At 55.9% G+C, this 190,565-nt stretch carries 160 protein-coding genes and 2 tRNA genes (1 of these 162 only partly in view); 68 read left to right on the top strand and 94 right to left on the bottom strand.

Translation table 11 applies throughout. From position 1 onward, the window contains the following. The 7 genes from aroB to pilM all read right to left on the bottom strand — a co-directional run. Window positions 1-99 carry the beginning of a 3-dehydroquinate synthase gene (gene aroB, locus D4100_RS20360; protein ID WP_119805118.1) on the bottom strand. Its footprint begins 999 nt before the window's first position, so only the first 99 of its 1,098 coding nucleotides appear in the window; the start codon lies at window positions 97-99; its stop codon lies off the left edge, out of view. A gap of 96 nt (window positions 100-195) precedes the next feature. Continuing rightward, the gene (aroK, locus tag D4100_RS20365; RefSeq protein ID WP_004391482.1) at window positions 196-717 is read right to left on the bottom strand and encodes a shikimate kinase AroK; all 522 of its coding nucleotides are present in this window, start codon (window positions 715-717) and stop codon (window positions 196-198) included. 348 nt (window positions 718-1,065) lie between these two features. Further along, window positions 1,066-2,310, bottom strand: coding sequence for a DNA uptake porin HofQ (gene hofQ, locus D4100_RS20370; protein WP_119805119.1), 1,245 nt, complete (start codon window positions 2,308-2,310; stop codon window positions 1,066-1,068). Next, a complete protein-coding gene (locus tag D4100_RS20375; RefSeq protein WP_006319081.1) occupies window positions 2,307-2,666 on the bottom strand; it encodes a DNA utilization family protein in 360 nt (119 codons plus the stop codon). Before D4100_RS20375 ends, hofQ begins: the two co-directional genes overlap by 4 nt. Beyond that, window positions 2,659-3,180 carry a hypothetical protein gene (locus D4100_RS20380; RefSeq protein WP_006319086.1) on the bottom strand — a complete coding sequence of 174 codons (522 nt, stop codon included), beginning with the start codon at window positions 3,178-3,180 and terminating at the stop codon, window positions 2,659-2,661. The genes D4100_RS20375 and D4100_RS20380 overlap by 8 nt, the downstream gene beginning before the upstream one ends. After that, window positions 3,173-3,709, bottom strand: coding sequence for a PilN domain-containing protein (locus D4100_RS20385; RefSeq protein WP_119805120.1), 537 nt, complete (start codon window positions 3,707-3,709; stop codon window positions 3,173-3,175). Before D4100_RS20385 ends, D4100_RS20380 begins: the two co-directional genes overlap by 8 nt. After that, entirely contained in the window at window positions 3,709-4,551 is an 843-nt protein-coding gene (gene pilM / locus D4100_RS20390; RefSeq protein ID WP_006319104.1) for a type IV pilus biogenesis protein PilM, read from the bottom strand. The genes D4100_RS20385 and pilM overlap by 1 nt, the downstream gene beginning before the upstream one ends. 122 nt (window positions 4,552-4,673) lie before the next feature. On the opposite strand from pilM, the gene mrcA reads away from it, so the two are divergent. After that, window positions 4,674-7,232, top strand: coding sequence for a peptidoglycan glycosyltransferase/peptidoglycan DD-transpeptidase MrcA (gene mrcA / locus D4100_RS20395; protein ID WP_119805121.1), 2,559 nt, complete (start codon window positions 4,674-4,676; stop codon window positions 7,230-7,232). Between the two features lie 59 nt (window positions 7,233-7,291). On the opposite strand, the gene nudE is transcribed toward mrcA, so the two are convergent. Continuing rightward, entirely contained in the window at window positions 7,292-7,846 is a 555-nt protein-coding gene (gene nudE / locus D4100_RS20400; RefSeq protein WP_006319109.1) for an ADP compounds hydrolase NudE, read from the bottom strand. Between the two features lie 11 nt (window positions 7,847-7,857). Between nudE and D4100_RS25990 the strand changes: the two genes are divergently transcribed. The 8 genes from D4100_RS25990 (at window position 7,858) to D4100_RS20435 (ending at window position 15,206) form a co-directional block, all read left to right on the top strand. Beyond that, the gene (locus D4100_RS25990) at window positions 7,858-7,980 is read left to right on the top strand and encodes a hypothetical protein (RefSeq protein WP_257784489.1); all 123 of its coding nucleotides are present in this window, start codon (window positions 7,858-7,860) and stop codon (window positions 7,978-7,980) included. Between the two features lie 323 nt (window positions 7,981-8,303). Continuing rightward, window positions 8,304-10,439, top strand: coding sequence for an intracellular growth attenuator family protein (locus tag D4100_RS20405; protein ID WP_006319110.1), 2,136 nt, complete (start codon window positions 8,304-8,306; stop codon window positions 10,437-10,439). 96 nt (window positions 10,440-10,535) lie between these two features. After that, a complete protein-coding gene (yrfG, locus tag D4100_RS20410) occupies window positions 10,536-11,216 on the top strand; it encodes a GMP/IMP nucleotidase (RefSeq protein ID WP_006319111.1) in 681 nt (226 codons plus the stop codon). Then, window positions 11,213-11,620 (top strand): ribosome-associated heat shock protein Hsp15, encoded by a 408-nt coding sequence (gene hslR / locus D4100_RS20415; protein WP_006319112.1) that lies wholly within the window; start codon window positions 11,213-11,215, stop codon window positions 11,618-11,620. The genes yrfG and hslR overlap by 4 nt, the downstream gene beginning before the upstream one ends. Window positions 11,621-11,645: 25 nt before the next feature. After that, window positions 11,646-12,524 (top strand): Hsp33 family molecular chaperone HslO, encoded by an 879-nt coding sequence (gene hslO, locus D4100_RS20420; RefSeq protein ID WP_006319115.1) that lies wholly within the window; start codon window positions 11,646-11,648, stop codon window positions 12,522-12,524. 196 nt (window positions 12,525-12,720) lie between these two features. Continuing rightward, a complete protein-coding gene (pckA, locus tag D4100_RS20425; protein WP_006319117.1) occupies window positions 12,721-14,340 on the top strand; it encodes a phosphoenolpyruvate carboxykinase (ATP) in 1,620 nt (539 codons plus the stop codon). 126 nt (window positions 14,341-14,466) lie between these two features. After that, a complete protein-coding gene (locus D4100_RS20430) occupies window positions 14,467-14,730 on the top strand; it encodes a FitA-like ribbon-helix-helix domain-containing protein (protein ID WP_006319119.1) in 264 nt (87 codons plus the stop codon). Continuing rightward, a complete protein-coding gene (locus D4100_RS20435; protein WP_006319121.1) occupies window positions 14,727-15,206 on the top strand; it encodes a type II toxin-antitoxin system VapC family toxin in 480 nt (159 codons plus the stop codon). The genes D4100_RS20430 and D4100_RS20435 overlap by 4 nt, the downstream gene beginning before the upstream one ends. Window positions 15,207-15,242: 36 nt before the next feature. Here D4100_RS20435 and envZ read toward each other — a convergent pair whose 3' ends face one another. Both envZ and ompR read right to left on the bottom strand, forming a co-directional pair. Next, window positions 15,243-16,613 (bottom strand): two-component system sensor histidine kinase EnvZ, encoded by a 1,371-nt coding sequence (envZ, locus tag D4100_RS20440; protein WP_043912460.1) that lies wholly within the window; start codon window positions 16,611-16,613, stop codon window positions 15,243-15,245. Further along, entirely contained in the window at window positions 16,610-17,329 is a 720-nt protein-coding gene (ompR, locus tag D4100_RS20445) for an osmolarity response regulator transcription factor OmpR (RefSeq protein ID WP_004709363.1), read from the bottom strand. Before ompR ends, envZ begins: the two co-directional genes overlap by 4 nt. 407 nt (window positions 17,330-17,736) lie before the next feature. Between ompR and greB the strand changes: the two genes are divergently transcribed. The 5 genes from greB to D4100_RS20470 all read left to right on the top strand — a co-directional run bounded on the left by greB (window position 17,737) and on the right by D4100_RS20470 (window position 24,209). Continuing rightward, window positions 17,737-18,210 (top strand): transcription elongation factor GreB, encoded by a 474-nt coding sequence (greB, locus tag D4100_RS20450; RefSeq protein WP_119805122.1) that lies wholly within the window; start codon window positions 17,737-17,739, stop codon window positions 18,208-18,210. 179 nt (window positions 18,211-18,389) lie between these two features. Further along, entirely contained in the window at window positions 18,390-20,720 is a 2,331-nt protein-coding gene (locus D4100_RS20455; protein ID WP_119805123.1) for a Tex family protein, read from the top strand. A gap of 638 nt (window positions 20,721-21,358) precedes the next feature. Then, window positions 21,359-21,583, top strand: a complete 225-nt coding sequence (gene feoA, locus D4100_RS20460; protein WP_006319130.1) for a ferrous iron transporter A — start codon at window positions 21,359-21,361, stop codon at window positions 21,581-21,583. Window positions 21,584-21,654: 71 nt separating this feature from the next. Next, complete coding sequence (gene feoB, locus D4100_RS20465) at window positions 21,655-23,970, top strand: Fe(2+) transporter permease subunit FeoB (protein WP_119805124.1); 2,316 nt, start codon at window positions 21,655-21,657, stop codon at window positions 23,968-23,970. Beyond that, window positions 23,970-24,209 (top strand): FeoC-like transcriptional regulator, encoded by a 240-nt coding sequence (locus D4100_RS20470; RefSeq protein ID WP_006319133.1) that lies wholly within the window; start codon window positions 23,970-23,972, stop codon window positions 24,207-24,209. Before feoB ends, D4100_RS20470 begins: the two co-directional genes overlap by 1 nt. 47 nt (window positions 24,210-24,256) lie before the next feature. Here the strand turns inward: D4100_RS20470 and D4100_RS20475 are convergent, their stop codons facing one another. Together D4100_RS20475 and bioH are read right to left on the bottom strand one after the other, a co-directional pair. Beyond that, window positions 24,257-24,538, bottom strand: a complete 282-nt coding sequence (locus tag D4100_RS20475; protein WP_119805125.1) for a YdgH/BhsA/McbA-like domain containing protein — start codon at window positions 24,536-24,538, stop codon at window positions 24,257-24,259. 247 nt (window positions 24,539-24,785) lie between these two features. Then, window positions 24,786-25,580: a pimeloyl-ACP methyl ester esterase BioH gene (bioH, locus tag D4100_RS20480; protein ID WP_006319135.1), complete on the bottom strand. Its 795-nt coding sequence runs from the start codon at window positions 25,578-25,580 to the stop codon at window positions 24,786-24,788. A gap of 42 nt (window positions 25,581-25,622) precedes the next feature. On the opposite strand from bioH, the gene gntX reads away from it, so the two are divergent. Together gntX and nfuA are read left to right on the top strand one after the other, a co-directional pair. Further along, the gene (gntX, locus tag D4100_RS20485; RefSeq protein ID WP_043912466.1) at window positions 25,623-26,306 is read left to right on the top strand and encodes a DNA utilization protein GntX; all 684 of its coding nucleotides are present in this window, start codon (window positions 25,623-25,625) and stop codon (window positions 26,304-26,306) included. A 58-nt stretch (window positions 26,307-26,364) separates the two neighbouring features. Further along, a complete protein-coding gene (nfuA, locus tag D4100_RS20490) occupies window positions 26,365-26,940 on the top strand; it encodes a Fe-S biogenesis protein NfuA (RefSeq protein ID WP_006319137.1) in 576 nt (191 codons plus the stop codon). Window positions 26,941-27,021: 81 nt separating this feature from the next. Here the strand turns inward: nfuA and malQ are convergent, their stop codons facing one another. Further along, window positions 27,022-29,112: a 4-alpha-glucanotransferase gene (gene malQ / locus D4100_RS20495; protein ID WP_006319138.1), complete on the bottom strand. Its 2,091-nt coding sequence runs from the start codon at window positions 29,110-29,112 to the stop codon at window positions 27,022-27,024. Window positions 29,113-29,121: 9 nt separating this feature from the next. Continuing rightward, window positions 29,122-31,527 carry a maltodextrin phosphorylase gene (malP, locus tag D4100_RS20500; protein ID WP_119805126.1) on the bottom strand — a complete coding sequence of 802 codons (2,406 nt, stop codon included), beginning with the start codon at window positions 31,525-31,527 and terminating at the stop codon, window positions 29,122-29,124. A gap of 544 nt (window positions 31,528-32,071) precedes the next feature. Here malP and malT point away from each other — a divergent pair. Continuing rightward, window positions 32,072-34,786: an HTH-type transcriptional regulator MalT gene (gene malT / locus D4100_RS20510; protein ID WP_119805128.1), complete on the top strand. Its 2,715-nt coding sequence runs from the start codon at window positions 32,072-32,074 to the stop codon at window positions 34,784-34,786. 83 nt (window positions 34,787-34,869) lie between these two features. Next, a complete protein-coding gene (gene glpE, locus D4100_RS20515; RefSeq protein WP_006319141.1) occupies window positions 34,870-35,196 on the top strand; it encodes a thiosulfate sulfurtransferase GlpE in 327 nt (108 codons plus the stop codon). A gap of 184 nt (window positions 35,197-35,380) precedes the next feature. Here the strand turns inward: glpE and D4100_RS20520 are convergent, their stop codons facing one another. From D4100_RS20520 to rbsK, 4 genes are all read right to left on the bottom strand, one after another. Further along, a complete protein-coding gene (locus tag D4100_RS20520; protein ID WP_119805129.1) occupies window positions 35,381-36,676 on the bottom strand; it encodes an MFS transporter in 1,296 nt (431 codons plus the stop codon). Next, window positions 36,673-37,155 (bottom strand): NanQ anomerase/TabA/YiaL family protein, encoded by a 483-nt coding sequence (locus tag D4100_RS20525; RefSeq protein ID WP_065506713.1) that lies wholly within the window; start codon window positions 37,153-37,155, stop codon window positions 36,673-36,675. Before D4100_RS20525 ends, D4100_RS20520 begins: the two co-directional genes overlap by 4 nt. A gap of 96 nt (window positions 37,156-37,251) precedes the next feature. Beyond that, entirely contained in the window at window positions 37,252-38,175 is a 924-nt protein-coding gene (locus tag D4100_RS20530; protein ID WP_119805130.1) for a dihydrodipicolinate synthase family protein, read from the bottom strand. Between the two features lie 55 nt (window positions 38,176-38,230). Further along, window positions 38,231-39,436 carry a ribokinase gene (gene rbsK / locus D4100_RS20535; RefSeq protein WP_065506715.1) on the bottom strand — a complete coding sequence of 402 codons (1,206 nt, stop codon included), beginning with the start codon at window positions 39,434-39,436 and terminating at the stop codon, window positions 38,231-38,233. 347 nt (window positions 39,437-39,783) lie between these two features. Between rbsK and glpG the strand changes: the two genes are divergently transcribed. Next, entirely contained in the window at window positions 39,784-40,620 is an 837-nt protein-coding gene (glpG, locus tag D4100_RS20540; protein ID WP_065506716.1) for a rhomboid family intramembrane serine protease GlpG, read from the top strand. A gap of 36 nt (window positions 40,621-40,656) precedes the next feature. Further along, window positions 40,657-41,415, top strand: a complete 759-nt coding sequence (locus D4100_RS20545; RefSeq protein ID WP_065506717.1) for a DeoR/GlpR family transcriptional regulator — start codon at window positions 40,657-40,659, stop codon at window positions 41,413-41,415. A gap of 107 nt (window positions 41,416-41,522) precedes the next feature. Here the strand turns inward: D4100_RS20545 and rhuM are convergent, their stop codons facing one another. Continuing rightward, window positions 41,523-42,524, bottom strand: coding sequence for a RhuM family protein (rhuM, locus tag D4100_RS20550; protein ID WP_065506718.1), 1,002 nt, complete (start codon window positions 42,522-42,524; stop codon window positions 41,523-41,525). A 16-nt stretch (window positions 42,525-42,540) separates the two neighbouring features. Next, entirely contained in the window at window positions 42,541-42,672 is a 132-nt protein-coding gene (locus D4100_RS25995; RefSeq protein WP_257784490.1) for a hypothetical protein, read from the bottom strand. Window positions 42,673-42,915: 243 nt separating this feature from the next. On the opposite strand from D4100_RS25995, the gene glpD reads away from it, so the two are divergent. Then, window positions 42,916-44,424, top strand: coding sequence for a glycerol-3-phosphate dehydrogenase (gene glpD / locus D4100_RS20555; protein ID WP_065506719.1), 1,509 nt, complete (start codon window positions 42,916-42,918; stop codon window positions 44,422-44,424). 47 nt (window positions 44,425-44,471) lie between these two features. On the opposite strand, the gene glgP is transcribed toward glpD, so the two are convergent. From glgP to asd, 6 genes are all read right to left on the bottom strand, one after another. Beyond that, window positions 44,472-46,919, bottom strand: a complete 2,448-nt coding sequence (gene glgP, locus D4100_RS20560; RefSeq protein WP_065506720.1) for a glycogen phosphorylase — start codon at window positions 46,917-46,919, stop codon at window positions 44,472-44,474. Window positions 46,920-47,063: 144 nt separating this feature from the next. After that, complete coding sequence (gene glgA / locus D4100_RS20565; RefSeq protein ID WP_065506721.1) at window positions 47,064-48,497, bottom strand: glycogen synthase GlgA; 1,434 nt, start codon at window positions 48,495-48,497, stop codon at window positions 47,064-47,066. Between the two features lie 116 nt (window positions 48,498-48,613). Next, window positions 48,614-49,891 (bottom strand): glucose-1-phosphate adenylyltransferase, encoded by a 1,278-nt coding sequence (gene glgC / locus D4100_RS20570; protein ID WP_065506722.1) that lies wholly within the window; start codon window positions 49,889-49,891, stop codon window positions 48,614-48,616. A gap of 15 nt (window positions 49,892-49,906) precedes the next feature. Continuing rightward, a complete protein-coding gene (gene glgX / locus D4100_RS20575) occupies window positions 49,907-51,889 on the bottom strand; it encodes a glycogen debranching protein GlgX (RefSeq protein ID WP_119805131.1) in 1,983 nt (660 codons plus the stop codon). Beyond that, on the bottom strand, window positions 51,886-54,072 hold the full coding sequence (gene glgB, locus D4100_RS20580; RefSeq protein WP_119805132.1) for a 1,4-alpha-glucan branching enzyme: 2,187 nt from the start codon (window positions 54,070-54,072) through the stop codon (window positions 51,886-51,888). Before glgB ends, glgX begins: the two co-directional genes overlap by 4 nt. 507 nt (window positions 54,073-54,579) lie before the next feature. Then, the gene (gene asd / locus D4100_RS20585; protein ID WP_065506727.1) at window positions 54,580-55,683 is read right to left on the bottom strand and encodes an aspartate-semialdehyde dehydrogenase; all 1,104 of its coding nucleotides are present in this window, start codon (window positions 55,681-55,683) and stop codon (window positions 54,580-54,582) included. 327 nt (window positions 55,684-56,010) lie between these two features. On the opposite strand from asd, the gene D4100_RS20590 reads away from it, so the two are divergent. Continuing rightward, window positions 56,011-56,604, top strand: coding sequence for a YhgN family NAAT transporter (locus tag D4100_RS20590; RefSeq protein WP_004951434.1), 594 nt, complete (start codon window positions 56,011-56,013; stop codon window positions 56,602-56,604). A gap of 45 nt (window positions 56,605-56,649) precedes the next feature. Here the strand turns inward: D4100_RS20590 and gntK are convergent, their stop codons facing one another. From gntK to D4100_RS20610, 4 genes are all read right to left on the bottom strand, one after another. Beyond that, window positions 56,650-57,180 carry a gluconokinase gene (gntK, locus tag D4100_RS20595; protein ID WP_065506728.1) on the bottom strand — a complete coding sequence of 177 codons (531 nt, stop codon included), beginning with the start codon at window positions 57,178-57,180 and terminating at the stop codon, window positions 56,650-56,652. Between the two features lie 172 nt (window positions 57,181-57,352). Continuing rightward, window positions 57,353-58,669, bottom strand: a complete 1,317-nt coding sequence (gene gntT / locus D4100_RS20600) for a gluconate transporter (protein WP_065506729.1) — start codon at window positions 58,667-58,669, stop codon at window positions 57,353-57,355. 385 nt (window positions 58,670-59,054) lie between these two features. Next, window positions 59,055-60,050 carry a gluconate operon transcriptional repressor GntR gene (gntR, locus tag D4100_RS20605; protein ID WP_065506730.1) on the bottom strand — a complete coding sequence of 332 codons (996 nt, stop codon included), beginning with the start codon at window positions 60,048-60,050 and terminating at the stop codon, window positions 59,055-59,057. A 149-nt stretch (window positions 60,051-60,199) separates the two neighbouring features. Then, window positions 60,200-60,895 carry a pirin family protein gene (locus D4100_RS20610; RefSeq protein ID WP_065506731.1) on the bottom strand — a complete coding sequence of 232 codons (696 nt, stop codon included), beginning with the start codon at window positions 60,893-60,895 and terminating at the stop codon, window positions 60,200-60,202. A 388-nt stretch (window positions 60,896-61,283) separates the two neighbouring features. Between D4100_RS20610 and D4100_RS20615 the strand changes: the two genes are divergently transcribed. Together D4100_RS20615 and D4100_RS20620 are read left to right on the top strand one after the other, a co-directional pair. Then, window positions 61,284-61,805 (top strand): GNAT family N-acetyltransferase, encoded by a 522-nt coding sequence (locus tag D4100_RS20615; protein ID WP_119805133.1) that lies wholly within the window; start codon window positions 61,284-61,286, stop codon window positions 61,803-61,805. Further along, entirely contained in the window at window positions 61,798-62,976 is a 1,179-nt protein-coding gene (locus D4100_RS20620) for a P1 family peptidase (protein ID WP_119805134.1), read from the top strand. The genes D4100_RS20615 and D4100_RS20620 overlap by 8 nt, the downstream gene beginning before the upstream one ends. A 185-nt stretch (window positions 62,977-63,161) precedes the next feature. Here the strand turns inward: D4100_RS20620 and iolE are convergent, their stop codons facing one another. From iolE to D4100_RS20650, 5 genes are read right to left on the bottom strand one after another with little or no spacing between them, the layout of a single operon-like run. Beyond that, a complete protein-coding gene (iolE, locus tag D4100_RS20630; protein WP_119805135.1) occupies window positions 63,162-64,058 on the bottom strand; it encodes a myo-inosose-2 dehydratase in 897 nt (298 codons plus the stop codon). A gap of 59 nt (window positions 64,059-64,117) precedes the next feature. Continuing rightward, window positions 64,118-65,002, bottom strand: a complete 885-nt coding sequence (locus D4100_RS20635) for a sugar phosphate isomerase/epimerase family protein (RefSeq protein WP_004951456.1) — start codon at window positions 65,000-65,002, stop codon at window positions 64,118-64,120. 38 nt (window positions 65,003-65,040) lie between these two features. Further along, window positions 65,041-66,054, bottom strand: a complete 1,014-nt coding sequence (gene iolG / locus D4100_RS20640; protein ID WP_065506736.1) for a bifunctional inositol 2-dehydrogenase/D-chiro-inositol 1-dehydrogenase — start codon at window positions 66,052-66,054, stop codon at window positions 65,041-65,043. A 56-nt stretch (window positions 66,055-66,110) separates the two neighbouring features. Continuing rightward, complete coding sequence (gene iolD / locus D4100_RS20645) at window positions 66,111-68,051, bottom strand: 3D-(3,5/4)-trihydroxycyclohexane-1,2-dione acylhydrolase (decyclizing) (RefSeq protein ID WP_119805136.1); 1,941 nt, start codon at window positions 68,049-68,051, stop codon at window positions 66,111-66,113. 49 nt (window positions 68,052-68,100) lie between these two features. Next, on the bottom strand, window positions 68,101-68,448 hold the full coding sequence (locus D4100_RS20650; protein ID WP_119805137.1) for a hypothetical protein: 348 nt from the start codon (window positions 68,446-68,448) through the stop codon (window positions 68,101-68,103). Window positions 68,449-68,534: 86 nt separating this feature from the next. On the opposite strand from D4100_RS20650, the gene D4100_RS20655 reads away from it, so the two are divergent. Both D4100_RS20655 and D4100_RS20660 read left to right on the top strand, forming a co-directional pair. Then, window positions 68,535-70,463, top strand: a complete 1,929-nt coding sequence (locus D4100_RS20655; protein ID WP_119805138.1) for a bifunctional 5-dehydro-2-deoxygluconokinase/5-dehydro-2-deoxyphosphogluconate aldolase — start codon at window positions 68,535-68,537, stop codon at window positions 70,461-70,463. Between the two features lie 197 nt (window positions 70,464-70,660). Further along, window positions 70,661-71,497: a MurR/RpiR family transcriptional regulator gene (locus D4100_RS20660; RefSeq protein WP_065506740.1), complete on the top strand. Its 837-nt coding sequence runs from the start codon at window positions 70,661-70,663 to the stop codon at window positions 71,495-71,497. 83 nt (window positions 71,498-71,580) lie between these two features. Here D4100_RS20660 and D4100_RS26080 read toward each other — a convergent pair whose 3' ends face one another. The 4 genes from D4100_RS26080 to D4100_RS20680 form a co-directional block, all read right to left on the bottom strand. Beyond that, a complete protein-coding gene (locus D4100_RS26080) occupies window positions 71,581-71,742 on the bottom strand; it encodes a hypothetical protein (RefSeq protein ID WP_418346460.1) in 162 nt (53 codons plus the stop codon). 201 nt (window positions 71,743-71,943) lie between these two features. Beyond that, the gene (locus tag D4100_RS20670; protein ID WP_119805139.1) at window positions 71,944-72,213 is read right to left on the bottom strand and encodes a hypothetical protein; all 270 of its coding nucleotides are present in this window, start codon (window positions 72,211-72,213) and stop codon (window positions 71,944-71,946) included. 290 nt (window positions 72,214-72,503) lie between these two features. Beyond that, complete coding sequence (iolB, locus tag D4100_RS20675; RefSeq protein ID WP_065506742.1) at window positions 72,504-73,322, bottom strand: 5-deoxy-glucuronate isomerase; 819 nt, start codon at window positions 73,320-73,322, stop codon at window positions 72,504-72,506. A gap of 246 nt (window positions 73,323-73,568) precedes the next feature. Further along, entirely contained in the window at window positions 73,569-75,074 is a 1,506-nt protein-coding gene (locus D4100_RS20680; protein WP_119805140.1) for a CoA-acylating methylmalonate-semialdehyde dehydrogenase, read from the bottom strand. Window positions 75,075-75,632: 558 nt separating this feature from the next. Here D4100_RS20680 and D4100_RS20685 point away from each other — a divergent pair. Then, complete coding sequence (locus tag D4100_RS20685) at window positions 75,633-77,075, top strand: sugar porter family MFS transporter (RefSeq protein ID WP_006317718.1); 1,443 nt, start codon at window positions 75,633-75,635, stop codon at window positions 77,073-77,075. A 31-nt stretch (window positions 77,076-77,106) separates the two neighbouring features. Beyond that, entirely contained in the window at window positions 77,107-77,943 is an 837-nt protein-coding gene (locus D4100_RS20690) for a TIM barrel protein (RefSeq protein ID WP_119805141.1), read from the top strand. 41 nt (window positions 77,944-77,984) lie between these two features. On the opposite strand, the gene fetB is transcribed toward D4100_RS20690, so the two are convergent. The 5 genes from fetB to D4100_RS20715 form a co-directional block, all read right to left on the bottom strand. After that, window positions 77,985-78,758 carry an iron efflux ABC transporter permease subunit FetB gene (gene fetB, locus D4100_RS20695; protein WP_006317720.1) on the bottom strand — a complete coding sequence of 258 codons (774 nt, stop codon included), beginning with the start codon at window positions 78,756-78,758 and terminating at the stop codon, window positions 77,985-77,987. After that, complete coding sequence (gene fetA / locus D4100_RS20700) at window positions 78,745-79,422, bottom strand: iron efflux ABC transporter ATP-binding subunit FetA (protein WP_119805142.1); 678 nt, start codon at window positions 79,420-79,422, stop codon at window positions 78,745-78,747. Before fetA ends, fetB begins: the two co-directional genes overlap by 14 nt. Before the next feature lie 224 nt (window positions 79,423-79,646). After that, window positions 79,647-79,928, bottom strand: a complete 282-nt coding sequence (locus D4100_RS20705; RefSeq protein WP_119805143.1) for a FaeA/PapI family transcriptional regulator — start codon at window positions 79,926-79,928, stop codon at window positions 79,647-79,649. A 15-nt stretch (window positions 79,929-79,943) separates the two neighbouring features. Continuing rightward, window positions 79,944-81,113: an FKBP-type peptidyl-prolyl cis-trans isomerase N-terminal domain-containing protein gene (locus D4100_RS20710; protein ID WP_119805144.1), complete on the bottom strand. Its 1,170-nt coding sequence runs from the start codon at window positions 81,111-81,113 to the stop codon at window positions 79,944-79,946. Between the two features lie 2 nt (window positions 81,114-81,115). Next, window positions 81,116-81,529 carry a hypothetical protein gene (locus D4100_RS20715; protein WP_119805145.1) on the bottom strand — a complete coding sequence of 138 codons (414 nt, stop codon included), beginning with the start codon at window positions 81,527-81,529 and terminating at the stop codon, window positions 81,116-81,118. A gap of 765 nt (window positions 81,530-82,294) precedes the next feature. Between D4100_RS20715 and D4100_RS20720 the strand changes: the two genes are divergently transcribed. From D4100_RS20720 to D4100_RS20760, 9 genes are all read left to right on the top strand, one after another. Continuing rightward, the gene (locus D4100_RS20720; RefSeq protein ID WP_006317526.1) at window positions 82,295-82,825 is read left to right on the top strand and encodes a fimbrial protein; all 531 of its coding nucleotides are present in this window, start codon (window positions 82,295-82,297) and stop codon (window positions 82,823-82,825) included. Between the two features lie 88 nt (window positions 82,826-82,913). Further along, complete coding sequence (locus tag D4100_RS20725; protein WP_006317525.1) at window positions 82,914-83,465, top strand: fimbrial protein; 552 nt, start codon at window positions 82,914-82,916, stop codon at window positions 83,463-83,465. Window positions 83,466-83,563: 98 nt separating this feature from the next. After that, a complete protein-coding gene (locus D4100_RS20730) occupies window positions 83,564-86,065 on the top strand; it encodes a fimbria/pilus outer membrane usher protein (protein WP_043912082.1) in 2,502 nt (833 codons plus the stop codon). Window positions 86,066-86,084: 19 nt separating this feature from the next. Beyond that, on the top strand, window positions 86,085-86,840 hold the full coding sequence (locus D4100_RS20735) for a fimbrial biogenesis chaperone (RefSeq protein WP_119805147.1): 756 nt from the start codon (window positions 86,085-86,087) through the stop codon (window positions 86,838-86,840). Between the two features lie 11 nt (window positions 86,841-86,851). Further along, window positions 86,852-87,466 (top strand): fimbrial protein, encoded by a 615-nt coding sequence (locus D4100_RS20740; RefSeq protein ID WP_119805148.1) that lies wholly within the window; start codon window positions 86,852-86,854, stop codon window positions 87,464-87,466. Between the two features lie 14 nt (window positions 87,467-87,480). Further along, complete coding sequence (locus D4100_RS20745; RefSeq protein ID WP_119805149.1) at window positions 87,481-88,479, top strand: fimbrial protein; 999 nt, start codon at window positions 87,481-87,483, stop codon at window positions 88,477-88,479. 18 nt (window positions 88,480-88,497) lie between these two features. Further along, on the top strand, window positions 88,498-89,037 hold the full coding sequence (locus D4100_RS20750; protein WP_119805150.1) for a fimbrial protein: 540 nt from the start codon (window positions 88,498-88,500) through the stop codon (window positions 89,035-89,037). A 22-nt stretch (window positions 89,038-89,059) separates the two neighbouring features. Then, window positions 89,060-90,694, top strand: a complete 1,635-nt coding sequence (locus D4100_RS20755; RefSeq protein ID WP_119805151.1) for a PglL family O-oligosaccharyltransferase — start codon at window positions 89,060-89,062, stop codon at window positions 90,692-90,694. 2 nt (window positions 90,695-90,696) lie between these two features. Further along, on the top strand, window positions 90,697-91,308 hold the full coding sequence (locus D4100_RS20760) for a response regulator transcription factor (protein ID WP_006317518.1): 612 nt from the start codon (window positions 90,697-90,699) through the stop codon (window positions 91,306-91,308). 236 nt (window positions 91,309-91,544) lie between these two features. Here the strand turns inward: D4100_RS20760 and D4100_RS20765 are convergent, their stop codons facing one another. Both D4100_RS20765 and D4100_RS26000 read right to left on the bottom strand, forming a co-directional pair. Beyond that, complete coding sequence (locus D4100_RS20765) at window positions 91,545-91,895, bottom strand: hypothetical protein (protein ID WP_006317517.1); 351 nt, start codon at window positions 91,893-91,895, stop codon at window positions 91,545-91,547. Between the two features lie 388 nt (window positions 91,896-92,283). Continuing rightward, the gene (locus D4100_RS26000; RefSeq protein ID WP_006317516.1) at window positions 92,284-92,406 is read right to left on the bottom strand and encodes a hypothetical protein; all 123 of its coding nucleotides are present in this window, start codon (window positions 92,404-92,406) and stop codon (window positions 92,284-92,286) included. Between the two features lie 160 nt (window positions 92,407-92,566). Here D4100_RS26000 and D4100_RS20775 point away from each other — a divergent pair, with 160 nt between their 5' ends. Then, on the top strand, window positions 92,567-93,532 hold the full coding sequence (locus tag D4100_RS20775; RefSeq protein ID WP_006317515.1) for a GNAT family protein: 966 nt from the start codon (window positions 92,567-92,569) through the stop codon (window positions 93,530-93,532). Window positions 93,533-93,681: 149 nt separating this feature from the next. On the opposite strand, the gene D4100_RS20780 is transcribed toward D4100_RS20775, so the two are convergent. Further along, window positions 93,682-94,878 carry a BaiN/RdsA family NAD(P)/FAD-dependent oxidoreductase gene (locus D4100_RS20780; protein ID WP_006317514.1) on the bottom strand — a complete coding sequence of 399 codons (1,197 nt, stop codon included), beginning with the start codon at window positions 94,876-94,878 and terminating at the stop codon, window positions 93,682-93,684. A gap of 301 nt (window positions 94,879-95,179) precedes the next feature. Between D4100_RS20780 and pitA the strand changes: the two genes are divergently transcribed. After that, the gene (gene pitA, locus D4100_RS20785; protein ID WP_119805152.1) at window positions 95,180-96,682 is read left to right on the top strand and encodes an inorganic phosphate transporter PitA; all 1,503 of its coding nucleotides are present in this window, start codon (window positions 95,180-95,182) and stop codon (window positions 96,680-96,682) included. 74 nt (window positions 96,683-96,756) lie between these two features. Here the strand turns inward: pitA and uspB are convergent, their stop codons facing one another. Then, window positions 96,757-97,092: a universal stress protein UspB gene (uspB, locus tag D4100_RS20790; protein ID WP_065506743.1), complete on the bottom strand. Its 336-nt coding sequence runs from the start codon at window positions 97,090-97,092 to the stop codon at window positions 96,757-96,759. A 604-nt stretch (window positions 97,093-97,696) separates the two neighbouring features. On the opposite strand from uspB, the gene uspA reads away from it, so the two are divergent. The 8 genes from uspA (at window position 97,697) to D4100_RS20830 (ending at window position 106,949) form a co-directional block, all read left to right on the top strand. Further along, on the top strand, window positions 97,697-98,143 hold the full coding sequence (gene uspA / locus D4100_RS20795) for a universal stress protein UspA (RefSeq protein WP_004951550.1): 447 nt from the start codon (window positions 97,697-97,699) through the stop codon (window positions 98,141-98,143). Between the two features lie 322 nt (window positions 98,144-98,465). Beyond that, window positions 98,466-99,809 (top strand): NADP-specific glutamate dehydrogenase, encoded by a 1,344-nt coding sequence (gdhA, locus tag D4100_RS20800; protein ID WP_065506744.1) that lies wholly within the window; start codon window positions 98,466-98,468, stop codon window positions 99,807-99,809. Window positions 99,810-100,148: 339 nt separating this feature from the next. After that, the gene (locus D4100_RS20805; RefSeq protein ID WP_065506745.1) at window positions 100,149-101,135 is read left to right on the top strand and encodes an autoinducer 2 ABC transporter substrate-binding protein; all 987 of its coding nucleotides are present in this window, start codon (window positions 100,149-100,151) and stop codon (window positions 101,133-101,135) included. A 118-nt stretch (window positions 101,136-101,253) separates the two neighbouring features. After that, entirely contained in the window at window positions 101,254-102,762 is a 1,509-nt protein-coding gene (locus tag D4100_RS20810; protein WP_119805153.1) for a sugar ABC transporter ATP-binding protein, read from the top strand. Further along, entirely contained in the window at window positions 102,755-103,744 is a 990-nt protein-coding gene (locus tag D4100_RS20815) for an ABC transporter permease (RefSeq protein WP_004951557.1), read from the top strand. Before D4100_RS20810 ends, D4100_RS20815 begins: the two co-directional genes overlap by 8 nt. A 1-nt stretch (window position 103,745) precedes the next feature. Continuing rightward, window positions 103,746-104,699: an ABC transporter permease gene (locus tag D4100_RS20820; RefSeq protein ID WP_065506747.1), complete on the top strand. Its 954-nt coding sequence runs from the start codon at window positions 103,746-103,748 to the stop codon at window positions 104,697-104,699. Between the two features lie 13 nt (window positions 104,700-104,712). Then, complete coding sequence (locus D4100_RS20825; protein WP_065506748.1) at window positions 104,713-106,350, top strand: FGGY-family carbohydrate kinase; 1,638 nt, start codon at window positions 104,713-104,715, stop codon at window positions 106,348-106,350. After that, a complete protein-coding gene (locus D4100_RS20830; protein ID WP_119805154.1) occupies window positions 106,350-106,949 on the top strand; it encodes a KpsF/GutQ family sugar-phosphate isomerase in 600 nt (199 codons plus the stop codon). The genes D4100_RS20825 and D4100_RS20830 overlap by 1 nt, the downstream gene beginning before the upstream one ends. 35 nt (window positions 106,950-106,984) lie before the next feature. On the opposite strand, the gene rsmJ is transcribed toward D4100_RS20830, so the two are convergent. From rsmJ to D4100_RS20855, 5 genes are all read right to left on the bottom strand, one after another. Beyond that, complete coding sequence (gene rsmJ, locus D4100_RS20835; RefSeq protein WP_119805155.1) at window positions 106,985-107,755, bottom strand: 16S rRNA (guanine(1516)-N(2))-methyltransferase RsmJ; 771 nt, start codon at window positions 107,753-107,755, stop codon at window positions 106,985-106,987. Next, window positions 107,739-109,781, bottom strand: a complete 2,043-nt coding sequence (gene prlC, locus D4100_RS20840; protein WP_119805156.1) for an oligopeptidase A — start codon at window positions 109,779-109,781, stop codon at window positions 107,739-107,741. Before prlC ends, rsmJ begins: the two co-directional genes overlap by 17 nt. 120 nt (window positions 109,782-109,901) lie before the next feature. Continuing rightward, on the bottom strand, window positions 109,902-110,363 hold the full coding sequence (locus tag D4100_RS20845; RefSeq protein ID WP_065506752.1) for an HIT family protein: 462 nt from the start codon (window positions 110,361-110,363) through the stop codon (window positions 109,902-109,904). Between the two features lie 17 nt (window positions 110,364-110,380). Further along, entirely contained in the window at window positions 110,381-110,785 is a 405-nt protein-coding gene (locus D4100_RS20850; RefSeq protein ID WP_119805157.1) for an ASCH domain-containing protein, read from the bottom strand. A 353-nt stretch (window positions 110,786-111,138) separates the two neighbouring features. Continuing rightward, on the bottom strand, window positions 111,139-112,587 hold the full coding sequence (locus D4100_RS20855; RefSeq protein WP_158586349.1) for a toll/interleukin-1 receptor domain-containing protein: 1,449 nt from the start codon (window positions 112,585-112,587) through the stop codon (window positions 111,139-111,141). Between the two features lie 358 nt (window positions 112,588-112,945). Here D4100_RS20855 and D4100_RS20860 point away from each other — a divergent pair, with 358 nt between their 5' ends. The 4 genes from D4100_RS20860 to D4100_RS20875 all read left to right on the top strand — a co-directional run bounded on the left by D4100_RS20860 (window position 112,946) and on the right by D4100_RS20875 (window position 121,471). Continuing rightward, window positions 112,946-113,788: a 23S rRNA (adenine(2030)-N(6))-methyltransferase RlmJ gene (locus tag D4100_RS20860; RefSeq protein ID WP_006328702.1), complete on the top strand. Its 843-nt coding sequence runs from the start codon at window positions 112,946-112,948 to the stop codon at window positions 113,786-113,788. A gap of 254 nt (window positions 113,789-114,042) precedes the next feature. Beyond that, on the top strand, window positions 114,043-115,395 hold the full coding sequence (gorA, locus tag D4100_RS20865; protein ID WP_006328703.1) for a glutathione-disulfide reductase: 1,353 nt from the start codon (window positions 114,043-114,045) through the stop codon (window positions 115,393-115,395). Between the two features lie 528 nt (window positions 115,396-115,923). Continuing rightward, window positions 115,924-117,579: a ShlB/FhaC/HecB family hemolysin secretion/activation protein gene (locus tag D4100_RS20870; RefSeq protein ID WP_119805159.1), complete on the top strand. Its 1,656-nt coding sequence runs from the start codon at window positions 115,924-115,926 to the stop codon at window positions 117,577-117,579. 61 nt (window positions 117,580-117,640) lie between these two features. Next, window positions 117,641-121,471 (top strand): two-partner secretion domain-containing protein, encoded by a 3,831-nt coding sequence (locus D4100_RS20875; RefSeq protein ID WP_119805160.1) that lies wholly within the window; start codon window positions 117,641-117,643, stop codon window positions 121,469-121,471. Window positions 121,472-122,163: 692 nt separating this feature from the next. On the opposite strand, the gene D4100_RS20880 is transcribed toward D4100_RS20875, so the two are convergent. The 10 genes from D4100_RS20880 to D4100_RS20925 all read right to left on the bottom strand — a co-directional run bounded on the left by D4100_RS20880 (window position 122,164) and on the right by D4100_RS20925 (window position 132,936). Continuing rightward, window positions 122,164-122,751 (bottom strand): response regulator transcription factor, encoded by a 588-nt coding sequence (locus tag D4100_RS20880; protein ID WP_119805161.1) that lies wholly within the window; start codon window positions 122,749-122,751, stop codon window positions 122,164-122,166. A gap of 29 nt (window positions 122,752-122,780) precedes the next feature. Continuing rightward, on the bottom strand, window positions 122,781-124,484 hold the full coding sequence (locus tag D4100_RS20885) for a PglL family O-oligosaccharyltransferase (RefSeq protein WP_119805162.1): 1,704 nt from the start codon (window positions 124,482-124,484) through the stop codon (window positions 122,781-122,783). A gap of 1,563 nt (window positions 124,485-126,047) precedes the next feature. Continuing rightward, the gene (locus D4100_RS20890; protein ID WP_119805163.1) at window positions 126,048-126,596 is read right to left on the bottom strand and encodes a fimbrial protein; all 549 of its coding nucleotides are present in this window, start codon (window positions 126,594-126,596) and stop codon (window positions 126,048-126,050) included. 9 nt (window positions 126,597-126,605) lie between these two features. Continuing rightward, window positions 126,606-127,103, bottom strand: coding sequence for a fimbrial protein (locus D4100_RS20895; RefSeq protein ID WP_119805164.1), 498 nt, complete (start codon window positions 127,101-127,103; stop codon window positions 126,606-126,608). A gap of 11 nt (window positions 127,104-127,114) precedes the next feature. After that, window positions 127,115-127,615, bottom strand: a complete 501-nt coding sequence (locus D4100_RS20900; RefSeq protein WP_119805192.1) for a fimbrial protein — start codon at window positions 127,613-127,615, stop codon at window positions 127,115-127,117. Window positions 127,616-127,625: 10 nt separating this feature from the next. Further along, window positions 127,626-128,282: a fimbrial protein gene (locus D4100_RS20905; protein ID WP_119805165.1), complete on the bottom strand. Its 657-nt coding sequence runs from the start codon at window positions 128,280-128,282 to the stop codon at window positions 127,626-127,628. Between the two features lie 70 nt (window positions 128,283-128,352). Next, window positions 128,353-129,108: a fimbria/pilus periplasmic chaperone gene (locus tag D4100_RS20910; RefSeq protein WP_119805166.1), complete on the bottom strand. Its 756-nt coding sequence runs from the start codon at window positions 129,106-129,108 to the stop codon at window positions 128,353-128,355. 83 nt (window positions 129,109-129,191) lie between these two features. Then, the gene (locus D4100_RS20915) at window positions 129,192-131,738 is read right to left on the bottom strand and encodes an outer membrane usher protein (RefSeq protein WP_119805167.1); all 2,547 of its coding nucleotides are present in this window, start codon (window positions 131,736-131,738) and stop codon (window positions 129,192-129,194) included. Between the two features lie 36 nt (window positions 131,739-131,774). After that, a complete protein-coding gene (locus D4100_RS20920) occupies window positions 131,775-132,320 on the bottom strand; it encodes a fimbrial protein (RefSeq protein WP_119805168.1) in 546 nt (181 codons plus the stop codon). Between the two features lie 88 nt (window positions 132,321-132,408). Further along, window positions 132,409-132,936, bottom strand: a complete 528-nt coding sequence (locus tag D4100_RS20925; protein ID WP_119805169.1) for a fimbrial protein — start codon at window positions 132,934-132,936, stop codon at window positions 132,409-132,411. 418 nt (window positions 132,937-133,354) lie between these two features. Between D4100_RS20925 and D4100_RS20930 the strand changes: the two genes are divergently transcribed. Beyond that, window positions 133,355-134,125: a winged helix-turn-helix domain-containing protein gene (locus D4100_RS20930; RefSeq protein ID WP_119805170.1), complete on the top strand. Its 771-nt coding sequence runs from the start codon at window positions 133,355-133,357 to the stop codon at window positions 134,123-134,125. A gap of 192 nt (window positions 134,126-134,317) precedes the next feature. Here the strand turns inward: D4100_RS20930 and D4100_RS20935 are convergent, their stop codons facing one another. The 4 genes from D4100_RS20935 to D4100_RS20950 all read right to left on the bottom strand — a co-directional run bounded on the left by D4100_RS20935 (window position 134,318) and on the right by D4100_RS20950 (window position 137,239). After that, complete coding sequence (locus D4100_RS20935; RefSeq protein ID WP_119805171.1) at window positions 134,318-134,815, bottom strand: hypothetical protein; 498 nt, start codon at window positions 134,813-134,815, stop codon at window positions 134,318-134,320. After that, window positions 134,793-135,563: a winged helix-turn-helix domain-containing protein gene (locus D4100_RS20940; RefSeq protein ID WP_119805172.1), complete on the bottom strand. Its 771-nt coding sequence runs from the start codon at window positions 135,561-135,563 to the stop codon at window positions 134,793-134,795. The genes D4100_RS20935 and D4100_RS20940 overlap by 23 nt, the downstream gene beginning before the upstream one ends. 226 nt (window positions 135,564-135,789) lie before the next feature. Then, window positions 135,790-136,362, bottom strand: coding sequence for a DinB family protein (locus D4100_RS20945; protein ID WP_119805173.1), 573 nt, complete (start codon window positions 136,360-136,362; stop codon window positions 135,790-135,792). 121 nt (window positions 136,363-136,483) lie between these two features. Next, complete coding sequence (locus tag D4100_RS20950; RefSeq protein WP_119805174.1) at window positions 136,484-137,239, bottom strand: helix-turn-helix transcriptional regulator; 756 nt, start codon at window positions 137,237-137,239, stop codon at window positions 136,484-136,486. Between the two features lie 91 nt (window positions 137,240-137,330). Here D4100_RS20950 and D4100_RS20955 point away from each other — a divergent pair, with 91 nt between their 5' ends. After that, window positions 137,331-137,978: a hypothetical protein gene (locus tag D4100_RS20955; RefSeq protein ID WP_119805175.1), complete on the top strand. Its 648-nt coding sequence runs from the start codon at window positions 137,331-137,333 to the stop codon at window positions 137,976-137,978. 268 nt (window positions 137,979-138,246) lie between these two features. On the opposite strand, the gene D4100_RS20960 is transcribed toward D4100_RS20955, so the two are convergent. The 4 genes from D4100_RS20960 to D4100_RS20975 form a co-directional block, all read right to left on the bottom strand. Then, window positions 138,247-139,872 carry a cholesterol oxidase substrate-binding domain-containing protein gene (locus tag D4100_RS20960; protein WP_065506757.1) on the bottom strand — a complete coding sequence of 542 codons (1,626 nt, stop codon included), beginning with the start codon at window positions 139,870-139,872 and terminating at the stop codon, window positions 138,247-138,249. A 130-nt stretch (window positions 139,873-140,002) separates the two neighbouring features. Further along, window positions 140,003-140,851: a helix-turn-helix transcriptional regulator gene (locus D4100_RS20965; protein WP_147417761.1), complete on the bottom strand. Its 849-nt coding sequence runs from the start codon at window positions 140,849-140,851 to the stop codon at window positions 140,003-140,005. A gap of 550 nt (window positions 140,852-141,401) precedes the next feature. Continuing rightward, entirely contained in the window at window positions 141,402-143,516 is a 2,115-nt protein-coding gene (locus D4100_RS20970; RefSeq protein ID WP_119805193.1) for a peptidase domain-containing ABC transporter, read from the bottom strand. Then, entirely contained in the window at window positions 143,500-144,801 is a 1,302-nt protein-coding gene (locus D4100_RS20975) for an HlyD family secretion protein (protein ID WP_065506759.1), read from the bottom strand. The genes D4100_RS20970 and D4100_RS20975 overlap by 17 nt, the downstream gene beginning before the upstream one ends. 332 nt (window positions 144,802-145,133) lie before the next feature. Here D4100_RS20975 and D4100_RS20980 point away from each other — a divergent pair, with 332 nt between their 5' ends. The 3 genes from D4100_RS20980 (at window position 145,134) to D4100_RS20990 (ending at window position 148,465) form a co-directional block, all read left to right on the top strand. Beyond that, the gene (locus tag D4100_RS20980) at window positions 145,134-145,433 is read left to right on the top strand and encodes a hypothetical protein (protein ID WP_119805177.1); all 300 of its coding nucleotides are present in this window, start codon (window positions 145,134-145,136) and stop codon (window positions 145,431-145,433) included. A 756-nt stretch (window positions 145,434-146,189) separates the two neighbouring features. Further along, window positions 146,190-146,684 (top strand): putative pterin-binding protein, encoded by a 495-nt coding sequence (locus D4100_RS20985; RefSeq protein ID WP_119805178.1) that lies wholly within the window; start codon window positions 146,190-146,192, stop codon window positions 146,682-146,684. Then, a complete protein-coding gene (locus D4100_RS20990; protein ID WP_065506762.1) occupies window positions 146,681-148,465 on the top strand; it encodes an ATP-binding response regulator in 1,785 nt (594 codons plus the stop codon). Before D4100_RS20985 ends, D4100_RS20990 begins: the two co-directional genes overlap by 4 nt. Here D4100_RS20990 and D4100_RS20995 read toward each other — a convergent pair. The 4 genes from D4100_RS20995 to D4100_RS21010 form a co-directional block, all read right to left on the bottom strand. Beyond that, window positions 148,455-149,306, bottom strand: coding sequence for a helix-turn-helix domain-containing protein (locus tag D4100_RS20995; RefSeq protein ID WP_119805179.1), 852 nt, complete (start codon window positions 149,304-149,306; stop codon window positions 148,455-148,457). The two genes, D4100_RS20990 and D4100_RS20995, sit on opposite strands and share 11 nt — an antisense overlap. Window positions 149,307-149,781: 475 nt before the next feature. Continuing rightward, on the bottom strand, window positions 149,782-152,880 hold the full coding sequence (locus tag D4100_RS21000; protein ID WP_119805180.1) for an autotransporter outer membrane beta-barrel domain-containing protein: 3,099 nt from the start codon (window positions 152,878-152,880) through the stop codon (window positions 149,782-149,784). Between the two features lie 69 nt (window positions 152,881-152,949). Continuing rightward, window positions 152,950-156,048 (bottom strand): autotransporter outer membrane beta-barrel domain-containing protein, encoded by a 3,099-nt coding sequence (locus tag D4100_RS21005; RefSeq protein WP_199685721.1) that lies wholly within the window; start codon window positions 156,046-156,048, stop codon window positions 152,950-152,952. A gap of 405 nt (window positions 156,049-156,453) precedes the next feature. Continuing rightward, window positions 156,454-157,002: a TetR/AcrR family transcriptional regulator gene (locus tag D4100_RS21010; protein WP_244941690.1), complete on the bottom strand. Its 549-nt coding sequence runs from the start codon at window positions 157,000-157,002 to the stop codon at window positions 156,454-156,456. Between the two features lie 358 nt (window positions 157,003-157,360). Here D4100_RS21010 and D4100_RS21015 point away from each other — a divergent pair, with 358 nt between their 5' ends. Beyond that, complete coding sequence (locus D4100_RS21015) at window positions 157,361-158,629, top strand: Tm-1-like ATP-binding domain-containing protein (RefSeq protein ID WP_119805183.1); 1,269 nt, start codon at window positions 157,361-157,363, stop codon at window positions 158,627-158,629. A gap of 62 nt (window positions 158,630-158,691) precedes the next feature. Here the strand turns inward: D4100_RS21015 and spy are convergent, their stop codons facing one another. Continuing rightward, window positions 158,692-159,186: an ATP-independent periplasmic protein-refolding chaperone Spy gene (gene spy, locus D4100_RS21020; protein ID WP_065506767.1), complete on the bottom strand. Its 495-nt coding sequence runs from the start codon at window positions 159,184-159,186 to the stop codon at window positions 158,692-158,694. Window positions 159,187-159,742: 556 nt separating this feature from the next. Between spy and pdeR the strand changes: the two genes are divergently transcribed. Then, a complete protein-coding gene (gene pdeR, locus D4100_RS21025) occupies window positions 159,743-161,737 on the top strand; it encodes a cyclic di-GMP phosphodiesterase (protein ID WP_119805184.1) in 1,995 nt (664 codons plus the stop codon). A 15-nt stretch (window positions 161,738-161,752) separates the two neighbouring features. On the opposite strand, the gene D4100_RS21030 is transcribed toward pdeR, so the two are convergent. Continuing rightward, window positions 161,753-162,619 (bottom strand): crotonase/enoyl-CoA hydratase family protein, encoded by an 867-nt coding sequence (locus D4100_RS21030; RefSeq protein ID WP_006328758.1) that lies wholly within the window; start codon window positions 162,617-162,619, stop codon window positions 161,753-161,755. Window positions 162,620-162,908: 289 nt separating this feature from the next. On the opposite strand from D4100_RS21030, the gene D4100_RS21035 reads away from it, so the two are divergent. From D4100_RS21035 to D4100_RS21055, 5 genes are all read left to right on the top strand, one after another. Beyond that, complete coding sequence (locus tag D4100_RS21035; protein WP_065506769.1) at window positions 162,909-163,343, top strand: antitoxin PaaA2 family protein; 435 nt, start codon at window positions 162,909-162,911, stop codon at window positions 163,341-163,343. A 9-nt stretch (window positions 163,344-163,352) separates the two neighbouring features. Then, a complete protein-coding gene (locus tag D4100_RS21040; protein ID WP_119805185.1) occupies window positions 163,353-163,640 on the top strand; it encodes a type II toxin-antitoxin system RelE/ParE family toxin in 288 nt (95 codons plus the stop codon). Window positions 163,641-163,744: 104 nt separating this feature from the next. Beyond that, the gene (yhjD, locus tag D4100_RS21045; protein ID WP_065506771.1) at window positions 163,745-164,764 is read left to right on the top strand and encodes an inner membrane protein YhjD; all 1,020 of its coding nucleotides are present in this window, start codon (window positions 163,745-163,747) and stop codon (window positions 164,762-164,764) included. Between the two features lie 328 nt (window positions 164,765-165,092). After that, the gene (locus tag D4100_RS21050; protein WP_065506772.1) at window positions 165,093-166,415 is read left to right on the top strand and encodes an MFS transporter; all 1,323 of its coding nucleotides are present in this window, start codon (window positions 165,093-165,095) and stop codon (window positions 166,413-166,415) included. Between the two features lie 99 nt (window positions 166,416-166,514). Then, window positions 166,515-167,276 carry a CDP-diacylglycerol diphosphatase gene (locus tag D4100_RS21055; protein WP_081304056.1) on the top strand — a complete coding sequence of 254 codons (762 nt, stop codon included), beginning with the start codon at window positions 166,515-166,517 and terminating at the stop codon, window positions 167,274-167,276. 27 nt (window positions 167,277-167,303) lie between these two features. Here the strand turns inward: D4100_RS21055 and D4100_RS21060 are convergent, their stop codons facing one another. After that, on the bottom strand, window positions 167,304-169,337 hold the full coding sequence (locus tag D4100_RS21060) for an AsmA family protein (RefSeq protein WP_119805186.1): 2,034 nt from the start codon (window positions 169,335-169,337) through the stop codon (window positions 167,304-167,306). A 160-nt stretch (window positions 169,338-169,497) separates the two neighbouring features. Between D4100_RS21060 and D4100_RS21065 the strand changes: the two genes are divergently transcribed. Both D4100_RS21065 and kdgK read left to right on the top strand, forming a co-directional pair. Continuing rightward, entirely contained in the window at window positions 169,498-169,734 is a 237-nt protein-coding gene (locus D4100_RS21065) for a 4-oxalocrotonate tautomerase family protein (protein ID WP_257784496.1), read from the top strand. 168 nt (window positions 169,735-169,902) lie between these two features. Next, the gene (kdgK, locus tag D4100_RS21070) at window positions 169,903-170,835 is read left to right on the top strand and encodes a 2-dehydro-3-deoxygluconokinase (protein WP_065506775.1); all 933 of its coding nucleotides are present in this window, start codon (window positions 169,903-169,905) and stop codon (window positions 170,833-170,835) included. Between the two features lie 118 nt (window positions 170,836-170,953). Here the strand turns inward: kdgK and ilvC are convergent, their stop codons facing one another. Next, a complete protein-coding gene (gene ilvC, locus D4100_RS21075) occupies window positions 170,954-172,429 on the bottom strand; it encodes a ketol-acid reductoisomerase (RefSeq protein WP_062869030.1) in 1,476 nt (491 codons plus the stop codon). A gap of 179 nt (window positions 172,430-172,608) precedes the next feature. Here ilvC and ilvY point away from each other — a divergent pair, with 179 nt between their 5' ends. Beyond that, entirely contained in the window at window positions 172,609-173,490 is an 882-nt protein-coding gene (gene ilvY, locus D4100_RS21080; RefSeq protein ID WP_065506876.1) for an HTH-type transcriptional activator IlvY, read from the top strand. A gap of 101 nt (window positions 173,491-173,591) precedes the next feature. Here the strand turns inward: ilvY and D4100_RS21085 are convergent, their stop codons facing one another. From D4100_RS21085 to D4100_RS21120, 8 genes are all read right to left on the bottom strand, one after another. Next, window positions 173,592-174,293, bottom strand: coding sequence for a DUF2461 domain-containing protein (locus D4100_RS21085; RefSeq protein ID WP_119805187.1), 702 nt, complete (start codon window positions 174,291-174,293; stop codon window positions 173,592-173,594). 21 nt (window positions 174,294-174,314) lie between these two features. Further along, window positions 174,315-175,859: a threonine ammonia-lyase, biosynthetic gene (ilvA, locus tag D4100_RS21090; RefSeq protein WP_065506777.1), complete on the bottom strand. Its 1,545-nt coding sequence runs from the start codon at window positions 175,857-175,859 to the stop codon at window positions 174,315-174,317. A gap of 5 nt (window positions 175,860-175,864) precedes the next feature. After that, complete coding sequence (gene ilvD, locus D4100_RS21095) at window positions 175,865-177,715, bottom strand: dihydroxy-acid dehydratase (protein ID WP_065506778.1); 1,851 nt, start codon at window positions 177,713-177,715, stop codon at window positions 175,865-175,867. Between the two features lie 139 nt (window positions 177,716-177,854). Further along, window positions 177,855-178,781, bottom strand: a complete 927-nt coding sequence (ilvE, locus tag D4100_RS21100) for a branched-chain-amino-acid transaminase (RefSeq protein WP_065506779.1) — start codon at window positions 178,779-178,781, stop codon at window positions 177,855-177,857. Window positions 178,782-178,803: 22 nt separating this feature from the next. Continuing rightward, the gene (gene ilvM, locus D4100_RS21105) at window positions 178,804-179,061 is read right to left on the bottom strand and encodes an acetolactate synthase 2 small subunit (RefSeq protein ID WP_065506780.1); all 258 of its coding nucleotides are present in this window, start codon (window positions 179,059-179,061) and stop codon (window positions 178,804-178,806) included. Next, a complete protein-coding gene (gene ilvG, locus D4100_RS21110) occupies window positions 179,058-180,704 on the bottom strand; it encodes an acetolactate synthase 2 catalytic subunit (RefSeq protein ID WP_065506781.1) in 1,647 nt (548 codons plus the stop codon). The genes ilvM and ilvG overlap by 4 nt, the downstream gene beginning before the upstream one ends. 142 nt (window positions 180,705-180,846) lie before the next feature. Further along, window positions 180,847-180,945, bottom strand: a complete 99-nt coding sequence (gene ilvL, locus D4100_RS21115; protein ID WP_013814970.1) for an ilv operon leader peptide — start codon at window positions 180,943-180,945, stop codon at window positions 180,847-180,849. A gap of 133 nt (window positions 180,946-181,078) precedes the next feature. Further along, a complete protein-coding gene (locus D4100_RS21120) occupies window positions 181,079-182,311 on the bottom strand; it encodes an MFS transporter (RefSeq protein ID WP_119805188.1) in 1,233 nt (410 codons plus the stop codon). A 343-nt stretch (window positions 182,312-182,654) separates the two neighbouring features. On the opposite strand from D4100_RS21120, the gene D4100_RS21125 reads away from it, so the two are divergent. Next, entirely contained in the window at window positions 182,655-184,178 is a 1,524-nt protein-coding gene (locus D4100_RS21125; protein WP_065506783.1) for a YifB family Mg chelatase-like AAA ATPase, read from the top strand. Between the two features lie 27 nt (window positions 184,179-184,205). Here D4100_RS21125 and D4100_RS21130 read toward each other — a convergent pair whose 3' ends face one another. Continuing rightward, on the bottom strand, window positions 184,206-184,544 hold the full coding sequence (locus D4100_RS21130; protein ID WP_065506784.1) for a MaoP family protein: 339 nt from the start codon (window positions 184,542-184,544) through the stop codon (window positions 184,206-184,208). Between the two features lie 119 nt (window positions 184,545-184,663). On the opposite strand from D4100_RS21130, the gene hdfR reads away from it, so the two are divergent. Further along, window positions 184,664-185,491: an HTH-type transcriptional regulator HdfR gene (gene hdfR, locus D4100_RS21135; RefSeq protein ID WP_119805189.1), complete on the top strand. Its 828-nt coding sequence runs from the start codon at window positions 184,664-184,666 to the stop codon at window positions 185,489-185,491. Between the two features lie 4 nt (window positions 185,492-185,495). Here hdfR and yjfF read toward each other — a convergent pair whose 3' ends face one another. The 6 genes from yjfF to D4100_RS21165 all read right to left on the bottom strand — a co-directional run bounded on the left by yjfF (window position 185,496) and on the right by D4100_RS21165 (window position 190,521). Then, window positions 185,496-186,488 (bottom strand): galactofuranose ABC transporter, permease protein YjfF, encoded by a 993-nt coding sequence (yjfF, locus tag D4100_RS21140; RefSeq protein ID WP_119805190.1) that lies wholly within the window; start codon window positions 186,486-186,488, stop codon window positions 185,496-185,498. Continuing rightward, window positions 186,485-187,507 carry a galactofuranose ABC transporter, ATP-binding protein YtfT gene (ytfT, locus tag D4100_RS21145; RefSeq protein WP_119805191.1) on the bottom strand — a complete coding sequence of 341 codons (1,023 nt, stop codon included), beginning with the start codon at window positions 187,505-187,507 and terminating at the stop codon, window positions 186,485-186,487. The genes yjfF and ytfT overlap by 4 nt, the downstream gene beginning before the upstream one ends. Beyond that, entirely contained in the window at window positions 187,504-189,018 is a 1,515-nt protein-coding gene (ytfR, locus tag D4100_RS21150; RefSeq protein WP_065506788.1) for a galactofuranose ABC transporter, ATP-binding protein YtfR, read from the bottom strand. Before ytfR ends, ytfT begins: the two co-directional genes overlap by 4 nt. Before the next feature lie 23 nt (window positions 189,019-189,041). Continuing rightward, window positions 189,042-189,998: a galactofuranose ABC transporter, galactofuranose-binding protein YtfQ gene (ytfQ, locus tag D4100_RS21155; RefSeq protein WP_065506789.1), complete on the bottom strand. Its 957-nt coding sequence runs from the start codon at window positions 189,996-189,998 to the stop codon at window positions 189,042-189,044. Between the two features lie 317 nt (window positions 189,999-190,315). After that, window positions 190,316-190,391 (bottom strand) — tRNA-Trp (locus D4100_RS21160). 53 nt (window positions 190,392-190,444) lie between these two features. Continuing rightward, window positions 190,445-190,521, bottom strand: a tRNA-Asp gene (locus tag D4100_RS21165). Window positions 190,522-190,565 lie beyond the last annotated feature (44 nt).

Raw genomic sequence — 190,565 nt, forward strand, 5'->3', positions numbered from 1 at the left:
CGCCTTTAGCGGCATAAAAGAAGCCGGATCGTTAAACAATCCGGCGGCTATGGTAATCGGGTAGCTGCGCTCCCCAAGCGTTACGGTAATTCTCTCCATTGTCGCGCTCAGTTCTCAATGTGTGGTTTATCCCCGCTGCTGCGGGGAACACAATCAGTCTTTCCGCATTTGCCGTGGCGAACACGGAAACCGCAATCAGTTGCTTTCCAGCATATTGATAATCTGGTTGGCAACCACTTTAGCGCTTTGATCGTCGGTGCGGATGGTGACATCTGCAATTTCTTCGTATAACGGATTGCGCTCTTTCGCCAGCGCTTCCAGCACTTCACGCGGAGGAGAATCAACCTGCAGCAACGGACGCTTTTTGTCACGTTGGGTACGGGCCAACTGCTTCTCGATAGTGGTTTCCAAATAAACCACGACACCACGCGCCGACAGACGGTTACGCGTTTCACGCGATTTAACCGAACCACCGCCGGTAGCCAGCACAATCCCTTGCTTTTCCGTCAGTTCATTAATGACTTTTTCTTCACGATCGCGGAAACCTTCTTCACCTTCCACGTCGAATACCCAGCCCACGTCAGCTCCGGTACGTCGCTCAATTTCTTGATCGGAGTCGAAGAACTCCATATTGAGTTGCTGAGCTAACTGACGGCCAATAGTGCTTTTGCCGGCACCCATAGGCCCAACCAGAAAGATATTGCGTTTCTCTGCCATGTTTTTGGTATTACTAAGACTATTCGTTAATGTTAACCCGCCCCGCCAATCAAATCAGCGGCGGGACCTAAACTGAAACCTCATGAGCGATAGTGCGAGATCAGACGGAAAATTATCTCAACACTCTTGGTAGTTTGGCAACCGAATAAATCGCAATCCACGCCGCAGGAGGGAAACCATACGTTTTTAACGGCGTCTTGGCGTTAACAAAAAACCTCGGTGCTCAATTCGGTAACCCTTGTAAGCTAAATCGGCCGCAGCGTCAAACGCAGATGCCCCCAAGGCGAGAAAAAAGTGCATCTGCTCATCAACTTTAGGCGATTTCCACCGAACCTGACAGCCTGCTGCTCATGCCTTAATCAATGTTGGAGTAATGAATATCACCAGCTCGCGTCGTTTATGCTGTTTGGTGCTCTGTTTGAACAAGGAACCCAGCAGTGGAACATCACCGAGGCCCGGTACCTTGTCCGCTCCCTGGGCGCTCTGACGCTGAAATACGCCGCCCAATACAATGGTTTCACCGTCTTTCACCGTCACCTGGGTTTTGATCTCCTGCTTATCGATAGCCAGTGCCTCGCCGGCCGACCTGGTGATGGAACGCCCGGGCATGTTCTGGCTGATTTGCAGCGTCAGAGTAATGCGGCCGTTCGGCAAAATTTTCGGCGTCACCTCCATGCCCAGCACCGCCTCCTTAAACTCCATCGATGTCGCCCCGCTATTGCCGCTACTCACCTCATAGGGAATTTCCGTGCCCTGTTTAATGCTGGCGGTTTGCTGATGCGCGGTCAGCAAGCGCGGGCTGGCGATGATTTCTACCCGGTTCTCCTGCTCCAACGCCATTAATTCCAGATCCAGCAGCCGTCCGCCGATGCGCGCCAGATGGAAACCGGCACTGATCGCACTGCGCTCCAGCGGCAACCCGACGTTAAAGCCGCCCATCCGCCATGACTTTGCTGCGCCTTCATCCGGGGCCAAACCCCAGCGCACGCCGAGTTCGCGCAAGCTTTCACTGTTAATGGTGACAATATGCGCCGCCAGTTGAACCTGCGCCAACGGCGCATCCATTTCCGCGATGCGCTTGGTCAATAACGCCACTATTGGGGCGGTATCGCGGATCAGCAGCGCGTTGGTGCGTTTATCCGCCACCACGCTGCCGCGTTCGCTCAGCAAAATACTGCCCTGGGCATTCAAATTTTCGGCAATCTCAACCGCATCGGCATGGTTTAACGTCAGAGTTACGCTTTTCAGAGGTTGCTTTTGCGCCAAAGCCAACTGTTGCCGTTGTTTCTCCTGTTCATCCGGCTCGGGGAACACCATCATGACGTTGCCTTCCAGCGTCATCGACAGTTTCCCCATACGCAAGATCACCGCCAGCGCTTGCTGCCAGGGCACGTTATCCAACCGCAATGTCAGATTGCCGCCCACACCTGCAGCGGTAACCACATTAAGCTGTTGATAATCCGCCAGCGCCTGTAATACCAGGGTTACCGGGGCGTCCTGAAACGCCAGCGATATCGGTTCCTTGTCCGGCGCTGCAATACCGGTGGCGGCAATACCCCATAACACCGCACCCAGCCAAGTGCATCCTTTCATGTTTTTTCTTCCTTATGGTTTCCCAATGTCAGCACCACCGCATTGTCAGCCTCCGGGCAAGCCGGATCTTCCGGGCCCGCTTTCAATACCAACCGCCCCCCAAGCACCTGTTCCACCTGCCAGCGCCCCCCCAGCAGGCTTTGCCCAGACTCTAAACGCAACCACTGCCCTGCGGGCGTGACCACCCAGGCATGGCGCGACGTCGCCTGCCCGACGGTACCCTTCAAAAGCCAGTTTGCCGGCGATTCCCTCTGCGGTGGGCAATCAGTCACGGTTGGCGGCATAAAGGGATTGCGCGGTTGCGCCATCAATGCGCACGGCAGCAACAGCCACCAAACCCCGTAACCTTTATTCATCCGCATTTACCAGCGCGGCGTCTGCCGGCGTGTCGTGTAAAACGAAGTGCGCCATCAGATCTTCAGCCTGTGCTTCAAGGGTTATTTGATCGATGCGCGATGAGGAGGGCAACGCCTCCAGCAGCCGCAATAAACCGTCGTAATGGATATTCAGGTTCAGGGTTTGACGCTGCGGTTTCTCCTGCTGCTGCCAGCGTTGCAATGCGGCGCCCGCCCGTTGCAGTACTTGCGTCAAATCATCATGAACGGCGGGCCTGGACGCGTTCTGCCGCAGACGAAGATTAATCTCGTCCAACGTCGGCATCTGGGCCAGCTGCTGTTTTAACGGCTCAATCTGCTGAATCAGACGCTGTTGCTCCGCCAGCGTCTGCTCCCGCTGCTGCCATTTACCGTGCAACAGCGGCATGCCGAACAGCAAAGCCAGGCAGCCCAACACCAACCACTGCGCGGCCAGCGCCTTCCAACCCGGCAAATCCAGCCAGCGCCTTGTCCAGAGTGGCAACGGCTTATCCATTCAGCCCCCATTGCGCCATCAGCGTGAATGAAAACAGACCATCCTTGCGCTGTACCACCTCAGCCAGCCGACAGTACTGCAATAGCGGCAGGGCCGCCAACTGCTGCTCAAACCGGATGATCGCCCCATAACGGCGGCTGAGGCCCCGCAGCGTAATTTTTTGTGCGTCGCTTTCCAGCACGGTAAGCCACAGCGGCGCGGGAAGAACGGCTGAGAGCTGTTGTAACAGCTGCAGGTAACGCCGGTTATGCGCCTGGTTCTTCTCCTGCCTGTCCGCCAGTTCGGTCAAGCGCGCCACACGCGCCATCATCTGCCGGGTTTGCTGGTAGCGCTCTGCCAACCCCACCTGCTGACGGGACAGCGTCAACAGAGCCTCATGCCGTTGCGTCTGTTGGTGACTCATCAGGCCAAAAACAGCCGCCATCGCTGCCAACATCAACGTCAGTTGCAACACGAAAAGGCGTAACCAGAAAGCACAGCGGCGGCGCTGGGCCAGCCTACGCCAGGGCAGAAGGTTAACCTGAAACATCAGTTGTCCCCGCTGCGCAGCGCCAGCCCACCGGCCAGCACAAATGCCCCCGGCAACCGGGGTAACGGGGGTCGCAGTTGGTTGAATGCGCTGAACGGCGACCATGGCAAACACCCCGGCGGAGGCAGCTCATCCGCCACACTGCTGTAATAAACCTGATGTTCACCGATTGAGGGGCAGGCTGCATGCATCGCCGCCAACGCCTGGCTTGCCCCGCCCACCTCGCCCTCCGGTAAAATGCCATAGGCAAAGGCCGCGCGACGTGGGGCTGCCCACAGCCACTCCCGTTCGAGACGGTGCAACAACCCTGCTTCGGCCGGTACGCCTGCGGCAAACGCCATCATGTGCAGGGCACAGGGAGTGATATCGACCACCTGCGGCCGCAAATCGGCCTGGCGTAAACAATGCAGCCACTGCTGCAACTCTTGCTGGCGCGCGGCGGTGAGCAACAGAGCGGCGGAGTCAGGTGGCGATGGTCGGTAGTCCAGCGCCAGTGTCTGGCTGTCCAGCGGGAACTGCTTCAGTCCCTGGCTGGTGATATAATCGCCGCGCGCCGGCTCTTTCAGCCGGGCATCCGGCATCGGCATCTGATGCTGCAAAACCCGCTGGGCGGGCAAAGCAATGCGTAAGCAAATATGTCTTGGCAACAGGACCCGCCATTGTCGCAGTGCGCGAACCAGTACCTCGGGCTGCTCGATACACCCTTCGCGCAACACCGCTTGCGGCAGCCTTTGTTGCCACCAATGACGCAGTTGCCAACCGTTGCGCCGGCGCTGTGCCGCCAGGGCGCAGATGCGGTTACTTTGTATATCCAGCCCCACCTGCCATGCTTGAGAGAACATATTTCGCCCGACCTCCATATCGTCAGATGATAAAAGAACATATCCATGTTGCAGGCTTGCCTTTATACTACCGCGCGGTTGTTTATAAACTGCCCAAATGACATGAAAATGGGAAATCTCAGGTGAAGTTCGTAAAGTATTTACTAATCCTTGCAGTGTGTTGCATCGTGTTGGGGGCAGCCTCGATTTTTGGCTTGTACAAATATGTCGAGCCACAGCTGCCTGACGTTGCAACGCTGAAAGACGTACGGCTGCAGATACCGATGCAGGTTTACAGCGCCGATGGCGAACTGATCGCCCAATACGGTGAAAAACGTCGTATTCCGCTGAAGCTGAACCAAATTCCGCCGGTGATGGTGCATGCGTTTATCGCCACCGAAGACAGCCGTTTCTATGAACATCACGGCGTCGACCCGGTCGGCATCTTCCGTGCCGCCTCTATCGCACTGGTCTCCGGCCATGCGTCACAGGGGGCGAGTACCATTACCCAACAGCTGGCGAGAAACTTCTTTTTAAGCCCGGAACGCACCCTGATGCGCAAGATCAAGGAAGCCTTCCTGGCGGTACGCATCGAACAGATGCTGACCAAAGATGAAATCCTCGAACTGTACCTGAACAAAATCTACCTGGGTTACCGCGCCTACGGCGTGGGTGCTGCAGCGCAGGTGTATTTCGGCAAAGACGTCAGCCAGCTGACCTTGAGCGAAATGGCGACCATCGCCGGCTTGCCTAAAGCGCCGTCAACCTTCAACCCGCTTTACTCGCACGATCGCGCCGTGGCTCGCCGTAATGTGGTGCTGTCGCGCATGCTGGACGAGCATTACATCACTCAGGATCAGTACGATCAGGCCCGTGGCGAAGATCTGGTGGCTAACTACCATGCGCCGGAGATTAACTTCTCTGCACCTTATCTCTCCGAGATGGTGCGTCAGGAGATGATCAAGCGTTACGGTGAAAATGCCTATACCGACGGTTACAAGGTCTATACCACCGTCACCAAAAAGTTGCAGTTGGCGGCTCAGGAGTCGGTGCGCAACAACGTGCTGGCGTATGACATGCGTCACGGCTACCGCGGCCCGTCCAACGTGCTGTGGAAAGTGGGTGAGGCGGCCTGGGATCAAAAACAGATCGTCGACTCACTGAAAAACTTGCCGAATTATGGCCCGCTGGCGCCTGCGGTGATCACCCGGGCGAGTGCCGAGGAAGCAACGGCCATGCTGTCCGATGGCAGCAATGTCGCCCTGCCAATGGCCAGCATGCGCTGGGCGCGGCCGTATAAATCCGACACGCAACAGGGCTCAACGCCAAAACGCGTGACCGACGTGGTGCAGGCCGGCCAGCAGGTGTGGGTACGCAAGGTGAATGAAAGCTGGTGGCTGTCGCAGGTGCCGGACGTCAACTCGGCCCTGGTGTCGATCAACCCGAACGATGGCGCCGTTAAAGCGCTGGTCGGCGGGTTCGACTTCAACCAGAGCAAGTTCAACCGCGTTACCCAGGCGCTGCGCCAGGTCGGTTCCAACATCAAACCGTTCCTGTACACCGCAGCGATGGATAAAGGCCTGACTCTGGCCACTATCCTGAACGATCTGCCGGTCACACGCTGGGATGCCGGTGCCGGTACTGACTGGCGGCCGAAGAACTCGCCGCCAACCTACGACGGCCCTATTCGCCTGCGTCAGGGGCTGGGACAATCGAAGAACGTCGTGATGGTGCGCGCCATGCGTGCAATGGGCGTCGACTACGCGGCGGAATATCTGCAGCGTTTCGGCTTCCCGGCGCAAAACATCGTACACACCGAATCTCTGGCGCTGGGTTCGGCTTCGTTCACCCCGATGCAACTGGTGCGCGGCTATGCGGTACTGGCAAACGGCGGTTATCTGGTCGACCCGTATTTCATCACCAAAATCGAAGATGAAACCGGCAATACCGTGTTTGAAACCAAACCCAAAGTCGTCTGCGACAGCTGCAATTTGCCGGTTATTTATGGCGATACCCACCGTGCTGCCGTGCTTTCCGACGACAACGTCGAAAACGTCGCGACGTCGCAGGAAGGCGGTAACGGTAACGTGCCGATGCCGCAACTGGAACAGGTTACGCCGGCTCAGGTACTGCAGGATGGCGATCTGCAATATGCGCCGCATGTGATCAGTACCCAGTTGGCGTTCCTGATGCACGATGCGTTGAACAGCAACATCTTTGGCGAACCGGGTTGGATGGGTACCGCATGGCGCGCCGGGCGCGATTTGAAGCGGCATGATATCGGCGGCAAAACCGGTACCACCAACAGTTCAAAAGACGCCTGGTTCTCCGGCTATGGCCCGGATACCGTCACTTCGGTATGGATTGGCTTCGACGATCATCGCCGCGACCTCGGCCGCGCAACGGCTTCCGGCGCCATTGAAGATCAGATCTCCGGCGGCGAAGGCGGTGCGAAGAGCGCGCAACCGGCATGGGATGATTTTATGAAGGTCGCACTGGAAGGTATTCCTGAGCAGAAAGTCACCCCACCGCCGGGCATTATCAGCGTCACCATCGACAAAAGCAGCGGCAAGCTTTCCGGCGGCGGCGGCGGTAGCCGTTCCGAATACTTTATCGAAGGTACTCAGCCGACAAGCTACCCGACACGGGATACCGGCACGACATTGACGGACCCCGGCGGCGAAAGTCACGAGCTGTTCTGATAGAAAAGGGCCAGAGAAATCTGGCCCTTTTTTTATCTACGGAAATAGGAGGTCGATGTCTAACGCGAGCCGCGCAGAAATGCCTCGGTAAGAAACAGTGCGCTGACATTGCGCGCCTCGCGGAAATCCGGCTCCGCCAGCAATGCCATCATGTCGGCTATCGGCCAACGCACCTGCGGCAAGGGTTCAGGCTCGTCGCCTTCCAGGCTCTGCGGATAAAGATCGTGCGCCAGCACAATATTCATTTTGCTGGAAAAATAGGACGGTGCCATGGTCAGTTTGCTGAGAAAATCGAAACGTTTGGCGCCAAAACCCACCTCTTCCATCAGTTCGCGATTAGCCGCCTCCAGCACGCCTTCACCGGGATCGATCAAGCCTTTGGGGAAACCCAACTCGTAAGATTCGGTGCCCACCGCATATTCGCGGATCAGCAACAAGTCGTCGCCAATCACCGGGACAATCATCACCGCTTCCCTGTCTGAGGGTCGCATCCGCTCATACACCCGCCGTACACCGTTACTGAACTCCAGATCGACCGACTCAACGTTGAATAAACGCGAACGAGCGACCGTTTCCACTTTCAGAATTTTAGGTTTTTGCAGGTGTTTATCCATGATTGCCTCAAATGAGTTATCCGGCGGTGCGCCACAGCATCAAGGGTGATGACGCGGATAACCAGAATAATGATTGGCGTGGCGTATGCGCTCAAACGCTGACCAAATTCGATCTTGATCACATTGTGCGTTAATGAGAACCTTTGTCGCAACGAGCACAAGCAGTAATTTACTTTTTTTTAACAAGCGTAGCCAGCACCCGCCGATTTTCTGTACCCATTCAGCAAAAAGAGAGCATTAAAATAGGATAATGCCGATATCGCCCCCCCTGGGCGGTTGCTATCATCGCGTAGAGAAGGCACGGTAACTGAGCAGATATATTTCATAGAACAATGAGGCCGCAACGGAAAATCTGTTCCCTCCCTCATTGTTCTGAGTGCCTGTTAGCCGTTTACTCCGTATAATATTCAACGTTTCATCAGGTTGGTGAGGTTCACGGGTGCAAGATGGGGATAGCATGAGCACAATAGCGTTGATATTGGCCTTAGTGCTTGCCTGCCTGATTGCCGCCGGCCTGTATCTTTGGTTTAAAGCCCGCAATCAGCCGATGCTGACGCGTGCCCTGCCCTTTATCAAACCTACGCATCGCAAACTGTCCGGCGAAGAACGCGCGGCCGTTGAACACTACCTCAACCTGCAAAACAAGCTAAGCAACAAATTGCTGCCTGGCAGCAGCACGTCGCTGCCCACTGCCAAACTGGCGCTGACCCCGCACAGCGACAACGTTTATCCCGTCACCCACGCCATTACCCGCTACGGGCTGGCCAGCGATGAACCCAATAAATGGCGCTACTATCTTGATGCCGAAGAAGTGCACCTGCCGCCGTTTTGGGAACAATACATCAGCGCCGATAACCATGTTGAAGTGATAAAAACCCAGACGCTGCCGCTGGTCATTTCACTCAATGGGCATTCGCTGAAAGATCATATCCACGATCGGCCGCAACCGCCGGTCGTGACGGCCGCACCAACCAGAAACGCCTCTATCCGCAAGGAAGAGAGCGAGCACGTCGAGTTGGTGAACATCCGCAAGGAAACCCCCGAAGAACATGCGCTGAACCGCCCGAACGGCATCAAGGACGCCGGCATCATCTCTGCCGCCCTGCTGTTGCTGTTTTTCAGCCTGATAAGCCCGGTGCTGGTCATCCCCTGGATGATTTTCGTCGCCGTGCTGACCATCGCCTGGGGCTGCTGGAACCTGTTCCGCCGGCCGGCCGCGCGTGAGCTGAAGGAAGTGCACTGCCTGCGGGGCACTCCAAAACGCTGGGGGCTGTTTGGCGAATCCAATCAGGGGCAGATAAGCAACATCTCGCTCGGCATCATCGATCTGATTTACCCACCGCACTGGCAGCCTTACATTACCCAGGATCTGGGGAAAACCACCGACGTGGATATCTATCTTAATCGTCAGGTGGTGCGTCAGGGGCGGTTCCTTTCGTTGCACGATGAGGTGAAAAACTTCCCGCTGCAGCAATGGGGCAAAAACGCGGTGCTGATGGCCAGTTCGTTGCTGGTGTTGGTGCTATTGCTGACCTATATCCCGCTGAGCCTGCCGCTGAAGCTAAGCATGGCCTGGCTGCAAGGTGCGCAAAAAATCGAGGTGACCAATGTGCAGGCGCTGGAAGGCGTGACCTTGCGCATTGGGGACCAGTTGAAAGCCCGGGGTAACGGTATGTGTTATGTCCCGCCGCAGACCAACGCTACCAACGCCTCCAATTTTATGCCTTTCGACTGCTCGGGGATTTACTGGAACACCGCCGCACCGCTGCCGCAGCCGGAGTCGGAAGTCATCGACAAGGCCTCGGCGCTGCTGGCGACGGTAAATACCCAGTTGCATCCTGAAGGCGCCGAACAAAAGCTCAACCCGCAACTGGCCAGCGCGATTGAAAAATCCGGCATGATACTGCTGGATGATTTTTCCGATATCGTGCTGAAAACGCGGGATTTGTGCCAGGCGGGAAATGACTGCGTCCGGCTCAAGAACGCACTGGTGAATCTGGGTAACGCCAAAAACTGGAACACTCTGGTGAAACGCGCCAAATCAGGATCGCTGCAAGGGATAAACGTATTGCTGCGCCCGGTGAGCGCCGAATCGCTGGAAAGCCTGACCAAAGTTGCGGCCTCCTCGTTCGTGTACAACGAAACCCGGCAGGCCGCAGCGGCGCTGAACAGCCCGCCTCCGGGCGGTTTTCTGATCAGCAGCGATGAAGGCAAACAGCTGGTGAATCACCCGCAGCCGGCAGTGCCGCTAAACGAATACAGTGCGCTTGAACAATGGAATGAACTGCAGCGCCTTGCCGGCATGTTGCTGCATACGCCGTTCGAAGCACAAGGAGTCATCACCAGTATCAACGTCGACGCCAACGGCACCCGCCATATCGCACTGCATAGCGAACCGGATATGATCACCTTGTGGCGTTATCTGGGCACCAGCCTGCTGTTGCTGGCGGTCACTGTCATTCTGGGTTACAACGCCTGGCGGTTGGTGCAGCGCCATCGCCTCAACCGGCGTCGCATCGCCGATATCCAACGCTACTACGAAAGCTGCTTTAACCCGCAGCTCACCCCGATGTCATTGCGGCCGATGGCCTGAGTCATTCGCCGATTTCGGCCCTGTCATCTGCTTATGCTACGCTAACGCTATTATCCTTATCCTGCGGACCGCCGACGGTTCGCCTATGGAGTTTTCATGGTTCCCGAGTTTGACTGGCATGAGATCGACACCGTGCTGCTGGATATGGACGGCACCTTGCTCGATCTGGAGTTCGACAGCCATTTTTGGCTGCGCCTGGTGCCGCAGGCAGTGAGCGAGCAGCGCGCGATCCCGCTCGATGAAGCGCGCCAGATTATTCATCAGGAATATTTGGCGGTGCAGCACACCATGAACTGGTACTGCTTCGATTACTGGAGCGAGCGGCTCGATCTGGACATTTATCGCATGACCAGCGAAGTAGGCAACCGCGCCCGTCTGCGCGAGGATACCGAGCCCTTTTTACAGGCCTTGCGCGCGGCCGGCCATCAGACTATTTTGCTGACCAATGCCCATCCGCACAGCCTGGCGGTGAAAATTGAGCATACCGGTTTGGATCGGCACCTTGATTTATTGCTTTCCACCCACACATTTGGTTATCCGAAAGAAGATCAGCGTTTGTGGCAGGCCGTTCAGCAGCACACCGGTTTTGATCCGCAGCGCACGCTGTTTGTCGACGACGGCGAACCTATTTTGGACGCCGCCCGCAGTTTTGGCATTCGCTACTGTCTGGGCGTGCAGAACCCGGACTCCAGCATGGCGGAGAAAACCTTTCGGCACTATCCGTCGATGCGCGACTACCGCCTGTTGATACCGGCGCTGGAAAAGGGCGAACGATGAAAGAAAAAACAACGCGAGACGACGCGATCCGGCTGGACAAATGGCTGTGGGCAGCTCGTTTCTATAAGACCCGCGCGCTGGCGCGGGACATGATCGACGGCGGCAAGGTGCACTACAACGGACAGCGCGGCAAGCCGAGCAAAATTGTCGAGATCAATGCCGAGATCAAACTGCGTCAGGGCAATGAAGAACGCACGGTGATCGTGCTGGCCCTCACCGGCCAACGGCGCGGCGCCGACGAAGCGCAGCAAATGTATCAGGAAACCGAGGCCAGTATCCTCAACCGAGAGAAAATGGCGATCGCGCGCAAGATGAATGCGCTGACCATGCCGCACCCGGACCGCCGTCCGGACAAGAAAGAGCGGCGCGACCTGATTAAATTTAAATTTGGTGAGCAGGAATAAGCCCTCACCGCAATGAGAGAAAACTATGTCTAACCATGACCAATTGCACCGTTACCTGTTTGAAAACTACGCGGTGCGCGGTGAGCTGGTTACCGTCAGCGAAACCTATCAGCAGGTTCTGAACAATCACGACTATCCGGCACCGGTACAAAAGCTGCTGGGTGAACTGCTGGTTGCCACCAGCCTGCTGACGGCAACCCTGAAGTTCGACGGCGACATCACCGTGCAATTGCAGGGCGACGGTCCGCTGAAGCTGGCGGTGATTAACGGCAACAACCGTCAGGAAATGCGGGGCGTGGCGCGCGTACAGAGCGACATTGCCGACGACAGCACGCTGCATCAGATGATTGGCAACGGCGTCATGGTGATCACCATCGCGCCTACCGAAGGCGAACGCTATCAGGGCGTGGTCGCGCTGGAAGGCGAAACCCTGGCCGAGTGCCTTGAAGCCTACTTCCGTCAGTCCGAACAGTTGCCAACCCGCCTGTTCATTCGCACCGGCGAGTCGGAAGGCAAACCGGCTGCGGGCGGCATGCTGTTGCAGGTCCTGCCGGCGCAAGACGGCAATGCCGATGATTTCGATCATCTGGTGCAATTGACCAACACGGTGAAAAGTGAAGAGCTGTTCGGCTTGCCGGCCAATGAGGTGCTGTATCGCCTGTACCATCAGGAAGAAGTCACCCTCTACGAACCGCAGGACGTGATCTTCCGTTGCACCTGCTCGCGCCAGCGTTGCGCCGATGCCCTGATCACGCTGCCGGCCGAAGAAGTGGCGCAAATGCTGGAACAGGACGGCAATATCGACATGCACTGTGACTACTGCGGCAATCACTATGTCTTTGACGCCGTGGATGTGGCGGCGCTGTACACCGGTAACACCGGCGAAAGCGAACAGTTGCACTAAGTAACACCCCGCATCGGCGGGTGCACCCTGCACCTGCCGGTTTTCCCCGTTTGCACGCTTGCTTTTTTCCGTGGGCTATCTCTCAGATCGTAACGAAAAACCGCTTAAAACGTTAAATATTTGATACCTATCGCGGTTACGCGCTGCTGGATCCCTACAATTGGCGCCAGAAATTCTGTGACCAAGGAGTAGTGACATGCGTGTTAAAGGTATAACCCCTCAGGAGCTGGCCGCTTATGGCATTCATAACGTCGGCGAAATCGTTCACAACCCAAGTTATGAGCTGCTGTTCAAGGAAGAAACCGACCCGTCTCTGGAGGGTTTTGAACGTGGGGTAGTGACCAAGCTGGGTGCCGTATCCGTCGACACCGGTATTTTTACCGGCCGTTCCCCGAAAGATAAATACATCGTCCGTGACGACATCACCCGCGACACCGTCTGGTGGGCCGATCAGGGTAAAGGCAAAAACGACAACAAACCCCTCAGCCCAGAAATCTGGGCAGACCTGAAACAACTGGTCACCACGCAGCTCTCCGGCAAACGCCTGTTTGTAGTAGATACTTTCTGCGGCGCCAACGCCGACTCCCGCCTGAAAGTGCGCTTTATCACTGAAGTAGCCTGGCAGGCACACTTCGTGAAAAACATGTTCATTCGCCCGTCTGACGAAGAGTTGCAGGATTTCGAGCCCGACTTCGTGGTGATGAACGGTGCCAAATGCACCAACCCGAACTGGCAGCAGCAGGGCCTGAACTCGGAAAACTTCGTCGCTTTCAACCTGACTGAACGTATGCAGCTGATTGGCGGCACCTGGTACGGCGGCGAAATGAAAAAGGGTATGTTCTCGATAATGAACTACCTGCTGCCGCTGAAAGGCATCGCCTCCATGCACTGCTCGGCCAACGTGGGCGAGAAAGGCGACGTGGCCGTGTTCTTCGGCCTGTCCGGCACCGGTAAAACCACCCTGTCCACCGATCCAAAACGCCAGTTGATTGGCGATGACGAACACGGCTGGGATGACGACGGCGTATTTAACTTCGAAGGTGGCTGCTACGCCAAAACCATCAAGCTGTCCGAAGAAGCCGAGCCGGAAATCTATCACGCCATCAAGCGCGATGCGTTGCTGGAAAACGTTGCCGTGCTGGCAGACGGCACCATCGACTTCAACGACGGTTCAAAAACCGAGAACACCCGCGTTTCCTATCCGATCTACCACATCCAAAACATCGTCAAGCCGGTTTCCAAGGCAGGTCATGCCACCAAGGTGATCTTCCTGACCGCAGACGCCTTCGGCGTGTTGCCGCCGGTATCTCGCCTGACCGCGAACCAGACTCAGTACCACTTCCTGTCCGGTTTTACCGCCAAGCTGGCCGGTACCGAACGCGGCGTGACCGAGCCGACCCCGACCTTCTCCTCCTGCTTCGGCGCAGCTTTCCTGACGCTGCACCCAACGCAGTATGCTGAAGTGCTGGTAAAACGCATGCTGGCCGCCGGCGCGCAAGCCTACCTAGTGAACACCGGCTGGAACGGCACCGGCAAACGCATCTCCATCAAGGATACCCGCGGTATTATTGACGCGATCCTCAACGGTGAAATCGATAAGGCGGAAACCATCACTCTGCCAATCTTCGACCTGGCGATGCCGACCTCACTGCCAGGCGTCAACCCGGATATCCTGGATCCACGCGCTACCTACGCCAACCTTGAGCAGTGGCAGGAAAAAGCGCAGGATCTGGCCGAGCGTTTTATCACCAACTTCGACAAATATACCGATACCCCTGCGGGTGCAGCGCTGGTCAGCGCCGGTCCAAAACTGTAACCTTCTCTTTTTACAGCTTCAGCTAAGGCGTGGATTCCACGCCTTTTTTTATTTTTAACGGTTGTTTTTTAGCCAGATAAGCGAGATGATAATGCAGTGCAATCATTGACAGCAAAGGAGACTTCAATGGCTACCATAACCGTCAGAAATCTGGACGATGACATAAAGGAATTGCTGCGTATTTCGGCAGCGAAAAACGGCCACTCCATGGAGGAGGAAGCACGCATGATTTTGAAACAGGCTCTGGTGAAAAAACCGCCGCGCTATGGCCTCGGCACCTGGATGCATCAACATTTCGCCGAATTCGGTGGCGTTGAGCTGGAGATCCCACCGCGCGATAAAACACCGGCGCGCGTTGTCACCTTTGACGACGATGATGACCAACCATGATCATTCTCGACACTAACGTGATTTCGGAGACACTGCGTCCCGGTCCACATTACAACGTGATCAAATGGCTGAATGAAAAAGACAACGACGAGCTTTATCTGAGTGCAATTGTCGTTGCCGAGCTGTTCAGCGGCGTTGCCTGTATGCCGGAAGGGAGACGGCAGCTTGAGTTAACACATAAACTGACCGAAGCGATGCAGATAAGATTTGACGAGCAAATTCTGCCATTTGATGCGCTTTGCGCCATGCAATATGCAGACTTGATGGGAAAAAACCAACGGCTGGGAAGAGCAATGAGCACGCCCGACATGCAAATAGCCGCAACATGTCTGCATTACGGCGCGACCTTGGCCACGCGTAACACCAAGGACTTCACCCATTGCGGAATTGAATTGATTGATCCTTGGCAGGCCAGCGCCGGCCGTCGCCTGCACGAAGAAGCGGCGGAATACTACGTGATGAGCAGAAAACCCTGACGGGGCCGCAGCGAGGCGGCCCTCTGTCAGCAGGTATCATAGGTTCTCTTTCGCCGTCTGATGCCCATTGGTCGGCTCTTTTTTCTCCATCGGCAACGGAATATAAGCCCTGATCAACAACCCGCCGCGTTCGCTGGTGCCGATATCCAACGCGCCGTGATGGCCGTCGATAATACGCTGCACGATCGCCAGGCCAAGCCCGGTTCCGCTGGTGCTGCGCGCGCTGTCGCCGCGGACAAACGGCTGCAGCAGATGTTTCAGTTCTTCAGGTTTGATGCCCGGGCCGTCGTCTTCCACCTGGAACCAGCCACGTTGCAGTTCACGCCCGCTGCTGACCTTGATCCAGCCGTTACCGTAACGCGCCGCATTCACCACCATGTTCACCGCCGCACGCTTAATCGATAGCGGATGCACATTCATCATCAGCTCACCCGGCGCCATGGCGGTTTCGATAACGCGCTCATAGCCGCTCTCGGCCGCCACGACTTCGCCCAGAATCGAGTTCAGATCGCTGAGCTCGGTTTGCATCTCCTGGCCGGTGCGCAAATAGTCAATAAACTGCTCGATGATGGCGTTGCACTCTTCGATATCTTTATTGATCGACTCCGCCAGATAGCCATCTTCGGTGCTCATCATCTCGGTCGCCAGACGGATGCGCGTCAGCGGTGTGCGCAGATCGTGGCTAACCCCGGCCATCAGCAGCGTGCGGTCGTCCGCCAGTTGCTTGACGCCCGATGCCATCTGATTGAAGGCCCGCGTCACCGAACGCACTTCAGAAGCGCCGTATTCACGCAGCGGCGGCGGGATAATGCCTTTGCCCACCTGCAAAGCCGCGTGCTCCAGCTCCACCAGCGGGCGGTTCTGGATGCGGATAAACAGCCAGGCGCCGCCGATAGCCAGCAGCATAATCGCCAGGGTATAGCGGAACAGCGGCGAGAAATCGCCCTGGTGAATTTCAGTCAGCGGAACCCGCACCCAGATATCAGGTTGCAGCCAGGTTTTCAGCCACACCACCGGGGAGTTCTTGTTCACTTCCACCCGCACGTCGGTCGGCCCGCCGAGCTGCTGCGCCATCTGTTGGCTGAGGAATTGATAGTGCTGCGCCCAGCGCAGCCCGCTCTCCTCCGCCGCCGAGTTGGTGTACAGGGAAATCCCCAACTCACGGTAAATTTCACGGCGAAACGCCGGTGGCACTTCCAGCAACGTGCCATCTTCCAGCTGCAACCGATCGGTCATCAGCATACGCACTTCGTAGGCCAATACCTTGTTGAACTGCTGCAAACTGGGCAGGATGGCGAAGTTCAGCACCACCAGATAGGTCGTCACCAGGCTGACGAACAGCAAGGTGACGATCAACAGCAGGGTTCGGGCAAACGAGCTACGCGGTGAAAAGCGCAATCGTCTCATGCCTTGCTGCCGTCCGGGACGAAGACGTAGCCAAGACCCCAAACGGTCTGGATATAGCGTGGATGTGCCGGATCTTCTTCAACCATGCGGCGAAGACGGGAAATTTGCACGTCGATGGAGCGTTCCATCGCGCTGTATTCACGGCCGCGCGCCAGGTTCATCAGCTTGTCGCGCGAAAGCGGTTCACGCGGATGGCTCACCAACGCCTTCAGTACCGCAAATTCACCGCTGGTCAATGGCATAGGCTCATCTTCGCGGAACATTTCACGGGTGCCCAGATTCAGTTTGAATTTGCCGAAGGCAATCACCGCTTCTTCCTGCGAAGGCGCGCCTGGCAGTTCGTTGGCCTGACGGCGCAATACCGCACGGATGCGGGCCAGCAGTTCACGCGGGTTGAAAGGTTTTGGGATGTAATCATCGGCACCGATCTCCAGCCCAACGATACGGTCGACTTCTTCGCCTTTGGCGGTCACCATGATGATCGGCATCGGGTTACTCTGGCTGCGCAGACGGCGGCAGATGGACAGCCCATCTTCACCCGGCAACATCAGGTCCAGCACCATCAGGTGGAAAGATTCACGAGTCAGCAAGCGGTCCATTTGCTCAGCGTTGGCGACGCTGCGAACCTGAAAACCCTGTTCGGTTAAATAACGCTCTAAAAGCGCACGCAGGCGCATGTCATCATCGACGACCAGAATCTTATGATTCTCTTGCATTGTATTACTCCCAAAGGCTTTATTGCCTGACGTGAATATTGTTAAAAAACCCTGTCATTTCGGACAGCGTTTAATGGTATATATTCTAGACGAAATTGTTACAAAGCTTATTCTTTTGCCCATTTATCAACAATTTTCATCAAAATGCCGGCGACGGTTCGTCAAAATCCCGATATTTTTAGATTAAATTTGGGATAACGCCGTTATTCGACCAAGGGCGATGCCCCATGAATTTCGAGTTGCGGCCGGGCGGCCGGTTCGGCAGTGTAACTCAGGCGAGGCGATAAAAAACGTCAGCGATCGGCAATTTTGCGAGCCGATGCTTTATTTAGCGCTTATTGCATTCAGCAACGCCAAGCCAAAGCACCGTCATGCAACCTTTGATATCCCCATAAAGGCAGAAAACAATGAGAACGCAGCTGATAACCCGTGAGGGTTACGACAAACTCAAACAGGAGCTGGACTTTCTCTGGCGTGAAGAACGACCGGAAGTCACCAAAAAAGTGACCTGGGCCGCCAGCCTCGGCGACAGAAGTGAAAATGCCGATTACCAGTACAACAAAAAACGGCTGCGGGAAATCGATCGCCGCGTCCGCTACCTGACCAAATGTCTCGAGCAGTTGAAGATTGTCGACTATTCACCGCAACAGGAAGGCAAGGTGTTTTTTGGCGCCTGGGTGGAAGTGGAAAATGAGAATGGCGAAAGTAAACGCTTCCGCATTGTGGGGTACGACGAAATTTTTGGCCGCCGGGACTACATTTCCATCGATTCGCCGATGGCCCGCGCCCTGCTTAAAAAAGAGGTGGGGGATGCCGCCACCGTCAACACCCCGGTGGGCGATGCGCTGTGGTATGTGAATGAGATCGAGTACGTGAAGTAAGATTCGGTTTTTTCCGAGCGGCCGCACAGGTGGCCGCTGTCCCGCGGAGCTTGCGGCAGCGGCCACCCGCGTAACCTCGGCGTATCGGGCAAAGACGGGCAGCGCCACTGGCATTTTTGCCGATCAATCCGTATAACTGTCCCCCTGTTTCCTAACCGTTCTCAACAGATACCAGACCTATGAATGACCCACTGAGCCGCATTATTGCAACAGAACTGCAGGCCCGGCCGGAGCAAGTTGACTCCGCCATCCGTCTGCTGGATGAAGGTAATACCGTGCCTTTTATCGCACGCTATCGTAAGGAAGTCACCGGGGGCCTGGACGACACCCAACTGCGCCAGCTGGAAACCCGCCTGGGTTATCTGCGTGAACTGGAAGACCGCCGTCAGACCATCCTCAAATCGATCGACGAGCAGGGCAAACTGACCGAACAGCTGGCGGGGGCGATCAACGCCACGCAAAGCAAAACCGAACTCGAAGACCTCTACCTGCCGTACAAACCCAAACGTCGTACCCGTGGCCAAATCGCTATCGAAGCCGGTCTGGAGCCGCTGGCCGACACCTTGTGGCAGGATCCGCAGCAACAGCCGGAACAACTGGCCGAACGCTACGTTGACGCCGACAGGGGCGTAGCGGATGTCAAAGCCGCCCTCGACGGCGCGCGTTACATCCTGATGGAGCGCTTCGCCGAAGACGCCGCGCTGCTGGCCAAGGTACGTAACTACCTGTGGAAGCATGCCCACCTGGTGTCCAAAGTGGTGGAAGGCAAAGAAGAAGACGGCGCCAAGTTCCGCGACTATTTTGATCACCATGAACCTATCGCCCAGGTGCCTTCACACCGTGCATTGGCGATGTTCCGCGGCCGCAACGAAGGTGTGCTGCAATTGGCGCTGAACGCCGATCCGCAGTTTGAAGAAGCCCCGCGCGAAAGCCAGGCGGAGCAAATCATCATCAGCCACCTCGACCTGCGCCTGAATAACGCCCCGGCCGATGCCTGGCGCAAAGCGGTGGTCAACTGGACCTGGCGCATCAAGGTACTGTTGCATCTGGAAACCGAATTGATGGGCACGGTGCGCGAACGCGCGGAAGACGAAGCCATCAACGTTTTCGCCCGTAACATGCAGGATCTGCTGATGGCCGCACCGGCCGGCATGCGCGCCACCATGGGCCTGGATCCCGGTCTGCGCACCGGGGTAAAAGTGGCGGTGGTGGATTCTACCGGCAAGCTGGTTGCCACCGATACCGTCTACCCGCACACCGGCCAGGCCGCGAAAGCCGCCGCCATCGTCGCCGCGCTGTGCATCAAACATAAAGTGGAACTGGTCGCTATCGGCAACGGCACCGCTTCACGTGAAACCGAGCGTTTTTACCTTGAATTGCAGCAGCAGTTCAGCGAAGTCAAAGCGCAGAAGGTGATCGTCAGCGAAGCCGGCGCCTCGGTGTATTCCGCCTCCGAACTGGCGGCGCTGGAATTCCCGAACCTCGACGTTTCGCTGCGTGGCGCCGTCTCCATCGCCCGCCGTTTGCAGGATCCACTGGCCGAGCTGGTAAAAATAGACCCGAAATCCATCGGCGTCGGTCAATACCAGCACGACGTAAGCCAAAGCCAACTGGCGAAAAAGCTGGACTCGGTGGTGGAAGACTGCGTAAACGCCGTCGGTGTCGATCTGAACACCGCCTCAGTGCCGTTGCTGACCCGCGTGGCCGGCCTGACGCGCATGATGGCACAGAACATCGTTACCTGGCGTGATGAGAACGGCCGCTTCAGCAACCGCGAGCAACTGCTGAAAGTCAGCCGTCTGGGGCCAAAGGCCTTTGAACAGTGCGCCGGCTTCCTGCGCATCAACCACGGTGACAACCCGCTGGATGCCTCAACCGTTCACCCGGAAACCTACCCGGTAGTCGAACGCATTCTGGCCGCCACCCGGCAGGCGCTGCAGGATTTGATGGGCAACCCGACGGCGGTGCGCAGCCTGAAGGCCAGCGACTTCACCGACGACAAGTTCGGTGTACCGACGGTCACCGACATCCTGAAAGAGCTGGAGAAACCGGGCCGCGATCCGCGTCCTGAATTCAAAACCGCCACCTTTGCCGAGGGTGTGGAAACCCTCAACGATCTGCAGCCGGGCATGATTTTGGAAGGTTCGGTCACTAACGTCACCAACTTCGGCGCCTTTGTGGATATCGGCGTACATCAGGACGGCCTGGTGCATATCTCCTCGCTGGCGGACAAGTTCGTCGAAGATCCGCACACCGTGGTGAAAGCCGGCGACATCGTCAAAGTGAAGGTGATGGAAGTGGACCTGCAGCGCAAGCGCATCGCGCTGAGCATGCGTCTGGACGAGCAACCGGGTGAAGGTTCGCCACGTCGCGGCGGCGGCAACAGCGCACCGGCGAAGGACAGCCCTTCCCGCGCGCCGGCCAATAAGGCCAAACAGCGCAACAGTTCACCGGCAGGCAACAGCGCCATGGGTGACGCGCTGGCTGCGGCATTCGGTAAGAAATCGTAGGGGCAGTGCTGTCTATCTGAAAGACCAAAAGGACACAGGGCGGAGCCGGCTCCGCCCTTTCTCAAAAAAGCGTCGCTATTTTTTGACCCGCCTCAATAAACCCGCTTATTTTTCCCGAGCGGCAAACACCCGGTTTTTCAGCCTGAAAATAACGCCGGATCCCTGTTCGTTAACACCGTTTTTAACATCAGGTTTTCATTTCGCCCTTTCCCGGTGAAACACAAATAGTTACCGCTCGTATTCCGCCGGCGAGATGTTATCGAATAAATGCCGACTCGCTGTCATCCCGTCTAAACGCCACTCAATTTGTCGCTAATTTTTGCAAATCGGAAAAAATCGCTGCAATTACGTAACTGATTTAACTCGCCATTCGCATTTGCTCCCCCACAGGCCAGGTGATAAAAATAGAGGCATCAGGTAATCCGATCGTTAAATACCGATGCCATAACCTTTGGTTACCAATGCCCCTACTTTCTGTATTGAATACGATAACTATTCTCACTATTATTGCGTTGCGTGTTCACTGCATTACCTCATGGATTGAAAACGTCGGCTGCCCGCGATCCTCATCGCAGCGCTTCGTCTGGAACGTTCTTTTATCGTCATCGGCCCAATAACAGGGGCTCTGAGAAGGTTATATGCATCTTCAACCTAAAAGCTCTTATAAGATTGCCGGTTTTTCCAGTGACATCGGCCCGGCCTATCGCCAGAAACTGTTATCGCTCGGCATGCTGCCCGGCTCTTCGTTTGAAGTGGTGCGCGTCGCGCCGCTGGGCGATCCGATAGAAATAAAAACCCGCCGCGTCAGCCTGGTGCTGCGCAGGAAAGACCTGGCGCTGATCCTGCTCGACGGTCAATCCTGATTCTGCACCGTCTCGCTCTGGCCGCGCCCACCGCCCGGCTCAATGTCCATTGACTGATATCACGCGAAATAATGAAAAAACTCACGATTGGCTTAATAGGCAACCCCAATTCCGGTAAAACTACGCTGTTCAACCAGTTGACCGGGGCACGCCAGCGGGTCGGCAACTGGGCAGGCGTGACGGTAGAGCGTAAAGAAGGCCAGTTCACCACGCCGCAATCGCAGGTCACCCTGGTCGATCTGCCCGGCACCTATTCGCTGACCACCATCTCGGAACAAACCTCGCTCGACGAACAGATCGCCTGCCATTACATCCTGAGCGGCGATGCCGATTTGCTGATCAACGTCGTCGACGCCTCCAATCTTGAGCGCAACCTGTACCTGACGCTGCAACTGCTGGAGCTGGGCATCCCCTGCATCGTGGCGCTGAACATGCTGGATATCGCCAGAAGCCAGCAAATCGAGATTGATATCGCTGCGCTGTCGGCGCATCTCGGCTGCCCGGTGGTGCCTTTGGTCTCCACCAAGGCCGACGGCATCGGCGCGTTGAAGCAGATAATCGACAACCACCGGTTTAACGAACTGAAAACGCTGGTGAACTATCCGCCGGCACTGCTGAAGGAAATGGCTACCCTGAGCGACGCCATGCCGGAGACTCTGCCAACGGAGCAACGCCGCTGGCTGGCGTTGCAAATGCTGGAAGGCGACATCTACAGCCATCAATTGGCCGGCAACGCCACCGCCTTACTGCCTGCGGCCAGGCTGGCGCTGCAACAGCAGCAACAGGAAGATCCGGCGCTGGTGATTGCCGATGCCCGCTATCAGTCGATAACCACCCTGTGCGATGTGGTCAGCAACTCGCAGCAGGCAATGCCGAATCGCCTGACCGCCACGCTCGACAAAGTGATCCTCAACCGCTGGCTGGGGGTGCCGATCTTCCTGCTGGTGATGTACCTGATGTTCTTGCTGGCGATCAACCTCGGCGGCGCTCTGCAACCGATCTTTGATATCGGTTCGGCGGCAATCTTTATCCAGGGCATTCAATGGCTGGGCTACAGCCTGCACTTTCCCGAATGGCTGACGATTTTCCTGGCACAGGGCGTCGGCGGCGGCATCAACACCGTGCTGCCGCTGGTGCCGCAAATCGGCATGATGTACCTGTTTCTGTCCTTTCTCGAAGACTCCGGCTACATGGCGCGTGCAGCCTTTGTCATGGACCGCCTGATGCAAGCTCTTGGGCTACCCGGTAAATCCTTCGTGCCGCTGATTGTCGGCTTCGGTTGCAACGTGCCGTCCATCATGGGCGCACGCACGCTGGATGCCCCGCGCGAACGCTTGATTACCATCATGATGGCACCGTTCATGTCCTGCGGCGCCCGGCTGGCGATCTTTGCGGTGTTTGCCGCCGCCTTCTTCGGCCAGGACGGCGCGGGCGTGGTGTTCTCGCTGTATATGCTCGGCATCGTGGTGGCGATCCTCACCGGGCTGGTGCTGAAGTACACCATCATGCGCGGCGAAGCTTCGCCGTTCGTCATGGAATTGCCGGTTTATCATGTGCCGCACCTGAAAAGCCTGCTGCTGCAAACCTGGCAGCGGCTGAAAGGCTTTGTGCTGCGCGCCGGGAAAGTGATCGTGATCGCCAGCATCTTCATCGGCGGCCTGAACAGCTTTACGTTCAGCGGCAAGCCGGTCGATAACATCAATGATTCCGCGTTGGCGTCGGTGTCCAAGGTCCTGACGCCGCTGCTGCAGCCGATGGGCGTGCACAGCGACAACTGGCAAGCCACCGTCGGGCTGGTGACCGGAGCCATGGCGAAGGAAGTGGTAGTCGGCACGCTGAACACCCTTTACACCGCCGAGCACATCAATAACAGCGAGTTCGATGCCGCCAACTTTAACCTTTTGGACGAACTGCGCGGCGCGGTGGGGACCACCTGGCAGGGGCTGAAAGACACCTTCAGTCTGAGCGTGCTGTCCAACCCCATCGAGGCCAGCAAGGGCGACGGCGAAATGGGCGTCAGCTCAATGGGCATGATGAGCAGCAAATTCGGCTCCGGCATCTCTGCCTACAGCTACCTGATCTTTGTGCTGCTGTACGTGCCCTGTGTGTCGGTGATGGGTGCGATCGCCCGTGAATCCAGCCGCGGCTGGATGACCTTTTCCATTCTCTGGGGCCTGAACCTCGCCTACTCGTTGGCTACGCTGTTTTATCAGATTGCCACCTTCGGCCAGCATCCGGGGTACAGCCTAACGGCCATCACCATAGTGGTGCTGGTCAATCTGCTGATCCTGTTCGGCCTGCGCCGGGCGCGTAGCCGGGTAACGGTGCGTCTGGGCAAAGCTACGCCTGCCGCCTGTTGCCAGGGTGCTCAGGGTAACTGCCACTGATGGCCGGCCTGCTGCAGATCCGCGATGCGTTGGCGCTGCAAGGCAGCACCCAGGCACAGCAACTCAGCCGCCAGTTGACGACCCCACTGCCACTGGTGCTGGCGATGCTGGAACGTTTAACGGCGATGGGTAAAGTGGAGCGGATTGAACAGGATAACAGCGCCTGCCTGAGCGGCAGTTGCAAAAGCTGCCCGGAGGGCAAGGGATGCAGTACGGTGGTGTATCGGTTAAAACGCTAAGAATCGGGGCGCAGTACAAAATGCGCCCCCTTGTTAATCAAGAATGATTACTTGTCTTTATACACTTCGGCTGTTGCGCTGAACTTACCGTGTTCGCGGCCGGCAATGACTACGTAATACTGCCCGCCTTTTTCATCGGCCTTCTTCGACAGTTCTTCTTTCGCATCCATCGGCGAAGTGGTTTCCGCGGTGGTGGTGACCGTACCGATCTTCTCGTATTTACCCGGATTTTTGTCCAGATCTTCTTTGGTCAGCAAGGTTGCCGCCAGGGAGCTGAAAGACACGGAACCGACGACCAAGGCTGCAATAATCATTTTCAAAGATTTCATTACCATACCTCTCAAGGGAACATTTATTTGTTATGAAAGCCGTCCAGGGGTACATGCGCAATAACACCGGCTGCCGTGACATCTTCAGACCTCGTTGCTTTCCCTGACGAGAATCCTTTTCCCAGAGACGAAACGTCAAAGTGAAAAAATCCGCGAGCGGTTTTTCAGTTTTCAGCCAACGCATCTACCCCACTAAGTATCGAACAGGTTTCTTTTTTATCCACCGAGCGGCTATTTCTTTAGCGCTTTATTGTGCGTTTTCACTCGGAATGCCACCTTCGGTCACAAAGGTGCGGATAATCTCGGCAAATTCATCAGGGTGGGAAATGAAAGGTGCATGAGCCGCTTTAGCCATGACGATCGACGGGGTGTGCGACCAACTGTCATCGAGCAGCGCGGCAACCTTGCGCGGCACCACCCCGTCCAGATAACCGTATATACGCAGCAGCGGCAGGGCCAGTTCCGCCATCGGCAGGCGTAAATCAGCGGTGCGCAGCATCTCCAGACCGCCGTTCAGCACCTCGACGCTCGGCATCGGTTGATTCAACACCACGGATTTCAGCAGGCGTGCGTCCTGCCGTGCGCTTGCCGTACCCAAGGTTTGTAATGCCAGAAAGCGTTCTACCGTGCGCTGGAAATCCTGGCTCAGCTGTTGCTGAAAACCGCTCAGCACCTCTGGGCGGATCCCCGGCCAATCGTCCTGCGCGGCAAAGCACGGCGAGGAAGCCACGGTGATCAGCCCGCGTACCCGCTGAGGTTGCGTCAGCGCAATCTGGCCGGCCACCAGCCCGCCGAGCGACCAGCCCAGCCACCAGGCCTGCGGCGGTGCGGCGGCCAGCACGATCTCCGCCATCTGCGCGAGCGACATGCTGCCAAACCCCTGACTGCGGCCATAGCCCGGCAGATCGACCAGATGCAGGCGAAAATGCGGCGTCAGCCGCTCAAGCGTGCAACCCCACACCTCCGCATTCAGTCCCCATCCGTGCAGCAGCACAAGATCGCGTTCGCCTTCACCTATTGTTTGCCAGTACAGCGCGGTCATCAGTTATTGTCCTTTCATTCTCAACCGTCAGGGAGGACGGCTATGCTATCAATCCACAGCCGTTGTTGGCTATGCCGGCAACCATTATGCCTTAGCCACCACGGTATCTGTAGTTACTGCCTGCGCCATCTGCCGGCCAAGCCACTGTGTTGCCCCTGCTGCGGTCTGCCCGCCGGTGACGCCGTACACCCCTGCGGCCGCTGCCTGCAACGGCCACCACCCTGGCAGGCGCTGGTGTTCGTCGGCGACTACGTCGCGCCGCTTCGCCAACTGATCAAAAAATTCAAGTTTCAGCACGCACCGGAACTGGCGCCGCTGCTGGCGCGGCTGATATTGCTAAACTGGCAACGAGCGCATAGAGAGCAGTATCTGAACAGACCCGATGTGATTTTAGCGGTACCCTTGCAGGCTAAACGCTGCTGGCGACGTGGCTATAATCAGAGCGATCTGCTGGCGCGGCCGCTGGCGCACTGGCTGGGTTGCGATTACCGCCCCGCCGCCCTGAGACGGGTACGAAAAACAGCCCCGCAGCTACGGCTGCCTGCCCGTATGCGCAGGCGCAATCTGCGCGGTGCCTTTCGCTGTAATGAACCGCTGGCAGGCCGACACGTTGCCCTGTTGGATGATGTGGTGACGACCGGCAGTACGGTGGCGGAAATCGCCAGGCTCTTGCTGCGGCAGGGTGCCGCATCGATACAAATCTGGTGCGTTTGCCGCACATTGTAGTGCCACGGCAATGGGCGTATTATAACCGACAATAGAAGTCAACTACTGAGCTAATGCTATGATTCGTATAACAGATACCGCACAGGAACACTTTGCCAAACTGCTGGCAAATCAAGAAGAAGGCACCCAAATCCGCGTATTCGTGATCAACCCGGGTACGCCTACGGCCGAATGCGGTGTCTCTTATTGCCCGCCGGACGCCGTGGAAGCGACAGACACCGAGCTGAAGTTCGAAAAGCTGTCCGCCTATATTGACGAGCTGAGCAAACCTTATCTGGAAGATGCCGAAATCGACTTCGTCACCGACCAGTTGGGTTCGCAGCTGACGCTGAAAGCGCCAAATGCCAAAATGCGCAAGGTCGACGACAACGCCCCGCTGATGGAGCGCGTTGAATACGTGCTGCAATCGCAGATCAACCCGCAGCTGGCAGGCCACGGCGGCCGCGTAACGCTGATGGAAATCACCGAAGACAGCTTGGCGATCCTGCAGTTCGGCGGCGGCTGTAACGGCTGTTCAATGGTCGACGTAACGCTGAAGGAAGGGATCGAGAAAGAGCTGCTGCAGAAGTTCCCTGAGCTGAAAGGCGTGCGCGATCTGACCGAGCATCAGCGCGGCGAGCACTCTTACTACTGATACCCGCTCTCCAGGCGACAGCCTGAAAACGGAAAGAAAAATGCCGGATTGGCTTCGCCAAATCCGGCATTTTTATGACAGTTACCCCACCGACACCGTTCGCCGACGCTTGTCCAAATCCTTCAGCAGCCGGTTAACCTGCTGATCGGCAAACATCTCCTCCAGCGTTTTGTTCAGTTTACGCCGCCAGTTTGGGTACTGATCGCTGGTGCCGGGAATATTGACCGGTTCGGCCATGTCCAGCCAGTCTTCCGGCTGCAGGCCCAGCAGTGCGCTGGCGCTGTCGGCGACATAGCGCTGTAAACCACGGTTCAACAACGGGCTCATGTTCAGCAACGCCGCCTTCTTGCCCACCTTCTGCGGCACACAGCCATAATGATGCAATCCGTCCAGCAACCCCTGCTTGGCGCGCTCACGATCGGCAAACAGTTCTTTCAGGATCTCCGCATCCGGATACAGCCCCAGCTTGTTGCCAAGTTGCAGATCGCCGCTCTGCCAATAACCGCGCAACGTCGGCAGGTCATGCGTGGTGATGGTCGCCATCGCCTGCACCGGGTAGGCCTGCGGCGCGCGGAAGTGGTTCTCGCCGTCACGTTCGAAATACAGCACCTTATAAGAATAGACACCGCTGTCGCGCAGTTTGGCGACAATCTCGACCGGCACGGTGCCCAGGTCCTCGCCGATCACCATACAGCGGTGGCGCTGGCTCTCCAGCGCCAACACCGCCAGCAAGTCATCCACCGGGTATTTCACGTAAGCGCCATGATCGGCGGTTTCTCCGTAGGGGATCCACCACAGGCGCAGCAATGCCATTACGTGGTCAATGCGCAGCGCACCGCAACTGGTCATATTGGCGCGCAACAGGTCGATAAACGGCTGGTAGCCCCGCGCCGCCATTACGTGCGGATCCATCGGCGGCAGCCCCCAGTTTTGCCCCAGCGGGCCAAGGATGTCCGGCGGTGCGCCAACCGACGCTTTCAGGCAATAAAGCTCGCGATCGCACCAGGTTTCCGCACCGCCCTCCGCCACGCCCACCGCCAAATCGCGATACAGGCCAATCGGCATTTGCTGTTGCTGGCTCTGGCGGAAACAGTCGGCGAACTGGCTGGCGGCCAACCACTGCAACCACAGATAGAAAGTCACCGAATCCTGCTGCTGCCGGCAAAACTGCTTCACTGCGGCGCTGTCGCCCTGCCGATATTGCTCCGGCCAGGCCGGCCAACCCCACAGGCTGCCGTCAGCGGCGGCAAGATGAGCATGCAATGCGTCAAACGCCGCCTGTTGATACAGGCTGTCGCCACCCTCGGCAACAAACTGCTCGAACGCCTGACGCTGCTCGTCACCGGCTTTACGCCCCTGAAACAACGGGAACGCCAGTTTCAGCGCCGCCAGCTTGAGCTGCGTCACCGTGCTGTAATCCACCTGTTCGCTGCTGCGCGCTTTGGCCAGCTGTTTTTGCGTTGCCGGCTTCAGCCACCATTTCTGCGCCGCATCGCTGCGCTGGAACTCTTCCACCGCGTTCACATCGATATACACCAGGTTCAGCCAACGTCGCGACGACGGGCTGTACGGGCTGGCGCTTTCCGGGTTCGCCGGATACAGCGCGTGGATCGGGTTCAGCCCGACAAAAGCGCCGCCGCGTTCACCGACCTGCTCCACCATTTGCCGCAGATCGCCAAAATCGCCGATGCCCCAGTTACGATCGGACCGCAGCGTGTAAAGCTGCACGCAAGCGCCCCACAGCTTTTGCCCGGTCAGCAGCGCGTCCGGCTCGAAGCAGCGTTTCGGCGCAACAATCAACCGGCACTGCCACTGCTGTTCGCCCTGGGTCAGCGTCAATTGGTGATAACCCGCCGGCAACTCGCCCGGCAGGGTAAAGGTTTTGCGCGCGCTGGCGCGCCCCTGTTGCCGGCTACCGTCTTCCCGCAGCAGCGTCCAGAGGTACTCGCCGCTGCCCGCAAGCGGCAACGCCACCGGCGCGCCCTGATAAAACACCTTGACCGCCGGCAGCGGCGTCACCGCAGCCTCCTGCGGTGCGGCAGTCCGCCCCATGGCATCCAGCAGCTTGCGCTTGGTGTCCTGCGCGATCGCCTGCTGTTTCCCATGAGCGTTAATATAATCAGCGGCAATACCCGCCTGAGCGGCCGCTTGGTCGATGCGCTTGCGATCCATTCGCTCTCCTTAACGCTTGGCTTGCCAGATACGCTGCTGGTAGTCGCGGATCGAACGATCCGAACTGAACATACCGACCCGCGCGGTGTTAAGAATAGTGCGGCGCGTCCACTCGTCCTTGTCACGATACAACTCGTCTACCTGCCGTTGAGCCTGGCAATACGAAGCGAAGTCGGCCAGCACCAGATAAGGGTCACCGCCTTCCAGCAGGCTATGCAGCATCATGTCGAAGGCATGCTTGTCGCCATCGCTGAATGCACCGCTCGCCAACTCATCGAGGATCGCCTTCAGGTGTTTGTCCTTCTTGCGGTAGCTGAGCGGATCATAGCCTTTGGCCAGCAACGCCTTCACCTGATCGACGGTATTGCCGAAGATAAAGATATTGTCTTCGCCCACCTGCTCGGCAATCTCCACATTGGCGCCGTCCAGCGTACCGACGGTCAGCGCGCCGTTGAGCGCCAGCTTCATATTGCCGGTGCCGGACGCCTCTTTGCCGGCGGTGGAGATCTGCTCGGAGATATCCGCCGCCGGGATCATCAGTTCAGCGACGGAAACGCGGTAGTCGGGAATAAACGCCACTTTCAGCCGATCCTTCACCAGCGGATCGTTATTGATCACCGAAGCCGCCTGATTGATCGCATAAATGATGTTCTTCGCCAGATAATAGCCCGGTGCCGCTTTGGCCCCGAACAGGAACACCCGAGGCACGATGTCCAGATTCGGGTTGTCGCGCAGTTGGCGATACAGCGACAGAATGTGCAACAGGTTCAAATGCTGGCGTTTGTATTCGTGCAGGCGCTTGATCTGCACGTCGAAAATGGCGTCCGGGTTCAACGTCAGCCCCATTACGCCGTGCACATAGTTTGCCAATGCGACTTTGTTATCGCGCTTGATTTGCTGATAACGCTGGCGGAATGCCGCGTCATCGGCGTATTTTTCCAGCCCTTTCAGCGCGTCGAGATCGTTTGCCCACTCGACCTTCAGCGTCTCGTCAATCAGCCCCGACAACGCCGGGTTACACTGTTTCAGCCAGCGACGCGGCGTGATGCCGTTGGTGACGTTGTGGAATTTGTTCGGCCACAGCTGGTGATATTCCGGGAACAGGTCTTTCACCACCAGATCGGAGTGCAACTGCGCTACGCCGTTGACCGCAAAACCGCTGACCACGCACAAATTGGCCATGCGCACCTGTTTGTCATGGTGTACCGCCAGCTTGGCCCAAACCGCCTTGTCGCCCGACCAGTGTTTATCCACCAGCTTTTTGAAGTTGGCATTGATCTGCTTGATGATGGAGAAATGACGCGGCAGCAGGCTGCGCACCAGCTTCTCATCCCAGCACTCCAGCGCCTCGGGCATCAGGGTGTGGTTGGTGTAGGCAAAGGTGTTGCTGGTGATCGCCCAGGCAGCATCCCATTCCAACTGATGCTCATCCAGCAGAATGCGCAGCATTTCCGGGATGGCGATGGTGGGGTGAGTGTCGTTGAGTTGAATCACTTCATACTTAGGCAGGTCTTCAATCTTGCGGCCGGCCTGATGGTGTTTGCGCAGGATATCCGCCACCGAACAGGCGCACTGGAAATATTGCTGCATCAGGCGCAGACGCTTGCCCGCCTGATGGTTGTCGTTCGGGTACAGTACCTTGGTCAGCTTGGCGGCTTCTACTCCCTGCTTCTCCGCCTGCAGGAATTTGCCGTCGTTGAAATCCCCCAGATCGAACGGGTGCTGATGGGTCGCCTGCCACAGGCGCAGCGGTTGGGTCACGCCATTACGGAAGCCCAGCACCGGCAAATCCCAGGCTTCGCCGCGCAGGGTAAATTCCGGGTGCCACAGTTCGCGGCCATCGGCCAGTTTCTCCAGTTTCCCGCCGATACCGACATCCACCGACAGCGCGGCATTGTGCTGGAACCAGGGGTAGCTTTCGCGCTGCCAGTTATCCGGCGCCTCTTGCTGCTGGCCACCGCTGAACGACTGGCGGAACAGCCCGTATTGGTAATTGAGCCCATAGCCGGTGGCCGGTTGCTCCACCGTCGCCATCGAATCCAGGAAACAGGCCGCCAGACGCCCCAGCCCGCCGTTGCCCAGCGCCGGATCGGTTTCCTGCTCCAGCAGATCCGCCAGCTTGATATCCTGCTCCGCCAATGCCTGTTCGACGGTGTCGTACCAGCCCAGGTTAATCAGGTTGTTCGCCGTCAGGCGGCCAATCAGAAACTCCATCGAAATGTAGTTCACGTGGCGCAGCGGCTTGGTGCTTTTACGCGGTGCCGGTTGCGCGGCCAGTTGCTCGGCCAGCGCTCGGCTTACCGCCTCCCACCATTGGTGTTGGGTCATCTGTTGTGCGGAACTGAGGCCAAACCGTTGCCACTGACGGCTCAGTGCCGCCAGAAAAGCATCCTTTTTAAGCATAGGCTGTGACATAAGGGAAACTCTCTATCCAGTAAGTGGGTCAAATTACCGTTATCGTGCCGGGGAGAAAGGTTGAAGGCATCATCCCGCCTGGGGATTAGCTGGGGAGGAGGATTGGGGCGTAGCTAAAATTGTGATCTCAGGCACTTTTTGACTCCCTTGCATAATGCAAAAAAGCCCGCCGACCCGCGCGGCGAGCACTGAGAATAAGCAGAAAATCCCCGCCATGAAATTAGCATAGTTGATGCGGCTGATGAAGTTTTGTACATGCATCGAAAGGCTTTCCCACAACCGCGTTACCAAACCGCCCCACAACGCCGCAATTGCGCAATGATTTGCCTGCAAACGTAAAAAAGTGTGATCAATAGCAATTTAACTCCAAGCCAAAGATGAACCTTGTTGCAATACGTTTAACGTTGTCAGAAGTTAGGAGGGTGATTAATTACGAGCCATAAAATAATTAGTTTTACTCCGATCCCGGCAGGAGTCGCGATGAAATGAACTCCTTCGGGCAGGCCAACGGCTACGGGAGCCGCGATTTTCACTCTGGAATACTATGCTGATCCCATCAAAACTGAGCCGTCCGGTACGGCTGCAAAATACCGTGATCCGCGATCGCCTGCTGGCCAAATTAGCCGGCACGGCAAACTATCGCCTGACATTGGTTAATTGCCCTGCGGGATACGGAAAAACTACGCTGGTCGCACAATGGGCAGCCGGCAAATCAGATTTGGGTTGGTACTCGCTGGATGAAAGCGACAACCAACCCGAGCGCTTTGCCAGCTACCTGATCGCCGCCTTGCAACATGCCAGCGGCGGTCACTGCGTGAAGAGCGAAGCCTTGAGCCAAAAACATCAGTACGCCAGCCTGTCGGCGCTGTTCGCCCAGCTGTTCATTGAACTTTCCGACTGGCATCAGCCGCTGTACCTGGTGATTGACGACTACCACCTGATCACCAATGACGTCATCCATGAGGCCATGCGCTTCTTCTTGCGCCACCAACCGGAAAACCTGACGCTGATCCTGCTGTCCCGCACCCTGCCGCCACTGGGCATCGCCAACCTGCGCGTGCGCGATCAACTGTTGGAGATGGGCACGCAGCAGCTGGCGTTTACCCATCAGGAAGCCAAACAATTCTTCGACTGCCGCCTGGCCGCACCGATGGAGCAACATGACAGCAGTCGCCTGTGCGACGAAGTCGAAGGGTGGGCCACCGCGTTGCAGCTGATTGCGCTGTCTGCCCGGCAATCCACCTCTTCTGCACAGCAATCCGCCAAACGCCTGGCCGGTCTGAACGCCAGTCACCTGTCCGATTATCTGGTGGATGAAGTGCTGGATCACGTCGATGCCGGGGCGCGTGCCTTCCTGCTGCGCTGCTCGGTGCTGCGCTCCATGAACGATGCGCTGATCGTACGCCTGACCGGCGAAGATAACGGCCAACAGCGGCTGGAAGAGCTGGAGCGCCAGGGGCTGTTTATCCACCGCATGGACGACACCGGCGAATGGTTCTGCTTCCATCCGCTGTTCGCCACCTTCCTGCGCCAACGCTGCCAATGGGAGCTGGCGCTGGAACTGCCGGGGCTGCACCGCGCCGCCGCCGAAGGTTGGCTGGCATTGGGTTACCCGGCGGAGGCGATTCACCATGCGCTGGCGGCCAGCGACGTCAGCATGCTGCGCGATATCCTGCTGCAACACGCCTGGTCGCTGTTCCATCACAGCGAGCTGGCACTGCTGGAAGAGTGCCTGAACGCATTGCCGTATGAACGGCTGATTCAAAGTCCCAAGCTGGCGTTGTTGCAGGCCTGGCTGGCGCAGAGCCAACACCGCTACATCGAAGTGAACACCCTGTTGGAACGCGCCGAACAGGCGATGCGCGATCAAAAAATCGACGTCGATCAGACCCTGCATGCCGAATTCGATGCCCTGCGCGCACAGGTGGCGATCAACGCCGGCAAGCCGGAAGAGGCCGAACGCCTGGCCACCGAAGCGCTGAAGTTTCTGCCGCTGTCCAGTTATTACAGCCGCATCGTCGCCACCTCGGTGACCGGCGAAGTCCATCACTGCAAGGGCGAGCTGGCCCGCGCGTTGCCGATGATGCAGCAAACCGAGCAGATGGCGCGACGCCATCAGGCCTATCACTACGCGCTGTGGGCGCTGTTGCAGCAGAGCGAAATTCTGATTGCCCAGGGTTTCCTGCAGGCCGCCTATGAGACGCAGGACAAGGCTTTTGAACTGGTGCGCGAACAGCATCTGGAACAGTTGCCGATGCATGAGTTCCTGCTGCGTATCCGCTCGCAGATCCTGTGGTCCTGGTCGCGGCTGGACGAAGCGGAAGACGCGGCGCGCCAGGGCCTGAAAATTCTGGCCAACTACCAGCCTCAGCAGCAACTGCAGTGCATCGCCATGCTGGCCAAATGCTCGCTGGCGCGCGGCGATCTGGATAACGCCAATGCGCACCTGCAGCGTTGCGAAGCGCTGCTGCACGGCACTCAGTACCATCGCGACTGGCTGACCAACGCCGACAAGCCGCGGGTGATCCACTGGCAGATGACCGGCGACACCGCCGCTGCGGCCCAATGGCTGCGCCAGACCGAAAAACCCGGCATGGCGGATAACCACTTTATGCAGGGCCAGTGGCGTAATATCGCCCGGGTGCAAATCATGCTCGGCCAGTACGAAGAGGCCGAAGTGGTGCTGGATGAACTGAACGAAAACGCCCGCCGCCTGCGGCTGGTGAGCGATCTGAACCGCAACCTGCTGCTCAGCAACCAGCTTTACTGGCAGATGGAGCGTAAAGGCGATGCGCAAAGGGTACTGATGGAGGCGCTGTCACTGGCCAGCCGCACCGGATTTATCAGCCACTTTGTCATTGAGGGCGAAGTGATGGCGCAGCAGCTGCGTCAGCTGATTCAGCTCAATACGCTGCCGGAGCTGGAACACCATCGCGCTCAGCGCATTCTGCGCGACATCAACCAGCATCATCGGCATAAATTCGCGCATTTTGACGAAAACTTCGTCGATAAGCTGCTAACCCACCCGCAGGTGCCGGAACTGATCCGCACCAGCCCGCTGACGCAGCGCGAATGGCAGGTACTGGGGCTGATTTATTCCGGTTACAGCAACGACCAGATCGCCGGCGAACTGGACGTGGCGGCCACCACCATCAAAACCCATATCCGCAACCTGTATCAGAAGCTGGGCGTGGCCCACCGCCAGGAAGCGGTGCAGCAGGCGCAGCAACTGCTGAAGATGATGGGCTACGGTGCTTAAAAACCACAGCGTTGCTCTGGTCTTAATTGCCGCAGAGTTGGTTACAATGGCGGCATATTCTCATTACAAGGCAGTCGGAAGTCATGGAACAGTTTGAAGCGATCAACGTTGAACAGGCCTATGCGCGCTGGAAAGAAGGCAGCGCCGCCCTGGTCGACATCCGCGATCCGCAGAGTTTTGAAGCCGGGCACACGCCGGGCGCATTTCACCTCACCAACGCCAGCCTGCAAGCATTTATGCAGCACAACGATTTTGACCGGCCGGTGATGGTGATGTGCTACCACGGCAACAGCAGCCGCAGCGCGGCGCAATACCTGCTGAATCAGGGGTTTGATGCGGTGTACAGCATTGATGGCGGCTTTGAGGCCTGGGCACGTCAGTACCCGCAGGACGTTGAAACTTCAGCGTAAAAAATCAGGGCGCATCATGCACCCTCAGATTGCTGACAAAACCCGTTATTAGGGAGAGCGTGCCGAAGGGGTCGTAACGGCCTTGGCCGTCGGAGCGCCCCTCGGTGCGCTAGGCCCGGGTATCTCGGACTCAAAGACAACTTTGTCATCAACCTCAGGGCGCATCATGCGCCCTCTTCCTTCGCTACTCCGCCGCCGCCATCGGCCGTTTGACAAACAGGCCGTAGCTAAACGCCCCCAACATCAGCAAACCCGCCCCCAGCAAGAACACATTGGTGAACTGCCCGGTCAGATCGAGGATCACTCCGGTGACAATCGGTGCCATCGCCGCGCCGAGGAAACCGCCAAAGTTCTGGATCGCCCCCAACGAAGCCACCTGCTGTTTCGGTGCGATATCCGTCGCCAGCGTCCAGATCACGCCGGAAGGCAGTTGCGAGAAGAAATACCCCAGCGACAGCAATAAAATGCACAGCGGCGTACTGTCGACAAAGGCGATCGGCGCTACGCAGCAGGCCGCCAGCGCGGCGCCGCAGACGATCGGGATCTTGCGTGCGGTGATCGCTTTCACCCCACGACGGATCAAACGATCGGAAATCGCCCCGCCGCACAATACCCCCAAAATGCCGGCAAAAAACGGGATCGACGCGATCCAGCCGGTCTGTTTCAGGCTAAAGCCCAGCGAATTCTCCAGGTAGCTCGGCAGCCAGGTGAGGTAGACCCAGATGGTGAACATGATGGAAAAGTTGCCCAAAATCATGAACCAGGTGGTTTTATGACGGAACAGAGACCCCCAACTCCCGCTCCGCTCCTGGCTGACCGCTTTTGCAGCCGCGCGTTTTTCGGCGTGGATCAACGCCTCTTCCCGCGCCGTCGGGTCACGGTAAAACTTCAGCCAGGCCAGCATCAGCGGAATGCCCGCCAGACCAATGGCGATAAACATGCCGCGCCAGCCGAGCGTCAGCAGCAACACGGTGAGGATCGGTGGAGCGATGGCGTTGGCAATCTGCGAACCGGTGTTGATGATCGAAGTAGGCAGGCCACGCTCTTTCTCCGAGAACCAGCGATGGGTGATCTTGATCCCCGAAGTGAAAAACGGGGATTCCGATACGCCCAGCAGCATCCGCAGACCATAGAACATCGAGTAGCTGTTGACGAACGCCGCCATCACGGTAAATGCCGACCACAACCCCAGTGCCCAGGAAAACATTTTCTTCGGCCCCAACTTGTCCACCAGCCAGCCGGCGGGCAGGTTGGCAAGCGCGTAAGGCCACAAAAACGCCGACAGCAGCAGGCCCATTTCGGTAGAGGAAAAGCCAAACTCCCGGGCGATAGTGGTATTGGCGATGCTCAGATTGGCGCGATCGAGATAATTCACCACCGCGGCAATCAACAGGATCAGGATAATGCCCCAGCGCAAACGGGAGATCGGCGCCGCCGGTGCGGCAGCCGATGCATGCAACGCAGAAGTCGCCTCTTTCATGATTGCGGCTCCGTAAACAGGCTGAGGTGAATTTTAATCACGGCTTTGCGAATAAAGGACTCACCGTGGGTTTGGCAGCAAGGACGATGCAGATCGTGCGGGAAAAATACCGCAAAGGTGCCGGGCAGCAGCGGAACCGCAATTTCATTTTGCACCTGCTGGTAAAACACGATGTCGTGATGGGGCCGCTCTTCCGCTACGGGTTCATCGCCCCGGCGGCGCGCCACGCCGATGGTTTCTTCCCCCTGGAGCAGGTACTGCACGTCAACGTAGTCAAAGTGCGACTCAGGGCGCATTTGCAGTGCCGGCACGGTGCTCATCTCCTGCAGCAGGCAAAACATCTTGCCGGGAATAATGTCGATTTTACCGGGTTGCAGCGTGGCAAAGTCGGTGCGTTCGATAAACGCGATAGCCTGATGGATAATCGGATGAAACGCGTGTTTTTCCCGCGCCCAGTCCTGCAGATCGCAAATCATCATGATGGTGTTCCCCTTGTAGTGATAGTTTTAGCGGGTGTAGTAGGTACGGCGGTGTTGTTGAACCGCGGGAGGATGTCGCCATCTTCCCGCCCGGCCTTAACCGGCAATTTTTTGCCGGTAGAACCCGGTGCCGCTGCGGATTTGATCCAACAGCACGCCCAGCCCCCAGAATTTCTCCAGCACGTCGTCTTGATTTACCCGGCACAGATCGCTGTCGAAAGTGCCCAAACGTTGGTGATAGATTTTGGCGTTTTTCGGGTAACCCAGCGTCTCCGTGACCGCCGCCAGCGACAGGAAGGTCGCCAGTTCCTGCGCCAGCTCAGGCCGCTGCGCGCCGTGGTGATACAACCAGTGGTACAGCTCCGGGTGAAAATTGGTGAACACCCCGCTGAACCCTTTGGATCCGGCCTGCATCGCCGGCCAGGCGATAGCGGCGTTGGCATTGATGATGTTCAACGGCGTCCCTGCGGTTAATGCCACCCGACGCGCCACGGTCGGCAGATCGCAACTGACGTCCTTCAGCACGACAAAGCGGCCGCTGTCGGCGCAATAGCTCAGCTCTTCATCGCTCAGCAAACGGCGGTAAGGCGCCGGACATTCGTACAGGCCGAGCGGCATGCTAACCGGCAACGCCGCCAGCAGGCTGTCCAGCGTGGCGAAAAACGCCGCACTGCCCTGGCGCTGCGCGTCAAGATGGTTGGTCACCAGCACCAGCGCGTCGATGCCGGTTTGCGCCATCGCCTGCAGCTCTTCAATTTGCTGCTCCAGCGCATCGCTGATATGGCCGGAAGCGATAACCGGCACCCGGCCATCTACCCGCTGCACCACAAAACGCGCCAACTCAACCCGTTCAGCCAGGCTGAGGAATTGCATCTCGCTGGACTGACAGACGGCGAACAACGCATCGACGCCTCGCAGCAAATACCAGTCGATCAGGCGCGCCAGGCCAGGGTAGTCAATCTCGTTCTGGGTGGTAAACGGCGTTAGCATTACCGGCACAATGCCCTCGATGTTCTTCATTTTTGCTCCTCACACCGCGCTGACGCGGCAGACAATGGTGTTGTTTGATTAGGGATCAGCGCTGGCTCAGACGAGCCACCACCTGTTGATGTTGCGGCATGTTGGACGCCCCTTCTCTTTCCACCGCCAGTGACGCAAAGGCGGCGGCATAGGTTGCCGCCTGGGCAATCGTTTGCCCGGTGGCGATAGCCGCGGCGAAGGCGCCGTTGAACGCATCCCCCGCGCCGGTGGTATCGACGCTAAGTGCCGGGAAAGCGGGAATGTGCTGGAACTGCGAACCTTCGAGGATCATCGCTCCGCGCGCGCCCATGGTGATGATGACCCGTCGGGCACCCAGCCCGGCGATACGCTGCGCCGCCTCTCTGGCGCTGTTCAAATCCGTGACCTCCACGCCGGACAGCAACGAGGCCTCGGTTTCATTCGGGGTAATCACATCGACATATTCCAGGCATTGCAGCGCATCGGCGGAGTAAGGCGCAGGATTGAGGATCACCCGGATCCCCAACGCATTGGCCAGTTTCATGGCGTTCAGGGTGGCGTTAAAGTTATTCTCCAGTTGCAGCAGCAGCACGTCTGCGCCGGCCAGTTCCGGGGCGATCGCCGTCACTTCTTCGTCGGTGATGGTTTTATTGGCGCCGGAATAAATGGCGATCATGTTCTCGCCGTCCTGCTGCGAAACATAAATGATGGCGTTGCCGGTCGGCTCGGTTTCCGACTGGTATAAGGTGAATGAGTGGATTTCCGACGAAGAGAGATGGTCGAAAGCGAACTGACTGAACTGATCTTTGCCCACTTTGGACACGAAATGCACCTGAGCGCCGGCCCGGCTGGCGGCCATCGCCTGATTGGCCCCCTTGCCGCCGGGGCCAAGCGTACTGCCGAGCGCCAGCAGCGATTCGCCGCCTTTGGGAAAGCGCGCCACCCTGGCGACGATATCGACATTGAATGACCCCAGAATACAGACCTTGCCTCGCATGTTTTTTCCTCTCTCCGGCACCTTTCTTTTCTGGCTTTCCAGGCGCCTTAACAGCACTTCGAACGTGCCGTCGGTTTCGGTAATTAATTTGGCCTGCAGGCTGCGGCGGATGACGATCGCGCCGCCATGGCAACGCTGCACTAACCCCAGTTGCGCCAGCACGTTTAAATCACTGCGGATGGTTTCTTTGGTCACCGCAAAAGACGTGGCCAGGTACGCCACGCTAACGCGTTCATATTTATCCAGATAATCCAGGATGTTATTGCGTCGTTCTTCGAGAAACATAGTCACCTCAGCACCTGTTTTTGAGAGTAAGGGACCCCCGGTGGTTAAAAAGTGACTGTGATCATATGTTGCGGGGCTAAACGGAAGTAAACAAAAATCGCTGCAATATTCGCCGGCCCATGGCGGGAAAACCGCGGGGTTTATTGGCCACTGCGGGGCCGTTAGTAGGTGTTTTTACTGGTTTTTCGCAGATCCCTTGCCTGCGTTCAAGATTTCAACGGTATAATCAGCCGTCAACGCCGTCGGCGGTAAATCGACGGTCCAACTTATCTTTACCCTGTGAATTTCAAGCTGCGGCCAACAACGCCGTGGCTTGAAAGGCGGCGGGTATATGAAACGGAATATCTATGGTTCGAGTAATCGCCGTATCCAACCCCCGCCTGGCTCAGGCCTTTGTCGACTACATGGCGACACAGGGCATTGAACTTAGCGTGCACAATACCGGCGAGGCGGCGGAAATCTGGCTGGCTGACGACAGCCATCTGGAGCAGGTGCAGCACGAATTGCAGCAGTTCCAGGCCGATCCGCTCAACCGCCGCTATCAGGCCGCCAGTTGGGAAACCGGCAACACCGGCGCCGATCTGCACTACCCAGGCTACTCCTATCTGCAAACCCTGCGCAGCAAGGCCGGGCCGCTGACGCTGGGCGTGATGGTGCTGTGCATTGCGGTGTATATCCTGATGCAGGCGATGGGCGATGACACCGTGATGTACTGGCTCTCCTGGCCGCAAGACAGCAGCCAATACCCGCAGCTGTGGCGCTGGGTCAGCCACGCGTTTTTGCATTTTTCGCTGCTGCACATCACCTTTAACCTGCTGTGGTGGTGGTATCTCGGCGGCCCGCTGGAAAAACGCCTCGGCACCGGCAAGCTGTTCGTACTGGCAGTAGTATCGGCCTTCTTCAGCGGTTGGGCGCAGTCGCTGTTCAGCGGCGCGTTGTTCGGCGGCCTGTCCGGCGTGGTCTATGCGCTGATGGGCTACAGCTGGCTCAGCGGCGAACGGGCACCGGAACGCGGCCTGATGCTGCCGCGCGGCCTGATGGTATTTTCAGTGCTCTGGCTGGTGGCCGGGTACTTCGATATTTTAGGAATGTCGATCGCTAACGCGGCACACGTGGCCGGTTTAGTGTTAGGGTTATTGATGGCATTTTGGGACACGCGTCATCGCGCGCACAACGAACAATAACAGCCAGGTACAAGCCGGGCGTTTTAGGGGATTATCGTGAAGCAAACACAGCGTCATGACGCAATTATCGAGCTGGTGCGCCTGCAGGGTTATGTCAGTACGGAAGAACTGGTCGAACATTTCGACGTCAGCCCGCAAACGATTCGCCGTGATTTGAATGACCTTGCCGATCAGAACAAGATTCAGCGCCACCACGGCGGTGCCGCGTTGCCTTCCAGCTCGGTCAACGCCGCCTATAACGATCGCAAAGTGATGTGGTCGGAAGAGAAAGCGCGTATCGCCCAGCGCGTCGCCAGCCAGATCCCCGACGGCGCCACGCTGTTTATCGACATCGGCACCACGCCGGAAGCGGTCGCTCACGCGCTGATGAACCATAAAAACCTGCGCGTGGTGACCAACAACCTGAACGTAGCCACCCTGCTGACCTCCAAGGAAGATTTCCGCCTGATCCTGGCCGGCGGCGAAGTACGCACCCGCGATGGCGGCATCATGGGCGAGGCCACGCTGGACTTTATCTCCCAGTTCCGGCTCGATTACGGCATTCTCGGCATCAGCGGCATCGACATGGACGGCTCGCTGCTCGAATTCGACTACCATGAAGTGCGTACCAAACGCGCAATTATCGAAAACTCGCGCTGCGTGATGTTGGTGACCGACCATTCCAAATTCGGCCGCAATGCGATGGTCAACCTCGGCAATATGAACCTGATCGACTACCTGTTTACCGACCAGTTACCGCCACCGAGCGTAATGAAAATCATCGAACAGTACGACGTGCAGCTGGAGCTGTGCTGATTTTCCACCCGGCATCTTCTCCTGTTGGAGAAGATGCTACTCAGAGTGCCGGTAATTTGGCGCAGTAGGTTTCCTGGAACTCAGAGGACTGTTGGTTCATTTAGCGGTTAGCGGTCCTTTTTACGGTTGAGGCGTTTTTCGAGCTGTTCCAACTGTTCCAGCTCAATGCGATCGGCTTCACCCGCATCAGTGATTTTCCTTTTTTTATCAAATGAGTCATAACGCTCATGCACTATGGATTTCATTTGCTCCCGGCTAATACCGCCACAATGATTTAGTAACGGCTGCTCGTTGAACGCCATAAAGTTATCGATGTACTGCCGCCAGTCCGCGAGTTTTAGATGCTGTTTGTTCTTGGCTCTGAACTCGGCAAATTCGAAAAACATCGAGGCAAGGCGATTCAGGCTATCGAGTTCGTCTTCATTCAGATAGTTTTTGGCGATGACCACATCCGCTTTACGTATTCGCAACCCTTTAAAACTCATCAGATTCATATTGGCTTTTGACACATCGGCACGCTGCACTATCAGTTCTGCGGCGGTAAAACCCGTCACCGCAAAAAACAGTTTGTTTTGCACCTCGGCAAACAGCAACCCGGTGTCTTTTTCACTGGCGCGATAATCTTCCGACAACGTAAAAAGGTCGCGTATTTTTTGATAAAAGCGAAGTTCGGAGGAGCGTATATCACGGATGCGCTCCAGCAGTTCATCAAAGTAATCCCATTTAGGATCTTTAAGGCGCTCGTCGTCCATAACGAAGCCTTTGAGCATATATTCACTCAGCGTCTGAGTTGCCCATTGTCTGAATTGCGTACCGCGGGTTGAGCGAACCCGGTAGCCCACAGAGATAATCATCGGTAGGGAGTACAGCAGCGTTAGATACTCTTTACCGTCCGATCCAGTTGTAAACTTACGGTTTACAACTGCCCCCTCAGCCAGCTCTCCATCTGCGATCACGCCTTTCACGTGCTTGCCAATATTCTGCTTGCTGGTTTGGTAAAGCTCTGCCATTTCGAGCTGAGTGAGCCATACCTGCCCTCCTAACTCGCGCAGAATAAACCGGGACTTTCCGTCTTCCGAGGTGTAGAGGATCAGATCGTTATCAGACATTTTAGCCATCCTTGAGTTACAGCGCGACGCGCCGCTTGTCGGTTAATAACTGCTGAATCAGCGCCTTCAAATACCTCGCCATTTCCACTTCAAGTGCATCCAGCTCTTTCCTCAGTTCCAGGGGCTCGACACGCATCACCAGCAGCACGTTCTCTTCTCTTCAAAAATATCAACATAGCGCAATGTATTCAGGTTGTAGTAGTTATCGCAGATCTCTTGCAGGCTGGCGAGATGAGCGCATTTCTCTAGGTTATCATCACCAAACTGTTACCTCTATCACGCCTAAATGTTTTTGTTTGGTTAAGTCTTGGCTTGTTTGTTGGTTTTTGATTACAATCATGAGCGAAAACGAACATGAAAGAGCTATTTCGAACATCTGGAGGAAGTTGACGTGGAAACCAAAGACTTGATCGTTATCGGTGGCGGCATCAACGGTGCCGGCATCGCGGCGGATGCTGCCGGGCGCGGGCTGTCCGTACTGCTACTGGAAGCGCAAGACTTGGCCTGCGCTACGTCTTCCGCCAGTTCCAAATTGATCCACGGCGGCCTGCGCTACCTGGAACACTACGAATTCCGTCTGGTGAGCGAAGCGCTGGCCGAGCGTGAAGTATTGCTGAAGCTGGCGCCGCACATCGCGTTTCCCATGCGTTTTCGCCTGCCGCACCAGCCGCATCTGCGCCCGGCCTGGATGATCCGCATCGGCCTGTTCCTGTACGATCACCTGGGTAAACGCACCAGCCTGCCGGGCAGCAAGAGTTTGCGCTTTGGACCAGAATCGGTACTGAAGCCTGAGTTAAAGCGCGGTTTCGAATATTCCGACTGCTGGGTGGACGATGCCCGCCTGGTGGTGCTGAACGCGCAGGAAGTCGAAAAACGCGGCGGCGAAGTGCGCACCCGTACCAAAGTGACCCGTGCTTGGCGTGAAAATGGCCTGTGGATGGTGGAAGCGGTTGAGGTCGACAGCGGTAAAACCTTTACCTGGCGCGCCAAGGGCCTGGTCAATGCCACCGGTCCTTGGGTGAAACACTTCTTCGACGACGGCCTGAAGCTGAAATCACCGTACGGCATCCGCCTGATCAAAGGCAGCCATATCGTGGTACCGCGCGCTCACAACCAGCCGCAGTCCTATATTCTGCAAAACGAAGACCATCGCATCGTGTTCGTCATCCCGTGGAATGACGAGTTCTCGATTATCGGCACCACCGACGTGGAATACCACGGCGATCCGAAAGACGTGAAAATCGACGACAACGAGATCGACTACCTGCTGAAAGTGTACAACGACCACTTCAAGAAGCAGTTGGGCCGTGACGACATCGTCTGGACATACTCCGGTGTGCGTCCGCTGTGCGATGACGAATCTGATTCGCCACAGGCGGTGACCCGCGACTACACGTTGGATGTGCATGACGATCAGGGCAAAGCGCCGCTGCTGTCGGTATTCGGCGGTAAACTGACCACCTACCGCAAGCTGGCTGAGCATGCGATGGAAAAACTGGCGCACTACTACCCTGGCTGCGGCCCGGCGTGGACCAAAAACGGTTCGCTGCCCGGCGGCGACATCGGTGGCGATCGCGACAGCTACGCCGCCAAACTGCGCCGCGAGCACGGCTGGTTACCGGAATCCCTGGCGCGCCGCTACGCCCGCACCTACGGTAGCCACAGCGAGCTGATCCTGGCGAATGCCAACGGCCTTGACGATCTGGGCGAAGAGTTTGGCCACGGCCTGTATGAAGCCGAACTGCGCTATCTGGTAGAGAAAGAGTGGGTGGTCGAGCTGGAAGACGCCATCTGGCGCCGGACCAAGCTGGGCATGTGGCTGGATGATGCGCAGCAGGCGCGGGTGAAAGCCTGGCTGGCGGAACACACGAAAACGAAAACGCTCTCTCTGGCATCCTGAGCCATTGAATGTGGAAAGGGCCGGATATCCGGCCCTTTTCTTTTGCATTACAGCTTGATCGGTTTGATGTGCCAGATTTCGTCCGCATACTCCTGGATGGTGCGGTCGGAAGAGAAATACCCCATATTGGCGATATTCAACACCGCACGCCGCGTCCAGTCATCCTGATTGCGATAGACCTCATCCACCTTGTCCTGCGTATCCACATAGCTGCGGTAATCGGCCAGCAGCTGGTAGTGATCGCCCAAATTCACCAGCGAATCAAACAGGTTGCTGTAGCGCTTTGGCTCCTCCGGACTGAATACGCCGGTGGCGATCTGGGTCAACGCCTGATGCAGTTCGGGATCCTGCTCATAGTACAGATGCGGGTTGTAGCCGTTGCGGCGCAACTCCTCCACCTGCTCGGCGGTATTGCCGAAGATAAAGATGTTCTCTTCACCCACGTGCTCCAGCATCTCTACGTTGGCACCGTCCAGCGTGCCGATGGTCAGCGCGCCGTTAAGCGCAAATTTCATATTGCTGGTGCCCGACGCCTCGGTGCCCGCCAGCGAGATCTGCTCGGAGAGATCCGCCGCCGGAATGATCATCTGCGCCAGACTGACGCTATAGTTCGGGATAAACACCACTTTCAACTGGGTGTGCACACGCGGATCGTTGTTGATCACCTTCGCCACGTCGTTAATCAGCCGGATGATCTGCTTCGCCGCGTAGTAGGCCGAGGCCGCCTTGCCGGCGAAGATCACCACCCTCGGCACGCGTTCGGTTTCCGGATCCTGCAACAGGCGGTTATATAACGTGATCACATGCAGGACGTTAAGCAGTTGTCGTTTGTATTCATGAATGCGTTTGATCTGCACATCGAACAACGCATCCGGGTTGACCACCACATTCAGGGTTTTGGCGATGTACTTCGCCAACCGCTCCTTGTTTTGCCGTTTGGCAGCCTGAACCGCCTGCAGGAAGCTGGGGAAATCGATGTTGGCTTTGATCTCGCTCAGTTGGCTGAGATCGGTGCGCCAGGTCTGGCCGATGCTGTCATCCAACACGTCGGAAAGCGGCCGGTTGGCCAGCCCCAACCAGCGGCGCGGTGTGACCCCGTTGGTTTTGTTGCAGAAACGATCGGGGAAAATATGCGCGAAGTCGGCAAACAGCGACTGCACCATCAGCTCGGAATGCAGTGCGGAAACCCCGTTAACCTTGTGGCTGGCCACCACCGCCAGCCACGCCATGCGCACCCGACGACCGTTGGTCTCATCAATGATCGACACCCGCGCCAGCAGCTCGTTGTCGCCCGGCGCCACTTCCTGCACATGCTTGAGGAAGTGATCGTTGATCTCGAAGATCAACTGCAAGTGACGCGGCAGGATCCGGCCGATCATGTCCAGCGGCCAGGTTTCCAGCGCTTCGCTCATCAGCGTGTGGTTGGTGTAGGAGAATACCCGCTCCACCACGGCCCAGGCGTCGAGCCAATTGAACTTGTGATCGTCGATCAACCGATGCATCAGTTCGGGGATAGACAACACCGGGTGAGTGTCATTGAGGTGAATGGCAATCTTGTCCGCCAGATTGTCGAAGGTTTTATGCATCGTCCAGTGGCGGTTGAGGATATCCTGCACCGTGGCCGACACCAGGAAATACTCCTGCCGCAGCCGAAGTTCGCGCCCGGAATAGGTGGAGTCGTCCGGGTACAGCACGCGCGATACGTTCTCCGAGTGGTTTTTATCCTCAACCGCCGCGAAATAATCGCCCTGATTGAATTTACCAAGGTTGATTTCGTTACTGGCCTGGGCGCTCCACAGCCGCAGCGTGTTGGTGGCGTCGGTATCAAAACCGGGGATCACCTGATCATAAGCGATGGCGACCACCTCTTCGGTTTCCAGCCAGCGCGCCTTGGCGCCTTCCTGCTGAATTCGCCCGCCAAAGCGCACCTTATAACGGGTGTTGTGGCGCGGGAACTCCCACGGGTTGCCGTATTCCAGCCAGTAGTCCGGGGACTCCATTTGCTGGCCGTTAACGATGTTCTGCTTGAACATGCCGTATTCGTAGCGGATACCGTAGCCGCGCCCCGGTAGCGCCAGCGTCGCCAGCGAATCGAGGAAACAGGCCGCAAGCCGCCCCAGGCCGCCGTTGCCCAACCCCGGATCGTTCTCTTCCTCCAGCAATTCACCGAGGCTCAGCCCCATTTCATTCAACGCGTCGTCGATATCCTGGTAAATCCCCATCGACAACAGCGCATTGGAGAGCGTCCGCCCGAGCAGGAACTCCATCGACAGGTAATAGACCTGCCGCACGTCCTGGGAAAGCTGGGCGCGGTTGGAGCGCAGCCAGCGTTCCACCATGCGGTCACGCACCGCAAACAGCACGGCGTTCAGCCAGTCATGCTGGTTGGCAATAGCCGGGTCCTTGCCGACAATAAACATCAGCTTATAGGCGATGGAATGTTTCAGCGCTTCAACACTGACCGTGGGTGAGGTGTAACTAATCGGTGAAGTCATAGTGATCCCAAGTGAGTTGTTACAACAAGCGTTGATATACCCAAAATAATTGGCGCTGCATCAAGGCGGCAAGGGAACTTATCCCGAATCACTTACTTCAGTAAGTGATTCGGGTAAGTGAGTCCAGCCAACACAGAGGCAGCGTCAAGTAAGACGGGAATAAAGTGACAGATAAGCCTTTGCCGCTATCTGCCAGCCAAAATCCACGCTCATGGCGTGGCGCTGTACGTGACGCCAATGCTTTGGCCTGCTCCACAGCACCATGGCGCGCCGGATGGCGTTGCCCAGTGCGGCGGCATCACAATCATCAAAGACAAATCCGCTGGCGGTGCCGTCGGCCAGATTCTCCAGCGCGCAGTCCACCACCGTGTCCGCCAGCCCGCCGGTGCGACGCACCAACGGCAACGTGCCGTATTTCAGGCCGTAGAGCTGGGTCAGTCCGCAAGGTTCGAAACGACTCGGCACCATGATCACGTCGGCCCCGCCGATAATCCGGTGCGAGAATGCCTCGTGGTAGCCAATCTGCACGCCAACCTGTTCCGGGTAATCAGCGGCAGCGGCCAGAAACGCCTGCTGCAACACCGCATCGCCGGCCCCTAACAGCGCCAGTTGGCCCCCCTGCTCGAGCAACGCCGGCAGCGCTTCCAATACCAAATCCAGACCCTTCTGGCTGGTCAGGCGGCTCACCACCGCAAACACCGGCAGCGACTCGTCCACCTTCAGGCCCATCGCTTTTTGCAGATGCAGCTTGTTCTTGGTCTTGTTCTTCAGATCCTCGGCATCGTAACGGGCGGTCAAGCGCGGATCGTGGGACGGATCCCAAATCTTCTCATCCACGCCGTTGAGAATGCCGCTCAGTCGCCCCTGCCGCTGGCGTTCCTGCAGCAACCCTTCCATGCCGCAACCGAACTCCGGCCGGGTGATTTCCCGCGCGTAGGTCGGGCTGACGGCGGTGATATGGTCGGCGTAATACAGCCCGGCTTTCAGGAACGACATCTGGCCGTAAAACTCCAGGCCGTAAAGGTTGTAAAACGAGGGCGGCAGCCACAGTTCAGCCACGTGATGGGCGGAGAACAGCCCCTGATAGGCCAGATTGTGCACGGTGAAAATCGAACGCGCCGGGTGGCCGTTGGCCGCCAGATAGGCGCAGGCCAGGCCGGCGTGCCAGTCATGGGCGTGCACCACCTGCGGCCGCCAGTAGCGGTCCAGCCCCTTGGCCAACTCACAGGCAATCCAGCCCAACAGGGCAAAACGCCGGTGGTTGTCGGAATAGGCATTCATCGACTGGTCGTGATAGGGGCTGCCCGGCCGGTCATACAGCCAGGGGGCGTCAATCAGGTAGATGCCCACGCCATGATAGGTACCGTAGCGCAGGCCGACCCGGCCGGCGAACGAATCGATTTCCGCCACCAGCACGGAGTCCGGTATACCATTACGCACGTCAGGAAAAGCGGGCAATAGCACCCGAACGTCGCCGCCCTCGGCAATTTGAGCCGCCGGTAATGCGCCAACCACGTCTGCGAGCCCCCCGGTTTTCAGCAGGGGGAACATTTCAGAACATACGTGTAAAACCTGCATTATCACTCCTGGAAATCGGCAAAAAAGCAGGCCTGCCGCTGTTGTTAATCCGCGTTTTGCAAGCCCTCTGTCTATTCGCAAGGCGGCGGTATCATCGTTCCGCCGACTACCCTAACTCACAACTTTGACAGCATTTCGCGCGTCACCAGCACAATGCCGCCTTCCGAGCGATAAAAGCGTTTGCTGTCCTCATCGGCGTTTTCGCCAATCACCATGCCCTCGGGAATATGGCAGGCGCGGTCAATGATGCAGCGCCGCAGGCGGCAGGAGCGGCCGACGTTTACGTCCGGCAGCAATACGCTGGAGTCGATGGTGCAAAACGAGTTCACCCGCACCCGCGGGAACAGCACCGAATGCACCACCACCGAACCTGAGACGATGCAGCCGCCGGACACCAGCGAATTCATGGTCATGCCGTGGCTGCCGGAGCGGTCCTGCACGAACTTGGCCGGCGGCAGCGGCTCCATATGGGTACGGATTGGCCAGGCACGGTCATACATGTCCAGCTCCGGCGTCACCGAGGCCAGATCGAGGTTGGCGCGCCAGTAGGCTTCCAGCGTACCCACATCGCGCCAATATGGCGGCAGATCGGTATTGGAGGTGACGCAGGACAGCGTGAACGGGTGCGCCCACGCCGCTTTCTGAGCGGTGATTTTCGGGATCAGATCCTTGCCGAAATCATGGGTGGAGCCGGGGATCGACATATCCTCTTCCAGCAGTTGGAACAGATAGTCGGCGTTAAAGATGTAGATCCCCATGCTCGCCAGCGACATTTCCGGGTTACCCGGCATTGGCGGCGGATTGCTCGGTTTTTCCAGGAACTCGAGGATCAAATCGTTCTCATCCACTTCCATCACGCCGAACTCGCTGGCCTCATCGCGCGGCACCGGCAAGCAGGCCACCGTGCATTGCGCACCCTTTTCGACGTGGTCGATCAGCATGCGCGAGTAATCCATCTTGTAGATGTGATCGCCCGCCAGGATCACCACATACTCGGCATCGTAGCGACGGATAATATCCAGGTTCTGGTATACCGCGTCCGCCGTGCCCTTGTACCAGTGCTCGGTACTGAGGCGTTGCTGGGCCGGCAGCAGATCGACAAATTCGTTCATCTCTTCATTGAGGAACGACCAGCCACGCTGAATATGCTGCACCAGGGTATGGGACTGATACTGGGTGATCACGCCGATGCGGCGGATACCCGAGTTCAGGCAGTTCGACAGGGCAAAATCAATGATGCGGAACTTACCGCCAAAATGGACGGCAGGCTTGGCGCGGGTTGAGGTTAAATCTTTCAAGCGCGAACCGCGGCCGCCGGCCAGAATCAGAGCAACGGACTTAATCGGCAGTTGGCGCGCCAACATCAGGGGGTCTTTATTTTCAAACCTAACCATAGCTGACTCCTTTTATTATTTCTGTACCAGCACGCAAATCGAGTGCGCAGCCTGGTTCCAGGCGGGTAAAACCGCCCGCGGTCCTTCCTGAGTAAAGGGGGCGACAACCTGCCAATCGCCCATAGGCAACCTCATCTCCACCGCCTGCGGCGTGGCGTTAACCACCACCAGCCAGCACTGCGACAGGCGGATCTGCAATTGCAAGTCTCCCTGCTCCCATTCCTGCGCCGCGGGCGGCTGCCCTTGCGCGTTCAGCCACTGCACGCTGCCGTCGCCCTCCTGCCACCAGCGGTCTTGCTGCAGGGCGGGGATTTGCCGACGCAGGTGAATCAGCGCTGCGGTATAAGCGGTGAGCGAGTCATCCGCCTTGGCCCAGTCGAGCCAGGTGATGGCGTTATCCTGGCAATAGGCATTGTTGTTCCCCTGCTGGCTGTGTCCATGCTCATCGCCGGCCAGCAGCATCGGCGTCCCCTGGGACAGCAACAACGTGGCAAGCAGCGCCTGCCGGCTGGCCTTGCGGCGCTGCACAATGGCGTCGTCGGCAATCGGGCCTTCAACACCGTGGTTGTAGCTGAAATTATGGTCGCTGCCGTCACGGTTGCCTTCACCGTTAAGCTGGTTGTGCTTACGGTTAAAACTGACCAGATCCTGCAGGGTAAACCCGTCATGAGCGGTCAGCATGTTGATGCTGGCGTACGGCGCACGCCCACGTTGGTTGAACAAATCGCTGGAACCGGCAAAGCGTTGGGCAAACTGGCCCAGCGGCAAATCGCCCTGCAGCCAAAAGCGGCGCATATCATCCCGGTAATGATCATTCCACTCGGCGAAGCGCCCCGGAAAAGCGCCCACCTGATAACCGCCGGGGCCAATGTCCCACGGTTCGGCAATCAGCTTGCAGCGCGACAGCTGATCGTCCGCCAGCATCGCCTGGAACAGCGGCGCATCGCGATCGAACGCCGGGGTACGGCCCAGCACACTGCCCAGATCGAAGCGAAAACCGTCGACATGGCATTCGCTCACCCAAAAATGCAGGCACTCCATCACCCAGGCCACGCCCTGCGGTTGATCCAACCGCAGCGTATTGCCGCAGCCGGTGTCGTTCACATATCCCCCGTCCGGGGTAAGCCAGTAATACCCCGGGTTATCGATGCCGCGCTGCGACAGCGTCGGCCCGTCCATGTCCAGCTCGGCGCTGTGGTTGAACACCACATCGAGGATCACCTCGATCCCGGCCTTATGCAGCGCCTTCACCGCATCGCGGAATTCGCGCAGCGGCGTCATGTCGGTGCGCAGGCTGCAATAACGGTTATCCGGCGCATAAGGCGCCAACACGTTATATCCCCAGTAGTTAATCAGCCCGAGGCGCTGCAGACGCGGCTCGGAGCTATGTTGCTGTACCGGCAGCAGTTCCAGCGCCGTGATGCCGAGACGCTTGAAATGGGCAATCATCACCGGATGACCGAGCGCAGCGAAGCTGCCGCGCAGCACCGGCGGGATATCCGGGTGCAGTAGAGTCAGGCCACGCACGTGCGCTTCGTAGATCACCGTTTTGCCCCACGGCGTGGCCGGCGGACGATCCCCCTGCCAATCGTAGGCTTCGTCGATGACCACGCACTTAGGCATCACCTCTGCGCTATTCTCCGGGTCCGGTCGGTCGTAGCCGCCATGCAACTCCAGATCGTCCGCCACCGGCCCCTCGACCGCGCGGGCGGCGGGATCCAGCAGCAGCTTGTTCGGGTTAAATCGCAGCCCTTTCGCGGGTTCAAACGGGCCGTACACCCGGTAACCGTAGCGCTGGCCCGGTTTGCCGCCCGGCAGATAGCCGTGCCAGATATCACCGCTGCGCGCCGGCAGCGGCAGACGCACCTCGCGCTGTTGCCCGTCAAACAGGCACAGCTCCACGCCGGTGGCATGGGCGGAAAACAGGGTAAAGTTGATGCCGTTACCGTCATAATGCGCCCCGAGAGGCGCGGCGATACCGGGCGTCAGCTCAGTCATTGCGCCTCCCGCAGCAGGTAGATCGTCGCCAGCGGCGGTACGGTCACGCTAATCGAATGCTCGCGGCCGTGGTTGCCGACCGGTTCCGACACCACGCGGCCCTGGTTGCCGGTATTACTGCCGTGATAATGGTGCGAGTCGGTATTAAGGATTTCCCGATACTCGCCGGGGCGGGAGATACCGATGCGGTAATGGTGGCGCGGCACCGGGGTAAAGTTGCTGACGGCGATCAGCTCGTTGCCCTGTGAGTCGTAACGGGCAAAGGCAAACACCGAGTTGTCGTGGTCATCCACCACCAGCCATTCGAAGCCGTCCGGGCGGTAGTCACGCTCATACAACGGCGCCTGCTGCTGATAGCAGTGATTGAGATCGCGCACCAGCCGCTGCACGCCGTGATGCCAACCGTCCAGGCCTTCCAGCAGATGCCAGTCGAGGCTGGTATCGAAATTCCATTCGCGCCCCTGGGCAAACTCACAACCCATAAACAGCAGTTTTTTGCCGGGGTGCGCCCACATAAAGCCGTAGTAAGCCCGCAGGTTGGCGAACTTCTGCCAGGCGTCGCCGGGCATGCGATCGAGAATCGATTTTTTGCCGTGCACCACTTCGTCATGAGAAATCGGCAGCACGAAGTTCTCGGTGTAGGCATACAGCATGCCGAAGGTCATCTGATTATGATGATATTTGCGGTGTACCGGATCGCACTGCATGTAGTTGAGCGTGTCGTGCATCCAGCCCAGGTTCCATTTGTAGTGGAACCCCAACCCATTGGCATCCGGCGGTAGCGTGACCCCCGGGTAATCGGTGGATTCCTCCGCCAGCGTCACCGCGCCGGGCCGCTCCTTGCCGACGGTCTGGTTGGTGTAGCGCAGGAAGGCGATGGCCTCCAGGTTTTCGTTGCCGCCGTAATAATTCGGCACCCACTCGCCTTCGGCGCGGCTGTAATCACGGTAGATCATCGAGGCCACGGCATCGACGCGCAGAGCGTCGATGCCGTAACGTTCCATCCAGTAAAGGGCATTGCCCGCCAGATAGTTGCGCACCTCATTGCGGCCATAGTTGTAAATCAGGGTATTCCAGTCCTGGTGGAAGCCCTCGCGCGGGTCGGCGTATTCGTACAGCGCAGTACCGTCGAAATTCGCCAAACCGTAGGCATCGCTGGGGAAATGCCCCGGCACCCAGTCCAGGATCACATTGATGCCGGCCCGGTGCGCCGCCGCCACAAAGGCTTTGAAATCGGCCGGGGTGCCGAAACGCCGGGTCGGAGCATAGAGCCCCAACGGCTGATAACCCCAACTGCCGTCGAAGGGGTGCTCGTTAATCGGCAGCAGTTCAATATGGGTGAACCCCATATCCTTGACGTAATTGATTAATTGCTCTGCCAGCTCGCCGTAGCTGAGCCAGAAGTTGTTGTCGGTATGACGTCGCCACGACCCCAGATGCACTTCGTAGATGGAGATCGGCCGATCAAAATCGTTGGCGCGTTGGCGTTCCGGGGTATTTGCCACCACCTCCGGCAACGGCGTCACCAAAGATGCCGTATCCGGCCGCATCTGCGCTTCAAAGGCGTAAGGGTCGGCCTTCAGTTGGGTATTGCCATAGCAGTCGATGATTTCGTATTTGTACAGTTGCCCGGCTTTCACCCCTGGCAGGAACAGCTCCCAGATACCGTTTTCACGGCGCAGGCGCATTGGATGGCGACGACCGTCCCAGAAGTTGAACTCTCCCACCACCGAAACGCGCTGGGCATTGGGCGCCCAGACGGCAAAGCTGACGCCTGCTACCTCGTCAAGCGTAGCGGGATGCGCCCCCAGCCGCTCATACGGCCGCAGATGGGTGCCCTCCGCCAGCAGCCAGCCGTCGATATCCTGTAACAAGGTGCCAAAACGGTAGGGATCGTCGACGATCTGCTGGTGATTTTGCCAGCGGACCTCCAGTTGATACCGGAAGGGGGTTTTCCGACGCGGAACGGTAGCGCTGAAAAAGCCACGGGCATCGTCGCAGGCCAGCTGCACCAGCCGTTTGCCGGTTTGCTGCTCCAGCAACCAGACTTCGCTGGCGTCAGGCAACAACGCACGCACCTGCAGGCCATTATCGACCGCATGCATACCCAGCAGGGAGAAAGGATCGGCAAAATTGCCGGAGAAAAGCTGATCAATCACGTCACGATCGGGAAGTACAGGCATAGACTTCTTCCTTAGATTAAGAGCATGATTTATAAGAGGCTGCGTCTACCCTTCACCGTCCAGACCGCTGCCTTGCAGGCCGCGAGTTGACATCCATTGGGTAAATGATTAATCCATAGCCGTTTTGGTTATCATGCAATTCATTCGGTATCTAAAGCGTGATTGCGGTCGGTTATTGATCAATTTTCAGCTTGCCGACCTGAATTTCCGCTCTTTATGCTTATTTTTAGTCGTTTATCAGCGTTGGTGAAAATTCACTCGCCAACGCTTTAAGCATAGCCAATGTCTGTCAAAGCAGTGCCGTATTGGCATGGAAAATCATTCATTAAGAAAACTGCCAGCCCGCAGCGCGGTTGCGCTACTGCTTGCCGGGAGGAAGGCCGGTTATCGGTGCGCGCCTTTCCCCTGGCAGCGACTTCGTCCATAGCGCGCCAAAACGGGGTAAAAGCGGAAAACAAGGCTTTGGGGGGCTGAAAGAGGCCAGCCCCCGGGAAGTTCAGTTCAGGTTTACAGCAGGATACGCAGCATACGGCGCAGCGGCTCTGCCGCGCCCCACAGCAGTTGGTCACCCACGGTGAACGCAGACAGGTATTCCGGCCCCATATTCAGCTTGCGCAAGCGACCTACCGGCGTGTTCAGCGTCCCGGTTACCGCAGCCGGCGTCAACTCACGCATGGTCAGCTCACGGTCGTTCGGGATCACCCGCACCCAGTCATTGTGGGTCGCCAGCATCTGTTCGATTTCCGGCAGCGAAACGTCTTTTTTCAGCTTCAGGGTGAACGCCTGGCTATGGCAGCGCAGCGCACCGACGCGCACGCACAGACCGTCAACCGGGATCACGCTGGAGGTGTTCAGAATCTTGTTGGTTTCCGCCTGGCCTTTCCACTCTTCGCGGCTCTGGCCGTTATCGAGCTGTTTGTCGATCCACGGGATCAGGCTGCCGGCCAACGGCACGCCGAAGTTATCGGTCGGCAGTTTACCGCTGCGGGTGGCCGCAGTAACTTTACGTTCGATATCCAAAATAGCCGAAGCCGGGTCCTGCAGCTCTTTCGCCACGTCGGCATGCAGCATGCCCATTTGGGTCAGCAGTTCGCGCATGTGGCGCGCGCCGCCGCCGGAAGCCGCCTGATAGGTGGATACCGAAGCCCACTCAACCAGATCGTTGGCGAACAGGCCGCCGAGCGACATCAGCATCAGGCTGACGGTGCAGTTACCGCCAACAAAGGTCTTGATGCCTTTATCCAGGCCCTGCTGAATCACCGCGTGGTTGACAGGATCCAGGATGATAATCGCGTCATCCCCCATGCGCAGAGAAGATGCTGCGTCAATCCAGTACCCCTGCCAGCCGCTTTCACGCAGCTTAGGGTAGATTTCATTGGTATAATCGCCGCCCTGGCAGGTAATAATAATGTCGAGCGCGCTCAGCGCGTCAACATCGTAAGCATCTTGCAGCGTACCCTGCTGGCCGCCGAATGCCGGCGCCGCAGAACCGTGCTGCGAAGTGGAGAAAAAGACCGGGCGAATGGCGTCGAAGTCGCGTTCTTCCGTCATGCGTTGCATGAGTACGGAGCCGACCATTCCGCGCCAACCGATGAAACCAACGTTTTTCATAATAACTGCCCTGCTTTGGAGGATGACTACTTGGAGTTGTGTGCAATATCTCCCCACCTTACAAAATGTCAGCGCGGGCGCAAAGTGAATTTATTCGATGGGTGAGCGATTCTCAGCAATCCTTCTTATATACCCGTCGTCTTTCAAACCGCAGCGTTGTTACCGGCATTGGGTGACCGCCCGATGAATAAGGGCGAAGCATGCAGCTACCCCTGCAATACCTGGGTATAAGCAAGCTGAGTCACCTGGTTGCAACTTGAAAGCCATAGGGTATGGGTTATCACGCGGTCGGGTTGGCCGGCGCGTTTTTCAGATTTCGAGGTAATGATGACAGAGATGATTTCGGTCACGGTATTGCTGTTTTTAATCATGGATCCGCTGGGCAACCTGCCGATTTTCATGTCGGTGCTCAAGCATCTGGAACCGCGCCGCCGGCGGATGGTATTGATTCGCGAGCTGCTGATCGCCCTGCTGCTGATGCTGATTTTCCTGTTTGCCGGCGAAAAAATCCTGGCGTTCCTCAACCTGCGTACCGAGACCGTGTCCATTTCTGGCGGGATTATCCTGTTCCTGATCGCCATCAAGATGATTTTCCCCTCGCAGGAGGGCAACAGCAGCGGGCTTTCCGCCGGTGAAGAGCCTTTCCTGGTACCGCTGGCGATCCCGCTGGTGGCAGGACCTTCGATTTTGGCGGCACTGATGCTGCTCTCGCACCAATATCCAAACCAGATTTCGCATCTGGTGGTAGCCCTGCTGATTGCCTGGGGTATTTCCGCCGCGATATTGCTGATGTCGAACCTGTTCCTGCGCCTGCTGGGCAGTAAAGGAGTCAGCGCGCTGGAAAGGTTGATGGGGTTGATTCTGGTGATGCTGTCGACCCAGATGTTCCTGGACGGCGTGCGGGCTTACATGAAGTTGTAGTGAACATACTGGCGCCTGGCGGCGCCGGTATCATGACGCAGCCGGTTATTGCGGGGCTGCGACGCTGCGAATGTAAGCCAAAGTATCGGCGATCACGCCGTCCAGCGGCTGGTTGATATCAATCGCGCGCACGTCCTGCTCCTGCGCGCCCGGCTCTTCAAGCGTCGCGAACTGAGAAACCAGCATCTGCGGCTTGAAGAAATGCCCCTTGCGCTGTTTCAAGCGCTCTTCAATCACCGCCTTATCCCCTTTCAGATAGATAAAATGCAGGTTGCTGTTACCCTCGCGCAGCCGGTCGCGGTAGCTTTTTTTCAGCGCCGAACACACCAGCAGCGACACGTCATTGGTGCGCTGCATAGCGAAAATGGCGTCGTTCAATGCCGTCAGCCACGGAGCGCGATCGTTGTCGTCCAATGCATGCCCGGATGCCATTTTATTGATATTGGCGCGCGGGTGCAGGTAGTCGCCGTCCAGCATCGCTGCATGGGCCTGATAGGCAACGTCGCTGGCGACGGCGGATTTCCCGCTGCCAGAAACGCCCATCAAAATAAATACGTGGTGTTGCGGATTACTCATGATTTCATGCCCTTATGGGGACTCACGCAGGTTTGTGCGGTGGATTGCACCGCCCAATGCGCCCCAAACTCAAAATGGTGCCCGGTGCCGCACGGCATCCGATAGCCTCAGAATATCCTGTGAATTTCAAGCTGCAGCCAACCACGCCGCAGCTTGAAAGGCGACGGGTAAATTATACGACCGTTGCCAACAGCAGACAGCCCACCAACCCGCAGACCGAGATGATGGTTTCCAGCACCGACCAGGATTTGATAGTTTCCATGATGCTCAGGTTGAAATACTCCTTGAACAGCCAGAAACCCGGATCGTTGACGTGTGAGAAAATCACGCTGCCCGAACCGACCGCGATCACCATCAGTTCCGGGCTGACGCCAGTGGTGGCAATCAGCGGGGCGACGATGCCGCCGGCAGTGATCGCTGCCACGGTGGCGGAACCCAGCGCCAGACGCAGCGCCGCGGCGATGGACCACGCCATCAGAATTGGCGATACGTTGCTGCCTTCCATCAAACCGGCGATGTATTTTTCTACGCCGCTGTCGACCAGCACCTGCTTGAACGCGCCGCCACCGCCGATGATCAACAGCATCATGGCGATAATTTTGATTGAATCGGTGATGGTGCCCATCACTTCATCCATGGTGCGGCCACGGTTAAGACCAAAGGTGAAGATAGCGATCAGCACCGCAATCAGCGTCGCCATCACCGGATCGCCGAAGAACTCGGCAAAGCGCAGCAGCGTATGGCCCTTCGGCAGCACCATTTCGGCCACTGCGCGCAGTGCCATCAGGATCACCGGTACCAGAGAAGTGGCAACGCTGATGCCAAAACTTGGCATTTCTTCTTCGGTGAAGATTTTCGGGTTATACAGACCTTCCGGTACCGGCTTGTCGATGCCTTTCAGGAAGCGGGCGTAGACCGGGCCGGCCAGGATCACCGTCGGGATGGCCAGCAGCGTGCCATACAGCAGGGTTTTCCCCATGTCGGCATGGAAGATGGTGGCGATCGCCGTTGGGCCAGGGTGCGGCGGCAGGAAACCGTGGGTCACCGACAGCGCAGCCGCCATCGGCACGCCAACGTACAACAGCGGAACGCGCGCGGAGGCGGCGATGCTGAATACCAACGGCAACAGCAGCACGAAACCGACCTCATAGAACAGGGCGAAACCGACGGTAAAACCGGTCAGCACCACCGCCCATTGAATGTGTTTTTTACCGAACTTGTCGATCAGCGTAGTGGCGATGCGCTGAGCGCCGCCGCAGTCCGCCAGCAACTTGCCGAGCATGGCGCCAAAGCCCATGATCAATGCCAGGCTGCCCAGCGTGCCGCCAACGCCGGCCTTGATGGAGCCGATCACTTTATCCACCGGCATGCCCTGTGCGATACCCACCGCCAGTGCTACTAAAACCAAAGAGATAAAGCCGTTCAGCTTAAAGCGAATCATCAGCAGCAGCAGCAACGCTACGCCGCCTGCAACAATCACTAATGGCATAATTTTTCTCCAACCCTTTTATCGCGACTCTCTTTACCCTAGACCGTAAAGCGTGCGCTTGTTGTATTTTCAGGCTCTTCCCCGGTGTCAGAAGGCGAGCTGTAGGTGGTACTGAGTCAAAGGTTCTGTCCCTGCTTGCAGGGGGCGATTTACTCGCCCCGCTCCGTGCGGCCGCGGCATGCTGCGCCCCTGCACGATCATTGACCTCGTTGTTACCGGTATCATGATACCGGTAACAACACGAGTGACGGAATCGGGTAAACGACTAAAATTCGCGTTCTGGGATAGAGATCAAACTTACGGCAGCAATAAGCGGCAAGCGCACAGGCAGGAAGTGAAACGCGCCGAACGGCGCGTGGTTCAAAATGGGATTAGTTGAAAACGATCAAATACTGCCGCCGGGAATTACGGTAAAACCCACGTCTACCATGCGCGGACAGACGGTTTCACCCCGCAACCGCGCCAGCAGACGCTCGGCGCCGATTTGCCCCATCCTTTCACGCGGCGTCAGCACGCTCGCCAGTTTCGGCACCATCACCTGACCGATATCGTGGCCGTGGAAGCCGGCAATCGCCATCTGATCGGGGATCGACAGCCCCTGACGCTGACACTCAAAGGTGGCGCCAATCGCCAGGTCATCGTTGGTGCAGAAGATACTGTCAATCTGCGGATAGTCGCGCTGCGCCTGGCGCAGCAGTTCGCCGCCGGCGGAATAGGACGACGAACGCGCGGTCATGACGCTGTACGGCTCCAGACCGGACTCGCGCATTGCCTGCTCATAGCCCTGCTGTTTGATAATGGTGCGCTCATCCTGACGTGCGCCGAAATACACCACGTGACGGTGGCCGTGAGCGATGATTTGCTGGGTCATCTGGCGCGCGGCTTCGAAGTTATTGAAGCCCACCGCCAGATCGATGCACGGCGACACGCAGTCCATCAACTCCACTACCGGGATACCCGCCACCTCAATCATCTTCAGGGTACGCGGGGTGTGGTGGCGTTCGGACAGGATCAAGCCGTCGATATTGTAAGACAGCAGCGAAGTCAGGCGCTGCTCCTCACGTTCCGGCAAATAGCCGTAGTGCGCCAGCATGGTCTGGTAGTTGTGCGCGTCGGTCACGCTCTCGATACCGCGCAAGACTTCGGCAAACACCTGGTTGGTTAACGACGGCAGCAGTACGCCAATGGCGCGGCTGGTCGAGTTGGAAAGGATATCCGGCGCACGGTTGGGAATGTAGCCCAGCTCATCAAGCGCGACGGCAATTTTTTGCTGCAAGGCGAAAGAAACCTGATCGGGATTGCGCAGATAACGGCTCACCGTCATCTTGGTCACGCCAACCTTGTCTGCAACATCTTGAAGTACCGGCCGTTTTTTCTTCATTATCAATGAACTGGCTAACCGTGAAAGGGCGTTCATGTTAGCAAAAAAAAACCGGGGCCGATATTGTTGGTTGCCGGATGGCTGAATGCAAAAAGGGCTCACCGCGTGAGCCCTTGATATTTACCGCTTAATCACAATTTACCGCTTAATCACACCGGCGGCAGATCGAACAGCAGAATTTCACTGTCTTCATCCGCCTGAATCGACAACTCGGCTTCATCCCACACCGCGAACGCATCGCTGGTACCGGCCTGTTGACCGTTGATCACCACTTTGCCGCGGACTACCTGGATCCAAACGCGGCGCTGGGCCTCAATCTGATACGCCGACTGCTCGTCTTTGTTCAGCGCCCAGCGTGACAAAGTCATATCCTGGAACACCTTCAGCGAACCCTCGCGCGCATCCGGCGACAGCACTAACTGGCGGCCCTGCGGCGCATCGAACATACGTTGCTCATAACGCGGCTCCAGCCCGACCTGATCAGGAATAATCCAAATCTGATACAGATGCAGCGGGCGATCCTTATTCCCATTGTATTCAGAGTGGCGCACCCCGGTGCCCGCACTCATGATCTGGAACTCACCGGCCTGGATCTGCTCTTTGTTGCCCATGCTGTCCTGATGTTCCACCGTGCCGCTCAGCACGTAGGTCAGGATTTCCATGTCTTTATGCGGGTGAGTGCCAAAACCCTGCCCCGCGTCGATCATATCTTCGTTGATCACCCGCAGCGCCGAGAACCCCATAAAATCGGCATCGTAGTAGTTGGCAAATGAGAAAGTGTGCCAGCTATCCAGCCAACCGTGATTGGCATGACCGCGATCTTCTGCTTTACGTAAATAAATCATATTCAACTCTCCTCAACGTTTTTTTACAGTCTAGTCCCGGCGGCAGAATAAGAAAGCGTAAAAAACTCATCCCTCTGTTCAAAAAATTAGATGGAGTCGTGAGGTCATTTTCAGCGGAGTTGTTGAAGAGGCCAAGAGGCACAAAGCAGGCAAAAAAAAAGCCAGCACCCGAGCTGGCTAAGTAACACTGGAAGCAATGTGAGCAATGTCGTGCCTTCGCAGGAAAAGTATCAAAGGGTGATGCTCTCCCCGGAACGCATCGCAATAATAATCATTATCATTCGCACCTGTAAAGCGTTATTTTTCCCCAGCCGAAATAATGTTGACTCGTCAGGATAAACGGATAAATTCAAAGGTTATTCAATCGGTAAGCAACAGGAGCAGCGTCATGAGTGAAATAGTGGTTCGTCACGTAGAAGCGGCAGATGCACAGGCCTTACATCAGCTTTACTCTCAACCACAACTTTACCGTGACACGCTACATCTTCCGCTAGCCTCTAAAGAACTGTGGCATCAACGTTTGGCCAACCTCGAGCCGGGTACCCACAACCTGGTGGCCTGTATCGACGGGCAGATCGTCGGCCAGCTTGCCGTGATGCTGAACCAGCGCCTTCGCCGCCGCCATGTGGCGACCTTCGGCATTGGCGTCGATGCGCGTTATCACGGCAAAGGCGTCGGCAGCAGCCTGATGAAGGCGATGATCGACCTTTGCGACAATTGGGCAGCCATCGAACGCATCGAACTGACGGTGTTTACCGACAATCAGGCCGCCATTGCGCTCTACCGCAAGTTTGGCTTTGAAATTGAAGGTACCAGCCGCGCTTATGCCATGCGCGATGGCGATCTGGTGGATTCTCATCATATGGCGCGCTTTCGCAGCAAGCAGTGGGAAAAAACGCATCATGAGTGATAGCGAAAGTGAATCAGGGCCGGTTAACCGGCCCTTAACCGTCAGCCGCCGCACTTTTGTGCAGACGCTGGCCTGCGTAACGGGTGCCATCGGCATCCTTTCTCCCACCACCTTCCTGGGGGCCGCCATGCCAACCTTCCCCGCCGTGCGGACCGGCGCCCGCAACCTGATTACCGATGTGCCCGGCCTGCAGGTCGGCGTCGCCCAGAGCAGCCAGGTACGCACCGGCACCACGGTTATCTTGCCGGACAGCCCGGCGACGTGCGCCGTCGACGTGCGCGGCGGCGGCCCGGCAACCCGTGAAACCGACGCACTGGGGGAGGATAACCTGGTGCAAACCGTCGATGCGCTGGTGCTGAGCGGCGGCTCGGTATACGGGCTGGCAGCCGCGGACGGCGTCGCGGCCTGGCTGGGGCAACAAGGACGCGGCTACGCCCTGCGACCGGCCCCGGGCGTGCCGGTTTCCCCCATCGTACCTACCGCCTGCCTGTATGATCTGAACAACGCGGGCGATAAGAACTGGCAGCTTGACCCGCCTTACCGCCAACTGGGGATAGAAGCGGCCGGCAAAGCGGGCCACGACTTCCCGCTCGGCACCGTGGGCGCAGGCTATGGCGCCATGACCGGCATGGGCAAGCTGAAAGGCGGCCTCGGCTCGGCCTCCATCGTGGCGGCTAACGGCGCTACCGTCGGCGCGCTGGTGGCAGTCAACAGCCTGGGTTCGGTGGTCGCGCCAGGCACCCGTGCCTTCTGGGCCACGCCTTATGAAATCAACGGCGAATTTGGCAACGGCGGTGCGGCCGCGCTGGCGCAGTTGCATGGCCAGGGCGAAGACTGGATGCCCACCGAGCCGACAGGCGGCAGGAAAAACACCACCCTGGCCTGCATCGCCACCGATCTGGCGCTGACCCGGGTGGAGTTGAAACGCGTGGCGATCATGGCGCAGGACGGCATGGCGCGTGCCATCCGCCCATTGCACAGCCCGTTCGACGGCGACGTGGTGTTTGCCTTGTCCACCGGCAAGCGCGAGGTTCAGGGCAGCCGCGAGCTGGCGGTGCTGCAAATTGGCGCATTGGCGGCAGACACGCTGGCACGGGCGATCGCCCGTGGCGTCTACGCCGCCAGCCCATGGCCCGGCAGCCAGGTCACTACCTGGAAAACCCTTGCCTGATCCCGGCAAATAAAAAAGGTGCCTTGATAACTCGGGCACCTTTTTTGTACCCAAAATAATTGGAGTTGCAACCAGGCGGCAAGAGGGCTTATCCCGATGAGCTTACTCAAGTAAGTGATTCGGGTAAGTGCGCACAGCCAACACAGAGGCAGCTTCAAGTATGACGGGTATCTTTCCCGGCCCGGTTAAATACCGGCGGTTTCCTTGATATAACGGCGCGCCTTCACCGCATATTCAAACGGGTTGGCCAGCGCCGGATCCTGTTCGGCCTCCACCACCATCCAGCCCTTGTAGCCCCGCTCATCCAGCAGTTTAAATACCGGCCGGAAGTCGATCACCCCATCACCCGGCACGGTGAAAGTGCCCTTCTTCACGCCATCGAGGAAACTCAGCTTATTGGCCTTAACTTCCGCCACCACCTCGTCACGCACGTCTTTCAAATGCACATGGTTAATGCGCGGCAGATACTTTTCCAGTATCGCCATCATCGCCTGCTGGCTGCCTTCCGAGTAGTAAGCGTGGCCGGTATCAAACAGCAGATAGACGTCGTCGTTCACCATGCTCATGTAGCGGTCAATCTCTGCGGTAGTCTGGATGCCGGTGCCCATATGGTGGTGCAGACAAACCTGCATCCCCTTGGCGGCGGCAATTTTCGCCAGCTCATTGTAACCATCGGCCACCCGCTGCCACTCTTCGTCGCTGAAATACGGCTTCTCTTCGAACACCCCTTTGGTGGTGCCCTGAATGCTCTTGCTCTGCTCGGAACAGCCGATCACCCTGGCGCCCATCGCATGCAGGAAATTCATGTGGTTGATAAATTCATCGATGGTTTTTTCTTTCTGGCCGTTGGCAAAAAAGGTGCTGAACCAGGCGTTGCAGATCTGGATGCCGCGAATATCCAGCATCGGCTTCAACACCGCAGGATCGCGCGGGTACTTGCTCCCGACTTCGCTGCCGCTGAAGCCGGCCAGCGCCATTTCACTGACGCACTGCTGGAAAGTGTTTTCTTTGCCCAATTCGGGCATATCGTCGTTGGTCCAGCCGATCGGCGCGATGGCCAGTTTCACGTTGTCTTTGTTCATGTTCAGCCTCAATAATCGGATGACGCGCCAACGGAGTTAACGCCGACGCGCCGAAAAGGTTATTTGCCCAGCAGCTCTTTCTCGATGCGTTCTCTGGTCGCTACCGCCTGGCTTTTCATTTTTTCCGGGTAGCCAAACAGCGAAGTGCAGATGATCGATTCACCACCGACCTTGAAGTTGCGGTTGGCGAACTCCATATCGCGCAGGGTCTGGAACAGGGCATCGAAATCCACCTCACCTTCGCCAATACCCACGTGCTGGTGCACGGCTGCGTCCACCCCCGGCGGATTGACGATATAGCGGCAGTGCTTGGTGTGGTTCATGGTGTCGGCGATCAGCACGTGGGAAAGATCGTCCCCGGCATATTTCAGCATGCCGGCCACGTCGCCCTGGCCTTTGTCGTAATAGAAACTGTGCGGCACGCTGTAGAGATACTTGACGTGGTCGCTGCGCAGCGATTTCACCATGTCGGCGGTTTCGTTGCTCAGTTCGCAGAAATCCCACGGATGTGACTGGATCTCCATGCGGATGCCTTCGCGCTCAATGATCGGCAGCAGCTCCTCCATTGAGCGATACCACAGTTCCTCGCAAATTTCCGGCTCATTAGGGTTGCCGGCCAGCTCGGTGTTGATCACCTGCACACCCATTTCCACCGCAATCTCTATCATCCGGCGCCAGTTTTTGACTGCCGCCTGGCGGCGATCTTCGCCCGGGCCGGACCAGCGGTACACCACGATAAACGAGGAAATCTCCACACCGGTCGCTTTCAGCGCGTTCTTGTATTCCGCCATCACCTCACGGCCGGCTTTCGGATGCTTATAGAATGGATTGATCTGCGGGTGCGGAGACTGTTCGATATACCGATAGCCCCAGTCCGCTACCTGCTGAACCATTTTGGTGATGCCCAGGTCCCTGATGACATCAACATCAAAAGCGATCTTCATGGTCATTCCTCTTAAACGTGGGTACGGCAGTCAACCCGTTAGTGGTTGTAGAACGCCGGGCGCGGCGGCAGGGTCACCGGCACAATCTCGCCGCTGAGCTGAGCGGCCACGCAGGCGTCGGCGGCAACGGAGGCGGCGTAACCGTCCCAGGCGGAAGGCCCGGTCAGTTTCCCGGCCAGCACGTCGTTGATAAAACCTTGCAGCTCAACGTCATAGGCGTCGATAAAGCGGTCTTTCCAGTCAGTCAGGATCTCGGTGGACAGTCTGGCACCGCTGCGCATCTGCACCGACGAAGGCTCCGGCAGTTTGGCGATGCCGGTTTCCCCTACCACTTCACACTGAATGTCATAGCCATACTGGCAGTTAACGAAGATTTCTACGTCAATGCGCGTGCCCTTGGCGGTTTCAAACAGCACAATCTGCGGATCTTTCAGGTGCGGGAACGCCTTGGGGCTCTTGCGCGGGAACACCACCTGTACCGAGACGTAGTCGTCATCCAGTAGCCAGCGCAGCACGTCGATCTCATGAATCAAGGTGTCGGTGATCGCCATATCGGTAGTGTAGGCCTCGCCGACGGTCGGGTTGCGGTGTGCGCAGTGCAGCATCAGCGGTTCGCCGATCTGGCCGCTGGTCAGCACCTGTTTTAAGGCGCGGTAGCCGCGATCGTAAGGGCGCATAAAGCCCACCTGCACCAGGCGTTTGCCGTGCTTGGCTTCAGCCTCGACGATGTTTTTACAGCCCTGCGCGGTGACCGCCAGCGGCTTCTCGCAGAACACCGGCTTGCCGGCGGCGATGGCCGCCAGCACAAACTCTTCATGGCTCGGGCCCCAGGAAGTGACCAGTACCGCCTGCACGTCCGCCGCCTTGATCAGATCCTGGCCATTGTCATACACCTTGGCATCCAGCTTCAGATCGCTCACTACCTTGGCGGCGTTGTCGCGATTGATGTCGTTGACCGCGACGATGCGGCTGCCCTGCAACACTTTGCTGCAGCGGCGAATATGATCCCGACCGATTGCGCCGGTGCCAATAACCCCAATGTTCAATGTCATCTTCGTTATCCTCTTCAAATAGTTGCGGCAGACGCAAGGTCTGGTTAATCGGGTAATCAGTAGTCGCGGGCCTGATCGATGTTTTCCTGCAGCTTGCGGGCCACGGCGACAATTTTTTCGCTGTCGGCAACCTGAGCACCGCCCACGCGCCACCAGCTGAGATACTTGTGCACCATGGTTTTTGGCAGCACTTTGATGTCCAGCAGGGTGGAGACCTTCTGCAGGCGGGCATCGGCCAGCGCGTCGATCAGTTGCTGTTCGGTGGTGACGCTGTAGGTTTTACAGCCGTAGGCCGCCGCCAGCATGGCGAAATTGACCGGCACAAAATTGCCGTCGAGTTTGCCGCCCTGCGGGTTACGGAAACGGAATTCGGTGGTGTAGCTGTCCATACCGTGTTCCATCTGCAGGTTGTTGATGCAGCCGTTGGTCATATTGTCGAACAGCACCACGTTGATTTTGCAGCCTTCCTGGATCGAGGTGACCAGTTCGGAATGCAGCATCATAAAGGCACCGTCGCCGACCATCGCATACACCTCGCGTTGCGGTTCGGCCAGCTTGACCCCCAGCGCCGCGTTAACCTCGTAGCCCATGCACGAATAGCCATATTCCACGTGATAACCGTGCTCGCCGTGGTTGTGCCACACGCGCTGCAAATCACCCGGCAGGCTGCCGGCGGCGGCGACTATCACGCTGTCCTGCGGCAAGTGCTGATTCAACACGCCCAGCACCCGGCTTTGGGTCAGCAGCGAGTCGGTCTGTTCGATAAATTCGGCGAAAACGCGGCCGCGATCGAGATGATCGTCAATTTCCGGCACAAAGCCTTCGCCGGTGTATTCCACCGCATAAACGCGGGCGGTTTCCTGCTGCTGCGCGCTGCGCGCCTCGGCAATGGCATCGCCCCAGCCGGCGCGGTAATCGGATTGCGCCAGCAGTGCGCTCAAGGCGACCAGCGCCGCACGGGCATCGGCCAGTACCTGCACGCCGTCGAGTTTGCCGGCGTCAAAGCCGCTGACGTTGATATTGAGGAAATCCACATCCGGCTGTTGGAACAGCCATTTTGACGAGGTGGTGAAGTCGGTGTAACGGGTGCCTACGCCAATCACCAGGTCGGCCTGTTTAGCCAGCGTATTGGCCGCCAGACAACCGGTTTCGCCGATGCCGCCCAGGTTAAACGGATGGCTGGAAGGCACCGTGCCCTTGCCGGCCTGGGTTTCCACAAACGGGATATGAAAACGTTCGGCAAACTCGCGCAGCGCCTGCCCGGCCTGCGAATACTTCACCCCGCCGCCGCACACCAGCAGCGGTTTGCGTTTGGCGGTCAGCAGCGCCAGCGCATCCGCCAGCATGCCTTCGGTCGCCGGACGGCGATCGAGCCGATGCACGCGCTTTTGGAAAAAGTAGTCCGGATAGTCATAGGCTTCGCCCTGCACATCCTGCGGCAGGCACAGCGTGACCGCGCCGGTTTCCGCCGGATCGGTCAGCACGCGCATCGCGTTGATGCAGGCGCTCATCAGCTGTTCCGGCCGCACGATGCGATCCCAGTATTTGCTGACCGCGCGGAAAGCGTCATTGGTGCTGATGCTGAGATCGTAGGACTGTTCGATCTGCTGCAACACCGGGTCCGGCTGGCGCGACGCGTAGACGTCGCCCGGCAGCAGCAATAAAGGAATGCGGTTGGCGGTGGCGGTCGCGGCGGCGGTGATCATATTGGCGGCACCGGGGCCGACGGAAGAGGTACAGGCATAGATCTGCCGGCGCAGCTTCTGCTTGGCAAAGCCGGTCGCCGCGTGGGCCATGCCCTGCTCGTTACGCCCCTGATGCACCACCAGCTCGCCGCTGTCTTGTTCCAGCGCCTGCCCCAGGCCGAGAACGTTGCCGTGACCGAAAATCGCAAAGATGCCCTTCACGAATTTGGTTTCCACGCCGTCGACCAGCAGATACTGGTTGTCGAGGAACCTGACGAGTGCCTGTGCCATGGTTAATCTGATCTTGCCCATTTCTCCACCCTCTACATTATGCCCTATGGCTTTCCAGCGGTGCCGCTCACTAAACCGACAACGTGAAACGTGAAGCGATTATAAACAAATATATTTTCCATAAAATGACATTACAGAAGAAACATTTCATTTTGCGATAAAGATCGCATAATGATGAAAACTCCATTTCATCCATGCCGTTAGAATTCACCGACTTAGCCGGTCTTTCCGGCCGGCGCAGCCCCATCCCGAACGCGTCAAATCCGCCTTCGCACCCGATGCCGCCGGCCTGTGCCCCGCAAACGTCAACCTCGGTTACAACACGTTTTTCGCTCAGGCGGGGCGCGGTTTTTACCCCCTGCATCCCCGCTTTCATCACGCTTTTAAATGCATCACATTTTTGGGGTGTAAATTTCATTCAATCTTGAAATTGAAATTTTTATTCCTCATACTCCAAAACATGCTTCGCAGTCGGGGTTTTGCTTAATACAGAAGGAAACGGGTATGGCTACACAAGAAAAACAGCTTGATGTCATTTGTCTCGGGCGTATCGCCGTCGATTTCTATGCACAACAGATCGGCGCACGCCTGGAAGATGCCAGCACATTCTCCAAGTATCTCGGCGGCTCTTCCGGCAACGTAGCCTACGGCACCGCCATTCAGGGGTTGAAGTCCGGCATGCTTGCCCGCGTCGGCGATGAACATATGGGCCGTTTCCTGCGCGAAGAGCTGCAGCGCGTCGGTGCCGACACCCGGAGCCTGATCGTCGACCCGGAACGCCTGACCGGCCTGGTGATCCTCGGCATCAAGGATCAGGAAACCTTCCCGCTGATTTTCTACCGTGAAAACTGTGCCGACATGGCGCTGACGCCGGACGATATCGACGAATCCTATATTGCGTCGTCACGCGCGCTGGCCATTACCGGCACCCATTTGTCGCACCCTAACACCCGCGCTGCGGTGCTGAAGGCGCTGGAATACGCCCGCCGCCACGGCCTGCGCACCGCGCTGGATATCGACTATCGCCCGGTATTGTGGGGCCTGACCTCGTTGGGCGACGGTGAAACCCGCTTTGTGGAATCCGAGAAGGTGACCCGCGAACTGCAAGAGGTGCTGCACCACTTTGATTTAATCGTCGGTACCGAAGAAGAGTTTCACATTGCCGGTGGCAGCACCGACACGCTGACCGCGCTGAACAACGTACGCAAAGCCACCCGGGCCACGCTGGTCTGCAAACGCGGCGCGCAGGGTTGCTCGGTCTTCGAAGGCGAGATCGCCGCCGACTGGCAGCAGGTAAAACTGCATTCCGGCGTGCGGGTTGAGGTACTGAACGTGCTGGGTGCCGGCGATGCCTTTATGTCCGGCCTGCTGCGCGGTTATCTGAACGATGAAGGTTGGGATCAGGCCTGCCGCTACGCCAACGCCTGCGGTGCGCTGGTGGTTTCGCGCCACGGCTGTGCGCCGGCGATGCCCACCAAACTGGAGCTGGATGACTATTTGCAACGCGAACGGGAAGTGAAACGCCCGGACCGCGACCCACGGCTCAACCACCTGCACCGGGTGACTACCCGCAAAAAACAGTGGCCGGAACTGTGCGTGTTCGCCTTCGATCACCGCAAGCAGCTGGCGGATATGGCGCGCGAAGCCAACGTCAGCGAAGAACGCATCCCTCAATTGAAAACCCTGCTGTTGGCGGCGGCGCAACAGGCCGCAGAAGATGCCGGGCTGCAGGGCAACAGCGGCATTCTGGCCGACACCACTTACGGCCAGGCGGCGCTGAACGAAATCACCGGCCAGGGGTGGTGGATTGGCCGGCCGGTCGAGCTGCCCAGCTCGCGCCCGCTGCGGTTGGAGCATGGCAATATCGGCTCGCAACTGATCGACTGGCCGCAGGAACACGTAGTGAAATGCCTGGTATTTTACCATCCGCATGACGCCGCCGAACTGCGCCGCGAACAGGATGAACTGATCGGCGACGTCTATCGCGGCTGCTGCAAATCCGGCCACGAGCTGCTGCTCGAGGTGATTTTGCCGGAAAGCAACCCCGATAAAGACGAGCGCCACTACCTGGACATGCTGCAACATTTCTACCAGTTGGGCGTAAAACCGGATTGGTGGAAACTGCCGCCGTTGAGCGCCGAGAACTGGCGACGGGTCGGCGCGTTGATCGAGGCTAACGATCCCTTCTGCCGCGGCGTACTGATCCTGGGGCTGGATTCACCGGAGGAAACGCTGAAGGCCGGCTTCGCCGCCGCGGCGGATGCCCCCTGGGTGAAAGGCTTTGCCGTTGGCCGCACCATTTTCGGCCAGCCTTCACGCCGCTGGTTGCAGGGCGAGCTGGATGACGCCGGCTTGATCGAACAGGTGAAACAAAAATACCTGACGCTGATCGGTTTCTGGCGCCAATACCGTCCCGGCCACGACGCCAGTTAATCGACAAAGGCTCCCCTTACAGCGATTTTCGCCGCTTTAAGGGGATTTTTTTGCCTATTTTCTGTGAAGTAACGCAACTTGCGATCGAATAAATCGCTTTTAGATGAAATGAAATTTCCGCTCCATCTGTTAGAATGGCCTGTCAACAACTCAGGCGTCAGGCCGATACGCCTTAGCCCCCACTGCGAGCCGAATGGATGAACAACCCAACTCAACTTTCGCTGTTACAGGACGAGATTCGCCACCGTTACGAAACGCTGAGCAAGCGTTTGAAACAGGTGGCGCGTTACATTTTGGATAACAGTAACAGCATTGCTTTCGATACCGTTGCCTCCATCGCCGCACAGGCCAGCGTCCCGCCTTCCACACTGATCCGCTTCGCCAACGCTTTTGGCTTTAGCGGTTTCAATGAAATGAAACAGGTTTTTCGCCAGCACCTGATGGAAGAAACGGTCAACTACACCGAACGCGCGCGCCTGTTTCGCCAAACTTCGACCGACGACAACGTCGCACCGGAAAAACCGGCGGAAATTCTTAACGTATTCACCATGGTCAACGCTCAGGCGCTGCAACAGTTGGCGATGCAAACCAGCTCAGAGCAGCTGGACCGTGCCGTTGAACTGCTGAACAACGCCGAGAACATCTACGTGATTGGCCTGCGCCGTTCCTTCAGCGTCGCCTCCTACCTCACCTATGCGTTGCGCCACCTTGAACGCCGGGCGTTCCTGATCGACGGTTTGGGCGGCATGTTTACCGAGCAATTGAGCATGGTGAAACCCAAGGACGTGGTGATTGCCATCAGCTACTCGCCGTATGCGCAAGAAGCGCTGGAGCTGGTGGAACTGGGTGCCAAACGCGGCGCGCAACAGATCGCCATCACCGACAGCCAGGTCAGCCCGCTGGCCGCCTTCAGCGACGTGTGCTTTGTGGTGCGCGAAGCGCAGGTGGACGGTTTCCGCTCGCAGGTCGCCTCAATGTGTCTGGCGCAAACCCTGGCGGTATCCTTGGCGCTGAATAATGCCAAAGACGAATAGTTACGGTGATGAGAGAGACGGCACGCAGGAAACCGGGCCGTTTTACCGATGAGAATGTACCCGGCGCAACCGGGTGCTGAAAGCTATTGCACTACCAGATAGCGGTACAATGCGCTTTCCAGATCCTGTTTCATGCTGACAAAAATCAGAATTTCGATGGTCTGGTCATTACAGTCATAGATAACACGATACTCGCTGTCGGTATCCAGCCGCTCACGGAGCTGTATGCCGTAGCCTGATAACATCGCATTGAAACGATAACGAGTTGGGTCTTCAGCTATCGCCTATCGCCGATAGCGACGATAACAGCAGATTATCCACAAATTCACCGGCATTAGCCGGGCCAATGGTCCCGCTTTTAAACGACTCGATATCTTTAAGACTCCATTCTGCCGCCGGTGAAACAACAATAATATCCCTATATTTCGGCACTCGGCACCTCTCTATTATTTGCGTGCTTCCCGCAATCTTCTCAGCGTTTCCTCAGGTGACATTCCACGCTGATTTTTAATGTCCTTTTTAGCCAGCATAACCAGTTTCAGCAGGGCATTCGCCTGTCGTTCGAGATTGCGCTCCCTAATCTCCGCTTCTCTATCAACTGCAGTTTGGACAAACAGCTCAGCGACGCCATTTTTGGTTACGAAAACACCACCTTCAAATAGGTCGGGTGAACCCAACCCTTCTCGAGCGGCTTTTTGGGACATCGTAGTCGTCATAACGGATTTCTCTTTTATCCCTGTTGCGCAGGCGAAAGCTTCTGCTCAAAGGGCGCCTCATTAGGCTTGCAAACACATTACGGCAATTGCACTCCGCGGCTACCAGCTACTTTCGCTTTCACACGCATAGCCTGTCATCACACGCAGCGACTCATGTTCAAAACGGTTATCATTTGAACAGTCGGGGATCAAATTGATACCAAATTTATATACGCATCAATTGACAGCTATGTGAACGATAATGAGGAAAGCCCGTTTCACGGGCTTTATGTCATAACACAGGCCGTGACCTAGCGTGCCGGATAACCGTCGCTGTTAATCCAGGCGTGGTCTTTTTCCCAGGTGAATTTCCACAGCCGCACCGGCCCGGCCATCACGTTGAGATAGTAGCTGTCGTAACCGGCCAGCGTCGCCACCGGGTGGTAACCGCGCGGTACCTTGACTACGTCGCGGTTATACACCGGCATACACTCATCCAGTTCGCGATCGTCGGTATAGACTCGCTGCAGGCAAAAGCCCTGTTCAGGCTGAATGCGGTGATAGTAGGTTTCTTCCAGATAGGTTTCATCCGGCGAGTCTTCCTGGTCGTGCTTGTGGCTGGGATATGAACTGGTATTGCCTTCATCGGTGTACACTTCCACCACCAGCAGGCTGTCGGCGGGTTCGCTGTCCGGCAGAATGTTGTGCACCAGACGCTGATTGCGCCCCTTGCCGCGCCGCTCGACGCCCACATCCGCCGGCGTAATCAGGCGCGACGGCAGATGCCCTTTGCCCGGTGCACTGCACACCGCCAGCTCCAAATCGCTTTCCGCCCGCACGTTAATCTTGTCGTGATGCGGCACGTAGACCGCATAAGGCGGCGTGCGCTCAAACGGGCTCATGCGTTTGCCGATATGCGGATATTCCGCCCGCAGGGTGGCGACGGAGGCAATGCCGGCGACCAGCACCAGGCACAGCTCTTTATCGCCGCTTTCCAATTGCAGCGTCTGGCCGGCTTCGAGGCGATAGACATCGAACCCGACAAAGCGCCAGTCGGCATTCTCTGGGGTGACGTGCTGGATGCGCCCCTGGCCATCCGGTTGCTGACATTTGGCAAGCAATGAAGACATGATGATTCTCCCGAATGGATACCCGTCGTCTTTCAAGCTGCAGCGTTGTTACCTGCTTTACAAGACCCATCCGTGGGTCTTGCCCCTTCGGGGCCGCTGCAAGCAGCGTTCAAATCTGTTCCCGACAGATTTGTCGCTCACCCCAGTTACTTACTAAAGTAAGCGCCTGGGGATGAACGAGCTGGCCGCCTAGCTGCAACTCGAAATCCATAGGGTATTGGTATAGATCAATTCAAGCGTAAAACGTTAGCCCAGCGTCGGCATACTGTATTCCGACACCGTCTGCTGCCCGGTCGGCCAGCGCGCTGTGGCGGTTTTCATGCGGGTGTAGAAACGCACGCCGTCGGTGCCGTGCACGTTCAGGGCGCCGAACACCGAGCGCTTCCAGCCGCCGAAGCTGTGAAACGCCATCGGCACCGGTACCGGCACGTTAACCCCCACCATACCGGCCTGCACTTCCTGCACGAACTGGCGTGCATAGTGGCCGTTACTGGTGAAGATGGCGCTGCCATTGCCAAACTCATGGCTGTTCACCGTGTCGATGGCGGTTTGGTAATCCGGTACGCGGACAATGCCCAGCACCGGTCCGAAGATCTCTTCACGGTAGATGCGCATGTCGGAGGTCACATGGTCAAACAGGGTGCCGCCAACGTAGTAGCCATCCGGGTAACCCGCCACCTGATAGTTGCGGCCATCGGCCACCAGCGTTGCGCCCTCTTCCACACCCAGATCGATATAACCCAAAACTTTCTTCTGGTGCGCCGAGGAAACCAGCGGCCCCATCTCGTTTTCTTCGCCGCCCTGCTGAATGCCAGGGCCAACGCGCAGTTGGGCAATCAGCGGTTTCAGTTTGGCGATCAGCTTGTCGGCCGTGTCGTCACCCACCACCACCGCCACCGGCAGTGCCATGCAACGCTCGCCGGCAGAACCGAAAGCGCCGCCCATCAGGGCGTTTACGGTCGCGTCCAGATCGGCATCCGGCATGATGATGGCCTGATTTTTCGCTGCGCCAAAGGCTTGCACCCGCTTGCCGTGGGCGCTGGCAGTGGTATAGATATGTTCCGCTACCGCAGACGAACCGACAAAGCTCACCGCCTGAATATGCGGATCGGTGCACAGCTGGGCGGCGTTTTCGTTGGAACAATGAACCACGTTGAATACGCCGTCCGGCAGGCCGGCCTCTTTCAGCAGCTCGGCCAACCGCACCGAGGCCGAAGGCACCAGCGCCGGCGGTTTGAGGACGAAGGTATTGCCGCAGGCCAGCGCGATAGGGAACATCCACATCGGCACCATCGCCGGGAAGTTGAACGGGGTGATACCCGCCACCACGCCCAGCGGCTGCATCAGCGAGAAGCTGTCGACGCCGCTGCCGACGTCCGCCGAATACTCGCCTTTAATCAAATGCGGAATGCCGCAGGCAAACTCGACCACTTCCAGGCCACGGGTCAATTCGCCCAGCGCATCGGAATAGACTTTGCCGTGTTCACTGACGATGAGCTGCGCCAGTTCTTCGCGATGCTGTTCCAGCAACGCCTTAAAATTGAACATGATGCGCGCACGGCGCAGCGGTGTGGTGCGCGACCAGTCGGTAAACGCCTGATGGGCGACATCGATGGCCTGTTTCACCTCGGCGGCGGTGCTCTGCGTGACGCGACGTTCAACCTGGCCGGTAGCCGGGTTATGCACGTCGACGGTTTGATTGCTGCTGCTCAGGCACACCTGCCCGCCAATAAAGTTACCCACGGTTTTCATGTCTCACCCTCTTTTAAGTCCGCTGTCGCCTGGCCGCATGCGGGGCTGCCGCACGCCGTGGCGTTTGAGTCACACTGCCAGCTAATGCCCGCAAGCAGGCTAAATCCTGACCGGATAAAGCAAACTCTATTTCATTGAAAAAAAAGTTTCAAATAAATTATTTTAGAAATTTTGTTTTTAGTGCGAGAGGTCGCAATTTTACCGTGTCGTCATGCAGGCTCATTGCATTGCGGTAAAAATGTACGCTTTCCGCCGGCCCGGTACTGGGCGGCAGTTTACCCTGACTTTTATACAGAAAAAGAGCGCTGACCGCTCAATGCGACGGTGCCGGACGCACGTAAATCCTTCGGTAACGCTGGCAGCGCGTTTGCGCTTTTTTTTGAACTGGATCTAAAAATCAATATTTCATTATTCACTAATTATGAAATAAATGTTTTTGTTTAAGGCAGAACTGCACAAATATCACCGCCTTGATGACAGGCACGGTTCACTCTTCTGCTCCCTTTTCCCTACAACGCAACATGCGGGCAGAAGCCAGGATAAAAATCGGAGCAATAAATGTCATATCAGCGTAAGCGCAATACCGGCTACATCATGAAGATTTGCGGGGTCGCCGCTCTGGGCGGCCTGCTGTTCGGCTATGATACCGCCGTGATCTCCGGCGCGATCGAATCCCTGAAAGCCTATTTCAACCTCAGCCCGGCCGAAACCGGCTGGGCGGTATCCAACGTGGTGATCGGCTGCGTGGTTGGCGCCTTTGCCGCCGGGCCGCTGGCGGGGCGTTATGGCCGCAAGAAGGCCCTGATGCTGGCGGCGCTGCTGTTCACCGTCTCGGCCGTGGGTTCCTCGTTGGCACCGACCTTCACCTGGTTTGTCATTTACCGCATTATCGGCGGGCTGGCGGTGGGCATCGCCGCCACCGTCTCACCGATGTACATGTCCGAAGTGTCACCGAAAGACATGCGCGGCCGCGCACTCAGCATGCAGCAGTTCGCCATCGTGTTCGGCCAGATCGTGATCTTTTACGTTAACTTCAAGATTGCCAGCATCGCCAGCGAAGCCTGGCTGGTGGAGATGGGCTGGCGCTGGATGTTCGCCTCCGGCGTGCTTCCCTGCATCTTGTTCTGCATTCTGGTGTTTATCATTCCGGAATCCCCGCGCTGGAGCGTGATGGTCGGCCGCGACGATCAGGCGCTGGCGATGCTGACCCGCGTCTCTAACGCCGAGCATGCCAAAAACGTACTGCGGGAAATCAAGGACTCGATACGGCAGGATCAACAATCCAGCAAGCAAAAACTCAGCTACGCCGATAAGCGCGTGCGTTTCATTCTGTTTGTCGGCTGCATGATCGCCATACTGCAACAGGTCACCGGCGTTAACGTCATGATGTATTACGCACCGGTGGTGTTGAAAACCGTCACCGAGAATGCGCAGGAAGCGCTGTTCCAGACCATCTGGATTGGCGTGATGCAGCTGGTCGGCTCGGTGATTGGCGCCATGCTGATGGATCGCATGGGCCGTATCCCGCTGATGCGCTGGGGCACGCTGGGGGTCATCGTCGGGCTGCTGATCACCTCTTATGCGTTGTATACCGAGGCGACGGGTTACTTCGCGCTGTTCGGCATGCTGTTCTTCATGGTGTTTTTCGCGCTGTCCTGGGGCGTCGGCGCCTGGGTACTGGTGTCGGAGATTTTCCCCAACCGCATGCGTTCGCAGGGCATGAGCATCGCCGTCGGCTGCATGTGGCTGGCCAACTTTGTGGTTTCGCAAACCTTCCCGATGCTCAATGACAATCCGTATCTGTTCTCCCAGTTCCACGGCGCCTTCCCGATGTGGATTTTCGCGGCGTGCTGCTTGTTCAGCTACTGGTTTGTCAGCCGCTATATCCCGGAAACCCGGGGAGTCTCCCTCGAGAAAATGGAAGACGTGGTGATGGCGAAACGCTATCGCCTGCCCTTGTCCGAAACACAGCCGGTACCGTTGCAAGACGGCAAGCCCTAAGCTTTCTCAACCCCTTCAGGAGTAATGCATCATGACCATTGCGCCAGAGCGTTTTTGCATCAACCGCAAGATCGCGCCGAATCTCGATTTGGAATCCTTTTTCCGTCTGGTGAAAAAGTGCGGGCTCAGCAAAGTTGAACTGCGCAACGATATGCCGAGCGGCAAGGTGACCGACAGCCTGAGCAACGAGCAACACACTGTGTTGGCGGCCAAATACGGCATTGAGATCATCACTATCAACGCCCTTGGCAGGTTTAACCTGCTGGACGACGAGGCCATGTTGCTGAAAAACGCCGAGGCGCTGCTGTCACAGGCCAAGGCTATCCATAGCAAGGCGCTGGTGCTGTGCCCGCATTGCAGCGCGGACGATCGCCGCAGCGAAGATCAGAAAAAGAACGATACATTGGCAGCCCTGAAGCTGCTGGCGCCACTGTTTAAACAATACGGCGTGCAGGGCTATGTCGAACCGCTGGGCTTCGGCATCAGCTCACTGCGCTCGTCGCTGCTGACCCAGTCGCTGATTGGGGATTCCGGCGCGCCCTACAAAATCGTGCTCGATACCTTCCACCATTATTTAAGCGAGGTGGCGCAACCCGAGTTTGATGCGCAGATTGACATCGATGGCATTGGCCTGGTGCACCTTTCCGGCGTGGAGGATCCGCTGAGCAAAAGCGCGTTAAGCGATGAAGAACGCATCATGCTGAGTGACAAAGATCGGCTGGAAAGTAAAAAGCAGGTACAGAATCTGGAACGCCTCGGTTATACCGGCATTTACGCCTTCGAGCCGTTCTCTTCGCAACTGGATAGCTGGTCAGAAGCGGATATAGAACGTGAAATCCGCCGGAGCATCGCCTTGCTGCAAGGATAGCAGAGAGCATAACGGCCTCTTCGGAGGCCGTTTTCTTAACGCTACTTCAGCTTACTGACCACCAGTTGATGGCGGGCGTTATAGAACTTACGGTAGGCCAGATAGCAGGCAATAATGGTCGACAGGCTGGCGGTGGAAAGCAGCATAAAGGTCACCATGATCTGGTACTTGATCGCTTTGACCGGATCAATGCCGGCGAAGATCAAACCGGACATCATGCCCGGCAGGCTGACCAGCCCGACGGTTTTGGCCGAGTCGACCGTCGGAATCAACGACGCGCGAATGCTGTCGCGGATCAACGCCGTCGAGGCAAACTTCGGCGACGCGCCCAAACTGAGCATCTCCTGGATCTTCTGCTGATCGCCTTTAAAACGCTGCCCCAGATTGTTGTAACACAATCCAACCGCCACCATCGCATTGCCGGCGATCATGCCGGAAATCGGGATCACCTGCATCGGCGTAAACTCTATCGAACCGGTCAGCACCAGCACCACCAGCGTCAATACCGCGCCCGTGGTAATGGCGATAAACGAGGTCACAAACGCATGCTCAATATATTTACTGCGCTTTTGCGCGTTATAAGCGGCGTTAAAACAAATAAACAGCACCATCAACACCGTCAGAATGGCATTGTTCACGTCAAAAATGTATTTCAGCACATAGCCGACAATAATCAGCTGCACTACCGCGCGGCAAATGCTCCAGATAATGTCTTTTTCCAGCGCCAACTTTTCTTTATGGCTGATCAAAATAGCGATGACCACCAGTATCATCGACAACCCTAAGGATTCATTGGTGATATTATGCTGGTTCATCGGTTTTCTCCTGTGCCCGTGCGCCGTGCGCGCTCAGGGTAATCACATCGTCCGCATGTTTGATTTCGTCTTTATCGTGCGTGACCCATAGCGCCGCTACGCCATGTTGCGACACCAACTGATGAATAATCTCGTTGACGTTGCGCTTATTATCTTCATCCAGCGCGCTGGTAATTTCATCCAACAACAGTACTTTGGGCATAAATTGCAGGTTGCGGATCAAGGAAATACGCTGTTTCTCCCCACCCGATAATTCGTTAACGCTTTTTCCCAACTTATTTTCCGCCAACCCAAAGCGCGCCAGGTCGGCCTTCATTTTTTGCTCGTCCGGCTTTTGCTTGCGGATCAGATAAGGCAGCGCAATATTGTCATACACCGTATCGCCAAACAGCGCCGGGGTCTGAAAACAGTAAGAGACCTGTTGGCGGTATTCTTCCGGCGGCATATCGGTGATGGGCTTACCGTCAAAGATAATTTTTCCGCGGGTCGGATCGATCAGAGAGGAAACAATTTTCAGCAGGGTGCTTTTTCCGCAGCCGGACGGCCCGGTAATCAGTTTGAACTCGCCCTGTTTTAGGCCGAAAGAGACGGAATCCAAAATAACCTGATCGTCTATTTGATAATGAATATCATCCAATAAAAGTATTTCTTTGCTTTCCTTCATAATATACCCGCATCGCCATAAAACGCCTTTCAACCAGCCGGCAAGTATACCCTATGGATTTCAAGTTGCAGCAAGCGGCCGGCCCGCACATCCCCCAGTTGGGGCTATGGCACATTGGGCAAACGGTCGCCGGGTAACAAAACAACAGGGCTGGGGGCTTACAACCCCCAGCCTTATCATGGTCCGCTGTGAAAGGTAGTCCAAAATTTGAAACAGAAAAGGAATTACACTTTTTGGGTCGACGTGCAGATATACCAGCGTAACGAATTATTGATGCTGCGGTGGGTACAACGTACTTTTCCCTCTTTTTCCAACGCCAATAACAGCGTGCGCGTGGTGTAAATATTTTCGCCGCATTTGTCTGCCAGCTCCCTTGTTTTAGGCCACTGTTCCGGCGGTGGCGGGTGATGCCCCCCGGCTCCCGTCGCCCGTTCCATACACAGTTTTCGTAACACGTTTAGCATTTGCGATTTCCTGATTTCATAGGTTATCGGCACCTTGGCCATCGCGTCCTCCTGGGGTTACTTTTGCCTGTCCTTATCCGGCGGTAGCACGTCGGCCACGCGCAGGGTGTAAATCATGGTGGCTCCTGGCGGGATGGCGGGTGGGCTGCCCTTCTCGCCATACGCCAACTCTGGCGGCACCACCAGAGTAATGGACCCGTGTTTATTGAGTTTGCCGATAGCTGCGCGAAACAGCGGCGGGTATTGCGCCAGCGGCAGCGAGATGGTCGTGCCGGCCAGCTCCATATCCTTAATCACCGTGCCGTCGGGCAGACTTTCACGCACCACGATGCTGACGTTATCGCCCTTTTCTATCCGCCCGCTGCCGGCGTAATCCACGCGGTAATAGAACCCGAGCGCATCCTTTTGCACCCCCGGCCTTGTGGCGAAATCGGCGAGATAGGCTTTACCGTCCTGCCGCAGGCTTTGCTGCCGTTGCCGATGCGCCTGCTGCAAAGCGCTGTCAGCGGCCAACAGCGCGCTGTCAATGGCCGCGTTATCCAGACGGGGTTTGCCGTTCAGCGTATCGGCGATGCCCGCCAGCAACCGCGCCCGGTCGGCTTCAATGCCCAGCTGTCGGTTCTGTTCTTGCAGTTGCACAATGTCACGCCCAAGCGAGACCCCGGCGGCATACGCCTGTTTATCCGCATCGCTGACCAGTGCCGGCGGCTGTTGCAACTTTGCCAACTGTCGGCTGAGTTGCTGCAGCCGTTGTTGTTGTTCCCCCGCGACCCGTTGCTGACGCGCCAACGATGCCGCTATGGCGATCAGATCCGGCGGCGGCGCAATGGCCCGTCGGATGCCCTTCAGCGCCGCCGCCAACGGCCGGATATCCACCACCGCAGGCGCAGTAGGGGGCGATACGGTGGCCTGAATCGCTAACCGCCGCTCCAGCCGACGGACAGTGTCCGCCTGCTGCTGAATCACCTCGGCCTGTTGACGCAGGGTCTGATTCAGCGCCGTCAGCCGGGCGGCATCCCCTCGCGGCACGATAACCGGCTTGGGTCTGGCGGTAACAGGCGGCGCCTTTTCTGCTACTGAGGGTGCCGGAGCCGCCACTTGCTGCTGCTCGGCAAATTTCAGCAGTGCAGGAATACCGTCATCGGCCGGCGTTTTGCCCGCCGCCGACACGCTGCCTGCCACCAGTAACAGAAGAAAGGCTGCGGCTCCTTCCGCGCACTTTTTCATGGCTAGAGGCTCTCCACCCGGCTGGACAGATCGGACATCAGCTCATGCTCGACATCGGCACAGAATTTTTCAGTTTTATATTTATAAAGCGCGTCTATAGCCTTGCGGGTGCTTCCATCGACATGACTGCGAATACCGGCATATCCAGAGGCGTTGGAAAGCAGCCCATTAAAATAAGCAATCCGTTTCTGGTAACTTTGCGGATTAATATTCTTAAGTGAATTCACCCGCTGCTGACAAAGTACGATTCGCTGCTCATCAGTCTTTTCGTTAGGATTATTCTGTGAAACTTTTTTCACGGCAACAACGCCCGCGCCATTCTTCCCTGCGCAGCCCGACAACATTAAACCGGCCATTATCAACACGGCAAAGGTAACGGCAGTTCGGCGAGTTGAATCATTAACTATGGTAATCATTCCGTTTATCATCCCTTAATTATCACTTAGGTCATTATTATGTCGCGAAGCCCGGCAAAACCTCACCTTTTTGGATTAATCCGAACTAGTTAAATAACAAAAAACGCGCAATATCGGCGGCTGCCGATAATAATCAGACATACATCGATATTGTTGTGTTTTTGTTAACGCAACGAAAGAAATCCACGCCGGAGCCATGTATAAAAGCCGCGTTTCAAGCTGGCGATATCGCCACACCTTTCTTTTAAAACAATGAGTTAAATTTTCACTGACGATTAGCAGCCGCAATTCATCATCTGCTGTCTGAGAGCGATATTATCAAAACAATATTGTGAATTGTAGTGTCATCGGCATATCTGGCGATCTAAAATCTCGCACATCGCCATTTATATAGTTATTTATTCTGGATAATATTTGTATACGATCTATTGATTTTCAATTATATATATTTCTTTTTCCTTTTGGTTTTATATTCTGTATTTGACCTAAATTAATAAAAGCTATTTCCAACGACACCTATTATTTGCAAGAATATTCCCACCAAGACGCCAGGGTGATATTCATATTTTTCATTTTAATGGAATGCGTTTTTACGCCTTCCAAAAACTTTCGTTATTGCTGAGCTAATAACGGGGGATGGCGTATTGCCCAGAGCAAAAGGATCTGGCTCCAACTTCGATGCCGGTGACATGACGTTACCGTCGTCGTGGGGGATTTAGATGTGCTGTTCTTTTTATTTAAATACTCTCTACAGGAACTTGAGAAATGAAACTGAATAAATTAATGCTGGCAACCGTGATTGCTTTCGCTTCTGCATCTGTTGCTCACGCCGCATCTAACCAGGGCAGCGGTAAAGTGACTTTTACCGGTGAAATCATTGATGCGCCATGCAGCGTAGCACCGGAATCTGTTGACCAGACTGTACCTATGGGCCAGATCAGCAGCCGTCTGTTGGCCAAAGAAGGTAAATCCAGCTCCGAGCCCTTCAGCATTGAACTGAAAGACTGCTCCATCGCCACCATGAAGAACGTCCAGGTGACCTTCACCGGGACCCCGGACCCAGATAACAGCAAACTGCTGGCTCTGAGCGGCACCGCAACCGGCGCTGGCATCATGATCTATGACAACCTGCACTCCAAAGATGTTGAGCTGGGTACCGCGACCGATGGTCAGGGCCTGACCGAAGGCAATAACTCTCTGAAGTTTGCCGCCTATCTGCAAGGCAGCAGCGCTTCTGGCGCCGTGGTTCCAGGCGAGTTCACCAGCGTTGCAAACTTCACTCTGGCATACCTGTAATCCCTGGCTGGGGATACCTGTGCGGTATCCCCGCTTTACCTGCACGGATATTGGGTAACGAGACCAACGGCAACAGGGAGACGCCAGCATGACAACCCGGATTTGGAGCGCATTGCTTATCGCACTCAGCGTTTACAGCGCAGAGGCGGCTGCAAAAAATCAGGGCCACGGCACGCTCAGTCTGGGGGGCGAGATCGTCGAGACCCCTTGCGGAATTGCCGGCGAAAGCCTGGACCAAACCGTTGACTTCGGGCTGATATCCATGACCGATGCAGCCTTGGATGCACAGCCGGTACTGATCGGCAGCCGTCGCAACTTTGAGATCAAGCTGGTGAATTGTGAATTGGCCAGCACCCTAAAACCCGACTTTATCTACCGCGCCGCTACCGTCACCTTCGACGGCACGGCTGATAGCCGGGATCCCGAGTTATTGGGCGTTTATGGCGAAGCGCAAGGCGTGGCCATTGAGCTGCTGACCGCCGCCGGCACCCCGATCCCCTTGGGCAGCACCACGGCGGATTACCAAATCGTCGCCGGCGACAATACGCTGCGCTTTGGCGCTCAGCTACGTATCCACCCTGACAGGGCCCGAGCCGGAGGATTCAGCTCTCTGGCGAAATTCACCCTGTCTTATCTGTAACGCCTCGTTAGGCGGGTGCCTCCCTAAGGCACTGAATGACACCACGTATTACGTATTCAGGTCGTACAGGATGACCTGCTATTGGGCGCGGATTTGCCATGAGTGATTATGCTATGACGTCATTACTGACACGGAAAAAAATACCCCTCACCGTCATTCTATCTTTCCTCTGGGTACATTCGGCTTTTTCCGCCACGGAATTTAATACCGACGTATTGGATATTGCCGATCGCAGCAAAGTGGATTTATCGCGTTTTTCCGATGCCGATTACGTCATGCCCGGTGCCTATTTGCTGGATATCAAGATCAACCAGAAAACCCTGCCACAGCGCAGCATCCAGTATTACCCGTCACCGGACCAAAAGGACCGCTCCCGCGTCTGTCTGCCGCCGGATCTGGTAGAAAAAATGGCGTTGAAAGAGGAAGTCGTTAAAAAAATCACCCTGTGGCACGACAACAGCTGCGCCGATATCAGCGGCATTAAAGGGGCGACGATATCCGACCGCATCAGCGGCGGCGTGTTGGCGATTACTATTCCGCAGGCCTGGATGAAATATTCCGATCCGGACTGGACCCCGCCGGAGCAATGGGACGAGGGTATTCCGGGGCTGCTGTTGGACTACAGCATCAGCGGTCAGGTCGGTAAGCAGAGCCACAATAACAACACCGCACAAAACCTCAGCAGTTACGGGACCCTGGGCGCCAACCTCGGTGCCTGGCGCCTGCGCGCCGATTATCAGGCCAATTACAATCAGCAGGCCGGCGAGCGTGACAGTAATTTTGACTGGAACCAGATCTACGCCTACCGCGCGCTGCCAATGCAGGCCGCCAAGCTGACCCTCGGCGAAATATTTCTCGATTCGGGCGTGTTCGATTCCTACCGCTTCACCGGCCTGAACCTGGCCAGCGACGAACGCATGCTGCCGCCAAACCTGCAGGGCTATGCGCCGGAAGTGCGCGGCATTGCCAAAAGCAACGCAAAAATCACCGTATCGCAAGAAGGCCGTACGCTGTATGAAACCACCGTGCCCGCCGGGCCATTCGCCATCCAGGATCTCAACAGTTCAGTACGCGGTCGGCTGGATGTGAAGGTAGAAGAACAGGACGGCAGCGTTTCGACCTTCCAGGTAGACACCGCCACCATTCCTTACCTGACGCGCCCCGGCTATGTGCGCTACAACGTCGCCGTAGGTAAGCCCTCGGCTTACGATCACCGCACGCAAGGGCCGCTGTTCTCCGCCAGTGATTTCTCCTGGGGATTAACCAGCGCCTGGTCGCTGTACGGCGGCGCATTGCTCGGCGGCGATTACAACGCCTGGGCGCTCGGCCTGGGCCGCGATCTGAACGTGTTTGGCGCCATGTCGGTGGATGTGACGCAGTCTATCGCTCGCCTGCCCAACGAGCCGACCGCCAGCGGCATGTCGTTCAAGGTCAACTACGCCAAACGCTTCGATGAGCTGAACAGCCAAATCACCTTCGCCGGTTACCGCTTCTCGCAGCGCAAGTTCATGAACATGTCGCAGTATCTGCAAGAGCGTTACAACGACTACGACGAGCGCTACAACGGGCGGCAAAAAGAGCTGTACACCATTACCGCCAGCAAAACCTTTATGGCGGAAGACAGCGCCAAAGCGATCACCGCTTACCTGACCTATTCCCACCAAACCTATTGGGATGCCAGGGCGCAGGATCGTTACGGGTTATCCGCCAGCAAATTGTTCAGCGTCGGTAACGTCAGCAACATCACCGCATCGCTGTCGGCCTATCGCACGACTTACCACGGCCGCACCGACGACAGCGTGATGCTGAACTTCAGCGTACCGATTGGCGATCGCCGCCGGATAGGTTACTCGCTGCAAACCAGCAACAGTGACGTGACGCAGATGGCGTCCTACAACGATTACACCGACCCGAACAACACCTGGCAGGTCAGCGGCGGCTTTAACCAGGCCGGCAAATCGCTGGCCCGTGGCTACTACAGCCATAACGCTTCGTTTGGTTCACTCAACGCCAGCGCCTCTTACCAACAGGACAGCTATTCGTCGTTCGGCGGTACCTTCCGCAGCGGCATTACTGCTACCCGACATGGCGTCGCCGCACACCAGAACTCCAGTAACGGCGGTAGCCGAATGATGCTGGATACCGACGGCATCGCCGGGGTGCCGATCAACAACGGTCGCGCCTACAGCAACCGCTTCGGCCTGGCGGTAATTTCCGACATCACCAGTTACTACAACACCGATACCCGCATCGACGTCAATACGTTGGCGGACGATGTGGAGGCCACCCGGGCCGTAGTCCAGGGCACGCTGACCGAAGGCGCCATCGGCTATCGCCACTTTGAGGTGGTGAAAGGCAGCAAGCTGCTGGCCACCATCAAACTGGCTGACGGCAGTGAACCGCCGTTCGGTGCCACGGTACTGAGCGAACGTGGGCGTGAAGTGGCGGTGGTGAACGACGGTGGATCGGTCTACCTGACCGGCGTCCAGCCGCAAGAGCAACTGGACGTCGCCTGGGAAGGCCAACGCCAGTGCCGCATTGTTATACCGGGCGCCGCCAAGCCGCTGGATCAGCTGCTGCTGCCGTGCGCCAAACTGTAATCCGTAACGCAGAGAATTGATGATTATGAACAACTTTCCGTTAGCAAAAATGGCCGCGCTGGGCCTGGCGCTGACCGCTGCAGTACCGGCCGCCAACGCAGCGATATCGCTGGATCGTACCCGCGCCGTTTACCTCAGCGACGCGAAATCCATCAGCCTGAATATCGTCAACGAAAATAAGGAGCTGCCTTTCCTGGCGCAGTCCTGGCTGGAAAACGAGCAGCACCAGAAAATCACCTCGCCGCTGGTGGTGCTGCCGCCGTTGCAACGGGTAGAGGCCAACGAACGCAGCGTCGTGCGCATCACCAAAACGCCGGAGGCCGAGCGTCTGCCGCAAGATCGCGAGTCGGTGTTCTATTTCAACCTGCGAGAGATCCCGCCGAAAAGCAGTAAAACCAACGTGATGCAGTTGGCGCTGCAAACCCAGATCAAACTGTTTTATCGGCCGAAAGCCATAGTCGCGCCGAAAGGCGAGGTGTGGCAGGAGAAGCTGGTGTTCCGCAAAAGCGCCGACGGTTTCACCGTTGAAAACCCTACGCCGTTTTACATCACTCTGACCGGCATGACCCGCCAGACGCAGAAACAGGGCGGCGGCGCACTGGGCGACTTCCAGCCGGTAATGCTGAAACCCAAATCCAGCGAAAACCTCAAGCTGCGCGACAGCGGCCTCAACAGCTTTGTCGTCACCTATATCAATGACTACGGCGGCCACCCGGAGCTGCGCTTCGCCTGTAACGGCAACGTCTGCAACGCCGTGCCCGAGACCAAAAAATAAGGAGATTTCGCATGGCTGAATTCACCGGCGGCCGCCTGCGGCCCCTGCTGCTCAGCGCATTGCTGTTCACCGGCAGCGCCACGGCGGCAACGCCACTGGGTGTGATCCAGGGCACCACCGGCACCGTCAGCTTTCATGGCGGTCTGCTCAGCTCCCCGTGCAGCCTGACGCCGGACAGCCAGGATCAGGCGATTGATTTGGGTGATGTTAACGCACGCGACTTCCAAAATGCCGGCGATCAGAGTGCACCGGTGCGTTTTCGTCTCTCGTTCCGCAACTGCCTGCTGGGCGCCAAAGCCTTGGCGGATAACCCGGCAGGACAGCGCAACGGCGATGCCAGGCAGCTCTATTTGCAGGGTGAGCAGGCTGCCACGCTGGTGTTTCTCGGCGAAAGCGATGTCAACAACCCCGACCTGCTGAAACTTAACGGTGGTGTACGGGGCATCGGCCTGCGCTTGAAAGATCAGCAGGGCCACGCGCTGTCGCTCAACCAGCAGAGCCGGCCTTACATTCTGCAGCCCGGCAGCAATACGCTGTGGTTCAGCGCCAGCGTGGAATCCACGCAGCGAGCGGTGATGGCGGCCGGCTTTTCCGGCGTGGCGCACATTCAGGTGATTTACCTGTGAGGTTCACAAACGTGATGAAAAAAACCTACCTTAACTACTGCCTGCCGCTGGCACTGGCGGCCCCGGCCGTCTGGGCCAACGGCTACGTCACACCGGACGGCGGAGCAAAGCCGTTTTATATCGACCTGAATGAAACCAACATCACCAATCAGGTGGGCTTCACCAAAGAATTTACCTATTCATTAGGCGGCCGATATACCGGCAAGGCCTATTGCGATACTCGTATTCCGACCAGCCCGCACTTTTATAAGTCGGATTCGGCACTGCCCCCCTCCGAGTACGGCAACGGTTATTTAAAACTTAATGATTACCTGGATTTAAAAGCCGAGGTTTGGATCGCCGGCAATAAAAAGGCCTATGTCACCGTGCCTTTTTACAATGTATCCAATGAGTTGAGCCAACATTCATGCAACCCGCCCTACGTGCAAATCAATAACTACGAAAGTGGATCCAAAGGCAAGGTCACTTTCCGGGTGCGCAAAAAAATCATCAACGGCGTACAGATTAACGACCGGCAAATCATCGAGATGTATGGCCGTTTGGGGTCAACCGACGCCAGTTTCGGCCCCAACCCTATGGCGCAGGTGTTTATTCAATCCGCCATTCTGTACGTACCGGATAAATGCGTGGTGAATGAAGGCCAGCTGATCAACGTCGAGTTCGGCGAAATCAGCGGCAGCAACCTGAACGGCGCAAGCTATCCGCAAAGCATCCCGGTGCGCTTCCAATGTGAAGGCGGCAGCTTCGAGGACGGCACGCTGAATATCAAACTGGCGGTCTCAGGCACCCCAGCCCCCTTCTCCAACAACGCGTTTAAAACCGATAAAACCGATCTCGGTATCGAGATCAAACATAACGGCCAGTTGATTGTCCCGAATGAATTTTACCCGGTGCCGAATATCGGTAACGGCGGCAGTTGGAACCTGGTTGCCGCCCCCTTGGCCAGCGGCGGTAAGGAAATCGCGGAAGGGGAATTTAACGCCTCAGCCACCATTGTGGCGGCCTTCGAGTAACTCAGGGAGAAACAGACGATGCGTTTACGCGCTTTAGCCATGCTCATTTGCACGCCCTTATGGTTTGCGGCATTGCCGACCCAGGCGGATACCGAGCTGGTCGGTTCACCGCTGCAGTTCCACGGCACCGTGGTGAGCCGGCCGTGCAATATTGAGCCGCAATCGACCGATCAGGTGGTGGAGATGGACACCGTGATCGTCAAAACCCTGTACCGCTACGGCCATAGCAACCCGGTGCCCTTCAACATCAAGCTGACCGACTGCAAAACGGCGGTGTTCAAATCCGTCAACGTCACCTTCAGCGGCACCGAAGACAGCGAACTGCCTGGCAAACTGGCGATCAATAACGGCACCAACGGCGCCGCCATCGCGCTGTTCGACGGCAAGGGCGCCGATATTGAGTTGAATCAGGCCACCGGCGCGGTGGCATTGCAGGACGGCACCACTATGTTGAATTTCACCGCCTATGTGCAGGGCCACCCCAGCGCGATACAGAATAAAACCATTACCGAGGGTGAATTCAGCTCGGTAGCCAATTTTGTGCTGGCTTACCAATAAGGCCGAGTTTCAGGAAAGCGTGATGATATCCAACAACAAAACGGCCGGGTTATTCGGGCTGGCGGCATGCTATTGCCTGATCGCCATGCATATTTACTGGCCCAATCGCGGCGGCAGCGGTTTTTATTTACCGTGGAATCTGGTCGGCGGCCTATTTATCGCCCTGTTTATTCTCGGCGCGATGCTGTTGAGTCGGCCGCCGTTGGCCGTGTCCGGTTTTTTTAACCGGCTGGCACCGGGCGCTCTGATTTTATTGTTGCCGCTGCTGTGGGCGAAAAACCCCTGGCTGAGTGAAGCGCTGCCGCGCCTGTTGGGGCTAACGCTGGGCGTCGCCGCTTATTTCGCGCTGTTGCAGATACCGTTCGACCGCCTGCGGCGGCGCAGGCTGCTGATTTTACTGCTGGCGGCGACGGTGCTCGAGGCGCTGCTGGGCCTGGTGCAATACGGGCTGTTGGAGCCGGGTAACGCAATGGGCTACAACACCGTGAAAAACCGCCCTTACGGCATCTTCCAGCAGTGGAACCTGATGGCCAGCTTTATGGCTACCGGGCTGGCGCTGGCACTGTACCTGTTGAGTAACCGGTGCCCGCTGCACCGGGGCGTGCAATGGCTGACGGGCGGTATGCTGGTGCTGGCGCCGTTGTTGCTGATCGTGATCGCCTCACGGGTCGGCCTGCTGGCGGCCGCTGTACTGTCGCCGCTGCAACTGTTTATGCTGTACCGGCTTAATCGCCGCCGCGCCGCCGCCGCCCTGCTGCTGTTGCTTGCCGGAATAGCCGCCGGCCTGCTGTTGGTCATGCTCAACGGCACGACGCGGGCGCTCACCGTGGCGGAGCCGATTTTCTACCGCCTGGCCTACTGGCAGGAAGCGCTGCGCATGATCGCCGAACACCCGTGGCTTGGCTGGGGTTACGGCCACTTTCAGCACGATTTCCTGCATCATTTCTACACCACCCACCGCAGCGGCATGGAAAGCGTCAGCATCAGCCATCCGCACAACGAGATCCTGCTGTGGGGCATCGAAGGCGGCCTGCTGAGCCTGAGCGGCATTGCCTTGATCGGCTGGGGATTATGGCGCCTGCTGCGACGCACTTGCGCGCTGCCGCTGCGGCCCGCGTCCTGGCTGGCGGCGTTGCCGATCCTGCTACACATGATGGTGGAATACCCGCTTTATCTTTCCGCCGCACACGCTGTAGTGCTGCTGGCGATTCTGCGCGCCGGCGATGTACGTAGCCGCCTGCGCCTGTCACCGCGCCCGCAGCTCACCCTGCGGCTGCTCACCGCCGGCTTGGCCGCGCTGGCGTTGCCGTATCTGCTCAACGGCCTGCACAGCGCCCTGATCGTAACCGCCGTGGAAAAAACCGGTCTGCGGCAATTTGCCGCCATGAGCCGGGTGATGACGCCGACGCCCTGGCAGGTGCGTTACGACTACGACATCCAGTTACAACGGCTGCTGCAATACCCGCGCACCCGCGATCCGGCCGCGCTGCTGAGCTACCAGCGTTGGGCGGAAAATGAAATCCGCGTGCGGCCGGACGCCAATATCTACGTCAACCTGATGGTGACCAGCCGGTTGCTGCAACAGCTGCAGCGGGCGGAGGATCTGCAACGCCAGGCGCGCCGGCTGTTCCCGCACGATGCGCGTTTTAAGGAGTAACTATGCTTAATATCCGGTTCACCCTGCTGGGCAGCGATAACTTTTATCAACAGGGGTTACGGCAGCTGCTGGAAGAGTATCTGCATGACCTGAATTACGGCCGCCGCGGGCATCTGCACGAGCTGCGCAACCTGGAGCCGATCGAGATCCTGTTCCACACGCTGGAAGACCAATGCGGCTGTGCCAGTTGCTACCAAAGCCCGTACCAGACGCCACGCCATCGGCAAATGATCGTGCTGATCCTTGACGATCGCGACACCCGTTATCTGCACGCCCACCCGGCGTTGTTCAGCATTAACCGACGCGACGACGCCGCTACCGTCCGCAACACACTGCAGATGGCGCTGGAACGCTTTTGCCGGCAACCTTGGGTAGCGCTGCACGCCAGTGCCATCTGGAAATGCCGGCAGTGCCGCATCGCCGCCCTGAGCAGTTGCGAAAAGAAGGTGTTGAAACTGATGAGCACCGGCATGTCCGCTTGCACTATCGCCGGGATGCTGCACCGTAGCCAGAAAACCATCAGCGCCCACAAGCGTTCGGCGATGCGTAAATTGAACGTGCGCAAAAATACCGAACTAAACAAAATGCTGCTCAATCAGATGGGGTTGAACTGAGAAGGCACGCTCGATCAGGCCCGGACGTTTTTCTTTTGCCAGAAGATCTCCGCCGGCACGCAGCGCGCCACCCTCGGCATTTCCAACAACAAAATCAGCATCCAGCCGTCGACGCAGGAGGAGTAATACTCATATTGGTCGCAGCGGGTTGTCGATCAGAATCAAATACGGGGGTCACTATCTGGGTATCCGGGAGATAGCCACTGTAAAATACAGTGGCTATAGACGAGAATGCGTTATGCAATAACATCAACTGCCGCCGTATGGGCACCATTAACTTCGACAGCAGGCGCTTGAACGGCATCTGCAGCCGTGTGCAATGCAGAGATCAATCCATCGGTATCAAGATTACCTGATGTTGCACCTTCAGCCGTATGGGTCAACGTATCGGTCACACCGCCCACCGTTCCGCCGAGATCACCAATCTTGTCAATAATTCCCCCGATCACTCCCGAAACCGTGTCGGCCACGCCAGCCACAATGCCGGTTACCGTACCAACCAGCCCCAGTGCAGTGCTAATCACGCCATTCACGAGGTTCGTCACGCCACCTAATAACCCATCTAGTCCGCCTAAATTGATAGCCATATAATTTCTCCAGAAATATTGATTATGTTTAAACGCTATACAGAAAGATCACCGAACTTACCGGTAAGAAAGGTATAGGATATAGGTTAAAAACATGTCAATAAAACTTAAGATATTCACCCATAGAAATCCGGAAAATACATATACTCACTTGATTTAAATGAAATAATAAAAATCACGACACCAATATAACATCAATAAAATTAATGTTTTTTGTTTTTTAATATCATTCCCTTATTTATCAAAGAGATGATTTTGTGATTTAACGGAAGCGTCCAACATGACGTCACTTATGTATGATTAATTGAATAATGACATTACGTGCATCACGCCGCCGTCGCCATTTCCAACACCGAAACCCGCTGTCGACGCACAAGGCATAACGCCGTCAGCGTGAGCGGAACATCGCCTCCAGCATTTCTACTATCAGCGCCGCGTACCGCCCGTCGGGATCGAGCTCGGGGTCGAATACCGACAGCGTCATGCCGCAGCACAACGGATTTTGCAGCAACCGCGCCCTCCCTCAAGATAAAACCTATGCCACTGATCGCCTCGCAAATTTTCAGTAATAGATCTTGTCGCATCGGATCCAGCGCCTGTGGATTAGTCGCCCTGCATCACTGAAGAGTGATAAGTCGTCAGGAATTTGCTGCACGGGAATTATCCCTGCCATGCATAAACCATGCACTTTTCGTTTGGCTATCGTTTGGTTGCGTAACATTACATTGTTGTTTTCGGCAATAAATGTAAAAAATTATATGAAGAAAGCTATTTTTGGTTGGGAGCCGACAACGCCAGAAGCCTACAGGGAGGCCTATCTTCTCTTTGGCGGAAGTGTATGTACCCACCCTGACGTGATTGAATTCTTAAGTCAGCGGCTTGTTTCTCCTGAGTTCTATAGTTACAAAAGGAAAGGTTCGGTTATATCTGCGGCCTTTTCTCTAAAGGGTAACCTTTCACTTAAGGTGAGTGGATATCCCTTCTTTTTTGATGACATCATCATTCCGATTAAAAAAGGCAGCGGTAAGATTGTTATACCTTTTAAAACCAAACAGTTATCTTCTTATCATAAAGGGGATTTTTACAACTGCATTCATTGGGAAAGGTTAAAAAGAAAGACATGCCTGGTCAAAGATGATTTTTCCAAAAAAACGCATAAGAAAAGGCTAGCGGAATTTGATAAATTCATAAATAGCGGCGGGGAATGCTTATCGATTGACAATTTTTCCGATAGGGAGCTATCGGATATTTACATCTCGCTTTTCAAAAAAAGATGGGGGGACACATTAGAGTGTTATTCTGAGGAAGTCCTGTTAGAGGTCTTTAGTAAATTACGCCACCTGCTATTTGGTTATGTATTGTTAATCAATGGCAAGCCTTGTGCTTACGATTTGGTATTTAAAGCAGAATGCAGGGAGTGGATTTTCTTTGATTGCCATAATGGCGGCGTTGACCAAACCTATGCGAACCTCAGCGTAGGAAGTGTTCTTATGTATATGAACATCAAGTTGGCAAAAGAATTATGCCATCAAAAAGACGTAAAGATGATGTACTCCTTGGGAATGGATAATCCAAGGTGGAACTATAAAAAGCAGTGGTGTGAAATAGTCACTCTGGGCCGAACATTGATGGCCTAAAATCCTTCGCTGACTAAAACTTTCTGATCCCCCGGGCCTCACGGCATCGTCCCGACCCATTCGCCTTGCCGCAACATGCCGCGCCCGGTGATGCTATCGCGACTGAGCGAATAGATTGTCACCCGGCTACAGAGTAACAATCATCCTTATTATCCCCGCGCCGCCAGCGCCTGAGCGCAAGCCCAGGCCGAACTCCAGGCCCACTGGAAGTTATAACCGCCCAGCCACCCTGTCACATCCACCACTTCGCCGATAAAATACAGGCCGGGCACCTTGCCGGCTTCCATCGTTTTGGAAGACAGCTCTTTGGTGTCCACGCCGCCGAGCGTCACTTCCGCCGTGCGGTAGCCTTCGGTGCCGTTAGGCTGCACACGCCAATTCTGCAAGGTTTCGACCAGCGCGGCCTGTTGCGTGGGATTAAGTTGCTTCAACGTGGCTTCCGGCAATTGCCCCAGCGTTTGCAGGCACTCCACCAGGCGTTTCGGCAGGTGCAGCGCAAGGGTATTTTTCAGGCTTTGGTTGGGGTGTGCCTGGCGTTGCTCATTAAGGAAGCCCGCCAGGTCGAGCGCAGGAAGTAAGTTAACGCTCACAAACTCACCAGGTTGCCAGTAGCTGGAAAGCTGCAATACCGCCGGGCCGGAAAGGCCACGGTGAGTGAAAAGCAGGCTTTCGCGGAAGCTGACGCCGTTTTCGGCAGTGATCACCGCCGGCACAGAGACGCCGGACAGCGTTTGCAGGTGTTCCAGCAGCGGTTTATGCAGGGTAAAAGGCACCAGCGCGGCGCGGGTCGGCAGCACCTTCAGGCCAAACTGCTCCGCCAGCTTGTAGCCGAACGGCGAAGCGCCCAGCCCCGGCATGGAAAGCCCACCGCTGGCCACCACAAGTGAGCAAGCGCTCACTTTCTCGCCATTCAGCGCCAGTTCGAAACCGGCTGCGGTTTTTTCCACACCCAACACTTCACTGCGCAGACGCGTCGTCACCTGGCCCAGTTCGCACTCTTTAACCAGCAGTTCGACCACCTGTTGCGCCGAGTCATCGCAAAACAGCTGCCCCAGCGTTTTCTCGTGGTAGGCGATGCCGTAGCGGTTAATCAGATCGATAAAATCCCATTGGGTATAACGCGCCAGCGCCGATTTACAGAAATGCGGGTTGTTCGACAGGTAGGCGGCCGGTTCGGTGTACATATTAGTAAAGTTACAGCGTCCGCCGCCGGACATCAGGATTTTGCGTCCCGGTTTTTTGCCGTTATCGAGCAGCAGCACCCGGCAACCAAGTTGCCCTGCCTGCGCGGCGCAAAACATGCCCGCTGCGCCCGCACCTATTACCACGACATCAAACTGTTCCACCTGCGCCTCTCTGAATAAAAACCACAATCGCGACAAAAGGCCGCCATATTACGCCGAATCGCTACCGGTAACCGACAACTTTACGGCGGCAGATTGTAAAGCCATGCCGCCGTCAGCGCCATAGTAAGAAAATATTACAGCGCACTTATCAGCATAAGGTTCTGATATTTCATATCTTTGTCATGCCACCGCCATCGTTTCGTCATCTTCAAATCAAAAAAACGTCATATTTTCCTTTTCCCCGGCCCCGGTTGTCACTGATAATGCGCGGCGTTCATGTCCACAAACTGGCGTAACGCTTATGCTGCATTTGTTCGCTGGCCTGGATTTCCATACCGGCCTGATGTTAATTCTCGCATTGTTGTTCGTGTTGTTTTATGAAGCTATCAACGGCTTTCATGATACGGCCAATGCGGTCGCTACAGTAATCTATACCCGTGCCATGCGCTCGCAACTTGCGGTCGTGATGGCGGGCTTGTTCAACTTTCTTGGCGTTATGCTCGGTGGTTTGAGTGTTGCTTACGCCATTGTTCACCTGTTGCCTACCGATCTGTTGTTGAACGTCAGTTCAGCGCACGGATTAGCCATGGTCTTCTCCATGCTGCTGGCGGCGATAATCTGGAATCTCGGCACCTGGTATTTCGGTCTGCCGGCCTCCAGCTCCCACACGCTGATTGGCGCAATTATCGGTGTTGGTTTAACCAATGCACTGATGACCCACACCTCGGTGGTGGATGCGCTTAACGTCCCGAAAATGATCGGTATTTTCCTGTCATTACTCATCTCGCCGCTGGTCGGCATGATGGTTGCCGGGCTGATGGTGTTTGCCTTGCGCCGCTATTGGAGCGGCAACAAGAAACGCCAGCGTATCCACATGACCCCCGCGGAACGTGAAAAGGTCGACGGCAAACGCAAGCCGCCGTTCTGGACCCGTATCGCACTGATCCTGTCGGCTATCGGCGTCAGCTTCTCGCACGGCGCTAACGACGGCCAGAAAGGCATCGGCCTTATCATGCTGGTGCTGATCGGCGTTGCGCCGGCCGGCTTCGTGGTCAATATGAATGCAACCGGTTATGACATCACCCGTACGCGTGATGCCGTGACCCACCTGCAGCAATATTACCAGCAGCACGGCGATGCCCTGTCACACGTGGTGTCCCTGACGCCGCTGGTGCCAAGCCCGGAAGACGAGGTTTCGCCGAATAAGCCGACCGAGTTCCACTGCGACAGTTCCCGCGCCATGCCGGCGATTGAGCTGACGCAGGGCCTGCTGAACAATCTGCAAAGTTACGATCAACTGACGGTAGAACAGCGCAGCCATCTGCGCCGCCTGCTGATGTGCGTAACGGATACCGCAGACAAGGTCGCCAAACTGCCGGAAACCTCCGCCGCGGACCAGCGTTTCCTGAAGAACCTGCGTCAGGATCTGCTGCAAACCGTTGAATATGCACCGCTGTGGATCATCGTTGCGGTTGCTCTGGCGTTGTCACTCGGCACCATGGTTGGCTGGAGGCGCGTTGCCACCACCATCGGCGAGAAAATCGGTAAGAAGGGCATGACCTACGCTCAGGGCGTGTCGGCTCAGATGACCGCAGCCTTGTCGATCGGTGTGGCCAGCTACACCGGTATGCCGGTTTCCACTACCCACGTGCTCTCTTCGGCGGTTGCCGGGACGATGATCGTGGACGGCGGCGGCGTACAAAGTAAAACCGTGAAGAATATCCTGTTGGCCTGGTTACTGACCCTGCCGATTTCGATTCTGCTTTCCGGTTCACTGTACTGGCTGGCGCTTAAGGTTATCTAAGCAGCTTGTTCCATGAGAAAGGCGGCCGGTGTGGCCGCCTTTTTTTTGCCCGTAGCAAGGGAAACCGCCCGGTTTTAATACCAGATCATCAGTGCCAGCAGGCTGACCACCACCAGCCCGCACAGGGCGGAAGTCAGCATAAACTGCCCGCGCACCCGCTCACAACGGCGGATAAACTCCGGATCGTGATGCTCGACGTAGCGCTGCGAGAAGATATAGCGCACCAGCCGCAGCTGCTTGCTCGGCTGACCGTGGGCAGTAAAGAAACCGCCGCCGTCGACGTATTGGTACAACAGCGGATCGCAGCCGCGCAACACCACCAGCAGCGCACGCAGAGAAGAGTAATAGCGCACCATGTTTATCACACACACCACACACAAAGCCCAAAACAGCGCGACGGTACTGATCATGATTACCCCCTCAAGGCGTTGTTATCCACGGCGCTCCGCCGGGTCCAACTGCCCTACCTCGATGCCCATTACTGCGGGAGCCTACCGCTCCGATCCCCTTTTTACCGCTCGGGCCGTGCATACCCCACAGCCTCTGAAACAAGCCGTTGCCAGGCAAGGTACCTGCAGCGCGGTCTGACTCAGAGGAATAAGGTAAGGCCCATATTCATTATTGTAGGTGAATGAAACGCAAACTGGCCTGAGCAGTAGATAAAATTTACCGCAATCTGCCTATTTGTCATCTATCGATGGGTTATAAGCGATAACCGCCCTGCTCGTCACTCCCGGTATTTTCCGCGGCCCGATGGGCTTTTGGGACTATACTCTGTTTAAGAATGCTTATGTTTCAAGCGGTCAAACGGCCGATAACCCCAGTAACGATAGGATTTTCAACCCGGTGGGTGTAAAACTGACGGGGGTAGAGATAAAGAGATTTTTCGATGCAGCACACTGTGATCGCCCCAACATATCATTGTGTTATCTGAATGATAAAATGCAGGTAAACCTAAAGCGCCAGGCTGGTACGCTGAATGCCTGCTCACCCTTTTATGGAAGGAGTATTCTCATGGCTTACAAACATATTCTGATTGCGGTAGACCTGTCCCCGGAGAGCAAAATTCTGGTGGAAAAAGCCGTATCTATGGCGCGACCATACAACGCCAAAGTTTCCCTGATCCACGTAGATGTTAACTATTCCGACCTGTATACCGGCCTGATCGACGTTAACCTCGGCGATATGCAAAAGCGTATCTCTGAGGAAACCCACCATGCACTGACCGAGCTTTCGCAAAATGCCGGTTACCCGATTACCGAAACCCTGAGCGGCAGCGGCGATTTGGCGCAGGTGCTGGTCGATGCCATCAAGAAATACGACATGGACCTGGTACTGTGCGGCCACCACCAGGATTTCTGGAGCAAGCTGATGTCCTCTGCGCGCCAGCTGATCAACACCGTGCATATCGATATGCTGATTGTGCCGCTGCGTGACGAAGAAGACAGCGCCGAAGATTAAGTAAGCGCTCGCAAACTTAGCTCGCCAACGCTCGCCTCGTGCGGGCGTTTTTCGTTCTGCCGCCATCATTAATCGCTTGTTAATCAACCGCCCTCCAGTGATATAGTCGCTAAAGACACAACATCATCCCCCACACTTTATTCATACCAATATTTATAAAAATAATGGGGGAAATTAATAGTATTACCCTATGAATTTCGGGCTGTAGCCAGGCAGCCAGCTCGCGGCTCCCCAGGCGCTTACCTAGGTAAGTAACTGGGGAACCGCGAGCTCAGCTAACAACGCTACAGCTTGAAAGGCGATGGGTATAAAGGAGCTATCCATGGAAAATGCTTTATCGGTAGAGTCGTTTTTGTCCTCGCTACAACGCCACAATCCCCACCAGCCTGAATATTTACAGGCAGTAAGAGAAGTGTTTACCTCGCTGTGGCCGTTTATCGAACGCAACCCGCGCTATCGCGAACATGCGTTGCTGGAGCGGTTGGTGGAGCCGGAGCGTGCCATCCAGTTCCGCGTCAGTTGGGTGGACGATCGCGGCCAGGTGCAGGTTAACCGCGCCTGGCGCGTGCAGTTCAATTCCGCCATCGGGCCGTATAAAGGCGGCATGCGTTTTCATCCGTCGGTAAATTTATCGATTCTGAAATTCCTCGGCTTCGAGCAGACCTTCAAAAATGCGCTGACCACCTTGCCCATGGGCGGCGGTAAAGGCGGGTCGGATTTCGATCCGAAGGGCAAAAGCCAGGCGGAGATCATGAGGTTCTGCCAGTCGCTGATGACGGAACTGTACCGCCATCTTGGCCCGGATACCGATGTGCCCGCCGGGGATATCGGCGTTGGCGGCCGTGAAGTCGGCTTTATGACCGGCATGATGAAAAAACTGTCCAACAACACCGCCTGCGTGTTTACCGGCAAGGGGTTGTCGTTCGGCGGCAGTCTGATCCGGCCCGAGGCCACCGGCTATGGGCTGGTCTATTTCACCGATGCCATGCTGCAACGCCACGGGCTCGGCTTTGAGGGGATGCGGGTCGCCGTTTCCGGTTCAGGCAATGTGGCGCAGTACGCCATCGAGAAGGCGCTGGAACTGGACGCACGCGTGATCACCGCCTCTGACTCGGGCGGCACCGTGGTCGATGAGGCCGGTTTCACCACAGAGAAGCTGGCCCATTTGGCGGAGATCAAGAATCAGCGTTATGGCCGGGTGGAAGATTACGCCCGTGAGCGCGGCCTGACCTACCTGGCCGGCCAGCAGCCGTGGAGCGTGCCGGTGGATATCGCCCTGCCGTGCGCGACCCAAAACGAACTGGATCTGGAAGCCGCACAGTTGCTGATCCGTAACGGAGTCAAAGCCGTGGCCGAGGGTGCCAATATGCCCACCACCATTCAGGCCACCGATGCGTTCCTGGAGGCCGGCGTGCTGTTTGCCCCAGGCAAGGCCGCCAACGCCGGTGGCGTGGCCACTTCCGGGCTGGAGATGGCGCAGAATGCCGCGCGCATCAGCTGGCGGGCAGAAAAAGTGGATGTACGTTTGCAACATATCATGGCGGATATTCATCACGCTTGCGTCGAATACGGCGGTGAAGGGAAACAAACTCACTACGTGCATGGCGCCAATATCGCCGGATTCGTCAAGGTTGCCGACGCCATGCTGGCACAGGGTGTGCTGTAACCCGCCCTTAAGGTGATCTTGCTCACACATCCGTTAAATGCTTCAATGCCGGCTCTCTTGCCGGCATTTTTACCGCCCAAAAACGCCATTCTCACTCCTGGATAGTTACACAAATGTAAATAATTATGATTTATTTTGTTAAATAAATGATGATTTATCGTAGTAATATTACCACCACAAGATTATTAAACATTTAATTAACATTTAAACCGTCATAATTTTACCTCAATGTGCGTGGATCACATTTCCCCAACTTCGGTTACGCCCCCTCTTCCATTCCTTTGTAATCTGCACTGGTGGAAAAACAGCCACCCCTACAGATAAAAAAGGTACAGCGAAATGAAATTTAACCTCGCATTATTAAATGCATGTGTGGTTTCTGCGTGCATGTTATCGACAACACCTGCTTTTGCCGCTGAAAAGTACGAGATCGCCGTGGTTGCCAAAGTGACCGGCATTCCCTGGTTCAACCGTATGGAAGTGGGCGTAAACGACGCGGCCAAAAAGCTCGACGTCAACGCTTACCAAACCGGGCCTTCCACCCCAGACCCGGCCGCACAGGTCAAAGTGATTGAAGACCTGATCGCCAAAAACGTTAACGCCATCATCGTGGTGCCAAACGACGCCAAGGTGCTGGAACCGGTGCTGAAAAAAGCGCGCGAAAAAGGCATCGTGGTACTGACCCATGAATCCCCGGATCAGCAGATCGGCCAGTGGGACATCGAAACCATCGACAGCGAGAAGTATGCGCAGGCCAACGTTGATGAGCTGGCGAAAGACATGGGCGGCAAAGGCGGCTACGCCATTTACGTCGGCTCGCTGACCGTGCCGCTGCACAACGCCTGGGCCGATTCCGCCATCAAGTACCAAAAGGCGAAATATCCGGACATGTTCGAAGTCACTTCGCGCCTGCCGGTGGCGGAAAGCATCGATAAATCCTACGCCACCACGCTGGACTTGATGAAAACCTACCCGCAGATGAAAGGCATTATCGGTTTTGGCTCCCTCGGCCCGATCGGTGCCGGCCAGGCGGTCGCCAAGAAGCGCGCCAAGGACAAAATCGCCGTAGTGGGCATCGCCATGCCGGCGCAGGCCGCCCCTTACCTGATGCGCGGCGATATCAAGAAAGCGCTGTTGTGGGATCCGAAAGACGCCGGCTATGCGCTGGTGACGGTGGCCGACCAACTGTTGCAGGGCAAGGAAGTGACCAAAGACTTGTCGATCGAAGGGCTGGGTAAAGCCGACGTCGATATGGATAAAAAAGTGATTCGGTTTAATAAAATTCTTGAAGTGACCAAAGATAATGCCAAATCGCTAGGATTTTAATCCTACCCGTTTCACACGGGTATGACCTATTACGCCACACCGGGAAAGTTATCCAATAACCTAAGGCGCAGCGCCTGCTGCGACCTTAGGATAATAAAAACCTGCATAGGTTAACGCTATGACCGCTTCCACCACATCCACCGCATTTATCACCCTGGAGAATATCAGTAAAGAATTCCCAGGCGTGCTGGCACTGGACCAGATCAACCTGACGCTGAATATCGGCGAAGTGCATTGCCTGGCCGGGCAAAATGGCTGCGGCAAAAGCACCATTATTAAAATTATTTCCGGGGTTTATCAGCCGGAAAAAGGCGCCAATATTTTGCTGGAAGGCAAACTCTTTCATTCCCTGACGCCACAGCTCTCCGGCCATTACGGTATTCAGGTGATTTATCAGGATCTGTCGTTATTCCCCAATCTGACGGTGGCGGAAAATATCGCCATTCATCGCTATCTGCCCGGCGGCCATTTCTGGGTACGCAAGCAGGTGATGCGCCAGATGGCGCTGGACGCCATGGCGCGCGTCGGGGTGCATATCGATCCCGATAAAAAAGTCGAAAAACTGTCGATTGCCGATCGCCAACTGGTGGCGATTTGCCGCGCCATTGCCGCCGAAGCGCGGCTGGTGATTATGGACGAGCCTACCGCATCGCTGACGCGTCAGGAGGTCAACGGCCTGCTGCGGGTGGTCAACGAGCTGAAAGCGGCGGGCATCTGTGTGGTATTCGTCAGCCACCGCCTGGATGAAGTGATGGAAGTCGCCGACCGTATTAGCGTAATGCGCGACGGCAAGCTGGTCGGCACTTACCCGGCAAGCCAGCTCGACAGCCACGAATTGGCGTTCCTGATGACGGGCCAACGCTTCCACTACAGCCAGCTGCCGGCACGCCCGCCAGCCGATACCGCCCCGCTGCTCGAGGTCCGCAACCTCAACCGCCGCGGCAAATACCGGGACATCAACCTTTCACTGCGCGGCGGCGAAATAGTCTCGATCGTCGGGCTGCTCGGCGCAGGCCGCACCGAGCTGTGCCTCAGCCTGTTCGGTATGACGCGCCCGGACAGCGGCGAAATCAAAATCGACGGCCAACCGGTGCGGCTGCACAACAACCGCGACGCGGTGCGCCACGGCATCGGCTACGTGTCGGAAGATCGTCTGACCCAGGGGTTGATCATGGAACAGTCGATCTACGACAACACCATCGTCACGGTGTTTGATCAACTGCATACCCCGCTTGGGTTGCTGGATCACACCAAGGCGACCGAACTGGTCAACCGGCTGATCCGTGACCTGAACATCAAGGTGTCCGACAGCGCTTTGCCGGTCAAAACCCTGTCCGGGGGCAACGCCCAGCGTATCGCCATCGCCAAGTGGGTAGCGACCCGGCCGAAGATCCTGATCCTCGACTCGCCCACCGTCGGGGTAGATATCGCCAACAAAGAAGGGATCTACCAGATCGCCAAAGATCTGGCCGAACTCGGCATGGCGGTGTTGATGATCTGCGACGAGATCCCGGAAGCCTATTACAACAGCCATCGGGTAATGGTGATGCGCAAAGGCGAACTGATCGCCGAGTTTTCGCCGCACCACAGCACCGAACAACAGATCGCCGAGGTGGTGAATGGATAAGTCATTACTGGCCCGCCTGGCTGGCCGGCACGAGTTTTACCTGGGCCTGCTGGTGTTGCTGCTGGCCATTGGCCTGAGCGCCGGCACCAGCGAATTCCTGACGCTCGGCAACCTGACCGACGTCGCCACCAGCTACGCCATTCTCGGCATTCTCGCCTGCGGCCTGTTTGTGGTGCTGATTGCCGGTGGTATCGACATTTCGTTCCCGGCTATTACCGCCATCGCCCAGTACGTGATGGCTACCTGGGTTATCCAGCACGGCGGCGGCTTCCCTTTGGCATTCGTGCTGGCGATGGGCGTCGGCCTGTTGCTCGGGCTGGTGAACGGTTTTCTGGTGTACTGGCTGAAGGTGCCGGCCATCATCATCACCATCGCCACCCTGAACCTGTTCTATGGCCTGCTGGTGTACGCCACCAACGGCACCTGGTTGTACGGTTTCCCGGACTGGTTTATGGACGGCATCAACTGGTTCTCGTTCCAGGGCGCCGATGGCTACGACTACGGCCTGACGCTGCCGCTGCTGTGCCTGCTGGCGGTGGTGATCGTCACCGGCGTGCTGATGAACTTTACCCGCCTCGGCCGCCAGATCTTCGCCATGGGCGGCAACCGCGATGCGGCGTCGCGCCTGGGGTTGAACCTGCTGCGGCTGCACTTCTACGTTTATGGCTACATGGGTATTCTGGCCGGTATCGCTGCGGTGGTTCAGGCGCAAATCACCCAGTCGGTAGCGCCCAACTCGCTGCTCGGCTTTGAGCTGACGGTGCTGGCGGCGGTGGTGCTCGGCGGCACCAGCATGACCGGCGGCCGCGGCTCGCTGACCGGCACGCTGCTTGGCGTCGTGTTGCTGGCGTTCCTGCAAAACGGCCTGACGCTGCTGAGCGTGTCGGCTTACTGGCACCAGGTGTTCAGCGGCGCGATCATTTTGATCAGCATCAGCAGCACCGCCTGGAATGAAAAACGCAAGCTGGCCAAGGAGCTATGACATGAATTCGTTAACTCGCCTGATCCCGAACGATCGGATCATCCGCCTGCAAAGCGCGATCATCATCGCCGTGGCGCTGCTGTTTGCCGGGCTGCTCGGATCGCGTTTCTTCAGCGTCGGCAACTTCCAGTCGATCGCCTCGCAGTTGCCGATCCTCGGCATGCTGGCACTCGGAATGGGCATTACCATGCTGACCGGCGGCATTAATCTGTCGATTATCGCCGGTGCCAACGCCTGCTCACTGGTGATGGCGGCGATTATCGTCAGCCATCCGGATCAACCGCTGTTTTTAGCGCTGGCGCTGCTGGCCGGGCTGCTGGTCGCGGTCGCCATCGGCGCGCTCAACGGCGTGCTGGTCGCCTGGATCGGCGTTTCGCCGATTCTCGCCTCGCTCGGCACCATGACGCTGATCACCGGCCTGAATATCCTGCTGTCCAACGGCGCGGTGATCTCCGGCTTTCCGGCAGTGATTCAGTACCTCGGCAACGGCAGCCTGCTCGGCATTCCGGTGGCGCTGCTGCTGTTCCTGCTGGTGGCCGTCGGCCTGTGGCTGCTGCTGGAGCACACCACGCTGGGCCGCAGTTTGTACCTGATCGGCTCCAACGAGCAGGCCACCCGTTTTAGCGGGGTCAATACCGCCCGGGTGCAGATCGCGGTGTATATCCTGTCGGCCTTGCTCGGCTGGGGCGCAGCGCTATTGATGATGGCCAAGTTCAACTCGGCCAAGGCGGGTTACGGCGAATCCTACCTGCTGGTGACCATTCTGGCCTCGGTGCTGGGCGGCATTAATCCGGACGGCGGTTTTGGCCGGGTGCTTGGCCTGGTGCTGGCGCTGATTGTGCTGCAAATGCTGGAAAGCGGCCTCAACCTGCTGGGCGTCAGCAGCTATCTGACCATGGCCCTGTGGGGCGGTGTGCTGATCCTGTTTATCGCATTACAGAATCGAAAAGCCTGACTGGAGAAGAATAATGGCGAGTTATTTTATTGGCGTAGATGTAGGCACCGGAAGCGCACGCGCAGGGGTATTCGATCTCAACGGCCGCATGGTCGGGCAGGCCAGCCGGCCCATCGATTTGTACCGCCCGAAGGCGGACTTTGTCGAACAGTCTTCGGACAATATCTGGCAAGCGGTGTGCAGCGCAGTGCGCGATGCGGTCAACCAGGCCGATATCAACCCGATTCAGGTCAAAGGGCTGGGGTTCGACGCCACCTGTTCGCTGGTGGTGCTGGATAAAGAAGGCCAGCCGCTGACCGTCAGCCCGTCCGGCCGCACCGAGCAGAACATCATCGTGTGGATGGATCACCGGGCGATCGTTCAGGCCGAGCGCATCAACGCCACCAAACACCGGGTGCTGGACTTCGTCGGCGGGATCATCTCGCCGGAGATGCAAACCCCTAAAATGCTGTGGCTGAAGCAGCATATGCCGACCACCTGGGCCAATGCCGGTTACCTGTTTGACCTGCCGGATTTCCTCACCTGGCGCGCCACCCAGGATGCCACCCGTTCGCTGTGTTCGACGGTGTGCAAATGGACTTACCTCGGCCATGAGCAGCGCTGGGACAAAAGTTATTTCAAACAGATTGGGCTGGAAGACGTGCTGGAACACGACGCCGCCAAGATCGGCAGCGACGTAAAAATGATGGGCGAACCGCTGGGCCACGGCCTGACGCAACGCGCCGCCGGCGAGATGGGCCTGATTGCCGGCACGGCGGTCAGCGTGTCGATCATCGACGCGCATGCCGGTACCCTCGGTACTCTGGGGGCCACCGGGGTTTCCGGTGAAGTGGCGGACTTTAACCGCCGCGTCGCGCTGATCGGCGGCACTTCTACCGGCCATATGGCGATGTCGCGCACCGCGCGCTTTATCGGCGGTGTGTGGGGGCCGTATTACTCGGCAATTCTGCCGGAATACTGGCTGAACGAAGGCGGCCAGTCCGCTACCGGCGCGCTGATTGACCACGTAATCCAGTCTCATCCGTGCTATCAGGATCTGCTGGCGCAGGCGAAGACCCAGGGGCAGACCATTTATGAGGTGCTGAACGCCCTGTTGCGCCGCATGGCCGGCGAACCGGAAGACATCGCTTTCCTGACCCAGGATATTCACATGCTGCCGTATTTCCACGGCAACCGTTCGCCACGCGCCAACCCGACGCTGACCGGTACTCTGACCGGGCTGAAACTGTCGCGCACCCCGGAGGACATGGCGCTGCACTATCTGGCGACCATCCAGGCGATCGCGCTCGGTACCCGCCATATTATCGAAACCATGAACCACAGCGGCTACAGCATAGATACCATTATGGCCAGCGGCGGCGGCACCAAGAACCCGATCTTCGTGCAAGAGCATGCCAACGCCACCGGCTGCGCCATGCTGCTGCCGGAGGAGAGCGAAGCGATGCTGCTGGGCGGCGCGATGATGGGTACCGTGGCGGCGGGCGTGTTCGACACACTGCCGGAAGCGATGAGCGCCATGAGCCGCATAGGTAAAACCGTCACGCCACAGACCAACAAAATAAAAAGCTATTACGACCGCAAATACCGCGTGTTCCATGAGCTGTATAACGACCATATGAAATACCGCCGGCTGATGCAGGAGGAAGCCTGATGCAGCAGGAATGGCAGCGAGCGACTGAAGCCTGGGCCATTTACAGCCGCGAACTGGCGCAACTTGGCCAACGCATCGACGCGCCCACCTGGCAACGGCTGCTGACGCTGCTGGCGGCGTGCAAGGGCAAGATTGTGGTCACCGGCGTCGGCACCTCCGGCATTGCGGCGCGCAAGATTGCCCATATGCTGGCCTGCGTGGAACGGCCGGCGATCTACCTGAACGCCACCGACGCGGCACACGGCGATTTGGGCTTTCTGCGCGGCGATGATCTGATGATTTTGATTTCGCGCGGCGGCAATTCCGACGAGCTGACTCGCCTGCTGCCGACGCTGCAGGCCAAAGGCGTGCCCTTGATTGGCGTGACGGAAAACCCGCATTCGGCGATCGCCCATGCGGCGCAGCTGGTGATCCGCACCGGGGTGGAAAACGAGATAGATCCGCTAAATATGCTGGCAACTACGTCTATCGTGCTGGTATTGGCGATTTTCGATGCCGCCTGCGCCTGCCTGATGGAGCGCAGCGGTTACAGCAAAGAAACCCTGCTGGCGGTACATCCGGGAGGTGACGTCGGGAAAAGCCTGCGCGAGCAGGAATAACAGCGGGACGAAGACTTTCGCCCCATGGGAATAGCTTACAACGGCATATAAATATCGAAGCGGTGGCTTTTGGTCAGGCTGGCCGCGTGTGCAGGCACGTTGGCCAACGGCGGGGCGTAATCCGGCCGCTTCACCACCACCCGCTTGGTCGCCAGCCGACGCGCAGGCTCCAGCAGGCCGTCGGCGTCGTCATCGCTGCCCACCAGCGACTGAAATACCCGCATCTCTTTCTTCACCAGCGCGCTTTTTTGCTTGTGCGGATACATAGGATCGAGATACACCACTTCGGGCCGCGGATCGAGGCCGGTCAGCGCGGTCAGGCTGGAGGCATGCAGCAGCGTCAAACGCTCACGCAGCCACGGGCCGATTTCCGCATCCTGATAGCCGCGTTGCAGGCCGTCATCCAACAGCGCCGCCACCACCGGATTGCGTTCCAGCATCCGCACCTTGCAGCCCAGCGAAGCCAGCACAAAGGCATCACGCCCCAGCCCGGCCGTCGCGTCCACTACCTCCGGCAGATAATTGCCCTTGATGCCGACCGCCTTCGCCACCGCCTCACCGCGCCCGCCGCCGAAACGGCGCCGATGCGCCAGGGTGCCGGAAACGAAATCGACGTAAATCGCGCCCAGTTTGGGTTCGTCGCGTTTGCGCAGCTCCAGCCGCTGCGGCGTCAACACCAGCGCCATCGGCGCGTCGTCATCCGACGTTAACTGCCAGCGCTCCGCCAGAATAGACAAGGCGCCGGGATCGGCGCCTTCTTCACACAATAAACACACGCTCACCGGTGGGTTATCCTTTAATGCCATAATGGCGCAGCATAGCATCCAGCTGCGGCTCACGGCCACGGAAGCGTTTGAACAGTTCCATCGGCTCTTCCGAACCGCCGCGCGACAGGATGTTGTCGAGGAAGGATTTGCCGGTTTCGGCGTTGAAAATCCCCTCTTCCTCAAAGCGCGAGTAGGCATCGGCAGACAGCACTTCCGCCCACAGATAGCTGTAGTAACCCGCCGCGTAACCGCCGGCAAAGATATGGCTGAAGGCGTGCGGGAAGCGGCCCCAGCTCGGTGAAGGCACCACCGCCACCATTTTCTTCACTTCCGCCAGCGTCGGCAGGATTTGCGCGCCTTTTTCCGGGCTGTATTCGGCGTGCATGCGGAAATCGAACAGGCCGAACTCCAGCTGACGCAGGATAAACAGCGCCGCCTGGTAGTTTTTGGCCGCCAGCAGCTTGTCGAGCATCTCTTTCGGCAGCGGCTCGCCGCTCTGATAATGGCCGGAGATAAAGGCCAGCGCTTCCGGTTCCCAGCACCAGTTTTCCATAAACTGGCTCGGCAGCTCGACCGCATCCCACGGCACGCCGCTGATGCCGGAGACGCCGGCGGTATCGATTTGGGTCAGCATATGGTGCAGACCGTGGCCGAACTCATGGAACAGCGTAGTCACTTCGTTATGGGTGAACAGCGCCGGTTTGTCGCCCAGCGGGCGGTTGAAGTTGCAGGTCAGGTAAGCGACCGGTTTTTGCAGCGAACCGTCGGCCTTGCGCAGGCTGCCGACGCAGTCGTCCATCCAGGCGCCGCCACGTTTGTTTTCACGCGCATACAGATCAAGGTAGAAGCTGCCGCGCAGTTCGCCGTCGGCATCGAACAGGTCAAAGAAACGCACTTCAGGATGCCAGGTATCCACATCCTTGCGTTCTTTGGCGGTAATGCCGTAAATGCGTTTCACCACTTCGAACAGCCCTTCTGCCACGCGCTGTTCAGGGAAGTACGGGCGCAGCTGTTCGTCGCTGATGGAGAACAGGTGCTGTTTTTGTTTTTCGCCGTAATAGGTGATGTCCCAGGCTTCCAGCTCATCCACGCCGTAATGCTGTTTGGCGAAGGCGCGCAGTTGCGCCAGTTCCTTCTCGGCCTGCGGCCGGGCGCGCTTGGCCAGATCGCTCAGGAAACCGAGCACCTGCTCCGGGTTTTCCGCCATTTTGGTCGCCAGCGATTTGTCGGCATAGCTGGCAAAGCCCAGCAGTTCAGCCAGTTCGTGGCGCAGCGCCAGCGTTTCCGCCATCACTTCGCTGTTGTCCCATTTGCCGGCGTTCGGCCCCTGATCGGAAGCGCGGGTCGCGAAGGCGCGGTACATTTCTTCACGCAGCGCAGGGTTATCGCCGTAGGTCAGCACCGGCAGGTAGCTCGGCATATCCAGCGTCAGCAGCCAGCCATCCTGCTCTTTGGCCTGCGCCATCGCCTGGGCCTGTGCCAGCGCGCTTTCCGGCAGGCCGCTCAGCTCGGCTTCGTCGGTAATCAGTTTGCTCCAGCCCATAGTCGCGTCGAGCACATTGTTGCTGTAGGTGGAACCCAGCTCGGACAGGCGCGCGACGATCTCGCCGTAGCGCGCCTGTTTTTCCGGCGACAGACCAATGCCCGACAGTTCGAAATCACGCAGCGCGTTTTCCACCGACTTGCGCTGTGGTGCAGTCAGTTGGTTGAAGGCTTCGCCCTCTTTCAGGCTGCGATACGCCTGGTACAGCCCCTCATGCTGGCCCACCCAGGTGCCGTATTCAGACAGCAGCGGCAGCGCCTGTTCGTAGGCGGCACGCAGCTCCGGGCTGTTTTTGACCGAATTCAGGTGCCCGACCGGCGACCAGATGCGCGACAGGCGATCGTCCGACTCCGCCAGCGGCTGACACAGATTATCCCAGGTGAACGGCCCCGGCTGCGCGACCACGCGCTCTACCGCAGCGCGGCAATCGGCCAACGCGGATTGCACCGCAGGCACGATATCTTCAGGGCGAATGGCGGAAAACGGCGGCAGGGAAAACGGTGTCAGCAACGGATTTGTCATAGGGCAGTCCTGATTAGCGTTGGGGCCCGCCGCAGCGGGCAGGCCTTAAAATGCGAATGAATATCTAACATGGAGCCAAGCAGCGGGAAAATCAATGGCCGGGCGTTGATAGATAGTGCCTTAAACTGTGCTCTGGCGGATTTTCGCCGCCAATTCCGCCAGATGCTTATCGTCGGCGCGCGCGGCATCGTGCGAGGAAAGATAACCCTCGTAACGATCGAAAAACTTGGTCGATTTGGATTCTATCGGCTGCCATTGAGCCAACCCGGCGGTGCCGTGCATCGGGATCAGCTTGGCATGCACGTGATCGACGCCAAAGCCTTCGAACACCATACCGCAGCGGCCGACGTCGTCGAATGCCCGGTCGAGCAATTGCGCCACCCGCTTGGTCGCCAGCATCAGTTCGCTGAGCGCCTCGTCCGGCAGCGCAAAGGCGTAGCTGTCAAAATGCGCCTTGGGGATCACCACGCTGAAACCTTCGGTATTCGGGTAAATGGACAGAAACGCCATATGCGCGTCGTCCTCCCAGATTTTATGGCACGGCACTTTGCCTGCCACCATGTCGCAAAAGATGCAGCTCATCGTCGCTCCTTATCTGATCAAATCGCCTCTACCAATTCAAACTCTTCAAACACCAGCCACATATCCGGTGCGAAGCTGCCTTCACGGCTGAAAAAAGCCCGGTGCCCCTGCTGCCAGAACGCCAGGCTTTTATCCCCTTCACCCTCTTTGGCCGCCATCTCGGCGATGACGTCACAGTAGCGGATCAGCCGCAGGGAGAGCGTTCTGATCACGCAGGCGGGTTCCCCACGCCCATCAAGGATGACGCTATAATCGCCCAGCATAGGCGACTTCTCTTGCCGGTAACTGGCATAAGAACCGCAGGTCGCCGTTTTATCCCCGCTCAGCACCCGCTGCAGCAGTTCATTGGCCAACTCGGGCCCATCGCCGAATGCCCAACGCGCAGCGTCGGGGTAGCGGTCCAAAATCGCGTTTTCGCTCATCGTCTTATCGCTCCCTTTAATTACCTGCGGCAACGCAGTTCAGTTTTTCCCTGCCAGACAGTTTATACTGTGCAGATTATAAGCCTTCATTCTGTTCAGCATGCTCCGCAGGAGCACAAGGAATTACCACCAGCCATGTTAAGTTACCGCCACAAACACAATAAAAACATAACCAATTTATTTTTATTGATAACTACAGTAATTTCACTATAAATAGTCAATTTAGTGATCCACCACATGATCTACGTAATGAAGAAAACAAAACTCCTGACATATCCGCGAATGATACCCACAGCAGAATTACACTCTGCCGCGGTATCACTGAAAGAAATGTTCTTAATTGAAAATACGAATTATTTTATAGTATCCCAACCCTCTATATTCAGCATACTAGAATAAGACATATTCCTAAATCCTCCGCCAAAACCGCGATTATCTAGTAACGTAAGACCATTCATTATGCTTTCTTTTAATTCTTTTTTATTATCAAAACCGGTTAATTTTAATAGCTTCATGAAATTTTTGTGTTGCGCAGCTCTAATGAAGAAAGGAAATTTCGCTGGATATGACGCATAATTCAGGGTTTGAGGATACCAAAGAGCCATTGGTTTAATAAGCATAAACATTGTGGATATCAAATCAGCCTGTATTATATCACTGAATTTCAAGTCATCTCTATTAGCATTGATTTTCATTAACTCTGCCATAGTGGAATTTAATCTCCGTCCCGGCGGGGCTAGCTTTTCCTGAAGGAAATCAGATTGATAATATAGCTCTTCGAAACCACAAAAATCGACGTTATTATATGAAGATGTGTCTGGAAGTTTATAATGAGAAGTAAATACATCATGGGCAGTCGAAAAATTCTCACATTTAATCAAGGCTGCCACGATATAAAGGAAACATTCATATGTGAATGCCCTGTGAGCATGAAAGTAAACATCATTCCATGAATTCATTTCAGCAGGTCTAGAACTTAGTTCCATGAGTTTTTCAAGCGTGTAAAGCAGACTATCAGAAAAATCATCTTTATTATATTTTGCCTCCATCAGACACCAGTCCACAAGTAAGTTTCTTGCTATTACTAGTTGCTTGAAGTCATCAATCACCTTTTGAGCAAAATCTTCTTCTTTAGTCGGAGCGACCCTAACTCTTAATGAATCTACAAACTGGAAACATGAATCTAAAAAATCATCTCTGTATATTGAAATAGCCACTTTATCTGATAATAAAGCACTTTTTAATGTTCTTAATTTTGCATCCATTCCATAAGTATTTTTTGTCTCTTTTACATTAAGATAAGCTGGCCTTTGTCCCAATGCTGGCTTAACCAATTCTGGTTGTCCATAGAGTAACCTGACAAAACGTTCCCAATTGGAATTTTCTTTTTCTGGGCTTGAAAAATCCAAATAAATACGGCTTTTTAAAAAAACAGGAGTGCAGGCATTGTTATTTTCATCCAACTCATAGATTAGTGGAATAAACTTAGATTGCGAAACTTTAGAATATATTTCTTGCGAAATTATTTGAGACTCAGTACCAACACCAGCCCTCCTCTCATTTGCTTTGTCAGAATAACTTTTGTCGCAAATAACTAATACGTGACTTACAGTTTCATCAGTAACCATTTTTTCCATAAAATGATACTTGTCATCACCTTCCTTCAAGTCATAGAGGTCTACAATCGAATCGATACCGTCAGCAGCCAGACGCTGAACCAATCCTTCAATTTTTTCTTGTCGGGACTGACCGTCCCAGCAGTATGATATAAATACTTTTGGACTTTTAGCGCCATCTTTCATAATACTTCCCTTAAGGTTTTTTAAGACAAATAAATGAATAACATAAAGCATCTTCGCCAGTTTTTTATATTAACAGTTAAATTTATCTAACCAACCTCTCATTTTTATCGTTGTTTCCTGTGGACTACGTGCGAAAATAAGTGAACCTTACGCGCAATGCTATCCCCGCCACGCCTGCCCGCTTCGTAGGTCGCTTAGTGCCCCGCTTTGACAGTAAATCTCCGATTTTCGGGCGCGGGGCTATTGGTTCTTGAGATTGCTTTCAACTTTTCCCTGCCAGACAGTTTATACTGTGCAGATTATAAGCCTTCATTCTGTTCAGCATGCTCCGCAGGAGCACAAGGAATTACCACCAGCCATGTTAAGTTACCGCCACAGTTTCCACGCCGGCAACCACGCCGACGTGCTCAAGCACACCGTTCAGAGCCTGATCATTGAATCGCTGAAAGAAAAAGACAAACCTTTCCTGTACCTGGATACCCACTCCGGCGCAGGGCGCTATCAGCTGAGCGGTGAGCACGCCGAACGCACCGGGGAATACCTGGAAGGCATCGGCCTGCTGTGGCAACGTGACGATCTGCCGGAAGAGCTGGCGGCTTACATGAGCGTGATACGCAACTTTAACCGCACCGACAGGCTGCGTTACTACCCTGGCTCCCCACTGATTGCCCGTCAGTTGCTGCGCCCGCAGGATAAAATCCACCTGACCGAGCTGCACCCGAGCGATTTCCCGCTGCTGCGCAGCGAGTTCCAGAAAGACGAACGCGCCAAGGTGCAACGTGCCGACGGTTACCAGCAGTTGAAATCCCAGTTGCCGCCGCTGTCGCGCCGCGGGTTGATCCTGATGGACCCACCGTACGAGATGAAAACCGATTATCAGGACGTGATCAAAGGCTTGCAGGAAGGCTATAAACGCTTTGCCACCGGCACTTACGCGCTGTGGTATCCGGTGGTGATGCGCCAGCAGATCAAACGCATGCTCAAAGAGCTGGAAGCCACCGGCATCCGCAATATTTTGCAGATCGAACTGGCGGTAAGGCCCGACAGCGATCAGCGCGGTATGACCGCCTCCGGTATGATCGTGATTAACCCGCCGTGGAAGCTGGAACAGCAGATGAAGAACGTGTTGCCGTGGCTGCACAAAACGCTGGTGCCGTCGGGCAATGGCCACCAGTTGGTGAACTGGGTGGTGCCGGAATAAGCCCCCCGGGCGCGGTACGCCGCGCCTTTATACCCTATAGCTTTCAAGTTGCAGCTAGGCGGCCAACTCGCTCATCCCCAGGCGCTTACTTAAGTAAGTAACTGGGGTGAGCGAGTGCAGATAACAACGCTGCAACTTGAAAGATGACGGGTATACCCCACCTATCGCAACCATCGACGCAACCTTTGCGACAAACCCGTATCAGGCGTTAAACTCTTACCCTCTTCGATTCACACAATTCATGGAAATCCCAGATGACCAAACATTACGATTATCTAGCAATTGGCGGCGGCAGCGGCGGCATCGCATCGATCAACCGGGCAGCCATGTATGGCCAGAAATGCGCACTGATTGAAGCCAAGGAACTGGGCGGCACCTGCGTAAACGTGGGTTGTGTACCGAAAAAAGTCATGTGGCACGCGGCGCAGATCGCCGAGGCCATCCACCTGTACGGCCCGGATTACGGCTTCGATACCACCGTCAACGCCTTTGACTGGAAGAAACTGGTCGCCAACCGCACCGCTTATATCGACCGTATCCATAATTCCTACGACAACGTGCTGGGCAAAAACAAAGTCGACGTGATTAAAGGTTTCGCGCGCTTTATCGACGCCCACACGGTGGAAGTGAACGGCGAGAAGATCACCGCCGACCATATCCTGATCGCCACCGGCGGCCGCCCGAGCCACCCTGATATTCCAGGCGCCGAATACGGTATCGATTCAGACGGCTTCTTCGAGCTGGATGCGATGCCAAAACGCGTTGCGGTGGTCGGCGCGGGCTATATCGCGGTGGAGATCGCCGGCGTGATGAACGCACTGGGGGCCGAAACCCACCTGTTCGTGCGTAAACACGCACCGCTGCGCACCTTCGATCCGATGATTGTCGAAACCCTGGTGGAAGTGATGAACACCGAAGGGCCAAGCCTGCACACCGAATCCGTGCCGAAAGCCATCGTCAAGAACGCCGACGGCAGCCTGACGCTGCAACTGGAAAACGGCAAGGAATTCACCGTCGACAGCCTGGTGTGGGCGATTGGCCGCGAACCGGCGACCGATAACCTGAACCTGAGCGTTACCGGGGTGAAAACCAACGAAAATGGTTATATCGACGTCGATAAATACCAGAACACCAGCGTAAAAGGCATTTACGCGGTGGGCGACAACACCGGCGCGGTTGAACTGACCCCGGTCGCGGTCGCCGCCGGCCGCCGCCTGTCCGAACGCCTGTTCAACAACAAGCCGGAAGAGCACCTGGATTACAGCAACATCGCCACCGTGGTGTTCAGCCACCCGCCGATCGGCACTATCGGGCTGACCGAGCCGGAAGCTATCGAGAAATTCGGCGCCGACAGCGTGAAAGTGTATAAGTCTTCCTTCACCGCCATGTACAGCGCCGTGACGCAGCACCGCCAACCGTGCCGCATGAAGCTGGTGTGCGTGGGTAAAGAAGAGAAGATTGTCGGCCTGCACGGCATCGGCCTGGGTATGGACGAGATCCTGCAAGGCTTCGCCGTCGCCATCAAGATGGGCGCTACCAAGAAAGACTTCGACAATACCGTGGCGATCCACCCGACCGCAGCGGAAGAGTTCGTTACCATGCGTTGATTTGCCTGCCCGGCGTGCAATGTCGCTGGGCAAAGGGCAACAAAAAGGTCAGGTGCCTCAGGGCCCTGACCTTTTTTATATTTGGCGATTATCAAAATCCCCCCTCTGTATTGATTTGCGGGTACTCCCAATGGTGACTCAGGTGCGGACGCAGAGACATCCTCTCTCGCTTAACAGCGTGCTTATGACCTTGGGGAAATTAAAAATAGTGTCTGAAATGGCAATATCACTAAATAACCTGTAAACAATCATACTTCAACTGTATATACGTCATTAATATCAAATTATAAATACATGCTTTATATATCCCATCAAATAAAAACCGCCCCACTGACCGTTTGACAGCATAAAAATCTGCACCCGATCTCTTTTCCGGCCATAACCCCCTTTGTTTCTAACTTTTTAACTTACTATTTTTAACCGAATGGCTTACTGATATTTTGTATAGGCCATTATTGCACCCCAGTTCAACACAGCGGAATGATTACGTTTTTAGCAATCACAATTAAAAAATAAGCACCCTGCCCTATGAAAAGAACTTATTTAGCCTTGGCGATAATTTTACTATCGCACGAATCCCTCTCGGCCATCCCTAATGCCGGCCAGGTTATGCGCGATATTGAACATGAGCGCCCAACCTTGCCGGCCCCGGCAGAGTTAACCCCTAAATTAAAAAGCACTCATGGGGAAAATATAAACCACGGGGATAATAACGTACCTAAAATACTCGTTCATGGATTTTACATTGAAGGCAATAGCGTTTTAAAAACATCAGACTTGCTTAATAAGCTGAAAATTTTTAACGGCAGAAAGCTCTCGCTGCGAGATCTCCAGGATGCCGCTCAGGTTATCACGCGCTATTACCAGGAGAAGGGTTACGTCTTGGCCAAGGCTTATTTACCCAAACAAGATGTCACTGAGGGGTGGATCCGTATCCGCATTGTCGAAGGGCACTTTGGCAAACTGCACCTGAATAACCGCACGCGCGTTAGCGCAAACCTGCTGCAAAACGCTTTCGCCGGGATAAAAAGCGGCGAGGTGATCTCGGATGCCGCGCTTGAGCGCGGGTTATTGCTGTTAAGCGACATTCCCGGCATTGAGGTTAACAACACCTTGCGCCCCGGCGGCCAACCCGGAACGGCTGACTTGCTGGTGGACGCCGCTCCGGCCCCCTTATTCAATGGATCTCTAACGGCCGACAACTTCGGCGATCGTTATACCGGGGAATATCGGCTCGGGGGCAATATCTCTCTGAATAACCCGCTTGGCCTCGGTGACCAGGCAAGCTTGCGCCTGTTGGGCAGTAATAAGCATCAACAATATTACCGTGCAGCCTACGACCTTCCGGTGAATGCCGGCCCGGTTCGCGTTGGCGCCGCCTATTCGCGGATGAGCTATCGCCTGGGGGAAGATTTTGCCGTGCTTGACGCCCATGGGCGAGCAGAGATTACCAGTGTATATGCTTCCTACCCGGTCATTCGCGCGCGCCTGTTTAACCTGTCGGTGCAACTGCAGTATGAAGACAAGACGCTGCGCGACGATATCGACCTGTTTGAAAAGCGCAGTAAGAAAAATGTCGGTTTAACCACCTTAGCCCTGAACCTCAATAATCAGGATCGCTGGTTCGGTGGCGGGCAAAGCGCGCTGTCTATCAGCTATGGGTTAGGAAGATTAAATATCGGCGATGAGCAGGATCGCCTCTGGGATGAATACAGCGCCAAGACGTTGGGGCGCTTTAGCAAAGTCAATATTAATGCGCTGCGTCTGCAAAACCTCGGGGATCGTTTCCAGTGGATGACGCAAATCAATGCGCAATGGGCATCAAGCAATTTGGACTCCTCGGAAAAATTCAGCCTGGGCGGCCCTTATGGCGTCCGGGCTTATGACGCCGGCAGCGGCAACGGCGATGAAGGCATCCAGCTCAGCACAGAGCTTCGCTACGCCGTAATGCCCGGCTGGCAATTGAGCACCTTTTTCGATCAGGGTGCAGTCCGGATCAATAAACACCCTTGGTCAGCCGAGAATAACACCGCCCGCCTGACATCCGTCGGAGCCGGTATCACGTGGTTTGGCCGCCAACAGCAAATCAACCTCACCACGGCATGGCCAATCGCACAAGAAAACACGGCCGCCCCCCCCACGCATACACCCAGAGTTTGGCTCCAGACATCCTGGAATTTTTGATTGTCTGGACTGAAACCCGCACTGCTCGGGAAGCAGCGCTTTATTAAACAAGGAAATAATAATGAATAAAATCTACGCATTGGTATGGAACCCCGCACAAGAGTGCTGGAACGTGGTCAGCGAAAACAGCAGCCGCCGCGGCAAACGCAGCAGCAAGCGCCGGCTGGCGGTGGCGCTGTCGCTGCTGGGCCTGGCGGCGTTGGAGCCTGCCTATGCCCTGCCGACCGGGCAGAATATCGTTGCCGGCCAGGGCTCTGTCTCTACTAACGGCCAGCAGATGACCATCAATCAGCAAAGCGACAAGCTGATCACGCAGTGGGACGGTTTCAGCGTCGGCGCCAATGAAGGCGTGAAGTTCAACCAGCCGGGCAGCAACTCGGTGGCGCTGAACCGTGTCGTGGGTGTTAATGGCAGCGATATCCAGGGGAAAATCGACGCCAACGGCAAAGTGTTCCTGGTGAACCCGAACGGCGTGGTGTTCGGCAAGAACGCCCAGGTGAACGTCGGTGGGTTGGTGGCCTCGACGCGTGACATCAGCAACGACGATTTCCTGGCGGGGAAAAACCGCTTCGTCGGCCAATCCCAGGCGGAAGTGCGTAACGAGGGTACCCTGACCGCCGCCCAGTCAGGCAGCGTGGCGCTGCTGGGCGCCCGCGTCGACAACCAGGGCATTATTCAGGCGAAGATGGGTAGCATCGCGCTGGGTGCCGGCGATGACATCACGCTGAACTTCGACGGCGACAAGCTGCTGAACCTGCAGGTAGACGGCGCGGCGGTGAATGCGCTGGTGCAAAACGGCGGCTTGCTGAAAGCCGACGGCGGCCAGGTGCTGATGACCGCCAAAGCGGCCAGCAATGTGCTGCAGAACGTGGTGAACAACCAGGGTAACATTGAAGCCACCACGCTGAACAACCAGGCCGGGCGCATCCTGTTGGATGGCGGCAATAACGGCATAGTGAATGTTGACGGGCGCATGGACGCCAGTGCGGCGGCGGGCAACGGTGGCCTGATCGAAACCCGCGGCGCGACGGTGAAGGTACAAAACGCGGCGCAAATTACCACGCGTGCGGCTAAGGGCGTTACCGGAAACTGGAAACTCAGTACCGCCAATGTTGACGTCACCTCAACGCCGTCTTCCAATAACGGTAACGGCATTAGCTCGGGCGGATCCATCAACTCCGGCGGTTCAATTAACGGCGGTGTTGTCATTGGCTCTTCAGTGGGTTCCGGTGGTTCCATCAACTCCGGCGGCTCCATCAATGGCGGCATCGTCATTGGCTCTTCGGTAGGCGCGGGCGGTTCAATCAATGGCGGCACCGTCATTGGCTCTTCAGTGGGACCGGGCGGATCCATCAATTCCGGCGGTACCATTAATGGCAACGTTATTATCAATTCTTCGGTTGCATCCGGTGGAACCATTAACGGCGGCATAGTCATTAACAACTCGCCTTTCTCATCTTCCGTTTCAGGGACAGTGGAAGGTGCAACCCTCGCCAATAACCTGGCTAACACCAATATCGAGCTGGCAAGCACCCAAGGATCGCTTTCCGTGTCTGATGCCGTTACCTGGAATAGCGGTAACGCATTAACGCTGAAGGCTGAGAATTCATCGATCAATATCAATAAAGCCTTAACCGCTACCGGCGACAACGCCAGGGTCGTGATCGACACCAAGCAAAATATCAACCTGAACGACAACATCACGCTGAGCGGCGCAAAGAGTGGCTTAACCTTGAACTCTGGCACAGGTTATACCCTCGCAGACAAGGCAGCCGTTACCCTTTCGGGCAAAAATGCAGCCTTCAACGCCAATGGCAATGCTTATCAGGTGATCCAAACCGCGGAGCTGCTGCAAAACGTTAACCGCGATCTGAAAGGCCGCTATGTACTGGGGAATAAAATCGCCGGGAATGGCAACTTTGCGCCGATCGGTAAAGACAGCGCATTCAGCGGCACCTTAGATGGCCTTGGGAATACCGTCAGTGGTTTAACCATCACTCACGCCGGGCCTAATGTGGGGTTATTTGGCGTTTCAACGGGCAGCATCAGCAATATGAAGCTGACTTCCCTTACGGTTAACAGTACCGGCAGCGGTGCCAAAGTGGGTTCTCTGGTCGGCCTGAACCAGGGCAGCATTACCAATATTCAAGCCAACGACATCAAGGTAAATAATGGTTCGCAGGTGGGCGGCCTGGTGGGCGTTAACGATAACGGCACAATATCTGGCGCAAAGGTTTCAGGCACCATCGCCGGTAATGGCAACACTCTGGCCATCGGCGGCCTGGTCGGCAGCAACCTTGGGCTAGAAGCTAAAGTCATTAATAGTCTGGCTGATGCCACTGTTAAGGGGACAATGCATGACAGCGCCAATGTGGGCGGCGTGGGCGGTTTAGCCGGCGTTAACGACGGCGGCGTGATTGCCAACTCGACCAGCCGAGGCACCGTCGCCACCTCCGGGGCTAACCTGAGCGTGGGCGGCCTGGTAGGTTATAGCAACGGCAGCATCGTCAACGCCGTCTCTGAAAGCCAGGTTACAGGCAATAAAGGGAGCTATGTCGGCGGATTGGTGGGGCTTAACCTGAGCGATATTATCAATTCCAACGCCCGCGGAGATGTCAACAGCACCGGGGCAAGCGCGGCCGGCGGATTGGTCGGGTGGAATTTAAGCGGTAAGGTGCTGAATGCCTGGTCAGGCGGCAAGGTAACGGATATCGGCGGCCGTGCTATTGGCGGGCTGGTTGGGCAGAACAGTTTTGGCGCCCTGACGAACGTCCAATCCAAAGGCACCACTACCGGCGGGGATAATAGCCAGGTTGGCGGCATTGTGGGGACCAACGACGGCGGTACCATTATGAATGCAAGCGCCTATGCTCAGGTTACCGGCGCAAACAAAGCGAGCGTTGGTGGCCTGGTGGGCCATAACGCCAGTGGGACGCTCACCAATGCTTATGCCTATGGGAATGTTGCTGCAGGTGCCACCGGCAATGTTGGCGGGTTAGTCGGCCATAACGCCAATGGGACGCTGAACAATACTTATGCCTATGGGGCGGTTTCAGCAGGCAAAGCCGGCAATGTTGGCGGACTGGTCGGCGTTAATGATACCGGCGTGATTATGAACTCGCGGGCAACCGGTAAAGTCGTGGCTACCGGCAGCACAACCAGCGGTGGTTTGGTGGGGCATAACATCGCGGGGAGATTAACCAATGTTTCCGCGGCAGGTATGGTCAGCGATCTGTACGGCACCCATAACGGCGGGCTGGTTGGCAATAACGACCAAGGCACCATTGAAAACTCCAATTCAACCGGAAGCGTGACCGCCGGGGCAAACGGCCGCGTTGGTGGGCTGGCAGGCGCCAATAATGGCGGTGTGATCCGCAATTCCTATGCCAATGGCTACGTTTCTGCGGGCGATAACAGCTACACAGGTGGCCTGGTTGGGTTTAACAATGGAGAAATCGTCTCCGCCAGTAGCAGAGCGAACGTTAGCGCAGGCGCAAATAGCCTGGTGGGCGGGCTGGTTGGGCTCAGCGATAACACCCCACAAGGCAAAATCACGTCATCCTGGGCAAACGGCAACGTCAGAGGGGGCAATAGCAGCCGTGTCGGTGGCCTGGTAGGCCAAAATAATGGCACCATCGCCTCTTCCTCTGCCTATGGCGCTGTCAGTGGCGGTACCAATGCCTTCCTCGGCGGTTTGGTGGGGTTGAATACCTGGAAAATCCTGCAGTCCTCTGCCAGCGGCAGAATTGACAGGCTCGCAAGCAATGCCGGCCAGGTTTACGGCGGTTTCGTGGGATACAACTACGGCCATCTGCAAAATAACTGGGTGTACGGCGCTGCTGCGCAAATTCAATCGATAGGTGTTAACCATAAACCGGGAGTAGAAGAGTAACAGCAACCCGGCAGGCAACACGCCTGCCGGTTTTTTTACCTTGGGTTACCCATAAAAATCAGCCTGTACGAACATCCCCCTTCTACAAAAACACAAGGTATGTGTTCTCGCTGCCAATAAAGACGAGATATACCCCGTTATTGATGACTAACGCTGACGCTATACCCAGTGTTAACCCACAACATTCTGTAGCAGCACCAGACGAAAATACCTATCAGCGATACGTTGTCTATGCCCCAGCGGCCGGCAATGGCATCTATAGACAATCAAGCAATCACTATGGGTTGCTACAAAACATTAATTACAGTCTTTATAGCCAGATTCAAAAGAGAGGGGTAAAGGGAGAAAAGAACAAAGGGGGGAGAATAAATACATCGACACTCTTAACCGTAATGCGATTGATGTGCAGTTAACAATAAAAAACAAAATAAGATGATGGGCATTCAATATACCAGGGGCATAGCAGCCCCCTAAAAAACATACTGCACTATCTATAAAATCTAAGCGTTATCGCAACCCACGCCTGGGGGATATGCCCAGCGAGCGCTTCTTATTAACCCTCATAAAATTCCTTTCCTTCATAATTTTATAGTGTTTCCAAAATGAAAAAATACTTAACCCGGTTAAAAAGATGAGCAAAAAAATAAACATAAAAATCCATTTATATATAATGTATATCTAACTGAAGAACTTCATATTCTCAGAAGCCAACTGTACAGTTCACTCCTGCGCATAAAGTTTAACTTCTGCATTACTGACCGCTTGTGCGAATGAACGGTTTTCACACTCAGATGCATAAATTTTGCGGTTTGCGTTTGGTTAAGCCCCAACCGAAGATAAGAGATGACCTCGGTCTCCCTGCTGCTGAGTTGTCTTCCCAGACAAAACTGACAAGGTTGAGGCATCATGTTGACGTATGTCTTTCTCCACAGTTTCTCATCGAGCAGGTGAAAGAGTGTCTTAATGCTGGCCTGGCTGTCTAAAACACCCACTTCCCGGGCGCAAGCATTCTTGCGCCGCGCTTGAGTGTGTTTTTTTTTCCGCACTGAGATATACAACGGACGGAAACCCACCTCAGGCTGTGCCGTATCACAATAGGCGACATTCTCAGGTTCAGTCAGAGAATTTAAAACCAGATCAACTGAGTTGCCGTTATTTACCCCCTCCTGAAATTCAACATTCGTCCCCCGTAAAGAGAAATACTCCAACAAAGCAAACTTTAGCCCCTCTACGAAAAATCTATTGGTATCCATGATTGCTATTCTTATTTTTCTTTCCATTATCTCTCCCGTTAAATACTTACTCCTGTTTACATAAAGCGCGGATCATCAGGAAAAAATGCCAATGCTTCCCGGCGTAGCCTTTCAGCCTGCGTGTTTTTCCCCTGATGCTTCAATATCAAATACAAACTGGCGTACACATTTCTATCGATATGTTTTTTCAAATAGCCGTTGGCCCATTGGGCATAGCCGGATAGCAATGCCTGATCCTGGGTTTGGTTGAATAACAGCAATGCATGGACCTGCTCATCGAACCCCTTGCGATCCTGATGTACCCAGGCCGACAGGCCAGGCATGGCCCTGACCGCCGTGATATCCATCAGCCCGGCACGCTCGGCGCGGGTGAGCGTCAGGCCACCCAGCAGGGCGAACACCATCAACACCACAACCCCAGCGGACGCCACAGGCAGCAGAGTGCGGAGCATTACGCCCATTGATACCGGCAGGGGCCGGCGCCCCATCACACCGCTGACCTGACGTTCCAGTGTGGCCAGCACCATCAGGAACACCATAAAATGCAGTGCCGACAGGTAAAACGGGTACTCCAGCTGGGTGTGCAGCGCCATCGGCAGCAGCACAAAACACAGCGCCGTCGGCTCGCCGGCACACCGCCGCCCGTCGATAAACGCCTGCCGGTCCTGATGCCAGGCACGGCACACCAGCCGGAGACCGCCGACGATGATCAACCCCATCCCCAGCAACGCCACCAGGCCGCCCTCTACCCACCACAGCAACATCTCGTTGTGCGGATGGTTGGCAATCTCGGTCACCACCGTCGGCGGCGTCTGGTTAATGCGAAAATGCAGGAACTGGTATTCAAAGCCGCCATAACCCCAACCCAACAGCGGCTTCTCGGCAATCATGCGCAGAGTGTCGCGCAGCATGGTCCAGCGTGCCTGGTTGGAGCCGTCGTGGCTGAGGTAACCCAATCCACCTTCCGGCCCGGCCCACAGCATGCCGACCACGCCTATCAGCCCCCCGGCAACCAGCAGCAGGGCAGCCTGTTTACAGCGAGCAGGGAATAGCGCGCCAAAGCGCCAGAGAAACAATAGGGCAACCAGCGCGCCCCCCAGCCAGCCGACGCGGGACTGTATCCACACCAGCAGCGCCGGCAGCACCAGCAACAGCGCGCCCAGAAAGGCCTGGCGACAGTGCTCATACCGCGCCTGGCGCAGGGTAAAACCCGGCAGCAGAAACAGCATCAGCGCCAGCGCCAGCCCGGTGGCCATAAAGCTCGCCAGCACGTTGGGTTGCTGGAAGACGCCGTACACCCGATGACCGCGTAACGGCACCCAAGCCCAGTCAGGGGCGAACAGCTGCACCAGCGCCAGCGCCGCCTGCGCGGCCACCGCCAACAGCAACACCAGCCACAGCCCCTGACGCAGCGCGTGCGACAAACGCACCTGTAGCCAGGCGAAATAAAACACAGCGCCGGCAAACAGGGCCGCCACCCGCCAGCCGGCGCGAGGCAGCCCGGCAGGTTCGGCATAAATAAGCGGAATAGCCAGTACCGCAATGCCACTAATAAATAACAGCAAGGCTACAGTGGTGACGAAATATTTCCCTGGAGCAACACGAAAGCTGATGAATAAAACCAGCAGCGCCATCACGCCCCACAGCAACGTATTAACCGGGAGCGACAATCCGCTCGCCCCCTGATTAATGATGTAGTAACCCGTACCTGAAAGCAGAAGTATATTCAGACTAAAAAATAGTATTTTATCTGTCAACATTGACACTACCTTTTTTTAAAACACCGAACTAACCCAACCACATTAATCAATGGCAACGAAACACCAGAAAACATCTGTACAATCGAAATAGATATCCAAAGACAGAAAGACCATCCTTTAAGGCCCCAGCTGAATTTAAGCTAAATATTTAAATAACAGTTCATGCTCCATGATTCACTCTGCAGTAATCACACACTACCGACCAGCAGATAATAGAGCGTCCCCACACACGCTTTGTGTCACACAACCCCATTTCAGCATCCTTGCCACGGATTTATTTTGTCATCGAAATTTTTTTGTAATTAACACAAATGCAGATCGGATATGTGGACCGCATTGCAAATTCAACAATGAGCCGGCCAAACCGTAGTTATCATCACACCTCAGTACAGTAACAATATCAATTACACACTCGCGACTTAGTACGGAGACACAGCCACGATAATGGACGCAGAATAGTCTCCGGGCACTGCACTCGACGTTACATTCATATCGGATTGAATGCGCAGGTCGGTTTTGGAACTCATCGACGTAGAGATCTTGGTCGAGATGCCAGGTGCTAAGGTTAGGTCCGTAAGGCCAACCACGCTTACCGCAGGTGATTCACCACAGTTTACCAGACCGTCGATATATGTTGTGTCCCGAGTCCCTGGCACTATTGTTCCGTGGTCTATAACGAGAGGTAGGTAGACTTCACAAACAGTCGATGGAGGCAGTGGTTTGATGCAAATGCTATTGCCCGCGTTCGCTGCGGTGAGCGGATCCAAGATCCCCTGCGGTGTCAGTACCGCTGTAGTACTAAGGCGGATCCCGAACACTACGCATTCGCCACCGGGCCCGGCCCCTGAGTGAGTACCCCAGACGGCCGAGATATTGCACGTGGAGTCTGCAGTGAGCACCCAGTTGCTACCGGCAACGATGTTGCAATTGGTGGTGCTAGGTGCGTGCCCAGAAGTCGCCCAAGTGCAATTGCTAAACGGCACACCCGAAGCCGCGTCCCCCCATGAACAGTGCACCCCGACGGCTTCCACTTTGGTAACGCCCACTGTCGGACGGGCGGTTGGAACGCCAATGTCGAAGATATCGCTAGTCCCGGAGTAATACACTTTGGAAGAACATTCTACCCATGACGACTGGCAGGCTGTGATCTCAACGTTCGTCATGACTGGAAAGCGAACAGCCTCCGCCGTATGGGGGTAAGGTAGTAAATAAGTGATAAATGCTAATAGTATAATGCGCATAATTTGTACCATCAATTAATCCGGCAACACTCCCATTTCTGGCACAAACACTCGGTTTGCCCAGTTCATCCATCGGGCTTTATAGGCACGCACCCTGCGTTCGGCCTCCGTCTGCGACAGCTTCCGACTTAGAGCTTGCTCATAAAGCCGCGCGCAATGTTCCCGATGGTTCTCTCATACTCTCGGGGCTATTTGGGGCCCCAGCGGGGAATACCGGATACCCAGCCAGTCAACGCCCTTTTCACGCTTCCCGAGTTACGTTTTATCCGGGTGTGTTTCAAATCCACCCAGGTCAAAAAACGCATGCAGCGATGCAATCGCCTCACTCATACTCCAGACTAAAGGTCGCCACCGCGGTGAACATGCCCTGTTCGATAGCCTTGTTCTTTATGGCTTCCGGCTCTCCTTTGACATAGGCCTGCAGCGTGAGGGTGTTGTTACCGTCGCCGATTTCATTCCCGCGGCTTTGCTGGTTTAACGCCAGCGCCTGGCCGTCCTGAGTTTCCAGGCCGATGGCGACGCCTTTGGCCTCACTGCTGCCGTCCAGCGCCAGCAGCCCCGGCAGCGCGACGCTTTCCGTGCCGCTGAAGGTCATTTTCACCGTCTTGCCCAGGCGGGTGTCACAATCAATCAGGTGCAGCTGGAACGGCTTGCTGTGGGTTCGGGTATTCAGGTACAGGTATTTGTCTATCACCGTGCCGAAGTCCAGCAGGATGCTTTCATCCTCCGGCATCAGGGTGCAGGGCTCTGCCACCAGGCTGCCGCGGTACAACACGTTGACCTGCGGGTTGGTGGCGGCCAGTGCCGCATTCAGTAAACTACCCACGCTGAGGCCGATTAGCACGGTGCGCATCGCGTTGTTCATGCTCATCCCTTTCTCCTACGGATATTCCAGCTGCAGCGTTGCCGCCGAGGTAAAAGCCCCTTCCGACAACTCAGCGCCCGCCTTCTTCACCGGCGTAGCCACAAAGGTGGATGACCCCAGATAAGACGGGATAGGGAGCGTGGTGCCCACAACAAACCCCGTGAGAGCGCCGTCATTCGACTGGCTGCGCAACTGAATGCCAAAGTCCGCAATATTGCTTTGCACCGCCGCCGTGTCGAACGCGGTGGCCGCCCCCAGGTAACGCAACACCTTGTCAGTGCTGGTGCCCTCGCAGTCGTAGATTATCGTGAAGGTCTGGGCGTAGTTTTGGCCGTCAACCTTGTTGACCCCTACCTCGCCAAAGTCAATCTCCACCGGCTCCCCGCCGTTGATGGTGCAGGGTGGGTTCTCAATCAGGGTGCCATGAAAGGTCATGTTCTCCGCGGCAGCCAGCCAGGGGGACAACAGCATCCCCCCTGCCAGAACCAACATTCTGCCCGTCTGCCTTGCCATATTGCCCTCCCTCATTGGTAATGCACCAGCAACGTGGCGCCCGCACTAAAATCCCCACCCGTCAGCGTCACGCCCGCCTTCTTCACCGGCACCGCCTGCAGCAGCGGTTTGTTCGGGTAGGTAAAGTTCACCCAGTCATTGACCGTCAGCGCACTGCCGTTGGCCTTCAGGGCAATGCCCAAATCCGCCATGTTGGTCTGCAGCGCGCTGCTGTCGAAGGCCGTCGGGATTCCCTGTATCTGCAGTTTCATGGCATTGGAGGTATTGCCCTGGCACACCAGGGTGTAATCCACCGTCTTGAGGTAGTTGGTGCCATCCACCCTGCTGGTCACCACGTCACTGCCAAAATCCACGTCTATCACCCGGTCACCGTTGATGATGCAGGGGGGAGGGACGATCACAGTGACCTTTATCGTCACTATGGCGGTATCGGCAACCGCCTTCACCGCAGAGAGCAGCATTACCGCCGACAGACACATGCCCCCGACCACCACACGCTTCATAACCCTCACGGCCGTCACCTCAGTCATAACTCAGCTGAAAATCCACCGCCGCGCGGTAGGCACCAGCGACCAGCGGCGCTTTGGTACGCTCCGGGGTCACCGTATAGGTCAGGCTGCTCTGGCCCGGCGTCAGGAACAGCGGCTCGCCGCGGCTGCCCAGGCGCACGTCCTTGCCGCGGCTGTCCAGCAGGCGCAGCCCCAGCCCGGAAACGCCCTGCGCCTTCACCAGCTGCGGGCTGTCCATGTCCGACGGCGCGCGGAAGCTCACGCTCACCGCCGGCTGATTAGAGGCCCAGGTCAGCGCGCCGGTGCGGCTGTCACGCAGGCCGGCCGGGGTACGCAGGCAATCTTTCAGCCGCAGCTCAAAGGCCACCGGCGTACCCTGGGCGCCCAGGGCTTCCAGGCGTGCCGTGCCGGTCTCGCCCAGCCAGATGTCCTGATGGGCGCTGCTCATCTCCAGCCGACAGGCGCTTTCGGTCAGCGCGCCATGCACATACAGCGTGCCGTTGGCCCCGTCCATCTCCCAGTTATCGGCGGCGTGCGACGGCGGCAGCAACATCAGCACCGTGCCCAGCGTCACCGGCACCATCATCGCCAGCGCACTCAGGGTACCGTAGTAGCGCAACTCACTGAGCCAGAATGCCGACTCCCTGTGTTTATGTGTTTTCCCTGCCATGTTTTGTTCTCCCGACATTCTGCTCTTGCAACGTTCTGCCTAGCGGGCCGTTATCCGTTTAGGGTGTCGCTTACGATGCCTTTTTCTCCGGCACCACCTTGCAGTTGCTGCCGCTGCAGCTGAAGGTCAACTGCGGACGGCCGCCGTAATCGTTGATGTAGGTCAGCACCGGGGCGCTGCCCACGCTGGCGGCACTCACCGTCAGCGGCACGTTGCCCTTCGGCGGCACCATGAACGGCTCAAAGCCCTTCACGCCGGCGCCGTCTTTTTTGCTGCTCGCGTCCACGATGGTCACGTAGTACGGCGTCGGGTTGTTCACCACGTACTTGTCGCCCTGTTTGGTCAGCGTCAGTTGCTCTTGCGCCGGGTCGGTATTCTTCTGCACGGCTATCGCCGCCGGGCGGTAGAACAGCTTGATACGGGTCTGTAAGGCAATCTGCAGCGTGTTCGGCTTGTCGCTCTTCGGCGGGATTTCACGCAGGTTGAAGTAGTACAGCGTCTCGCGGTCCTGCGGCAGTTGCCTGGCCGCCGGCAGCGCCTGGATTTTCACCTGGCTCGGCTTGCCCGGCTCCACGCGTTGCACCGGCGGCAAGACCACCAGCGGGCTCTGCATTTTGTTGCCCTGTTCGTCTTCCAGCCAGGCCTGCGCCAGGTACGGCAACTGTTTGTTCTGGTTACTGATGTTCAGGCTGACCGAGTTCTGATCGCCGTCAAAAATCACTCGGGTACGGTCCAGGGCAATCGCGGCCTGAGCCTGCTGGGCCACCGCGGCGCCCAGCAGGGCGACGGCGATGGCCGTCGTCTTCAGGGTGTTATTACGTTTCATTTGCTTGACTCCATAATTCATCATGACGTTATCCGTCTTCGGTTCGTGTCGGGGCGGCGCATCGGCGGGCCATGTCGTTCCTTTTACCGCGTCGCCTCGGGTCCTGTTGAGGTATCAGCCCCCGTAAGCGGGGTGCAAGGCAGCAGCAGGCTGCTCATCATATCCGCCGGCAGCGGCGTCGGCAGGCGCACTTCACACTGCGCCGCCCCGTTCCAGTGCACCGTCATACTGTCACCGGCGTTAATGCCGCTCAGGTAGACGCTGCCGCCGTCGTTGACAATGCCGGTCTCCTGCTTGCGGCCGTTCGTCACCGTGGCGCCGAACGGCGGGGTGCTGCCGTCCGCCAGTTTGATGACCGCCATGGCTTTTTCACCGGCAATCACCCCAAACTTACGGTAACCAATCGCCCCTTCGGTCAGGGTGGCCTGCACCACCGACTTGGTGGCCTCGGCGTTATCGCCCAGCTTGTTCAAATCAATGCTGGCCTTGTTGCGGTAATAGCTGTTCACGTCCGCCACCACCGCCTTGCCCCAGGCGTTGGTTTTCGAGGTGGCGCCGTAGCCGCGCACCGGCACACCGGCCACGCCCTCGGTATCGAGCAGCATGCGCGTGCCGCCGGCCACCCCGCCCCGGTGCAGCGCACCGCCTTCTGCCGTCAGGGTCGCCCCGCCCTGGGCGGAGAAACCGACCGCACTGTAACGGCCTTCCTGATAGCTGGCGTTGGCGCTCAGACGGGCCATGTCGCCGCTGTGGTTGTAATACCCGCTGGCGTTGGCGCCGCTGCGTGAGGTGCCCATGGCCAGTTGGTAGTTGTTGTTTTCGTCAATCCGGTCGTAATAGCCCACCCGGTGGGTGGTGTCGTTCCGGTTCACCGTGGTGTTGTAACTGACGTTGCCGCCATTGCCCCACGGCATCGACAGCGACAGGTACATGCCGTCGTCTTTGGTCTCGTTGTACTTGTTGCGGTAGGCCGACAACGACAGGCTCAGGTTCTTGAAGCGGCCAATGTCGAAATAACGCGACAGCGTCAGGCTGTAACGGTCATTCACCGGCCGATCCCAGTAGGTCTGGTGGTCGTAGTTCAGGTACAAACTAACCCCCGCATCCCGGAACTGCTGGTTGAAGGTGATGGTGTACATCTCCTTGCTATTGCCCACCCGGCGGCCCTCATGGCGCGCGTCCAGGTACTCGCTCATGCTCATAAAGTCTTGTTCCGAGAAGCGGTAGCCGGCGAAGGTCACCTGGCTGTCCAGCTCGTCAAAGCTCTTCGAGTAGCTCAGCCGGTACGAGCCGCCGCTCAGCGTGCCGGCCTGCTGCGGTAAACGCGCCCGCGACTGAGTGGCGTCAAACGACAGCGCGCCCAGCGCCATCAGGTCACGGCCGATACCCAGTGACGCCGCGTTGTAATCGCCGCCGCCCAAGGCACCGCCGTACAGCGACCAGCCGTTGCTCACCCCCCAGGAAAACTCCCCGGTGCCGAACAGCGGGCCGTTGGTATGGTGCTGCCAGTCGGACGGCCGCCCCACCGCCGCCTTGAAACGCACCGACCCCGGGCGCGTCAGGTACGGGATACTGGAGGTGTTCATGGTGAACGCCTGCACGCTGCCGTCCTGTTCCTCTACCCGCACGTCCAGCTCGCCGGACACCGCATCGTTGATGTCCTGGATGCGGAACGGCCCCGCTGCCACCTGGGTCTCGTAAATCACCCGGCCCTGCTGGCTGATGGTCACCTTGGCATTGGTCTTGGCCATGCCCACCACTTCCGGCGCATAGCCGCGCAGGTTCGGCGGCAGCATGTTGTCGTCCGACACCAGGCTGGCACCGGTAAAACGGAAGCTGTCGAACAGGCCGGAATTCAGGTAATCCTCCCCCAGCGTCAACTTTGAGCGCAGCGACGGCAGCGCCCGGTAAAGATAGTAGCGGCTCCAGTCCAGTTGCTGGTCGGTACCCTGTCCATTGCCGGTCTGCCGGTTGAGCTGCCCCTGCCAGTCGGCGCGCAGCCGCCAGGCCCCCAGGTTGGCGCCGGCGGTGCCGTTACCGCTCAGGCTATAACTCTGAACGCCATCACGCTGCTGACGCTGAGTCTGGCCGTTGAGGTTGTAATCAAACAACAGCCCCGGAATGCCCTCATCCCAGCGCGACGGCGGGTCCCAGTCCGCCGAAGAATATTCCAGGTAAGCCTGCGGAATGCTCAGGTACAGCGCCGCTGTGGCCAGGTCGCCGCGGGCTTCCATCCCTTTCAGGCTGGCGATATCCAGACATTCGTTCTGATGCCACCAACGCAGCCCTTTCGTTGCCTCATCCTTTAATCCCAGTTGCCCGACCAATTCCGGTGACAGGCAGGCCATGCTGCCTTTCGGATCGTCATCCGGCGGATAGAAAGGGACGTTCTGCTCCGGCAACTCATTTTTATTGATGTGCACCGCCAGGCTATATGCGCCCGGCATCATGTAACCACTGCGGGAGAACTGGCTCAGGTCGATATTTTTCCGGTCATTCACGTCTAACACGTCGGTATTAAACTGTATGCCGTCGTCGGCAAAAGCCGGCATCGCAGAACTTATCGCCAGACAAATACAGACCCTTAATAACTGAATGCGGAACCGCGTCCCTGCAGGAAAAAACACCATAGCCATCAACCCTGTATTTAATAATTTTTATCCGTATCAGTAATAATCCAGCTTGAAGCGTACGGCGGAAGAATAGGCACCAGCCCGTAATGACTGATTATTGCTGACCAACCGCATGGCGTAATTCAGCTGCATGGTCCCTAATGAAATATCCGCGAGCGGCAAGGGCTTCCCGGGAGTGGCGATATTTCCCTGTCCGTCGGCAATTTGCAGGGCAATGCCTTTTGCTTCCCCCCGCACGCCAAATAAGGCACCGTCCGTTTCACCGTCAAAAGTCACCTGAAAATGCTTCCAGTCCGGTAACTTATTATTGGGCCGGGTTAATACGCAATTGATTAACTCAATGGAGAAAGGATGTGTTATTCCCTGGCCGTCGCGAATAATATCGGCGACAGGAACTATCTCCATATCAATAACCTGTTCCCTACTGCCGGCGGAAATGGCGCAGGCAGTATCGATAATGGCTCCTTGCATATTGACGCGTCCCCAGCCCTGTGCCTGAGTGGCAGCCGGCGTTTGCTGGGGAATAAGTGTGCCGATCAATATGCAGGGAGCCACTACAAAGCGAATAAGCTGATTCATTGAACACCTTTGACAAATACCTTCCTATCTCAGGAAAAATGCATGCGAGATATCTCGCATGCACAAGTCATCACATCAAGGTTGATGCTTACTGGTAAGCCAACTTGAAATCGGCCACGGCAGTGAAGTCGCCTGGAACCACCGCAGCAGAAGCGCCATCACCCTGCAGGTATGCAGCGAAACGCAGCGTGTTGTTACCGTCATTCAGCGTCTGAGAAGGCGTCGCGGTACCCAGTTTGATCGGGTTGCTTGCCATATCGGTGATACCGATGCTGGCGCCGCTGGCGGTACCGATGATGCCCAAGCGATCTGCGCTCGCCGCTGAGGATTTGCCGCTAAAGGTCGTAGTTACGGACTTCATTGTAGTGGTGTCACACTGTTCTAATTTAATGTCAAACTGACGTGGTACGGATTTACCGCCATTTTTCAGTGCAACGTTTGACACTTGCCCCATTTCCACAGTTTGATCAACAGACTCAGGCGCAATAGAACAAGGTGCGTCAATAATTGCGCCTTTAAAAGTCACAGTGCCGTGACCCTGGTCAGCCGCTTGCGCCATCATAGAAGTTGCGCCGAAAGCCAGTACTGCTGCCATCATAATTTTGTTCAGTTTCATAAAAAGCCCTTACATTCCTTTATAAGAAGAGGATATCGATAATTAATTAAAAAGTTTATTGAAGAGGAGGTGAGAAAACTGGTTTTAACCTAAGCTCTTTCTTACCAACCTTATTTTCCACCAGCTCACCGCCAGCCACTACAATGTACCGCAACCACACGCACTCCGAAACAATATAGTGCAAATCGATAAAAAAACGGGATTTAATAAAAAATAAATGCCAATATGTATATTTAAAATCTAAAAATGACAAACTTTACATAAACATATATGTGTTCATAAATATTTATAGACGCAATATTAATTAATTAGTGACAACTAACCGGATTAGTCCTATACCCAAACCAGGCGGGTTATTGAAAAAAGGAAATTGTGATAGCAAAATCAGCTTCCCTAACCAAAAGGAAGGTTTGCGAAAATGATTTTCGTTATAAACAAGAAGATTAAATACAATGAATATGAAGGCACGCTGGAGGACATCGACGATCCAGGCAATGCGACTTTATTGGTAAAACCCGCATGTAGACTCTTGTCTATCTTTGTGAGGAATAATGACATGCTTATTAAGCGTAAACAGCTGCTTGATGAAGTGTGGGAGGATTATGGACTCAAGGCGACGGACAGTAATTTAAACAACTATATCTCAGGTCTGAGAAGGTCACTGGCAAAGATTGATACTGAAGAACTGATCATCACCTATCCAAGGCAGGGGTTTAAATTCGTCGCAAAAAAAATAACCCGACAGGATCTTAACGCCGCTCTGTTGGAAAAAAACGTTATCCAGGTCAGTGATAATGATAAGGAAGAAAAAAAACCCGAACTCCCAACGGCAGAGTTAACGTCGCCACCTGCCTGGTGGAAAAAGGCCCCGTTGAAAAAAATGGCCTTCATCGCGGTTATACTGGTTTTCCCGTATTTATTGAGCATGGCCTACAAGCAAATCCCAGTCAGTAACATTACCAACCTGGGGAAATACAAGAACTGCGACATCTACTCAATCAAGTACAACGGCATGCAGCCCAAAGAGATTGAAAGCGTGATCGCCAAGCACTACACCTGCGAGGATAAGGCTAACATATATTACTATTTCAACATCAAGGAGAAGGGACTGCCATCTTACGCGTCAATTTTTGCTTACTGCCCATTGGATGTTTCCGCCGCTTGTGAGCTCAGCTATGTAAAAAGTTAGAGGAAAAGAAGGTTAGCAAAGTATGTGAATGAGAAAAAATAAAAATGCACACAAAAATCGTCGTAGCAAGATAATCCCGTGCAAAAAAATTTACTGAAGTCAGATTAATAGATTACATCGCCAGGTCGGTTAACCCCTAACAATCCCGTAATAGCACCCTATCCTCCCGAAGTGCTATTATGGGGCCGTTAATCACTTGGTGGTTTTGGTACAAATGAACACAGGGGCCCGGTTACCGGTAAAAACAAAACTGTTGTTGCTCAGTTGTTCAATTTTCAACAAAAAATACTTGCTATTTATTATGGGTATCGTTTTGCTCACTTCATCCTGCTCGATGTTATCCGCAGGCTGTTTTTTGACGTCTTTAACGGTAAAGTAATAATAGCCACTTTTATAACTGTAATCGGCTTCAATTACTCGTGATACTGCATAGCTTCCTTTTTCACCTGTCGCATGTCCGTTGATGATAAACGTTGCCTCACGAAATCCCGAGGGCACCACATTAAGCAGTATAAGGCTATCTTTTTTCTCATCGTCAAGCGGCCGGATCACTTTTATCACTGATTTACATTCTGGGACATTATGAAAATCGAAAAATAGCCACGCAGTGCCAATAATAACGGACAATGATAATAGCGAAATAACAATACTTAGGTATCTTTTATAATTACGTTTTATTAATGATTTCATGAATATTCTCACACTGAGTTTCTACTCCCCTCGGCCTTGAAGAAGGGCAATAAGACAGAAAAGATATTGCATTTTTCATGCCCGCTCTGCTGACCAACATCTGGCTGTTAAAATAATAAATGGTCGCAGGGACATTGCAGTTAAATTTTGCTGACTCAATTAAGGGTTTTATTGCATCCAACTCGTCGCCGGCATGCTTGACATACTGTGATGCTGTCAAAACATTTATGGTGCAGCTGCCGACCTTACCCATGGGGCGATAGACAACAGGATCATATTTATCAAAGAAAGGGTAAGCCGTTACCATGATGAGCGCTACAGCCAGTAACGACAGCGCGATCAGCCCCATGGGTTTCCACTTTTTCTCTACCACGGCGGCAGGCAAAGCGCTGCTCTCCGGGGACACTGTGCTCTCCCCCCCCACAGTGTTAACTTCGTCCGCAGAAAACATAAACCCTTGTCTTGGCACAGTGACAATGATTTCACTCTCGCCAAATGAGGTGAATATTTTTCTGATCATCGAAATATAGTTATTCAGGTTACTGTTTGACGATGACTTCCCGTACTCATCCCAGGCATGGGATAAAAGAAATTCGCGGGTAAGCAGCAGGTTGTTATTCTTAACCAATAAAGACAATACCCTGCACAGCGTTGCGGTGAGCATAACGGGTTCGACAGTGTCATCCAGTAACTCTATCGTGGATTTATCTTCATGAAAGATAATTCGCTTATTGATTATAAATTTCATTTACCTACTCTTATTTAATATAGCTTGGAAAAAATATCCATCCAGCTACGCCAATAAATAACCTAGGAATATTCTTAAATTCAATATTACAATAAGAGCACGTAAAATGTCCATGGGCATTCGCACAGAAATATTTTTCAAAAAAAAGCCAGGAGCCTCAGCGTCCTGACCTGTATTCGGCAGTTTCAAAAAACCGGGGCCGATAGCTCGCCCCCGTGAGCCCAGCTTAACGGGCCTGGTTGAAATGGTCCCTGATAAACACCGGCAGGTCGTTTGACGGCGGCGTAAAGGGCACCTGATACATCATGTCGCCGACAAAGCCCCGGTGATAGGTAGCGTGATTCACCAGGTGCAGCACGATTTGCTCCTGCGTCATCACACCCTCGCCTCCACCGACAAATTCGAAATGAACGGATTTCGCCAGATCCTCGTTTGACCAGCTATCCACCAGATCTATATACCAACGGTTCATTTCCTGCACCGCCTGCCACAAATCCTCAAACGCCGGCGTATGCTCGGTATTGCGCGCGGTATAGCCGTGCTTTTTCCCCAGCAGATGATGCCTGAAAATATCGTCTACCACGTAGGTATGGTTCAACGTATGCACCATATTGCCAAACCGCGTCTGGCGCGGTTTCAGGGCTTCGCCCTCCGGCAAGGATCTGACGTTGCTGAACGTCAATGCATCCGCCCAGGCTTTGTAACGCACCAGCATTTTCAAGGTGTTGAGGGCCGAGGCCATCGGCGTAGTCTGAACGGCAGTTTCACTGAGAAGCGAGTTATTCGTAACCACTGACATGCTGTGAACTCCTGATTTCAACATTTAACGTTTTTTAAAAAAGCGTCGATTACCCTGCGCCAGTCACCTGATTGTGCATCAAAAAAACCAGGTTGCATCTGCACCTGGTTTTTTTATTTCATCACTGCAATCCCATGCCATTTTTCACTGAGCTCGGGGGCACGCCATATTTGGCGGAAAATGCCCTCGAAAACGCCTCCACGCTACCAAACCCAACCTGATAGGCCACCTGCTTGACGCTTCGCCCCGACATCAGCGCTTTTCTGCCCAGCGTTAAACGCCATGCCGTGAGATAGGCGCCCGGCGTTTCCCCCACAACCGAACCGAATCGCTCGATAAAATGGCTGCGCGACATGCCGGCGATCTGCGCCAGCCGTTCAACCGACCATTTGCAGGCCGGCTCGTCATGCATGGCGACCAGGCTGCGGTGAAGGGCGGGATGGGCCAGCCCGGCTAACATGCCGGCTTTCACCGCACCAGCGGCAATAGCGCGCCGGATGACCAGCACAATGATGACTTCACACAAACGGTCTTGCACCGACACCGTGCCACAACGGGGGGATTGCGCTTCGCCAATAAACAAATCGGCCACGCCCTGCAGCGCCGGCGTATCCGCCAGCAAGAAATCCATTCTGTCGGGCAAGGTACCGACCAGCGGGTTCAGTTCGCCGGAAAAATCGACGCCGGCGCTGACGATGACCGCAAACTCACCTTCCGGCGGCGGCCCGCCGGCGACGTTAAAACGGATATGTGATGCCCCTTCTCCCGCCGCACGCGCAGCGACGTAGAGGTTGGCATGGTCTGTCGGGCCGGAAAGCACCCTGGCTTTCAGATCAAACGCCCTGAGAAAGGCGGCCAGCCGATCATGCTTGTGCATATTTGTACTATTCATCATGAAATTTGGACATTGTCCGTCAGAAAGTACGCTAGTTTGCAGGCAACCGTCAAAACCTCATGGAGCCCCACACATGCGCATCGCGTTACTGCATACCTTTGAAAGCAATATTGCGCTATTTACTCAGGCCGCGGCCCGGTTCGGCTTGCCCGCAGATGCACTGGCGCACGCCGTTCGCGCCGATCTGCGCGCCGCTGCGGAAGCCGGAGCGCCAGACCTGGAACAACGGGTCTGTGCCGCACTTGAAACACTCAGCCAAACTGCCGATGTGGTGGTGCTGACCTGTTCAACGCTCTCCGGCGCCGCCAGAGCGCTCGCCGCAACCTCGCCAGTCCCGATACTCAGAGCGGACTATGTGCTGGCGCAAAGGGCATTGCAGGCAAGTGATTCGATCGTGGCCCTGTGCGCCACCGAAGCCTCGGCGCTGTATACGCAACGGTTGTTTGAAGAAGCAGGCAAGCGCGCCGGCCAAAGGGTTGAAGCCCGGGTTGTCCCGGACTGTGGCTTGCAGCTGCAACAGGGTAATACTCAAGCGGCCCTGCGGCTTACCGCACTGGCTGCCGAACAGGCCAGCCAACAAGGGGCTACCGAGGTGGTGCTGATGCATCCGTGGATGGAGGGCGCGTTAGCCACGATGGCAACCGACCGGGTTCCCCTGTCCAGCGCGCCGGTTAGCCTGTCGGCCGCCTTGAATATTCTCCGGGCCGCCTCTGCCGACTAAACCCGGCCCCCGTTCCCCTGTCAGACCGGGGTCATGCCCCGGGCTGCCTGTTTTCACTCCCTTTACCCTTCCCTCCGCCACAACCCTGTATTTCCGCCATGATTTTGTCTGTTAAATTAGCGGCGAATATGAGGTGATGCATGATAAACCCCCGACATAACTCGCATGCCGGGGGTTTATTGTTAGTGCTTTTTACAGCTGATGACACATGTCAATGTGAAATGCTTTACATAAAATGACCGGTAATTCTCACACCGCAGTCAATATATCAGTTTGACTTTTCAAACAGCATATCAAGTAACGGTGAAGAGAAAACATAGTGCGGATCATATTTAAATAATGTGTCATGCGCATGCTGCCAGCGGTCATTTTTTTCTGAGCCCGCACCAAAGCTTTTGGGCACTTCCTGACTTATGACTTGTTTATCACTCCAGGCCGAACTTTCTGTATAGCCCCAACCTTTACTCCATTCTACGCGGACAGTGGCATAGTCACCGCTGTAATGGCTGTAAATCCATTTTTCCATCTCACTATAAAATTTATTGGCGTCTGGTGTATCCGGCATGGTCAAAATATCTAGCCAAATCGCCGTATCCCAATCAGGTTTATCGTCCACGGGGGCAGTGGCGGAAAGGTCAGCTGCTACCGCATTTGCGACGACACTCTCCTGCGGTCGGTCTAAACCTGTTACGCGAATTTCAATCGGCCCGTTCATTGGGAAGGAGTTTATCTTTTGGTATTCACCTACCATGCTTTCATATTTTTCTGCAAATTCATGCAGTACCTGTTGAATATTGCTTCTCTTGGTAATGATGGCATAACCATTTGCCGTAACCCGCAAGGTTGTCGGCTTTACATACAACAGCAGATCTTTGCTCCAACCCCAAAGGTCCGTTGAAATCGTCGCGCCCAAACCAATGCTCACTACTTCCATCTGTGCCTGGCCTAATGCAGGCGTGAGTTCTGGAAAACCATTGTTGATTTTTTTTATAAGGTCGGAAATCTTAACAGGAAGATTGTCTGAGAACGGGTAATTAAAAGGCCCATTGGTGGGTTTGGAGGTTTTCGGATACTTATCTTCTAATGTCCAAATTTTTAGCCAGGGTTTTTCAGTGAAAGGGAACCAGATAATTTCAGCACGACCGCACTGATCCAGGAAGTGGCTAAAGGTCCGTTGGCTGTCGCCTTCTATAGAAAAGAGTTCTGTGGCTGGAACATTCACAAAACTCTGGCAGCGTAGGCGCCGGTTACGGGGGACTTGCAATGTAACCTCATAGATAAAAGCGCGGCCCACATGAACCAGAAATGCAGAAATCTCTGGATCGTCACGTTTAAATTCGCGAAGTTCATACTGAGCGGTTTCCGAATTCCACACGACGGCCTTGAGAGCACTAATACTATTGCTAACAGAGCCGTAACTGCCAAATTCAGATAACGTTTCCCCAACGGCAGGAATGCATGTTCCGTGGCCCCCAATGGCAAGCACTCCCCCTAAAGTCAGGTCTCCTGGGGCCGGAGTGGCGTAAAGTCCTAATTTACTTTTTTCCAGCAAGGTTAATAGTTGCTGCATGGATACCCCAGTTTGGGCGGTCACATATCCGCTCTCGCCCTCTTTTTTTATTGTGACTTTCTTTATTTCCTTAGTTAAATCAATAAGCAACACATTCCCATTATTGTTTCCATTGGCAATGGTCAGTGGAGACCAATTGTGTTTCATCCCTACTGGTCTGGCACAGTAATCATTTTCATATGCCCAATTGATAGCAGACAGCAGCTCTTGTTCATTCTTTGGTGCGCAGGTAAGGATATGACTCCCTGATATTTCTTTCGACCAGTTTGTGATGTCACTATAATAACTACCAAGTGGGAAATCTTTTAAGTTGCTATTTTCCATAATAAAACCTCGCATGAGTAAATTAATTAACACCGAAACTGGAGTGCGGTTAAAAAACAATTGTCAATCGTCTTGAATAATGCTAAAAATAACCACGTAGATAATAATCAGAAATTAAGTTACAGTGTGTTTAATCATGATTATCAGCATCACTCTCGATAGAGATTAAAATTCCAATATCAAATTCATTAGTAGAAGACGAACTTTCGCGATATAGTTCGATGATGAAACTGCTGTTTACCTTGGCTCCTATTCTTGGCAAGTGTAATTCATATAGATTCTTAGAAAAATCATAAAACTCGCATAGAGTTCCATAGAAAGAGATCAACAGATAATCACCATACGGAAAAGAAAAATCAGCTACCCTACTAAAGCATTCAATAGCTGTCTCCGTTAATTTTTGTGCAAGTGGGTTATGTTGACCTGTCTTTCTATATAACCGTTCAAAGGGTATGAGTTCACGCCTCCTTGATTTTTTCCTTCTTAGTCTTTCTTTATCTAATGATTGGCATAAGCAGAACACATGCTCATTAACAGCATCAGAGTCATGCGGAAGTGATATGTATTCGTATGTTAAGGCGTAGTTTTCTAAAAATGGCGGTAATAGCTTTGAAAAATCCCATATAGGGTTCATTCTGAACTTGTGTGGACTTTCCCCGAAAAACTGTTGGAATGAACGAGCGAAGGATTGATGTGAGCTAAACCCTACCATTTCGGCGAGTTCAGATACAGTGTATTTGTATTGCTTAAGTAAAATTGCAGCTTTACTCAGTCTCCTATACCTTATATAGGATCCGACGTTCATTTCAACATATTTTTGAAACAACCTTTGAAAGTGCCATTTAGAATAACCAGATAACTCTGAAAGCTTATCCATCGAGAGATCGTTTTCAATATTCCTTTCAATAATATCAATTAGTTGCAGGACCACACTTTTCGAGCTAACCATAAGATATCCTTGTATAAATTTTAAAGCCACTCTTTCTTCCTTGATAGAATTTATACTTATCTTGTGTCGAAAAATATTCCCTATAGCATGTAAAGGCAGCACTCAATTAACTATCCAAACTCCACATTATGAAATGAACATTTAATGTATCATTAAGAGATAAATAATGGCGACTCGTATTCAAAACTTCGCCCTTGTTTCAGGCGAAGTTTTGAATGTTTCACTTATCTATTTAATTAGCAAACGGGTGGCTTCGTTTCGCATACCGGAGGCTCTGGTTTACATACTGGAGGTTTAGGAGTACAGGAGGCACCCCACAAGTTACCCCAGGCTTCGCCCAAACCGCCAATAACCGCACCGATAAGACCAAAAGTCGCACCATTCACCTGATTAACTTCTGTTGAATTTAATTCTCTCATAGTATATCTCCATTTCTGTTATAAAAAATAAAATAATAAAAACAATCATATTAGTGGGTTCAAACCCACGCCTTAGATATATATGCTGCATTTAAATTATTCAATGGCAGCATTACTGATTTCACATGAAATAAATGTGAAATTTTGACCCACTTACATTATTACCCCTCCTGTATCGATGATTTTAACGTTATAACCCTGTCTGCAGATGATATTGTTGACGGTCTATGGGCAATTATGACCCGGGTTATATTTAGTGCGGATATTGCATTGTTAATATAGGTTTCATTGTCAAGATCCAGGTGGCTCGTTGCCTCATCCATAAAAAGAATGCTTGGCCTCCGATATAATGCACGAGCAATGAGAATTCTCTGTTTTTGGCCTCCAGAAAGGCTTCCACCCAGTTCTCCTACCAGCGTTTCATACCCCATCGGCATTCTTATTATGTCGTTATGAATGTTGCAATGTTTGGTGCATTCTACGATTAAGTCTTGATCCGGTTTGGGATCAAAGCTACATATGTTTTCCGCAATTGAACCAGCAAGCAGTTTATCCTCCTGCAGTACGCAGGCTATGCATTCTCGGTAATTATTTATGCCAATGTCGCTGATATTAATGCCATTAATAAGCAAACGTCCTCCCGTGGGTTCTAACAGTCCACACATGAGTTTCATCAACGTTGTTTTTCCAACGCCGGAAGGACCTACGATAGCTACGCTTTCACCGGCAGCAATATTGAGATTAAGCCCAGGGATTACAGGGCGCGATAAACTGTCGTATTGATAATAGAGATCCCGCACTTCAAAAGTCACGGCTTCGTTAGGCGCGCAGATTTTCCGATAGGGCTTATCTTCCTCCGGTGTAGAAAGAACGATATCCGCCAGCCTTTCGTTATGAAGGTTTAACATACGTAACCGCAGTACCATATCGATAAGATTTGACGCCCGGTCTGAAAATTGGCCGCGATAAGCATTGAATGCAACAAACATCCCAAGCGTCATCTGGTTATCTATAACCAATGAAGCACCTAACCATAAAATGATGATTTGGTCGCATGCGGTTAAAAATGCGTTTACTCCACCAAACATCATATCCAATTTGGTCACCCTGATATTGGCGTTTGTAGTATCAATGTTCAGATTCAGCCAGAACTGCGAACGTGTGCCCCCCAATCCCAAAGATTTCAGCGTCGCAATGCTGTACAGAGTTTCCATAAAATGTGAACTGGCTTTGGCTGCCTTGACGAGTTGTTCTTCTGAAGCCTGACGATAGTATCGATAGGTAGAAAGCCGCAGTAGTATATAGAGCAAGGTAAAACCAGTGACAACCCAAACAAGCCAGCCACCGTACATAAACATCATGATGAAAACACCAATAGACATGATGCCATCAATAATACTGGAAACGACACTTGTAGTGAATGTCGTACGGAGCGCATCTAATGAACCAAAACGGGATTGAATATCACCAAGCTTGCGCTTTTCAAAATAAGCGAGGGGTAATCTCATTAAATGATCAAAAAGCCCTGCCTTCCACTGTATGTCGATGAGCGCTCCCATAACGATCGAGATCCATGAACGAAACATGGATACAACAGTGCGAAATATGATAAAAAACAGCAGACCAACGCAAATGAGTACCAGTAAATTATGGTCACCGGCCTGGATAACGTGATCCATAACCAATTGCGTGCCAACCGGCATTAACAGGTTGATAGCCTCAATAACTAACGACAGGGCAAATATTTTTCCTAAGGCACTTTTAAGGCCTGTCACGTTTTTTAGCAATTTACGAAAATGCAGCCGACTTTGTTGAACGACGGGGCTAAAATCGCTGCTTGGCCAGACTTCTAAGGCAATCCCGGTAAAGTGGAGCGAGAATTCCTGCAAACCAATAACGCGTCGCCCAAAGGCCGGATCGTGTAGCGTAATTCGCCCGCCCCGAACGTTAACCAACACCACAAAATGATTCATGTCCCAATGCAAGATGCAGGGGGTCTTCACCTGTCGTATCTCATCCAAACTCAAGGAGAGGGCTCGCGTTTTTAAGTTTAGGTTTTCAGCGATAGTGATCAGCGATCCCAGGGTCGCCCCTCGGGAAGAAATATCATGTTTTTGGCGCAAGGCAAAAAGGTCGATATGCATACCGTAATAGCCGCATACCATAGCCAAACTGGCCAAGCCACACTCAGCAGCCTCGGTTTGTAATATCTGAGGTACATTGCGTTTAATGGCTAGGTTCAGTTTGCTAACAATTTTTTCATAAGTTTTGTTCACGAATTGGCCCCGACACACTATTTTTCATGTCATAAAAAGGTGCAAACATCCATTGATATATTGGCCTTTTCTCCAGGAAAAGCGTTGCTTGCGCTTTCATTCCACTGGAAAGATTTAATTCCTTTCCTTGATAACCAAATCGCGTATTATCGATAGCAACTAACACTTTATAATATGACTCAACAACTTCACCATTTTGGCGCATGGGTGAGCTGCCGTAGCTGGACATTTCTTGGTTAGATACCGGAACATATGCCACGTTATCTATCACCCCTGGAAATTGACCAAATTTTTCAAACGGAAATGCATCATAACGAATATTAATGTTATCGCCGCTGTTGACATAGGGAACACTGCTATTTGGCAACCACAGAACCAGATAGTATATGGCATGGTCGCTGGGGATTAATTGCGTCAAGCTATCCCCGACATTGACCATTTGACCCGGCGTAACGCTTAACGATTCTACCCTTCCGTTAGTGGGTGCATTGACAATCAGCGATCCGCTCGCATCAGCTTCGGAAAGTTGGCGCAGGAGATCATTTTTTTGAAATTGATATTGTGATATTTGATTATCAAAGTCCGATGCTCTTGTTACGAGATCGCTACTCAGGTTTGTGATTTGCAATGCTTCCTGAATACTTTGGCTATAAAGGCTTTGGAATGTGTTTTGCTGCTGATAATAAAGATAAACCTGGTTGTTAAGTTGATCTTTGTTAATCAACCCCTTATTACGGTATTCGTTATAGTTTTTCATCGTTTCGCGCATGAAATTAACGCCATTACGTGAATTTTCAACCATTTTTTTTGACTGATCATGCGATAGTTTATATTGTTCTATCTGTGCCCTTAGGTTATCCGAGGTGGTCTTTTTATTTTGCTCTAGTTTAGAGATGATGCTGTCGACCTGAGCTAACTGGTTTTCAATAGCTTGGCGAGTATTCGCGCTAACGGTACCAGAATCTGTGGCTCTGCTGACATCAATTTGATAAAGGTGTTGCCCTTTTTTTACCTGTTCTCCAACGTTGACGAAGCGTTGCGCTATGAACCCTTGCTGGGTAGCGAATATACTTACCGTCCTTGGGAGAGTAGTAACCTCACCACCAACGCTAATGCGCCGGGTATAAGTTCCATATGTGACGAAAATGACTAACACCGCGATAAATGACAGTGAAATAACCGCAGTAGCCCAAGCCGGCAACCCTGCAATTAACAGCGCCTTACCTGCCCACTTAGAGCGATTATGTGAGACAGCCTCTCTCCTGAATAGATCATCTTGCTCCATAGCCAACCTTGCTTATTCACTTACATCCTGTGAGAACACCTTAATATCTTTATTTAGATAGAGTCAAAAAAAATTTCATAATTCATGATTTATTCGATTTAAAAATTCGCAACCCAATGAAATTAAATAAAAATATCATAAAATATAAGATTCTTTCCTAAAGAACCATAAAACCAATCATTAAGTGCGATTCCCAAAAATATGCGACAACTCCTATTGGAGATTATCTATACCTTATAGTATCAAGGAAATGCTGGCAGTGCTGAAACACTGAGAAAACAAGCGTAATTGAAGTTACGCAAATTTAATCAAATCAAAAGGAACTTAATTTTATGAAAGAGCTAACCGCTGGTGAAGTTGAGATTGTATCTGGGGCTGGTCTTATTTCAGGTGCTGTAGGTTTTGTCGGGGATGTTGTTATCGATACAGTAAAACTTAGCAATGATGTCCTTAATACCAGAACGATCTCTTCGGTTGGGCAGGTATTTAATGCCGTAGGGCTTGGCAGCATCCACAATGCAGCCGACTCAATAGGGTATGCCGCTTTTAAAACGGTTGCAGGCGTCGGTTCGCTGCTGGGTGGCGATGCTAGCCGCATCGAGTACCACTATGAGAACGAGTGGGGAGCTTGATCTCTTCCCTCATGCTGCTGAGTATAAATTAAGCAAAAATCACCCCTTCGAGGGGTGGTTTTTATTTTGGCAGTCGGCAGATGAAAGCGTTGCTGACATTAACGCCAAGCGAGTCCATCAGATCATGTATCAGCATGATCGCGGGCCTGCCGTGCCGGCATCAAACGGCGCATCGGGGTAAAGTCAGGGTAAAAAAACCATCGCCAGTGGTGATACCCATGGCAAAAACTATTTTGGAGATGGGCAGGGCCATCGTATCGTACCAGACAAGCTCATTTCGTTTTAAAAGCCTCTGCACAATTTTTAGAGGTAACTATGATGAGGTCATTAATTTATTATTCTATTGGGATTAGATTACTTAATACTGCCGATGTGGATGGACTCATGTCACTGTCGCATCGAGCGGACAACATCAATGGGAATACATTAGTTTTAGAAAAGGCCCAGGATATCGCCTATTGGCACCTTGAAGAGGATAGAAATACGGAAACCTGTTACCTTCTTGCCGTAGGTAATATTGACACCGAGTTGCCTTACCGCATATGAAGCCATTCGCACTGGCAGTCTGTTGTATGAGAACCTCGTCTTGACGGTGCGAGAAGACAGTTGCGGCGCCCGTTCCCCTCTCAGACCGGGGTCATGCTATTCTCACTTCCTTTACACTTCCCTCCGGCACAACCCCGTATTTTCTGCCATGATTTTGCCTGTTAAATTAGCAGGCCTTATGCGGACTTCCGCTACTTCTGGAGAGCACCGATGCTGTTCACTTTTTTTAAAAACGCCGCGTGGGCATTTTTTGCGCTGGTCATCGTTCAATCCAGCGCGCTAAGTTTCACCCTGGAAGTGACGGGCAATATCGAAAATGCCACCGACCCGGCAAAGAAAAGCTATCTGTTTACCGATAAGCAACTGTTGGCGATGCCGGTGCACAGCATCACCACCTCAACCTCCTGGACGCCGCAAAGAAAGTTCGAAGGGGTGGCCGTGGCGGATGTTTTGGCACTTGCGGGGGCCAAAGGCAACACGCTGACATTTTATGCGCTGAACGATTATTACATCGACGTGCCGCTGTCCGATGTCGAGAAATACAATATAATTTTGGCCTACAAGATGGACGGCGAAATGCTGAAGATCAGAAACTTCGGACCGCTGTTTTTGGTTTATCCAAGGGATGCCGCAGGGCCTGAGTTAAACTCCCCACTCTACAACTCGCGCTTTATCTGGCAAGTGGACAGGATTGTAATTAAATGAAGCTTAAAGGATTGAAAAGCGGCAGCAGGTTGGCGATCCCAGCGATTTTTGCCGCGCTTTTTTTGGTTGCCTCTACGGTAACGCTGTATTACTACAGCGCCACCCTGTCAAAGAAAGGGCTGTATGCCATTGCCGGTACTCAGGAAAATTACTCCTGGTCGATCGCCAAATTCTCCATCAAGCTGGCCGAATTTGAAACCCTGGTCGAACAACAGAAAAACGCGCCGCGGGTGGATAGCGAAGATCTCAGGCTTAAATTTGAAATCCTTTACTCACGCTTTTACGTGCTGGAAACGGTATCCGAATCCACGCAGCCGCTGTATGCCGAGCCGGGTTACCCTGAAGTGGTCACCCAAATGCGCCGGCAAATGGATCGGATCGACACTTTGCTGAATAGCCCGGCGATTGACTTCCCCCTCATTTCTCGGGCCATGAAGCAAATCAAGCCCTACTCGATTGAGATGGCCAACCTGACCGATCACGCCGAAGTGAAGCAACGTACCGTCGCCTATGAAGACTATATCGAAAAGCGACACATCATTTTTTATGGCCTGGTGATCGTCATGTTCTCGGTGATCGCGCTGATTGCCATCACCCTGATTGTGTTGCGCCAGCAGCGCCTGACCATCCGGCAGCAGGCCAAAGCCATTGAGGCGGAGAAAGCCACGCGCAGCAAAAATGCCTTTCTCGGGGCCATCGGCCACGAGTTGCGTACCTCGCTGCAAAGCATCATGTCCGCCATTGACGTGTTGGTGAATACTAAAGTGTCGGCCGAACATGCGGACACCTTCCAGCGGCTGGAAACCGCCGCGCAGCAGGTTGAGAGCCAGATGAAGGACCTGACCGATTATGCCCATCTGGACAGCGGCATGATGGAACTGCGCATAGTGCCGTTCGACGCCCAACGGTTGATCGAGGAAACGGCGAACGAAATCACCAAGCTGAGCCAGAAAGATCGGGTTACGCTGCTGTGCGAAGTTGAGTGCGGCCACCAGCAAATACATTCCGATCCGCTGCGGATCAGGCAGATTATCGTCAACCTGCTGACCAACGCCTATAAATACACCGAAAACGGCACCATCACGCTGCACAGTTGCCTGCGGCGGCAACCTACCGGCAGTTCGCTGATTATCGAGGTCACCGACACCGGCATCGGTATCGAAAAAGAGATGCTCGACCAGATATTCAGGCCTTTTACCCAGCTTGATCAGTCGCACACTCGGCAGTATGGCGGCGTCGGCATGGGGTTGGCGATTGTGCATGGGCTGGTGACGCTGCTCAACGGCACCATTACCGTTTACAGCGAACTCAAAAAAGGCAGCACCTTTATCGTCAGCATCCCTGTCGAGATCGGCGATGAAGAGGAATCGGCCGCAACGCCGCCGCAGCACCACGGCCTGGCGCAGAAGCAGCAGCATATTCTGGTGGTGGATGACAATAAGTCGGTAAGCGACGCCTTTGCGGCGCTGTTGGACAAGCTGGGTTACCGGCACGAGCTGTGCAACTCGCCTGAACGGGCGCTGCAAAAGTTGTTCCGGCGCCCTTACGACGCGCTGTTGCTGGATCTGCAAATGCCCGGCATCGATGGCGCCGCGCTGGCCAAACAGCTGCGCAGCCGCCGCGGCCCCAACCGCCAGGTGCCGATTATCGGCATCAGCGCCTACCCCCCGGAACAACTGTCTGCCGAACAGCGGGCGCTGTTCGATAACTATTTAATGAAGCCGGTGCGGTTGGACGCGCTGTCCACCGCGTTGGCTTCGCTGTTCACCGCTAAAGATTAAAGCACCGCAACAAGGCGGCTTCGATGACGTGAAGCCGCACCGGCTTTTCATAGGGGCCGAGCACGTCATAGTCACGCATCGCCTTGGCGATTTCCGACTCGCGCTGATCGGTGCCCAACTGGCCGGTCAGCACCAGCACCGGCGCATCCGGGTTGTCGGAGCTGCGGATGGCTTCAATGCATTTATCCGCCGTTTCCTCGCCGATCAACCAGTCGACCACATAACCGTCGAACAGGCTTTGTTGCAGCGCCTGGCAAAAACTGCCGACGTCATAGAATGCCACCGCCGTGAAACCGCGGCCATCGAGGTATTTTGCCAGCTCATCCGCCGCCTGGTGCGAATCATCCAGCACCGCAATGCTCAAACGTTCATCATCGGTATGGCTTGGGCGGATCTCGATCAATTCAACCCAAAAGCGTTTCCCCAACGGCGCATCGTCCGCACGATAAATATGCCATTGTTGGTCCGGCTTCAGTGCCACGAACTCCGCCTGTCGCCCAGCCGGCAGTTCATCGCCGATATGACCGACACAGGCAATTTCCGCACCCGCCACAAAAAAGATGGCATCCTGCGCCATAGTTTGCGCCGTTGCCTCCTGTTCGACGCCCATGTCCGCGATAGCCGCCGGCGTTTCGCCCAACGCAGCAGCTACGCTGTTGATCTGTTCCAGCGTCCAGGGGCTTTGCCCTTTCAGTTTTCGATGCGCATGTGAAAAACTCAGATCCAGAATGCGGCTAAGCTCTTTTGCATGCTGCCGCTTACCAATGCCGTAATGCAAAAACAGTTCCCTGACCCGGTTTGCAATCGACAACGAATCGAATTTGTGGTGATTGTTATCCATTTTTCCCTTCGATTTTTCTGCTTATTTATCAATTATTTTAATTATTAATTATGAAGAAGTACCGACAAAACATTGCATCTCATGCAATCTTAATTTAAAAACGTTGCTTGACATACCATGTTCTATGGTCAAACATGGTATCAAAAGACACATACAGCAATACACTATAAAAAATAATACTAGAACCACTTTTAATAATAACCATAATAACACCAGGGAAAATTAGTTCCGATTGCCGCTGCTGAAGGATGCATGCATTCACTCAGTTGGTAAGCAAGCCGGGATTTGAGCCGTAGCGCTAATCTGTTTTACCCACTTTTGAACCGGGATCCGCAAGGGTCCCGGTTTTTTATTGCCGTTTTTTCGCCAAACTGCGCGAGGCATCATACGGACAGCTTCCCTTGCCGTCACTGTTACCCGGCCCCAATAAAAACGGGGCCAGCAAGCTGACCCCGTATCTTTCAGGCGAAGATCGTTAAAAACGCCAGGTAAAGCCGGCGTTGACGCTGTTGTCCTGATGGTTTTGCGACAGCAGGCCGCCGTAACCCAACGACAGCGTGGCGTTTTTGTTCACCGCCACTTCCGCGCTGGCCTTCAGCACCGCGCCGTCACGCGATGCCGACACGCTGTTCACCACGAACGGCGAACTGCCGCCGTTGAAGCGCAGCCCGGTGCCGCGATCCAGATCGCCGTACTGATGCTGCCAGCCCAGTTCACTGCGCAGCGCTACCGACGTCGTTTTGCTCGCCTGCCACTCGGTATCGGCACGCAGCCCCAGCGTCGAAACGGTGGCGTCGGTGTGCTGTTTGTCGCCATGCAGCGCCGCCGCCCCGCCGTCTTCAGCGATGCCGTTGTTCTGGAAGTTGATGTACGCCAGGTTGGCGAACGGCTCCAGGTTCACCCAGCCGGCCTTCACGCTGTAACCCGCTTCGGCGAATACCTGCTCGGTGCGCGCACTGTACTTCGCGGTTTCGCGATCCGACTGCATGCCATAGTTGACCGAGCGCGAGGTATCGATGCGGTGCCAGGTATAGGCGCCGCCGGCGCGCAGCGCCAGCTCACCGAACTGTTTGCCGCCGTACACCGCCAGGTGGTAGTTGTCGCTGTCGGCATTCGAGCCATAACCGCCGTCGAGTGAGGTGCGGGTGTAACCGGTCGCGACCCCTAACCGCCAGTCTTCAGCCAGCGCCGAGTCCAGCCCCAGCAGCACGCCGTAGGTCGAGGCCTGATAGCCGGTGGCGTTGGTATCCCCCGACGCATGGTCCCAGGCGCCCAGCAGCTGCGCCCAGGCACCGCCGTCGTCGGACTTGATGTCCGGTGAGGTCGCCAGCCCTTCCGCCTGCCGCAGGCGGCCGTTGAGCGCCTCACGCAGGTAGCGGCTGTCGTTGACCTGCGCCGACGCGATGTCCGCGTGGATCTGCCCGGACAGCTGACGGAACGCCTGCCGCGCTTCCCCCGCCGAACCGGCGTTGAGGATGCTCTCGTACACCGGGTTGCCCGCCGCCAGCGCATCCGCCGCCACCGCCACCGCACGCTCGTTCTGCGTTTTCGCCACGCTGGCGAAGCGGGTGTCGTTGCGGCCGACGTTCAGCGTCACCTGATTAGGCTGATAGCTCAGCCCGGTGCCCAGGAACAGATAATTCGGTGCCACAGAATCAAACTGCCCGCTGACGCCCTGATCCGCCGTCAGAATGCTGTACTGCTGGCCGAGCAGGCTGCGCACTTCGCTCTGCGATAACAGGTTAGGGCTGTTCTCCAACGAGACCGCCACCTCGCCGCCAGCGATCGTCGCCGATCCACCGCTGTGGATCCGATCGCTCTGGCCGTTTGCCGCCACTTCCACCGCATAGCGCGAACCCGGTTCGAAACTGACGTTGTTGGCCACGCTGAGCGTGCCGATCGAGTTGCCCGGCGCCACGGTGCCGCCACGGCGGGCGGTCAGCGAACCGACGCTGCCGGCGCCACCCAGAATACCGGCGTTCTGCACCGTCACCGCCGAGGTGACCGAACCGTTGATCGCCAGCAGACCCTCGTTAACCAGCGTCGGGCCGGCATAGGTGTTGACGCCGGTCAGCAGCAGCGCGCCCGCCCCCTCTTTGGTCAGGCCGCCGTGGCCGGAAATGTTATTTGAGTACACTTCCCACCCACAGTGGAAGTCATCACAAATGCGCGCATGCAACGTGCCTTGCTCGACCTCTGCCCCCAGACCTGGAATATTGGCGACAAATTGCGATGAACCGTAAGCCACGCCGGCCGGATCGGGAATACGGAACTCCTGCGGGATATCTTCAAGGGTATAGAACATCCCCGGCCCGTTAATCGCTTTGCCCAGGTTGATCATTCCCCAGCCGTACAGCGCATCGATACCCGGCGCGCCCATGTCGGTGGCGGTGGTTTTCAGCACGTCGGCAATTTGCGCCGACGTCATGTACGGGAAGCGCTGCAGCAATACGGCGACCGCGCCGGTCACGTGCGGCGTCGCCATCGAGGTGCCGTTTTTATTGCCGTAGTCCGAGACCAGTTGATTCGGATCTGAACCGTTAGCCACGGTGCTGTAAATTTTACTTCCCGGCGACGAGACGCAGAAACTGGCGGTATAACCGCAGCGCGAAGAGAAGCTGCTGAGAGTGTAAGGCACGCTATTGGTGGAAGCGGCATCTTGCGCGACGCTGGCAACCGACAGCCAGTTGGGCGCAATATCCGGCACAAAATAGGCCAGACCGCTGATCACATCCGGTTGGTTGTAGTTACCGTCGTTGCCGGCGGCAAACAGCACCAGAATGTTTTTACGGGCGGCGTCGATCGCCCCCTGATACCCGGCACCGGCCAGGCTGCCGAGCAGCGGTTTAACCTGATCAAACTGTTCTTGCGCGTCTTGTAACTCAAAATGCAGGGCGTCGGGATTTTTGCCATTGTCCGAGAGAAAATCGGGAATACTGACGCCCCAACTGTTGTTGATCACCCGTACGCCGTTGTTGATCATCGCCTGCCAACCTGCGTTGGTCACGCTGCCGTCCAGCCCGAGGAACTCGCCGTAAGCCGGGCCGTCATTGTCGTTGTCCACGCTGATGACCTGAGAATCAAAGGCAACGCCGTGCATGCCGGTGCCGTCACGGTTGGCGGCAGTGATACCCGCCACATGGACCCCGTGATTACTCAACAGGCCTTGCGAGCCGCTGTAAAAATGGAAGGTCCCGTCGAAGTAAAAACGATCGCCGGCATTAATCCCCGGTCGATGCGGATCGGTATAGGCGCGATAACCTTCGGTCACCACGTTGGTCAGCTTGCCGTCGCCGGCAAATTCAGGATGCTTGTTCACCGGAGTATCGAGGATCCCCACTTTTTGCCCTTTGCCGGTATAGCCCGCCGCATAGGCCTCATCGGCATGGATCGCCCCCAGCCCCCAGTTGGCATTGAATTCATCGCTGCGCCAGCTGGCCGGATCGCCGAGGTTGCCGCCCACGTCATGCGGGGCCGCCTGCGCCCCTCCCGCCGCCAGCATTGCGCACAGCAAGGCATTCAGTTTCCAGGCTGGCGCCAGTGCCGGTTTATTATTTCCTGCAGATTGCTTCATTCCCTTATCCTTTTTGTTTTGCGTAAAACCGCCCTAGGTGGGGCGGCTGTTCCGTTTGTTTTTTTAAGATCAGAAATGCCAGGTAAAACCGGCGTTGACGCTGTTGTCCTGATGGTTTTGCGACAGCAGGCCGCCGTAACCCAGCGACAGCGTGGCGTTTTTGTTCACCGCCACTTCCGCGCTGGCCTTCAGCACCGCGCCGTCACGCGATGCCGATACGCTGTTCACCACGAACGGCGAACTGCCGCCGTTGAAGCGCAGCCCGGTACCGCGATCCAGATCGCCATACTGATGCTGCCAGCCCAGTTCGCTGCGCAGCGCTACCGACGTCGTTTTGCTCGCCTGCCACTCGGTATCGGCACGCAGCCCCAGCGTCGAAACGGTGGCGTCGGTGTGCTGTTTGTCGCCATGCAGCGCCGCCGCCCCGCCGTCTTCAGCGATGCCGTTGTTCTGGAAGTTGATGTACGCCAGGTTGGCGAACGGCTCCAGGTTCACCCAGCCGGCCTTCACGCTGTAACCCGCTTCGGCGAATACCTGCTCGGTGCGCGCACTGTACTTCGCGGTTTCGCGATCCGACTGCATGCCATAGTTGACCGAGCGCGAGGTATCGATGCGGTGCCAGGTATAGGCGCCGCCGGCGCGCAGCGCCAGCTCACCGAACTGTTTGCCGCCGTACACCGCCAGGTGGTAGTTGTCGCTGTCGGCATTCGAGCCATAACCGCCGTCGAGTGAGGTGCGGGTGTAACCGGTCGCGACCCCTAACCGCCAGTCTTCAGCCAGCGCCGAGTCCAGCCCCAGCAGCACGCCGTAGGTCGAGGCCTGATAGCCGGTGGCGTTGGTATCCCCCGACGCATGGTCCCAGGCGCCCAGCAGCTGCGCCCAGGCACCGCCGTCGTCGGACTTGATGTCCGGTGAGGTCGCCAGCCCTTCCGCCTGCCGCAGGCGGCCGTTGAGCGCCTCACGCAGGTAGCGGCTGTCGTTGACCTGCGCCGACGCGATGTCCGCGTGGATCTGCCCGGACAGCTGACGGAACGCCTGCCGCGCTTCCCCCGCCGAACCGGCGTTGAGGATGCTCTCGTACACCGGGTTGCCCGCCGCCAGCGCATCCGCCGCCACCGCCACCGCACGCTCGTTCTGCGTTTTCGCCACGCTGGCGAAGCGGGTGTCGTTGCGGCCGACGTTCAGCGTCACCTGATTAGGCTGATAGCTCAGCCCGGTGCCCAGGAACAGATAATTCGGTGCCACAGAATCAAACTGCCCGCTGATGCCCTGATCCGCCGTCAGAATGCTGTACTGTTGGCCGAGCAGGCTGCGCACTTCGCTTTGCGATAACAGGTTAGGGCTGTTCTCCAGCGAAACCGCCACCTCGCCGCCAGCGATCGTCGCCGATCCGCCGCTGTGGATCCGATCGCTCTGGCCGTTCGGCGCCACTTCCACCGCATAGCGCGAACCCGGTTCGAAACTGACGTTGTTGGCCACGTTGAGCGTGCCGATCGAGTTGCCCGGCGCCACGGTGCCGCCACGGCGGGCGGTCAGCGAACCGACGCTGCCGGCGCCACCCAGAATACCGGCGTTCTGCACCGTCACCGCCGAGGTGACCGAACCCTTGATTGCCAGCAGACCCTCGTTAACCAGCGTCGGGCCGGCATAGGTGTTGGCGCCGGTCAGCACCAAGGAGCCAATACCCTCTTTGGTCAGGCCGCCGTGGCCGGAGATAGCATTGCTCCAGACGTCCAACCCGCAGTGAATATCGTCACACACCCGTTCGGTCGGTTTGCCCTTGTCCAGTACCGCGCCGATACCCGGCAAATTCACCACAAACTGCTCGGGGCCATAGGCGCCACTGACGCGAAACTCCTCCGGAATGTCCTGTTCAGTGACGAACATGCCCGGACCGCGAATCGCTTTGCCCAGATCGATCATCCCCCAGCCGTACAGCGCATCGATACCCGGCGCGCCCATATCGACGGTGGTGGTCTTCAGTACCGAAGCGACCTGCGCGCCGGTCATGTACGGGAAGCGCTCCATCAGCACCGCAATGCTGCCGGCCACGTGCGGCGCCGCCATCGAGGTGCCGCTGTATTTGGCGTAACCCGTGGTCAGATTCTCCAGACTGTTGCCTTCGATGATCGAGCTGTAGACTTTGCTGCCCGGCGCGGCGACACAGAAGCTGGCGGTGTAACCGCAGCGTGAAGAGAAGGTGCTGATGCTGTAATCGCCGCTATTGTTCGGATCTTGCAGGCTGGCGACGGAAAGCCAGTTGGGGGCAATCTCCGGCACGAAATAGGCCAGGCCGGCCATCGCATCCGGGTTATTCAGGTTGTAGTCATTACCGGCGGCAAAAATGGTGACGATGCCGCTGCGCGCCGCATCGATAGCGCCCTGATAGGCACCGCCGGCTTTGGTGCCCAGTATCTGTTTGATTTGATCGAACTGTTTCTGCGCGTCGGCGAGAGTGAAGTGGGGGTAAGCCGGATCCTTGCCGCCCTTATCGAACTTCTCGGTGATGCCGATACCCCAGCTGTTATTGATGATGCGTGCACCGCTGGCGATCAGCGCATCCCAACCTGCCTGATACACCGCGCCGTCGTTGCCGAGAATGATGCCGTCTTCCGGCCCCGGATCACCGTTTTCCGCGCTGATGATTTGCGCATTGAACGCCACGCCGTGCATCTCGCCGCCATCGCGGTTGCCGGCTGCGATACCGCCCACATGGGTGCCATGTGAGCCGAGCGTACCGTCGGAATCCACGCTCGGCGTGCCGTCATAACGGAATGCGTCGCCTTTCTTCACCGGGATATAAGGATCGGTGTACTCACGGATGCCGGTCGTGACCAGGTTGATCACCTTGTCCTGGCTGGCAAACTCCGGATGTTGGGCATACACCGGCTGATCGAAAATACCGAGCTTAATGCCTTTTCCGGTATAACCGGCGGCGTAGGCCTGCTCGGCATGGATCGCCCCCAGGCCCCATTCAGCGTTGAATTCATTGCTGCGCCAACTGGCCGGATCGCCCTGCCTGCCGCTCTCGACATAGGGTGCGGCCTGCGCTCCGCCGATCGCCGCCAGACATAAAAGCACTGCGCTCCATTGCGCACGATTCACACCAATTTCAGGCCAGCCAAAGGCCGCCTGAACAGGCTTGACTCCTCTACGTTTACTTTCCATCCCAGATACCATCCATTGTTGTTTGCAAATGTTTTATTGGTTTTTTTGTGTAACAGTTTCGTAACACCAAATAAATAAAGCACAACAATCTCAAGCACGCCTAATGGGTCAATAGCGAGAGCGCCTGATTGGGACCGATAACCGTTCGGTAAAGGAGAGGGGATGCATAAGGATTTCAAATGACCCAGAATGGCCGTAGAGAGCGTTTTAATTGCAGCGAATGAAAATATAATTAAATGATAAATATGAATAATATAAAAACAAAAAGGCCAAAGGCTATTTTCCCTCAGGCCAATTGAAAAAGCTTACCTGCCTCTTCTTATCACTTTAAATTATAAGAATTGCCAATATTTACTCAGTGAAATGTGCTGGTTTTGACAGAAGAGAACGTTGAAAATTGGATTATCATGCTAACGGTTTTCTGCTGTGCATCGCATCTTCTTCGGCCTGCCGAATAATGGCCTTCGCCATCCACTGAGTCACATCCTGGATGCCGCCGAGATCCAACCCCCAAATATCTTTCAGTACCAGAAAAACTTCCGAACCATAAATCAGCGAAAAAGAATGAATCACCCTCTGAAGCGCCTCTGACGGCAGTTTATCCTGTAGCGGTTCTACCGCCAGCTTCAGCAGGCGTTTGCGGTTGCCGCGAACGAATTTTTCACCCGGCGTCGCGTTCGCCCACTGCTGCAACGACAGTTGCAGGGCAGCTCGCAGAGCGCCTTCATGCTGTTCCATCTGGGGATAAGCGAAGGCCAACAGTTGCTGAATACGTTTCAACGCATCATTATCCTGCGGCCGCCATTCCAGGATTGGCCCCAGACTTTCAGCCACTACCGCAGCGATCAATGCGCTTTGGGTAGGAAAATAACGATAGGCGGTAGCGCGTGATACCTGAGCATGCGCCGCAAGCTCAGTGATCGAAGGAAATGCGCCTGCGTCATACAGCGCCATGGCGCTGGCCAGCAGTAAGCGGTGGGTTTTGGCCCGAGCAGAAGTCAGGGAACTCTCTTGCTGTACAGGAAAAGCAGTTATCGGCACGTCAACCTCATACTTCTTCGCATTTTCCCAGCCGGGAAATACGCGTTCACCTTCAAACCGACTGCATCCTGCTTTGTCGGCAACATTAAGAAACCCAAAATGAGACTGGAATCTCACTTCAGACTGAAAAATGGTCTTGCAAAAATGATACTGTCGTCTCATTATGTAAATACATTAGTTATTTTAACTTAATCATCCAACGCCAGGGTTCCAAATAATTAGATAACGTTATAATTTTAATTATAAAAATAGAATTATCCAGGAAATTACAATGAGTAATACTTCAAATTCTGTCTACATTGCTACCACAGCAGATACTAAAGGACAAGAGTTGGAGTATGTACGCCAGCTTATCGCCGGGCACGATTTGCCCACTATTACCGTAGATCTCTCCACCCGTAGCGACTCTGAAAGCTCGCTGGCCGATATTTGCGCCGCGGAAGTCGCCAGCCATCACCCCGAAGGAGCCGAAGCGGTATTCTGCTCCTGTCGCGGTCAGGCTATCGACGCCATGGCGGTCGCGTTTAAACATTTTATCCTGACGCGTCATGACATTGCCGCCCTGCTTGGCCTGGGTGGCTCCGGCGGCACCGCCATCATCACTCCGGCGATGCAGCAACTACCTATCGGCCTGCCAAAACTGATGGTGTCGAGCATGGCAGCGGGGGACGTCTCCGCTTATGTCGGTACCAGCGATATTGGTATGTTGTACTCTGTGACCGATATCGCTGGCTTAAATCGCCTGTCACGCCGGGTGTTGAGCAATGCAGCACATCAGATTGTCGGGGCGGTGCGCTTCGCCACCCACGATGACGCCGATGACAAACCCGCGATAGGTCTGACGATGTTTGGCGTCACCACGCCCTGCATACGAGCGGTGGTTGCCGCTCTTGAACCTCACTGGGACTGCCTGGTGTTCCATGCTACCGGTAGCGGCGGCAGGGCGCTGGAAAAACTGATCGACAGCCGTTTACTGAACGCCGCGCTGGATCTGACAACCACCGAGGTGGCAGATTATCTGTTCGGCGGCGTTTTGCCCTGCGATAAGGATCGCTTCAGCGCCATCGCGCGCACCGGTATCCCTTGCGTACTCTCCTGTGGCGCATTGGATATGATCAACTTCGGCTCGCCAAAAACCGTGCCGGATCGCTATGCCGGGCGTCAGCTGCATCACCACAACCCACAGGTCACTCTGGTGCGCACCACCGCACAGGAGAATTCCCTTATCGGACGCTGGATCGGGGAAAAAATGAATGCCTGCGCAGGTGAAGTGAGATTCGTCATTCCGGAAGGAGGCGTGTCAGCCCTGGATGCACCGGGCCAGCCGTTTTGGGATCCGCTCGCACTGGCTGCTTTTGTGCAAGCGCTGGAAGACACGCTGCAGCAAACAAACAGACGTCGGCTGATAAAAACGCCTTATCATATTAACGATCCGCGTTTTGCGCAGGTCATTGCCGAACAATTTCAGCAGATTACTTATGCGCCGGATGATTTTTATTCTCATTGCCCGATTGGAGAACGACTTTTTGGCCAGCAATAGCTGAGCATAAGCAAAAGGGCCAGATGAATAATCTGGCCCTTTTTATTTACCCCATGATGTTATTACTGTTCGGTCGCCATTTTCGATTTCATTTTATTCATGTGGTCCATCATTTTCTGTTCGCGTTTCTGATAATTCTCATTGTATTGTTTTTTCTGCTCAGGGGTCAGCAGGTTATACATTTTATTTTCCGCTTTGGCGCGTTCCAGCATATGTTCGGACTGCGCTTTGCTGATGGTATCAATTTGGGATTTCACTTTTGCTTCATCGAAGCTGTCGCTGGCCACCAGGTTATGCAACGCCTGACGTTCCTCTTTTACGCCCGCACCGCGATTCTGATGCGATTCTTTCATGATGTCGCGCATTTGCTGGCGTTGTTGTTCGGTCAGGTTCAGGCCGGCAAATGGCCCACCTTTGCCTTCACCTTTATGGTGCATCATTTTCATCGGTGCGGCGTCAGCCGTAGCCGGTGCCGCAGTGGTGTCGGCGGCGAAGGCCATGGAAGCAGAGCCCAGAGCCAGAGTAGAAGCTACAAATAAAGCGGTCAGTTTACGCATAATCATTTCCTTAAAATTATTCTTCATCAGGAGCGCTGTACGTGAACAGGCTCTTCTTTCGTTCGTCGGGGATAATAGTAGGCCGTTAAACATAGAGTAATGCGATTCTGTGTAAATTTTTTAAAACCCAAAACAGATTTATTCGACAACTTTGAGTAAATTATGAAGAAAGTGCCTATTGTCCGGAAATTTTGATTGCCTGAGGAAATTAAAATTCCCCCCAATGGAGTTATTCCTGCCGTACCTCCCCTTTATTATAATTTACCCTCATCCGCTGCAACCGCCCTTCAACAATATGGCGGCCCCTATGGGCAGAAACCGTACGCGTTTCCCGTGACTGAGGGTTTTTCTCTTACACTCAAAGCAACCGGCGGCAAATGGGACATTTACACAGCAAAACTAATTATTGCTTATATAATAGTTTCATCACCCATGCCCGCCCGTGAAAAACGTGTTATATGATGGAGATACGTGCACTGCGGCCGCTACCGAGCCTGAAAACTGCTGCTACGCTCATTGCGGAGACCTGGCTGTCGTGCCCTTTTGAGGAATCATCATGTTCGCAGACCAAGGTCCTATGCTTCTTAACGCCCACTTTGGCACCAACAGCCCCTACTGGCGGCTGGCGTTCGACAGCAATGCCCTGGAGCTGTCCGCGGTCAAAGGCAAAGCTCATATGGCCGTAGCGCTCAGCGCCATGCAGGCGGCAAAAATCCGGCGCCTGAGCGGCATTACCGCCAGCCTGGATATCTCAATTACGCTGGTCGGCGAACCGATCCATTTGCACCTGGTAGGCCGCCGGATCAACAAGCTGGAATGGGCCGGCACCGCTTCCGCTTTCAGCGACACCAAGTCGGTTGCCCGCGATCTGGTGCATGGGCTTTCCTTTGCCGAACAGGTGGTATCAGAAGCCAATTCGGTGATTGTGATTGTCGATCAGCATGGCCGCATCCAACGTTTCAACCGCCTGAGCGAAGAATATACCGGCCTGCATGAACATGATGTCATAGGCAAAAACGTCTTTCAGCTGTTTATGAGCCCGGAAGAAGCGGCGGCATCGCGGCGAAATATCGCCGGTTTTTTCCGCAATGGTTCATCCTACGAGGTTGAACGCTGGGTCAAAACGGTAAAAGGCGAGCGGCTGTTTTTGTTCCGCAACAAATTCGTCCATAGCGGTAGCGGAAAAAACGAGGTCTTCCTGATTTGCTCAGGCACCGACATCACTGAAGAACGCCGGGCCCAAGAGCGCCTGCGGGTGCTGGCCAATACCGACATCATCACCGGCTTGCCCAATCGCAACGCCATTCAGGACAAAATTATCCAGGCCATTGCGGCACGTGGTGACAACAACGTTGGGTTGGTGTACCTCGATCTCGATAATTTCAAAAAAGTGAACGACGCCTACGGGCATATGTTCGGCGATCGCTTGTTGATGGAGGTGTCGCTGGCGGTGCTCGGCTGTCTTGAACCCGATCAGGTTCTGGCGCGCCTTGGGGGCGACGAATTTCTGGTGCTGGCCCAACAGGCCAATCGCGAGCAGTTGCAACAGTTGGCCCGGCGTATTATCGACCGGTTGAAAACGCCCTTCCGCATCGGCCTTATCGAAGTCTATACCGGCTGTTCGATTGGTATCGCGCTGTGTCCGGAACACGGTAACGATCTCGACGGCTTGATCCGTAGCGCCGACACCGCCATGTACGTCGCCAAAGAGCACGGCAAACGTACCTTTACCGTGTTCTCACCGGAAATGAACAAGCGAGTCGCGGAATATATGTGGCTGGACACCAACCTGCGCAAAGGTCTGGAGCAGAATCAACTGGTGGTTTATTACCAACCGAAAATCGATGCGCTCAGCGGCACGGTGCGCAGCGTGGAAGCCCTGGTGCGTTGGAACTCGCCCGAACGCGGCCTGATCCCGCCGTTGCAATTCATCTCTTACGCTGAAGAGTCCGGGCTGATTGGCCCGCTCGGCCGGTGGGTGCTGCAAACCGCGGCCAAACAGGCCGCTCAATGGCAACGGCAGGGGCTGGCACTGCGGGTCGCCGTAAATCTTTCCGCACGTCAGTTGGTTGATGACTCCATCGTGGAGGATCTGATCAACGTGCTGCAGCACAACCAGTTAACGCCATGCCTGCTGGACTTCGAACTGACGGAAAGCAGCCTGATTGAGGATGAGAAACGTGCGCGCGCGGTCATCACCCGGCTACGCGAATTGGGTGCACAGGTTCATCTTGACGACTTCGGCACCGGTTATTCCTCGCTGGCGCAGCTGGCGCGTATCCCGCTGGATGCCATTAAGCTGGATAAGAGCTTTGTGCGCGGCGTGAATTTCAATCCGGTTTCACAGTCGCTGGTGCGCGCTATCGTTGCGGCGGCCGAGGCGCTGAAATTCCGGGTGATCGCCGAAGGCGTTGAGACTGAAAGCGAGAACAGGTTCCTGGATGAGGTGGGCGTGGACGAAAAACAGGGATTCCTGTTTGCGCGGCCAATGCTCCCGGAACAGCTGGAACATTGGCTGCAGTCTTATTGCCCGTCACCCCCCTCAGCGTAATGCGGGCAGGTTACATCAGCCGGCACGACGCAGGTTCAGCGTATGACGATCCTGCAGCATAACCAGACGTTCGATATAGGCGCGGTCCTTCTCCTCGATAGTGAAAGCCGAATGCACCCAATCTTCGGTGATATCCATCAACTCGGAACGCGTAAGCTGCAATACCCGCTGGCGAGCGCGCAACATGGCGCGCATGCCGTTCAACTTGGGCCGGATGGTATCGATAAAGGTGCGGGTGGCTATATAGGCATCACCGGGCTGGAAAAGTTGATCGACCAGACCACGGCTTTCAAACCATTCGGCAGTGTGCGACTCGCCGCTCCAGATAAGCTCCTCCGCCAAACGCATGCCCGCCTTGCGCGCCACCAGCGAATAGCCGCCCATACCGGGGAACAGATTGAAGGCAATTTCCGGGAAACCCATGCGTGCATTGTTCTGCGCCAGAACAAAATGATGCGCCAGCGCCGCCTCAAACCCCCCGCCCAGCGCACTGCCCTCCACCATCGCTATGCTGACCGCTCCGGTATCGAACCCGCGCGCCGCCGCGTGCACACAATCAATGCAGGCGCGCGCGTAAGCCATCATCGCCTCACGTTTGCGGTTTTTAATCGCTTCGGCGAAGAACTGCAGATCGCCGCCGACGTTGAACATGTTCGGCACCAGCGAACCGGTCACCCAAAAATCAAACTGCAGCGACGACTCTTTTGCCGCCTGCGCCAGCGTCATGATGTCTTCGATCAGCGCCTGATTGAAGCAAGGACGCGGCTCGGCGCGCAGCAGCATCCACATGATGTGCCGCTCTTCCTCATAATAGGCGGAAATCTGTGTCAAAGTGCCCGCTTCGGTAAACGGACGACAGGTGGGATGATTAAGTAATTTCATATGACCTTCCATTTTCTCTATTGATAACAATTGAAACCGTTCCAGCCCCTACGGCTGCAGCAACGCCGCGATAGGTAAACCGCAGCGCCACCCCATGAGTAAACGCTTTCTTGGTGATGAAATAGATAAAAATTGGCGGGCGGCGAATGAAAAAAACCGCGCAGTCAGGCGGCTGATATAAGAATTTTACCTATCGGGTTAGCGATAACAGAGCCGCATCCAGAGAGAACCGGTTGTGCAATTAATAGTTAATTGCAATACTCAAGAGTCGATGAAAAAAGGAAACGGAATGATGGCTGATACTATTGAACATGCCACGCTGTGTCGGTTGGCAGCGGCAGGCGAAATCAACGGTGCTCAGGTTATCGGGCAACCGGGTGGGTGGGCGTTAAAAGTGTCCTTTGGTCATGCAGAGTACCCACTGGCAGCACAACGCAGCAAGCAAATAAGGGTATTCAAACGGTTGGAAACATTGGTCACTTATCTGCAGGATATCGGGATTGTCCGCTTCGAGGTCAATGCCAAAAATTACGATCCCCATAGTACAGATGCAACCCTGCGCCCGGACCGCTCTCTGGCTTTGAAGCGCGCGCATCAGGCTGCAGCTTATGAAGAGTGGCTGCGCGAACAGGTTCAAGCTTCGATGGACGACTCACGGCCGGCCCTCTCTCACAACGATGCTCAGGCGTTATTCGCCCAAAAGAAGGCTGCATTACGCAAATAAGGATATGTCATGCAATTGGAATGGAAACCAATGGCGCTGGAGGATCGTGAGGCAATTATGGAATACATTGCAAAGGATAATCCGACCGCCGCAATAGCGCTGGATGATGAGTTCGAGGCTGCGGTGGAGCGTGCCTGCCAACATCCGAAGCTATACAAAAGGGGCCGAATTGCGTCAACGCATGAAATCGTTATCAGACACCGCTACCTGCTGATTTACCGTCTTACCTACAGCCATCTGCAGGTTCTCCGGGTTCTCCATACCGCACGCCGTTGGCCACCGGTCCAGCACCGATAAGCTCATAAATTGCCCGGTTGCCGCTCCCGGCGGCCAATCGGCGGGCATTTTGGCTATAATCAAGGCTGAGACAGCCTATTTATCGTTAAGGACATCGTGACGTAATGCCTACAGGATCAGATAAAGAACCCCGTCAGCCCCGCAGTGAAACGCCGCAAAAGCCGCTGATCGCCATCAAAACCGGCAACGGGAAAATTGACCGGCGCATTTCCGGTTTTTCACGTCTGGTTGAGCGCATCAAAGCCTGGCCAAGCATCGCTCATCTGCTGCGCGCCACCGAACGCTTTAACGATCGTCTGGGCAGCCAGTTTGGCGCCGCCATCACCTACTTTTCGTTTCTCTCGCTGATCCCGATTCTGATGGTATCGTTCGCCGCCGTCGGCTTTGTGCTGGCGTCCAATCCTGACCTGCTGGCCGGGTTGATCAATAAAATTGTCGGCAGCATCAGCGATCCTACGCTGGCCAGCACGCTGAAAAATACCGTTAATACCGCCATTCAGCAGCGCACCACCGTGGGGTTGACCGGCCTGGTGCTGGCGCTGTATTCGGGCATTAGTTGGATGGGCAACCTGCGTGAGGCGATCCGGGCGCAGTCGCGTGACGTGTGGGAACGTAATCCGCAGGACCAGGAAAAACTCTATTTCAAATATACCCGCGACTTTATCTCGCTAACCGGCCTGGTAGTGGCGCTGATTATTACCCTGACGCTGACCTCCATCGCCGGTTCGGCGCAGGCGGCAATCGTCAGCGCGTTGGGCCTGGAAGGAATAGAATGGCTGCGGCCGGCGATGACGCTGATTGCACTGTCGATATCCATTTTCGCCAACTACCTGCTGTTCTTGTGGATCTTCTGGATGCTGCCTCGCCACAAGCCGAAGAAAAAAGCGCTGCTGCGCGGGACGCTGCTCGCCGCCATCGGTTTCGAGGTGATTAAGTTCGTGATGACCATGACGCTGCCGCAGGTGGCTAAATCCCCTTCCGGCGCCGCCTTTGGCTCAGTGATTGGGCTGATGGCGTTCTTCTATTTCTTCGCCCGCCTGACGCTGTTCTGCGCCGCCTGGATCGCCACCGCGCAGTATAAAGAGGATAAAACCCTGCCGGCATCCGAGCAGCCAGCCCCCTGAAGCAATGCAATCATACCGGCCATCACTCGTTGGCCGGTGTTTTGTTTTGCAATAAAGTCAAAACACCAGCACATACAACCAAAATCAAACCTTTCGCTCTGGCAAAACCAGCATAACAAACTACCGGCTAACTTTTCTTTCCGATTTTTACAGCGATTAAGTCCGTATATTATTCATTTTGCAACGTTAAAACCTGCAGAGAAACGCAGCGTTGAAACATTAAGCTTTTTAACCGGTTAATAGCGGTATTGTACAAAGTTTCATCATTGAAAAGGCATTTTGCTATGACTAAGATGGATTTTTACAAATTCAAAAAATAAGAAACACTATGCAAGCATCCATCGCACCAACTCTGGACGCCGACGAGGCGTCAACACCGGTAAACTCACGCGGAAAAGTGATTGTCGCCTCGCTGGTCGGTACCGCCATCGAGTTTTTCGATTTTTATATTTACGCCACCGCTGCGGTGATCGTATTCCCGCATATCTTCTTCCCACAAGGTGACCCGACCACTGCCACGCTGCAATCTCTGGCCACCTTCGCCGTCGCCTTTATTGCGCGCCCGATTGGCTCGGCGCTGTTTGGCCACTTCGGCGATCGCGTGGGCCGCAAAGTGACGCTGGTCGCCTCGCTGCTCACCATGGGGATTTCTACCGTGCTGATCGGCCTGCTGCCGAGCTACGAAACCATTGGCATCTTTGCACCTATCCTGCTGGCACTGGCACGTTTTGGCCAGGGGCTTGGTCTGGGCGGAGAATGGGGCGGCGCGGCCTTGCTGGCCACCGAGAATGCGCCGGCTAAAAAGCGCGCGCTGTACGGCTCGTTCCCGCAGTTGGGTGCGCCTATCGGCTTCTTCTTCGCCAACGGCACCTTCCTGCTGCTCTCCTGGCTGCTGACCGACCAGCAGTTTATGGAATGGGGCTGGCGCGTGCCCTTTATCCTGTCTGCCGTGCTGGTGCTGATCGGGCTGTATGTCCGCGTATCGCTGCATGAAACCCCGGTGTTCGCCAAGGTGGCGAAAGCCGGCAAGCAGGTAAAAATCCCGCTCGGCACCCTGCTGAGCAAGCATCTGAAGGCGACCATTCTCGGCACCTTCATCATGCTGGCGACCTATACCCTGTTTTACCTGATGACGGTTTACTCGATGACCTACGGCACCACGGCGCAGCCGCTGGGGCTGGGCTACTCACGCAATACTTTCCTGTGGATGCTGATGGTGGCGGTGATCGGTTTCGGCGTGATGGTGCCGATTGCCGGCCTGTTGGCGGATGCCTTTGGCCGCCGCAAGACCATGATCGCCATTACTCTGCTGATGATCGCCTTCGCCTTCCTGTTCCCAAGCCTGTTGGGCTCCGGCAATCAGGCGCTGGTGATGGGCTTCCTGCTGTGCGGTCTGAGCATCATGGGCCTGACCTTCGGCCCGATGGGCGCGCTGCTGCCGGAACTGTTCCCGACTGAAGTGCGCTATACCGGCGCATCGTTCTCCTACAACGTGGCGTCGATCCTCGGGGCTTCGGTCGCACCTTATATTGCGACCTGGCTGGCGACCCACTACGGTCTGTTCTACGTCGGCCTCTATCTGGCAGCGATGGCCAGCCTCACGCTGATCGCCTTGCTGCTGATGAAAGAGACACGGGATCTGTCGCTGTAATCCTTGTTTTGCGGCCCCCCCTCGGGGCCGCACTTCCCGCTTTGTCTCCTGTCATAAAGTCAGACTATGCTGTGCCCTCCTCCCGTTGAACGGAAATCGATGATGTCTCTGCGTCGCAGGCTGTATTGGTACCTTGTTCCCCTGATGATTATCGCCCTGTCGCTGGCTGCCTGGTTCGGGCTGAAACCGTCCCACCCGGACGCGCTTTGGCGCATCGTCAGCCAACAGTGCTTGCCCAACCAGCAGGCGCACAATAACCCGGCGCCCTGCGCACAGGTTGACACGCAGGCCGGCTTTGTCGTGTTTAAGGATCGCAACGGGCCGCTGCAGTATTTACTGATGCCAAGCGCTAAAATTAGCGGTATTGAAAGCCCGACGGTGCTGGAAGCCGCCACCCCAAACTTCTTTGCGCAAGCCTGGGCGGCGCGCCATTTCATGGCGGATAAATATGGCAAAGAGATTGATAACGCAGATATTTCACTGGCGATTAATTCAGAATATGGCCGCAGCCAGAATCAGTTGCACATTCATATTTCCTGCCTGCTGCCGGCGGTAAAAACGCAGCTGGCGCAGTTTGCGGCGGATTATAGCGAACAGTGGCAACCGCTGCCCGGCGGCCTGTTGGGCCATGACTATCTGGTGCGCCGGGTCACTCCCAACGAATTGGCCAGGCAGGGCGCTTTCCGCCTGTTGGCCGAGGGTGTCCCGCGCGCCAAGGGCCGCATGGGCAGCTTTGGCCTGGCGATGACCGCACTCCCGGGCGGCGACTTCCTGCTGCTGGCCACCGAACGCAGCCTGCTGCCCTTTACGCTGGCCTCGTCAGAAGAGATTCAGGATCACGACTGCCGGGTGTTGAAGTAAAATGGCCCACCTGGCGGGCCATTGAGATCATTTCTTTTGCTTCATTTTTTGCAGGATTTGCCCGCATTGGTTTTCATCGCCGCCTTCGCTCGGGGAAACCAACGCCAGCAAGGCAGCTGCCGGTGTCAGCACCACACCCAGCGCCACCGCAGCCGCACCGCGCGCAATCAGCGGGCCGGTTTTAACGCCGGCATCCGGGTGCTTGAAGGTGCCTTTCACATACAAGGGTGAGCGCAGCGTCAGCACGCGCATCCCCTTGCTTTCCGGATCGATGGACAGATCCAGCCGTTCGGTGGCCAAATTGGTATTGCCGCTGATATTGATAATGGCGTTCTCGGTGTCAAAAACGAACAGCCGCGGCGCGGCGACGCCGTTGCGAATACCGACATCCGCCGCCGCACAGTTGATGCCCACGACGTCGTCACCAAACAGCTTCGCCACCAGATAGTTGCCCACATTCAGACCGAGGATTTCCATCAGCCCACGGCTGATCACGCCATTGTTAACCACCATGCGCAGTTCGCCGCTGCTGGTTGCCAACAGATCGGCCACCGAATTACCGCTGCCGGTCAGTTTGGCATCCCCGTTCATCTGCCCCAGGCTGCGCTTCATCGACGCCACGTTCGGCAGCAGTTGCTGAAGCTGGAATTTACGCGCGTGCATATCGACCCGGCCTTGCATCGGGTTTTTACGGCCGTCCAGACGAAGGGTGGCGTTGAGGTTGCCACCGGCCACGCCGAATCGCAACGGGTCCATCAGGATCACGCCGTTATCCAGCTGTAAATGGGTAGAGAGATCGCTCAGCGGCAGCGAACTGCCGCGCTCAATGCGTTGCGCGGTAAATTTAACGTCCGCATCCATCAGGTTCCAGCTTTTGGTGTCAAATTTCTCAATCGGTAACACCTTGTCGGCCGGCTGGCGGCTCTTCTCCCCACGGCCGGCTTTTTCCGTATTGGAATCCGCACCAATCAACGGCGCCAAATCGGCCAGGCGCAGCTGTTTCGACAGCACTTCACCGCTCAGTTTAGGCCGCGGTTCACTGGCCACATACTTCAAATTGCCGCGGATATCGCTGTCGCCGATTTTGCCGTCGAACTTCTGGTACTGGAACACCGCGCCACCCTTCTCGTGCAGCCGGGCGATCAGGTGCCCATCGGTAGAGTACGGCGGGGTATTCGGCAGCAACACGCCGGTCAGGGCGTACAGATTGCCCAGGCTATCGCCGGAGAATTTCACCCGCAGATCCAACCCGCCAAGGTTCATCGGATCGGACAGCGTGCCGGCCACCACCACCCGGGTTGCGCCAGAGCGCACGTCGGCTTGCAGCGGGAAAGGCACCTCCGCGTTCTGCAACGACAGCATGCCGCCCATCTTGCCGCTGCCAGACAGCGGCTCGCCGTTGTATTTGCCCTTCACCTTCCAACCAAAAACATAGTCGGGGGTGACCGCTTTGCCGGCGTCTTTTTTTCCTGTGATCTCGCTGAACGGCAGCGGCTTGCCAAGCGGATCGATCAGCGCACGGAAATCTGCCTTGAGCGTGGCGTCTTTAAAATCAATCTGACCACGATCGAAGACGATGTCATGAATATTCACCGACCAGTCGGACGTCGGTTGTTTGGGGTCACCGGCCAGGTTGAAGGTCCAGTTATTGTCGCCGTTCGCCAGCCGCTGCAAGGTGGCATTCGGCTGTTTCAGCCAAATGCGCGGAATCAATACCTCTTTGCCGAGCAGCGCCAGCGGTGCGATGCTGGCATCGGCGCGCTGCAGCTGGACCATGCTGTCGCCGGGAATATTTTTGGGATTGCCCAGCACGATGTCTTCGGCATGAATATGCGGCCACGGCACCCAGGCGCGCCAGCCGCCCTGATCTTTCTCACGCGCCCAGTCCACACCCAGCTCGCCGCGGATCGCGAACGGCCGCTGCAATTCGGCAGACACCTTGTCATTGATGGTCGGTTTAAGGCGATTCCAGTCGAAGGTCATCACAAAGACCACCAGCACGGCAATCACCAGCAGCACAATGCCGCCAACCCAGCTGAAAACTTTTCCTGTTCTTGTCATAACGCCTCCCTGAACACGCTAATCTGCCAGTAAAATTGATAAGCAGGCTTTACCAAGCCTAGCCGAGGATAGGCAAGAGTTCACGCTTTAGGCGAGCAGAGCCTCAGCTTGCCGGCGCGGCGAGGTGATAAAACTTTAAGCGGCGGCAAAAGCCTTCTACATTGAAAACGGTATCAATAACCAAGGAAAAAATATGCCCTACGTAAATATCAAAATTACTCGCGAAGGCGCGACGCCGGAGCAAAAGAAACAGCTGATCGCCGGCGTGACGCAACTGTTGGTGGATACGCTGGGGAAAAATCCGGCGACCACCGTGGTGGTCATTGATGAAGTAGAAACCGACAATTGGGGTATCGGTGGCCATAGCGTCACCGACCTGCGTGCAGCCGCTAAATAGTGGCAGTCGGCTCGCTTCGCATCGGGAAACTTTTCAGTTTCCCGATCGCGATCATAAATTAATTAAAACGTCGTTTTATTTACATTGACTCCCCCCGCCCTTGCGTTGAGACTGGAGGCATTGCGCATCCCTTTGTTTTCTTCTTCCTTTCAGCCAGGGCCGTTGACTATGACCACCCAGAAACTTGCCGTGATCGGCGAATGCATGATTGAGCTGTCGCAGAAAGGCGCGGATCTCAGCCGCGGCTTTGGCGGCGATACCTTAAATACCGCCGTCTACATTGCCCGACAGGTACCGGAAACCGCGCTGCAGGTGCATTACGTCACTGCCCTCGGCACCGACAGCTTCAGCCAGGAAATGCTGCAGGCCTGGCAACAGGAAAAGGTTAAAACCGATTTGATCCAACGGCTGGAAAACAAGCTGCCGGGGCTGTACGTGATCGAAACCGATGACACGGGTGAACGCACCTTTTATTACTGGCGCAACGACGCCGCCGCACGCTACTGGCTGGAAGGACCGCAGGCGGAGAGCCTGTGCGAGCATCTGGCCCAATTCGATTACCTGTACCTCAGCGGTATCAGCGTGGCCATTCTCAATCCGGCCAGTCGCACCCGATTGCTGGCGTTGCTGCGTCAGTGCCGCGCCAACGGCGGGAAAGTGATTTTCGATAATAACTATCGGCCGCGCCTGTGGCAGAACCGCGAGGAAACTCAACAGGTTTATCGCGATGTGCTGGCCTGTACCGACATCGCTTTCCTGACGCTGGACGATGAAGACTTGCTGTGGGGCAACCAGCCGGTGGAACAGGTAGTCCGTCGCACACAGGCATTGGGTGTGACGGAGATTGTGATCAAACGCGGTGCAGAGGCCTGCCTGGTATTTAGCGCCGAAGGCACCGAGCTTGAGATCCCGGCGCTACGGTTGCCGAAAGAGAAGGTGGTAGATACCACCGCCGCAGGGGATTCCTTCAGTGCCGGTTACCTGGCGGTACGTTTAACCGGCGGCGATGCGGCACAGGCGGCACAGCGCGGCCATCTGACTGCCGGCACGGTGATTCAGTATCGCGGGGCGATTATTCCACTCGCCGCCATGCCGCAATAATCCCGGCTCCGTAGAAATGCGAAAGGCCAGCAACAATGCTGGCCTTTTTATTGGGCTCAATATGCTAAGCCCTTAGTCGCTGGAATAACAACGCTGCAGCTTGGAAGACGACGGGTATTTAGCCTGCCACCGCGATACGTTTCATATCAGTCATATAACCACGCAGTTTGCGGCCAACGGATTCGATTGGGTGATTGCGCACCGCTTCGTTCACGTCACGCAGTTGCGCGTTGTCTACCGAAGTACCGGCTACGGATTTACCCAAATCACCGGCCTGCAGAGTTGTCATAAACTCTTTCAGCAACGGCACTGCGGCATTAGCGAACAGGTAGTTGCCGTATTCAGCGGTATCAGAGATAACCACGTTCATTTCATACAGACGCTTACGCGCGATGGTATTGGCGATCAGCGGCAGCTCGTGCAACGACTCGTAGTAAGCGGATTCTTCGATGATGCCTGCGTCAACCATGGTTTCGAACGCCAGCTCAACGCCTGCTTTCACCATAGCGACCATCAGCACGCCGTTATCGAAGTATTCCTGCTCGCTGATTTTTCCTTCGAACTGCGGCGCATTCTCGAATGCCGATTTGCCGGTCTCTTCACGCCAGTTCAGCAGTTTTACGTCGTCTTCTGCCCAGTCGGCCATCATGCCGCTGGAGAAAGCGCCGGAGATGATGTCGTCCATGTGTTTCTGGAACAGCGGCGCCATGATCTCTTTCAGTTGCTCGGACAGCGCATAAGCGCGCAGCTTGGCCGGGTTGGACAGGCGATCCATCATCAGGGTGATGCCGCCCTGCTTCAGCGCTTCGGTGATGGTTTCCCAGCCGAACTGAATCAGTTTTTCTGCGTAAGCCGGCTCGGTGCCTTCAGCAACCAGTTTGTCGAAGCACAGCAGCGAACCCGCCTGCAACATGCCGCACAGAATGGTTTGCTCACCCATCAGGTCGGATTTCACTTCGGCAACGAAGGAGGACTCCAGCACGCCGGCACGGTGGCCGCCGGTCGCGGCTGCCCAGGCCTTGGCGATCGCCATGCCTTCGCCTTTCGGGTCGTTTTCCGGGTGAACCGCAATCAGGGTCGGCACGCCGAAACCGCGTTTGTATTCTTCACGCACTTCGGTACCCGGGCATTTTGGCGCTACCATCACCACGGTGATGTCTTTACGTACCTGCTCGCCCACTTCAACGATGTTGAAGCCGTGAGAGTAGCCCAGCGCTGCGCCGTCTTTCATCAGCGGCTGTACTGCGCGAACCACTGCGGTGTGCTGTTTGTCCGGCGTCAGGTTAACCACCAGGTCCGCCTGCGGGATCAGATCTTCGTAGGTACCGACTTTGAAGCCGTTCTCGGTCGCTTTACGCCATGAAGGGCGCTTCTCGTCGATGGCTTCTTTGCGCAGGGCATAGGCAACGTCCAGGCCCGAGTCACGCATGTTCAGACCCTGGTTCAGGCCCTGTGCGCCACAGCCGACGATCACCACTTTTTTGCCTTTCAGGTAGCCGGCTTCATCCGCAAATTCGTCGCGTGCCATGAAACGACACTTACCCAATTGCGCCAACTGCTGACGCAGGTTCAATGTGTTGAAATAGTTAGCCATGGTAGAGCTCCAGTTAGATGTTGTGTCGATTTAGCTTATCGATGTTATTTTCATTCCCCGCCCTGTCTGTGCGGAGATTCGTTAAACTCAATGTATAACAGGAAACGCGTTGCTTAAATTGATATATTACGAATGTGATATTGCAATTTATGCAACACTCTTGCTGCGAGCGTACCGATATGGATTTACGTGATTTAAAACTGTTCCTCCATCTGGCGGAAAGCCAGCATTTTGGCCGTACCGCCAAGGCGATGCACGTCAGCCCGTCGACGCTTTCCCGCCAGATCCAACGGCTGGAGGAGATCCTCGGGCAACCGCTGTTTTTGCGCGATAACCGCACCGTGCAGCTCACCGATGCCGGTGAACAGCTGAAAGAGTTTGCCCAGCATACATTGTTGCAATACCAGCAGTTGAAACATTCGCTGGGCCAGCACGGCCCTTCGCTGAGCGGCGAATTGCGGCTGTTTTGCTCGGTTACCGCCGCCTACAGCCATCTGCCGCCGATCCTCGACAGATTCCGGGCGCAGCATCCCTTGGTGGAAATCAAACTGACCACCGGCGACGCCGCCGACGCAGTCGATAAGGTGCAGTCCAACGAAGCCGACCTCGGCATTGCCGGCCGGCCAGAAACCCTGCCCACCAGCGTGGCGTTCACTAAAATCGGCGAAATCCCGCTGGTACTGATTGCGCCGGCGCTCCCCTGCGCGGTCCGCAGCCAGGCGTTTGCCGAGAAACCCGACTGGGCCACCATTCCGTTTATCCTGCCGGAGCACGGCCCGTCGCGAAAACGCATCGAACTGTGGTTCCGCCGCCAACGCATCGCCAATCCGCTGATTTACGCCACCGTCGGCGGTCACGAGGCCATTGTCTCGATGGTAGCGCTGGGCTGCGGCATTGCGCTGATCCCCGGCGTAGTGGTAGACAACAGCCCTGAGCCGGTGCGTAACCGCATCTCGCAGCTGGAAAATATTTCGATGGTCGAGCCGTTTGAACTGGGCGTTTGCGTACAGAAAAAACGCCTCGGCGATCCGCTGATCGAAGCTTTTTGGCACCTGCTATAAACGGTCGAAAATCTTTAAAACGAAACCATTGCGTTGATAAAAATACCCTATGGATTTCAAGTTGCAGCCAACAACGCTGCGGCTTGAAAGACGGCGGGTATTCATAAATCAGCCGGATCGATTTGCTTCATCGTTTCCACCTGCATCAGCCAGTGATACAGCGGCTCAAGCTGTTGGAAACCCCGTGTCAGCGTCTGCACCAGGCCGGCGCTGAACAGCTTTTCTACCTGGCTGTCGCTGGCCATCACCGCGAAGGATTTGCGGTTGTACCAGGTGGCAATCTCCGCCGCCTGCTCTTTCACCAGCGGGCGCTTGTAGCTTTCCCCTACCAGTTCGAACGGTGGCCGGCAGCAGGCCGCTACCTCTAAAAACGGCTGCGGCCGGCGCTGCAGCGTATGGCGGAACAGATCCATCGTCGGCTTGTTGGCACTGTAATAACCCAGCCCATAGCGCAGCATATCCGGACCCAGTTCGAAGAAATACACCGGCGCGTCCTTCCAGTCTTTGCTTGGTCGTTTGAACGTCAGCCACATGCGGCTGCGATAACGCGATTTGTCATGAGAAAAACGCGTGTCGCGATGGATACGCGACAACGTTTTACCGATCGCCGGCCGGGTTTCAAACTGCGGATCGATAGCCAGCATGGCCGGGCTAAGCTCGGCCACCAGCGAACGAAACGGCGTCAGCAGCTCCCGCTCGTAAACGCCACGATTGGCCTCAAACCAGTCTTTGTCGTTCTCGATACGCACCTGTTGCAGAAAATTCAGGCCCTGCTGGCTGAAACCGGTGAAACTGTCTGTCATACGCCGTCCTTGTCGGTTCCCTTAGCCCTGCAAGAAAAAGCGGAACGCCGGGTTATCGGTTTCATCGTGGCAGTCGTAGCCCAACGCCTGCAAGTGTTGCTCAAACTCGGGTTCGGTCTGCGACAGCTCGAAGCCCGCCAATACGCGGCCAAAATCGGTGCCATGGCTGCGATAATGGAACAGCGAGATATTCCAGTGGGTACCCAAGGTCTGCAGGAACTTCAGCAGCGCGCCCGGCGACTCCGGGAATTCAAAGCTGTACAGACGTTCGCGCAGTGGCTTCGAAGGACGCCCGCCCACCATGTAGCGCACGTGCAGCTTGGCCATTTCGTCATCGGACAGATCCACCACCTGATAACCGTCGGCGTTAAGCTCGTCGATGATTTCCAGCCGTTCGGCATGACCGCGCGTCAGGCGAACACCGACAAAAATGCAGGCATTATCCGCATCGGCATAGCGGTAGTTGAACTCGGTCACCGAGCGCCCGCCCAGCAGTTGGCAGAACTTCAGGAAGCTGCCTTTCTGCTCTGGAATGGTCACCGCCAGCAGCGCTTCACGCTGTTCGCCCAATTCGCAACGTTCGGACACGTAACGCAATCCGTGGAAGTTCAGGTTGGCGCCGGACAGAACGTGCGCCAGGCGCTCGCCCTGAATATTGTGCTGCTGCACATACTTTTTCAACCCCGCCAGCGCCAGCGCGCCGGATGGCTCGGCAATGGCGCGCACGTCTTCGAACAAGTCTTTGACCGCCGCACAGATGGCGTCGCTGTCGACGGTGATCACGTCGTCCAGGTATTCCCGGCACAGGCGGAAGGTTTCGTCACCGATGCGTTTCACCGCCACGCCTTCGGCAAACAGCCCGACGCGCGCCAGATCCACCGGATGTCCGGCATCCAGCGCCGCACGCAGGCAGGCGGAGTCCTCCGCCTCCACGCCGATCACTTTGATTTGCGGCATCAGTTGCTTGATCAGCACCGCCACGCCGGCCGCCAGACCGCCACCGCCAACCGGCACGAACACCCGGTCAAGATGCGCGTCCTGCTGCAGCAATTCCATCGCCAACGTGCCCTGTCCGGCAATCACCGTTGGATGATCGAACGGCGGTACGAAGGTCATACCCTGTTTCTGCGACAGCTCAATCGCCCGCGCCTTGGCTTCATCAAAGTTGGCGCCATGCAACAGCACTTCGCCACCGAAACCGCGCACCGCATCCACTTTGATGTCTGCGGTGGATACCGGCATCACGATCAGCGTTTTTATCCCCAGCCGTTTGCCGGAGTAGGCTACGCCCTGCGCATGGTTACCGGCGGAAGCCGTCACTACGCCGCGCGCCTTTTGTTCTTCGTTCAGGCTGGCGATCATCGCATAGGCCCCGCGCAGCTTGAAGCTGTGCACCGGCTGACGATCTTCACGCTTCACCAAGATGGTATTACCCAGTCGCGAAGAGATTTTGCTCATGGCCTGCAACGGGGTGACCTGAGCCACCTCGTAAACCGGCGAGCGGAGCACCGCTCGCAAATACTCCGCGCCGCCGGGGGCGTCGGATAGGGGTTGTGATACCGCCATGATGCTTAGCCTCCCAGCTTGCTCTTGTCGCGCACCGCACCTTTGTCTGCGCTGGTCGCCAGGGTGGCGTAGGCGCGCAAGGCGTAGGAAACCTGACGCTCACGATTCTTCGGTGTCCAGGCGCGATCGCCGCGCGCCAGCTCAACCTCGCGGCGTGCCGCCAGTTCGCTGTCTGAGACGTCCAGCACCATGCTGCGTTTTGGAATGTCGATGTCGATCATGTCGCCATCTTCGATTAAGGCAATCAGACCGCCGCTGCCCGCTTCCGGAGAAACGTGGCCGATAGACAGGCCCGAGGTGCCGCCGGAGAAGCGCCCATCGGTGATCAGCGCACAGGCTTTGCCCAGACCCATGGATTTCAGGTAGGTCGTCGGATACAGCATTTCCTGCATGCCCGGCCCGCCTTTTGGCCCTTCGTAGCGGATGACCACCACGTCGCCGGCAACCACTTTGCCGCCGAGGATCGCTTCCACCGCCGTATCCTGGCTTTCGTAGACTTTCGCCGGGCCACGGAAGGTCAGGTTATCTTTGTCGACGCCGGCGGTTTTAACTATGCTGCCGTCCAGCGCCATATTGCCGTACAGCACGGCCAAACCCCCTTCCAGGCTGAACGCGTTTTCCAGCGAGCGGATACAGCCCTCTGCACGGTCGTCGTCCAGCGTATCCCAACGGCAATCCTGCGAGAATGCCTGAGTGGTGCGGATGCCCGCAGGGCCGGCGCGGAACATTTTCTTCACGGCTTCATCTTTGGTCAGCATGATGTCGTACTGTTCCAGCGTTTCCTGCAGCTTCAGGCCCAGGATGTTATCGACCTCGCGATTCATCAGCCCCGCGCGGTCCAATTCGCCGAGGATCGCCAGTACGCCGCCGGCGCGATGCACATCTTCCATATGGTATTTCTGGGTGCTTGGCGCCACTTTGCACAGGTGCGGAACCTTGCGCGACAGACGATCGATGTCCGCCATGGTGAAATCAATCTCGCCTTCCTGCGCCGCAGCCAACAGGTGAAGTACGGTATTGGTCGAGCCGCCCATGGCGATATCCAGCGTCATGGCGTTCTCGAACGCCGCCTTGTTGGCGATGCTGCGCGGCAGCGCGCTTTCGTCGTCCTGCTCGTAGTAACGTTTGGTCAGGGCAACGATGCGCTTGCCGGCGTTGAGGAACAGATCCTTACGGTCCGCATGGGTCGCCAACAGCGAGCCATTGCCCGGTTGGGACAGGCCCAGCGCTTCGGTCAGGCAGTTCATCGAGTTGGCGGTGAACATGCCGGAACAGGAGCCGCAGGTCGGGCAGGCGGAGCGTTCGATTTGCGCGCTGTCGGCGTCGCTGACGTTCGGGTTGGCGCCCTGGATCATCGCATCGATCAGGTCCAGTTTGATTATCTTGTCGGACAGCTTGGTCTTGCCGGCTTCCATTGGGCCGCCTGAAACGAAAATCACCGGAATATTGAGGCGCAGTGACGCCATCAGCATCCCCGGGGTGATTTTGTCGCAGTTGGAGATACACACCATCGCATCGGCGCAGTGGGCATTCACCATGTATTCAACCGAGTCGGCGATCAGTTCGCGCGACGGCAGGGAATAGAGCATGCCGCCGTGGCCCATGGCGATACCGTCATCCACCGCAATGGTGTTGAATTCTTTGGCAACGCCGCCGGAGGCTTCGATCTGCTCTGCAACCAGTTTGCCCAAATCGCGCAAGTGCACGTGGCCCGGCACGAACTGGGTAAATGAGTTGACCACCGCAATAATCGGCTTGCCGAAATCGTCGTCGGTCATTCCGGTCGCGCGCCATAATGCGCGGGCACCCGCCATATTGCGGCCGTGGGTGGTGGTGGCGGAACGGTACTTAGGCATGCTCTTCACTCCAAATGTATTCATTACAGGCGGCGAACGAACCGCCTGGGTATTTATTCTTGTCTGTCTGTCGTTTTACCCTATGGATTTCAAGCTGCAGCCAACAACGCTGCGGTTTGAAAGGCGGCGGGCAGAGTCGTTATTGATTTACCGGGTCCAACCAGCCGTACTTGTCTTCGGTCTTGCCGGTAAACAGGCCAAAGAACGCCTGCTGAATTTGTTTGGTCACCGGGCCGCACTTGCCGATACCGACCTGGATACCGTCGACGCTGCGCACCGGGGTGATTTCCGCTGCGGTGCCGGACATGAACACTTCGTCGGCCAGGTACAGCGACTCGCGCGACAACACCTGCTCGCGCACTTCGAAACCCATGTCTTTCGCCAATTTGATAATGGCGTCACGAGTGATGCCCGGCAGCGCGGAAGAGGTGAACGGCGGGGTAAACAGCACGCCGTCTTTCACTTCAAACAGGTTCTCGCCTGCGCCTTCGGAAATATAACCGTGCACGTCAAGCGCAATCCCTTCCTGATAACCGTGGCGGCGCGCTTCGCTGCCCACCAGCAGAGAGGAAAGGTAGTTACCGCCGGCTTTGGCCGCCGTTGGAATGGTATTTGGCGCCACGCGCTGCCAGGAAGAAACCATCGCATCGATACCTTGATCCAGCGCTTCTTCACCCAGATACGCGCCCCAAGGAAACGCCGCGATAATCACGTCGGTTTTGTAACCGGCCGGTGGGTTAACCCCCATGCCGACATCGCCAACAAACACCAGCGGACGAATATAAGCACTGACCAAATTGTTTTTACGCAGAGTGGCGCGGCAAGCCTCCATCAGCTCATCGACGCTTTGCGATACCGGCATGCGATAAATTTTTGCCGAGTCGTGCAGACGCTGCATATGTTCGCGGTGGCGGAATACCACCGGGCCTTTATGGGAGTCGTAGCAACGGACTCCTTCAAACACCGAAGTGCCGTAGTGCAACGCATGCGACATCACGTGCACTTTGGCGTCAGCCCAGGGAACCATCTCACCATTGAACCAAATGTAATCGGCTTTCTTCGTCATTATTCTTTATCCTTCTCGCGCCTCAGGCGCGTATTTGTTGTGATGTTGGTTGCTGGATCTCAACGCAGGAGACGTCCATCAGTTTGCTTAACTGTGATGACAGTAGATCCACCGGGCGCTGGCTGGCAACGGTCAATTCAATATTAATATTGTCGGCATTCACCGCCGAAACCATATTCATAGCACAAACCTGAAAGCCGCGATGACGCACGACGCGCAATACGCGCTCTAACATTTCAGGACGGAAACGGGCCTGGATCGAGAGTTGATGCTGCATCATGACATTTTCTCCAACATGGTTTCGTTGCCGGCGCCCGGCGGTACCAGCGGCCAGACGTTTTCGAGTTCATCAATGGACACATGCAGCAGGTAGGGCCCTTCGCTGTTGAGTAAGGCGTCGAGGGCGCCTGCCACCTGGTCTTTACAGGTGATACGCTGGCCGGGAATACCGAAGGCATTGGCCAACATCAGGAAATCGGGGTTATCGGACAGGTTGGTTTCGCTGTAACGACCGTCAAAAAACAGCTGCTGCCACTGTCGAACCATGCCTAAACGCTGGTTATCCAGTAAAACGATTTTCACCGGCAACTGTTTGCGTTTGATGGTGCCCAGCTCCTGCACGTTCATCATGAAGGAACCGTCGCCCGATACGCAGATCACCGTATCCTGCGGTCGCGCCATTTGCGCGCCCACCGCAGCCGGCACGCCGAATCCCATGGTGCCCAGACCGCTGGAGGTGATGAAGTTTTCCGGCTGTTCAAAGGTCATGTGCTGCGCGGTCCACATCTGGTGCTGGCCCACGTCGGTGGTGACCACAGTATTGGCCGGTTTGCGCTCGGACAACTGTTTCAGCAGCAGCGGCGCGTAGATCGGTTGGCCTGGGTGATCGTAACGCCAGGTATGGGTTTCTTTCAGCTCAGCGACCCGCCGCTGCCAGGCGCTGATATTCAACGGCTGTTGCAGAGCCGGCAGCAACGCTTTCAAATCGCCCTGCAATGCCACGTGCGCCTGACGCAGCTTGCTCATCTCCGCCGGGTCGATATCCATATGGATCACCTTGGCGTGCGGCGCAAACGCGTTCAGCTTGCCGGTCACGCGATCGTCAAAACGCGCCCCGACGGCGATCAGCAAATCGCATTCCTGCACCGCCAGGTTGGCGGCCTTGGTACCGTGCATACCCAGCATACCGAGATAATAGGCGTGTTCCGCGTCTGGCGCGCCCAGCCCTTTCAACGTGGCAACGCTTGGCATCCCGGTCACGGCGATAAACTCGCGCAGCGCCGGCACTGCCTGCGCCATGCCAACCCCGCCGCCAACGTACAGCATCGGTTTGTGCGCCTGCGCCAGCAACTCAGCGGCTTGCGCCAGCTCTGCCGCCGGATAGTTCAGTTCTTCCACTACCGGCATCAGGTGCGGATGCAGGTCACCCTGCGCCAGCTGGATGTCTTTCGGGATATCGATCAGCACTGGGCCTGGGCGACCGCTGCCGGCAATGGCGAAAGCTTCCGCCATGATGCCCGGCAGCGCGTCCAGTGATTCCACCAGGAAGCTGTGTTTGGTGCAGGCCAGAGACAGGCCGAGAACATCGATCTCCTGAAAGGCATCGGTGCCGATCAACGCAGAACCCACTTGGCCGGTGATTGCCACGACCGGCACAGAGTCCAGCAGCGCATCAGCCAGGCCGGTGATCAGATTGGTGGCGCCAGGGCCGGAGGTAGCGATACAAACGCCGACTTTGCCGGTTGAACGGGCATAGCCGATAGCGGCCATTGCGGCGCCTTGCTCGTGGCGGCACAGCAGGTGTTCCACCCCGCCGTCATACAATGCATCGTAAACCGGCATGATTGCGCCACCCGGATAGCCGAATACCGTATCAACTCCCTGCGCACGCAACGCTTGTACTACCCACTGAGCCCCATTCATGGTTATTTCCTCGCCTTACTTCGACAATTGCAGGGTTTTGTTCTGTTATTCATTCTCTTATCCTTAATCCACTTTTCTTATGCCAATAAAAAACCCCCGGACCTTACGGTGCGGGGGTTCTCTTGCGATTCCGGCTTGTTTTCTAAGCCTTTCTTCGTCCAAGTGCAGCCCCGCACGGTGGGATAATAATCACCACCACGCTAATCACGACTAGGCTAATCACTTGGGCAAAGGCTTTCATAATAGGTTTGTTCACTGTGCTCGTTTCGAACTAATGCCTACAGAGGTACCATAGTCACGCTCGGCATGACAACACTTTTTTTGCGTTATTATTCGACGCAATCTGGTCATACCTCGCGCAAACTATCGCGATTTCAACCGTTAGCGTGCAGGCTTGGGGTGTTCACCTCACCAGAGATTGCCTTGCCGCGCGTATCCTTGCCGAAGAACACCAGCAGTGCGATCACTATCGCCACCGTCCCGGCGATGACCGCCATCGCCAGCCCATAGTTATGGCCGTGGTGGGCAGCAATCGTCGCTTGCAGCGTTGCGTTCACCGATGCGATCAGATTACCCAACTGGTAAACGAATCCCGGCAGCACCGCGCGGGTGTTGGCCGGTACCAGTTCGGTGAGATAAGTAGGCACCACGCCCCAGGCACCCTGTACCATGAATTGCATCAAGAACGCGCCAATCCCCAGCATCAGCGAACCGCTGGAAAACGCCCACAGCGGGATCACGGGCAAAGCCAGCAGCGCAGCGATGATAATCGCTTTCCGGCGGCCAATTTTTTCCGATAGCGCGCCGAAGAAAACCCCGCCGATAATTGATGCGATATTGTAGCTAATAGCGATGATACTGACGGTTTTAGCATCGAAACCGTGCTGAACTTTCAGGAATACCGGATACATATCCTGGGTGCCGTGCGAGAAGAAATTGAAAGCCGCCATCAGCAACACCAGATAGCCGCACAGTTTCCAGTGGCTCTTCAGCACCGGCAGCAACGCGCTGCTTTCCTTGCGTTCACGCGCCGCCAGCCACACCGGCGATTCCTGTACGCAATAATAAATAAACGGCAGCAGTAAAATCGGCGCTGCGCCGATCACAAACATGCCACGCCAACCCACCACCTCAAACAGCAGGCCGTACACCACCGCCGCCAACAGATACCCGAACGGATAACCAGCCTGGAAGATCCCCGACATCAGGCCGCGTGAACGGTCCGGGATGGTTTCCATCGCCAACGATGACGCCACGCCCCAGATCCCGCCCATCGCCACGCCGTACAATACCCGTAACAGCAAAAATACCGTCAGCGACGGCGCCGCAGCAGACAGCAGCTCAAACACCGAGAAAAAGACGATATTCAGCATCAAAATCGGTTTGCGACCGTATTTTTCCGCCGCGCGGCCAAAGATCAGCGCACCGATCGGGCGAACTGCCAGCGTCAGCAAGATCGCCAGCGTCACCTCCTCCATGCCGACATGGAAGGATTGCGCGATATCGCTGAGCAAAAACACCAGCACGAAGAAATCGAACGCATCGAGCGTCCAGCTTGAAAAGCTGGCGATAGCCGCATTGCGTTGTTGCGGGGTCCAACCAAACATAATGTTATCCCTACCCTAGAGTACGAAGTCATGAGATTTAGCGGCTGCCGTGGCGGAACGCGTCGGCGGTCGGGGTTTGTTAACGAGGTGATTTTTATTTTAATCAATTGTTAAATACACCCGTTGCCCCTCCGGCCGCAACAAAGTTAGCCTGCTAATGTGTTGCAGCGTTCGCGTAATTGTTAAGAGGTATTGCCTCCCTCCTTGCGGTGTACTTCGCAAAATATTGCTATCCCTTTGAAATAAAATATCTACATTGCGCCTTTGCGCGCAGATACCTTAACGCTGCCGCGCCCCGGCGGCCCTAATCCCGCATCATGTTGCCTTCAGCAAGGAGAGCAATATGTCACTGGCGGTTATCTATACCCGGGCAACGATGGGCGTTCAGGCCCCTTCGGTGACGGTAGAAGTGCATATCAGCAACGGGTTGCCCGGCCTGACCATGGTCGGTCTGCCGGAAACGACAGTGAAAGAAGCCCGCGATAGGGTACGCAGCGCGTTGATCAACAACGGTTTCACCTTTCCCGCCCGGCGCATCACCGTCAATTTGGCGCCGGCCGATCTTCCCAAAGAGGGCGGCCGTTACGACCTGCCGATTGCCCTGGCGATCCTCGCCGCCTCCGAACAACTGCCGGCCGATCAGCTGGCGCGCTACGAGTTCCTCGGGGAGCTGGCGCTCTCCGGCACTCTGCGAGGGGTAAGTGGCGCGATACCCGCCGCGCTGGCGGCTATGGATGCCGGAAGGCAACTGATTCTCGCGGCGGCCAATGGTAAGGAAGTCGGCCTGATTGCACAGAGTGAAACCCGGGTGGCGGAACACCTGCTGGAAGTGTGCGCCTTTCTGTTGGGCAAAGGTGTTTTACCGGCGGCCAGCGCCCCGGCCGCCGCCGAAACCCGGCAGGACCCTGCCGATCTGCAGGATATTCTGGGCCAGGAGCAGGCCAAGCGTGCGTTGGAGATCGCCGCCGCTGGGGGGCATAACCTGCTGCTGGTCGGCCCGCCGGGTACCGGGAAAACCATGTTGGCCAGCCGTCTCAATGGCCTGCTGCCGCCGCTGACCGACCGGGAAGCCCTGGAAAGCGTGGCCGTAGCCAGCCTGCTGCATCACCCTGCTGAAACGCTGCCATGGCGCCAGCGGCCATTTCGTGCACCGCATCACAGCGCCTCGATGGTCGCGCTGGTCGGTGGTGGCTCACTGCCGCGGCCGGGTGAAATCTCCATGGCACACAACGGCGTACTGTTTCTGGACGAGTTGCCGGAATTCGAACGGCGCGTGCTGGATGCCTTGCGTGAACCGCTGGAGTCTGGCGAGATCGTCATTTCACGCGCCAGCGCCAAGGTCTGCTTTCCGGCCAGGGTGCAGTTGATCGCAGCAATGAATCCCAGCCCGACCGGACACTACCAGGGCATGCATAACCGTGCGTCGCCGCAGCAAGTCCTGCGCTATCTCGGGCGGCTTTCAGGGCCGTTTCTCGATCGTTTCGATTTATCGATTGAGGTGCCGTTGCTGCCGCCAGGCGTTCTCAGTAAAAAGCGCGCCGGTGGAGAAAGCAGCATTCAGGTACGGGAGCGGGTATTGCAGGCACGTGAGAGGCAGCTTTGTCGGGCAGGAAAAATCAACGCCCTGTTGAGTAATCCCGAAGTCGAGCGAGATTGTACGCTTAGCGCAGCAGACGCCGATTTTCTTGAGACTACGTTAAACAAGTTGGGATTATCGGTTCGCGCCTGGCAACGAATTTTAAAAGTGGCACGTACGCTGGCGGATTTGGCAGGGGATCGGGATATTGATAAGCGCCACCTGAGCGAAGCGCTTGGCTACCGCTGTATGGACCGCTTACTGTTGCAGTTGCACCGCAGCCTGGAATAGAAATGGGGCCTAAAGGCCCCATCGTTATCAATCGTCGCTTTCGGTGTAGTCTTCCACCGCATCAGCCTGCGGCTTGCCACCGGACAGGGTATGGAATTTTTTCGGGCGACGTGTGCGCGCCAGATATTTAGCCCATACTTTTTCCTGGTCGGTTACCGGCTCACGCTCACCGTGACACACTGCGACGAACAGCTGTTCTTCTTCAGTGGCCGGCTGGCGTTTGCCTGCGTCCAGCTCGTTGAACGCATACCCGAACCGCTCTAGCAATTGCGCTTCTTTAATGGTGAAATCGCCGTGACGGGAGAACCCGCGAGGATAATGTTTATTATCAAAAAAACGATTGGTCGTGGTGAAGCTATCCGCCATCTGACACGCTCCTAATTCTCTCATGGCCGTGCTGTTTATGGCGCGGAGTATTAGATAGGCTTGACATTGTGTAAAACAAAACATTTAAATCTTAACGATAAAAATTTCTGGAGACAGGTGTGGATACCGAATTACTGAAAACCTTTTTGGAGGTCAGTAGAACGCGTCACTTTGGCCGAGCCGCGGAATCCTTGTACTTAACGCAGTCTGCGGTCAGTTTCCGCATCCGCCAGTTAGAAAACCAATTAGGCGCGAATTTATTCACCCGTCACCGTAACAATATCCGCCTGACGCCCGCCGGAGAGCGGCTCCTGCCCTATGCTGAGAGCCTGATGACAACCTGGCAGTTGGCAAAAAAAGAGGTGGTGCGTTCGCTGCAGCATACCGAGTTGTCCATCGGCGCCACCGCATCTTTGTGGGAGGCCTACCTAACCCCGTGGTTGCAATCGCTCTACCAACAACGTGAGGCGCTACAACTGGAAGCCAGGGTTGCATTACGGCATTCTTTGGTAAAACAGCTGCATGAGAGACAGCTCGATTTGCTCATCACTACCGAGCCGCCAAAGATGGATGAGCTGGCCAGCCAGCTGCTGGGTAATTTCTCGCTGCGGCTATTCTCTTCCACCCTGCGTGATCAGCATGCGCCGATGCCGTATATCAAGCTGGAATGGGGAGCAGACTTTCATCAGCAAGAAAGCCGCATGCTGGAAGGTGATAGCCTGCCGGTGCTGACCACCACCTCGGCGCACCTGACCCGCCAGTTACTGGAAACCACCGGCGGCTGCGCCTTCCTGCCCAGCCAGTGGGAGAAGGACTACCCGCAATTGGTCGCCGCCCCCGAGATCCCGGCGATTATCCGCCCGCTGTATGCTGTGTGGCTGCAAAATAGCGACCAGCAGCCACTCATCCGGCAATTGTTGAAAATACCTTTAAACACCACAGCCTAAGACGCTATAACGGCTTCAGCCGCGGATGGCGTGGTTTGGTTCGTCTGTTGAGCCAAAACGCGCTCATCGCCTTCTGGAGGCCGATAAAGCAGAACAACAGGATACCGATGACGATTTTGGTCCACCAGGAGCTAAGCGTACCGTCGAAGGTGATATAGCTCTGAATCAGCCCCTGGATCAACACGCCAAACAGCGTGCCCAGCACGGTACCGACACCGCCGGTCAGCAGCGTGCCACCAATCACCACGGCGGCAATGGCATCCAGCTCTACACCGCTGGCTGCCAGCGCATAGCCCGCAGAGGTGTATAACGAGAAAATAATCCCTGACAGCGCCGCCAGCGTGCCTGAAAGCATATAAATCAGCACAGTGGTGCGCTGCACCGGTACCCCCATTAATGCCGCAGACACCCTGTTACCGCCGATGGCATAAACGTTATGGCCGAAGCGCGTGCGGTGTGCCAGCACTATGCCGACCGCCACCACCAACAGCATCACCAGCGCTAACAGCGTGAATCGGCCGCCTCCCGGCAGTTTCCAGGCGTAGTTAGCCAGCGTCGCATACAGCGGATGATCAATGGGTATCGACTCTTCAGAAAGAATAAAACTCATGCCGCGTACGAAGAACATCCCAGCCAGCGTGATGATAAATGCCGGTAGCTTGAGCGCATCAATGATCCAGCCCATCAGAGCGCCAAACGACGCCCCCATCAACAGAGCAATGACGAACGCATAACCCGGCGCAATACCGTAAACACCGGTCAGCTTGGCCAACAATACACCGGTGAAGGCGATCACCGACCCAACCGACAGATCGATGCCACCGGAAAGGATCACAAACGTCATCCCCACCGCCACAATGCCGAGAAACGCGTTGTCAGTCAGTAAATCGCACCATACCCGCGTTGACGCAAAGCTGGGGAACTGAGTGAGACAAAACCCGTAGCCCAGAAGAAAGACCACGAGGGTAATCAACAATGACAGATTACGTTTGATCATGGCTTCCGCCTCCTTAACAGCCGGTGCAACGACACGCTCGGCGATTGAACCATCAGCACCGCCAGAACCACTATCGCCTTCAGCACCAGATTGAACTCCGGCCGATAGCCGGACAGCAGAATACCGGTATTCATTCCCTGGATTATTAATGCCCCAATGACTGACAAAAAGAGGTTAAAACGCCCTCCCAGCAAGGATCCTCCGCCAATCACCACCGCTAAAATCGCATCCAGCTCCAGCCACAGCCCGGCATTGTTGGCATCTGCGCCACGGATATCCGCAGTCACAATAATCCCGGCTACGGCGGCGCACAGCCCGCAGATCACATAGACTGCCATGACCACCCAGCGTGTACTGACCCCCGCATTGCGCGCCGAACGCAGATTAATCCCCACGGCCTCTATAAACAGTCCCAGCGCGGTTTTGCGCGTCAGCAGCCAGATCAACAACAGCATCACGGCGGCAATGATCGCCGGCATCGGCAAATACATCAGCGCGCCGCTGCCCAACTGCGCCAGACCCTCGCGTTCGAAAGTGACGATTTGCCCTTCGGTGATCAGCTGTGCAATACCGCGACCGGCCACCATCAACATCAGCGTGGCGACGATCGGTTGTATCTGCAGCACCGCCACCAGAAATCCGTTCCACAGGCCACACAACGCCCCCGCGGCCAGCGCGGCGGCCAGCACGTAACCCAGTGGATAACCCGCGCTGGTCAGCGTTGCCGCCGTAGCTCCGGCTATTGCCATCACCGCCCCTACGGAAAGATCTATCCCCCCGGTGGCGATAACCAGCGTCATGCCCAAGGCAAGCAACGCGACCGGCGCACCGCGGTTAACGATGTCGATCACGCTGCCAAACAAACGGCCATCCTGAATGTGAATGGAAAAAAAATGCGGTGCGACCAGGCTGTCGATCAGCAAAATCGCCGCCAGCGCTCCCAACTGCGTCGCCCCGGCAGGGAATACCCATTTGACTTTGCGTGGTCCACCGGTCATGGAGAAGCTCCTGTGGTTCATCCTGCCCCCTGTTGCACAGCAATCGCCTGCATAATTGCAGGCACCGTAATAGCCGCATGCTCAAGCTGCGTAACGTGTTTTCTGTCGCGCAATACCACGACGCGATCGGCATATCCCGCCAGTTCTTCCAGTTCAGAAGAAATCACCAGTAGCGCTAACCCTTCATCGCACAGCCTTTCAATCAGCCGAATAATTTCAGCATGCGCACCAACGTCAATCCCGCGCGTCGGTTCATCCAGGATCAAAAAGCGGGGTTTGGTCGCCAGCCAACGCGACAGCAACACCTTCTGCTGATTCCCCCCGGACAGGTATTGGATCTGTTGCTCCGGCCCCGGCGTGCGAATACCCAACAATTGGATAAAACTCTCGGCAATGCGGGTTTGCTCTCGTAGCGAAAGCGGCTTTAACCAGCCACGCTGAGCCTGAAGGGCCAGAATGATATTTTCTCGCACCGTCGCGGCACCGATAATTCCGTCGGTTTTACGATCCTCCGGGCAATAACCGAAGCCGAGACTGGCAGCTTTGCGCGGTGTGCGAATATTCACCGCGTGGCCCTCCACTTTCGCACTGCCGCTATCATGCGATTTGATGCCGAATATCAGTTGGGCCGTTTCGGTGCGCCCCGAACCGAGCAGACCGGCCAATCCGACAATCTCACCCGGCTTTATTCTCAGATCGAAGGGTTCAACCATGCCACGACGCCCGTAGCCGTTAAATTCGACCAGCGGAGACGCATCCGTCGGCGCATGCTCGCCCCGCTTGAGCAACGACTCGTCAAAGGCGTGACCGAGCATCATCTGGACCAGCTCCAGCCGTGGCAAGTCGTTGGCAGGCTTGGTGCCCACCAACTTACCGTTGCGCAGCACGGTAATGCGATCGCTGATGCGGTAAACCTGATCGAGGAAATGAGTGACAAAGATCATGCCTATCCCCTGCGATCGCAGCTGACTGAGAATATCCAGCAGCATGGTGACTTCTTTAGCATCCAGGCTGGCAGTGGGTTCATCCAGGATCAGGACTTTGGCTGAAAGATCGACCGCCCGGGCGATGGCGACAATCTGCTGGATCGCAATCGAATAATTGCCCAATGGCTGGCTGACATCCAGCTGCAACCCATAGCCCTGCAAAAGTTGCCGGGCTCTTCGCTGCATGCTTTTTTGATCGACCAGGCCGAAACGGGTCGGCTCGCGGCCGATAAACAAATTGGCGGCTACCGAGATATTCGCCAGCAAGTTAACTTCTTGATAAACCGTGCCAATCCCCAACACCTGCGCCTGCGCGGTGCTTTGCGGCGCAATGGCTTTGCCCTCCAGCAGGATTTCACCGGCGGAACGTTGATAAACCCCGGTTAGCGCTTTTATTAGCGTGGATTTCCCCGCGCCATTTTCACCCAGCAGCGCCATGATCTCTCCGCGCTGCAGAGTGAAATCAACCTCTTCCAGCGCCTTTACGCCAGGAAACTCGACGGATAATCCCTTAATCGCCAATAACGTGGTCTGAGATGCGGCCATCTTTTGTCCCGTCGGTGAGTGGATTAATAACCCATGCTTTTCTTCAGCTCAAATTCCTGTTTTGCGGTATCAGGCTGCAGCAGTTTCGATTCGGTCTGAATAAACTTCGCGGGTTGCGTGCCGTCTTTCTTCATCGCCAACAGCGCGTCGAACGCAGGGCCGGCCATATTCGGCGTCAGCTCGACTGTCGCATTGGCCTCGCCGCTGATCATCGCTTTGAAAATATCGGGAACACCGTCGATAGAGACAATTTTGATTTGTGAACCCGGTTTCAAGCCGGCTTCTTTAATCGCCTGAATGGCACCTATCGCCATATCGTCGTTGTGCGCATAAACGGCGCAGATATTTTTGCCATTCTGTTCAGCCTTGATAAAGCTTTCCATCACCTCTTTACCTTTGCTGCGGGTAAAATCGCCGGATTGCGAACGGATGATTTTTACGTTGGCGGCGCTGGCGATACCGTCGGCAAAGCCTTTCTTACGGTTGATTGCAACGCTTGAGCCTACAGTCCCTTGCAGTTCCACCACGTTACAAGGCTTGCCGGCCACCTCTTTTACCAGCCACTCTCCCGCGACTTTGCCTTCATGCACACTGTCTGATGCCACCGCAGCGGTATACAGCGAGGGATCGTTCACCTCAATCATCCTGTCGAGCAGGAATACCGGGATTTTGGCCTCTTTCGCCTCTTGCAGCACCGGGGTCCAGCCAGTAGCAACAACCGGCGCAATGAAAATAGCGTCAACGCCCTGGGCAATAAAAGATCTTACCGCTTTGATCTGATTCTCTTGTTTTTGCTGCGCATCGGCGATTTTCAGCGTAATTCCGCGCTTTTCCGCTTCTTGTTTTGATACCTTGGTTTCCGCCGAGCGCCAGCCCGATTCAGAACCAATCTGAGAAAAACCGACGACCAGCGGTGCTGCCTGTGCCGTACCGATCAATGCGCCTGTAATGGCGGCTGCTAACAGCAGACGTTTAACCATGTTGTTCTCCTCGCTTTGCACAGGGATGTGACTCCCTCCGACAGGGGTAGTCGTTGTTGTATATGCTGCATATTTTTCTGGTGAAGTTGGCGCCTAAAGGGTCGGGCGCTAATTAGGTGTAGCTGAAAATCAGGCAGGAATAATGCGCGGCATCACATCGCGGCAGAACAACCATTTTGTACATGGATTCAGCTAAAAATGTCTAAATTGGGAACGATTTCAGAGGGATTTTTAGGCAATCTTTCAGAAGGGTAGCGGGGATTATGGAAATGCAGAAAGCAAAAAAAACCCTTCGCTTTCGCAAAGGGTTTTTAATATGGCAGGGGCGGAGAGACTCGAACTCGCGACACCCGGTTTTGGAGACCGGTGCTCTACCAACTGAGCTACGCCCCTAAATCTCGCTTAACATTATGCCTGCTAAAATTAGCAGGCATAATTTAAATAAGTGGCGGAACGGACGGGGCTCGAACCCGCGACCCCCTGCGTGACAGGCAGGTATTCTAACCAACTGAACTACCGCTCCACCGATTCTTTTACGTTGCATCTTTCGATGCAGGCAAAACCGCG

It is taken from the genome of Serratia inhibens (assembly GCF_003591175.1).
Classification (GTDB): Bacteria; Pseudomonadota; Gammaproteobacteria; order Enterobacterales; family Enterobacteriaceae; genus Serratia; species Serratia inhibens.

Coding starts and splice junctions, on each gene's coding strand:
- aroK (WP_004391482.1), bottom strand. CDS start 717: ATGGCAGAGAAACGCAATATCTTTCTGGTTGGGCCTATGGGTGCCGGC.
- hofQ (WP_119805119.1), bottom strand. CDS start 2,310: ATGAAAGGATGCACTTGGCTGGGTGCGGTGTTATGGGGTATTGCCGCC.
- D4100_RS20375 (WP_006319081.1), bottom strand. CDS start 2,666: ATGAATAAAGGTTACGGGGTTTGGTGGCTGTTGCTGCCGTGCGCATTG.
- D4100_RS20380 (WP_006319086.1), bottom strand. CDS start 3,180: ATGGATAAGCCGTTGCCACTCTGGACAAGGCGCTGGCTGGATTTGCCG.
- D4100_RS20385 (WP_119805120.1), bottom strand. CDS start 3,709: ATGTTTCAGGTTAACCTTCTGCCCTGGCGTAGGCTGGCCCAGCGCCGC.
- pilM (WP_006319104.1), bottom strand. CDS start 4,551: ATGTTCTCTCAAGCATGGCAGGTGGGGCTGGATATACAAAGTAACCGC.
- nudE (WP_006319109.1), bottom strand. CDS start 7,846: ATGGATAAACACCTGCAAAAACCTAAAATTCTGAAAGTGGAAACGGTC.
- D4100_RS25990 (WP_257784489.1), top strand. CDS start 7,858: ATGAGTTATCCGGCGGTGCGCCACAGCATCAAGGGTGATGACGCGGAT.
- D4100_RS20405 (WP_006319110.1), top strand. CDS start 8,304: ATGAGCACAATAGCGTTGATATTGGCCTTAGTGCTTGCCTGCCTGATT.
- yrfG (WP_006319111.1), top strand. CDS start 10,536: ATGGTTCCCGAGTTTGACTGGCATGAGATCGACACCGTGCTGCTGGAT.
- hslR (WP_006319112.1), top strand. CDS start 11,213: ATGAAAGAAAAAACAACGCGAGACGACGCGATCCGGCTGGACAAATGG.
- hslO (WP_006319115.1), top strand. CDS start 11,646: ATGTCTAACCATGACCAATTGCACCGTTACCTGTTTGAAAACTACGCG.
- pckA (WP_006319117.1), top strand. CDS start 12,721: ATGCGTGTTAAAGGTATAACCCCTCAGGAGCTGGCCGCTTATGGCATT.
- D4100_RS20430 (WP_006319119.1), top strand. CDS start 14,467: ATGGCTACCATAACCGTCAGAAATCTGGACGATGACATAAAGGAATTG.
- D4100_RS20435 (WP_006319121.1), top strand. CDS start 14,727: ATGATCATTCTCGACACTAACGTGATTTCGGAGACACTGCGTCCCGGT.
- envZ (WP_043912460.1), bottom strand. CDS start 16,613: ATGAGACGATTGCGCTTTTCACCGCGTAGCTCGTTTGCCCGAACCCTG.
- ompR (WP_004709363.1), bottom strand. CDS start 17,329: ATGCAAGAGAATCATAAGATTCTGGTCGTCGATGATGACATGCGCCTG.
- greB (WP_119805122.1), top strand. CDS start 17,737: ATGAGAACGCAGCTGATAACCCGTGAGGGTTACGACAAACTCAAACAG.
- D4100_RS20455 (WP_119805123.1), top strand. CDS start 18,390: ATGAATGACCCACTGAGCCGCATTATTGCAACAGAACTGCAGGCCCGG.
- feoA (WP_006319130.1), top strand. CDS start 21,359: ATGCATCTTCAACCTAAAAGCTCTTATAAGATTGCCGGTTTTTCCAGT.
- feoB (WP_119805124.1), top strand. CDS start 21,655: ATGAAAAAACTCACGATTGGCTTAATAGGCAACCCCAATTCCGGTAAA.
- D4100_RS20470 (WP_006319133.1), top strand. CDS start 23,970: ATGGCCGGCCTGCTGCAGATCCGCGATGCGTTGGCGCTGCAAGGCAGC.
- D4100_RS20475 (WP_119805125.1), bottom strand. CDS start 24,538: ATGAAATCTTTGAAAATGATTATTGCAGCCTTGGTCGTCGGTTCCGTG.
- bioH (WP_006319135.1), bottom strand. CDS start 25,580: ATGACCGCGCTGTACTGGCAAACAATAGGTGAAGGCGAACGCGATCTT.
- gntX (WP_043912466.1), top strand. CDS start 25,623: ATGCTATCAATCCACAGCCGTTGTTGGCTATGCCGGCAACCATTATGC.
- nfuA (WP_006319137.1), top strand. CDS start 26,365: ATGATTCGTATAACAGATACCGCACAGGAACACTTTGCCAAACTGCTG.
- malQ (WP_006319138.1), bottom strand. CDS start 29,112: ATGGATCGCAAGCGCATCGACCAAGCGGCCGCTCAGGCGGGTATTGCC.
- malP (WP_119805126.1), bottom strand. CDS start 31,527: ATGTCACAGCCTATGCTTAAAAAGGATGCTTTTCTGGCGGCACTGAGC.
- malT (WP_119805128.1), top strand. CDS start 32,072: ATGCTGATCCCATCAAAACTGAGCCGTCCGGTACGGCTGCAAAATACC.
- glpE (WP_006319141.1), top strand. CDS start 34,870: ATGGAACAGTTTGAAGCGATCAACGTTGAACAGGCCTATGCGCGCTGG.
- D4100_RS20520 (WP_119805129.1), bottom strand. CDS start 36,676: ATGAAAGAGGCGACTTCTGCGTTGCATGCATCGGCTGCCGCACCGGCG.
- D4100_RS20525 (WP_065506713.1), bottom strand. CDS start 37,155: ATGATGATTTGCGATCTGCAGGACTGGGCGCGGGAAAAACACGCGTTT.
- D4100_RS20530 (WP_119805130.1), bottom strand. CDS start 38,175: ATGAAGAACATCGAGGGCATTGTGCCGGTAATGCTAACGCCGTTTACC.
- rbsK (WP_065506715.1), bottom strand. CDS start 39,436: ATGTTTCTCGAAGAACGACGCAATAACATCCTGGATTATCTGGATAAA.
- glpG (WP_065506716.1), top strand. CDS start 39,784: ATGGTTCGAGTAATCGCCGTATCCAACCCCCGCCTGGCTCAGGCCTTT.
- rhuM (WP_065506718.1), bottom strand. CDS start 42,524: ATGTCTGATAACGATCTGATCCTCTACACCTCGGAAGACGGAAAGTCC.
- glgP (WP_065506720.1), bottom strand. CDS start 46,919: ATGACTTCACCGATTAGTTACACCTCACCCACGGTCAGTGTTGAAGCG.
- glgA (WP_065506721.1), bottom strand. CDS start 48,497: ATGCAGGTTTTACACGTATGTTCTGAAATGTTCCCCCTGCTGAAAACC.
- glgC (WP_065506722.1), bottom strand. CDS start 49,891: ATGGTTAGGTTTGAAAATAAAGACCCCCTGATGTTGGCGCGCCAACTG.
- glgX (WP_119805131.1), bottom strand. CDS start 51,889: ATGACTGAGCTGACGCCCGGTATCGCCGCGCCTCTCGGGGCGCATTAT.
- glgB (WP_119805132.1), bottom strand. CDS start 54,072: ATGCCTGTACTTCCCGATCGTGACGTGATTGATCAGCTTTTCTCCGGC.
- asd (WP_065506727.1), bottom strand. CDS start 55,683: ATGAAAAACGTTGGTTTCATCGGTTGGCGCGGAATGGTCGGCTCCGTA.
- D4100_RS20590 (WP_004951434.1), top strand. CDS start 56,011: ATGACAGAGATGATTTCGGTCACGGTATTGCTGTTTTTAATCATGGAT.
- gntK (WP_065506728.1), bottom strand. CDS start 57,180: ATGAGTAATCCGCAACACCACGTATTTATTTTGATGGGCGTTTCTGGC.
- gntT (WP_065506729.1), bottom strand. CDS start 58,669: ATGCCATTAGTGATTGTTGCAGGCGGCGTAGCGTTGCTGCTGCTGCTG.
- gntR (WP_065506730.1), bottom strand. CDS start 60,050: ATGAAGAAAAAACGGCCGGTACTTCAAGATGTTGCAGACAAGGTTGGC.
- D4100_RS20610 (WP_065506731.1), bottom strand. CDS start 60,895: ATGATTTATTTACGTAAAGCAGAAGATCGCGGTCATGCCAATCACGGT.
- D4100_RS20615 (WP_119805133.1), top strand. CDS start 61,284: ATGAGTGAAATAGTGGTTCGTCACGTAGAAGCGGCAGATGCACAGGCC.
- D4100_RS20620 (WP_119805134.1), top strand. CDS start 61,798: ATGAGTGATAGCGAAAGTGAATCAGGGCCGGTTAACCGGCCCTTAACC.
- iolE (WP_119805135.1), bottom strand. CDS start 64,058: ATGAACAAAGACAACGTGAAACTGGCCATCGCGCCGATCGGCTGGACC.
- D4100_RS20635 (WP_004951456.1), bottom strand. CDS start 65,002: ATGAAGATCGCTTTTGATGTTGATGTCATCAGGGACCTGGGCATCACC.
- iolG (WP_065506736.1), bottom strand. CDS start 66,054: ATGACATTGAACATTGGGGTTATTGGCACCGGCGCAATCGGTCGGGAT.
- iolD (WP_119805136.1), bottom strand. CDS start 68,051: ATGGGCAAGATCAGATTAACCATGGCACAGGCACTCGTCAGGTTCCTC.
- D4100_RS20650 (WP_119805137.1), bottom strand. CDS start 68,448: ATGAAATTTACACCCCAAAAATGTGATGCATTTAAAAGCGTGATGAAA.
- D4100_RS20655 (WP_119805138.1), top strand. CDS start 68,535: ATGGCTACACAAGAAAAACAGCTTGATGTCATTTGTCTCGGGCGTATC.
- D4100_RS20660 (WP_065506740.1), top strand. CDS start 70,661: ATGAACAACCCAACTCAACTTTCGCTGTTACAGGACGAGATTCGCCAC.
- D4100_RS26080 (WP_418346460.1), bottom strand. CDS start 71,742: ATGTTATCAGGCTACGGCATACAGCTCCGTGAGCGGCTGGATACCGAC.
- D4100_RS20670 (WP_119805139.1), bottom strand. CDS start 72,213: ATGACGACTACGATGTCCCAAAAAGCCGCTCGAGAAGGGTTGGGTTCA.
- iolB (WP_065506742.1), bottom strand. CDS start 73,322: ATGTCTTCATTGCTTGCCAAATGTCAGCAACCGGATGGCCAGGGGCGC.
- D4100_RS20680 (WP_119805140.1), bottom strand. CDS start 75,074: ATGAAAACCGTGGGTAACTTTATTGGCGGGCAGGTGTGCCTGAGCAGC.
- D4100_RS20685 (WP_006317718.1), top strand. CDS start 75,633: ATGTCATATCAGCGTAAGCGCAATACCGGCTACATCATGAAGATTTGC.
- D4100_RS20690 (WP_119805141.1), top strand. CDS start 77,107: ATGACCATTGCGCCAGAGCGTTTTTGCATCAACCGCAAGATCGCGCCG.
- fetB (WP_006317720.1), bottom strand. CDS start 78,758: ATGAACCAGCATAATATCACCAATGAATCCTTAGGGTTGTCGATGATA.
- fetA (WP_119805142.1), bottom strand. CDS start 79,422: ATGAAGGAAAGCAAAGAAATACTTTTATTGGATGATATTCATTATCAA.
- D4100_RS20705 (WP_119805143.1), bottom strand. CDS start 79,928: ATGGCCAAGGTGCCGATAACCTATGAAATCAGGAAATCGCAAATGCTA.
- D4100_RS20710 (WP_119805144.1), bottom strand. CDS start 81,113: ATGAAAAAGTGCGCGGAAGGAGCCGCAGCCTTTCTTCTGTTACTGGTG.
- D4100_RS20715 (WP_119805145.1), bottom strand. CDS start 81,529: ATGATTACCATAGTTAATGATTCAACTCGCCGAACTGCCGTTACCTTT.
- D4100_RS20720 (WP_006317526.1), top strand. CDS start 82,295: ATGAAACTGAATAAATTAATGCTGGCAACCGTGATTGCTTTCGCTTCT.
- D4100_RS20725 (WP_006317525.1), top strand. CDS start 82,914: ATGACAACCCGGATTTGGAGCGCATTGCTTATCGCACTCAGCGTTTAC.
- D4100_RS20730 (WP_043912082.1), top strand. CDS start 83,564: ATGAGTGATTATGCTATGACGTCATTACTGACACGGAAAAAAATACCC.
- D4100_RS20735 (WP_119805147.1), top strand. CDS start 86,085: ATGATTATGAACAACTTTCCGTTAGCAAAAATGGCCGCGCTGGGCCTG.
- D4100_RS20740 (WP_119805148.1), top strand. CDS start 86,852: ATGGCTGAATTCACCGGCGGCCGCCTGCGGCCCCTGCTGCTCAGCGCA.
- D4100_RS20745 (WP_119805149.1), top strand. CDS start 87,481: ATGAAAAAAACCTACCTTAACTACTGCCTGCCGCTGGCACTGGCGGCC.
- D4100_RS20750 (WP_119805150.1), top strand. CDS start 88,498: ATGCGTTTACGCGCTTTAGCCATGCTCATTTGCACGCCCTTATGGTTT.
- D4100_RS20755 (WP_119805151.1), top strand. CDS start 89,060: ATGATATCCAACAACAAAACGGCCGGGTTATTCGGGCTGGCGGCATGC.
- D4100_RS20760 (WP_006317518.1), top strand. CDS start 90,697: ATGCTTAATATCCGGTTCACCCTGCTGGGCAGCGATAACTTTTATCAA.
- D4100_RS20765 (WP_006317517.1), bottom strand. CDS start 91,895: ATGGCTATCAATTTAGGCGGACTAGATGGGTTATTAGGTGGCGTGACG.
- D4100_RS20775 (WP_006317515.1), top strand. CDS start 92,567: ATGCATAAACCATGCACTTTTCGTTTGGCTATCGTTTGGTTGCGTAAC.
- pitA (WP_119805152.1), top strand. CDS start 95,180: ATGCTGCATTTGTTCGCTGGCCTGGATTTCCATACCGGCCTGATGTTA.
- uspB (WP_065506743.1), bottom strand. CDS start 97,092: ATGATCAGTACCGTCGCGCTGTTTTGGGCTTTGTGTGTGGTGTGTGTG.
- uspA (WP_004951550.1), top strand. CDS start 97,697: ATGGCTTACAAACATATTCTGATTGCGGTAGACCTGTCCCCGGAGAGC.
- gdhA (WP_065506744.1), top strand. CDS start 98,466: ATGGAAAATGCTTTATCGGTAGAGTCGTTTTTGTCCTCGCTACAACGC.
- D4100_RS20805 (WP_065506745.1), top strand. CDS start 100,149: ATGAAATTTAACCTCGCATTATTAAATGCATGTGTGGTTTCTGCGTGC.
- D4100_RS20810 (WP_119805153.1), top strand. CDS start 101,254: ATGACCGCTTCCACCACATCCACCGCATTTATCACCCTGGAGAATATC.
- D4100_RS20815 (WP_004951557.1), top strand. CDS start 102,755: ATGGATAAGTCATTACTGGCCCGCCTGGCTGGCCGGCACGAGTTTTAC.
- D4100_RS20820 (WP_065506747.1), top strand. CDS start 103,746: ATGAATTCGTTAACTCGCCTGATCCCGAACGATCGGATCATCCGCCTG.
- D4100_RS20825 (WP_065506748.1), top strand. CDS start 104,713: ATGGCGAGTTATTTTATTGGCGTAGATGTAGGCACCGGAAGCGCACGC.
- D4100_RS20830 (WP_119805154.1), top strand. CDS start 106,350: ATGCAGCAGGAATGGCAGCGAGCGACTGAAGCCTGGGCCATTTACAGC.
- rsmJ (WP_119805155.1), bottom strand. CDS start 107,755: ATGGCATTAAAGGATAACCCACCGGTGAGCGTGTGTTTATTGTGTGAA.
- prlC (WP_119805156.1), bottom strand. CDS start 109,781: ATGACAAATCCGTTGCTGACACCGTTTTCCCTGCCGCCGTTTTCCGCC.
- D4100_RS20845 (WP_065506752.1), bottom strand. CDS start 110,363: ATGAGCTGCATCTTTTGCGACATGGTGGCAGGCAAAGTGCCGTGCCAT.
- D4100_RS20850 (WP_119805157.1), bottom strand. CDS start 110,785: ATGAGCGAAAACGCGATTTTGGACCGCTACCCCGACGCTGCGCGTTGG.
- D4100_RS20855 (WP_158586349.1), bottom strand. CDS start 112,587: ATGAAAGATGGCGCTAAAAGTCCAAAAGTATTTATATCATACTGCTGG.
- D4100_RS20860 (WP_006328702.1), top strand. CDS start 112,946: ATGTTAAGTTACCGCCACAGTTTCCACGCCGGCAACCACGCCGACGTG.
- gorA (WP_006328703.1), top strand. CDS start 114,043: ATGACCAAACATTACGATTATCTAGCAATTGGCGGCGGCAGCGGCGGC.
- D4100_RS20870 (WP_119805159.1), top strand. CDS start 115,924: ATGAAAAGAACTTATTTAGCCTTGGCGATAATTTTACTATCGCACGAA.
- D4100_RS20875 (WP_119805160.1), top strand. CDS start 117,641: ATGAATAAAATCTACGCATTGGTATGGAACCCCGCACAAGAGTGCTGG.
- D4100_RS20880 (WP_119805161.1), bottom strand. CDS start 122,751: ATGGAAAGAAAAATAAGAATAGCAATCATGGATACCAATAGATTTTTC.
- D4100_RS20885 (WP_119805162.1), bottom strand. CDS start 124,484: ATGTTGACAGATAAAATACTATTTTTTAGTCTGAATATACTTCTGCTT.
- D4100_RS20890 (WP_119805163.1), bottom strand. CDS start 126,596: ATGAGCATGAACAACGCGATGCGCACCGTGCTAATCGGCCTCAGCGTG.
- D4100_RS20895 (WP_119805164.1), bottom strand. CDS start 127,103: ATGGCAAGGCAGACGGGCAGAATGTTGGTTCTGGCAGGGGGGATGCTG.
- D4100_RS20905 (WP_119805165.1), bottom strand. CDS start 128,282: ATGGCAGGGAAAACACATAAACACAGGGAGTCGGCATTCTGGCTCAGT.
- D4100_RS20910 (WP_119805166.1), bottom strand. CDS start 129,108: ATGAAACGTAATAACACCCTGAAGACGACGGCCATCGCCGTCGCCCTG.
- D4100_RS20915 (WP_119805167.1), bottom strand. CDS start 131,738: ATGGTGTTTTTTCCTGCAGGGACGCGGTTCCGCATTCAGTTATTAAGG.
- D4100_RS20920 (WP_119805168.1), bottom strand. CDS start 132,320: ATGAATCAGCTTATTCGCTTTGTAGTGGCTCCCTGCATATTGATCGGC.
- D4100_RS20925 (WP_119805169.1), bottom strand. CDS start 132,936: ATGAAACTGAACAAAATTATGATGGCAGCAGTACTGGCTTTCGGCGCA.
- D4100_RS20930 (WP_119805170.1), top strand. CDS start 133,355: ATGATTTTCGTTATAAACAAGAAGATTAAATACAATGAATATGAAGGC.
- D4100_RS20935 (WP_119805171.1), bottom strand. CDS start 134,815: ATGAAATCATTAATAAAACGTAATTATAAAAGATACCTAAGTATTGTT.
- D4100_RS20940 (WP_119805172.1), bottom strand. CDS start 135,563: ATGAAATTTATAATCAATAAGCGAATTATCTTTCATGAAGATAAATCC.
- D4100_RS20945 (WP_119805173.1), bottom strand. CDS start 136,362: ATGTCAGTGGTTACGAATAACTCGCTTCTCAGTGAAACTGCCGTTCAG.
- D4100_RS20950 (WP_119805174.1), bottom strand. CDS start 137,239: ATGCACAAGCATGATCGGCTGGCCGCCTTTCTCAGGGCGTTTGATCTG.
- D4100_RS20955 (WP_119805175.1), top strand. CDS start 137,331: ATGCGCATCGCGTTACTGCATACCTTTGAAAGCAATATTGCGCTATTT.
- D4100_RS20960 (WP_065506757.1), bottom strand. CDS start 139,872: ATGGAAAATAGCAACTTAAAAGATTTCCCACTTGGTAGTTATTATAGT.
- D4100_RS20975 (WP_065506759.1), bottom strand. CDS start 144,801: ATGGAGCAAGATGATCTATTCAGGAGAGAGGCTGTCTCACATAATCGC.
- D4100_RS20980 (WP_119805177.1), top strand. CDS start 145,134: ATGAAAGAGCTAACCGCTGGTGAAGTTGAGATTGTATCTGGGGCTGGT.
- D4100_RS20985 (WP_119805178.1), top strand. CDS start 146,190: ATGCTGTTCACTTTTTTTAAAAACGCCGCGTGGGCATTTTTTGCGCTG.
- D4100_RS20990 (WP_065506762.1), top strand. CDS start 146,681: ATGAAGCTTAAAGGATTGAAAAGCGGCAGCAGGTTGGCGATCCCAGCG.
- D4100_RS20995 (WP_119805179.1), bottom strand. CDS start 149,306: ATGGATAACAATCACCACAAATTCGATTCGTTGTCGATTGCAAACCGG.
- D4100_RS21000 (WP_119805180.1), bottom strand. CDS start 152,880: ATGAAGCAATCTGCAGGAAATAATAAACCGGCACTGGCGCCAGCCTGG.
- D4100_RS21005 (WP_199685721.1), bottom strand. CDS start 156,048: ATGGAAAGTAAACGTAGAGGAGTCAAGCCTGTTCAGGCGGCCTTTGGC.
- D4100_RS21010 (WP_244941690.1), bottom strand. CDS start 157,002: ATGGCGCTGTATGACGCAGGCGCATTTCCTTCGATCACTGAGCTTGCG.
- D4100_RS21015 (WP_119805183.1), top strand. CDS start 157,361: ATGAGTAATACTTCAAATTCTGTCTACATTGCTACCACAGCAGATACT.
- spy (WP_065506767.1), bottom strand. CDS start 159,186: ATGCGTAAACTGACCGCTTTATTTGTAGCTTCTACTCTGGCTCTGGGC.
- pdeR (WP_119805184.1), top strand. CDS start 159,743: ATGTTCGCAGACCAAGGTCCTATGCTTCTTAACGCCCACTTTGGCACC.
- D4100_RS21030 (WP_006328758.1), bottom strand. CDS start 162,619: ATGAAATTACTTAATCATCCCACCTGTCGTCCGTTTACCGAAGCGGGC.
- D4100_RS21035 (WP_065506769.1), top strand. CDS start 162,909: ATGATGGCTGATACTATTGAACATGCCACGCTGTGTCGGTTGGCAGCG.
- D4100_RS21040 (WP_119805185.1), top strand. CDS start 163,353: ATGCAATTGGAATGGAAACCAATGGCGCTGGAGGATCGTGAGGCAATT.
- yhjD (WP_065506771.1), top strand. CDS start 163,745: ATGCCTACAGGATCAGATAAAGAACCCCGTCAGCCCCGCAGTGAAACG.
- D4100_RS21050 (WP_065506772.1), top strand. CDS start 165,093: ATGCAAGCATCCATCGCACCAACTCTGGACGCCGACGAGGCGTCAACA.
- D4100_RS21055 (WP_081304056.1), top strand. CDS start 166,515: ATGATGTCTCTGCGTCGCAGGCTGTATTGGTACCTTGTTCCCCTGATG.
- D4100_RS21060 (WP_119805186.1), bottom strand. CDS start 169,337: ATGACAAGAACAGGAAAAGTTTTCAGCTGGGTTGGCGGCATTGTGCTG.
- kdgK (WP_065506775.1), top strand. CDS start 169,903: ATGACCACCCAGAAACTTGCCGTGATCGGCGAATGCATGATTGAGCTG.
- ilvC (WP_062869030.1), bottom strand. CDS start 172,429: ATGGCTAACTATTTCAACACATTGAACCTGCGTCAGCAGTTGGCGCAA.
- ilvY (WP_065506876.1), top strand. CDS start 172,609: ATGGATTTACGTGATTTAAAACTGTTCCTCCATCTGGCGGAAAGCCAG.
- D4100_RS21085 (WP_119805187.1), bottom strand. CDS start 174,293: ATGACAGACAGTTTCACCGGTTTCAGCCAGCAGGGCCTGAATTTTCTG.
- ilvA (WP_065506777.1), bottom strand. CDS start 175,859: ATGGCGGTATCACAACCCCTATCCGACGCCCCCGGCGGCGCGGAGTAT.
- ilvD (WP_065506778.1), bottom strand. CDS start 177,715: ATGCCTAAGTACCGTTCCGCCACCACCACCCACGGCCGCAATATGGCG.
- ilvE (WP_065506779.1), bottom strand. CDS start 178,781: ATGACGAAGAAAGCCGATTACATTTGGTTCAATGGTGAGATGGTTCCC.
- ilvM (WP_065506780.1), bottom strand. CDS start 179,061: ATGATGCAGCATCAACTCTCGATCCAGGCCCGTTTCCGTCCTGAAATG.
- ilvG (WP_065506781.1), bottom strand. CDS start 180,704: ATGAATGGGGCTCAGTGGGTAGTACAAGCGTTGCGTGCGCAGGGAGTT.
- ilvL (WP_013814970.1), bottom strand. CDS start 180,945: ATGAAAGCCTTTGCCCAAGTGATTAGCCTAGTCGTGATTAGCGTGGTG.
- D4100_RS21120 (WP_119805188.1), bottom strand. CDS start 182,311: ATGTTTGGTTGGACCCCGCAACAACGCAATGCGGCTATCGCCAGCTTT.
- D4100_RS21125 (WP_065506783.1), top strand. CDS start 182,655: ATGTCACTGGCGGTTATCTATACCCGGGCAACGATGGGCGTTCAGGCC.
- D4100_RS21130 (WP_065506784.1), bottom strand. CDS start 184,544: ATGGCGGATAGCTTCACCACGACCAATCGTTTTTTTGATAATAAACAT.
- yjfF (WP_119805190.1), bottom strand. CDS start 186,488: ATGATCAAACGTAATCTGTCATTGTTGATTACCCTCGTGGTCTTTCTT.
- ytfT (WP_119805191.1), bottom strand. CDS start 187,507: ATGAACCACAGGAGCTTCTCCATGACCGGTGGACCACGCAAAGTCAAA.
- ytfR (WP_065506788.1), bottom strand. CDS start 189,018: ATGGCCGCATCTCAGACCACGTTATTGGCGATTAAGGGATTATCCGTC.
- ytfQ (WP_065506789.1), bottom strand. CDS start 189,998: ATGGTTAAACGTCTGCTGTTAGCAGCCGCCATTACAGGCGCATTGATC.